This is a genomic window from Allomuricauda sp. ARW1Y1 (assembly GCF_013407935.1).
In the GTDB taxonomy this organism is placed as follows: Bacteria; Bacteroidota; Bacteroidia; order Flavobacteriales; family Flavobacteriaceae; genus Flagellimonas.
In genome coordinates this window covers 1-230686 of sequence record NZ_JACBZU010000004.1, presented here as the reverse complement: position 1 = coordinate 230686, position 230686 = coordinate 1, and the positions used below count along the sequence as shown (strand labels likewise).

At 44.3% G+C, this 230686-nt stretch carries 220 protein-coding genes and 7 tRNA genes (1 of these 227 cut by a window edge); 117 read left to right on the top strand and 110 right to left on the bottom strand.

What is annotated here, in order from left to right:
• On the bottom strand, positions 1–94 hold the start of the coding sequence (locus tag GGE08_RS12295) for a BamA/TamA family outer membrane protein (RefSeq protein ID WP_179385314.1). Its footprint begins 2492 nt before the window's first position; 94 of the gene's 2586 nt are visible here — the first part of the coding sequence; its start codon is at positions 92–94; its stop codon lies off the left edge, out of view.
• Positions 95–154: 60 nt separating this feature from the next.
• Between GGE08_RS12295 and GGE08_RS12290 the strand changes: the two genes are divergently transcribed.
• Positions 155–838 carry an RNA methyltransferase gene (locus tag GGE08_RS12290; RefSeq protein ID WP_306456994.1) on the top strand — a complete coding sequence of 228 codons (684 nt, stop codon included), beginning with the start codon at positions 155–157 and terminating at the stop codon, positions 836–838.
• 1 nt (position 839) lies between these two features.
• Here the strand turns inward: GGE08_RS12290 and GGE08_RS12285 are convergent, their stop codons facing one another.
• Positions 840–1538 (bottom strand): porin family protein, encoded by a 699-nt coding sequence (locus tag GGE08_RS12285; protein ID WP_179385184.1) that lies wholly within the window; start codon positions 1536–1538, stop codon positions 840–842.
• A 4-nt stretch (positions 1539–1542) separates the two neighbouring features.
• The gene (ubiE, locus tag GGE08_RS12280; RefSeq protein ID WP_179385183.1) at positions 1543–2271 is read right to left on the bottom strand and encodes a bifunctional demethylmenaquinone methyltransferase/2-methoxy-6-polyprenyl-1,4-benzoquinol methylase UbiE; all 729 of its coding nucleotides are present in this window, start codon (positions 2269–2271) and stop codon (positions 1543–1545) included.
• Positions 2272–2466: 195 nt separating this feature from the next.
• On the opposite strand from ubiE, the gene trkA reads away from it, so the two are divergent.
• Complete coding sequence (gene trkA / locus GGE08_RS12275; RefSeq protein WP_179385182.1) at positions 2467–3816, top strand: Trk system potassium transporter TrkA; 1350 nt, start codon at positions 2467–2469, stop codon at positions 3814–3816.
• Positions 3816–5306 carry a TrkH family potassium uptake protein gene (locus GGE08_RS12270; protein WP_179385181.1) on the top strand — a complete coding sequence of 497 codons (1491 nt, stop codon included), beginning with the start codon at positions 3816–3818 and terminating at the stop codon, positions 5304–5306. Before trkA ends, GGE08_RS12270 begins: the two co-directional genes overlap by 1 nt.
• Positions 5307–5436: 130 nt before the next feature.
• Here GGE08_RS12270 and GGE08_RS12265 read toward each other — a convergent pair whose 3' ends face one another.
• From GGE08_RS12265 to GGE08_RS12255, 3 genes are all read right to left on the bottom strand, one after another.
• On the bottom strand, positions 5437–7908 hold the full coding sequence (locus GGE08_RS12265) for a DUF5686 and carboxypeptidase regulatory-like domain-containing protein (RefSeq protein ID WP_179385180.1): 2472 nt from the start codon (positions 7906–7908) through the stop codon (positions 5437–5439).
• Positions 7909–8122: 214 nt separating this feature from the next.
• A complete protein-coding gene (locus tag GGE08_RS12260; RefSeq protein ID WP_179385179.1) occupies positions 8123–9310 on the bottom strand; it encodes a pyridoxal phosphate-dependent aminotransferase in 1188 nt (395 codons plus the stop codon).
• 12 nt (positions 9311–9322) lie between these two features.
• Entirely contained in the window at positions 9323–10426 is a 1104-nt protein-coding gene (locus GGE08_RS12255) for a fatty acid desaturase family protein (RefSeq protein WP_179385178.1), read from the bottom strand.
• A 114-nt stretch (positions 10427–10540) separates the two neighbouring features.
• On the opposite strand from GGE08_RS12255, the gene rsmG reads away from it, so the two are divergent.
• Positions 10541–11176, top strand: a complete 636-nt coding sequence (rsmG, locus tag GGE08_RS12250) for a 16S rRNA (guanine(527)-N(7))-methyltransferase RsmG (protein ID WP_179385177.1) — start codon at positions 10541–10543, stop codon at positions 11174–11176.
• On the opposite strand, the gene GGE08_RS16125 is transcribed toward rsmG, so the two are convergent.
• The 6 genes from GGE08_RS16125 to GGE08_RS12225 all read right to left on the bottom strand — a co-directional run bounded on the left by GGE08_RS16125 (position 11177) and on the right by GGE08_RS12225 (position 16899).
• Positions 11177–11299, bottom strand: a complete 123-nt coding sequence (locus tag GGE08_RS16125) for a hypothetical protein (protein WP_257024025.1) — start codon at positions 11297–11299, stop codon at positions 11177–11179. It abuts the gene before it with no gap.
• Between the two features lie 142 nt (positions 11300–11441).
• Positions 11442–12206: a creatininase family protein gene (locus GGE08_RS12245; RefSeq protein ID WP_179385176.1), complete on the bottom strand. Its 765-nt coding sequence runs from the start codon at positions 12204–12206 to the stop codon at positions 11442–11444.
• 74 nt (positions 12207–12280) lie between these two features.
• A complete protein-coding gene (gene pruA / locus GGE08_RS12240) occupies positions 12281–13909 on the bottom strand; it encodes an L-glutamate gamma-semialdehyde dehydrogenase (protein ID WP_179385175.1) in 1629 nt (542 codons plus the stop codon).
• Positions 13910–13982: 73 nt separating this feature from the next.
• Entirely contained in the window at positions 13983–14369 is a 387-nt protein-coding gene (gene apaG, locus GGE08_RS12235) for a Co2+/Mg2+ efflux protein ApaG (RefSeq protein ID WP_179385174.1), read from the bottom strand.
• A gap of 1 nt (position 14370) precedes the next feature.
• Positions 14371–15624 (bottom strand): DUF3667 domain-containing protein, encoded by a 1254-nt coding sequence (locus GGE08_RS12230; protein WP_179385173.1) that lies wholly within the window; start codon positions 15622–15624, stop codon positions 14371–14373.
• 30 nt (positions 15625–15654) lie between these two features.
• A complete protein-coding gene (locus GGE08_RS12225; protein WP_179385172.1) occupies positions 15655–16899 on the bottom strand; it encodes a type IX secretion system plug protein domain-containing protein in 1245 nt (414 codons plus the stop codon).
• Positions 16900–17050: 151 nt separating this feature from the next.
• Here GGE08_RS12225 and GGE08_RS12220 point away from each other — a divergent pair, with 151 nt between their 5' ends.
• The 8 genes from GGE08_RS12220 (at position 17051) to GGE08_RS12185 (ending at position 24580) form a co-directional block, all read left to right on the top strand.
• A complete protein-coding gene (locus tag GGE08_RS12220; protein WP_179385171.1) occupies positions 17051–18406 on the top strand; it encodes a Na(+)-translocating NADH-quinone reductase subunit A in 1356 nt (451 codons plus the stop codon).
• Position 18407: 1 nt separating this feature from the next.
• Complete coding sequence (locus GGE08_RS12215) at positions 18408–19658, top strand: NADH:ubiquinone reductase (Na(+)-transporting) subunit B (RefSeq protein ID WP_179385170.1); 1251 nt, start codon at positions 18408–18410, stop codon at positions 19656–19658.
• A gap of 2 nt (positions 19659–19660) precedes the next feature.
• Positions 19661–20410, top strand: a complete 750-nt coding sequence (locus GGE08_RS12210) for a Na(+)-translocating NADH-quinone reductase subunit C (RefSeq protein WP_179385169.1) — start codon at positions 19661–19663, stop codon at positions 20408–20410.
• 1 nt (position 20411) lies between these two features.
• Entirely contained in the window at positions 20412–21059 is a 648-nt protein-coding gene (locus tag GGE08_RS12205) for an NADH:ubiquinone reductase (Na(+)-transporting) subunit D (protein WP_179385168.1), read from the top strand.
• A gap of 11 nt (positions 21060–21070) precedes the next feature.
• On the top strand, positions 21071–21811 hold the full coding sequence (gene nqrE, locus GGE08_RS12200) for an NADH:ubiquinone reductase (Na(+)-transporting) subunit E (RefSeq protein WP_179385167.1): 741 nt from the start codon (positions 21071–21073) through the stop codon (positions 21809–21811).
• Between the two features lie 3 nt (positions 21812–21814).
• The gene (gene nqrF, locus GGE08_RS12195) at positions 21815–23125 is read left to right on the top strand and encodes an NADH:ubiquinone reductase (Na(+)-transporting) subunit F (RefSeq protein ID WP_179385166.1); all 1311 of its coding nucleotides are present in this window, start codon (positions 21815–21817) and stop codon (positions 23123–23125) included.
• 87 nt (positions 23126–23212) lie between these two features.
• A complete protein-coding gene (locus GGE08_RS12190; RefSeq protein ID WP_179385165.1) occupies positions 23213–23572 on the top strand; it encodes a Na(+)-translocating NADH-quinone reductase subunit F in 360 nt (119 codons plus the stop codon).
• The gene (locus GGE08_RS12185) at positions 23573–24580 is read left to right on the top strand and encodes an FAD:protein FMN transferase (protein ID WP_179385164.1); all 1008 of its coding nucleotides are present in this window, start codon (positions 23573–23575) and stop codon (positions 24578–24580) included. It abuts the gene before it with no gap.
• Here GGE08_RS12185 and GGE08_RS12180 read toward each other — a convergent pair whose 3' ends face one another.
• From GGE08_RS12180 to gpmI, 4 genes are read right to left on the bottom strand one after another with little or no spacing between them, the layout of a single operon-like run.
• Positions 24581–25345, bottom strand: coding sequence for a class I SAM-dependent methyltransferase (locus GGE08_RS12180; RefSeq protein WP_179385163.1), 765 nt, complete (start codon positions 25343–25345; stop codon positions 24581–24583).
• 18 nt (positions 25346–25363) lie between these two features.
• The gene (locus tag GGE08_RS12175; RefSeq protein ID WP_179385162.1) at positions 25364–25747 is read right to left on the bottom strand and encodes a GxxExxY protein; all 384 of its coding nucleotides are present in this window, start codon (positions 25745–25747) and stop codon (positions 25364–25366) included.
• Positions 25748–25796: 49 nt separating this feature from the next.
• Positions 25797–26615, bottom strand: a complete 819-nt coding sequence (gene map / locus GGE08_RS12170) for a type I methionyl aminopeptidase (protein ID WP_179385161.1) — start codon at positions 26613–26615, stop codon at positions 25797–25799.
• 43 nt (positions 26616–26658) lie between these two features.
• A complete protein-coding gene (gene gpmI / locus GGE08_RS12165; RefSeq protein WP_179385160.1) occupies positions 26659–28176 on the bottom strand; it encodes a 2,3-bisphosphoglycerate-independent phosphoglycerate mutase in 1518 nt (505 codons plus the stop codon).
• A 207-nt stretch (positions 28177–28383) separates the two neighbouring features.
• Between gpmI and GGE08_RS12160 the strand changes: the two genes are divergently transcribed.
• Entirely contained in the window at positions 28384–28776 is a 393-nt protein-coding gene (locus tag GGE08_RS12160) for an ankyrin repeat domain-containing protein (protein ID WP_179385159.1), read from the top strand.
• 105 nt (positions 28777–28881) lie between these two features.
• Here the strand turns inward: GGE08_RS12160 and GGE08_RS16190 are convergent, their stop codons facing one another.
• The 5 genes from GGE08_RS16190 to GGE08_RS12140 form a co-directional block, all read right to left on the bottom strand.
• Positions 28882–29049, bottom strand: a complete 168-nt coding sequence (locus GGE08_RS16190) for a DUF6747 family protein (protein WP_306456993.1) — start codon at positions 29047–29049, stop codon at positions 28882–28884.
• A 114-nt stretch (positions 29050–29163) separates the two neighbouring features.
• The gene (locus tag GGE08_RS12155; protein WP_179385158.1) at positions 29164–29928 is read right to left on the bottom strand and encodes a M48 family metalloprotease; all 765 of its coding nucleotides are present in this window, start codon (positions 29926–29928) and stop codon (positions 29164–29166) included.
• A gap of 39 nt (positions 29929–29967) precedes the next feature.
• Positions 29968–30702, bottom strand: coding sequence for a M15 family metallopeptidase (locus tag GGE08_RS12150; RefSeq protein WP_179385157.1), 735 nt, complete (start codon positions 30700–30702; stop codon positions 29968–29970).
• A gap of 67 nt (positions 30703–30769) precedes the next feature.
• Positions 30770–31936 (bottom strand): gliding motility-associated C-terminal domain-containing protein, encoded by a 1167-nt coding sequence (locus GGE08_RS12145; protein ID WP_179385156.1) that lies wholly within the window; start codon positions 31934–31936, stop codon positions 30770–30772.
• Positions 31937–31938: 2 nt separating this feature from the next.
• The gene (locus tag GGE08_RS12140) at positions 31939–34299 is read right to left on the bottom strand and encodes a hypothetical protein (protein ID WP_179385155.1); all 2361 of its coding nucleotides are present in this window, start codon (positions 34297–34299) and stop codon (positions 31939–31941) included.
• A 214-nt stretch (positions 34300–34513) separates the two neighbouring features.
• Here GGE08_RS12140 and GGE08_RS12135 point away from each other — a divergent pair, with 214 nt between their 5' ends.
• From GGE08_RS12135 to GGE08_RS12110, 6 genes are all read left to right on the top strand, one after another.
• Entirely contained in the window at positions 34514–35254 is a 741-nt protein-coding gene (locus GGE08_RS12135; RefSeq protein WP_179385154.1) for a carboxypeptidase-like regulatory domain-containing protein, read from the top strand.
• Positions 35251–36060 (top strand): carboxypeptidase-like regulatory domain-containing protein, encoded by an 810-nt coding sequence (locus tag GGE08_RS12130; protein ID WP_179385153.1) that lies wholly within the window; start codon positions 35251–35253, stop codon positions 36058–36060. The genes GGE08_RS12135 and GGE08_RS12130 overlap by 4 nt, the downstream gene beginning before the upstream one ends.
• A gap of 341 nt (positions 36061–36401) precedes the next feature.
• Positions 36402–36881: a DUF6702 family protein gene (locus GGE08_RS12125; RefSeq protein WP_257024024.1), complete on the top strand. Its 480-nt coding sequence runs from the start codon at positions 36402–36404 to the stop codon at positions 36879–36881.
• A gap of 60 nt (positions 36882–36941) precedes the next feature.
• Positions 36942–39257 (top strand): M1 family metallopeptidase, encoded by a 2316-nt coding sequence (locus GGE08_RS12120; RefSeq protein ID WP_179385151.1) that lies wholly within the window; start codon positions 36942–36944, stop codon positions 39255–39257.
• A gap of 83 nt (positions 39258–39340) precedes the next feature.
• Entirely contained in the window at positions 39341–39613 is a 273-nt protein-coding gene (locus GGE08_RS12115; RefSeq protein ID WP_179385150.1) for a twin-arginine translocase TatA/TatE family subunit, read from the top strand.
• A 6-nt stretch (positions 39614–39619) separates the two neighbouring features.
• Positions 39620–40192: a phosphatase PAP2 family protein gene (locus GGE08_RS12110; RefSeq protein WP_179385149.1), complete on the top strand. Its 573-nt coding sequence runs from the start codon at positions 39620–39622 to the stop codon at positions 40190–40192.
• Here the strand turns inward: GGE08_RS12110 and GGE08_RS12105 are convergent.
• Positions 40158–40799 carry an O-methyltransferase gene (locus GGE08_RS12105; RefSeq protein ID WP_179385148.1) on the bottom strand — a complete coding sequence of 214 codons (642 nt, stop codon included), beginning with the start codon at positions 40797–40799 and terminating at the stop codon, positions 40158–40160. The genes GGE08_RS12110 and GGE08_RS12105 overlap by 35 nt on opposite strands.
• A 65-nt stretch (positions 40800–40864) precedes the next feature.
• Here GGE08_RS12105 and GGE08_RS12100 point away from each other — a divergent pair, with 65 nt between their 5' ends.
• Genes GGE08_RS12100 through GGE08_RS12090 form a run of 3 tightly spaced genes read left to right on the top strand, consistent with a single transcriptional unit; the run spans position 40865 to position 43844 of the window.
• Positions 40865–41329, top strand: a complete 465-nt coding sequence (locus GGE08_RS12100) for a GNAT family N-acetyltransferase (RefSeq protein WP_179385147.1) — start codon at positions 40865–40867, stop codon at positions 41327–41329.
• 58 nt (positions 41330–41387) lie between these two features.
• Entirely contained in the window at positions 41388–42656 is a 1269-nt protein-coding gene (gene kynU / locus GGE08_RS12095; protein WP_179385146.1) for a kynureninase, read from the top strand.
• Positions 42657–42695: 39 nt separating this feature from the next.
• A complete protein-coding gene (locus GGE08_RS12090; protein WP_179385145.1) occupies positions 42696–43844 on the top strand; it encodes an MFS transporter in 1149 nt (382 codons plus the stop codon).
• A 66-nt stretch (positions 43845–43910) separates the two neighbouring features.
• Here GGE08_RS12090 and GGE08_RS12085 read toward each other — a convergent pair whose 3' ends face one another.
• The 3 genes from GGE08_RS12085 to GGE08_RS12075 form a co-directional block, all read right to left on the bottom strand.
• Complete coding sequence (locus tag GGE08_RS12085) at positions 43911–44576, bottom strand: hypothetical protein (protein ID WP_179385144.1); 666 nt, start codon at positions 44574–44576, stop codon at positions 43911–43913.
• Positions 44500–45108: an outer membrane beta-barrel protein gene (locus GGE08_RS12080; protein WP_179385143.1), complete on the bottom strand. Its 609-nt coding sequence runs from the start codon at positions 45106–45108 to the stop codon at positions 44500–44502. The genes GGE08_RS12085 and GGE08_RS12080 overlap by 77 nt, the downstream gene beginning before the upstream one ends.
• A 223-nt stretch (positions 45109–45331) precedes the next feature.
• Positions 45332–46021 carry a hypothetical protein gene (locus tag GGE08_RS12075; RefSeq protein WP_179385142.1) on the bottom strand — a complete coding sequence of 230 codons (690 nt, stop codon included), beginning with the start codon at positions 46019–46021 and terminating at the stop codon, positions 45332–45334.
• 86 nt (positions 46022–46107) lie between these two features.
• On the opposite strand from GGE08_RS12075, the gene GGE08_RS12070 reads away from it, so the two are divergent.
• The 4 genes from GGE08_RS12070 to GGE08_RS12055 all read left to right on the top strand — a co-directional run bounded on the left by GGE08_RS12070 (position 46108) and on the right by GGE08_RS12055 (position 48414).
• Positions 46108–46737, top strand: a complete 630-nt coding sequence (locus tag GGE08_RS12070) for an RNA polymerase sigma factor (protein ID WP_179385141.1) — start codon at positions 46108–46110, stop codon at positions 46735–46737.
• A complete protein-coding gene (locus GGE08_RS12065; RefSeq protein WP_179385140.1) occupies positions 46738–46926 on the top strand; it encodes a hypothetical protein in 189 nt (62 codons plus the stop codon).
• 35 nt (positions 46927–46961) lie between these two features.
• The gene (locus tag GGE08_RS12060; protein WP_179385139.1) at positions 46962–47789 is read left to right on the top strand and encodes a mechanosensitive ion channel family protein; all 828 of its coding nucleotides are present in this window, start codon (positions 46962–46964) and stop codon (positions 47787–47789) included.
• Positions 47790–47865: 76 nt separating this feature from the next.
• Complete coding sequence (locus tag GGE08_RS12055; protein ID WP_179385138.1) at positions 47866–48414, top strand: ClpP family protease; 549 nt, start codon at positions 47866–47868, stop codon at positions 48412–48414.
• A 137-nt stretch (positions 48415–48551) separates the two neighbouring features.
• Here the strand turns inward: GGE08_RS12055 and GGE08_RS12050 are convergent, their stop codons facing one another.
• The 3 genes from GGE08_RS12050 to GGE08_RS12040 are packed head-to-tail and all read right to left on the bottom strand — an operon-like array spanning position 48552 to position 51525.
• Positions 48552–50084, bottom strand: coding sequence for a cryptochrome/photolyase family protein (locus GGE08_RS12050; RefSeq protein ID WP_179385137.1), 1533 nt, complete (start codon positions 50082–50084; stop codon positions 48552–48554).
• Between the two features lie 3 nt (positions 50085–50087).
• Positions 50088–51386 carry a DASH family cryptochrome gene (locus tag GGE08_RS12045; protein ID WP_179385136.1) on the bottom strand — a complete coding sequence of 433 codons (1299 nt, stop codon included), beginning with the start codon at positions 51384–51386 and terminating at the stop codon, positions 50088–50090.
• Complete coding sequence (locus tag GGE08_RS12040) at positions 51376–51525, bottom strand: DUF2256 domain-containing protein (RefSeq protein WP_127141065.1); 150 nt, start codon at positions 51523–51525, stop codon at positions 51376–51378. Before GGE08_RS12040 ends, GGE08_RS12045 begins: the two co-directional genes overlap by 11 nt.
• Positions 51526–51664: 139 nt before the next feature.
• Here GGE08_RS12040 and GGE08_RS12035 point away from each other — a divergent pair, with 139 nt between their 5' ends.
• A complete protein-coding gene (locus tag GGE08_RS12035; RefSeq protein ID WP_179385135.1) occupies positions 51665–53011 on the top strand; it encodes an NAD(P)/FAD-dependent oxidoreductase in 1347 nt (448 codons plus the stop codon).
• 380 nt (positions 53012–53391) lie between these two features.
• Here GGE08_RS12035 and GGE08_RS12030 read toward each other — a convergent pair whose 3' ends face one another.
• Together GGE08_RS12030 and GGE08_RS12025 are read right to left on the bottom strand one after the other, a co-directional pair.
• The gene (locus GGE08_RS12030; RefSeq protein ID WP_179385134.1) at positions 53392–54171 is read right to left on the bottom strand and encodes a zinc ribbon domain-containing protein; all 780 of its coding nucleotides are present in this window, start codon (positions 54169–54171) and stop codon (positions 53392–53394) included.
• 5 nt (positions 54172–54176) lie between these two features.
• On the bottom strand, positions 54177–55271 hold the full coding sequence (locus GGE08_RS12025) for a Nif3-like dinuclear metal center hexameric protein (RefSeq protein WP_179385133.1): 1095 nt from the start codon (positions 55269–55271) through the stop codon (positions 54177–54179).
• 48 nt (positions 55272–55319) lie between these two features.
• Here GGE08_RS12025 and lpxK point away from each other — a divergent pair, with 48 nt between their 5' ends.
• Positions 55320–56318 (top strand): tetraacyldisaccharide 4'-kinase, encoded by a 999-nt coding sequence (gene lpxK / locus GGE08_RS12020; RefSeq protein ID WP_179385132.1) that lies wholly within the window; start codon positions 55320–55322, stop codon positions 56316–56318.
• Here the strand turns inward: lpxK and GGE08_RS12015 are convergent.
• The 9 genes from GGE08_RS12015 to GGE08_RS11975 all read right to left on the bottom strand — a co-directional run bounded on the left by GGE08_RS12015 (position 56315) and on the right by GGE08_RS11975 (position 65113).
• The gene (locus tag GGE08_RS12015) at positions 56315–58423 is read right to left on the bottom strand and encodes an ATP-binding protein (protein ID WP_313790901.1); all 2109 of its coding nucleotides are present in this window, start codon (positions 58421–58423) and stop codon (positions 56315–56317) included. The two genes, lpxK and GGE08_RS12015, sit on opposite strands and share 4 nt — an antisense overlap.
• A 110-nt stretch (positions 58424–58533) precedes the next feature.
• Positions 58534–59544, bottom strand: a complete 1011-nt coding sequence (gap, locus tag GGE08_RS12010; RefSeq protein ID WP_179385130.1) for a type I glyceraldehyde-3-phosphate dehydrogenase — start codon at positions 59542–59544, stop codon at positions 58534–58536.
• Positions 59545–59564: 20 nt separating this feature from the next.
• Entirely contained in the window at positions 59565–60440 is an 876-nt protein-coding gene (gene lipA, locus GGE08_RS12005; RefSeq protein ID WP_179385129.1) for a lipoyl synthase, read from the bottom strand.
• A gap of 62 nt (positions 60441–60502) precedes the next feature.
• Positions 60503–61063: an RNA polymerase sigma factor gene (locus GGE08_RS12000; RefSeq protein ID WP_179385128.1), complete on the bottom strand. Its 561-nt coding sequence runs from the start codon at positions 61061–61063 to the stop codon at positions 60503–60505.
• Positions 61064–61096: 33 nt separating this feature from the next.
• Positions 61097–61306 carry a membrane or secreted protein gene (locus tag GGE08_RS11995; protein WP_179385127.1) on the bottom strand — a complete coding sequence of 70 codons (210 nt, stop codon included), beginning with the start codon at positions 61304–61306 and terminating at the stop codon, positions 61097–61099.
• A gap of 74 nt (positions 61307–61380) precedes the next feature.
• Positions 61381–62142, bottom strand: coding sequence for an anti-sigma factor (locus tag GGE08_RS11990; RefSeq protein WP_179385126.1), 762 nt, complete (start codon positions 62140–62142; stop codon positions 61381–61383).
• On the bottom strand, positions 62139–62705 hold the full coding sequence (locus tag GGE08_RS11985) for an RNA polymerase sigma factor (RefSeq protein WP_179385125.1): 567 nt from the start codon (positions 62703–62705) through the stop codon (positions 62139–62141). The genes GGE08_RS11990 and GGE08_RS11985 overlap by 4 nt, the downstream gene beginning before the upstream one ends.
• 201 nt (positions 62706–62906) lie before the next feature.
• A complete protein-coding gene (gene murB, locus GGE08_RS11980; RefSeq protein ID WP_179385124.1) occupies positions 62907–63923 on the bottom strand; it encodes a UDP-N-acetylmuramate dehydrogenase in 1017 nt (338 codons plus the stop codon).
• On the bottom strand, positions 63920–65113 hold the full coding sequence (locus tag GGE08_RS11975) for a pyridoxal phosphate-dependent aminotransferase (protein ID WP_179385123.1): 1194 nt from the start codon (positions 65111–65113) through the stop codon (positions 63920–63922). The genes murB and GGE08_RS11975 overlap by 4 nt, the downstream gene beginning before the upstream one ends.
• Positions 65114–65260: 147 nt before the next feature.
• Between GGE08_RS11975 and GGE08_RS11970 the strand changes: the two genes are divergently transcribed.
• Entirely contained in the window at positions 65261–66604 is a 1344-nt protein-coding gene (locus GGE08_RS11970) for an aspartyl protease family protein (RefSeq protein WP_179385122.1), read from the top strand.
• Between the two features lie 57 nt (positions 66605–66661).
• Here GGE08_RS11970 and GGE08_RS11965 read toward each other — a convergent pair whose 3' ends face one another.
• A complete protein-coding gene (locus GGE08_RS11965) occupies positions 66662–67048 on the bottom strand; it encodes a DUF1573 domain-containing protein (RefSeq protein WP_409553495.1) in 387 nt (128 codons plus the stop codon).
• A 199-nt stretch (positions 67049–67247) separates the two neighbouring features.
• On the opposite strand from GGE08_RS11965, the gene GGE08_RS11960 reads away from it, so the two are divergent.
• The 5 genes from GGE08_RS11960 (at position 67248) to GGE08_RS11940 (ending at position 74589) form a co-directional block, all read left to right on the top strand.
• The gene (locus tag GGE08_RS11960) at positions 67248–69878 is read left to right on the top strand and encodes a valine--tRNA ligase (RefSeq protein WP_179385120.1); all 2631 of its coding nucleotides are present in this window, start codon (positions 67248–67250) and stop codon (positions 69876–69878) included.
• A 100-nt stretch (positions 69879–69978) separates the two neighbouring features.
• A complete protein-coding gene (locus GGE08_RS11955) occupies positions 69979–71367 on the top strand; it encodes a Gfo/Idh/MocA family protein (RefSeq protein ID WP_179385119.1) in 1389 nt (462 codons plus the stop codon).
• Positions 71368–71379: 12 nt separating this feature from the next.
• Complete coding sequence (locus GGE08_RS11950) at positions 71380–72432, top strand: GHMP kinase (protein ID WP_179385118.1); 1053 nt, start codon at positions 71380–71382, stop codon at positions 72430–72432.
• A 5-nt stretch (positions 72433–72437) separates the two neighbouring features.
• Entirely contained in the window at positions 72438–73268 is an 831-nt protein-coding gene (locus tag GGE08_RS11945; RefSeq protein ID WP_179385117.1) for a sugar phosphate nucleotidyltransferase, read from the top strand.
• Positions 73269–73320: 52 nt separating this feature from the next.
• Complete coding sequence (locus tag GGE08_RS11940) at positions 73321–74589, top strand: sterol desaturase family protein (protein ID WP_179385116.1); 1269 nt, start codon at positions 73321–73323, stop codon at positions 74587–74589.
• On the opposite strand, the gene GGE08_RS11935 is transcribed toward GGE08_RS11940, so the two are convergent.
• The 6 genes from GGE08_RS11935 to rsfS all read right to left on the bottom strand — a co-directional run bounded on the left by GGE08_RS11935 (position 74586) and on the right by rsfS (position 79314).
• Entirely contained in the window at positions 74586–74849 is a 264-nt protein-coding gene (locus GGE08_RS11935; RefSeq protein ID WP_179385115.1) for an acyl-CoA-binding protein, read from the bottom strand. The two genes, GGE08_RS11940 and GGE08_RS11935, sit on opposite strands and share 4 nt — an antisense overlap.
• Positions 74842–75507, bottom strand: a complete 666-nt coding sequence (locus GGE08_RS11930; protein WP_179385114.1) for a phosphatidylserine decarboxylase family protein — start codon at positions 75505–75507, stop codon at positions 74842–74844. The genes GGE08_RS11935 and GGE08_RS11930 overlap by 8 nt, the downstream gene beginning before the upstream one ends.
• Positions 75497–76300, bottom strand: coding sequence for a phosphatidate cytidylyltransferase (locus tag GGE08_RS11925; protein WP_179385113.1), 804 nt, complete (start codon positions 76298–76300; stop codon positions 75497–75499). Before GGE08_RS11925 ends, GGE08_RS11930 begins: the two co-directional genes overlap by 11 nt.
• Positions 76301–76304: 4 nt before the next feature.
• A complete protein-coding gene (locus tag GGE08_RS11920; RefSeq protein WP_179385112.1) occupies positions 76305–76913 on the bottom strand; it encodes an LUD domain-containing protein in 609 nt (202 codons plus the stop codon).
• A 65-nt stretch (positions 76914–76978) separates the two neighbouring features.
• Positions 76979–78931, bottom strand: a complete 1953-nt coding sequence (gene ftsH, locus GGE08_RS11915) for an ATP-dependent zinc metalloprotease FtsH (protein WP_179385111.1) — start codon at positions 78929–78931, stop codon at positions 76979–76981.
• Between the two features lie 5 nt (positions 78932–78936).
• Positions 78937–79314: a ribosome silencing factor gene (gene rsfS, locus GGE08_RS11910; protein WP_179385110.1), complete on the bottom strand. Its 378-nt coding sequence runs from the start codon at positions 79312–79314 to the stop codon at positions 78937–78939.
• An 82-nt stretch (positions 79315–79396) separates the two neighbouring features.
• Between rsfS and GGE08_RS11905 the strand changes: the two genes are divergently transcribed.
• A complete protein-coding gene (locus GGE08_RS11905) occupies positions 79397–80140 on the top strand; it encodes a biotin--[acetyl-CoA-carboxylase] ligase (protein WP_179385109.1) in 744 nt (247 codons plus the stop codon).
• Here GGE08_RS11905 and GGE08_RS11900 read toward each other — a convergent pair.
• Both GGE08_RS11900 and pyrE read right to left on the bottom strand, forming a co-directional pair.
• On the bottom strand, positions 80134–80532 hold the full coding sequence (locus GGE08_RS11900) for an SRPBCC family protein (protein ID WP_179385108.1): 399 nt from the start codon (positions 80530–80532) through the stop codon (positions 80134–80136). The genes GGE08_RS11905 and GGE08_RS11900 overlap by 7 nt on opposite strands.
• A gap of 6 nt (positions 80533–80538) precedes the next feature.
• Positions 80539–81180 carry an orotate phosphoribosyltransferase gene (gene pyrE / locus GGE08_RS11895; protein ID WP_179385107.1) on the bottom strand — a complete coding sequence of 214 codons (642 nt, stop codon included), beginning with the start codon at positions 81178–81180 and terminating at the stop codon, positions 80539–80541.
• A gap of 7 nt (positions 81181–81187) precedes the next feature.
• Between pyrE and GGE08_RS11890 the strand changes: the two genes are divergently transcribed.
• Positions 81188–81787, top strand: a complete 600-nt coding sequence (locus GGE08_RS11890) for an NUDIX hydrolase (protein ID WP_179385106.1) — start codon at positions 81188–81190, stop codon at positions 81785–81787.
• Here GGE08_RS11890 and GGE08_RS11885 read toward each other — a convergent pair.
• The 5 genes from GGE08_RS11885 to GGE08_RS11865 all read right to left on the bottom strand — a co-directional run bounded on the left by GGE08_RS11885 (position 81784) and on the right by GGE08_RS11865 (position 87501).
• Positions 81784–83556 carry a M14 family metallopeptidase gene (locus GGE08_RS11885; RefSeq protein WP_179385105.1) on the bottom strand — a complete coding sequence of 591 codons (1773 nt, stop codon included), beginning with the start codon at positions 83554–83556 and terminating at the stop codon, positions 81784–81786. The genes GGE08_RS11890 and GGE08_RS11885 overlap by 4 nt on opposite strands.
• Before the next feature lie 69 nt (positions 83557–83625).
• Positions 83626–84039 carry a response regulator gene (locus tag GGE08_RS11880; RefSeq protein WP_179385104.1) on the bottom strand — a complete coding sequence of 138 codons (414 nt, stop codon included), beginning with the start codon at positions 84037–84039 and terminating at the stop codon, positions 83626–83628.
• The gene (locus GGE08_RS11875) at positions 84026–85852 is read right to left on the bottom strand and encodes a PAS domain-containing protein (protein ID WP_179385103.1); all 1827 of its coding nucleotides are present in this window, start codon (positions 85850–85852) and stop codon (positions 84026–84028) included. Before GGE08_RS11875 ends, GGE08_RS11880 begins: the two co-directional genes overlap by 14 nt.
• A 182-nt stretch (positions 85853–86034) precedes the next feature.
• On the bottom strand, positions 86035–86493 hold the full coding sequence (gene coaD / locus GGE08_RS11870; protein ID WP_179385102.1) for a pantetheine-phosphate adenylyltransferase: 459 nt from the start codon (positions 86491–86493) through the stop codon (positions 86035–86037).
• Between the two features lie 33 nt (positions 86494–86526).
• Positions 86527–87501: a D-alanine--D-alanine ligase gene (locus GGE08_RS11865; protein ID WP_179385101.1), complete on the bottom strand. Its 975-nt coding sequence runs from the start codon at positions 87499–87501 to the stop codon at positions 86527–86529.
• A gap of 79 nt (positions 87502–87580) precedes the next feature.
• Here GGE08_RS11865 and GGE08_RS11860 point away from each other — a divergent pair, with 79 nt between their 5' ends.
• The 5 genes from GGE08_RS11860 (at position 87581) to GGE08_RS11840 (ending at position 93502) form a co-directional block, all read left to right on the top strand.
• Positions 87581–88168, top strand: coding sequence for a PASTA domain-containing protein (locus tag GGE08_RS11860; RefSeq protein ID WP_179385100.1), 588 nt, complete (start codon positions 87581–87583; stop codon positions 88166–88168).
• A 2-nt stretch (positions 88169–88170) separates the two neighbouring features.
• Entirely contained in the window at positions 88171–89202 is a 1032-nt protein-coding gene (locus tag GGE08_RS11855; RefSeq protein WP_179385099.1) for an RluA family pseudouridine synthase, read from the top strand.
• An 87-nt stretch (positions 89203–89289) separates the two neighbouring features.
• The gene (gene yaaA, locus GGE08_RS11850) at positions 89290–90051 is read left to right on the top strand and encodes a peroxide stress protein YaaA (RefSeq protein ID WP_179385098.1); all 762 of its coding nucleotides are present in this window, start codon (positions 89290–89292) and stop codon (positions 90049–90051) included.
• A gap of 172 nt (positions 90052–90223) precedes the next feature.
• Positions 90224–92770 carry a phosphoenolpyruvate carboxylase gene (locus GGE08_RS11845; RefSeq protein WP_179385097.1) on the top strand — a complete coding sequence of 849 codons (2547 nt, stop codon included), beginning with the start codon at positions 90224–90226 and terminating at the stop codon, positions 92768–92770.
• A 12-nt stretch (positions 92771–92782) separates the two neighbouring features.
• Complete coding sequence (locus GGE08_RS11840) at positions 92783–93502, top strand: uracil-DNA glycosylase family protein (RefSeq protein ID WP_179385096.1); 720 nt, start codon at positions 92783–92785, stop codon at positions 93500–93502.
• On the opposite strand, the gene GGE08_RS11835 is transcribed toward GGE08_RS11840, so the two are convergent.
• The 13 genes from GGE08_RS11835 to GGE08_RS11775 all read right to left on the bottom strand — a co-directional run bounded on the left by GGE08_RS11835 (position 93499) and on the right by GGE08_RS11775 (position 104497).
• Entirely contained in the window at positions 93499–94995 is a 1497-nt protein-coding gene (locus GGE08_RS11835; RefSeq protein WP_179385095.1) for a M20/M25/M40 family metallo-hydrolase, read from the bottom strand. The two genes, GGE08_RS11840 and GGE08_RS11835, sit on opposite strands and share 4 nt — an antisense overlap.
• A 30-nt stretch (positions 94996–95025) precedes the next feature.
• On the bottom strand, positions 95026–95787 hold the full coding sequence (trpA, locus tag GGE08_RS11830; RefSeq protein ID WP_179385094.1) for a tryptophan synthase subunit alpha: 762 nt from the start codon (positions 95785–95787) through the stop codon (positions 95026–95028).
• A 67-nt stretch (positions 95788–95854) separates the two neighbouring features.
• The gene (gene trpB / locus GGE08_RS11825) at positions 95855–97039 is read right to left on the bottom strand and encodes a tryptophan synthase subunit beta (RefSeq protein ID WP_179385093.1); all 1185 of its coding nucleotides are present in this window, start codon (positions 97037–97039) and stop codon (positions 95855–95857) included.
• Positions 97036–97773, bottom strand: a complete 738-nt coding sequence (locus GGE08_RS11820; protein ID WP_179385092.1) for a phosphoribosylanthranilate isomerase — start codon at positions 97771–97773, stop codon at positions 97036–97038. Before GGE08_RS11820 ends, trpB begins: the two co-directional genes overlap by 4 nt.
• A gap of 106 nt (positions 97774–97879) precedes the next feature.
• Positions 97880–98665 carry an indole-3-glycerol phosphate synthase TrpC gene (trpC, locus tag GGE08_RS11815; protein WP_179385091.1) on the bottom strand — a complete coding sequence of 262 codons (786 nt, stop codon included), beginning with the start codon at positions 98663–98665 and terminating at the stop codon, positions 97880–97882.
• Between the two features lie 50 nt (positions 98666–98715).
• On the bottom strand, positions 98716–99078 hold the full coding sequence (locus tag GGE08_RS11810) for a four helix bundle protein (RefSeq protein WP_179385090.1): 363 nt from the start codon (positions 99076–99078) through the stop codon (positions 98716–98718).
• Positions 99079–99137: 59 nt separating this feature from the next.
• The gene (gene trpD / locus GGE08_RS11805; protein ID WP_179385089.1) at positions 99138–100130 is read right to left on the bottom strand and encodes an anthranilate phosphoribosyltransferase; all 993 of its coding nucleotides are present in this window, start codon (positions 100128–100130) and stop codon (positions 99138–99140) included.
• 106 nt (positions 100131–100236) lie between these two features.
• Positions 100237–100803, bottom strand: a complete 567-nt coding sequence (locus tag GGE08_RS11800) for an anthranilate synthase component II (protein WP_179385088.1) — start codon at positions 100801–100803, stop codon at positions 100237–100239.
• 2 nt (positions 100804–100805) lie between these two features.
• Positions 100806–102203, bottom strand: coding sequence for an anthranilate synthase component I family protein (locus GGE08_RS11795; RefSeq protein WP_179385087.1), 1398 nt, complete (start codon positions 102201–102203; stop codon positions 100806–100808).
• A gap of 39 nt (positions 102204–102242) precedes the next feature.
• Positions 102243–102527: a GIY-YIG nuclease family protein gene (locus GGE08_RS11790; protein WP_179385086.1), complete on the bottom strand. Its 285-nt coding sequence runs from the start codon at positions 102525–102527 to the stop codon at positions 102243–102245.
• A 281-nt stretch (positions 102528–102808) separates the two neighbouring features.
• Positions 102809–103378, bottom strand: coding sequence for a YceI family protein (locus tag GGE08_RS11785; RefSeq protein WP_179385085.1), 570 nt, complete (start codon positions 103376–103378; stop codon positions 102809–102811).
• Positions 103379–103413: 35 nt separating this feature from the next.
• Complete coding sequence (locus GGE08_RS11780; protein ID WP_179385084.1) at positions 103414–104046, bottom strand: NAD(P)H-dependent oxidoreductase; 633 nt, start codon at positions 104044–104046, stop codon at positions 103414–103416.
• A 4-nt stretch (positions 104047–104050) separates the two neighbouring features.
• Positions 104051–104497 carry a MarR family winged helix-turn-helix transcriptional regulator gene (locus GGE08_RS11775; protein ID WP_179385083.1) on the bottom strand — a complete coding sequence of 149 codons (447 nt, stop codon included), beginning with the start codon at positions 104495–104497 and terminating at the stop codon, positions 104051–104053.
• A 134-nt stretch (positions 104498–104631) separates the two neighbouring features.
• Here GGE08_RS11775 and GGE08_RS11770 point away from each other — a divergent pair, with 134 nt between their 5' ends.
• From GGE08_RS11770 to GGE08_RS11640, 27 genes are all read left to right on the top strand, one after another.
• Positions 104632–105177: a TlpA disulfide reductase family protein gene (locus GGE08_RS11770; RefSeq protein WP_179385082.1), complete on the top strand. Its 546-nt coding sequence runs from the start codon at positions 104632–104634 to the stop codon at positions 105175–105177.
• 6 nt (positions 105178–105183) lie between these two features.
• On the top strand, positions 105184–105816 hold the full coding sequence (locus tag GGE08_RS11765; protein ID WP_179385081.1) for a thioredoxin family protein: 633 nt from the start codon (positions 105184–105186) through the stop codon (positions 105814–105816).
• Positions 105817–105897: 81 nt separating this feature from the next.
• The gene (locus GGE08_RS11760) at positions 105898–106209 is read left to right on the top strand and encodes a rhodanese-like domain-containing protein (RefSeq protein WP_179385080.1); all 312 of its coding nucleotides are present in this window, start codon (positions 105898–105900) and stop codon (positions 106207–106209) included.
• A 21-nt stretch (positions 106210–106230) separates the two neighbouring features.
• On the top strand, positions 106231–107511 hold the full coding sequence (locus tag GGE08_RS11755; protein WP_179385079.1) for a DUF2851 family protein: 1281 nt from the start codon (positions 106231–106233) through the stop codon (positions 107509–107511).
• A gap of 8 nt (positions 107512–107519) precedes the next feature.
• The gene (locus GGE08_RS11750; RefSeq protein ID WP_179385078.1) at positions 107520–107747 is read left to right on the top strand and encodes a PspC domain-containing protein; all 228 of its coding nucleotides are present in this window, start codon (positions 107520–107522) and stop codon (positions 107745–107747) included.
• Between the two features lie 3 nt (positions 107748–107750).
• On the top strand, positions 107751–108758 hold the full coding sequence (locus GGE08_RS11745; protein ID WP_179385077.1) for a potassium channel family protein: 1008 nt from the start codon (positions 107751–107753) through the stop codon (positions 108756–108758).
• 85 nt (positions 108759–108843) lie between these two features.
• Complete coding sequence (locus GGE08_RS11740) at positions 108844–110907, top strand: amino acid carrier protein (RefSeq protein WP_179385076.1); 2064 nt, start codon at positions 108844–108846, stop codon at positions 110905–110907.
• A 21-nt stretch (positions 110908–110928) separates the two neighbouring features.
• Positions 110929–111783: a ComEA family DNA-binding protein gene (locus tag GGE08_RS11735; protein WP_179385075.1), complete on the top strand. Its 855-nt coding sequence runs from the start codon at positions 110929–110931 to the stop codon at positions 111781–111783.
• 10 nt (positions 111784–111793) lie between these two features.
• On the top strand, positions 111794–112963 hold the full coding sequence (locus GGE08_RS11730) for an acyl-CoA dehydrogenase family protein (protein ID WP_179385074.1): 1170 nt from the start codon (positions 111794–111796) through the stop codon (positions 112961–112963).
• Positions 112964–113054: 91 nt separating this feature from the next.
• Entirely contained in the window at positions 113055–113249 is a 195-nt protein-coding gene (gene rpsU / locus GGE08_RS11725; RefSeq protein ID WP_090299076.1) for a 30S ribosomal protein S21, read from the top strand.
• 97 nt (positions 113250–113346) lie between these two features.
• A complete protein-coding gene (xerA, locus tag GGE08_RS11720; RefSeq protein WP_179385073.1) occupies positions 113347–114237 on the top strand; it encodes a site-specific tyrosine recombinase/integron integrase in 891 nt (296 codons plus the stop codon).
• A gap of 54 nt (positions 114238–114291) precedes the next feature.
• Positions 114292–114594 (top strand): ribosome hibernation-promoting factor, HPF/YfiA family, encoded by a 303-nt coding sequence (gene hpf, locus GGE08_RS11715; protein ID WP_179385072.1) that lies wholly within the window; start codon positions 114292–114294, stop codon positions 114592–114594.
• A 101-nt stretch (positions 114595–114695) separates the two neighbouring features.
• Positions 114696–114769, top strand: a tRNA-Thr gene (locus GGE08_RS11710).
• 22 nt (positions 114770–114791) lie between these two features.
• Positions 114792–114874: transfer RNA gene (locus tag GGE08_RS11705), tRNA-Tyr, on the top strand.
• Positions 114875–114953: 79 nt separating this feature from the next.
• Positions 114954–115026: transfer RNA gene (locus GGE08_RS11700), tRNA-Gly, on the top strand.
• A 90-nt stretch (positions 115027–115116) separates the two neighbouring features.
• Positions 115117–115188: transfer RNA gene (locus tag GGE08_RS11695), tRNA-Thr, on the top strand.
• A 48-nt stretch (positions 115189–115236) separates the two neighbouring features.
• Positions 115237–116424, top strand: a complete 1188-nt coding sequence (gene tuf, locus GGE08_RS11690) for an elongation factor Tu (protein ID WP_179385071.1) — start codon at positions 115237–115239, stop codon at positions 116422–116424.
• A 71-nt stretch (positions 116425–116495) separates the two neighbouring features.
• Positions 116496–116568: transfer RNA gene (locus tag GGE08_RS11685), tRNA-Trp, on the top strand.
• Between the two features lie 91 nt (positions 116569–116659).
• A complete protein-coding gene (gene secE, locus GGE08_RS11680) occupies positions 116660–116848 on the top strand; it encodes a preprotein translocase subunit SecE (protein ID WP_100817505.1) in 189 nt (62 codons plus the stop codon).
• Between the two features lie 12 nt (positions 116849–116860).
• The gene (gene nusG, locus GGE08_RS11675; RefSeq protein WP_127140999.1) at positions 116861–117412 is read left to right on the top strand and encodes a transcription termination/antitermination protein NusG; all 552 of its coding nucleotides are present in this window, start codon (positions 116861–116863) and stop codon (positions 117410–117412) included.
• Positions 117413–117479: 67 nt separating this feature from the next.
• Complete coding sequence (rplK, locus tag GGE08_RS11670) at positions 117480–117917, top strand: 50S ribosomal protein L11 (RefSeq protein WP_127140998.1); 438 nt, start codon at positions 117480–117482, stop codon at positions 117915–117917.
• 20 nt (positions 117918–117937) lie between these two features.
• The gene (gene rplA / locus GGE08_RS11665) at positions 117938–118630 is read left to right on the top strand and encodes a 50S ribosomal protein L1 (protein ID WP_127140997.1); all 693 of its coding nucleotides are present in this window, start codon (positions 117938–117940) and stop codon (positions 118628–118630) included.
• A 23-nt stretch (positions 118631–118653) separates the two neighbouring features.
• A complete protein-coding gene (rplJ, locus tag GGE08_RS11660) occupies positions 118654–119172 on the top strand; it encodes a 50S ribosomal protein L10 (protein WP_179385070.1) in 519 nt (172 codons plus the stop codon).
• A gap of 55 nt (positions 119173–119227) precedes the next feature.
• Positions 119228–119608, top strand: coding sequence for a 50S ribosomal protein L7/L12 (gene rplL / locus GGE08_RS11655; protein ID WP_127140995.1), 381 nt, complete (start codon positions 119228–119230; stop codon positions 119606–119608).
• Between the two features lie 128 nt (positions 119609–119736).
• Positions 119737–123546 carry a DNA-directed RNA polymerase subunit beta gene (rpoB, locus tag GGE08_RS11650; protein ID WP_179385069.1) on the top strand — a complete coding sequence of 1270 codons (3810 nt, stop codon included), beginning with the start codon at positions 119737–119739 and terminating at the stop codon, positions 123544–123546.
• A 40-nt stretch (positions 123547–123586) separates the two neighbouring features.
• Entirely contained in the window at positions 123587–127885 is a 4299-nt protein-coding gene (rpoC, locus tag GGE08_RS11645; protein ID WP_179385068.1) for a DNA-directed RNA polymerase subunit beta', read from the top strand.
• A gap of 49 nt (positions 127886–127934) precedes the next feature.
• The gene (locus GGE08_RS11640) at positions 127935–128246 is read left to right on the top strand and encodes a DUF3467 domain-containing protein (protein ID WP_179385067.1); all 312 of its coding nucleotides are present in this window, start codon (positions 127935–127937) and stop codon (positions 128244–128246) included.
• A 132-nt stretch (positions 128247–128378) separates the two neighbouring features.
• On the opposite strand, the gene GGE08_RS11635 is transcribed toward GGE08_RS11640, so the two are convergent.
• Both GGE08_RS11635 and GGE08_RS11630 read right to left on the bottom strand, forming a co-directional pair.
• On the bottom strand, positions 128379–128810 hold the full coding sequence (locus tag GGE08_RS11635; RefSeq protein WP_179385066.1) for a hypothetical protein: 432 nt from the start codon (positions 128808–128810) through the stop codon (positions 128379–128381).
• Between the two features lie 107 nt (positions 128811–128917).
• Positions 128918–130507 carry a peptide chain release factor 3 gene (locus GGE08_RS11630; RefSeq protein WP_179385065.1) on the bottom strand — a complete coding sequence of 530 codons (1590 nt, stop codon included), beginning with the start codon at positions 130505–130507 and terminating at the stop codon, positions 128918–128920.
• 397 nt (positions 130508–130904) lie between these two features.
• On the opposite strand from GGE08_RS11630, the gene GGE08_RS11625 reads away from it, so the two are divergent.
• The 10 genes from GGE08_RS11625 (at position 130905) to GGE08_RS11580 (ending at position 151118) form a co-directional block, all read left to right on the top strand.
• Positions 130905–134696, top strand: coding sequence for a gliding motility-associated C-terminal domain-containing protein (locus tag GGE08_RS11625; RefSeq protein WP_179385064.1), 3792 nt, complete (start codon positions 130905–130907; stop codon positions 134694–134696).
• Between the two features lie 13 nt (positions 134697–134709).
• On the top strand, positions 134710–135657 hold the full coding sequence (locus tag GGE08_RS11620) for a type IX secretion system membrane protein PorP/SprF (RefSeq protein ID WP_179385063.1): 948 nt from the start codon (positions 134710–134712) through the stop codon (positions 135655–135657).
• Between the two features lie 11 nt (positions 135658–135668).
• On the top strand, positions 135669–137618 hold the full coding sequence (locus GGE08_RS11615; RefSeq protein ID WP_179385062.1) for an OmpA family protein: 1950 nt from the start codon (positions 135669–135671) through the stop codon (positions 137616–137618).
• A gap of 360 nt (positions 137619–137978) precedes the next feature.
• Positions 137979–145847 carry a beta strand repeat-containing protein gene (locus tag GGE08_RS11610; protein ID WP_179385061.1) on the top strand — a complete coding sequence of 2623 codons (7869 nt, stop codon included), beginning with the start codon at positions 137979–137981 and terminating at the stop codon, positions 145845–145847.
• Between the two features lie 83 nt (positions 145848–145930).
• On the top strand, positions 145931–147898 hold the full coding sequence (locus tag GGE08_RS11605; RefSeq protein WP_257024021.1) for a gliding motility-associated C-terminal domain-containing protein: 1968 nt from the start codon (positions 145931–145933) through the stop codon (positions 147896–147898).
• Position 147899: 1 nt separating this feature from the next.
• The gene (locus tag GGE08_RS11600) at positions 147900–148853 is read left to right on the top strand and encodes a type IX secretion system membrane protein PorP/SprF (protein ID WP_179385059.1); all 954 of its coding nucleotides are present in this window, start codon (positions 147900–147902) and stop codon (positions 148851–148853) included.
• Positions 148854–148909: 56 nt separating this feature from the next.
• Complete coding sequence (gene idi, locus GGE08_RS11595; RefSeq protein ID WP_179385058.1) at positions 148910–149443, top strand: isopentenyl-diphosphate Delta-isomerase; 534 nt, start codon at positions 148910–148912, stop codon at positions 149441–149443.
• Complete coding sequence (locus tag GGE08_RS11590) at positions 149440–149847, top strand: 6-pyruvoyl trahydropterin synthase family protein (RefSeq protein ID WP_179385057.1); 408 nt, start codon at positions 149440–149442, stop codon at positions 149845–149847. The genes idi and GGE08_RS11590 overlap by 4 nt, the downstream gene beginning before the upstream one ends.
• 1 nt (position 149848) lies before the next feature.
• Positions 149849–150817 carry a type I phosphomannose isomerase catalytic subunit gene (locus GGE08_RS11585; protein WP_179385056.1) on the top strand — a complete coding sequence of 323 codons (969 nt, stop codon included), beginning with the start codon at positions 149849–149851 and terminating at the stop codon, positions 150815–150817.
• 28 nt (positions 150818–150845) lie between these two features.
• A complete protein-coding gene (locus tag GGE08_RS11580) occupies positions 150846–151118 on the top strand; it encodes a hypothetical protein (protein WP_179385055.1) in 273 nt (90 codons plus the stop codon).
• On the opposite strand, the gene GGE08_RS11575 is transcribed toward GGE08_RS11580, so the two are convergent.
• The 3 genes from GGE08_RS11575 to GGE08_RS11565 form a co-directional block, all read right to left on the bottom strand.
• On the bottom strand, positions 151115–151813 hold the full coding sequence (locus GGE08_RS11575; RefSeq protein WP_179385054.1) for a DUF4369 domain-containing protein: 699 nt from the start codon (positions 151811–151813) through the stop codon (positions 151115–151117). The genes GGE08_RS11580 and GGE08_RS11575 overlap by 4 nt on opposite strands.
• A gap of 44 nt (positions 151814–151857) precedes the next feature.
• Positions 151858–153120 (bottom strand): DUF819 domain-containing protein, encoded by a 1263-nt coding sequence (locus GGE08_RS11570; RefSeq protein WP_179385053.1) that lies wholly within the window; start codon positions 153118–153120, stop codon positions 151858–151860.
• Between the two features lie 86 nt (positions 153121–153206).
• A complete protein-coding gene (locus tag GGE08_RS11565) occupies positions 153207–155405 on the bottom strand; it encodes a DUF5916 domain-containing protein (RefSeq protein ID WP_179385052.1) in 2199 nt (732 codons plus the stop codon).
• A gap of 149 nt (positions 155406–155554) precedes the next feature.
• Here GGE08_RS11565 and GGE08_RS11560 point away from each other — a divergent pair, with 149 nt between their 5' ends.
• Complete coding sequence (locus GGE08_RS11560; RefSeq protein WP_179385051.1) at positions 155555–156325, top strand: S1/P1 nuclease; 771 nt, start codon at positions 155555–155557, stop codon at positions 156323–156325.
• A gap of 4 nt (positions 156326–156329) precedes the next feature.
• Here GGE08_RS11560 and GGE08_RS11555 read toward each other — a convergent pair whose 3' ends face one another.
• Positions 156330–157202 carry an AraC family transcriptional regulator gene (locus tag GGE08_RS11555; protein WP_179385050.1) on the bottom strand — a complete coding sequence of 291 codons (873 nt, stop codon included), beginning with the start codon at positions 157200–157202 and terminating at the stop codon, positions 156330–156332.
• A 212-nt stretch (positions 157203–157414) separates the two neighbouring features.
• On the opposite strand from GGE08_RS11555, the gene GGE08_RS11550 reads away from it, so the two are divergent.
• A complete protein-coding gene (locus tag GGE08_RS11550) occupies positions 157415–157792 on the top strand; it encodes a hypothetical protein (RefSeq protein ID WP_179385049.1) in 378 nt (125 codons plus the stop codon).
• A 52-nt stretch (positions 157793–157844) separates the two neighbouring features.
• Here GGE08_RS11550 and GGE08_RS11545 read toward each other — a convergent pair whose 3' ends face one another.
• Entirely contained in the window at positions 157845–158477 is a 633-nt protein-coding gene (locus GGE08_RS11545; protein WP_179385048.1) for an MOSC domain-containing protein, read from the bottom strand.
• 68 nt (positions 158478–158545) lie between these two features.
• Entirely contained in the window at positions 158546–158899 is a 354-nt protein-coding gene (locus GGE08_RS11540) for a DUF6249 domain-containing protein (protein ID WP_179385047.1), read from the bottom strand.
• 136 nt (positions 158900–159035) lie between these two features.
• On the opposite strand from GGE08_RS11540, the gene GGE08_RS11535 reads away from it, so the two are divergent.
• Positions 159036–159614 (top strand): RNA polymerase sigma factor, encoded by a 579-nt coding sequence (locus GGE08_RS11535; RefSeq protein WP_179385046.1) that lies wholly within the window; start codon positions 159036–159038, stop codon positions 159612–159614.
• Positions 159607–160017 (top strand): hypothetical protein, encoded by a 411-nt coding sequence (locus tag GGE08_RS11530; protein ID WP_179385045.1) that lies wholly within the window; start codon positions 159607–159609, stop codon positions 160015–160017. Before GGE08_RS11535 ends, GGE08_RS11530 begins: the two co-directional genes overlap by 8 nt.
• Here the strand turns inward: GGE08_RS11530 and GGE08_RS11525 are convergent.
• From GGE08_RS11525 to htpG, 3 genes are all read right to left on the bottom strand, one after another.
• Positions 160014–160370 (bottom strand): hypothetical protein, encoded by a 357-nt coding sequence (locus GGE08_RS11525; RefSeq protein WP_179385044.1) that lies wholly within the window; start codon positions 160368–160370, stop codon positions 160014–160016. The genes GGE08_RS11530 and GGE08_RS11525 overlap by 4 nt on opposite strands.
• A 5-nt stretch (positions 160371–160375) precedes the next feature.
• Positions 160376–161713 carry a hypothetical protein gene (locus GGE08_RS11520; protein ID WP_179385043.1) on the bottom strand — a complete coding sequence of 446 codons (1338 nt, stop codon included), beginning with the start codon at positions 161711–161713 and terminating at the stop codon, positions 160376–160378.
• 94 nt (positions 161714–161807) lie between these two features.
• Positions 161808–163694, bottom strand: a complete 1887-nt coding sequence (htpG, locus tag GGE08_RS11515) for a molecular chaperone HtpG (protein WP_179385042.1) — start codon at positions 163692–163694, stop codon at positions 161808–161810.
• A gap of 330 nt (positions 163695–164024) precedes the next feature.
• On the opposite strand from htpG, the gene GGE08_RS11510 reads away from it, so the two are divergent.
• The gene (locus GGE08_RS11510) at positions 164025–164681 is read left to right on the top strand and encodes a TetR family transcriptional regulator C-terminal domain-containing protein (RefSeq protein ID WP_179385041.1); all 657 of its coding nucleotides are present in this window, start codon (positions 164025–164027) and stop codon (positions 164679–164681) included.
• 5 nt (positions 164682–164686) lie between these two features.
• Positions 164687–165997 (top strand): AarF/ABC1/UbiB kinase family protein, encoded by a 1311-nt coding sequence (locus GGE08_RS11505; protein ID WP_179385040.1) that lies wholly within the window; start codon positions 164687–164689, stop codon positions 165995–165997.
• Between the two features lie 72 nt (positions 165998–166069).
• On the opposite strand, the gene GGE08_RS11500 is transcribed toward GGE08_RS11505, so the two are convergent.
• Entirely contained in the window at positions 166070–168487 is a 2418-nt protein-coding gene (locus GGE08_RS11500; RefSeq protein WP_179385039.1) for a S9 family peptidase, read from the bottom strand.
• Between the two features lie 154 nt (positions 168488–168641).
• On the opposite strand from GGE08_RS11500, the gene GGE08_RS11495 reads away from it, so the two are divergent.
• Both GGE08_RS11495 and GGE08_RS11490 read left to right on the top strand, forming a co-directional pair.
• Complete coding sequence (locus tag GGE08_RS11495) at positions 168642–169652, top strand: 3-oxoacyl-ACP synthase III family protein (RefSeq protein ID WP_179385038.1); 1011 nt, start codon at positions 168642–168644, stop codon at positions 169650–169652.
• Positions 169653–170201: 549 nt separating this feature from the next.
• Positions 170202–170561: a CoA-binding protein gene (locus tag GGE08_RS11490; RefSeq protein ID WP_179385037.1), complete on the top strand. Its 360-nt coding sequence runs from the start codon at positions 170202–170204 to the stop codon at positions 170559–170561.
• On the opposite strand, the gene GGE08_RS11485 is transcribed toward GGE08_RS11490, so the two are convergent.
• Positions 170545–172032: a sodium:solute symporter gene (locus GGE08_RS11485; protein ID WP_179385036.1), complete on the bottom strand. Its 1488-nt coding sequence runs from the start codon at positions 172030–172032 to the stop codon at positions 170545–170547. The two genes, GGE08_RS11490 and GGE08_RS11485, sit on opposite strands and share 17 nt — an antisense overlap.
• Before the next feature lie 76 nt (positions 172033–172108).
• On the opposite strand from GGE08_RS11485, the gene recR reads away from it, so the two are divergent.
• The 9 genes from recR to GGE08_RS11440 all read left to right on the top strand — a co-directional run bounded on the left by recR (position 172109) and on the right by GGE08_RS11440 (position 177950).
• Positions 172109–172729, top strand: a complete 621-nt coding sequence (gene recR / locus GGE08_RS11480) for a recombination mediator RecR (RefSeq protein ID WP_179385035.1) — start codon at positions 172109–172111, stop codon at positions 172727–172729.
• 79 nt (positions 172730–172808) lie between these two features.
• Positions 172809–174170: a dihydrolipoamide acetyltransferase family protein gene (locus tag GGE08_RS11475; protein ID WP_179385034.1), complete on the top strand. Its 1362-nt coding sequence runs from the start codon at positions 172809–172811 to the stop codon at positions 174168–174170.
• Positions 174171–174242: 72 nt separating this feature from the next.
• Positions 174243–175016 (top strand): 3'-5' exonuclease, encoded by a 774-nt coding sequence (locus GGE08_RS11470; protein ID WP_179385033.1) that lies wholly within the window; start codon positions 174243–174245, stop codon positions 175014–175016.
• 30 nt (positions 175017–175046) lie between these two features.
• Positions 175047–175658: a fumarylacetoacetate hydrolase family protein gene (locus GGE08_RS11465; protein ID WP_179385032.1), complete on the top strand. Its 612-nt coding sequence runs from the start codon at positions 175047–175049 to the stop codon at positions 175656–175658.
• Complete coding sequence (locus tag GGE08_RS11460) at positions 175658–175996, top strand: Hpt domain-containing protein (RefSeq protein WP_179385031.1); 339 nt, start codon at positions 175658–175660, stop codon at positions 175994–175996. The genes GGE08_RS11465 and GGE08_RS11460 overlap by 1 nt, the downstream gene beginning before the upstream one ends.
• Positions 175997–177247: a competence/damage-inducible protein A gene (locus tag GGE08_RS11455; RefSeq protein WP_179385030.1), complete on the top strand. Its 1251-nt coding sequence runs from the start codon at positions 175997–175999 to the stop codon at positions 177245–177247.
• A 74-nt stretch (positions 177248–177321) separates the two neighbouring features.
• Positions 177322–177549, top strand: a complete 228-nt coding sequence (gene rpmB / locus GGE08_RS11450; RefSeq protein WP_100817573.1) for a 50S ribosomal protein L28 — start codon at positions 177322–177324, stop codon at positions 177547–177549.
• Positions 177550–177577: 28 nt separating this feature from the next.
• Positions 177578–177760 (top strand): 50S ribosomal protein L33, encoded by a 183-nt coding sequence (rpmG, locus tag GGE08_RS11445; protein ID WP_100817574.1) that lies wholly within the window; start codon positions 177578–177580, stop codon positions 177758–177760.
• A 37-nt stretch (positions 177761–177797) separates the two neighbouring features.
• Positions 177798–177950 (top strand): DUF4295 domain-containing protein, encoded by a 153-nt coding sequence (locus tag GGE08_RS11440; RefSeq protein WP_179385029.1) that lies wholly within the window; start codon positions 177798–177800, stop codon positions 177948–177950.
• A 67-nt stretch (positions 177951–178017) separates the two neighbouring features.
• Here GGE08_RS11440 and GGE08_RS11435 read toward each other — a convergent pair whose 3' ends face one another.
• On the bottom strand, positions 178018–179901 hold the full coding sequence (locus GGE08_RS11435; RefSeq protein ID WP_179385028.1) for an immunoglobulin domain-containing protein: 1884 nt from the start codon (positions 179899–179901) through the stop codon (positions 178018–178020).
• Positions 179902–180126: 225 nt separating this feature from the next.
• Between GGE08_RS11435 and ftsY the strand changes: the two genes are divergently transcribed.
• From ftsY to GGE08_RS11410, 5 genes are all read left to right on the top strand, one after another.
• A complete protein-coding gene (gene ftsY / locus GGE08_RS11430) occupies positions 180127–181083 on the top strand; it encodes a signal recognition particle-docking protein FtsY (protein ID WP_179385027.1) in 957 nt (318 codons plus the stop codon).
• A gap of 6 nt (positions 181084–181089) precedes the next feature.
• Positions 181090–182751, top strand: coding sequence for an amidase family protein (locus GGE08_RS11425; protein ID WP_179385026.1), 1662 nt, complete (start codon positions 181090–181092; stop codon positions 182749–182751).
• 78 nt (positions 182752–182829) lie between these two features.
• The gene (gene rimO, locus GGE08_RS11420) at positions 182830–184131 is read left to right on the top strand and encodes a 30S ribosomal protein S12 methylthiotransferase RimO (protein ID WP_179385025.1); all 1302 of its coding nucleotides are present in this window, start codon (positions 182830–182832) and stop codon (positions 184129–184131) included.
• Positions 184132–184415: 284 nt separating this feature from the next.
• Positions 184416–184895: a DoxX family protein gene (locus tag GGE08_RS11415; protein ID WP_179385024.1), complete on the top strand. Its 480-nt coding sequence runs from the start codon at positions 184416–184418 to the stop codon at positions 184893–184895.
• Complete coding sequence (locus tag GGE08_RS11410; RefSeq protein ID WP_179385023.1) at positions 184892–186508, top strand: Gfo/Idh/MocA family protein; 1617 nt, start codon at positions 184892–184894, stop codon at positions 186506–186508. The genes GGE08_RS11415 and GGE08_RS11410 overlap by 4 nt, the downstream gene beginning before the upstream one ends.
• Positions 186509–186611: 103 nt before the next feature.
• Here GGE08_RS11410 and GGE08_RS11405 read toward each other — a convergent pair whose 3' ends face one another.
• Both GGE08_RS11405 and GGE08_RS11400 read right to left on the bottom strand, forming a co-directional pair.
• Entirely contained in the window at positions 186612–187367 is a 756-nt protein-coding gene (locus GGE08_RS11405) for an anti-sigma factor domain-containing protein (RefSeq protein WP_179385022.1), read from the bottom strand.
• Positions 187364–187927: an RNA polymerase sigma factor gene (locus GGE08_RS11400; RefSeq protein ID WP_179385021.1), complete on the bottom strand. Its 564-nt coding sequence runs from the start codon at positions 187925–187927 to the stop codon at positions 187364–187366. Before GGE08_RS11400 ends, GGE08_RS11405 begins: the two co-directional genes overlap by 4 nt.
• Positions 187928–188045: 118 nt before the next feature.
• On the opposite strand from GGE08_RS11400, the gene GGE08_RS11395 reads away from it, so the two are divergent.
• Complete coding sequence (locus GGE08_RS11395) at positions 188046–188561, top strand: fasciclin domain-containing protein (protein WP_179385020.1); 516 nt, start codon at positions 188046–188048, stop codon at positions 188559–188561.
• A 74-nt stretch (positions 188562–188635) separates the two neighbouring features.
• Here GGE08_RS11395 and GGE08_RS11390 read toward each other — a convergent pair whose 3' ends face one another.
• Genes GGE08_RS11390 through GGE08_RS11380 form a run of 3 tightly spaced genes read right to left on the bottom strand, consistent with a single transcriptional unit; the run spans position 188636 to position 190492 of the window.
• Positions 188636–189766, bottom strand: coding sequence for a serine hydrolase (locus tag GGE08_RS11390; protein WP_179385019.1), 1131 nt, complete (start codon positions 189764–189766; stop codon positions 188636–188638).
• A 10-nt stretch (positions 189767–189776) separates the two neighbouring features.
• Positions 189777–190034: a hypothetical protein gene (locus tag GGE08_RS11385; protein ID WP_179385018.1), complete on the bottom strand. Its 258-nt coding sequence runs from the start codon at positions 190032–190034 to the stop codon at positions 189777–189779.
• Positions 190035–190039: 5 nt separating this feature from the next.
• A complete protein-coding gene (locus GGE08_RS11380) occupies positions 190040–190492 on the bottom strand; it encodes an SRPBCC family protein (protein WP_179385017.1) in 453 nt (150 codons plus the stop codon).
• Between the two features lie 117 nt (positions 190493–190609).
• On the opposite strand from GGE08_RS11380, the gene GGE08_RS11375 reads away from it, so the two are divergent.
• The 6 genes from GGE08_RS11375 (at position 190610) to GGE08_RS11350 (ending at position 197409) form a co-directional block, all read left to right on the top strand.
• Positions 190610–191491, top strand: a complete 882-nt coding sequence (locus GGE08_RS11375; protein ID WP_179385016.1) for a peptidyl-prolyl cis-trans isomerase — start codon at positions 190610–190612, stop codon at positions 191489–191491.
• Positions 191475–192875, top strand: a complete 1401-nt coding sequence (locus GGE08_RS11370) for a peptidylprolyl isomerase (protein WP_257024019.1) — start codon at positions 191475–191477, stop codon at positions 192873–192875. The genes GGE08_RS11375 and GGE08_RS11370 overlap by 17 nt, the downstream gene beginning before the upstream one ends.
• A gap of 4 nt (positions 192876–192879) precedes the next feature.
• A complete protein-coding gene (locus tag GGE08_RS11365) occupies positions 192880–193833 on the top strand; it encodes a MoxR family ATPase (RefSeq protein WP_179385015.1) in 954 nt (317 codons plus the stop codon).
• Positions 193834–193936: 103 nt separating this feature from the next.
• Complete coding sequence (locus tag GGE08_RS11360; protein ID WP_179385014.1) at positions 193937–196204, top strand: aconitate hydratase; 2268 nt, start codon at positions 193937–193939, stop codon at positions 196202–196204.
• Positions 196205–196285: 81 nt separating this feature from the next.
• Positions 196286–196846 carry a TlpA family protein disulfide reductase gene (locus GGE08_RS11355; RefSeq protein ID WP_179385013.1) on the top strand — a complete coding sequence of 187 codons (561 nt, stop codon included), beginning with the start codon at positions 196286–196288 and terminating at the stop codon, positions 196844–196846.
• Positions 196843–197409, top strand: coding sequence for a TlpA family protein disulfide reductase (locus GGE08_RS11350; RefSeq protein ID WP_179385012.1), 567 nt, complete (start codon positions 196843–196845; stop codon positions 197407–197409). Before GGE08_RS11355 ends, GGE08_RS11350 begins: the two co-directional genes overlap by 4 nt.
• On the opposite strand, the gene GGE08_RS11345 is transcribed toward GGE08_RS11350, so the two are convergent.
• The 5 genes from GGE08_RS11345 to GGE08_RS11325 all read right to left on the bottom strand — a co-directional run bounded on the left by GGE08_RS11345 (position 197410) and on the right by GGE08_RS11325 (position 201317).
• Positions 197410–197862 carry a sterol desaturase family protein gene (locus tag GGE08_RS11345; protein WP_179385011.1) on the bottom strand — a complete coding sequence of 151 codons (453 nt, stop codon included), beginning with the start codon at positions 197860–197862 and terminating at the stop codon, positions 197410–197412.
• Complete coding sequence (locus GGE08_RS11340) at positions 197859–198701, bottom strand: phytoene/squalene synthase family protein (RefSeq protein WP_179385010.1); 843 nt, start codon at positions 198699–198701, stop codon at positions 197859–197861. Before GGE08_RS11340 ends, GGE08_RS11345 begins: the two co-directional genes overlap by 4 nt.
• A complete protein-coding gene (locus tag GGE08_RS11335; RefSeq protein WP_179385009.1) occupies positions 198698–200158 on the bottom strand; it encodes a phytoene desaturase family protein in 1461 nt (486 codons plus the stop codon). The genes GGE08_RS11340 and GGE08_RS11335 overlap by 4 nt, the downstream gene beginning before the upstream one ends.
• A 6-nt stretch (positions 200159–200164) precedes the next feature.
• Positions 200165–201064, bottom strand: coding sequence for a MerR family transcriptional regulator (locus GGE08_RS11330; RefSeq protein ID WP_179385008.1), 900 nt, complete (start codon positions 201062–201064; stop codon positions 200165–200167).
• A gap of 169 nt (positions 201065–201233) precedes the next feature.
• Positions 201234–201317 (bottom strand) — tRNA-Leu (locus GGE08_RS11325).
• Positions 201318–201526: 209 nt separating this feature from the next.
• Between GGE08_RS11325 and GGE08_RS11320 the strand changes: the two genes are divergently transcribed.
• The gene (locus tag GGE08_RS11320) at positions 201527–202786 is read left to right on the top strand and encodes a mechanosensitive ion channel family protein (protein WP_179385007.1); all 1260 of its coding nucleotides are present in this window, start codon (positions 201527–201529) and stop codon (positions 202784–202786) included.
• Between the two features lie 13 nt (positions 202787–202799).
• On the opposite strand, the gene deoD is transcribed toward GGE08_RS11320, so the two are convergent.
• The 9 genes from deoD to GGE08_RS11275 form a co-directional block, all read right to left on the bottom strand.
• Positions 202800–203504, bottom strand: a complete 705-nt coding sequence (deoD, locus tag GGE08_RS11315; protein ID WP_179385006.1) for a purine-nucleoside phosphorylase — start codon at positions 203502–203504, stop codon at positions 202800–202802.
• Between the two features lie 6 nt (positions 203505–203510).
• Positions 203511–204149: a deoxyribose-phosphate aldolase gene (gene deoC / locus GGE08_RS11310; RefSeq protein ID WP_179385005.1), complete on the bottom strand. Its 639-nt coding sequence runs from the start codon at positions 204147–204149 to the stop codon at positions 203511–203513.
• Positions 204149–204553 carry a hypothetical protein gene (locus GGE08_RS11305; protein ID WP_179385004.1) on the bottom strand — a complete coding sequence of 135 codons (405 nt, stop codon included), beginning with the start codon at positions 204551–204553 and terminating at the stop codon, positions 204149–204151. Before GGE08_RS11305 ends, deoC begins: the two co-directional genes overlap by 1 nt.
• A 112-nt stretch (positions 204554–204665) precedes the next feature.
• Entirely contained in the window at positions 204666–205619 is a 954-nt protein-coding gene (locus GGE08_RS11300; RefSeq protein WP_179385003.1) for an L-threonylcarbamoyladenylate synthase, read from the bottom strand.
• Positions 205620–205748: 129 nt separating this feature from the next.
• Positions 205749–207263 (bottom strand): NADP-dependent isocitrate dehydrogenase, encoded by a 1515-nt coding sequence (locus GGE08_RS11295; RefSeq protein ID WP_179385002.1) that lies wholly within the window; start codon positions 207261–207263, stop codon positions 205749–205751.
• A 218-nt stretch (positions 207264–207481) separates the two neighbouring features.
• The gene (locus GGE08_RS11290; RefSeq protein WP_179385001.1) at positions 207482–207964 is read right to left on the bottom strand and encodes a thioredoxin family protein; all 483 of its coding nucleotides are present in this window, start codon (positions 207962–207964) and stop codon (positions 207482–207484) included.
• Between the two features lie 26 nt (positions 207965–207990).
• Complete coding sequence (locus GGE08_RS11285) at positions 207991–210357, bottom strand: TonB-dependent receptor (RefSeq protein WP_179385000.1); 2367 nt, start codon at positions 210355–210357, stop codon at positions 207991–207993.
• A 309-nt stretch (positions 210358–210666) separates the two neighbouring features.
• Positions 210667–210876 (bottom strand): PLD nuclease N-terminal domain-containing protein, encoded by a 210-nt coding sequence (locus GGE08_RS11280; RefSeq protein WP_179384999.1) that lies wholly within the window; start codon positions 210874–210876, stop codon positions 210667–210669.
• Positions 210877–211089: 213 nt separating this feature from the next.
• Positions 211090–211162 (bottom strand) — tRNA-Lys (locus GGE08_RS11275).
• 119 nt (positions 211163–211281) lie between these two features.
• Here GGE08_RS11275 and GGE08_RS11270 point away from each other — a divergent pair.
• Positions 211282–211794 carry a shikimate kinase gene (locus GGE08_RS11270; protein WP_179384998.1) on the top strand — a complete coding sequence of 171 codons (513 nt, stop codon included), beginning with the start codon at positions 211282–211284 and terminating at the stop codon, positions 211792–211794.
• Here GGE08_RS11270 and GGE08_RS11265 read toward each other — a convergent pair.
• Positions 211786–212283 (bottom strand): phosphoribosyltransferase family protein, encoded by a 498-nt coding sequence (locus GGE08_RS11265; protein ID WP_179384997.1) that lies wholly within the window; start codon positions 212281–212283, stop codon positions 211786–211788. The two genes, GGE08_RS11270 and GGE08_RS11265, sit on opposite strands and share 9 nt — an antisense overlap.
• A 36-nt stretch (positions 212284–212319) precedes the next feature.
• Positions 212320–212691, bottom strand: a complete 372-nt coding sequence (locus GGE08_RS11260) for an RNA-binding S4 domain-containing protein (RefSeq protein WP_179384996.1) — start codon at positions 212689–212691, stop codon at positions 212320–212322.
• A gap of 77 nt (positions 212692–212768) precedes the next feature.
• Between GGE08_RS11260 and GGE08_RS11255 the strand changes: the two genes are divergently transcribed.
• Positions 212769–213725 carry an FKBP-type peptidyl-prolyl cis-trans isomerase gene (locus GGE08_RS11255; protein WP_179384995.1) on the top strand — a complete coding sequence of 319 codons (957 nt, stop codon included), beginning with the start codon at positions 212769–212771 and terminating at the stop codon, positions 213723–213725.
• A gap of 75 nt (positions 213726–213800) precedes the next feature.
• Here GGE08_RS11255 and GGE08_RS11250 read toward each other — a convergent pair whose 3' ends face one another.
• From GGE08_RS11250 to GGE08_RS11240, 3 genes are read right to left on the bottom strand one after another with little or no spacing between them, the layout of a single operon-like run.
• A complete protein-coding gene (locus GGE08_RS11250; RefSeq protein ID WP_179384994.1) occupies positions 213801–214412 on the bottom strand; it encodes an outer membrane beta-barrel protein in 612 nt (203 codons plus the stop codon).
• Positions 214413–214461: 49 nt separating this feature from the next.
• Entirely contained in the window at positions 214462–215415 is a 954-nt protein-coding gene (locus tag GGE08_RS11245) for a transketolase family protein (protein ID WP_179384993.1), read from the bottom strand.
• A 17-nt stretch (positions 215416–215432) separates the two neighbouring features.
• Entirely contained in the window at positions 215433–216278 is an 846-nt protein-coding gene (locus GGE08_RS11240) for a transketolase (protein ID WP_179384992.1), read from the bottom strand.
• 157 nt (positions 216279–216435) lie between these two features.
• On the opposite strand from GGE08_RS11240, the gene tgt reads away from it, so the two are divergent.
• From tgt to GGE08_RS11215, 5 genes are all read left to right on the top strand, one after another.
• Complete coding sequence (gene tgt, locus GGE08_RS11235) at positions 216436–217566, top strand: tRNA guanosine(34) transglycosylase Tgt (RefSeq protein WP_179384991.1); 1131 nt, start codon at positions 216436–216438, stop codon at positions 217564–217566.
• Positions 217566–218648 carry an LptF/LptG family permease gene (locus GGE08_RS11230; protein ID WP_179384990.1) on the top strand — a complete coding sequence of 361 codons (1083 nt, stop codon included), beginning with the start codon at positions 217566–217568 and terminating at the stop codon, positions 218646–218648. Before tgt ends, GGE08_RS11230 begins: the two co-directional genes overlap by 1 nt.
• A 114-nt stretch (positions 218649–218762) precedes the next feature.
• Positions 218763–219716, top strand: coding sequence for an acetyl-CoA carboxylase carboxyltransferase subunit alpha (locus GGE08_RS11225; protein ID WP_179384989.1), 954 nt, complete (start codon positions 218763–218765; stop codon positions 219714–219716).
• A gap of 167 nt (positions 219717–219883) precedes the next feature.
• A complete protein-coding gene (gene dnaB / locus GGE08_RS11220; protein WP_179384988.1) occupies positions 219884–221431 on the top strand; it encodes a replicative DNA helicase in 1548 nt (515 codons plus the stop codon).
• Positions 221415–222719, top strand: coding sequence for an asparagine synthetase B (locus tag GGE08_RS11215; RefSeq protein ID WP_257024016.1), 1305 nt, complete (start codon positions 221415–221417; stop codon positions 222717–222719). Before dnaB ends, GGE08_RS11215 begins: the two co-directional genes overlap by 17 nt.
• Here GGE08_RS11215 and GGE08_RS11210 read toward each other — a convergent pair.
• On the bottom strand, positions 222716–223603 hold the full coding sequence (locus GGE08_RS11210) for a dienelactone hydrolase family protein (RefSeq protein WP_179384987.1): 888 nt from the start codon (positions 223601–223603) through the stop codon (positions 222716–222718). The genes GGE08_RS11215 and GGE08_RS11210 overlap by 4 nt on opposite strands.
• Positions 223604–223691: 88 nt before the next feature.
• Entirely contained in the window at positions 223692–224483 is a 792-nt protein-coding gene (locus GGE08_RS11205) for an HAD family hydrolase (protein ID WP_179384986.1), read from the bottom strand.
• 96 nt (positions 224484–224579) lie between these two features.
• Between GGE08_RS11205 and GGE08_RS11200 the strand changes: the two genes are divergently transcribed.
• Positions 224580–225002 carry a secondary thiamine-phosphate synthase enzyme YjbQ gene (locus GGE08_RS11200; RefSeq protein WP_179384985.1) on the top strand — a complete coding sequence of 141 codons (423 nt, stop codon included), beginning with the start codon at positions 224580–224582 and terminating at the stop codon, positions 225000–225002.
• A gap of 56 nt (positions 225003–225058) precedes the next feature.
• A complete protein-coding gene (locus tag GGE08_RS11195) occupies positions 225059–226636 on the top strand; it encodes a carboxypeptidase-like regulatory domain-containing protein (protein ID WP_179384984.1) in 1578 nt (525 codons plus the stop codon).
• 85 nt (positions 226637–226721) lie between these two features.
• Here GGE08_RS11195 and rplT read toward each other — a convergent pair whose 3' ends face one another.
• The 4 genes from rplT to thrS all read right to left on the bottom strand — a co-directional run bounded on the left by rplT (position 226722) and on the right by thrS (position 229928).
• Positions 226722–227066, bottom strand: a complete 345-nt coding sequence (gene rplT, locus GGE08_RS11190; RefSeq protein WP_014033571.1) for a 50S ribosomal protein L20 — start codon at positions 227064–227066, stop codon at positions 226722–226724.
• 90 nt (positions 227067–227156) lie between these two features.
• Positions 227157–227354: a 50S ribosomal protein L35 gene (gene rpmI / locus GGE08_RS11185; protein ID WP_015754448.1), complete on the bottom strand. Its 198-nt coding sequence runs from the start codon at positions 227352–227354 to the stop codon at positions 227157–227159.
• 45 nt (positions 227355–227399) lie between these two features.
• Entirely contained in the window at positions 227400–227951 is a 552-nt protein-coding gene (infC, locus tag GGE08_RS11180) for a translation initiation factor IF-3 (protein WP_293285622.1), read from the bottom strand.
• A 36-nt stretch (positions 227952–227987) separates the two neighbouring features.
• Complete coding sequence (gene thrS, locus GGE08_RS11175; RefSeq protein WP_179384983.1) at positions 227988–229928, bottom strand: threonine--tRNA ligase; 1941 nt, start codon at positions 229926–229928, stop codon at positions 227988–227990.
• Between the last annotated feature and the right edge of the window lie 758 nt (positions 229929–230686).

The window sequence follows — 230686 nt, the reverse complement described above, 5'->3', positions numbered from 1 at the left end:
CAACCTTTTTTAAGGTATTGCAACCCAAAATGCTTAGCAAAAGCAACAATAATCCTATTTTTGCCCAGTTGCACGATACACCAAAACCACTCATAGACGCCAAAAATACACGATTTAGATGGTTACAAAAAACCAAATTAAACTAGTTGTAAGCTTGAAGCAAAAAAAGTACCGATCTCAACACGGTCTTTTTGTAGTGGAAGGCGAAAAGGTGGTTCGGGAACTGATGGAGGCCACTGTAAAGCCCTTTGCGCTCTTTGTTGACGATTCAACCCTTTTGAAAAAGTTTGAAGATGCGGAGTTGGTTTCGCCCCAAGTGTTGAAACAAATGAGCAGTTTGACCCATCCCAGCGGTATTTTGGGTGTTTTTCACATGATGGAGCTCAGGGATAAAACCAAAGCGGATTGGACTGTGGTGTTGGACGCGGTTAGAGACCCGGGGAATTTGGGCACTATCATCCGATTGTGCGATTGGTTCGGTATAGATGAATTGGTGTGCTCTAAGGATACCGTAGATTGCTACAATCCCAAAGTGCTGCAGGCCACCATGGGTTCCATTGCACGGGTTTCCGTTACCTATACCAATATTGCTGACTATCTGAGTGAATCGGAACGTCCGATTTATGGCGCCTATATGGACGGAGCCTCTGTTTATCGCACTAATTTGGGTGAAAATGGCATTTTGGTTATGGGCAATGAGGCCAACGGAATTTCAGAGGAAATCGGCAAGTTGATTACTGAGCGGATATCGATTCCGCAGTTTGGTGGGGCCACCACCGAAAGTTTGAACGTCGCCACCGCAACGGCCATCCTATTGAACGAAATCCGAAGAGGATAAGTTATTCAAAGGTAAAATTGATAAAAATGCCCCTTGTTCGCATGGCTGCTATGTTTCCGGTCCATGGGCTGTTTGGGTCATTGTCGGGAACCAGTTCATCCGTTAGCGCAAAAACGCCACGAATGGATGGGGTAAATTTGAAATATTCAGTGTAGAGATCAATCCCGAATCCCAGTTCATACCCATACACATTCTGTTTCATACGGAATTGCCCCGTGCTGTTATCGTCCAAGCTGTCCTCATTGCTCCCAAGATTGATGGACGTGTACACCCCAGCTGTGATGAATGGTTTCCAGTTTCCGATTCTCCGGGTGCTGGCCTTGATCAACAGTGGAAATCGAATGTAGGTAGACCGTACCTCGCGAATGGCATCCGCTTGATTAGTAAAACCGGGAAAACCCAAAGTTCGGGCTGTGTACAGTAGACCCGGTTCAAAACGGGCATCCAAAAACTCGTTGATTCGCAGTTCACCAATCAACCCCACATTGAAACCAAAACTCTTATCCACCAAAATATCCCTTCCTATGTCTTCTTTGTATTCAAACTGGAAATCGTATTGGTTAAAACCGAGATAGTACCCCCAATTAAGGAACTTTTTGTCCTCGTTCTGAAGGTTCAATATTGGATCGCCTCCAAACTGGGCTTGGGCCATTGGGCATGATAGTACAATCAGTCCAAAGAAAATCAGGAGATTTTTCATCAATCTATTTTGAAGCAACATAAATGGATGCTACACCCATTGTCTGTGGTTTGTTCTCTACTCCTATAAACCCAATTTTCCTCAAAATATTGTTGAAAGCCTCCCCATGTGGAAAAACAGACGCCGATTCGCTCAAATAGGTGTAGGCCGATCTGTCCTTGGAGAATAGTTTGCCAATGGAGGGCATAATATGTTTGGTGTAGATGTTGTATCCTTGTTTAAATGGAGTTTTTGTGGGAACGGAGGTTTCCAATACCACAAAATGTCCTTTTGGCTTGAGTACCCTGTAAATCTCTTCCAGTCCTTTTTCCAGGTCCTCGAAATTACGTACCCCAAAGGCAACGGTAATGGCGTCAAAGGAGTTGTCCTCAAAAGGCAGGTTCTCGCTATCGCCCACCACCATTTCAATGGTGCTGTCCAGTTTTTTATGGGCCACTTTGTGTTTTCCTACTTCCAACATCCCGGGGGATAGGTCGAGGCCCACAATTTTTTCGGCCCCTGTTTTGGCCATGGCAATGGCCAGGTCCCCGGTGCCCGTTGCGATATCCAAGATGGAGTTGGGGGATTTATCCTTTAAAAAGGCCACGATGCGCTTACGCCATTTAACATCTGTTCCAAAGGAAATTACGCGGTTCAGACCATCGTAGCTTCCCGAAATATTATCGAACATTTGCCTTACCTGCTCTTTTTTACCAAGCTCCGATTCTTTGTACGGGGTTACCTTTTTCGACATTACTTCAATTTGATCGCAAATATACAACTTAGGTTAGGGGATGAAGACAAAAATATTTGTGTAATTTTGCCCCCTGACGGAATTTATTTTCCCGTAGTTGTTTAAAAGTATGGACTTTACGTTGGGCGTACCAATCCTTGCACAAGTTGTATGGTGCAAATTGAACTTATTTAAGAACACATCCTATTCTAATCCATGAGAATCATTATTGCAGGTGCTGGTGAAGTGGGATTTCATTTGGCAAAATTAATGTCTTACGAAGCGCAGGAAATTACCCTGATCGATACCGATAAGGAACGACTGTCCTATGCGGATAACCATTTGGACATTCGGGTGCTTCGCGGCGATGCGACCTCTATCCAGGTTTTGCAGGATGCCCAAGTGGACGGTTCGGACCTTGTGATCGGGGTTACGGCATCGGAGACCACCAATTTGACCTTGTGTGTTCTTGCGAAGCAGTTGGGTTGTAAGCGGACCATGGCGCGTATATCCAATACCGAGTTTATGGACAACCGGGAACTGATCAAGTTTGAGCAGCTGGGCATCGATGAACTGATTTCTCCCGAGCGACTTGCCGCCATGGAAATCCAGTTGATGCTCAATCAGTCCGCTTTTAACGATACCTACCAATTCGAAGAAGGTCTGTTGACCATGTTTGGGGTAATTCTGCCCAAAACCGCGCCTTTTGTTGGTAAAATGGTCAAGGAAGCCGCACGAATTTTCCCGGAACTCAATTTTATGCCCATCGCCTTGCAGCGTACGGGTACCCAATTCACTTTGATCCCGCGGGGTGATACCGTCTTCAAAGAAGGCGATCAGGTGTATTTTATTACTTCTGACAAAGGGGTAGAGGAGTTGTACAAACTTTCAGGGATGCAAAAACAGGACATCAAAAATGTGATGATCTTGGGAGGAAGCAAAGTTGGTTTTAAAACGGCACGCGACCTTTGCAACAAAAGATTCAACGTAAAATTGATTGAAAAGAACAAGGAAAAGGCCTTTGATATTGCCGACGAACTACCGCATGCCTTGGTTATAAACGGAGACGGACGGAACGTGGAACTCCTGGAAGAGGAGAACCTCGAATCCATGGATGCCTTTATTGCGGTAACGGGGAACTCCGAAACCAATATTATGTCCTGCTTGGTGGCCAAGAACAAAAAGATCAAGAAGACCATCGCCTTGGTGGAAAATATGGATTACTTTCAGTTGTCCCACTCTATTGGAGTTGACACCTTGATCAATAAAAAGCTCCTTGCCGCCAATAGTATTTTCAGATACATCCGTAAGGGCGAGGTATTGGCCTTGACCCGGTTGAACAATTTAAATGCCGAGATTTTGGAGTTTGAGGTGAAAGCTACCTCCTTGGTGAACGGAGAGATTATCCGAGAGTTGAATTTTCCCAGAGAGGCCAGTATAGGTGGGGTTATCAGAAATGGAGAAGGGATAATTGCCCTTGGTGATTTTAGGATCATGGAAGGGGACAAGGTTGTGGTCTGCTGCTTGCCCAAAGCCATTCCACGGATAGAAAAGCTGTTCCTCTAATGAAGCTCAATACACAGATCATTATCCATATTATGGGGCTATTGCTGCTTTGCAATGGTTCCTTTATGCTTTTGGCAGCCTTGACGAGCGGTATCTACAAAGACGGCGTTACCATGGATATTATGCTTGCCGCCATTGTTACCATGCTTTTTGGAATCATGGCCATGTTCTACACCCGTGGTCATAAAAAAGAGGTCAAAAGGAAGGAAGGGTACATTGTTGTGACCTTCGGATGGATCATCATGTCTATATCGGGAACCCTGCCCTACCTATTTTCCGGGGCCATACCTTCCATTACCGACGCTTTTTTTGAGACCATGTCGGGCTATACCACAACGGGAGCTTCTATTCTGGATGATATTGAGGCCCTGCCCGAAGGCATCTTGCTCTGGCGAAGCCTTACGCACTGGATCGGGGGAATGGGGATCATCGTTCTGGCCATTGCCATATTGCCGTTGCTCGGTATTGGAGGAATGCAGTTGTTTGCCGCTGAAGCGCCTGGTCCGGGCGGTGACAAGCTCCACCCTAGGATTACCGATACCGCAAAGCGTCTGTGGCTGATTTATTTTGGTTACACCGTATTGGAAAGTTTATTGCTCAAATTTGCGGGAATGTCCTTTTTTGATGCCATCAACCATGCCTTGGCAACCATGTCCACCGGAGGTTTTTCTACCAAAAATGCCAGTTTGGCCTATTGGAACGACCAACCCTTGATTCAGTATATCGTTATTCTGTTTATGTTTTTGGCAGGAAGTAATTTTGTACTTAGTTATTTTGCGCTCACGGGTCGCGGACAGCGTATTTTAAGGGATGAGGAATTCAAATATTATTTTGGGTTTATCGTGATATTTACACTGATTGTTGCTTTGGGCGTTTACTTCAAAGCAGATGTTCCGGTTTCCGATTTTCACCCCATGATTTTTGGTGAAGCCGAAAGTGCCTTTAGGCATAGTCTTTTTCAAGTGATAGCGGTTATTACCACCACGGGTTTTGTCTCGGCAGATTTTACCTCGTGGACCCCTTTTTTAACGGTTTTCTTTTTCGGTTTGATGTTCCTCGGAGGGTCTGCGGGCTCCACGGCAGGGGGAATCAAGGTGATGCGCCACTTGCTCATCATTAAAAATGGAATTTTGGAGTTTAAGCGTACCCTCCATCCCAACGCCGTGATTCCTGTTCGATACAATCAAAAGACGGTAACAGAGCATATTGTCTATAATGTAATCGCCTTTTTCGTACTCTATATGTTGCTGTTTATTATCGGGTCGTTGGTGCTTGGTTTTCTGGGATTGGACTTTGTTTCTGCCGTGGGTGGTTCTGCCTCCTCCCTGGGTAATGTAGGTCCTGCTTTGGGTAGCTTGAACCCGGTGAGCAACTATAACAGTCTTCCGGCAGCTGGAAAATGGTGGTGTGGCTTCTTAATGCTCTTGGGCCGATTGGAACTCTTTACGGTGCTGATTGTCCTAACCCCTTATTTCTGGAAAAAGACCTAAGTTCATCGAACCCTTTCAAAAACAATCGTTTTTAATTTGATGCACTGTGTTAATCAAAAAGGATAACAACGGATGGCATTGAACCACAAGTCAATGTATCAAAGTTGAAATTCGGGGAAGAATTTACCCACTACGGAAAGGTCAGCCCTATGTTGAGGCCCCTTTCCACCTTGCCGTTAAAATAGCTTTGGGCATATCCTACACGTAAAAACCGGAATTTTTTAATGCCTAAATTTCCCAATGCAATGCCAAACTCAGTGTAGGGCGTATTTCCTTCGGTGGCCAATAGCTTGCCTGAAAAAATTAAATGGGCATTCAGTTTGCGCAATAGGGGTAGTTTGTTCATGAACCAACCCTTGAAATTATGCTCAACATGCCCTTCAAAATAGCTTTGATTGGTGCTTAAGTTGTAATAGGGCAGTAGAAAAAAGGAATCCATATAGCTTCTTACGGTGACGTGGGATTCGTTGCCATTGAAATGTTGATAATCCACAAATGAAATATTGTCGGCATTCAAAAAGCTGCCTACTCTAAAATTGTAGGCAAAACGTCCCTTATCGGCAATGTTAAAGGCTTGGAACAAGCCGGCTTTGAACTGGTGGAAGTGGTTGTCGCTGTTGTTGGACAAAAAACCGTTTTCATAGCCCAGCGTGAGCGTCGGATACCGTTCGTTGGGGATATTGACTTTTTCGTTGGGATAGCTCAGGTACTTTTGGCCAAACCTGATACGGAACCCCAAATCCATCCGCACCAAGGTATGGTCCACAATGCCAGCATTATTGGTGTCGGTGGGGTCCAGAGGGTTGTTGGACGAAAAATCAGCAAGGTTGGAACTAAATGGGGTGCTCGATACAGTATTGAAGAGCGGCTTGCGGTCTTCGTAGGCAACCAATATATTTCCTCGAATCCCATTGGTCAACTCTATGGAATGGAAGACCTCCGTAAAGGTACGGTCGTAGAATTTGGCGAAGTTATTTTCAAAGAAAAGTGTGGCAATGGTGTTGCCTATCGGAGTGATGGGCTCTTCTCCATTGAACTGAACCGCCTCTGTGCCCGCCCTGAACCTTAGATAGGGCCTGGAGAACTTATTGAAACGGTACGACATGGAAAAAGTGGGCCTTAAACGTTTGTCGGACTGCCCATAATTAAGGGCTCCGCCAAGGCTAAATCGGCTGCCTTTTTCCTCATTTAATTTTATATAATCCAGCGTTAGCGAGCCATGCCATCCTTGCACCGTGTTGAAGGACAGATTCTGAATTGGTGACCCCGCCACATAATAGGTTTCATTGAAGGTATCGCTGTAGGTATAGCCCAAAAATAGGTTTGACCATTTAAATCGATTGCCCTTCGCATCTATCGAATCCAAATATTGTTCGGATTTCCGGATAACTTGAATGCTATCCTTTTTGAGATAATCCTTTTTTTCCTCCTGTGTCAATGGAACAGGGCGTAGACTTGACCAGTATAGTGAGTCTTTTTTATTGGCGTTTTCCTCAAAATCCAAGATTTTATTGGTAAAGTCTGATTTGGTCAAATTGGGCTCAAGGTCATAATCCTTATAGGCTGCTGTAAATCGACCATCACCTTTAAAACCCAAAATGGAGTATTTAAAATCCAGACTTTGCAATACTTTGAGCCATAACTTTTGTTTTGGGGAGTAATTGAAACGTTGTTTCAGAAAAAAAGTATCCACAGGAATAATCTGCGCTTGCTGTCCAGTAGTTTGAAGGTCGGCAGCGTAAATGGACCAGTCGTTTTCAACAATGTAGATGGTACCACTAAAGGTCTTGTCCTGCTCCCGCTTTGGTGTGATTTCGATTTGGTTGATCAGGATATTTCCATCATCATAAAAGGTGCCTACCAACTCATAGTTGTAGTAATTAAAGGCATTTTCAGCTATGGGAGATACCAACTGGGTGGCACCTCCGAGTGAAAAGGAGTTGTCGTATAGGGAGAAATCAACATCGGAGGCCGCGTTGAAACTAAATCCATTGTCGTCTCCTGCCACCTTGGAGGCTACAATGGTCTCGGTAAAATCTTTGTCTTTTTTTGCAATATTGGAAACAGTTTCGGAAAGATATACGATACCCGTTCGTGTAGAATCCAGTCCTCCTCCAAAATCTCCCAAATCCTGACCTAGGATTCGTTCGGGAGCACCCTCGATGCGGATCAATCCTTTGGAATAGAAACTTGCGGTATAGTTGGCCAACTGTTCTTTAATGTCAGCTCTTTTTTCAATGGCTTTTTGAATGATGTAATTGGCGGGATTTTCTTTGGCATTCACTTCAATCCCGCTCAATTGTACACTCTCCTCTTGGAGTACCATGTTCAATTCAACGCTGTTCTGATTGGCTGCTAGGGTTCTCTTTTCTGTCTTGTAGCCCAAGTATTTAAAAACGATGGTTTGCTCTTGACCGGAAGAGAAAGGCAATTGATACGTTCCGGCATCATTGGTAGTGGTTCCATTAAGAGTACCTTCGATATAGATATTGACAAAGGGAAGAGGCTCTTGTTCCGAGTTGGTAACCTTTCCAAAGACTTGTGCTCCGCAGTCGATGCTCATCAGCATCAAAAACAATGAAAGTATAATTTTATGGTACATAGCAGTTGATACTAAACCTATGAGTTAAGTGACACGGTTATTTGGGGAACATCCCTGTTCAGAGTAAATATAGCAAAGGTCAAGGAGAAGGAATCATAATAAAAACCCAATCGTTTTATTTTAAGGATATGCAGTAGAAATTATGGTCTGAATTGTATCCAAAAAAAAACCCTAGCCAAAGCTAAGGTCCTTTAATTGGTATTTATATTCTCAATTAGCTCAAGGCGTCTTTGATACGCTTAATGGCTTCTTTCAATTCATTTTCTGATGCTGCGTAGGAAATACGGATGCAATTTGGATTTCCGAACGCCTCACCTGTAACGGTGGCCACATTGGCGTGTTCCAACAAATAGAGCGAAAAATCCGAGGCATTGTTGATATCAACACCGTTCAAGCTTTTTCCAAAGAATGCGGAAATATCTGGGAATACATAAAATGCTCCTTCTGGCACGTTTAGGTTGAACCCATCAATTTCTCCCAAGAGCTGAAGCACAAGGTCCCTTCTTTCATGGAACTTGTCAATCATGTATTTGATTTTGCTTACCGGAGCTTCCAATGCTGTGATAACTGCACGTTGGGCAATGGCATTTGCGCCACTGGTCACTTGTCCCTGTAATTTGGTACATCCTTTGGCAATCCATTCGGGAGCTCCAATGTACCCGATCCTCCAGCCCGTCATGGCAAAGGCTTTGGATACGCCGTTCACGGTCACCGTTCTGTCATACATGCCATCAATCCCGGCTATGCTTACGTGTCCGCCAGCAAAATTGATGTGTTCGTAAATTTCGTCGGAGACCACATAAATGTTTGGATACTTTTTAAGTACCTCGGCCAAACCTTCCAATTCTTCCTTGCTGTACACTGAGCCGCTGGGGTTGCAGGGCGAGCTGAACCAGAGCATTTTTGTTTTGGGGGTGATGGCCGCTTCCAATTGCTCGGGCGTCATTTTAAAATCGGTATCGATTTGGGTAAGGACTTCCACTGGAACGCCTTCGGCCAATTTTACGATATCGCTATAGCTTACCCAGTAGGGTGCAGGCAATATCACCTCGTCCCCTGGATTCAGAACCACCATGGCCACATTGAACAGCGATTGCTTTGCTCCTGTGGAAACCACGATTTGGTTAGGCTTATAATCAAGATTATTATCTCTTTTGAACTTATTGGAAATGGCGGTCTTTAGCTCCGCATATCCATCTACTGGTGTGTAGCTGCTATAATTCTCGTCGATGGCCTGTTTGGCGGCATCCTTGATAAAATCGGGAATGTTGAAATCGGGTTCCCCCAAGCTCAAGCCGATAATATCCTTTCCTTCATTTCGTAATTCCCGTGCTTTGGCGGCCATGGCCAAAGTTGCTGACGTGGACATGTTCTTGATCCTGTCAGATAGATGGTTGCTCATTAGTGCTTCTTTTTACTGGTACTGAACGGCTGGATTTTTGCCCAGCTCCTTCAGATGTTTGAAGTGCGAAATTATAGCTTTTCTGGTAGTTTTGTACTCGTGGTATGGCAAATTGAATTCCCGTGCCGTTTGTTTCACAATTTTGGAAATATTTGTGTAATGGATGTGGCTGATGTTCGGGAAGATGTGATGCTCCACCTGATGGTTCAATCCGCCGGTAAACCAGTTTACGATACGGTTTTTGGTGCCAAAATTCACGGTGGTAAACAATTGGTGGATGGCCCAAGTGTTTTTCATGTTTCCGGCTTCATCGGGAAGCGGTGTGTCCGCATGATCCACAATGTGTGCCAATTGGAAAACAACGCTTAGGATAACTCCTGCCACATAGTGCATGATAAAGAATCCAAGAAGTACCTGCCACCAGGCAATGTCTACAAAAATCAATGGTAGCACGATCCAAATGGTTATGTAAATCACTTTTGTTATGACCAAAGTACTCCAGTTGATGACTGGATTGGGCAGTTTACCATAGCTCAATTTCCGTTTCATGTAACGGTACATCTGTTGGAAATCTGTGGTGATTGCCCAGTTAAAGGTCAATAGACCATAAAGCAAAATGGAATAGTAGTGTTGAAATTTGTGGTGCTTTCTCCATTCGGCATGCTTGGAGAACCTTAAGATCCTTCCTGCTTCCATGTCCTCATCGTGTTCATGGATGTTGGTGTAGGTGTGGTGCAGCACATTATGCTGTACTTGCCAGTTGTAGACGTTTCCGGCCAAAATGTAAATGCTGCTGCCCATGAGCTTGTTTACCCATTTTTTGTTGGAGTAGGCTCCGTGATTACCATCGTGCATCACGTTCATTCCCACTCCGGCCATTCCCACGCCCATGGTTATGGAAAGTAACAAATAGCCCCAAAAGGGTAAATCCAGGGTCAACATTAAAAAATAGGGGGTCAAAAAAATGGCGAACATCACTATCGTTTTCAAGTGAAGTTTCCAGTTCCCGGTTTTCTTGAGGTTATTTTCTTTGAAGTATTCGTTCACTCTTTTGTTCAATGTTCTGAAAAATTGTGCGGAATCCTTTCGTGAAAACCGGATGGTATTCGTATTCATAAAAAAAAATTTTTTACAAAGGTAACTAAAATGCTTCTTTAGGTTAACAAGGTTATGTTAGAACGGTGTTAAGGTCGTTAAAAGTATTAGTTTTGTCAAAAATAATGGTTGTAGATGAAAGCGGAACTTGTCTTTAAATATTTTACGACGCTCAACAATGAACAACAAGAGCAGTTCGCCAAACTGGAAGCGTTGTACAAGGATTGGAACCAAAAAATAAATGTGGTTTCCAGAAAGGATATTGATGAGCTTTATCTGCGCCATGTGCTTCATTCCCTTGGGATTGCCCAAATCCAAACGTTCAACGAAGGTTCCCAGATTTTGGACGTGGGCACTGGTGGTGGCTTTCCCGGTATTCCCCTGGCCATACTATTTCCAAACGTGAAGTTCACCCTTGTGGACGCCATTGGAAAAAAAATCAAAGTGGTGGATGAGGTCGTTGAAGGACTTGGATTGCAGAATGTGAAAACCTACCATTCCAGGGTAGAGGAGATTCCGGGCCAGTTCGATTTTATTGTAAGCAGGGCGGTGGCCGCTATGCCCACCTTTGTGCACTGGACCAAGGGAAAAATCAAAAAAGATTCCTCCCACCAGCGAAAAAATGGCATACTTTACCTTAAGGGCGGCGACCTTACCGAAGAGTTAAAAGGTTATGAGACCGTCCAAGTATTTGATTTGAATGAATATTTTGAAGAGGAGTTTTTCGAGACCAAAAAAGTGGTGTACTTGCCCCAAAAGTACAAGGGTTAGTTAAATACTGTACATCCTCTTATACACCAATCTACATTTTCTGGCGTAGTCCTTGGCATATTGCCATAATTGCTGATACTTTTTGATCATCAATTTTCCCCATGCGTTTATTCCTGCTGTCATAACAAATTGATTTTAAAATGTAAAGATAGACACATTACATTTAGTTTACAATTAGTTAACGTTAAATTTACATATAAATTACATTAGAGTCATCATTCTTGTGGTTTTTGATGCTCAACTGCGTGTAATTCAGGTAGGTACGTTAATCGTACAAGGTGTTGATATCTGCTTCTGCGATATCCACTAAAAGTTGTCCCATTTTGGCGCAGACCATGTTAAAGAACACTTCTCCTTTTTCAGCTGTTGCCTTGCTTGGGTCGCCGACTCCGGTGTCTTCACTTATTTTGGACCACGGGCGTTCGGTCCAGGCCCATCCTTCGGAAAAGGCTTTTATGTTGTTCTTGAATTCCTTGCCGCTTCCCCAATCTTCTCTGGGCAATACCAGTTCAGGGGTCAAGTGCAGAATCAAGCTGGTCTCCATTTCATCGGCATGGTCTCCCGGTAGTTCAAACACCCCGGATTCACTGCCGAGTTTAAACCAGTTGGTGATGCAAAGGAACATTTCGGGGAAAAGAAGCCCTAATTCCCGAACGATGGCCTTCCAATTGTTTCCACCGTGGCTGTTCAAAATCATGAACTTTTTCACTCCTTGACGGTCCAATACCGTCAGGATGTCCTTGAGTATGGCAAATTGGGTGCTGGGATTCAGGTTCATGTCCAAATAGATATCCGATTGCCCTGTGTTTACTCCAAAAGGGATGGTGGGCAGCACTACTACCTTGCTACCTTTCTCCCAGGCAATGCGCGCAGATTCCTCGGCAATAGAGGTCCCTTCGATGACATCGGTGGCGTATGGCAGGTGGTAATTATGGGCTTCGGTAGCGCCCCAAGGCAGTATGGCCAAATCGAAAGATTCGTTTTTTAGGTGTTTCCAATTGGTCTCGGCCAAAATATAGGGTCTGGGCATGAATACTCGGGATTAGGTTGAACAAAAAAGCCGCCATTGGTGAATGACGGCCTTGAAAATAGTGGTTTTTGTGATTATCCCAAAAATGGATAGCGGTAATCCTCAGGGGTCACAAACGTTTCCTTGATCAATCTAGGGGAAACCCATCTGAGCAAGTTCTGCATAGATCCGGCTTTATCATTGGTTCCGGAAGCCCGTGCTCCACCGAAGGGTTGTTGTCCCACAACGGCCCCTGTAGGTTTATCGTTGATGTAGAAGTTGCCGGCTGCATTCTGTAATGCTTTCGTGGCTTCGTCGATGGAGTAGCGGTCGCCTGATAGGACAGCTCCCGTCAAACCATATTCAGAGGTGCCGTCCACCAATTTCAAGGTTTCGCTCCAGTCTTTGTCCTCATACACATACACGGTGACCACAGGGCCAAAAAGCTCGGTGTACATGGTCTCGTAGTGTGGATTGGTGGTCAGGATTACGGTCGGCTCAATAAAGTAACCTACGGATTTGTCGTAATTTCCTCCGGCAATAATCTCGGCATCTTTATCTGCTTTTGCCTTGTCGATGTACTTCGCCAATTTATCGAAAGCGCCTTCATGGATCACGGCGGTAATAAAATTGCTCATGTCCTCGGGCGACCCTGGTTTGTTGAACGAAGCAATATCCTTTTTGACCAATTCCAAGATTTCATTGGCTGTGGACTTGGGCAGATACACCCTTGATGCCGCACTACATTTTTGTCCTTGGAACTCAAATGCCCCTCGGGTAATGGCGGTGGCCACTTGTTGTGGTTTTGCCGTTGGGTGGGCAATGATGAAATCCTTCCCTCCAGTTTCGCCAACAATTCTTGGGTAGGTTTTATAGTTGTGGATGTTGTTTCCTATTTGTTTCCAAAGCGATTTAAAAACATCCGTAGAGCCGGTAAAGTGAATCCCAGAAAAATCTGGGCTGGCAAGTACGGTATCGGAAATCATGACCGGGTCTCCGTACACCACGTTGATGACCCCGTCGGGCAGTCCAGCTTCCTTGAACACATCCACAATGATTTTGGCGGAATAGATTTGGCTATCACTTGGTTTCCAAACTACTACGTTGCCCATCATGGCCGCGCTTGCGGGAAGGTTTCCGGCGATGGCGGTAAAGTTGAACGGGGTGATGGCGTAAACAAATCCTTCCAGCGGACGATACTCTACGCGGTTCCAAACGCCTTCGGACGATTCGGGTTGCTCCCCGTAAATCTGTGACATGTACTCTACGTTGAAACGCAAAAAGTCCACAATTTCGCAAGCGGAGTCGATTTCAGCCTGGTAAATATTTTTGGATTGCCCCAGCATGGTGGCGGCGTTCATTTTTTGGCGGTAGGGCCCTGCAATCAGCTCGGCAGCCTTCAGAAAAACGGCGGCGCGCTGTTCCCAAGTAAGGTCGGCCCACTGCTTTCTTGCTTCCAAACAGTTGGAAATAGCCTTCTCCACATGACTTTTTTCCGCCAAGTGGTAATGCCCCACTATGTGCTTATGGTCGTGGGGAGGAGAGAGTGGCTTGGTGTTGCCCGTCTTTATCTCTTCGCTACCGATATAAAGTGGAATGTCCACTTTTTGGTTGTAGAATGCCTTATATTGATTCAGTACTTCTTCTCGTTCGGGAGAACCTGGAGCATAGCTCAATACAGGTTCGTTGTAAGCCGTCGGAACTTGAAAAAATCCTTTTCCCATAGAAATGTCTTTTTAGTGTTTTACAATTCTATCAAAGGTAGTGAAACCTGTAGGGAATATAAAATGACCCGTACTAGTTTATCGCGAATGGCGCCGCAAACTTGAAAGTGGGAATGTCCACTTCAAACTCCTTGGCGTTGGTAAAGTTGACCATGTGGTAGTGACCACGCATGGCTCCTACGGGCGACGCCAAGAGGCAACCTGAACTGTACGTATGGGAACCACCTGGCTTTATCACCGGTTTTCGGCCGATAACACCTTCGCCGTCAATGGTCTCCATTTCCTTAAGGGCGTCGAACACATCCCAATGCCTTGCGGTGAGCTGTACGGTATCCTTGCTGAGATTTTCAATGCAGATGGTGTAGCCAAACGCATAGTGCACCTTGTAATTTTTGAAGAAGGTGCCCTCAAAAGTGGTGCGGACCGAAACTTTGATTCCTTTAGTGACCTGTGTAAACATATTAATAAGTTAAACCACTTCCTGCAAACGTAAGTATGATAGTGAAAAATGCTAAAATCATAAATACCGTGTTCAGAAAAATATACTTTACAATTGTTTTAAACCTTCCCTGTCCATAGAATTTTCGCATGGCCTTGTACAGGTAAATGCCAAAAATCAACAGAAAGATTCCCGAGCTGTTCCAGTTGAAAATGGTATCCAATGTTAGGCTAAGGATGAGCAAGATAAATAAGAGGGACTGATTGTGAAAACTAAAAATAAGATGATCGGTGTAGGTATTATTATTTCTGATGTACACCAACCAAATGAAGACGGTGAACACGGGGATAAAGAAAAATATGATAAAAGGAAGTTTGGAAATGGTGCTGTTGATCCAGTTGCTAGGTTCTCTTATAGCCCTTAAAATACTGTTTGCGCTATTAAAGGCCATTTTGTTGGTCAGGGTTTCTTCCACGCCATATTTTTCCCGTGCCTCATCAAAACTATATAGCGTGTCCTGTTTGATGAAATACCCAAAAAATTTAGCTTTTTTGGAAAAGTTTTCCAGCCCGGACCCATTCCCCAGACTTTTAAAATAGGCCGAAGGGTCGGCCTTCATCAAGGAATCCTTTTGTCTTTCTTTACGTTGGGCACTTTGCACAAACACCCCGATGGAGTCCATGTATTGGAGCTGTTCGGACAATTTTGGGTCGGCTTCCTTAATGGAGTCCAACTTGTTCATGCCCAGCAAAACACCGGGATTTGTTTTCTTTAAGGAGTCCAACATGTTTTTGGTCTTATCGGACTGTTCTTCGAGCGCCGTGCTGTCCACTTCAAAATTGCCAGAGTCCACATCAAAACTGATCGGGGAGCCGCCATAAATATTCCCGTCGAATTCCCGTGCGGCCTTGTCCAAACCTGTAAAATTATTGTTGTAAGTAAACATCAAAAAGTAGAGAAAGGCCAAGCTCAACAAAAAGCGGAAAGGATTGGTGTAGGTGATTCGTTTGCCATTTACATAATCCTTAGTGATGCTACCTGGCCTTAGTAAAAGTGCGGAAAGGGTTTTTAGCAGTTTGGAGTCGTAGTTGATCAGCCCGGAGAAGAACTCGTCCAAGAAATCCTTAAGCGTTAATTTTTTGGTGCTGTTGGCCTGGGAGCAATTGGGGCAGTACCTGTCACTAATGTCCAATGGGTGGCCGCAATTTAAGCACTCCACGCCACGGAACTTTAGTTCGTACCGTCCTTTGGTAATCAACCCACCCTTTTTGGCCATATAATTTATATAAGGATAGGGTAAAGATAATTAATTGCTAATATTTTGAGAGTTTACGGAGCCTATACCTATTATACTATCGTACATTTCACCAAAATCACGGTAGTACACCAAGATGAGATAGTTGTTTTCGGTAAAATGGAAATTGCCGCTGACCAAATTGGGTTCTAAGGTGCCGTCTTCGCGCTGCACTACATATTTATAATTATAAAACCCTTGTTTAATGGGCAGGGTCACTTCAAATTTCCCGCTTTCTTCATTAAAGGTCATTTTGTTCTCCTCCGAAAGTGCGTAGTTGTTGAACTTTCCGATGACGTACACATCATCCAATCCAATCAGGTTACTGTAGGGTAGACTAAAGTGCACTTTGGAATATTCCGCTTCGCGGGAAACATCCTCTCCTTGCATTGTCCTGACCACAAAATCCCCATTGATATCAGGAAAGTAGGTGTATTCCTGGTCGAAACGATATTGATTCGTGAACAGGTAGTGGTGGTACACCTCCCTCATTTCAATCTTGGAAATGGCAAAAGTGGGCGACCTGAGGTCTTTTGTGTCAAAATTCAGGTATTCGTTGCCCCCAAAAAAACTGGTCTCCTCATTGTAACGATACACGAGTTCGGTACCAATGGTGAATTGGGGTGGAATGTTATAGAGTGCCGTGGGCCATTGGTGGTTCTGGATGATGGCCACCTTGATTTCCCGCTTTGGATTGACCACATTGAAACCAGCGGTGTTGATGGTAAATTGCACCACTTGCTTGGTGTTGATGAAATTGAAGTCCCTTGACCTTTTTACCACACCGGCCACATTCACCACATTGCGGTATACCACAAACCTTCTGGAAAACTGAAGGTCGCCATAACTGTTGTATACTTCCAGTACGTAGTTGCCGCTAACCCTCAACCTCACGTTTTGATTGGGAATGGTGAGTCGATAGTTGGAATAGGGCTGTAGTGTGGTATAGCTGTTTTCGTAGTCGATAATACGCTGGTTGTCCGCTCCGTCCAGATATTGGGATTTTAACAATTGGGAAGGTGTCCAATCGTAATCGCAATGAAAGATTTTGTAATAGTAGTCCTGTTCATTGGCCAGCAGGTCGTCGAATTCCAAGGTGATGGGCTCGCCCAGTTGGATGACGGGAAATTGATCTTCCGTCGGCCCCTTGAAAACAATCGATTTGATATTCTCCGGTGGCTCCACCTCCTCCATCACTTGACTAAAAGTTGGCCGGGCCATCAAACCAAAAAGAACTACAATGTAGGTTAAACGCATCTGGGACACTATTTTGTGGTAAAGTTAAACAAAAACTGTGCTCGATGAAGTAAGCTCGTTATAATCCCAATTTTATAGTTAATTATTATGAAAACAATCCTTTTAGTGCTATTTTTGCGTTCGATTTTGATAACCTAAGGTCTACAATAATATGTCTAAAGACATCCGGATTAAAAAGGGGTTGAACATCAACCTCGTCGGGGCAGCAGAGCAGACTATAGCCAATGCCGTTGCGAGTAACGTATATGCCCTGAACTTAGATGATTTCCACGGAATCACTCCAAAAATGTTGATTAAGGAAGGTGAAGAGATAAAAGCTGGCGAGCCAATCTTTTATAACAAGAACAACGAAGACATGCACTTCGTTTCGCCTGTCAGCGGAGAACTTGTGGAAATCGTAAGGGGGGCTAGGAGGCGAATCTTAACGCTAAAGATTCTTGCTGACAAAGAACAACAGTACATGATCAACAAGGTGCCGGATTTGGACACGGCGGACGGTGAGGCCATTAAATCCTACCTTTTGCAATGTGGTGGATGGCCTTTTATCAAGCAAAGACCTTACGATGTAATCGCTGATCCCAGTGCCACTCCCAAAGCTATTTTTATTTCCGCCTATTCCACGGCTCCTTTGGAGGCCGACCCGGATTTTGCCTTAAGGGGCAAGGAGCAGGAAATCCAAGCTGCAATAATGGGATTGAGCAAAATGACCCCTGGAAAAATCCATGTTACAGTTGGGAAGGGCAATGCAAGGTCACCTTTTGTTGATTTAAAAGGAGTTGAGCTTCATAGAATCACAGGTCCACATCCAGCAGGATTGGTAGGCACACAGATCAATAAAATAGACCCCGTCAACAAGGGTGAGGTGGTTTGGACCCTTTCGCCGCAGGACGTTGTGATGTTGGGTGAGCTTTTGCTGACCGGTAAATTCAATGCTGAGCGAATAGTTGCGTTGGTTGGTTCAGTGATCAAAGCACCGAAATACTACAGGACTAAGATTGGTGCTGAAATCTCTACCTTTTTATATGCCAGTGGTGTAACGGAAGATAGGTTCAGGTTGATCAATGGCGATGTGCTGACAGGCACCAAAACCAATACAGAAGGATATTTGGGCTTCTACAATAATACGGTTACGGCCATTCCAGAAGGCGACGATTATGAGTTTTTTGGATGGAACAAGCCGGTTTTCGATAAAATATCGTCCACAAGGGCATTGACCTTTTCTTGGTTGCAGCCCAAAAAGAAATACGATTTAGATACCAATACCAATGGCGAGCACAGGGCTTTCGTGGTAACGGGAAGGTATGAGGAGGTTTTTCCAATGGATATCTACCCGCTTCAATTGTTAAAGGCCTGCATGGTAAAGGATTTGGACGAAATGGAACAATTGGGCCTTTATGAAGTGGCCCCTGAGGATTTCTCTTTGACGGAATTCATCTGTATTTCAAAACAACCGCACCAACAAATAATCAGGGAAGGATTGGATTTGTTACAAAAAGAATTAGGATAATATGGCTTTGAAAGAAAAATTACACCAGTTAAAACTTAAGTATCAGGGCAAAAAAATGGCCCCGGCCTTTAACGCACTGCATACTTTTCTTTATACTCCCAATGAAACGACCCATTCGGGAGCTCACGTTCGTGCTGCTGACGATTTGAAACGCACCATGAACACCGTTATTTTGTCGTTGGTGCCCTGTTTGTTGTTCGGAATGTTTAACGCAGGATATCAACATTATTCGGCAATCAACGGTTTTCCTGAGAATTTCTCCCTTTTCGAGCATTTCTTGACTTGGGACAATTTCTGGGTTGGAGTAACCACCGTATTGCCGTTGGTCATTGTTTCCTACGGTGTCGGTTTGGCCATCGAATTCTTGTTTGCCGTAATCAAGGGACACGAGGTAGAGGAAGGATACTTGGTAACGGGTATGTTGGTTCCTTTGATCGTGCCGGTTGATACTCCACTTTGGATGTTGGCCATCGCCGTTGTATTTGGCGTTGTTATCGGTAAGGAAGTGTTCGGAGGTACCGGAATGAATATTTTAAATCCCGCATTGACGATTAGAGCCTTTTTGTTCTTCGCCTATCCAACTTGGATGAGTGGTGACAAAGTTTGGGTACACGAAGCGGTGGAAAGAGCAGGTACTGCCGATGCCATTTCCGGAGAGACCATTCTTGGGTCATTGGCCCAAGGTTCGGACTATTCCTATTCCTTGGCAGATATGTTCTACGGATTTATCCCAGGTTCAGTGGGTGAAACATCCACCTTGTTGATTCTTTTGGGAGGACTCTTCTTGATTTTTTCCAAAATAGCCTCATGGCGCATCATGGTGAGTGCCGTAATCGGTGCCTTGGCCATGGGACTTATCTTTAATGGTATCGTGGACGCTGGATGGCTTCCCGAATACAGTAAATTCTACACTTTGATGAGCTTCCCCTTCTGGCAGCATTTGATCGTAGGAGGTTTGGCTTTCGGTATCGTTTTCATGGCAACCGACCCGGTAACGGGTTCACAGACCAATAAAGGAAAATGGTACTACGGATTCTTCATCGGATTCCTGTCCGTCATGATTAGGGTGTTCAACCCAGGATATCCAGAAGGCGTATTCTTGGCCATCCTATTGATGAACGTATTTGCACCTACCATCGACCACTACGTGGTGAAGGGCAATATCAAAAAGAGATTGAAGAGATTGAAAACTGCAACCATCTATCCCAAAGCTTCGGATGAGGTTGATTCACTAAAAACGGAAACAGCGTAATTATGGCAGTCAATACAGAAAAGAATGGCTACACTGTAATTTTTGCAGTGCTAATGGTTGTTGTTGTCGGATCGCTCCTTGCTTTTGTTGCGTCCGGCCTTAAGCCAATGATAGATGAGAACGTGCGCTTTGAAAAGCAACAGAACATCCTTTATGCCATGGGTGTCAATGAGAATGAAGGCGATGGAGATGTTTCTTTTGTGCCTACTTCCGAGGTAGAGGGCGCATTTTCAAAATACATCACCCAACAATTGGTATGGGACGGTTCCCAAGTGGTTGAAAGGGACAACGCCTATTTGATCAACGTAGAGAAGGCACTTGCTGAAGCCAAAAGCGGTGGAAACGCAGAACTTCCGCTCTTGGTCGGAGAAAAGGACGGTGAGAAATATTATATCATCCCTATGTACGGTAAAGGACTTTGGGATGCTATTTGGGGATATATGTCCGTTGGAGAGAATATGGAAATCAAAGGGGTCTTTTTTGATCACAAAGGAGAAACGCCCGGACTCGGTTCCAACATTAACCAACGTTTCTTTATGGATGACTTTAAAGGAGAATCCGTAATGGACGGGGATACATACGAAGGTGTTCAGGTAGCCAAAGGAAACAACGATCCCCTAAACGAAAATAAAGAAGACAATGAAGTGGATGCCTTGGCAGGTGCTACCATTACCGGAAACGGGGTAAGCGCCATGATAAAAGAGAGCTTGAAGCTTTACAAACCTTATTTACAAACTATTAGATCCAATTAATATGGCGCTACTATCAAAAAAAGATGCAAATCTTATAAAAGACCCGTTGGCCGATAACAACCCCATTACCATTCAGGTATTGGGTATCTGTTCTGCCTTGGCGATTACCGCAGAATTGAAAGCTTCGGTAGTGATGGCGATATCCGTATTGTTTGTAATGGGAGTAGGTAACGTGGTCATATCATTGATCAGGAATATTATCCCTTCCAAAATCAGGATTATTGTCCAGTTGGTGGTTGTTGCCGCTTTGGTAATTATTGTGGATCAAGTGTTGAAGGCATTTGCCTATGACCTTAGTAAAACCTTGTCCGTTTTTATTGGACTTATCATTACCAACTGTATCATCATGGGACGTTTTGAGGCATTCGCACTCGGAAATGGCCCAAGAAGAGCCTTTCTTGATGGGATCGGAAACGCGTTGGGATATGGTGTGATCCTTGTAATTGTTGGTTTCTTTAGGGAACTTTTAGGTTCTGGGACATTGTTCGGAATCAAAGTGCTTGGAGACCCCATCGCCAAAACCGGATTGTACTCCATCGGATACGAGAACAACGGTTTTATGATCATACCGCCTGCAGCGCTGATTGTCGTAGGAATCATTATATGGGTGCAACGCTCCAGAAACAGGGCATTAATTGAAGAAGCATAAACTGAGGAAGCATGTTAGAGCATTTAGAATTATTTTTTAGATCAATCTTCGTAGACAATATGGTGTTTGCGGTCTTTTTGGGCATGTGTTCCTATTTGGCCGTATCCAAAAAAGTGACCACAGCTGTAGGTTTGGGGGCAGCCGTAATATTCGTATTGGGTGTTACCGTACCATTGAACTGGTTGTTGGACAAATATTTGCTTCAAGATGGAGCTTTGGTATGGTTGGGTCCTGAATATGCCGATTATGACCTAAGCTTTTTGTCCTTCATTCTTTTTATTGCAACTATCGCGACGATGGTTCAGCTGGTAGAAATTGTAGTGGAGAAATTTTCTCCATCCTTGTACAACTCCTTGGGTATCTTTTTGCCATTGATTGCGGTAAACTGTGCCATTCTTGGGGGGTCTTTGTTCATGCAGACCAGGGATATCCCTAACATCGGTTTGGCATTGAACTACGGAATCAGCTCCGGTATTGGTTGGTTCTTGGCTATTTTGGCCATTGCCGCCATCCGTGAAAAGATTCGTTACTCCAATGTGCCCGCACCCTTGCGCGGATTGGGCATTACCTTTATCATAACAGGTTTGATGGGAATCGGGTTCCAAAGCTTCGGTGGTATGCTTACCGGGGATAACGAACCACCAGAGGAGACCCAAAGCACCACTGCGGAGACCCAAAAGGAAAAAGAAATTAAAAAGGAGATTGAGGAAGACGAAAAAGCAATCTCTTATAACGAAGCCTTAAACAAATAAAAGATGATATTAGCCGCAAGTACCGGAGGTACTATCTTAATAACAGTAGTTGCATTTCTTGTTTTGTTGTTAGTGTTGGTGGCATTGTTGCTGTTCACTAAGGAAAAATTATCACCATCTGGCCCCGTAACCATTACCATTAATGGCGAAAAAGAGTTGGAAGTGGGTTCTGGTGGATCGTTGTTGTCCACTTTGGGTAATCAAAAAATATTCTTGCCATCCGCCTGTGGTGGTGGTGGAACTTGTATCCAGTGCGAGTGCCATGTGCTCTCCGGTGGAGGAGAGGCGCTTCCTACGGAGACTCCTCATTTCTCCAAAAAGGAATTGCAAGAAGGAGCGCGTTTGGCCTGTCAGGTCAAAGTAAAGCAGGATATGGAAATTACGATTCCAGAAGAGGTGTTCGGTATCAAAAAATGGGATGCCAAAGTAGTGCGTAATTATAACGTAGCCTCTTTTATTAAAGAATTTGTAGTGGAAATTCCAGAGGATATGAACTACAAGGCTGGTGGATATATCCAAATTGAAATACCCCCATGTGAGGTAAAATATTCGGATATCGATATCACCGCCCACCCTGAGGAGCATGAAACTCCAGATAAGTTCCAAGCGGAATGGGATAAATTCAATTTGTGGCCATTGGTCATGAAGAACCCCGAGACGGTTGAGAGAGCCTATTCTATGGCTTCTTACCCTGCGGAAGGAAGAGAAATTATGTTGAATGTCCGTATTGCGACCCCACCATGGGATCGTAACAAAAACGGATGGATGGACGTAAACCCAGGTATTGCTTCCTCTTACATATTTAGTTTGAAAGAAGGCGATCCTGTAACCATTTCCGGTCCGTTCGGTGAATTCTTTATCAACGAATCCGAAGCAGAGATGCTATACGTAGGTGGTGGTGCCGGTATGGCCCCGATGCGTTCCCACTTGTACCATTTGTTCAAGACGTTGAAAACGGATAGAAAAGTGACCTATTGGTACGGAGGACGTTCCAAGAGAGAGCTGTTCTACATCGACCACTTTAAGCAATTGGAGAAGGAATTCCCCAACTTTAAATTCTATATGGCACTTTCTGAGCCATTGGAAGAGGATAACTGGAAGGTGAAGAAAGATATCAATGATGAGGAAGGCGACGGATTTGTTGGATTTATCCACAACTGCGTTATCGATAACTACCTGAACCATCACGAAACCCCTGAAGACATCGAATTGTATTTCTGTGGACCTCCATTGATGAACAAAGCCGTTCAAAAAATGGGCGAGGACTTTGGTATTCCAGATGAGAATATCAGATTTGATGACTTTGGTGGATAGAAATCAAGATGATATAGCACCTCGAGCATTGTCGAGAGGGAATATAAAACCAAACCGATGCTCCCAGCATCGGTTTTTTTGTTAGGTATGGGAAGAGAATTAACAGAACAGGAACTTCATAACTTGGCCATGAACATTGTGGGCCGAGAGATGGAAGCGGATGGATTTGAGTTTATGGCCATCAACAGTAAACTCAAAAAAAATCCTCAATATGTGTGTCTTAAAGAAAAGATACTACACTTCATTGTCGTGCGTAATGTGGAATTTCCATTCAATCCCAGGGAATATGATAAGGAATTGATGCAGAAAGTCAAGAACCATGCAGAAAAGTTCGAGGCAAGAACCTACTTTGCGGGCGTGGGGCTTTCCAATGCGGCGGATAGGACCGAGCCGTTGTATCTGAACGAGGAATATGTAGTGGATTATCAAGGATTAATTGAAATATAGATGAAGAACAAACCGATTACTTTAATCTTGATGGTGCTTTTTTTGGCAAGTTGTACACCCAAAGAGCACATCAAAAACCAATCCTGGGGCAATGCCTTGGGAACCACCTACTCCATCATCTATATTGCGGATGGGGAGTTGGACTACCAACAAGAAATTGATTCGGTGTTTCAGGTGCTTAACCAGTCTATGTCCACCTATATTCCTGATTCTGATATTTCAAAAATCAATGCTGGGGACTCCACCATTCAGGTAGATGATATGTTTAGGGAGGTTTTTGAGGTATCTAGCGAGGTCCATAAGGCTTCAAACGGTTATTTTGACCCTACCATCGGTGTTTTGGCAAACGCATGGGGCTTTGGACCAGGGGAGCAGATAGAGCTCGATAGCCTTCGTGTGGACAGCTTGTTGCAATATGTAGGATGGGAAAAAGTGAAACTGAATACAGATAATACCATAACTAAGGAACATCCATCCATTCGTTTCGATTTCAATGCTGTGGCCAAAGGTTATGCCATTGATAGATTGGGAGCTATGCTCGACCAAAAAGGTATTAAGAATTATCTTGTTGAAGTTGGCGGCGAAGTCTTGGCCAAGGGAACTAATTTGGTGTCCGGAAAGCAATGGACCGTAGGTATTGATGACCCCCAAGTGGAAACAGGACGTCAACTGAAGCAAATCGTTTCCTTGGAGGATGTGGCCATGGCATCATCTGGAAACTATCGAAAATTTAGGGTAGACCCAGAAACGGGCGAGAAGTTTGTGCATACCATCGACCCGAAATCGGGATATACCAAAAATTCCAATGTATTGGCCACCAGCGTTGTTGCTAAGACCTGTGCCGTGGCCGATGCTTATGCCACCACTTTTATGGCGTTGGATCTGGAAGACTCAAAGGATGTACTTCAGAATCATGATGAACTTGAAGCCTATATCATCTATTTGGACAAAAATGGGGCAACACAAGAGTTTTTTACCCCTGGCTTTGAAACCTTGGTCAAGAAATAATCACTTTTTTACCAGCGGGATGATTTCCCCCTTGGCCAAACGGTACTTTTCTACATCTTCCTTTGGAAGTGTATTGGTGTAATCCACTTCTTCAACCTTGAAGCCTACACTACGAAGCTTATCAAAATAATCCCTTCCGTAAATGCGTACATGGTCGTACTGACCGAAAATCCGTGCCCGCTCCTTTCGGTCGGTAATGGTATTGTCCTCAAAGGTTTGCTCCCTTTTTAGGTCCTGCGGAATTTGAAATATGCCCCAACCTCCCGGTTTCATCACACGGTAAAGCTCCTGCATGGCTTTGGTGTCATCGGGGATATGCTCCAGCACATGGTTGCACAAGATGACATCAAAAGTGTCGTCATCAAAAGGTAAGTGGCAAATATCCGCTTTTACATCGGCCAATGGCGAATTCAGATCAGTAGTAGTGTAGGTAATATGGTCCAACTTTTTAAAGCGCTGATAAAAGGCCTGCTCGGGTGCAAAGTGCAACAGTTTTATGGGCCTGGTAAAGAAGTCTGTCTTATTTTTGAGATAGAGCCACAAGAGTCGATGCCTTTCCAGGGATAGCGTAGAGGGGGAGAGGACGTTTTCACGAGGATTTTCGTATCCGTAAGGCAAAAACTTCCTGAAACTTTTTCCATCGATGGGGTCGGTATATGTTTTTCCCTTTAGGGAAAAGGCAATCAACGGACGCACCCAATAGCTCAATCGGATGAGTAAAGGACGAGGGATTAGATTCAGAAAATATTTAAACAGTTTTGACACGAATTACACGAATTTCCTCTAATTGGATTGTAATATTACTCTTTTATAGGCTAAACTATCTTCACCAAAGTTTACAATTAATCCTAGTTTCATTTTTGATGCTGCCAAGTAATTCAATGTTTGTTTGATATGTCCACTGGTGATTTTTTCGACGGCCTTAAGCTCTAAGATGATTTTCCCGTCTACCAAATAATCTGCATAATAGTGATGCATCAGCTTTTCACCTTTGTAGATGATGTCAAACTTTACTTCTTTTTGGAATGGAACGCCATTGGACTTTAATTCAATTTCAAGGGCATCGCTATAAACTGCTTCACTGAATCCTTTGCCAAGCTCACTGTGAACATCCATGCACAAACCAATCAAAAAGTAGGATTCGTTTTTATAAATGATTTGGGACATTTATTTGAGAAATTGGTGAAATTCGTGTCAATATAAAGATTACTGATCACTACAGCACCAACTTCTTACTACGAAACTCATCCTCTTCATCACTGGTGATGCCCAAAGCTTCGTAAATATATTGGAAAGTGGACAGCAGTTCTGGTTTTCCATCAATCAGGGCAACATCGTGTTCAAAGTGGGCGCTAGGTTTGCCATCAGCAGTCAAAATGGTCCAACCATCACGTAATTGCTTGATACGCTTGGTTCCCATATTGATCATGGGCTCTATGGCTACTACCATTCCGTCGACAAACTTTTTACCTCGTCCTCTTTTTCCATAATTGGGCATTTGGGGGTCTTCATGCAGTTCACGGCCCAAACCATGACCTACCAATTCCCGGACAACCCCATAGCCGTGGTCTTCGGTATATTTTTGAATAGCATAGGCCACATCGCCTACGCGGTTCCCCAATTTGAATTCCCTTATTCCCAAGTAAAGCGATTCTTTGGTGACTTTAAGCAGTTTTTTGGTTTCCTCGGCCACTTCACCCACTTCAAATGTATAGGCATGGTCACCATAAAAGCCATTTTTTACGGACCCACAATCCACAGAAATGATATCCCCATCCTTAAGGGGTTCATTTCCCGGAATGCCATGTACTACTTGTGCATTGGGGCTCCAGTTGAGCGTGTTCGGAAAATCGTACATCCCTAAAAAGCCAGGTTCAGCTCCTTGTTCCCGAATGAAGTCCTCGGCCATTTTATCCAACTTCAAGGGGTTGGCACCGGGCTTTATTTCTTTGGCCAACATACCCAAGGTACGGGATACGACCAATGCGCTTTCGCGCATCAATTCAATTTCCTCTGCTGTTTTTACTTTAATCATGCGGCAAAGATAAATTGATTCTATCGATTTAAAGGTATTTGACCTAAACCAATGGTTTTTGGGTCATGGCTTCGGGTTGCGGAACGTTCAACATTTTTAGTATGGTTGGGGCAATATCCCCCAGAACGCCATTCTGTACTTCTTTGATGTCCTTGTCCACCAAAATTAGAGGAACTGGATTGGTGGTATGTGCCGTATTGGGGCTGCCATCAGGATTGATCATGGTGTCGCAGTTACCGTGGTCGGCAATTACAATGGTGGAATAACCGTTTTCCAATCCGGCGGTAATAACGTCCTTCGCGCATTCATCAACCGTTTCACACGCTTTGATGGCTGCTTCCATAACCCCGGTGTGGCCTACCATGTCAGGATTCGCAAAATTGAGGCATACAAAGTCGGCTTCCCCTTTTTTGAGCTCGGGAATGATGGCATCCCGAATGTCATAAGCGCTCATCTCTGGCTGAAGGTCGTATGTGGCTACCTTGGGTGACGGGCAAAGAATCCGTTGTTCGCCCTCGAAAGGCTCCTCGCGTCCACCATTAAAGAAGAAGGTAACGTGCGGATATTTTTCTGTCTCGGCTATTCGAATCTGCTTTTTGCCATGCTTGGCAAGGGTTTCACCGAGAGTGTCCTTAATGTTCTCTTTGTTGAAAATGATTTTGATGCCCTTAAAGGATTCGTCATAATTGGTCATGGTCACATAATACAGGTCCAATTTGTGCATGTTTTGCTCGTGAAAATCCATCTGGCTCAGGGCCTGCGTGAGCTCACGGCCCCTATCAGTCCTGAAATTAAAGAAAATGATGACATCACCATCCTTGATTTTGGCAAGCGGTTCATTGTTGGAATCGGTTATGACCAAGGGCTTGATAAATTCATCGGTTACCCCTTCATCATAGCTCTTTTGCATGGCTCCCCCAATATTCTGGGTTTTTTCGCCTTCGGCGTTTACGACCACGTCGTAGGCCATTTTTACCCGCTCCCATCGTTTGTCACGATCCATGGCGTAGTATCTTCCGATTACAGAAGCCAGTTGGGTCTTTTTGTCCGCGCAAAATTGGTCCAAGTCCACCAAAAAGCCCTTTCCGCTTTTGGGATCTACATCACGGCCATCTGTAAAGGCATGAATATAGGCGTGCTCTACCCCACTTTCATCGGCAGCTGTGATCAAAGCCTTTAAATGGTCGATATGGCTATGCACCCCACCATCGCTCACCAGTCCCAAAAAGTGGACGGGTTTGTTGTTGGTTTTGGCATAGTCGAATGCATCTTTAAGGACCTGTTCGTTTTTTAAGGTGTCTTCTTTTACGGCTTTGTTGATTTTTGCCAGATCTTGATATACGATACGTCCAGCTCCCAAATTCATGTGCCCCACTTCGCTGTTTCCCATCTGTCCTTCAGGTAGCCCTACGTTCATGCCATCGGTGAGCAAGTCCGCATCTGGGTAGTTTTTATAGAGTGAATCAACGAATGGTGTGTTTGCTTTTTCAATGGCCGAAACATTTGGATCGGGAGATTTGCCCCAACCATCCAAAATCATAAGAATAACCTTTTTGTTCATAGTTGAAAGTTGTACTACAAAAGTAAAATGATCTCCTTGGATGCCCTAGCTTTTTGTTAAAATTATAATTGCGGAATTGTTAATTATTTTATGTTAAAATTGAAGGATAGTTAAAATTTAGTTATATAACTGTTAATCGTGTAACAGGACGGGTTTTTGAAAGTCTATTTTTATAACAAGTAAATTCATTAATCAAAAACATTCATCATGAAAAAAACAATTTTCACAGTGGCCGCATTTTCCATGTTGGCCCTAAGCGGCATTACTGCTAACGAACCTGTAGCCACTAACAGCACGGTCAACTTTGAAATGGTAGCTCCCGATGAACTCAGCGCTTTCTGCAAGGCGGTGATGCAAGGAGATGTAGAGACTGTAAAAAAGTTTATTGAACTGGGAGAGGATGTCAACCAAAAATCTTTGGGAAGGGCTCCTATCCATTATGCCGCCAGGTACAACAAGGCGGAAGTTTTGAAGGTACTCATTGAAAATGGGGCCAACCTGAAAATGCGCTGCGATGGGGGGATGACCGCCATGAAGTACGCAAAAATGTCCAATGCAACTGAAGCTCAGTCTGTTTTGGAAACTGCTATGAAAAAATAGAAAAGGAGTTTATTCGTCGAACGAAAAAGGCCCTATCCAAACGGATGGGGCCTTTGCTCATTTTACATAATTATAGTGTCCTTGCAAAAGAGTGTGTCTCGCGGCTTAGAATTCAAAGCCTGTAAAAGCTCTGTACAAAAATGCGTAAAAGGCCATGAACAACATGACCGCGCAAAATATCGAATATCCCTTCAAGAAATATACGACAAAGCTAGGTTTGCAATCGTCAAACGCCTCTAAATAGAGATCTTTAAAGTGTACTAGTGTTCCCATATGTTCTCTCTTTTTACCGCATAAAAAGATTAAGAGAACGTAGGTAGGATTCGGGTTTAATCAAAGATAAGGAATAAAAGACAGAATGCCTTTTTTATCGATAAACAGCCAATTCTATCGACCGGAATATTTTTCGATGGCCTCTTTTATTTTTTCTATCCTGTTTTCGGGGTCGGGATGGGTGCTTTGGAACTCTGGCACCCTGTTTGGGCCTGCGGCCGATTTCAGGATTTCCATGACGGTGATCATCTCGGTAGGGTCGTACCCGGATTCAATCATAAAAAGGACACCCAGTTCGTCGCTTTCCAGTTCGTCTCCCCTCCCGTTTTTCAATAAGGTGTTTTGCCCAATCCCAGCGACCAGGTTCCCCATGTCTCCACCAACAGAGGCTCCCGTGGCCAAGGTCTGCCAAAAACTGCTCTCAGCGATACGTTCGGCGGAATGCCTTCCCAGTACATGGCCTATCTCATGCCCCAAAACGCCCGCTAGTTGTGGTTCGTTCAGTTGGGAAAAAAGGGCGTAAGTGATAAAAATCTGTCCGCCCGGAAGTGCGAATGCATTAATGGTGCTGTCATCGGCCAAAAGATGGAATTCGTACTGGTAGGGAGTCTCACGGGCCACACTGTTGTTTACCAGTTTGTTGCCAACGGCGTCCACCAACGCTTGTAGCTGTTCATCGGGGTAGAGCCCTCCGTGCTGTTGTGCCATTTGGGGTGCGCTTTGTAACCCTATGGCAATCTCTTGCTCTGCCGTCATGTCAATGTTCTGCGTTCTACCGGTATAGGGGTTTTCCTCTTGGTTGCTGCAGCGGCGAATAAAGGCAAAGGCTACGATGGCCAAGCCGATAAGGATGCGTATCCTCCAACTTCCTCTTCTCATGGTGTAGTGTTCTAGCTAACGGAAGATACAAAAAAACGGTTACAGCAATACGGGGTTGATGTCCAAAATATTGTCCTGTATGTAGGTGCGCACAAACCTATTGGTAAAGTGTTCGATACCGAAGAAATCCTCTTTTTGGAGCAATTTCAGAATGTTCAACTTTCGGTATTCGGTGAGCATGGGAATGGAAAGAGGCGCGTAGCTGTAATGCCATGGCTCATATTTGAAGCCCCTTCGTCTAGGATTGTTGGTGTATACCAGATAGAACCCATATTTGGTCGAATTTTCATCCAACCACTGTTTTAAGCCTTCAAAAGGACCGCCTGCCTCAAATTTGTCGGCCTCAAGTACATCTCCGGACACTTCTGGGAAGCCATCAATAATGTCGATATCCGTACCCCAATGATGCCTGCTCGTACCTGGAATGGTGGAGTACTCTATAATTTTGTCGATGGCATCCAAGGGTGTCATGCCATCTTCCTCGGTAAAGGCCAGATATTTCCGTTCCCAAATGGTCCGCTGCCGGAAGAAATCGCGGTAACTGGATACCATTTTGATGTCAAACCCATCCGAATAGGCAGCTTTTTTCATTTCCAAGAAGGACTCATAAGCCTCTTTTCTAAGGTTGATGCCTTCACCAAACAACTCGATTTTGGCTTTCCCCATTAACTCTTCTGCAGAATAATTTGGGTCGAAAATCGTGGGAAGTAGAGGCGGGAGGGCACAGGCCAATCCCGAAGCCGAGGTGGTTTTGATAAAGTTTCTTCTTTTCATGAAAACGAATTTTGCACCAAGTTAAGAAGTATTTTTAATTCGTCTTTTGAAATATTTAGGACCCAGACTATCTGTCCAGAAAAAGGAAGCCCGTGTACTGCAACTCTAGGTCGTCCAACGAAACCAAGTAAAAATAGACACCTTCGGGTAGCCCAGCATCTTGGCTCACCACAAAACTTCCCGTGTTGGATACCCCATTAAATTCGTTGATGTAGTTGAACTTTTCAAACACCTTTTGACCAAAGCGGTTAAAGATGCGCAAGCTATTGTTCGGTGATTCTTCCATCCCATCGATGACCAAAAAATCGTTGATGCCATCCCCGTTGGGACTTAAAAAATAATTGCCAAGGGTTGGGTTTTCCACTGCAAAAGTATCCGTGGGCAATGGAATGGTACCAAAGGTAATGGCCGCATAATCGCTCGGAACAAAGGTTTGCGAGGTGATAAACCCTTGTGCAAGGTCTCCGCTGATGGCCGAATTTCCTATAATGACCCATTGGTTTGACGCTTTGCTCCAGCCTACCACAATGATGGATTCCAGTGTAGCATTGGGTATAGTGGCCAAGGAGCTTCGGCTGTTCCACGAAATGGTGACCTGTGCAGGCACATCACTTTGGATGATCCAAAATTCACGGTCCGATACCGTTCCAATATCCCTGACTTTTTGTTCGGTATCGAAACCCTGTAAAATGGTGTCGGGATTGGAAGGATTCTCAAAAAAATAAGCGCAAACCGCCAAGGGTGTATTGCCTTGGGAATTTAGGATCAGTGGTCTGAGCTGCGCTGAATCGCCCACAGGAAAGGAAAAAACATCCTGATTGGTGATTGCTGCAAAGCCGGTGACCTTGGAGGCATCGCTTTCCCCGGTAAAAAATCCGGTGTCCATAAAATTAAGGTTTACCGCCGAAATGTTCGTTGGGCTTAAAAAGTCCCCATCAATAAAATTGACATTGTTGCGTACCAACAGGGTGTTTTGCAAAAAGACATTGCCGCTCATCAAAATCTCGGTGTCCCAAAGAGTGGGGGGAATACTTCCCGAAACGATGATGGGCCTATTGCCATAAAACCCGACGAGTCCGGTGGTCTGATCAAAATTGCCATCGTTGATAAAATCGGTATGCAACCCTATTTGGGCATTGTTTTGCACCGTAAAATTGCCACTATTGTACAGCCCGCTCTGGGCCAAGGTAAACGAGACGGAAAGAAGGACGGTTATGTGGAGGAGGGGTTTCAAAATTATGGAATAAAGTCGGTTACTGTAAAAAACCACTCTGCATCAATGGGGTTTGAGTCTAATGTCGGTGTGCCAGGAGTTGTTATGTTGTCAATAAACGTTTCTGAAATTGTTACATCAAATCCATTAGGGTTTTGAGCAGTAACATTGATAGATACATTATGAGCTGTATTCTGCAATGTTAATTGTATGATATAATCTCCATTAGGTCTCGGATTATCAAAAAGGATAGAATAATTTCCAAGACCAGTCCTTGTTACACCAGAGACAGCTGCTACTCCAGTAGCATTTACAGTCAAAGCATCGGCGCTAACTTTTCCCATGGCCACAACGGGATTGGTGACTGAAACCACAAAATCTTCTGCGGTTTGTATGACTGTAATTCCGTCACCTTCGGAAACTGTTTCATTTAAAGAGGAGAGGTCTGCGCCTGTGGCCCCTGCAGCAGGGTTGGTCAGTTCGAGGAGTGTTCCCGTGAGCAACAGGTCTGAGAGTTCGTTTTCCTGGTCGGCATCAGCATCTTCCACATTAAGGGTTAACTCACTTCCATTGTCAATTTGTATGTTCCCTGGAGTTCCGTCAGTATTGATGTCTTGATTGTCCGTATTGACCCCTGCGGTAATATCAGCCAAAGGTACGGGCAACGTTCCGTTAGAATCCTCTAATTCAAGATTTGTTCCCACGACCTCGAAACGAGTGTTGATTTCATTTGTCGGGCTAGGGTCGCCATCGTCGACATTGAGGGTTAACTCACTTCCATTGTCAATTTGGATGTTCCCTGGCGTTCCGTCCGTATTGATATCTTGATTGTCCGTATTGACCCCTGCGGTAATATCAGCCAAAGGTACGGGCAACGTTCCGTTAGAATCCTCTAATTCAAGATTTGTGCCCACGACCTCGAAACGAGTGTTGATTTCGTTTGTCGGGCTAGGGTCGGCATCGTCGACATTGAGGGTTAACTCACTTCCATTGTCAATTTGTATGTTTCCTGGCGTTCCGTCCGTATTGATGTCTTGATTGTCCGTATTGACCCCTGCAGCAATGTCAGCAAGTGGCACAGGCAACGTTCCGTTAGAATCCTCTAATTCAAGATTGGTGCCCACGACCTCGAAACGAGTGTTGATTTCATTTGTCGGGCTTGAGTCAGCATCATTTACATTTAGATTCAGGACGCTTCCGTTATCAATTTGAATATTTCCTGGATTTCCATTTGTATCAATGTCCTGTTCATCTGTATTATCCAAATATGAACTGAGATCGACTTGATTTCCTGGTGTTGCTGGATTGCTAAGCGTCAAAATATTTGTGGCTAAGTCTAAATCCTGTAACTCATTGATTGCATCGGTATCATTATCATTAGACTCAGAAGCCAAAATTGCCGCATTCAAAGACTGTAAGTTCACAGCATCCAAAGCATCCACAGGGTCAGCAAGATCAATAATCCTATTGTTTCCCAAATCAACATTCGCTGCGGCTGCAGCAAATCCGCTTAAAGGGATATTCGCTTTATCAAGTTTGGCGTTGGTCACCGCCCCGTCAATAATCTTTACGGTGGTCACCGCATCATCCGAAATGTCTTCTGTAAGTATGTTGCCATTTAAAATTTCATCCGTGGTCACTGCATCGGTCGCAATCTCAAAAGCGGTGATTCCGCCTTCGGCCACATCCAAAGTCAACGGGTCGGCTTGACTTCCAGCACCATTTAAAAGAAGAGTGGCATCGGTGGGACCAATCACCTCGTTCCCCACAATACTGTCCAACTGGGTGTTCAGCAGGTCGGTACGGTTCACAAAGTTCCATGCTGTTCCATTGTACATCAACAGGTCCCCAGTATTGGTGGCATCGGCCAAATTCCGTAGTCCTACGGACTTTTCGGCCAGTTTGTTGTTGGTCACGGATTCGTTTTGCAGTTTGGTGGAGCCGTTGATGGACGTATCCACAATGTTCGCGCCCGTAATTCGGTTGACCTCAAAATTATAATTGGTGCTCCCATCTGGGTTGATGGACTCCAAAATGGCAATGGTGTTGTCCCTTGCATTGGGATTCACCTGTTGAAGGGAATCAGCCCTTGTACTTACGGTAAACGAATTGTCCAACTCCTCACAGATATTGATCCACTCCGTTCCATTGTAATAGTGCAAACAGCCTTGGTCCGTATTGTAGACCACGGCACCGGGCAGTGGGGAAATACCGCTCATTTGGGCATCGGTAACCCGGGTAATGACCAAAACACGATTGGAGCTTTGAAGTTCCAATAACGATGCGGGGTTCAAGTTCTGCGGGTTGTCACCGATTTTTACCTGCGCGCTCAGGGAGTTGATCGCCACTAGGCCAATGACCAAATAGACAATGTAAGTTTTCACAGTGTTAGTTATTTGAGGATTTCACCAAACGTAAAAAGCAAAACTAAACTTATGTTCCAATTTTTATCATAAATACCGTCCAAACACGAAATTTACGGGTGAACGGAAAGCACTTTCCTATATTTGGCAACGCAGAATTAACAAAAGTTTAGAACCACTTAATTTTTTATATCGGTGTCAAGGTTTTTCTTTAACTTGTAGTAAACACGTATACATGAAAAATACATTTTTGATAGTGTTCTCTTTGCTCCTGAGCGGCTGGTGCTTAGCACAGGATTCACGCACCATGCTGAGGGGAAAGGTGCTGTATAGGAGTTCCAACGTGCCCAATGAGAATGTTATCAACTCCACTAGTGGGCGGGCGACCATTACCAACGATAACGGTGAGTTTATGATTGAAGTGAAGGAAGGTGATCAGTTGGTATTTACCGCCATCAACTATCAGCTCAAAGTGGTGGATGTAACCCCGGAAATTTTGGCGAATAACCGTTTGGTGGTCGAAGTGGACGAAAAGGTGCAGGAGTTGGACGAGGTGATTGTTACCCCAGAAAATCAAGAACGTTTCCTAGAGGTCAAGAACGAAGACTTTAAACAGTTTGAATACGAAATAGATCGTGGCACAGAGGTAGAAAATGTGGCCAATTCCCGGATTACCCGAGGGATGCGGGATGGTATCAACTTCGTGAACATTTTCAAGGCGCTGTTCAAGTCGCAGGATGAGAGCGGACAGGAAAGGGAGCCTTTAAAGGTAAGCGAGGTGCTTCGCCAAGTATACGATGATGAATTTTTTGTCGTAGATCTTCGACTTCCACAGGATAAAATAGATGCTTTTCTATTATACTGCGACGATAAGGTACCTTCACAGACGCTTCTTAAAAAGGAGAACGAATTTCAGTTGATCGATTTTCTAGTGACCCAGAGCAAAGAATATCTGGCAACCTTGAACGAAGAATGAAAAACTGCTGGCTTGCGGTATTGTTTTTTGTAACCCAATGGGTCTTTGCCCAATCTGGTGAGGAAAAGGTATTGCAGGGAAGAGTGGTCAGCGAAGATAAGGATGTGGTCGGGGTTGTGGTCCAAAATCTAGGCACCCAAAACGCCGTTATCACCGATTTGGACGGGAATTTTGCCATCGAGGTCAGCGTGAACGATACCTTGGTGTTCTCTGCCGTACACTTTCTTAGAAAAATAGTACCTGTCACCGAAACCCTGTACAATGCCAACTTTGTTGAGGTTCCCATGCAGGAGTTTGTGAACGAATTGAAAGAAGTGGTGGTGACCCCTTATAATCTTACGGGAGACCTCACAAAGGACATAGACCGGGTAGTACTGGAAAAAGATGTGACTGCCGAGGCATTGAATCTGCCCAATGCCCATCGTCGGATACCCACACAGAGCGAACGAAAGCTGCAAGAAGCATCTGCCATGAGCGTAACCGCTGGGGGTGGACTTGGCGGAGCCGGTGGGGGTATGAGCCTGAATCCCATCATCAATGCCATCACCGGACGTACAAAAATGCTCAAGAACCGGGTAAAAATTGATAGAACTTATGCCCAGACCCAAGAAGTGCAAGGATTTTATGGAGATTCCCTGTTTTTGACCACTTTGAAGATTCCCATGGAGCGCATTGACGATTTCATGTATTTCTGCGAAGTGGACGAAGCATTTCAAAATGCGATAGCTTCCGAGGACAAACTGCAAATTTTGGATATCATGATTCGGAAAAGCAGGGCATATCGGGAGAACAATGATTTGGATTGATTTTTTAGGAGTCGGGAGTGGTAAGTTAGGAGTTATGGGTTTCGTGTTGGGAGTTGGGAGTTGACACGAATTTCACGAATTAGCACCAATAGGGTTCTTGTCATTTCGAGCCCTCACCTTGAGCGCAGTCGAAGGGGCAGTAGAGAAATCTTTGTTGGAGTCAAAAGTCAAAAGTCGGGAGTCAGCAATAAAATATCTAACATCTAAAATCTCAATTCTGATATCTAAACGAATTTGGCAAGTTAATTGCGTTAGCTAGCATAAAACCGTAACATTGTTTCCCAATTAAAGATTATGATACGATGATGAAATTCAAGAAATCAAAAATGGTATTGCTTCCTATGGTACTTTTTCTAATGGTATCTTTTGCAATAGCCCATAAATTCTACGTCAGCGTTACCAATATTAACTATTCCGAGGATGATGCCGCCTTTCAGATTACAAGCCGGATATTTATTGATGATTTGGATAAACTTCTTAAGGAACGCTATGGAATTGAAGCCAAATTGGCGACACCGAATGAATCCAAGGTGGCAGATGAGTATATCGAAAAATACTTCAGGACAAAATTTTTGGTGGAACTCGACGGGGAACCTGCCAATTATACTTTTCTTGGAAAGCGGTACGACACCGATGTCGTAATCTGCTATTTGGAAATTTCCAATGTCAATTTATCGGAAACCAAAACCATGTCCGTACAGAACGAAATCCTTACCGATCTGTTCGATGAGCAAAAGAACATCGTGCATGTCAAATGGAAGAAAAACAAAAAAAGTTTTGTGCTCATTCGGGAAAACAATAAAGGAATGTTAAACTTATAACCTATTCTTAACAATTGGTTAAAATTAGTTATTTTTCACCCTTATAAAATCAGATAGAAAATGAACAGATTTAAGTATTGCTTTGCTTCCGTGTTGTTCCTTTTTGGTGCCATGGTCATGGCGCAAGAAGAGGGCGAAGTGAAACAGGAACGGGAGCCCGGTCATTACAACCAGAGTAAATTCAAACAATTGTATGAGGAGTTTTCAACTCCCAACACCTATCGGTCCGCCTCCGGGGCACCAGGTCCCGATTATTACCAGCAGCAGGCCGATTATGTAATGGACATCCAATTGGACGACAAGAACGCGAGAATCAGCGGAGAGGAAACCATTACCTATCATAACAATTCGCCAGACGACCTAGAGTTTCTTTGGGTGCAGTTGGACCAAAATGTACGTGCCAAGGATTCCAAATCCCCATTGCGTGATGGAAACGGTGTGAACATTGCCTACACCGCCGACAATTTTGCGCAAACCTATATCAGTGAACCTTTTGATGGCGGTTTCAATATCGAATCCGTAACCGATGCCAATGGCAAACCATTGTCGTACACCATCAACCAAACCATGATGCGAGTGAACATTCCGCAGGCTTTAAAAAGCGGTGAGAAGATTTCATTTTCCATCAAATGGTGGTACAACATTCCAGACCACACTGTAAACAGAGCACGTTCGGGATATGAATATTTCCCAAAAGACGGAAACCGTGCGTATGTGATCGCCCAGTTCTTTCCAAGAATGGCGGTTTACAGCGATGTCGAAGGATGGCAAAACCACCAGTTCTGGGGAAGCGGCGAGTTCGCTTTGCCTTTTGGTAACTACGAGGTAAGTATCACGGTACCTGCCGACCACGTGCTGGATGCCACAGGGGAACTTCAGAACCGTGACGAAGTTTTCTCCAAAGAAATGATGAAGCGTTACAAGCAAGCTACCAAGTCGTACGACAAGCCTGTGCTCATTGTAACCCAAGAAGAGGCCGAAGCTGCCGAAAAAGGATTTTCCAACGATACCAAGACTTGGAAGTTTAAGGCAACCAATGTAAGGGACTACGCCTTTGCTACCTCCAGAAAATTTATCTGGGACATGCAGGCCGTCAAAATAGGAAATAAGGATGTGATGGCCGTATCGCTTTACCCCAAAGAAGGAAATCCCCTTTGGGAAGAGCAGTCTACAAAAGCCGTGGCACAGACCCTAAAGACCTATTCAAAACACACCTTTGATTATCCATACCATAAAGCCATATCCGTTCATGCCAAGAACCAAGGAATGGAATACCCAATGATTTGTTGGAACTATGGTCGTCCTAACGAGGATGGTACCTATTCCGATAGGGTAAAGTATGGGATGATCAGTGTGATTATCCATGAAGTAGGACACAACTTCTTCCCAATGATCGTCAATTCCGATGAGCGTCAGTGGGGTTGGATGGACGAAGGATTGGATACCTTCATGCAGTATTTGGCCGAGCAAGAATTTGGTGAAAACTATCCTGATGTTATCGCTCCAAACGAAAAATACCCGTCCCGAAGAGGGGAGCCATCCAAGATTGTTCCCTACATGGCAGGAGACCAAAGTTATATTTCCCCCATCATGTCCAATCCGGAGAACGTGTACCAGCTTGGTCCAAATGCCTATGCCAAGCCAGCTACGGCCCTTAACATTCTTAGGGAGACCGTAATGGGCAAGGAGCTTTTTGACCATGCCTTTAAAACCTATGCGCAACGTTGGATGTTCAAGCACCCAACCCCTGAGGATTTCTTCCGCACCATGGAAGATGCATCTGCAGTGGATTTGGATTGGTTCTGGAGAGGATGGTTCTACACCACTGATTATGTAGACATTGGCGTGAAGGGCGTTAAAAAGTACTATGTATCCAACAAGCCTACCAAGGAAATGGAAAAATATATGGCCGATAGAAATCTTACCGAAGCCGACCTACCACCATTGGTGTACTTGGCCGAGGAAGACAGCGAGGACTTTGAGCCTGAACTGAAAGGAAAGTCCCCAACAGAGACTTCCCAAAACTTGAAGGCATTTATGATGGACAATATGACCGAAGCCGAAAGGTCTCAGGTAAAAGAGCCTAAGTATTTCTACGAAATCACTTTTGATAAGCCAGGAGGTATCCCGATGCCATTGATCGTGGAGTATACCTACGCAGATGGCACCACCGAAAGCGTAACCTATCCACCAGAAATCTGGAGAAAGAACGATGCTGAGGTGAAAAGAGTAATGGCCACCCAAAAGGAGATTGTAGGAATTGTGGTAGACCCCAAATTGGAGACTGCCGATATCGATACCACCAACAACTCATGGCCTAAGAAAGAAGAGAAGTCCGACTTTGATAAGTTCAAGGAGAACATCAAAGGAAAATAAGACTCCAAAAAACTATGTTAAGAGCCCCGTGATTTCACGGGGCTTTTTTTATTTTGAACCTAAGATCTGATTATATTTGTGCCATGCAATTTTTATTCATCAGCGGAGCCGAGATATTTTTCATCCTATTTGTAGTGGTGATGGTGTTTGGTGCGGATAAAATCCCTGGAATAGCCAGGGGGCTCGGCAAAGGAATGCGCCAACTCAGGGATGCCACCGACGATATTAAGCGCGAAATCCAAAAAAGCGCCGACGTGGATACCGACTTTACCAAGAATATCCGAAAGGAAATTGACGATGTCAAGAAGAATGTGAACGAAGTTTCCGGTTCCATCAAACGAGATCTCAATAAATAAATATCCATGTGGGAAAGACTGCTCAAATGGGATAGGGACACTTTTATTTATCTCAATGGGCTGGGCATAGAACAATACGATGTTTTCTGGTCCACGGTCACCCAATTCACCACTTGGATTCCCCTTTTTCTGTTATTTGTAGCGTTATTTTTTCTGAAGTTCCCCAAAAAGGAAGCTTGGTATAGGTTTCTGATGGTTTTGGGTCTCGCCGTTTTCATCGGATTGATAACACATGTCACCAAAATTTCGGTAGCGCGGCTACGTCCCAACAATACGGAAGAAATCAATACCCTTATCCGAATACTAAAAACACCCACGGATTATAGTTTTTTCTCTGGACATGCCTCCAGTTCGTTTTCGATTACCATGTTGGTGTTCCTCTTCCTGAGGCACAAAGTAAAATGGGCGATTTTATTTTTTATCTGGCCCATACTTTTTGCGATGAGCCGAATTTATGTCGGGGTACACTTTCCCATCGATATTTTGGTTGGAATGCTGGTTGGACTATTGTCTGGCTGGTTGTTTTATGTGCTGTACGAACGATTTATAGCACCCGGCTCAAGGTCAGTCCGTCCCTAATGGGCAAAAGAACGGTCTCCACCCTTTTATCCTCTTTTAATTTTTGATTGTAAGCCAGTAAAGCTTCCGTGGCCTTGTCCGATTTTTGCAACGGTTCCACCACCTTTCCCGACCAGAGTACGTTGTCCGAAAGAATAATGCTGCCCGGTCTTGTTTTTTGGATGACCGCCTCAAAATAGGCATCGTAGTTGACCTTTTGTGCATCAATAAAAACAAGGTCAAAAGTTTGGGGCAAGCTGGGAATAATGTCCAGTGCATCCCCAATATGTTGATGGATTTGGGAGCCATGCCCGCTTTTATCAAAATATCTCCGCTGCATGGGATGGAGTTCTTCGTTGACCTCAATGGTGTGCAATTCCCCATCTTTTTGAAGCCCCTCCGCCAAACAAAGCGCCGAATAGCCCGTATAGGTCCCGATTTCCAAAATGTACTTTGGGTGGATGATTTTGGACAACATACTCAAGACCCTCCCTTGAAAATGTCCCGTAATCATTCTGGGCTGGATTACCTTTAAATGGGTTTCACGGGTGAGTTCCTGTAACAATTCCGGTTCGTCCTCCGAATGGTTGGCAATATATGTTTCCAATATGGGTGATAGGAAATGCATGTGATATTTTTCGCAAAAATAGGGAAAACAACTACATTGGTGTACCTATTAAACAAAACAACTTCATGACATTACCAAAGGTAACGGTTCGGGCGGCGACTATGGACGACCTCACCGTACTGCTCAATTTTGAACAAGAAATCATTAAGGCGGAACGCCCCTTCGATGTGACCATAAAAAGTGGAAACATCAATTACTACGATATTGGTGCTATGATTCAAGATAGCGAATCCCATGTGGTGGTAGCCGAAGTTGAAGGGAAGATAGTCGCTTCAGGCTATGCCATTCCCAAACGGGCCAGGCATTACCTCGATCATGAATGGTACGCTTATTTGGGTTTTATGTATACCGATGTAGCCTATCGCGGTAGGGGGATCAATGCTCAAATCGTGGAAGAGCTCAAACAATGGTCGCATGCCAAAGGGTTTCAGGAGATACGGCTTACCGTTTACAATGACAATATTTCGGCCATTAAAGCCTACGAAAAGGTGGGCTTTAAAAAACACATCATCGAAATGCGGTTGGAATAGTTTTCTTTTCGCCACATTACCCCCACAAGTTGTATTTTTGGGACAAACCAAAAGAAAAATGACGTTCCAAAATACACTTGAATTCGCCAAACAATTAGACGCTTCCGATGCCTTGGCCCCGTACCGAAATGAGTTCCACTACCCTCAGGTCAACGGAAAGGATGTGATTTATTTTACCGGGAATTCCCTTGGGCTGCAACCCAAACGAACCCAACGGTTTGTGGACGAGGTGATGAAGGATTGGCGGGAACTCGCCGTGGAAGGACATTTTTATGCCGATAAACCTTGGTGGGATTACCACGAGCGGCTTGCCGAAGGATTAGGTAAGGTGGTGGGAGCCAAACCCAAAGAGATTTCGGTGATGAACACGCTCACTGTAAACCTTCATTTATTGATGGTTTCCTTTTACAGGCCCACGGCTAAGCGATTCAAGATAATTTGTGAGGAGAAAGCCTTTCCATCCGACCAATACATGCTCCAAAGTCAGGTGCGTTTTCATGGATTGGATCCAAAAGAAACCATAGTTGAGGTTAAAAAGCGGGAAGGTGAACATGCTTGGCGGACGGAGGATATCATCCAAAAAATCCAAGAGGTGGGCGATGAGCTGGCCTTGGTGTTGATGGGTGGTGTGAATTATTACAATGGCCAGGTGTTGGATATGGAGGCAATCACCAAGGCAGGAAAGGGTGTTGGCGCCTTTGTAGGCTGGGATTTGGCCCATGGTGTGGGAAATATCAAATTGCATTTGCATGATTGGGGTGCCGATTTTGCCGCATGGTGCAGCTACAAGTATATGAACAGCGGGCCTGGGAACGCATCAGGTATTTTTATACATGAAACCCACTTGGGGAAAGAGGATATTCCCCGTTTTGAAGGCTGGTGGGGTAACAAAAAGGAGACCCGTTTTTTGATGAAGCCCGAGTTTGACCCCATTGAGAGTGCCGACGCATGGCAGTTGAGCAATCCGCCCATACTTTCCGTAGCGCCCTACTTGGCCTCCTTGGAGCTTTTTGATGAAGTGGGTATGGATGCGCTTATCGAAAAACAAAAGACCATTGTGGCCTATTTGGAGTTTGTACTGCACGAAATCGATAAAGAGGTGGATAGTACCTTCGAGATTATCACGCCCCAAGATAGAGGGTGCCAGCTTTCAGTGTTTTTGCATGGAGAGGGCAGGTCCCTTTTTGATTATTTGATGAAGAACGGTGTCATCACGGATTGGAGGGAACCCAATGTGATTCGATTGGCACCTGCACCATTTTATTGCTCCTACGAAGATATGTACCGTTTTGGACAGATATTAAAAGCGGGCATACAACGTAAATAAGATGTAGCACTACATGAATCCAACCAACCAAGACCATTTATGAAGTCCTTACAACTGATTTTGTCCAATCCAAGATATTTTGGAACGGCCTGGGTGTTTACCAGTATCAATATTTGGTTCGGTACATGGGCCATTTATATTCCCACTGTTAAAGAAAAACTGGGGATAGACAAGGCTGATCTGGGCATCGCCCTGTTTTGTTTGTCGCTTGGGGTTTTTACGATCATTCCCATGGCATCCAAGTTGATCAACCGTATCGGGGTTGGACGGGCCTCTTGGATTGGTGTCATCTTTGTGTCTGCCACCGCCATGCTGCCACTAATGGCCCCTAATTATTATCTTTTGATGGCGGCGCTGTATCTATTTGGGGCGGGCAACGGTTTTATCGATATTGCCATAAATACCTTGGTCACTGAGATTGAGAAAGAGGATAAGCAAAACTTCATGTCTGCGGCCCACGGCTTTTTTAGTTTGGGAGGTATTTTGGTAGGCTTGGGCAGTTTTTTAATTCCGGTGATAGGAAGTCCTGTGTTGCACATGGGCATAACGGTGGTATTGGTGTTCATCATCAACCTATATTTTAGAAAGCACTACATCCACATTGTAGCAGCGCCAGTGGAAAAGGAGCCGTTCAGCTTCAAACTTTTTAAACCTTTATTGTTATTGGGGATTATTGGTTTTGTTTCCTTTGGAAGTGAAGGCGCTATTATTGATTGGAGCGGACTTTATCTCAAGGAAATGACTATGGCCCCAGAATTGCTTATTGGTGCGGGCTTTTTGGCTTTTTCCACTACCATGACGCTTGGTAGGTTTTTGGGTGATGGCATCAGTGCACGGATTGGCTCCATAAAGCTGGTGGGGTTGGGTGCCCTCATTGCGGCCTGTGGCTATTTTTTGGTGCTGACCCAACAAACCACTTGGTCCATAATCGGTTTTGCCCTAAACGGGTTGGGATTTTCGGTGATTGTACCCGAATTGTTCCGTATTGGTGGCAACGTGAAGGGCGTGGATTCCTCCCAAGGTGTTGCCTTTATCGCGGGCTTTGGGTATATCGGGTTTTTGTTGGGTCCTGTAATTCTCGGTTTTATTGCGGAAAGCGCCTCGCTCAATTATAGCTTTATGTTGCTCTTGTGCATGGCCCTGTTGGTTTTTGGGATTACGTTTTTCCTAAGGAGAAGGGGGAGGTGAGTATTTTTTAAAATAACAGCGTTTTCTAGCCATTTACCAATCCAGGACTTAAATGTTAGGTGTAATTTAATTGGAACTTGCGCGAATGGTGGATAAATCAATGGTCATTTTAGGCATTAGTTTTGCCATTTCTTCGCCTTCCTCCTTGCCTTGTTGGTACCTTTCCATTCCACGGACAATTACCTCGGTCATTTCTTTCTGAAGTTCGTCAATCTCTTCTTCTGTAAACTGCACCCTATCTTTTTTTGAAAATAGCTTTGTGATTTTTTTCATGTTGTGGGATTCAATATCAACAGGAACCAATTTAACAGCTGCCTTAAGCCCTCCCATTCTGGGAAGTGCCTCTATCATGTAAGTTTTTCCGCCTGCTAAATCGGCCTCAACAAAGGACCTGTTTTCGGACCGTGCCCAAAAAAGGTGTTCTCCAGGGTCACACTCATATCGGAGATATTTCCTTCCATTGAATTTTCCAATTGCTCTTTCTCCATCAAAATAAGTGAAATTCACCAGGGACCCCATGGATTTTGCCCGTACAAAATAAACAACCGCTTTGTTATTGGGCACGAGGTCGTAATCTTGAGCCTGAACGGGGGATGATGCATAAATGGCTAGTAATAAAAAGATGTTGAAAAGATGTTTCATGATAACCGTTATTCTAATTAAAAACCCAGGTGAAAATAAGCTTAATTGTGCTTGTTCTTTTGGTCTGTGCATTTGGATCAAAACTTTCAAAATCCATGGTGTTTGCAAGTCCTAGTTCGGATTGGAGCTCGAGGATATAACTGGATTTGCCTTTTGATGGAAATTCCTTCCCCAAACCAGCGGTAAGCCCGTAATCCGTACTTTTAAAAGATGAATTAATACCTTCATTTCGAATGGAGTCGTCTAAAAGAAGACCTATAAATGGCCCAAAATCTATGTGCCAGAGTTCCTTTTGTCCAAAAGGTACTTTAATCAGAATCGGGATATTTAGATAATGGTATTTATCCTTAAAATTATATTCCTGTGTAGGCCGACCCTCATAATTAAAATAAATTCCATTTCCATCTATGGTGCGGCGTTCGTAATTTACATTGGCTACCAAGATGATACCGGGGGTAAACTCATATCCATAATGGAGTCCCAATAGAATTCCAACATCATAATTAACAGCTCTTGCATAATCGTTTCCCCAAAGTGAGGTGTACGTAGCGCCAAAGTTGAGACCCCAATCACTTTTGTCTTGGGAATATATACTGCATATGCTGAGGAAGGAAGCCGTCATAAAAATGACGATTGATTGCTTTAGGGGTAGGCTTGTTTTCAAAGGTTGATTTTGATTTGTCGAAACGAAATTCGATAAATATTTTCTTACAAACAAGTTTTATCAATCGATATTTTAATGACTAAATAAATGATAAAAAATTATAATAGTTTTAAATTCCATCCTATGGGAGAGAATTCAATTTTTTAAGAATTTCAAAGGTTTGCAAACAATATAAATGAATTTATGGTTTACTCACGGTAAGCCCTGTAAAATAAAGGCTGGTGCCTCCATCGGGTCGGTTGTGCTGTTGTGCCAACTGTAGGCCTTCCATCTCTACATAATCTTCCCAAGTGGATACCAAGTTGGGCTCCTCTTGGTTGGATTTGCGATAGGCCCACTCCCGAAGGATGTAATCATCCTTAAAGTAGAAATCATACGCATCGCCAGGGGTGTAGCCACCTTCATTGGCATACACAATGGTCAGCTTTTGCATGGGTTCTTGGCTAATGGGAGCCGTAGCCTCCTCTGTATGTTCAAACGTATAGTTATTGGCGTCCCACATGAGGTTAAAGGGAGCCATGAGCCAGTACCGGTCATTAATGAAACCTCCATTCGTCTTTAGTGCAATACTATCCATGGCATTCCGGTCATACCTTAAGGTGTCCGCACCCGAAATGGCCGTTACCATATTGGTTTTGGGTTCCCAATCCCAGCTACGCTCAAAGTGCATGGAATCCCTGTCCACATTGAACGTAAAGGTAATTCGCTCCACATCCTTCCAATGCTCAAAACCATGGGCCTCCGCAATCCGTTCGGGAACGGTTTTTTCGGTTTCGGTAGTTTCGGCCGCAGTTTCGGTTTTCTTCGGTTCCGTTTTACAAGCGGTAAAAAATAAAAAGGCAAGCAGTCCGGCGATGTAATAGGTCTTCATGTCTGGTTTTTAACCAAATATACTAGGAAAATCCGTTAATTTGCCCCCCATTTTAAAAAGCTGGGTCAAATAAATCTGTTTTTGGAGTGACTTTTTTAAAAAACCTGTTTCTCATACTTATAAGTAACCCCGACAAAGCGTTTTTGGAAAAGGAAGACTTATACGTGCAGCTATCTGATGAGGAATTGGTGAAACAGATTGTTGCGGACAACGACCCCATGCTTTTTGGAAAGTTGTACGACCGCTATGCTACAATGGTCTATAACAAATGTTACGGATTCGCAAAATCCGCGGACGAAGCGGAGGATCTCACCCAAGATGTGTTCCTTCACCTTTTTATCAAACTTCGAACCTTTAAGGGCAAATCGAAGTTTTCTACATGGCTCTACTCATTTACCTATAATTTTTGTGTCAATTATGTCAACCGGAACAAACAACTGAAAATACGGGACAAGTCCGTTCAGGTGGAAACTTCCGAACATAAGCTTACCGAAGAAGTGCCCGATGAGAGCTTGTTTGAAATGAAAGCGGACAAACTCAAAAAGGCATTGCAGCTGATTGCGGCAGAGGACAAATCGTTGCTGCTGCTAAAATACCAAGATGGGGCCAGCATCAAAGATCTGGTCTCCTTGTTGGAGATTGGGGAAAGTGCGGTGAAAATGCGCATTAAAAGAGCAAAGGAACGACTAGTGGAAATCTATAATACCTTGGAATAGATGGCAAAGAAACACAAAAACCCATTTAAGGAACTGGAGGCCTCCCTACACGAGGCCCCTCCCGAAATGAAGCAAAAGGTCATGAACGACATTGCGGCGGCAAAGTTGATCATGGACATGGCTTCGCTCTTCTCCATCAATTTGGGGGGTGCTTTGCGCAAACTATTCAGAACCATGGGAAACAACTAATCAACTTAACAGAACACTATAAATAAACAACAACTATGGAGACTATTAACGAATGGAAAAATGTGACCCTTGATTCACTATCGGGGATGGGCAAAGAGATTGCATCGGCCTTTCCTAAAATCTTGGGGGCCTTGGTCATTTTGTGCCTAGGTTGGATCGTCATCAAAATTGTACTGTTCCTATTAAAGAAAATCCTAAAACTGGCCAAAGTTGATCTGCTCAACGATAGGATCAATGGAATGGATGTGGCCAGCAAGGGTGAATTTAATGTAGACGTTATAAAAATCATCTTGGGATTTGTACGATGGTTTCTGATCTTGGTCTTTTTGATCGTGGCTGCGGATATTTTGGACTGGAAGATCATTTCACAGGAAATAGGCAACCTTTTACACTACTTACCTCGTTTCTTTAGCGCACTGGCCTTGTTGATGCTCGGATTCTATATTGGAAACTTTGTGAAGAAGACCATAAAGCGATTGTTCGATTCACTCGAATTCGGGGGGTCCAACATCGTGAGCAACCTGTTTTTTTACGTGATTGTCATTTTTATGTCCATCACAGCATTGAACCAAGCAGGTGTCGACACTACAATCATCACCAATAACATTACCCTGATCATGGGTTCCTTCCTATTGGCATTCGCTTTGGGGGTAGGGTTGGGGTCCCGTGAGATCGTGGCCGATATCCTTAGGGCATTCTACACCCGCAAGACGTATGTGGTGGGCGATAGAATTGTGATCAACGGAGATGAAGGGACCATAAAGGCCATTGAGAACAACAGCCTTACCCTAGAGACCAAGGAGGGAAAATTTATTATTCCGATAAAGGATGTGGTTTCCCAAAAGGTGGAGATAAAATCATAATCGGGTCATTGTGGCAAACAAGTGCCTAAACTTCCTTGGAATTTGATTATTTTTGAAGTCTTACAATAGCTATATAATGAGTTCAAAAAAAGGAAAAGTTCAGGAATTGATCCAAGAAAAACTGTTAGAGGACCGAAAAGTGTTCCTTTGGGGCCAAGTAGATGACGACTCTGCCAAGCATGTCATAGACAGATTGCTCTACTTGGATATGTTGAACCATAAGGAAATCCAATTGATCATCAACAGCCCAGGGGGATACGTAACCTCCGGTTTTGCCATTTACGATACCATCAAGCAAATCAAAAGTCCGGTATCTACGGTATGCTCCGGTTTGGCAGCGTCCATGGGATCCATACTGTTATCGGTAGGGGAAAAGGGAAGAAGGTTTATACAGCCCCATGCCCGAGTGATGATCCACCAACCCAGTGGTGGCGCAAGGGGACAAGCCTCCAATATCGAAATCCAAGCTAGGGAAATCATCAAGACCAAAGAATTGGGCGCCAAGATCCTTTCGGAAAATTGTGGCCAACCCTATGAAAAGGTGATGAAGGATTTTGATCGTGATTACTGGATGAGTGCCGAAGAATCCGTGGAGTATGGGATCGTGGATGAAATCCTGAAATAAGAAAACAATAGTTCCAAAAAAGTGAAAAGTCCTTCGCAATGCATTGTGAAGGACTTTTTATATATAGGCGCCGAAGCGGAATATTTTAAAGATATACGGCAGGGTAGCTACTCTCGGATATTAAAGAATCGTTAAAATCAAAATTGATCCGGATGGGATATCACTTGCTGGGCCCTTTCCCTTAACTCATTCAATTCATCATTGCTTTTCTTTTCCAGCAAGCTCAACATCATCGACATGCGTTGGTTGTTTTTGAAATGAGCTTTTTTCTCATCCAAGAAATTCCAATACAGCGCATTGAACGGGCATGCTTTGTCACCTGTCTTTTTAGTATGGCTGTAGTGGCAATCCTTACAATAATTGCCCATTTTGTTGATGTAGTTGGCACTGCTTACATAGGGTTTGGTGGCCACAATGCCTCCATCGGCAAATTGGCTCATCCCCCTGGTATTGGTAATTTCCACCCATTCAAGAGCATCGATGTACACTCCGAGGTACCAGGCGTCCACTTGATCGGGGTGTATTTGGGTCAACAACGCATAATTGCCTATCACCATTAATCTTTGAATATGATGGGCGTAGGCATCGTCCAAACTTTGGGTAATCGACTTCTGCAGACAGTTCATTTTGGTCTTGCCCGTCCAGAAAAAATCTGGTAATGGATTATGGTTATCCAATTCGTTCAATTGGGCATATTGGGGCATCTCTTTCCAGTAAATCCCTCTCATATACTCGCGCCAACCCAAAATCTGGCGTACAAATCCTTCCACTTGAGAAATATGGATATCGTTTTTATGGTTATGGTAATGGTTTACAACAGCATCCACAACCTCTTTTGGGGAAAGCATTTTGCTGTTCATCGCAAAGGACAATCGGGAGTGGAACAGGTATTTTTGCTCCGTATGCAATGCATCTTGATAATCCCCGAAGTAAGTCAGTAGATCGGAACAGAAAAAGTCCAACAGCTTTTGGCATTCCTCGTAGGTAGTAGGCCAAGCAAAGTTTTTAGGGTCGATGTTGCCAAAGGTCTTCACTTCGGCCTTTTCGATTTCTTCCACAATATGGCTTACATCCTTGTCGAAGGAAAGTTCCTTGGGAATGTTGGGCGAACCATCCCATTTTTTGCGGTTACTCTGGTCAAAGTTCCATTTTCCGCCTTCGGGCTGGTCGTTTTCCATTAAAACATGGTGTTTTTTCCGCATCATGCGGTAAAAGCTTTCCATTATCAATTGTTTTTTGCCCTTGAAGTGATTTTTGAGTTCGTCGCGTGACGTATAAAAATGTTCGGTGTCAAAAGCCTCACTGGGAATGGAAAGGGTTTGGCAAATATCCTTTAGCTGCTCGTCCAATCGATATTCATCAGGCAATTGGTACTCAAATTTTTCTATCTGCCGCGTTTCGATTACTTGGTTGATGAGGTCGGGCAAGTTTTGCGGATTGTCCTTGTCGGTAATGGTGAAATACATCACTTGATGGCCATTGTTCTCCAAGGTGTTCGCGAAATTTCGCATGGCACTAAAAAAGCCGACCACTTTCTGGATATGGTGCTTTACATAGTCGGTCTCCTGACGCATTTCCGCCATTAGGTATACATGGTCATCGCTTGTTTCGTGGAACCAGCTATGTGAAAGGTTGAGTTGATCGCCAAGGATCAGTCGAAGTTTTTTCATGGATTAAAATAAAGAGTGTTGCAGCCACAGCCTTTGGAATTTTCCATTGGGATCGTACATCTCCGCTTGCCGTTTGGTATTGAAGGTCCGATTTCTAGGGTCGTTTCCTACGCCGCTATTGTACATCCAATTGCCCCAATTGCTGTGTACGTCGTAATCGATGAGCATTGCTTCAAAATAGGAGGCACCGATACGCCAGTCTTGTTGCAGGTGTTTGGACCAGTAGCTGGCCACGTTCTGTCGGCCACGGTTGCTCATCCAACCCGTTTCCTTCAGCTCTATCATATTGGCGTTGACAAAATCATCATCCGTTTGCCCATTGATCCAATCATGTTGGGCAGCTTTGTTGTTGTGCCAATCATAATCATTTCCAAGGATACCATCAATTTTAAAGATCTGGTTCTCGTGCTTTAAGGATACATATTTAAAGTAATCACGCCAAATCAGCTCAAAGATGAGCCAATAGGTGTCCTGATTTTTCTTTATCTCTTTTTCAAAACGCTTTACTTCCCAATAAATCGTTCGAGCGGAAATACTACCATTGGCCAACCAAGGGGAAAACTTGGAGCTGTAATCCGTGCCCACAAGTCCGTTTCTGGTCTTTTTGTAGTAAGCCAGTTTTTGGGTATCCCAAAAATAATGTTGCAAGCGTTCGAGTGCCTCATCCTCACCACCTTTAAAAGGAAAGGCCGACCTTTGGTCCATTTCAAAGTGGGAAAAACCAAGTTCTTCCAAAGTAGGCATTTTGGGAGTTTCTTCAACGAGGTTATCTGTTGGGAATGGTTGTGGAGTATCAAAACAAGGCCTTACTTCGCAGTGTTTTTCGCACTTTTTACGGAAAACCGTAAATACCAGAGGAATCTTTTCGTAAGTGTCAAAAGGAATATCTTCTGGATGAAACAGAAATTGGTCAAAGGTTTCATGGAATTGGATATTTTCCGGAACCTTTCGCTTTACGTTTGCTAAGACAGTGGCTTCTTCTGATGTCCATTCCTTTTGCAGATAAATGGTATCTATTTGAAAGCGTTCCACCAATTCTGGAATGCGATTTTCTGGTTGTTCCAGATAGACCAGTAGGCTAATGTTTAGAGTTTTTAACCTCTTTTGAAGCTGTTGTACTGTTTCCAAAAGAAATTTTGCCCGAAACCGCTCCGTTTTCTTAAAGCCAAATGGACCGATTTCATAATGTCTAGGGTCAAAAAAGTAGACCGCTATCAATCTATCGGCTTTTGATGCTAAACTAAGGGCTTCGTTGTCCGATACCCGTAAATTATTTCCAAACCAAATAAGGCTAGTTTTCATGCTTGTTTTTGTTTTTTCTGCAACGTTCGCTGCAGTACACCACTTGGTCCCAGTCTTTTTCCCATTTTTTTCTCCAAGTGAAGGGACGCCGGCAAACGGGACACGTTTTAGTGGGAAGGTGCTGTTTCTTATGTGCCAAAATCAGTATTTGTTTAACAAAAATAATTAAAAATTAAACAAAACTAGATTCAAAGCGGGTAAAGGTTGAAATCGCCCGACTGTACCGACCAAAATGTTTATTTTTACACCTTTAATCAGAATTCGCCCACTGGGCATTTATGGCACAGACTCCAAAAAATATAGCCATCATCGGTTCCGGATTGGTGGGTTCCCTGTTAGCAATTTATCTACGAAGAATTGGTCACACGGTGACCGTGTTCGATCGAAGACCGGATATTCGAACCATTAAGTTTTCAGGAAGATCCATTAACCTTGCCATGAGCAATAGAGGATGGCGTTCCTTGGATGAGGTTGGTATCGGTGACCGAATTAAGGATATTGCCATTCCGTTGGACAAACGGGCAATGCATGTGAATGACAAACCTGTTTACTTTCAAAAGTACGGAAAGGAAGGGGAGGCCATTTGGTCCATTTCCAGAGGGATATTGAACAAACGGATGATCGACCTTGCCGAAGAGGCTGGTGCACAGTTCCGTTTTAATGAAAAGGTTTGGGATGTTGATTTGCCCGAAGCAAAGATTTTTACCGGGGAATCCGAAAAAAGTGAATGGAAAGAGTACCATTTTGACCTGATTTTTGGTTGCGATGGTGCTTTCTCAAGGGTACGGCACAAAATGCAGCGACGAAGTAGGTATAATTATTCCCAGGAGTTTATTGATGTGGGCTATAAGGAGCTCACCATTCCCGCCAATGAAGATGGCACGCACAAACTGGATAAAAATTCATTTCATATTTGGCCAAGGGGCGAGTTTATGCTCATTGCTATGCCCAATATTGATGGAAGCTTCACCTGTACCTTGTTTCTGCCTTTTGAGGGCAAGGTTTCTTTTGAAAGCCTCCAAACCGAAGAGCAGGCCAGGGAATTCTTTAAAACGTACTTTCCCAACGTGCGCAAGGTGATTGAGGACCTCACCAAAGACTTTTTCAATAACCCTACCAGTGCCATGGTCACCATGAAATGCTACCCATGGACGTATTGGGACAAAGTGGCTCTAGTGGGTGATTCTGCCCATGCCATTGTACCCTTTTATGGGCAGGGAATGAATGCCGGGTTCGAGGATATTTACGTACTCGACCAACTCATGCGGCAACACGGTGATGATTGGGAGACCATTTTCTCCAAATACCAAGAGGAGCGAAAGCCGAATGCCGATGCCATTGCGGAATTGAGCTATCGGAACTTTGTAGAGATGAGCAGTAAAACGGCCGACCCTAAATTTCTATTGCAAAAGAAGATTGAAAAGCACTTTGCTGCAAAATATCCCGATAAATGGATTCCGGTGTACAGCCGTGTAACATTTTCGGACAGGCCCTACGCCGAGGCCTTGGCCATTGGGGACCAACAGGAGGAGATTATGCAAAAGGTGATGCAAATGCCCAAAATTGAGGAAAAGTGGGATTCCCAAGAGGTGGAGGATAAAATCTTGGAGTTTTTGGAACAGTAGGATGTCAACTATTCCATCTTGAGCACAGTCGATAATCTCTTTCTTCTGTTGTTTGACACAAATAGCACGAATTTCCTCTAATTAGCGGTGGATGCTGAAACTAGTTCGGCATGACGTTTTTCTTGGAACGTTTTTTCTATGGGTTGTCATGTCGAGCGCAGTCGAGACATCTTTTTATAACGGTCGTGTTATACTAATTTCACATTTTTTTGAGAGATGAAAGGATTTAAGATTTCCTGCGGTACTTCGAATTCGTTCGGCACTGGACCGGGCATTGCCTGCTTTGTATTTCTCAAAGGTGGCCCTCATTTCGAAATGACTGTGCCAACAAAAAAAGCCACCCGAAAGGTGGCTCATTATTGGTATAAAAATATTTTGGATTATAGCTTAGTAAAAAGCTTTTCCATGCGTTCTTGTTCTTCTTCGGCCAATAACGGGTCTACCAAAATTCGACCACTGTGCTCATCGGTAATGATTTTTTTGCGGGATGCAATCTCTACTTGAACCTGTGGTGGAATGGTGAAAAAGGAACCTCCAGAAGCTCCACGCTCTACGGGAACTACGGCCAGACCATTTTTTACGTTCTGACGGATTCTTTTATAAGCCTGGATCAAACGCTCCTCGATCTTGTCCTCGTATTCCTCGGATTTTTTCAAAAGGGCCTTTTCTTCTTTTTCCGTTTCGGCAAGAATGGCGTCCAACTCACCTTTTTTGTGTTTTAGGTGGCCTTCGCGCTCGGATAATTTTTCCTTAGTGGCAGCGATAACCTCTTTCTTCTGCTCAATCTGCGCCTTGAATTCCTTGATGTTCTTCTCAGCTAGTTGAATCTCCAATTCCTGGAACTCCACTTCCTTGGTCAGCGAGTTGAATTCTCGGCTGTTCCTTACGTTTTTCTGCTGCTCGCTATATTTTTTGATAAGCGCTTTGGCCTCGTCGATAAGGTTTTTCTTGGCAGTGATTTCGTAGTTGATGGTCTCAACATCTGTTTTCAATTTGTCCATTCTGGTCTTAAGACCAAGAACTTCGTCTTCCAAGTCCTGTACCTCCAAAGGCAATTCGCCTCTAACGTTGCGGATTTCATCCACTCTGGAATCAATGAGCTGTAAGTCGTACAATGCTCTCAACTTGTCTTCCACAGTGCTTTCTTTCTTGTTCGCCATATATGTTATAAATACTTGATGGGATTCGTTATACTCTCCGATAAAGAGACTGCAAAATTAGGAATTTTTTTCGTAAGATAATCAACCAATAAATCTTTTGTAAACTGCTCAGTTTCAAAGTGCCCCATATCGGCGATTACCAATTGGTTTTCGGCTTGGTAAAAATCATGATATTTCATGTCGGCTGAGATGAAAATATCCGCTCCAGCCTTCTTGGCGGCACCAATGGCAAAAGCACCACTACCGCCCAACACGGCCACTTTGTTGACCTTTTTCCCCAATAATTCGGAGTGGCGGACCACTTTGGCATTCAAGCGTTCTTTGGTACGTATCAAAAACTCTTTCTCGTCCATTTCCGTATCCAAGGTACCGATCATTCCCATGCCCAAATCCTGATTGCTATTTTCCAGCGTCAATACTTCGTAGGCCACTTCTTCGTAAGGGTGGGCTTCAAAAAGGGCGTTTAAAATGGATTTTTCCCTTTCAAAGGAGTAAATAACATTGATTTGCGCCTCCTTTTCAAAATGGACCTCACCTAATTTGCCAACGGTAGGGTTGGCCCCGTTACCTGCTTTAAAGCTGCCAGTGCCTTCCAAGCTGAAACTGCAGTTGCTGTAGTTGCCGATTTCTCCAGCGCCAGCTTTGAAGAGCGCCCGTTTGATGTTTTCTGCATCGGCAACAGGTGCATAGGTCGTCAATTTTTTGATGCTATTGGATCTTGGAATCAAAATTTGCGGATTTTTGATGCCCAATACTTCGCAAATTTTGGCATTGACCCCCATTTTGCTGTTGTCCAATGCCGTATGCATACTGTAAATGGCAATATTGTTGGCAACGGCCTTTAGTACTACCCGTTCCACATAGGTGGCCCCTGTTAATCTTTTAAGTCCCTTAAAAATGATGGGATGGAAGCTGATGATCAGATTACATTCTTTAGCTATGGCCTCATCGACCACATTTTCCAAGGTATCCAGTGTTACCAATGCCCCTTCCACCTTCATGTTGGGGTCGCCGACGAGCAGCCCTACGTTGTCAAAATCTTCGGCGTGGGCCAAAGGAGCTAGTTCTTCAAGCACTTTTGCGATGTCGTTAACGGTCATTTTAAAATTGTTAAGTGGCCTAAAGATAAAATATTATATTTTCGTCCAATGCTTCCATTACTCCGGAAAATAGCGTTCCCCATTTCGTTGGTATATGCCGCGGTCGTTTACTTGAGGAACTATTTGTATGATGTGGGTATGTTATCATCCAAATCATACGGTACACCCACCATTTGTGTGGGGAATTTGAGTGTGGGCGGTACGGGCAAAACACCAATGACAGAATATGTATTGAGATTGCTGTCCAATCATCGTGTAGCCGTTCTCAGCCGGGGATACAAGCGAAAGTCAAAGGGGTTTTATTTGGCCGGGCCAAGAAGTACGGTGTTGGAGCTTGGAGACGAACCTTACCAAATCCATCAAAAATTTCCCGAAGTTCCTATCGCGGTGGATGCTGATAGGCGCAACGGTATTGAACAATTGGAGCGTTTGGTCCGACCGGATATGATTGTTTTGGATGACGCCTTTCAGCATAGAAAGGTAAAACCGACCTTTTCCATTTTGCTCACTACCTATCAAAAGCCTTATAGGGATGATTGGTATTTGCCCACTGGGGATTTGCGGGATTCCAAAAGGGAAGGTAAACGAGCAGATGTAATCATTGTAACCAAATGTCCTGATAAACTTTCGGAAAAAGATAGGATGGACATGGTTGCAAAACTAAAACCAAATGCGGATCAGAAGGTATTGTTCGCAGCTTTTGCCTATAAAGATGTTGTATCCGACGGTGGCCAAAAAAAGATTCCATTGTCCCATCTCAAGAACAAAAAGTTTGCTTTGGTCACAGGAATAGCCGAACCTGGCCCGTTGGTTCAGTTTTTAAAGTCGCAAGGGTTGGATTTCAATCATTTTAAATTTGGAGACCACCACCCATTTACGGAGAGGGAGATTGAAGGTTTTAAGGGTAGCGAGTTGATTGTGACCACGGAAAAGGATTTTGTCCGCTTGCAGGGCAAAGCAGAAAATCTATATTATTTGGAAGTGGCCCATAGTTTTTCTTCCGAAGATGAAGCTTATTTGGCGAATGCTGTTCGAGCATTGCTCTAAACAGAACCTTCCATTTTGCTTCTAAAAATGTTTTCCCCAATTTTTTGATAGAACACTTCTGGCTTAAAGGGTTTGGTGACCACGTCGTTGCAACCAGCTTCATAAAAACTATCCAAACTATCATCCAAAGAAATGGCGGTCAAGGCAATTATAGGAATGTTTTTATCGAACTTGCGTATTTGTCGCGTAGCCTCCTCACCGCTGATGCCGGGCATGTGGATGTCCATCAGAATGGCATCGTAGGTGTTATTTTTTGCCATATCAATGGCTTCGTTACCATTGTTGGCAATGTCGCAGGTAATCTCTTTTTTGGTGAGCATTTTTTTGGTGATTACCTGATTGATTTTATTGTCTTCCACGACCAATACATGCAGTCCCTTAAATTGGAATTCCTCAACATTCAGTTCAAATGGGACCTCTTCGCCTTCCTTGGCCTCGTAATCCACATCCAGCTCAAAATAGAATGAGCTTCCATGGCCCAGTTCACTTTCCAATTGGATGGTAGTGCCGAACAGTCCCAATAGGCTTTTAACAATGGTTAGGCCGAGCCCTGTTCCACCGTATTCCCTGTTGATCTGAATAGATCCCTGCTCAAAACTTTCAAAGATATTTTTCTGTTGGTCTTCCGAAATACCTATTCCGTTGTCGCGGACCTCAAAATATAATTTTACTTGGTCCTCATCTTTTTTCAGCATTTTGGCAATGACTTCCACCTTACCATTTTTCGTGAACTTTAATGCGTTCCCAACAAGATTCATGAAGATTTGTGATAGCTTGATGGGGTCGCCCATCAACTTTTTTGGAATGGTGGGGTCATAATCCAAAATAAGCTCTGTCTTCTTTTCATTGGCATTCTGTTGCAGCGATTCCACTACATCTTCGAGCACTTTGTGCAGTTTAAACTCAATATTGAGCGGTTCCAATTTTTCTGCATCAATCTTGTTGATCTGTAAAATGTCGTTGATAAAATTCAGCAGGTATTCCCCTGAAAACTTGAGCGACTTCAGATGTTCTTTTTGGTGTTCCGAAGGATTTTCTTCCAACAACAGGTGCGTAAGCCCTGTTACGGCGTAGAGTGGTGTTCGAAGTTCGTGCGTTACCGTGGACAAAAAGTTGGTCTTGGCTTCCATGGCCGATACAGCTGCATCTCTCGCCAACTCTAATTCCTTGTTCTTGGTATAAAGCAGGTCGTTGGTCTTTAACTTGATTTGGTTGTTCCTAAAGAGCGAAACGGCCAATAGGGAAATGATTGTCAAAAAAGCAGAGGTTAATATCGCTGTTATCTCAGAGCGGTTTTTGGACTCGCTCAGCTCCTCGTTTTTGGCCTGCAGTTTGTTGAGTTCGTTCATTTGGTGGTCGAAACGGACCTTATCCGCAGTATCTGCATCCAATTTTGCCTTTTCGATATTGAAAACGGAGTCCTTCAGTTTTGCCAACGCCTTTGTGTAGACCAAGGATTCCCCGTAGTTCCCCTTTTTTTCGTAGATATTGGACAATTGCTCGTAGGCGTTTTTGATTTCTTTGGAGTAGCCATGTTTTTGGGCCAGTTCCAAGGCGGCCTTGGAATGGATGATTCCTTCATCAAGGTCATTTAAGGTCACACTGATCTTGGCCAGTTCCAGATTGGCCATCGTGGCCAAATAGGCCCTTTCCTCTTCATCTGAGTTGACAATTAGGGCATGTAAGTTTTTGACCGCATCATCATATTTTTCGATGTTGGAATAGATTCGTGCTTCCAGCAATAAAATATTGTTGGTGAGGTTTCGGTTGTTACTTACTTTTCTTGACTCCTCAAGTTGTTTTAACGCCTGAAAATTGTTTCCCTCGCCATAGCGAAGTGCGGCATCCAAATACAAGTGGAATGCCTCTCCATAGGAATAAGAGGTGTCCTTGAGCAGAATACTTGCCCTATCCCAGTAAAATATGGCCGTTTCTGGGTCTCCTTCTTCCAAAAAAAGGCGGGCGTACTGATGATAGGTGTCCAGCAACAACTTGGAGTCTTCGTTACTTTCGGCAATATTGGCAGCTTCGCTGAGGGTTTCCAGTGCTTTTTCTACATTGTTTTCGTGACGATACTTCATAAAATCGTCGAAAATGGTCTTCACGCCGGATGCTGAATTACCAATACTTTGGGCATAAAAAGGCTGTGTGCAAAACCAAATGCACAGTAGAAGTAGCGTGGTAACGCTTATCCTTTTGTTGGCCAAGGTTGAAATCAAACGTAGTTTTTCTTTATGAGCAAATCTATTAAATCAATAATCCTGGAACAATATCCAGTCTCGTTATCGTACCATCCAATGATCTTTACCATTTTGCCGATCACCGATGTCATCAAAGAATCAAACGTACAAGAGTGACAACTATTGTTTATATCGATAGAAACAATAGGGTCTTCGGTATAGTTGAGTATGCCTTTTAGGGTACTTTCCGCTTGCTCCTTAAAGGTAGCATTTATTTCTTCAATAGAGGTTTCTTGGACCACATTAAAGGTAATGTCGGTCAAGGAGCCGTTGGGAACCGGGACCCTTATTCCGCATCCGCCTATCACATCAGACAGCTCGGGGAAAATACTGGTAAGGGCCTTTGCGGCTCCTGTGGTGGTAGGGATTATGGATTGTCCTGCCGCTCTTGACCGTCTTAGGTCGCGGTGCGGGCTATCGTGCAAACTTTGGTCCGAAGTGTAAGAGTGTACTGTGGTGATGTAGGCCTGTTCTATGCCGCATAGCTCATTTATGATTTTGATCATGGGAGCGGCATTGTTGGTAGTACAAGAGGCGTTGGATATAATATCGTCGTCTGGAGCTATAATTTTTTCGTTTACGCCCAATACCACCATTTTAATGGAATCGTCCATCGGTGGTACGGAGAGAATCACTTTTTTGGCTCCATTTTTTAAATGGTGACCCAAGTCCTCTCGGGTCTTGAACTTTCCTGTGGATTCCACCACAATATCCACACCATGTGATTTCCAGTCGATTTCTTTGGGATGATGGTGGTTGAGCACAGGAATTTCCTTATTATCCACTAAAATATGGTTGCCCTTGTAGGTTACATCGGTATTCAGTACCCCATGTATGCTGTCATATTTGAGCAGATGTGACAAGGTTTCGGCATTCGCCATGTCGTTGATGGCGACTACCTGTATATTTGGATGCTGCCGCAGGAGCCTGAATAGGGTTCTCCCAATGCGCCCAAAGCCATTTATTCCAACCGTAATGTTTTTCATAGGCGGGGGAGGCGGATGGGCTAGTGGATGTGCTTGTGTGCTTTGTAGGAGGATCGCACCAAGGCTCCGCTCTCTACGTGTCTAAAGCCCATTTCCAAGCCTATTTCCTCATATTTTTTAAACTGTTCCGGTAAAATAAACTGTTTTACGGGCAGGTGTTTTTTTGATGGTTGCAAATATTGCCCAATCGTTACTACATCCACATTGGCCTTTCGCAGGTCTTCCATGGTTGCGATGACCTCGTGCTCTTCTTCTCCCAAACCGAGCATAATTCCAGACTTGGTTCTATTGGCACCGTTTTTCTTCAAATAGTCCAGTACTTCCAAGCTTCTTTCGTATTTGGCTTGGATTCGGACCTCACGGGTCAGCCTTTTCACGGTTTCCATGTTGTGGGAAATCACCTCTGGAGCCACTTTAAGGATTCGGTCCAAATGGGTAGAAATGCCTTGGAAATCAGGAATCAAAGTTTCCATGGTGGTATCGGGATTCATTCGTCGCACGGCCTTTACGGTCTCCGCCCAAATGATCGAACCCATATCCTTCAAATCATCCCGGTCTACGGAGGTGAGCACCGCATGTTTGATCTGCATGATTTTTATGGAACGGGCCACTTTTTCGGGTTCTGCCCAGTCCACGGTTTCCGGACGGCCTGTTTTTACCCCACAAAAGCCGCAAGAACGCGTACAGATATTCCCCAAAATCATAAAGGTGGCCGTACCCTCTCCCCAACATTCGCCCATATTTGGGCAGCTGCCTGAGGTACAGATGGTATGCAGATTGTACTTGTCCACAAGTCCCCTAAGCTGGGTGTACTTCTTGCCTGTGGGCAATTTTACCCTAAGCCATTTTGGTTTTCCTTTAGGTGGATGAACGTTTTCTGCTACGCTTGTGCTCATACGATTAATTTTGGTTTACAAAGATACGAAACTGGTGAGGAAACTTAATAGTGGTGAAGGGGTCACTTTTTTTTGATGATTTCGGCCAACAGCTTTTTGGCCCGGAGCAGTTTCACTTTCACATTATTAACGGGTTCATTGAGTTCTTTGGCGATATCGGCATAGCTCATTTCGTGAAAGTACCTTAGGTTGATGACCTCTTGATAGTGCGGTTTTAGTTTTTTGATGTCCCTTAGCAGGTTGGCCAGGTTTTGTTCCGTGATGAGTCGATCCTCGACGGATGGGGTTTCGTCCAAGACCTTTTTTACCTCATCTCCACGGGATTCCATGTCGTTGATCAGGCTTCTCTTGCGCTTTCGAAGAAGGTCTACATGTAAGTTTTTGGAAATGGTGATGAGCCACGTCTTAAATTCGTAGTTCTCGTCGTAGGTGTCAATTTTGTCAAAAGCTCTGGAAAATGTGCGAATAGTGATGTCCTCCGCATCGTTCTCATTTTTGGTGCGAAGCATTTGAAAGCCGTAAACATCGTTCCAAAAAGTATCAACGAGGTTGCTAAAGGCAATTTGGTTTCCTTCTTTTGCCTTTTGGATAATCTCCTGAATGGAATCCTCGGTTTTTTCCAAAAAATGAATCTTGTCTCTTTGTACGGATGGGGATTATTGGGTCTGGGTCACCGTATCTTTTTTGCAGTCCTGCTCCTCGGGAAGTTTTCCGCAAAATCCACATGCTTCTCCATCTTTGTTCAAAAAAGGGCTTTGACTTGCACAGGTTCCGGCAAATTCTCCGTCTTTTTTACCCCAAATCTTAATGGCGATACCTGCAAAAGCAAGTGCTAAAAGTCCAATGGTAACCAATACTAACTTCATAATCCATCTTTTGCACAAAGGTACAAAATAGCTAATTAAGACAAGCGGATTTAGAGTTTCTTTAGCCCTTTGGCTTAGTTGTATTTGATGTTCGCCACAATGTTGTCCACCGATGGCGTGGTGTTTCCACCTTCTGGCTCAATGGTGATATAGCCTACGGCATTGTCTGCGTAGGGTAGGGCAAGGAGTTTGTCCTTTTCATCAAAATTTTTGATTACGCCCAAGTTGACCAACTCACCGTTCACCTCGGCCCACATCTGGAAGCACTTGTTCTCGGGAAGCTCTGGCACATTGCTCACATTGATGTAGGAAAGTTTTTTTACCGGATTTATATATGCTATGGCCTTTAGTTCCTTGGCTTCGCGTTCACCTCTCACGGCATATTTTTTGGTGGCCGGGTTGTTCAGGACAATAAATTGGTTCCTCATATCGGCCAATTGGTCCTTCATATTGTTTTCCAAATACTTGATTTGGTTCGTCACCATGGTGTTTTCCTCTTGCAGGGTTTTGTTTTGGTTCCAGAAGAAGATGGAAGATCCAGTAAGAATCATGATGGCGATACTTGCTGCCGCAGCATAGCGCCAGAACCTTTTGCTGATCATGGTCTCTTTCTTGGCACTTGCCATTATAATTTCCCTCAGGCCTTCTGGAGTTTTTCTCGCGTACATGTTGGCGAAGGTCTCCAGATTTTTTTGAAGCTCGTCGTAGGTTTCCCTGACCTCGGGGTACATGGCAATATAGCGTTCTGCCTTTTGGGATTCCTCCTTGGTGGTGTCATCCAAAAGGTATTTCTCCAAAATGTCGGATTCCAAAAATAGTTTTACTTTCTCCTTCATGACAATAGATTTAAGATAAAGAGCAAGGACATGGTGGTACCGTAAATCTTTCCAAGTTCCCTAAGTCCGATTTTTAGTCTGGACTTTATGGTGCCGAGAGGGATATCCAATTCATCACTTGCCTCCTGCTGCGTCATTCCTTCAAAAAATAGGGCCTCTAAAACAATTCTGTACTTATCTTCAATTTTATCCAAGTTTTCTTGGATGTCCAGATGTTCCGGGTTAATGGCCTTCACTCCAACATTATATACGTCCGAAACATCGATTTGGATTTCCTTGTCGGATTTATTGTTGACGCTTCGCAGTTTATCGATGGCCGTATTGCGAACAATGCGAAACAACCATGTAAAAAGCTTTGCTTTGGAGGCATCATAGGTATCTGCCTTTTTCCAAATTTTGATAAAACTTTCTTGAAGAACATCTTGGGCCAGATCCTCGTCCTTTACCACTTTAAAGGCGACACCAAACAAGGTATCCCCATAATTTTCGTAAAGTAGGGAAATCGCCTTGTCGTCTTTCTCGGCAAGGAGCGAAACAATATGTCTCTCGATCAGTGTGCTCATTTATGGTGGTTTTGGCATTTTTTTTTGAACGCCCAAAATCTAAAATAGGATTTATCTCGTATATAAGACAAAGCTACGACGGAAAAAGCGTTTTTGTCTCGTAGGATTTTGGAAACACAAAGGGTAACAGCCCTTTTCGATATACATAAGTTTGGTTAGTTTGGTTTGGTATAACCCTCGTTATTGTCTTCAATGCGAGGGTTATTTTATGATGTTGACCTCCGGTTGTATTTTTATCTTGAACTGCTTGTATACTTCTTCCTGAATCTTTTTGCTGAGGTCAAGGATTTCCTGCCCGGTGGCATTCCCATGATTGACCAGTACCAAGGCCTGTTTGTCGTGCACACCAGCATCACCGAACCGTTTTCCCTTAAACCCACATTGCTCTACCAGCCAACCAGCAGGTATCTTGAATCCGTTGTCATCGACCTCATAAAAAGGGGCGTCGGGGTGTTTTTTGATGAATCGGTCGAAGGCCTTCTTTGAAATGACCGGGTTTTTGAAAAAACTTCCGCTGTTTCCAATTTCTTTGGGGTCCGGCAGTTTGCTCCTTCGGATGGCGATTACTGCTTCCGAAATATCCTGAATAGTGGGGTGTACAATGCCCTTTTCCTTGAGCTCGTTCTCGATGGAGCCGTATCCCGTGTGCAGTACATGGTTCGTTTTGGTCAGTTTTAGGACCACCGAGGTGATGATGTATTTGTCCTTGGCCTCGTTTTTGAAAATAGAATCCCTATATCCAAAGGCACAGGCCTCGTTATCAAAGCCTTCCAACTCTCCGGTTGTTACATCCATGGCCGCACAGCTCACGAATACATCCTTGAGTTCAACCCCATAGGCACCTATATTCTGAATGGGTGCTGTTCCCACATTACCGGGAATCAACGAAAGGTTTTCCAGTCCGCCGTAACCTCGCTCCAAGCTCCATAGCACCAGTTCGTGCCAATTTTCGCCTGCCATCACTTTAACCTCTACGCTGTTTTCGTCCTCCTCGACTACCGTGATACCCTTGAGGGCAATATGCATGACCAAGGCATCGATATCCTTGGTGAGCAGCATATTGCTTCCACCGCTAATAATGAATTTTTTGGGATAGGCCTTTAGTTCCAGTACTTTCTGGAGCTGCACCAGACCGGTTATTTCAACAAAGAACCGTGCCTTAACGTCAATACCAAAGGTATTGTAGTTTTTTAAGGATATGTTTTCCTGTATGTTCACTGTTTGTTGTACTCGGTTAAGGCCTTGCCCAAAATTTGGACGGCCTTTACAAGTTGCTCTTTTTCGAGCACATAGGCAATTCTTATTTGGTTTTTTCCAAGGCCTGGTGTTGCATAAAAGCCTGCGGCCGGTGCCACCATCACGGTGTTCCCGTCTACTTCAAAGCTTTCCAGCAACCATTGGGCAAAATGGTCGGCATCTGCAATGGGCAGTTCGGCAACGCAGTAAAAGGCACCCTGTGGAGTGGCCACTTTTACTCCTTCCAATTTATTGAGCTCGGTAATCAATAGATTTCTTCGGGCAACGTACTCATCAATGACCTCCTCGAAGTAGGATTGCGGTGTTTCCAAAGCCGCTTCACTAGCAATCTGTGCAAAGGTGGGAGGGGACAAACGGGCCTGCGCAAATTTCATCGCTGTGTCGATTACAGCTTTGTTTTTCGAAATCAAACATCCGATTCGTGCTCCGCACATGCTGTATCTTTTGGAAACGGAATCCACTACAATGGCGTGTTGCTCCAGTCCCGTTACCTGGAGAATGGAGTAATGCTCCCTTCCGTCATAGGTGAATTCGCGGTACACTTCATCGGCCACCAAAAAAAGGTCGTGTTTTTTTACTAGTTCTGCCAGTTGATGGATTTCTTCCCTGCTGTATAGGTATCCCGTAGGATTCCCCGGATTACAGATAAGAATGGCCTTGGTTTTTGGGGTGATGAGCTCCTCGAACTTTGAAATAGGGGGAAGTGCAAAATTATTGTCGATGGATGAAGCAATCGGTTTGACCTTTACACCTGCAGCCGTCGCAAAACCGTTATAGTTGGCATAAAAGGGTTCGGGAATGATGATTTCATCATCGTTGTCCATAATGGTTCCCATGGCAAAGGACAAAGCTTCCGAACCACCTGTGGTCACAATAATGTCCTCGGAGTCCACAAAAATGTCCTGTTTGGCATAGTAGCCCGCAATTTTTTTGCGATAGGCCTCGGAGCCTTGGGTCATACTGTATTCAAGTACTTCAATGGTGTGGTTTCTCACCGCATCGAGCGCCACTTTGGGGGTTTTGATATCGGGTTGTCCAATATTGAGATGAATAACATGTGTTCCCTTTTTTTTGGCAGCCTCGGCGTAGGGCACCAATTTACGGATGGGCGATGCGGGCATCTGTACCCCTTTGTTCGAAATACTTGGCATGTACTAAAGTTTTCGCAAAAATGAGAAAACCTAGTATCGAAAACAACAAGTTTGAGGATAATTTCCTTGTCTACTAAAATGTTAAAGTATAGCAAGTTATGGAGCTTTATTTGTATATTTCTTAATGGAGATGCAATAAGGTTGCTTATGTGGAAAAGAATTGCTCTGATTTTTACGCTTCTTTTAGTTGTGCCGAATTTTATTTGGGCACAGGGGTTTGCCTTGCCCAGCAATAAAAAACATCAAAAAATTCGGTTTGAGCTCATCAATAACCTGATTATTATCCCAGTGGAGATCAATGGGGTGGAGCTTACTTTTATTTTGGATTCTGGGGTGAGCAAGCCCATCCTTTTCAATCTTTCCCAATCCGATTCCGTTCCCATCAATAATGTATCGGAAGTAACCATACGTGGGCTTGGTGATGGTGAACCGATGAAGGCACTGAGTTCCAAAGGAAACAGATTTACCTTGGGCGATGCCAAAAACTATTCGCAAGACTTATATGTGGTGATGGATAGGGGCATTGACTTTTCTACCAGTTTGGGAATACCTGTTCACGGTATTATGGGCTATGACCTTTTTAGGGATTTTATTGTTGAGGTTAATTACAATAGCAAGAAGCTAAAACTGCACAACCCTGAACTTTATACACACAAAGAACGACGCAATAGGCAAACCATTCCATTAAAGGTAGAACGTCGAAAAGCCTATGTGGAAGGAACCGTGCTCATGAAGGACACGGCCAATATTCCCGTAAAATTATTGGTGGATACGGGCAGTAGTGATGCCTTATGGCTGTTTCCTGAGCCTGAAAAAGGCTTGGAAATCCCTGAGAAAAACTACGAAGATCACTTGGGGCGGGGCCTTAGCGGTGACATTTACGGAAAACGCAGTAAGATTGATGGGGTCCAGATAGGTGGTTTTAAGTTGGATGAAGCCAAAGTGGCCTTTCCGTATCGGGAATCTTTCCAAGGATTGGATAGCCTTGGTGATCGTAACGGAAGTCTTGGAGGCGAAGTACTCAAACGGTTCAATATGGTTTTTGATTATGCCCGAGCTAAGGTCACCCTAAAAAAGAATGGAAATTTTAAAGAACCCTTTCAGTATAATTTGGCGGGAATAGATTTGCAGCACAACGGATTACGGTACATAGCAGAGCGCATTGCTGATGCCAATGGGATTGTCAAAGAGGACAATGCAGATACTTTTGGAAATGTCCAGATTTTATTGGAAAACAAAACAAGACTGAGCTTGGTCCCCGAAATCGTGGTATCCGGTATCCGTGCGGGAAGTCCGGCCGCCGAAGCCGGACTCCGTGAGGGCGATGTGATATTGGCCGTAAATGGGAAAAGGGTACACCAATATAAATTGCAGGAAATCCTTAAAATGATCAATGAAAAGGAAGGGAAACGGATAAAAGTCCTCATCGAACGATACAATCAGGATCTGTTGTTCACCTTTGTCCTCAAAAAAATGTTTGACGACGATTAAAAAGCAAAAGCCCCGAACCATTGGTTCGGGGCTTTATTCATCGATATTTCTTAACGCTTACTTTGCGCCAGGAGTTTTTACATTACCCTTGATCTTCAACACTTTTGTAGGCGTGTCGGCATTTGAGGTTACCGTAATGGCCTTACGAATGGGGCCAACCCTGTTGGTATCATATTTCACTTCGATTTCACCAGTTTTACCAGGCATAATGGGCTCTTCAGGCTTTTTGGGGATAGTACATCCACAGCTAGATCTAACGTTGCTGATCACCAAAGGTGCATCACCTGTGTTGGTAAATTCAAAAACACGGACACCATCACTACCTCTTTCAATTTCTCCGTAATCAATGGTCTCGCTTTTAAATTCGATTTTAGCGGTCTCTTGAGCATATACCCCTAAGGATAAGAGCCCTACAAACAGCATGAGTACAGTTTTTTTCATCATTTTTGGTTTTTGGGTGAACTTCAAATGTAGATGTTTTGATACCTGCATCCAAAATTCTTTTGTTATAGAATAACGTTACTTATTTTTGTTTCGTATTTCTGGATTGGCCCTCATCCGAAGAATAGCGTAAAATTAACATTTAGCTTTCCCTTCAAAAAAAACCAATCACAGTCCAATTAAACAAAAACTGTACCGAAACATGGAAATTCCATCAAAATATGACCCAAAACGGGTGGAAGAGCACTGGTATGCCTACTGGTCGGAGCATAAGTACTTCAGTTCCAAGCCCGATGATAGGGAGCCCTATACCATTGTAATCCCCCCGCCCAACGTAACGGGCGTGCTTCATATGGGCCATATGCTCAACAATACCATTCAAGATGTCTTGATTCGCAGGGCAAGGCTCTTGGGTAAAAACGCCTGCTGGGTTCCCGGGATGGACCATGCATCCATTGCTACCGAAGCCAAGGTGGTTGCCAAATTGAAGGCTGATGGTATCGATAAGTCAAAACTGTCGCGTGATGAATTTTTGAAACACGCCTGGGACTGGACCAACGAGTACGGAGGGGTTATTTTGCAACAGTTAAAAAAACTGGGGTGTTCCTGCGATTGGGATCGCACCAAATTCACTATGGATGACGATATGTCAGCATCGGTGATCAAAGTTTTTGTTGATTTATATAATAAAGGTTTGATTTACAGGGGGTACCGAATGGTGAACTGGGATCCCGAAGCCAAGACCACCCTATCGGATGAGGAGGTCATTTATGAAGAACGACAAGGCAACCTGTATTATTTGTCCTATGCCATTGAAGGTTCTGACGAGAAAGTGACCATTGCCACTACGCGTCCAGAAACCATTTTGGGAGATACCGCCATCTGCATCAACCCCAATGATGAAAGATATCGTCATTTACGGGGCAAAAAGGCCATTGTGCCCATTTGCGACCGAGTCATACCTATCATTGAGGACGAATATGTGGACGTTGAGTTTGGGACTGGATGTCTCAAAGTTACTCCGGCGCATGACGAAAACGATAAAAATCTTGGGGACAAGCACAATTTGGAGGTTATCGATATCTTCAACGAGGATGCCAGTCTCAATTCCTTTGGATTGCACTACGAGGGGAAGGACCGTTTTGAGGTACGAAAGGAGATTGTGAAAGAGCTACAGGAAAAGGGATATTTGGTGAAGACCGAACAGCATACCAATAAAGTGGGTACTTCCGAACGGACCAAAGCTGTAATCGAGCCCCGATTGTCCGATCAGTGGTTCCTAAAGATGGAAAATTTGGCCAAACCTGCCTTGGAAGGGGTTTTGGAAACCAAGGATGTAAAACTATACCCATCAAAGTTCGATAACACCTATCGCCATTGGATGGAAAATATCCGCGATTGGAACATTTCCCGACAATTATGGTGGGGTCAGCAGATTCCTGCCTATTATTACGGTGATGGAAAAGAGGATTTTGTCGTGGCCGAAACTCCGGAAGAAGCACTCAAACTGGCACAGGAAAAAACTTCGGACCTCGGACTTCGAGCTTCAGACTTGAAACAGGACCCAGATGTATTGGATACCTGGTTCTCCTCTTGGTTATGGCCCATCAGCGTGTTTGGAGGTATTTTGGAGCCAGAAAATGATGAGGTCAATTATTATTATCCGACCAGCGACTTGGTTACCGGACCCGATATTTTGTTCTTTTGGGTGGCCAGAATGATCATGGCCGGGTATGAGTATAGAGGAAAACGACCCTTTGAAAATGTTTACCTCACAGGATTGGTTCGCGATAAGCAACGTCGAAAAATGTCCAAATCCTTGGGGAACTCCCCCGATGCACTCCAATTGATAGATGATTTTGGTGCTGATGGAGTCCGTGTGGGCCTTTTATTGAGCTCCGCCGCAGGTAACGATTTATTGTTTGATGAAGCCCTTTGCCAACAAGGAGCCAACTTTGCCAATAAAATATGGAACGCCTTTCGATTGGTAAGAGGTTGGGAGACAGCCGATATTGCTCAGCCCGAAGCCGCAGTAAAAGGAATCGAATGGTACAAGGCCAAATTCAATCAGACTTTGGTTGAAATAGAAGACCATTTTTCCAAATACCGAATTTCCGATGCCCTCATGGCCATTTACAAAATGGTTTGGGACGATTTCTGCTCGTGGCTGTTGGAAATTGTAAAACCGGAATACCAGAAACCCATTGATCGGAAAACATACGAGGAGGTGTTGCGTCTTTTTGAGGAAAACCTAAAACTGTTGCACCCCTTTATGCCATTCTTGACCGAGGAGGTTTGGCAGCACATTGCCGAACGCAGCCCAGAGGAGGCACTTATCGTTTCCCAATGGCCAAAAGCAGAAAAGGTGAATACCCAGTTGATCTCAGATTTTGATTTTGCTGCGGAGGTCATTTCCGGAGTCAGAACCATCAGAAAAGAGAAAAACATCCCGCAGAAAGATGCGTTGGAGCTTTTTATGTTGAATGCCGAAGGCGTAAGTTCCCAAATGGATGCCATCATCATCAAATTGGGCAACCTCTCGACCATGGAAACCATAGATGCCAGTTTGGATGGCGCCCTGACGTTTCGGGTGAAAAGTAACGAGTACTTTATTCCCATTAGCGGAGCTATCGATGTGGAGGCGGAAATAGCCAAGATTACGGAGGAGCTGAACTATACCAAAGGATTTTTGAAGTCCGTTGAAAAAAAGTTGGGCAACGAACGCTTTGTAAACAATGCTCCCGAGCAAGTCGTGGCCATGGAACGCAAAAAAGCGGCCGACGCGGAGGCCAAAATCGAGACCTTGGAAAAAAGCCTAGCCAGTTTAAAATAACTTTGGCTGTCATATCATGAGTTTGAGAAGGGAAGTCTGCTTCCCTTTTCTTTTTATTTTTCATACTTTGGACGAACAATAACCAACGTCTTTTGCACTTATGAAAAACCTCGATAGACGAAGTTTTATCCAAAAAACTTCACTTTCTGCTGCCGCGATAACCATTGCTCCATCGTATTTAAAAGCCAATTTGGAACGCCCTTTGGCATCAACCTATATGGGTGGATTTGCTGCACCTCAATTGGAAAAGGTGCGTGCCGCTTTCATTGGTGTAGGTGCCAGAGGGGGAACCCATGCCAAGTTCTTTGCTGCGCTGGAAGGTACCGAGGTGGTCGCCATTTGTGATTTGTATGAAGATTTGGTAAAAGAAAAGACCCAATGGGTAAAAGAGGCGGCCGGGGAAAATCGGCATAAAAACATCAAACCATACTGGGGTGATGAGGATGCATGGCGAACCATGCTAAAAGAAGTGCGACCAGATATTGTTTTTATTGCCACTAATTGGGCCAACCATGCCCCAATGGCCATCGGTGCCATGGAACACGGGGCACATGCCTTTGTTGAGGTACCCATTGCAACCACCATTCAGGAGATGTGGGATATTGTGGATGCGAGCGAACGCACCCAAAAACACTGTATGATGTTGGAAAACGTCAATTACAGTCGGGATGAGTTAATGTTCCTCAATATGTGCCGACAAGGGGTGATTGGTGAAATCTTGCACGGGGAAGCAGCGTACATTCACGAATTACGATGGCAAATGGAAGAGCAGGAGCGAGGTACGGGCTCATGGCGGACCTACCACTATGCCAAACGAAATGGAAACCTATATCCTACCCATGGTCTGGGACCGGTGGCCCAATATATGAACCTCGCACGGCAAGATGATACTTTTGGCAGCTTGGTTTCCTTCTCCACGCCAGCGAGGGGGCGTGAACTATATGCCGAGAAAAATTATCCATCCGACCATAAATGGAATCGACTCGATTTTAAAGGTGGAGATTTAAATACATCCATCATTAAAACCGCTATGGGAAAAACCATTATGGTGCAGTGGGACGAAACCAGTCCAAGACCTTATTCTCGATTAAACTTAGTGCAAGGAACCAAAGGAATTTTGGCTGGCTTCCCAACCCGTGTTGCATTGGAAGGTGGGGTGGAAGGGCTTACCAAAGACCATCACTCTTGGGTGCAAGGGGAGCAACTTCAAAAATTATACGAGAAATACGACCATCCTCTTTATAAAAGACTGAACGAGGCGGCCAAGGGCAGTGGACATGGAGGCATGGATGGCATCATGGTGTACCGTATCGTGGAATGCCTCCAGAAAGGACTTCCTTTGGACCAAAATGTGTACGAGGGTTGTTTGTGGAGTGCAGTTTCCCCATTGAGTGAACGTTCCGTGGCCAGCGGTGGGGCGCCCCAGCCTTTCCCTGATTTTACGAGGGGCAACTGGAAAGAAACTGCACCTTTGGAAATTGTTGATTAATAGAGCAAATTGATGATTGACATAAAAGTTCCGGCCCGAATCTGTTTTTACGGCGACCATCAAGATTATTTAGGTCTGCCCGTTATTGCGGGAACCATAGACCGTTACATCAAGATTAAGGGAGTACCCAATTCCAATGGGAGCTACACTATAAAACTATTAGATCTTGATGATGGGGTCTCCGTTGCTTTGCAAGATAGTTTGAAGGAGGTCAGATCAGGAGATTATTTTAGATCGGTGATGGCCGTTTTAAGACAGAATAACTTCCATTGGCAGCAAGGCTATGATGTGGAGATTACTGGAAACATACCATTGAATGCTGGCTTGTCCAGTTCTTCGGCCTTGGTGGTCGCTTGGATACGTTTTTTGGTCGAGGCAGCAGGCAAATCCCATCAAATCAGTGATGAACAAATTGGAAAGTGGGCCTATGAGGCCGAAGTTCTGTTCTTTGATCAGCCCGGAGGACTCATGGACCAGTATACCATAGCTCAAAAAGGACTCATTTATATCGATACGGAAACAGGTGAAAGTACACGATTAAAGGCCGATTTGGGAAAATTGCTCGTGGCGGAATCGGGAGTACCCAAAAAAACATTGGAAGTACTCAAAAATGCTCGGGTATATGCTCAACAGGCGGTGGCATCGGTCCAAAATGAACATACCGACTTCAATTTGAAGCAAGCCACGCCAAAAGACTACGAAAAATATATCGATTTGGTTCCCGAAGAACTTAAAGGCTATTGGTATGCCACTATTTATAACTACCATATTACCTTGGAAGCAAAAAAGGAGCTGCTCCGACCAAATCCGAATATCCTGTTTTTGGGAGATTTGATGAACCAGCACCAGCGTATCCTTGAAGATGAAATCAAGAATACCCCTTTGGAAATGGCACAAATGATGAAGGCCGCACGCGAAGCCGGAGCCCTTGGGACAAAGACCATTGGTTCGGGAGGGGGCGGCTGTATGGTAGCCATGGTAACGGAGGATACGGAGGAAAGGGTGAAACGCGCCTTTTTGGACCATGGGGCCAAAGCTGTCTATGCGGTGAACCTAACGAATTGAGAAAGATGGAAAACACGAGTTTGATTGTAATGGTAGGGGGTGCGTCCTCACGTATGAAGCGAAGTCTAAAAGCTAGGGAAGAAAGAACCATTATGGACCACATTCCCCATAAAAGCTTGATTCCCGTAGGTAAGAAAGGGCATCCTTTTTTGTATTATTTGGTACGGAATGCGGTGGAGGCAGGATACACCAAACTGTACTTGATCACCAGCCCGGAAAATACCGCCTTTCAACAATTGAAAGATCAAAGGATGTTTTCCAAAGACCTGGAAGTCCACCTGGCCGTGCAAGAAGTTCCCGAAGGACGCCAAAAACCATTGGGTACGGCTGATGCACTTCAGCAATGTTTGGATCAATACCCTGAATTGCAACGGACCACTTTTACGGTTTGTAATGGCGATAACCTTTATTCTGTTGGAGCCCTCAAGGATTTAAGGAAAGATAGAAAAGCCCCTCATGCGTTGATTAGCTATGGCAGTTCTGGTTTTGAGTATACCGAGGAGCGCATAGCCAAGTTTGCGGTAATGGATATTTCTTCGGATGGATTTTTACGGCAAATCATTGAAAAACCAGATGTGGAGGATGTGCCCCAATATAAAGATGCCACGGGCGAGCTTCGGGTAAGCATGAACATTTTTAGTTTTTTTGGAGCTGAGGTTTATCCATATTTGAAAAACTGCCCCATGGACCCGGTTCGTAATGAAAAGGAACTTCCGAAGGCTGTTGGAATGTTGGTGGCCGACCACCCTAAAGCCGTACTTTGTATACCACGTTCCGAACATATTCCCGACTTGACCGATGCCAACGATATTCAATTATTTAAAAATTTGGACTAACTTAAGGGCAGCAAATCCCATGTTTGCATCGGGTAACGTTTAAATTTTTGAAATGGAATCGTATGCAACGGCATTGTTATATGCCACGCCATTTTTTATCGGTCTTGTACTTATCGAAATTTTGTATGGCCGATTTGTAAAGGATCAAAAACACAACCTCATGGATACCGTGAGCAGTCTTAGCTCAGGTTTGACCAATGTGGTGAAGGATTCATTGGGCCTTGTGCTTATTTTGGTGAGCTACCCCTTTTTGTTGGAACATTTGGCACTTATCGAGATCAAGGCAACTTGGTTGGTCTGGGTGGTGGCTTTTATTGCTTTGGATTTTGCCGGTTATTGGAACCATAGGTTGAGCCATCACATCAATCTTTTTTGGAACCAGCATGTGATACATCACAGCAGTGAAGAGTTTAATTTGGCCTGTGCGCTGCGGCAGCCTATTTCCAACTTGTTGGGGTACTATGCCCTTTTGTTGATTCCGGCCGCCCTATTGGGCGTTCCCAATCAAGTGATCGCCATATTGGCCCCGATACACCTCTTTGCCCAGTTTTGGTACCATACCCAGTATATTGGCAAAATGGGGATTCTGGAATATGTTATCGTGACCCCTTCGCAACATCGGGTGCACCATGCCATCAATCCAGAGTATATCGACAAAAACCTAGGACAGATTTTTTGTATTTGGGATCGCATGTTCGGTACCTTTCAAGAGGAGTTGGATGATGTGCCGCCACAATACGGGGTGCTGAAACCGGCGAATACTTGGAATCCCATCATCATCAATTTTCAACATATATGGCGATTGATGCAGGACGCATGGCGCACCCGAAGCTATTGGGACAAACTTCGGATATGGTTTATGCCCACAGGATGGCGTCCGCAGGACGTGAAGGACAAATATCCGGTTGAGGTTATCCAAGATGTCTACAATTTCAAAAAATACAGTCCCGAAACTTCACCTTGGTTAAAGGGATATGCCCTTTTCCAATTGATCGCAACTACTTTTTTGATGCTTTTTATGTTCTACAGCTATTTGGAAATCGGATTTGATGGCTTGCTGTTGTTTGGGGCGTTTATCTTTGTCGGTATTTATGGGTACACCACCCTAATGGACCGAAAATCGTATGCTGTTTGGATTGAGGTGATTCGGGGTGTGGCAGGATTGGTACTAATCTATTTATCGGGCGATTGGTTTGGCATCGATGCTTATGTATCCATTGGGAGCTATCTGGTGGCCCTCTATTTCTTGATTACTATTTTCGGGGGTGTTTACTTTACTTATGTGGAGAAATCCTTTGCGACGGCTGATTGGGCCTCTTAAAGGTTTTTAAGCTCCTTCTCAACTATGTTCACATAGTTTTCCATGGCCTCTTCCACACTGATGCTCTTGGCCTGAAAGAGTGCATTTGCCTTGAACGCATTGATGAGCGGAGTTCGACTGCCGGGGTTTTCAAAATTTTTGTTGGCAATCTTAAAGTAGGCGTAGAGTTTTAATAAGAGGTCCGCAGGAAGTGGATCCGTGTAGTCGTTAACAAAGTTAACGGCATCCTCAAATCGTTTATGTAACTCCTCCTTAGTCATCCAATGGTCTTACCGATGCAATGCACGTGCGTGCCCCGATTACTTTTTGATTCAGTTTTACGGTGATGTCGCAGTCAAGCGGCAAAAGCAAATCCACCCGTGAACCGAATTTGATGAAACCAGCATCTTCCCCTTGTGTAACCTGTTCGCCCTCCTCGGCGTAGTTTACGATTCTTCGTGCCATGGCACCTGCAATTTGTCGGTATCCGATCTCGCCAAATTTTGGGGTATGCAGTATTATCGTGGTTCGCTCGTTATCGGTGCTGGATTTGGGATGCCAAGCCACTAAATATTTTCCGGGGTGATATTTGGAGTAGGTGACAGTACCACTGGCGGGATAACGGGTAACATGAACATTGACGGGCGACATAAAAATGGAGACCTGCTTTCGCTTTCCTTTGAAATATTCGGGTTCATCCACCTCTTCGATTACCACGACCTTTCCGTCCACTGGAGCCAATATTTCATCAAAGTTAGGGGTCACCAATCTCTTTGGGTTTCTAAAAAATTGCAAGATGGCCACCAAAAGCAATAGCGCCGCAATCTGAACCGTCATTCGGGCCCATTCCAAATCCATAGTGTATTGTGCCGCCAATACAATGGCCACCACTATAAAAAAAGTGAATATGATTATTTTTTGACCCTCTTTATGAAACATAGGAGAAAATATTTAAAATCAAATATGCAAATGGTGCGGCAAACACCAAACTGTCCAATCGGTCCCAGATTCCACCATGTCCCGGCAGGATAGCGCCGCTATCTTTTACACCGGCCATTCGTTTAAACTTGGATTCCAACAAGTCGCCCAAACTTCCTGCAACCACGATCAAGCAAGCCATTGCCATCCACTCGATTATCGAAAGCCGTGTTTCGTACCACGATAAAAAATAGGCGGCGACCAGTGCAAAAATAAGACCTCCGACAGAACCTTCAATAGTTTTTTTTGGGGAAACTGCAGGAAAAAGTTTGGTGCGTCCCAAAGTTCGTCCCACCAGATAGGCAAATGTATCGTTTACCCATATCAAAATAAAGATGCCCATGATCAAAAATTGGGCAAATTCATCAATCTTGTAAGGTATCATCGTCAAAAAAATACACCCGCCACCAATATAGAAGAGCCCGATCAAGAATTTCTGTACGTCATTGAAATATTTGGGTTTTTTGGAGAACAGGAACATCAATAGGGCAATGTCCACCGCGATGGTGCAAAGCATGAGCATGTTCACGGCCATAGTGTCGTTGGTGAGGTAAATAAAAACCCACCACAGTGTCAAATAGGCCATGAAGATGTAGTACCCCTTTAGCTTTACAATTCGCTTGTACTCATACAGACATCCAAGTCCGAAGGCCATAAAAAGAAAGTCGAAGGCGTCCGAACTCAAAAATACTGCGCCCAACAGAAGTACTACGTAAATTACCCCTGTTATGGAGCGTCTTAAAATTTCTCTCATCTACTCAGAAATCTTCTAGGAGTAAAAGATATACATTTTTGGAAGCACTCCCATAGGAAAGAAAGTCATCTTTATTTTCGGGTGTTTGCTGAAAGTGCTTTAGGGTGGTGATATTGTTGGGGATGTTTTTCTGGTACCGTTCCTTGATTATTTTGAGTGCTTCGCTAATGGAATCTACCAGCTGGCTCGTGGTGGCGAACACAATGAGGTTGGACGGTAACTCGTCCAGTTTCTTTTCCTTGATTTGATGGGAACACACCAAAATGGACCCATTATGGGCCACCAAGTGTTCGCAGGTGGTAAAGAAAATATCGCTTTCGTTACGATTGTTGGTGAATTGAAGCTTTTCCGAAGCAAACTTGGTCTCTATCCTTGGGTCCAGCGAATAGAAGAGGTGGTTTTGCCAGTCGTTTTCCGAAACGATGTTTTTGAGGGCCTCGGAAACCTCGGCAAAATCTTCACAGTAAATGAACTTTCCACCATTTTTTTTGAAGTAGATGGTAAACTTTTCATCAACGGGAATTTTTAGGTCGGGCATGTGTTCTCCCCGGGTTTCCGCAGTTTCTTTGGAAACCTTTTTTCCTCCTCCGAAAAGTTTTTTAAAAACTCCCATTAATGGTTTTGTGTTCTTTCTACTTAATCAATATAACTCCTTTGATTAGATGTTGTTTGTAGCGATTACTCTGCTGGCTCCAACTTTTCTTCCTCTTTTTCAAAAGGGCGCTGTCCAAAGATTTTTTCCAAATCATCCTTGAATATGACCTCCTTGTCCAAAAGACGTTCGGCAAGCTCGGTGAGTTTGTCCTTGTTGTCCTCCAACAATTTAATGGCCCTTTGATATTGCGCTTCAATCATTTTGGATATTTCCTGATCAATCTTTTGGGCCGTTTCCTCACTATAAGGTTTGGTAAAGCCGTACTCGTTTTGACCCGTGGAATCGTAATAGGTGATATTGCCCAATTCGTCATTCAGTCCGTAAATGGTCACCATGGCCCTGGCCTGTTTGGTCACTTTCTCCAAATCGCTCAATGCCCCTGTTGAAATTTTTCCGAACATCACTTTCTCAGCGGCTCTACCTCCCATGGTGGCACACATCTCATCCAACATCTGTTCTGGTCGTACGATCAAACGTTCTTCGGGCAAATACCAAGCAGCTCCAAGCGACTGACCTCGAGGAACGATGGTCACTTTCACCAAAGGCGCGGCATGTTCCAGCATCCAGCTTACCGTGGCGTGACCTGCTTCGTGGAATGCAATGGTCTTTTTCTCTTCTGGGGTGATAATTTTGTTCTTTTTTTCCAGACCGCCCACAATTCTATCCACGGCATCCAAGAAATCTTGTTTGGTAACTGCTTTTTTCTCCTTACGGGCAGCGATCAATGCCGCTTCGTTACAAACGTTGGCAATATCGGCTCCGGAGAAACCTGGGGTCTGTTTGGCCAAAAAGTCCAAATCCAGGGTTTCGGCGGTTTTTATAGGACGAAGGTGTACTTCGAATATTTCTTTTCTTTCGTTGAGGTCGGGCAGGTCCACATAGATTTGACGGTCAAAACGTCCTGCACGCATCAAGGCTTTGTCCAGAACATCGGCACGGTTGGTAGCGGCCAATACAATTACGTTGGTATTGGTTCCAAATCCATCCATTTCGGTCAATAACTGGTTCAAGGTATTCTCACGTTCGTCATTGGAACCTGTAAAGTTGTTTTTTCCCCTAGCTCGTCCAATGGCGTCGATTTCATCAATAAAAATGATAGCGGGTGACTTATCCTTTGCTTGTTTGAAAAGGTCACGCACCCTTGATGCTCCAACCCCTACGAACATTTCCACAAAATCCGAACCGGACAAGGAGAAGAAAGGAACTTTGGCTTCACCTGCTACGGCTTTCGCCAAAAGGGTTTTACCCGTTCCCGGAGGGCCTACCAATAAGGCTCCCTTTGGGATTTTACCACCAAGTGAAGTGTATTTATCCGGGTTTTTAAGGAATTCCACAATTTCTTGAACCTCTTCCTTGGCCCCTTCCAAACCAGCAACATCTTTGAACGATGTACGGGTATCGGTTTTCTCGTCGAAGAGTTTGGCCTTGGACTTCCCTATGTTGAAAATCTGTCCACCAGCACCACCTCCAGCACCGCCTGACATTCTACGCATCAGGTAGATCCAAATACCAATGATCAAGGCAAATGGTAAGAGCGTCAAAAATATTTCGCCAAGTACATTGGATTCCGTGTCAAACTCGACAATGGTATCCAAGTTGTTCTCTTTCTTTATCTCGGTGATTTCGTTCTGGAAAATCTGAAGGTCACCATAGTCCAATACATACTGGGGAACCAGATTGGTTGATGGGAACAGCGGCTTTTCGGCCACTCCTTTGTGAACATCCTTCTTCATGGCCTCCTCGGTGAGGTATACCTTGGCCTGTCTGGTATTGGTAATGATGACAATCTTGGAGATATCACCATTGCGCAAGAATTCCTGTAATTCGGAGGTTGTTGTTTTTTCCGTACTTGAAAAATTGCTTCCACCAAAAAACTGGAAGCCGATAATCAATGCGATGACTACGCCATATATCCACCACGAACTAAAACGTGGCTTCTTTGGTGTATTATTATTTGGGTTGTTTTCTTTTGCCATTTTTTTTAAGAATTGTAACTGCTTTCCACCATAGTGACCTTGGCATCTCCCCAAAGCCCCTCAATATCATAGAATTCCCTAATGTGTTTTTGAAATACATGCACCACAACGTTGACATAGTCCATAAGCACCCATTCGGCGTTCTCAGAACCCTCAACATGCCATGGCTTGTCCTGCAGGGCCTTGCTGACCTTTTTCTGCACGGAGGATACAATTGCGTTCACATGTGTGTTGGAAGTACCGTTACAGATGATGAAGTAGTCGCAAACTGTATTTTCGATTTCCCTAAGGTCCAGTAGATTTATGTCAACTCCTTTAACGTCTTCTATTCCTTCCAGGATCAAGGCAATCAATTCATCTGCGCTAGCTTTCTTTTTCTGCATTCAAAAAGTTTAGTTTTTACAAAGTTATGTTTTTTTTGTTTTCTTAGCCCTAGTTTTTAACAAATCGTAAAGGCTTGTCACATTGGGAAAACATTTTCAGATACTCAAACTTGATGCCACGGATTCCACAAATATCTTTTTGAAAGATTTGTTGCGCTCGGAAAATCCTTTGGATTATACCGTGGTCGTAACCCGTAGGCAGCTGAAGGGCAGGGGGCAAATGAATACAGTTTGGGATTCTGAAGGAGGTAAAAACTTAACGTTCAGTGTCTTAAAAAAGTTTGACGCCATGAGTGTCCGGCATCAATTTGCGCTCAATATTGCAGTGTCCTTGGCCGTTTTCAATGCCTTGAACAAGCTAGCCATTCCTGATGTACAGATCAAATGGCCTAACGACATTATGTCAGGTTCGCGAAAAATCTGTGGCATTTTGATAGAAAACTTGCTTAGGGGCAATAAAGTGGGCGAAGCGATCATAGGCATCGGGCTTAATGTAAACCAGACGGATTTTGGGGTTTTGGACAAGGCGTCTTCCTTGAAGCTGGTGACTGGTAGGAATTTCGATTTGGACGAACTCCTTCATACCATTTTGGAATGCCTTAAACTCCAACTGGATACCGTGGAAGCTAAAACAGTCACCCAATTGCTGCCCGCCTACGAGCAACTGTTGTTCAGAAGAGATAAGCCCTCGACCTTTGCCAACGCGAAAGGAGAGCGGTTAATGGGTTATATCCGAGGGGTGTCCACCTCCGGAAAGTTGGTCATCGAACTGGAGGACCGGATTTTAAAGGAATTTGATCTAAAGGAGGTAACGCTTCTTTACTGACCGATTTTGTCCATATTGTTGGACAGGGTTCCCATAAAATTGGTGATGGGTCCTTTGATCATCATGGCCATCATGGCGTTGAATTCCCCTTCGAAGCTTAGCCCGACCTCACTTTGATCATTATCCAAAGCTTTGATGTCAGCTGTAAGTGTAAACGGTAATTTATCGCTGGCTGCACCCAAGACTACCTTTTCGTTTGGATGCTGTTCCTTGAGCCGTAGCACAATTTCCGGCATACCTTTCAAGGCAAACTTGAAGGTATTCTCGTCCAACACTTCAAATTTTTCGATATTCTCGGGCATTAAGGTTTCAAAGTTTTTGATATCCGTCAGGAATTCAAACACTTCTTTATCGCTTTTGGATACGATTTTTTTTGAGGTCTCAATGTGCATGGTAAACTATGGTTTCCATTGTTGTGGATTCGATCTCCACTCCAATAGGGTCTGTAATTGATTTTCTTTTATGTAATGGGTGTCGGAAGCCTGCTCTATCAAATTCTCGTAGTCGGAGAGGGTATGCAGTTCCACACCCTCTTTTTCAAAGTTTTCGGTTGAAACGGGAAAACCGTAGGTGAAGATGGCAATCATTCCTTTGATATCGGCGTTTTGCTCCTTCAGGGCTTGAACAGCATTAAGGCTACTGTTGCCAGTGCTGATCAAATCCTCGATGACCACAACACTTTGTCCGGGTTCAAAATAGCCTTCAATCTGATTTTGCCTACCGTGCTCTTTTGGTTTTGGCCTTACATAAACAAAAGGAAGACCTAGGGCCTCTGCTACCAAAATACCGATTCCGATGGCACCCGTGGCCACGCCGGCAATCACGTCGGGCCTTCCGTAGAGGTTCTCTACTTGCTTTGCAATTTCTTCTCGAACAAAGTTTCTTACCGCAGGGTAAGAGAGCATAATCCTATTATCACAATAAATAGGCGATTTCCAACCTGAAGCCCATGTAAAAGGATTTTCAGGTTCCAACTTAATTGCATTAATTTGTAATAACAGCTCTGCTGTTTTTTTTGCGATTCCCTTATCTAAAACCATTGCGCAAATGTATGAAGTTTTTGTTAATGAGGCTCCACTGATCTTAACAAACGAGCGACCCCAGGATTCCAATGGTAATTTGTTTTCTTTGGATGGTGATTCCATAGTTGAGGCGATTCGCCTATTGTCCAAAAAGAAGCTGAAAAAGGCGTATTTATATCATCCTGACGACAAAAAGATCCTCAAACTGTTCATGCACAAAATCCCCGTGGTTGTTGCGGGCGGTGGTTTTGTCATCAATAAAAAAGGGAAAGTGCTTTTCATTTACAGAAATGGGAAATGGGACCTGCCCAAAGGTAAGGTGGATAAGGGGGAGTCCATAGAGAGCGCTGCTGTTCGCGAGGTGGAGGAGGAAACAGGGGTGAAAGATTTGGTCATCGAGCGGTTCCTTCATACTACCTACCATATTTTTAAGCGCAACGGGGAATATCGATTGAAGCAGACCCACTGGTTCATTATGTCAACGGACTATACGGGCAAATTGGTCGCAGAAAAATCCGAAGGCATCAAAAAAGTGAAATGGAAAGGTCCTCGCAAGACCAAAAAAGCACTAAAGAACTCCTACCACAACATTAAGGTGCTATTCGAGGATTGGCCCTTTGACTAATTGGCGAACAATCCCGCAGCTTCACTGTTTTTGGCGACACGGTAGATGGGGTAGGTCAAATAGGCCTCTTCAAAATGTACGGAACGCTCAAAAATCCAATTGAGCTGTGCATACCAATTGTTCGAAAAATTCAGGTCTTCCTCTTTTTTGGCTTCAAACTCTTTTGCCAACAAAGAATCCTTTTGTAACATTTCCAAAGCTACATCCTCAAAAACATAGGGAGAAAAGCCTTCTTTTCGCTGTAAAACAGTATCAAAAAAGTTCCAATTGAAGAATGAGTCCGCTCCTTGGGGCTCCAAGGTTTCCAACAGGTACCGAATACCGGGCTGTCTTGTAGGTACCCAAAGATCGCCTTCCCTAAAATGGATGTCCTTTACGTTTTTGGATACCTTGGTATCCGAATGGAGATAGTGGCCTTCGTAGGGCGAATTTCTGGTATCGTATTCCTCAATACTATACACTTCCACCGAAAGGGTGGTGTCCTTTTTTATGGGTATGTATTGTATTTTGTTGGCATCCAACCGCTCGATTACCCTGTTCCAACTACGCTTAACAATGTAGGCTTCTGGAATGGTCACCGTATCCATGGGGTAATAATAATCCTGATAAATGGTTTCTTTGGTAAAGGGCTTATCGCGATTGTATTTTAATCGTGGTAGACCGGTTACTTCACTTGTCAGCCGTTCTGCTTCATACCCCTTAAAGTTGAGGATGCTGGTTTGTGTGGTATCCACTTGCCAATTGAAATGGTATTCGGAAAGCTCCAAATTGGATTCCAATGTTTCCTTACGGAGTGTTTTGATCGTGTTGTGCTCTTTTTCCACTACATCAATCAAGCTTTCCATCAAAGCATAGGTGCCTTCCACACGTTGTTGGTAGGGTTTTAGCATATGGGTCTCTACCATTAGCCCCAAAGTGCTCCATAGGGTGGTGTAGCCGGTGGAGTATCGGGGGTGGTCCATAAATTGGCTAAAACCTTCTTCCGGCGGAACATTGAACACATTAACGTAGGGGGTAATGTCCCACTCCTTTTCAATCAAGGATTGTTCGAGACCTGGCATAAAAGTGTCATGGAGGTATTTGCCCATTTCACCTCCCAATTTATTGTGCTGTGTGAACAAATGGGTCAAGGTGTATTGGTAATCGGCCCCGTTGCTCACATGGTTGTCCACAAAAACATCGGGTTTTACCATATGGAATATTTGGGCAAAAGTTCTAGCGTTTTGGGTGTCCATTTTTATGAAGTCACGATTCAAATCGTAATTTCGGGCGTTGCCCCGAAATCCGTAGGATTCTGGACCGTTCTGATTGGCCCGGGTGGTGGAGTTTCGGTTGAGCGCACCGCCCACATTATAGACCGGAATCGTAACCAATACGGTGTTCTTTGGAGCTTCCAATACACCTGTGGCCAAATCGCGGTACAGCATCATGGTGGCGTCGATTCCATCACTTTCCCCGGGATGTATCCCATTATTGATAAGGATGATGGTCTTTTCCTTGCGGATATTTTCAAAATTAAAGTCCCCGTCAGGGTTAAAGGTAACGGTGTGCAAGGGGTAGCCGCTGTCCGTTTTGCCAATGGTCTGGATATTGATTTCTGGAAATTCGCGGGCCAAGGCCATGTAGTAATCAATGGTCTGTTGATAGGTCGCCGTTTCCTTGCCTTCCGAAAGTTCGTAATGGGTAGGATACGAGGATTGCTCGTCCTGTGTTTCAGATTTACAGGAGATAATGAGAACTACGGACAAAAAAAGAATAATCTGCTTCAAAATGCTTCGGGAACTTTAGGTTGCACAAATGGTGTACTTGCAAGTGCCAAAAATACAGAATATTATGATCTACGACGCAATCCCCATACAACCCAGTTCGTTTGCTTCGATTTTGAAAATGGGTTTGTTCTTAAAGTTGAGCGGATAGGGGCAGCGGTCCTTAAATTCTGCCCATTTTTTATGATCCAAGGGGTCTATGGACGATGTGATCATATTGATGACGATCTGCTCTTTGATCTCCAGTTGGATCAGTTCATCCAAAAACTCCCATCCATCCATTATGGGCATGTTGATATCCAAAAAGATGACCTCGGGAATGGTTCCTCCGGTTTTGTTCCTTTCCTTCAAAGCTTCATGGGCCTCGTGGCCATTTTGAAAAATTTGGATGTCATCGCATTCCGCTACAGACTTCAACATTTTTTTGATGCCAAAAACAGTTATGGGGTCATCGTCCACAATAAAAATACAACTAACTTTCTTCATTAAAACTTACATTGAATGTAGTGCCTTTATCTACTTCACTCTGCACTGTTATACTTCCGCCCATGGCCTCGATTTGGTTCTTTACCAAGTAAAGCCCAAAGCCTTTGGCATCTTCTCTGTTGTGGAACGTTTTGTACATTCCAAATATTTTGTTTCCGTATTTGTTTAGATCAATTCCCAGTCCATTATCCGATATGCTCAGTTCAATCCCTTTTTGGGATTTTAGGGCATTGATGGTAATCTGGAGTTTACGGTCGGGACTTTTATACTTGACCGCATTGGATACCAGATTCAACAATATGCTATCCAGATAGGCAGGTACACAGTTGATCTGTAATTGCTCAGGAACATGGTTTGTTACCTGTGCGTGGTTGTGCTCCAATAGTGCCGACTGGTCCTGCAATACCTTTACCACAGCATGGCGTAGGTGCACGTTTTTTTTGATCACCAAGGTATTTGAGTTTACATCTACCACTTGGTTCAGGTTGGCCAAGGTTTCCAAGAGATTGTCGGAAGCTTGGCGCAGCATCTTGATCAATCGCAGCCTTTCCGTGGGATCCTTTTCAGCATCTAGAAATCCCAATAACATGGAAAAGTTGGCGGAATGCGACCTTAGATTATGTGAAACAATATGTGCAAAGCTGATCAGTTTTTGGTTTTGCATCACTGCAATGGCGTTGAGGCTCCGCAATTGTTCCTCCTTCTTTTTCATGTGCGTAATGTCCATGCTCATCCCAATAAGGCCACAGACTTTGCCGTCCAGATCAAAATAGGGGATTTTGGAGGTAAGATGGTGGGTTACCTTACCATTAAGGACACTTTTGGTCTCTTTTCCAATAATAGGGGTCAGGTTTTTCATGACCTGAAGGTCTTCCTCACGGGAAATTTGGGCATACTCTTTTTCAAAAAGGTCAAAATCGGTTTTACCGATGAGGTCAATTGGTTTTTTGCCCAAATAGTTGCATTCACTCTTGTTGACCAAAATTTTTCTGGATTCCAGATCCTTTACGTATACGTTTAAGGGGAGGCTATCGACCAAAGTGGACAATAACTGCTGGTGTTCCCTTACCCGTGTATCTGCCATCACTTCCTCATGAATATCCTTGATCGTTCCAAATACTTTGATGATCTTTCCATTTTTTACCAAAGGTTTACCCGTAATACGTACCCATCGCTCTTGTCCCATATAGGTCACCAGCAAAAGGTTGATATCGTAAGGTTGAAGGTTATTGGTTACTCGATGGAACAGCATGGAAGCCTTGTTTCTGCTGTATCCCACTTTGTAAAAATTGATGGCCTCCTGCGCGTTTGGCAGATAATTTTCCGGAACCTGATGAATGCGTTTGGTTTCTTTGCACCAGAATAACTCTTCGGTTTTTAAATCATATTCCCACCAACCGGTCTTGGACACTTCCATCTTGGTCTCCAAAATGTTATGGAGCCAGTCCAATTCTTCTTGTTTTTTTACTTCGGAGGTGATATCGTCCGTTTGGACAATGGTACCGATTACATTTTCCTTTTCATCGAACCAGGGAGCAAAATGGCTTTTGAGGTGTAGGGTGGTATAGTTGACTTTGATGGTATGCTCAAGGGTGAAAGAAAGGTTGTCCTTGAGTTGCTGCTTTAATTCGATTTTCTCGGGGAACAAGGTAAATATTTCTGGACCTTTTCCCTTGGTAAAGGAAGCAAGTCCGAACATTTTTAACCAAGAGCAGGAAGCATCCAAAAGAGTACCCTCTTGGGAAATAAGCGCTGTTGCCTTGGGCAACTGTTTCAAAACATAAAATGGATCAACTCTCTCAACTGCTTTCAAAACTCGGGGGATGCTTAAAAAACGTTCTACCTACTCAGAAATTTCTGACCAAAGTAGAGCTATTTGTCCGAATTACAATTTTTATTGTTGTGAAAACAACCCACAGTGTTGTATTTATTCGTTTGAGGATTGTTTGTTGTTACATAAAAATAAAGAAAAAACTTACAAAATTAAAATGTAAACTAGGATTTGACCACGACCGTATCCGGCACCAGACCGGAGTAGTCCCCGCCATTTCGGATAACGTCGCGAACAATGGAGGAGCTGATGTACGATTTGCCGGAGGAGGTCAACAGAAACACCGTTTCAATTTCGGAAAGCTTGCGATTGGTGTGTGCAATGGCCTTTTCAAACTCGAAATCAGCAGGGTTGCGCAGTCCCCTTAAAATAAAATTGGCACCGATTTTTTTACAGAAATCCACCGTAAGACCTTGGTAAGTAGTCACTTTGATCTTGGGTTCGTCCTTGAAGGCCTCTTTAATAAACCTAACACGTTCCTCCAAGGAAAACATGTAGCTTTTATCGGCATTGATTCCTATGGCTATGACCAGTTCGTCAAAAAGGGTAATCCCTCTTTTAATGATGTCATAGTGGCCTAATGTCAATGGATCAAAGGAACCGGGGAAGAGTGCGCGTCTCATGTTGTGTTTTAAAGTTGTTTAAAAATACGGTTTCTAGCGCAAAGCTTCAACAATCGCACTGTCAAAAAGGTCTTCAAGGGAAATTCCAGCTGTTCTGGCTTGCTGCGGTAGGAGACTTTCCTCTGTCAGTCCGGGAGTTGTGTTTATTTCCAGCAAGTGGGGCACGTCACCAATAAAAATAAACTCACTTCGGGTGTACCCCTTCAATCCCAACGTTTTATAAATGAACTCGGCCAACTGCCTCACATTGGATTCCTGTTTTTCCGAGATTCTCGCTGGTGTTATTTCTTTGGACTTGCCCAAATATTTCGCCTCGAAATCGAAAAAATCGTTTTCCGAAATGATTTCCGTTGCCGGTAGCACGGTTACTTTGTCCTTATATGTGATGACACCGACAGAGACTTCGGTACCATCCAAAAAAGATTCTATGATAATCTGTGTGTCTTCCTTAAATGCGTTTTCTATGGCGTTTCCAAGTTCTTCTTTTTGGTACACCTTGGACACCCCGTAGCTGCTACCGGCCCGGTTGGCTTTTACAAAGCAGGGCAGTCCCACCTTTTGCACAATGGCATCTTCATCCACATCTTGGCCCTTGTTCAAAAAGTAGGATTGTGCACAGGGAACGCCATAAGGTTTCAAAGTGCTCAACAGGTCCCTTTTGTTAAAGGTGAGCGCGGCCTCATAGTGGTTGCAAGACGTATGGCGAATACCCAAAAGTTCGAAGTAGGCTTGCATCAACCCATCTTCACCGGGAGTACCGTGGATGGCATTGAAAACACAATCAAAGTGAATTTCATTACCATCGATGTTAAGGCTGAAATCGGATTTTTCCATAGGAAACTCTCGGTTGTTCTCATCGAGATAAAACCACTTTTCACGTGTGATGATTACCCTGTACGGATGGTATTTGTCTCTGTCCAGATACTTGTATACCACATTTCCGCTTTTGATGGAAATACCGTGCTCACTGGAATAGCCCCCCATGATGATGGCAATGTTCTTTTTCATTGGCTGGTAAAATATCGCTGGACCAAAGTAAAGAAAAAAGGGTTGGCTTTCCTATATTTGTTGCGTTAAGGTGAACTACATGAAGAATTTTTTGAACTTTTTAAAAAGCAAGACTTTTTTGATCCAATTGGGATTGGCGGCAGGAGCAGTCCTTGTTTTGGTGTTCCTTGCTTTGCAATGGCTAAAGGGCACCACCAATCACGGTGAATTTGTGGAGGTTCCCGATTTTTCCAAAATGTCGGTGATGGAGATGCGCAAGGCCGTAGAGGAGGCAGGACTAAGATATCAAGTATTGGATTCTTCCGATTTTAATCCAGAGTATCCACGATTTTCCATATTGGACCAAAATCCACCAGCAGGCAATAAGGTAAAGGCCAATCGCAAGATTTATTTTACCGTAAACCCATCGGGATATAAGAAAGTGACGGTACCGGATATCATCCAAGTAACCCAACGAAATGCAGCTTCCATGTTGCGTGCGGTAGGGCTTGAGGTGGAGCGTGTAACCTATATCGATGAACTCGGAAAGGACATGGTGTACCGAATGAAGCACAAAGGGAAATACATTAAACCTGGCGACCGATTGCCCAAAACTTCGCAAGTGGAGTTGATCTGTGGTAATGGAACCATTCCCGGTAGTGCAAAAGTACAGGCAGACTCCCAATAAATATGGATATTTCCGATAATCAGGACGAGCTTTCCCAAGATGATCTGTATGAACATCATGGTTTTGTGGCATCAAAAGGGCAAGAACCACTTCGTGTGGATAAATTCCTGATGAACTTTATTGAGAATGCTACGAGAAACAAAATCCAGCAGGCCGCCAAAAGGGGGCACATTTGGGTAAACGGTGCCATCGTCAAACAAAATTATAAGGTTAAGGCAGGGGATGAGGTCAAAGTGATGTTTGAGCATCCGCCCTACGAGTTTTTGTTGACGCCCGAGAACATTCCTTTGAACATTGTGTACGAGGACGAAGTACTTCTTGTGGTGAACAAGCCCGCTGGAATGGTGGTACACCCGGGACATGGAAATTACTCGGGGACCTTGATCAATGCCTTGGTCTACCATTTTGAGAATTTGCCCAACAACAGTTCGGACCGACCCGGATTGGTGCACCGCATCGATAAGGACACCTCTGGGTTGTTGGTCATTGCCAAGACAGAGTCGGCCATGACCCATTTGGCGCAGCAATTTTTTGAAAAAAGCAGCGAACGGGAATACGTAGCCTTGGTTTGGGGCAATGTGGAAGAGGACGAGGGGACCATAGAGGGGCACATCGCCCGCAACCCCAAAAATAGGCTGCAAATGATGGTATTTCCCGATGGGAGCGACGGTAAGGAGGCGGTGACCCATTATAAAGTCTTGGAACGATTTGGTTATGTTACCTTGGTGTCTTGCCGCTTGGAAACCGGTAGGACCCACCAAATTCGCGTCCACATGAAATATATTGGCCACACCCTGTTCAACGATGAGCGCTATGGTGGTGATAAGATTTTGAAGGGGACCACTTTTACCAAATACAAACAATTCGTGGAAAATGCCTTCAAAGTGCTGCCGCGTCAGGCCCTGCACGCCAAAACCCTTGGTTTTGAGCATCCGGTCACCGGAGAGTTTATGCGGTTTGATTCCGAGTTGCCTGAAGACATGGTCGCCGGTATCGAAAAATGGCGGAGTTATGCCAAGCATCACGAATCATAGGTTTCCTCAATCCAAAGATTGAAAACACCTTTGGAATCCCCTTCCGAAAAACGAAAATCCTCGTTATTTTTACCAAAAAGGAATACCATGAAAATTGTCATATCCCCGGCAAAGTCGCTTGATTACGAGACTGCTTTGCCTACTTCAAAATACAGTCAGCCCCAATTTTTGGAACAAGCGGAAAAATTGAACGCCGTTTTGAAGAAGAAAAAACCCAAGGCACTATCGGAACTTATGTCCATTTCGGATAAGTTGGCAGATTTGAACTGGGAGCGCAACCAACAGTTTGAACTACCTTTTACCCTGGATAATGCCAGACCTGCGGTTTATGCCTTTAACGGGGATGTATACCAAGGTTTGGATGCATACACCATTCCCGAAGAGCAGTTGGACCATCTACAGGACACACTTCGGATTTTGTCGGGACTATACGGTGTTTTAAAGCCACTGGACCTTATACAGCCCTACCGATTGGAGATGGGCACCCAACTTAAAGTGGGCCGTAAAAAGAACCTTTACGAGTTTTGGAAGGACCAAATCACGGCGTCTTTGAATGAAGAGCTTCAGGAGGATGAATTATTTGTAAACCTGGCCAGTAACGAATACTTCGGTGCCGTGGACGAAAAAAAGCTAAAGGTTCCCGTTATAGCCCCCGTTTTTAAGGATTGGAAAAACGATAAACTAAAGGTGATCAGTTTCTACGCCAAAAAAGCCCGTGGTTCCATGGTGCGCTATATTTTGGACAAGGGTGCCGAAACCTTGGACGATATCAAGAATTTTGACCACGATGGCTACATGTATAGCGAGGAGCATACAGTGAAGAAAAACGAGCCTGTGTTTGTTCGTTAAAAAACTTTGGTAAAATCCGAAGTAATCTTTAAGTTATCCAAATGGGGTATGATGTTACGATTGAAGTGCCCATACCTTAAATTGTGATACGCCTAAATTTAACCCAGAGGTTACACTTTATTCACGACCTTTGAGTGAACGTCCATTGATAACACTAACATAAACGAAATCCATGCAGCAGACTAAACGGTTAGAAGAATTCAAAAAATCGGTAACCAATAAGTTCAATATTTACAACAGCCTATTCCTGAGCTTGCCCTACAAGAACGTGGAAAATGTGGGGAATTTGGTTCCGCTTTTGCTCGATCAATGCGAAAAGGGACTGAAGGAAGGTAAAGATCCACAGGAAATATTGGAAGTGTTCTTTTCCAATTTTGTGAATATTCAGGATGAAAGGGAGCGGTTGGATTTTATGTTCCGGATGATCCAATATGTGGAGCGGCAAGTGGTCCTCTATGATAGTGTCGAGGATTCGGCATTTCCCAAGCTGCAGAAATACAGTAGTTCCTTGACCATTAAGGATTATTTTGAGCTGGTAAACCGCACCAAAAATTGGGACAAGGTATCCAAAAAACTGTCCACCTTTAGTGCGCGTATCGTTTTAACGGCCCACCCAACCCAGTTTTATACCCCGGCTATTTTGGATATTATCGCGGAACTTCGTTCGCTCATTGATCAAGATAGAATCTACGATATTGATGTGACCTTGCAGCAGTTGGGGCTAACATCTTTGATCAATGCCAAAAAGCCAACGCCTTTGGATGAAGCAAAAAACATTATTTACATTCTTAGGCATACGTATTATGATGCGGTTGGGGAACTGTATCAGTATGTAAAGAGCAATATTCGGGATGACAAGTTTGAGAACTACAACCTAATGAAGCTTGGATTTTGGCCCGGAGGTGACCGGGATGGAAACCCTTACGTAACCGCTGAAATCACCAAGCAGGTAGCCGATGAACTTAGGCTTACTTTGATGAAATGCTACTACAACGAATTGAAGGGACTTCGTAAAAAACTCACCTTTAAAGGGATGCAGGAAGATTTGAACGATTTGAGCTCAAAATTGTACAATGCCATGTTCAACGTGGACGCCGCCATTTCCTATTCAGAAATTATTGGCTACCTGGAAAACATCAGGGAAAAACTGCGCTCAGATTATCACGATCTCTATTTGGACGAATTGAACCAACTGATGGATAAGGTCCATATTTTTAAGACCCATTTTGCCACACTGGATATCCGTCAAGATCACAGTAAGCATTTATTGGTGGTGGAAAGTGTCCTCAAGAAAGAGGGTATCATTAAAGAAAGTATCGACGAGCTCAAGGAACAGGAATTGGTGAAACTATTGCTGGAGAAAAACTTCCAACTCAATCCAAAGGATTTCGAGGATGATATCGTAAAAGATACCATTGTCAATATCAAAAACCTTAAGTCCATTCAGGAAAAGAACGGAGAAGATGGTTGCAACCGTTACATCATCAGCAATTCCGAAGATATTTTTTCCGTATTGTTCGTGTTCGGGCTGTTTAGATGGTGCGGATGGGACGAAAAGGAAATCACTTTTGATATTGTTCCATTGTTCGAAACTATGAAGGGTATGGATGCTTCCGAGGAAGTGATGCAAACCTTATTCGATATTCCACAATATCGCCAGCACTTGGAACGAAGAAGGGATATCCATACCATAATGCTGGGCTTTTCGGATGGTACCAAGGACGGTGGCTATTTAAAGGCCAACTGGTCCATTTTAAAGACCAAGGAGACATTGAGCAAGGTCTGTAAGAAAAACGGTGTGGCCGCTATTTTCTTTGATGGTAGGGGGGGACCGCCAGCAAGGGGCGGAGGAAAAACGCACAGGTTCTACGCAGCCCAGACCAAGGATGTCGCCAATCATGAGATTCAGCTTACCATTCAGGGACAGACCATAACCAGTACCTACGGTACCAAAGAGCAGTTTATCCACAACTCCGAACAGTTGCTCACGGCAGGATTGAGCAACAACCTCTTCGGTAAGGAACTTACCATTTCCGCTGCCCAGCGTAAATTGATTGAAGAACTCTCAGAGCTCAGCTTTGAGAAGTACGATGCGTTGAAGCAGCATGAGAAATTTATGCCCTATTTGGAACATCGAAGTACATTAAAGTACTACACCAAAGCAAACATTGGCAGTAGACCTGGAAAACGAGGTAACAAAAAACAATTGACCTTATCAGACTTGCGTGCGATATCTTTTGTAGGCTCTTGGAGCCAACTCAAACAGAATGTGCCCGGATACTTTGGTCTGGGAACTGCCATAAGTGCCTTGAAAGAGCAAGGAAGACTATCCGAAGTGAAAAAGTTATACAAAGAGGTGCCATTCTTCAGGGCATTGATGCACAACAGTATGATGTCGTTGGCGAAATCCAATTTTAATCTGACCGGTTACATGAAGGAGGACCCTGAGTTTGGAGATTTCTGGAACATTTTGCACGACGAGTTCCAGTTATCCAAAAAAATGCTCTTGCAGATTTCGGGCGATAAAATGTTGATGGAGGACGAAGCCGTATCACGGGAGTCGGTCAAAATCAGGGAAAAGATTGTATTGCCCCTGTTGGTGATTCAGCAGAATGCTTTGTACCATATCACACAAAATTCAGAGTACAAGGAATTGTACGAGAAAATTGTGACACGTTCGCTTTACGGTAACATCAACGCGAGTCGAAACTCTGCCTAGATAGTCAAAGGATTGGCCAAAAAAGTCTTTAAGCATATACATCCGTACGAACCGTTTCTCTTGGAAAAGGCCACAAAGTTGATTGTGGGTACCTTGCCACCACCTCGTTTTACTACCGGTGAGTTAAAACCACAGGATGTCGATTTTTGCTATGGAAGTTGTAACGGACAGCTATGGCCCATTTTGGATAGCATTTTCCATCTTGGTCTAAAATATGAAACGACCCAAGAAGCCGTGGAGCAACGGAAACAATTCTTGATGAAAAACAAGATTGGCGTCTGCGATATTGTGGAAAGTGCTGAACGCGAAAAAATTGACGCATCCGACTTGGGGATGCAAAATGTGGTGCTTCGTGATTTGGTAGGCTACTTGCAAGAATACGACAACATCGAGACACTTTTGTTTATGGGTGGGAACAGTAAAAATGGACCTGAATACTTCTTTAGAAAACAGCTGAAGGAACACGGTCTCAAACTAAAAGTCGTATCAGACATAGTTCCTCGTATCCATCATTTGGAATTGCCGATTACTTCGAGTTCTGTGTCAGTTCGAGCGCCCGCCTGCCGGACGGGCAGGCAGTCGAGAACGATAAAAACCGTTTCCCTGACAGCACCTTCGGGAGCAGCCAACCGTGCCGTTGGTAGTTTACCGGCCTACAAGGACCTAAAAAATAAAAACCCTGAATTCAATACACTTGATTTCAGGGTGATGCAGTATCGGGAGTTTTTTTAATTCATTTCCGAAGAAAGAATCCCATAAAAGGCCTTGATGCCATAGGCCAACTGCCCAATTTTGACATTCTCGTTGGGACTGTGCTGGTTGTTGTCTGGGTTTACCACGGGGACAATAAAGGCTGGGATTTTCAATTCATTGACAAACGGTGAGATAGGTACGGTGCCACCCATAGTGCGTATTTGAATCACCTCTTCCCCAAAAGTTTGGTGTAATGTCTTCACAATGAAATCACCATAAGGATTGTCCAGCTCAGTGCGGAAAGCGTCCGTAACACTGCCCTCTTCCACGGTCACGATTTTATCAAATTGCATCCGCTCCTCTTTTGAAGGAACGTGGTCCAATACTTTGTATCCTTGTTTGCCGATATGGTCTTTTACCAATTTTTTGAGACGGTCGCCATCGCTTTCTACAACTAATCGTAAATCCAATTCGGCGGTAGCACTTTCCGGAACAATGGTCCTTGCTTTATCACCGACCCAACCAGAGCCCAGTCCACGAATGTTCAAGGACGGGTATTGCAAGGCTTCCTGATAAAAACCACCTACCTTTTCGGCTGTTTTAAATTGTAGTTTTTCTGCTATGGCCTCATCACTATCGGGAACGCTTTTTAAAATGGAATCCGTCGTTTTATTGATGGAAATACCATCATAATAACCGTTAATGGTGACTCTGCCCTCATCATCTTTCATGGTGGCCAACAACTTGGCCAATTGAAACCCTGGGTTTGGGGCGTAGTTGCCATAATGCCCGCTATGTTGTGGCTTGATGGGCCCATAGGTGGTCAGTGTCAAGGTAGTAATGCCGCGACAACCATAAACCACAGTGGGCTTTTCCGAAGCATGGACCGGACCGTCCACGATCATCAAAAAGTCGGATTCCAACAATTCACGGTATTGCTTTACGGCCGCAGGAAGGGGCTTGCTGCTCTTTTCCTCTTCGCCGTCCAAAATAACCTTGATGTTGAAGGGTATTTCCTTGCCATCCTTCTTCAACAGGTCCATGGCGTTCAATAGCATTACTATAGGCGATTTGTCATCAGAGGTGGACCGTCCGAACAGACGCCAATCGTAATTGATGTCATCATCCAATTCATCGAATGACACCGTTTCGAAGCCTCCATCCTTTGGAGCTTTCAATACAACCTGATATGGATTCGGCTGATCCCATTTGGAGGGGTCTACGGATTGTCCATCAAAATGCATATAGATGAGAACTGTTGGCTTTTCTCCGCTTACGGGGGTTGCTGCAAAAAACAAGGGAAGTCCTTCAGTTTCCAAAACCGCCGTATTGAACCCTCTGTCACCGAACTTTCGCTTGAGCCACATGATGTTTCGGTCAATGTCCGCGGCATCGAGCGCGTTGTTGGGAATGGCGATAAATTCACGAATTTCATTGATGGCATCGGCCACTTGCGATTTTATGGCCACATCGTCTTGGGCAAAAAGCGAAAAACCAAAGAGTGAGCAGACAAGTAACAGCGTTTTTTTCATGTTGTCTTGGAATAATTTTAGAGGTGAAATTTAGCGAATTTGCTTCACAAAGTCACCAATAGTATCAACTCCATTTTTAGTGAGGTGTTTGATGAAGGCCGAACCAATAATAGCTCCCTTAGCTTTTTGGGTGGCTTGTTGAAACGTTTCGGCATTGCTGATACCGAATCCAACGATTTGCGGATTTTTCAAATCCATTTGCGCAATACGGTCAAAATAGTCCGATTGTTCACTGCCAAAACCTTGTTGAGCTCCAGTAGTACTTGCCGAACTTACCATATAAATAAAGCCTTCGGATGCATCGTCGATTGCCCTGATGCGTTCTTCGCTAGTTTGAGGGGTAATCAAAAAAACGTTGATCAATCCATGCTTTTTAAAAATGGCCTCGTATTCCTCTTTATAAACATCCAACGGCAAATCGGGCAGGATGAGTCCATCGATGCCAATTTTTTCACATTGGGCACAAAATGCCTCTACCCCGTATTGTAGCACTGGATTAAAATACCCCATAATGATCAAGGGAATGGAGACCGTTTTTCGGATATGCTTCAATTGCTCAAAGAGCAAGGCGGTATGCATGCCATTTTTAAGGGCTTCGGTGGAGCTTTCCTGAATGGTAGGGCCGTCTGCCAGGGGATCGCTGAAAGGAAGCCCAATTTCGATAAGGTCGACCCCATTTTTCTCCAAATCTTCGATGATTTTTACCGTATCGTCAAGCTTGGGATAACCTGCTGAAAAATATATGGAAAGGATTTTTTTATCCTCCTGTAGTTTTTGTTTGATTCTGTTCATACATCCTGATTTCAGATGTGAGATATTAGAATTAGGACTCTAGCGTCTAATATCTAATGTCTAACATCTATAATTTAAAATAATCAATATAGTTCTGAAGGTCCTTATCACCTCGTCCTGATAGGTTGACCACCACTACGTCATCCGGGTTGAATTTCCGTTCTTCAAAAATGGCCAGCGCGTGCGAGGTTTCAATAGCTGGAATGATACCTTCCAATTTGGAGAGTTCCAGCCCAGCTTGCATGGCGTCATCATCCGTAATGGAAATAAACTCGCCACGACCCGAGGCGTACAAATGGGCATGCATGGGACCTACGCCCGGGTAATCCAATCCTGCAGAAATGGAATAGGGTTCCGTAATCTGTCCATCTTGGGTCTGCATCAACAGGGTTTTGCTGCCATGGATAATGCCCACTTTTCCAAGTGCTGATGTAGCGGCACTTTCACCGGAATCAATTCCTTTTCCGGCAGCCTCAACGGCAATGATGCCCACTTCGGGAACATCCAAATAATGATAGTAGATGCCAGCCGCATTGCTACCGCCCCCAACACAGGCCACCACATAATCTGGATTTTCCCTGCCTTCGACTTCTTGTAGTTGTCGTTTGATTTCTTCCGAAATCACGGACTGAAAACGGGCCACCATATCGGGATAGGGGTGAGGGCCTACCACCGAACCGATGATATAATGGGTGTCCACGGGATTGTTGATCCAATCACGGATGGCTTCGTTGGTAGCGTCCTTTAAGGTTTTACTGCCCGATGTGGCCGGCCGTACCTCGGCCCCCAACATTTTCATTCGGGCTACGTTTGGGGCTTGGCGCGCGATATCGATTTCTCCCATGTACACCACGCACTGAATGCCCATTAAGGCACACACAGTAGCCGTGGCCACCCCATGCTGACCCGCTCCTGTTTCTGCAATAATTCTGTTTTTGCCCAATTTTTTGGCCATCAATATCTGGCCGATGGTGTTATTGACCTTATGGGCTCCGGTATGGCATAGATCTTCCCGTTTCAGGTAGATTTTGGTGTTGTACTTTTCGGATAAGCGTTTTGCAAGGTATAAAGGGGTAGGGCGTCCTACATAATCCTTCAACAGTTGATGGAACTCCTCTTGGAACGAGGGCTCCTTCATAATACTGAGGTAGTTTTGCCGCAGTTCCTCACAGTTGGGATAGAGCATTTCGGGGATAAAAGCTCCCCCGAACTCGCCGTAATATCCGCGTTCGTCAGCATGATAACTTTTCATAGGTTCTTTTTTTGGTTCTGACCGCCTTTGAGCGATTCAATAAATAGGTTTAAATCCTTAATGTTTTTTAGCCCTGGGGCCGTTTCAAACTTACTGTTCACATCGATGGCAAAACAGTGAGCTGAAGCTGGGCTCCCCAAAAAGGCTTGTAGTTGTTCCTTGGAATCCAATCCAATGCCTCCGCTCAAAAAGTAGGGTTTATGGGAGGGGTATCTTTCCAAAACGGACCAATCGAAGGCATAGCCATTTCCTCCGGGGAGTTTTCCTTTGGTATCAAAAAGAAAATAATCGCATACGTTTTCATAACCCTTCAATACGTTAAAATCAAAATCATCCTTGATGGAAAATACTTTGATGATTTCCGTATCTGTCAGGTCGAGCACAGTCGAGACCTCATTTTTGTTAAAACCTGTCTGATTTCTCGACTGCCTGCCTGTCCGGTAGGCGGGCGCTCGAAATGACAGGAGGCAATCTTTCAGCGCCATGCAATATGCAGCACTTTCCTTTCCATGGAGTTGCACGGCATCCAACTGATACTGGGCCACTTTTTGCAAAACTTCTTCTATAGGCGCATCCACAAAAACGCCAACTTTTTTGATGGAACTGGGCAAGACCGGCATCTCTCCCGAAAAATATCGGGAGGAAGGTTCCCAGAAAATAAACCCCAAATAATCGGGTCGCAAATTTGCAACCTCTTCGGGGTTATGGTTCATGCCGCAGATTTTTAGTTTCATGGTATACATTTAGTCAGGTCGAGTTTTTTGAAACTTGTTTCAAAATGTATCTAGACCGATTGCTTTTCGATACAATTTACCTTTGGCAAATCACTCGAAGTGACATTTACGAGATTATTTTGGTTATAAATTCTTCCGCACTTTTACCAGGATTATCCGTTTTCATAAAATTCTCCCCGATCAAAAATCCTTGATAATCAAATTCCTTGAGCTCACGGATGGCTTCGACAGAGCTAATGCCACTTTCGGAAACTTTTAAAAAATCATCAGGGATTTTTTTGGACAATGTTTTACTGATATCCAAATCCACCTCAAAGGATTTAAGATTCCGATTGTTCACCCCCAACATATCCAGACTCGGCATCAGGGATTTTTCCAGTTCCTCTTCATTGTGGACCTCCAGCAGTACATCGAGTCCCATTCCCTTGGCCAGTTCGGACAAGTTCTTGATTTCGTCCTTGGATAGGATAGCGGCAATCAATAGAATCACGTCTGCACCGTAGGCTTTGGCCTCCACAATCTGATATTCATCTATGATGAACTCTTTTCGCAAAAGTGGGATGTTGGTTGAAGCCCTGGCAAGTACCAAATCGTCCAAAGAGCCGCCAAAATATTTACCGTCAGTGAGCACGGATATGCCACAAACACCTGCATCGGTGTATCCCTTGGCCACATCCTGAACGCTCAAGTCGTGATTGATGACAGATTTGGACGGGGAACGCCGCTTGTGCTCAGCTATGATGCCGGAGTTACTTTTGCGCAATACTTCTGCCAATGAGACGGAGGTGCGTTCCATCATTACCGACGCCTCTAATTGGGGCAGGGTGATGAGTGATTTTTTCAAATCGACCTCTTTGCGCTTATCGGCTACTATTTTTTCTAGAATGTTCATATTTGAAGGAAGCTCGAAGTCGGTAGTCCGAAGTCCGAAGCTTTTTATAATTATTTTATATTTTTTCTAAAAGCGACCAACATGTTCATTAAATTGAAGGCTTCATTATAAAGCTCATCAAAAGTTTCGTTTGGGACATAGTTTCTTCTATTCGCTTTATGTAGGCAGGTAACCACTTCGCTCAAAGATCTAATGGCATAACCTACGAATTTCTTAAACTCAGGGTTTGTCTGTCCGGTAGCTCCTTCTGAAATATTCAATGCAATTGAATCAGCTGCTCGTCTTATTTGAGAGCTGAGATTATAGACCTCGTTTTTTGGAAAGAGTTTTGTTATGTCATTTATGGCTTCTCCAAAATCCATGGCTTTTTGCCAGACAATTATCTTTTCAAACTTGAATTTTGACACTATCATGCTCTTGATTTATTTCTCGTCTCCCTATACTTCGGACTTCGGACTCCTGACTACCGACTTTATTTAGATAAAGATTGCAATTTTTTCAAAGCCGCCAATCCCTTACCATTTAGCAAGGATTCCTTAGCCATTTCAAAGCCTTCTTTTGGGGTGATGCCCTTTACAGTGGCAATAGCGACCCCTGCGTTGGCACAAACCACATTGTTCTGTGCGTTGGTACCTTTACCTTGTAAAATATTCATGAATATTTGTGCCGACTCGGCCACATCTTCCCCTCCGGTAATTTCTTGTTGTGAAACTTTTTCCACACCAAAATCAGCAGGCGTTAACATGGCTTCGGTATGGTTGGAAATGGTCTTGGTATCTCCCGTTAAGGAAATTTCGTCGTATCCGTCCAAGGCATTTAGAATGGTGAACTTTTTGTCCGTATTCTGGTATAGGTACCCGTACATTCGGGCCAGTTCCAAATTGAACACCCCGACCATCTGATTTTTTGGAAAGGCGGGGTTCACCATAGGGCCCAACATGTTGAAAAAGGTCTTCACGGCCAGTTCTCTGCGGATGGGGGCCACATTTTTCATGGCTGGGTGGAACAAGGGCGCGTGCAGCACGCAAATTCCTGCTTCCTCAATGGTTTTCTTTAGAAAATCAGCATCATTACTGAATTTGATGCCCAAAAACTCCATCACATTACTACTGCCACATTTGGAAGAAACCCCATAGTTGCCATGTTTGGTGACGTGGATTCCCGCTCCGGCCGTCACAAAGGAGGCTAGGGTGGAGATGTTGAAGGTGTCCTTGCCATCCCCGCCTGTTCCACATAAATCGATAGGGTCATACTCGGCGAGATCAACGGCCAAGCAAAGTTCCAAAAGGGCATCGCGGAACCCTTCGAGCTCCTCGATGGTTACACTTCGCATCATGTAAACGGTCAAAAATGCAGCAATTTGCGAGGTATTGTATTCCCCTTTGGCAATGTTCACCAAAATTTGCTTGGCTTCTTCCTTGGGGAGAATTTCGTGATTGATGAGTTTATTTAAGGTCTCTTTCATTGTTCTTCTTTGTCATTCCTGCGAAGGCAGGAATCTATTTTGTTATTGTTTTGAATTCCTGCTTACTCTTCGACTACGCTCAGAGTTCCGCAGGAAAGACATATTTCTAGCTTTCCAACCAATTTTTCAACATTTGTTTTCCTTCGGGGGTCAAAACCGATTCGGGATGAAACTGTACTGCGGTCACATCGTAGGTTTTGTGCCGAAGTGACATTACCTGTCCGTTTTCATCTACCGCTGTGATTTCCAAATCATCGGGCAAATTAGGGTCAACCACCCAAGAATGGTACCGACCTACCTGAAGGGTTTTGGGCATATTTTGATAAATAGGGTCATCTTTAGTAACAGTAATCGTGGTGTCCACTCCGTGATAAACTCGGTCCAGATTGATCAATGTTCCTCCGAATACCTCCCCAATGGCCTGTAGTCCCAGGCACACTCCAAAAATACGTTTGGTAGGTGCATAAGTTTTGATGATGTCCTTCAGCAATCCAGCTTCATCGGGAATCCCTGGTCCCGGTGAAAGTACGATGTATTCAAACGGTTCCACCTCCTCCAAGGTGAGCTGATCGTTCCGTTTCACTGTGACCTCACAATCCAAATCTTCCAGATAGTGCACCAAATTGTAGGTGAAGCTGTCGTAGTTGTCTATCATTAAAATCTTTCGTCCCATGCTTAGATTGTTTCGGCGATTTCCAGCGCCTTGGTCAATGCGCCCAATTTATTGTAGGTTTCCTGTAGTTCGTCATCGGGGTTGGATGCCGCTACCAGACCGGCTCCGGCTTGGTAGTACAATTCGTGGTCCTTGCTCAGGAAGGTGCGTATCATGATGGCGTGGTTAAAGTTGCCCTCAAAGTCCATAAAACCAATAGCCCCCCCGTAGTAGGATCGGCTTGTTTTTTCATATTTTTCTATGAGCTGCATGGCCATATGTTTTGGCGCGCCGCTCAAGGTGCCCGCGGGGAAGGTATCGGCCACTACTTTCATCGTGGTGCTGTCCTCTTTCTTTTGTCCGGTTACCTTCGATACCAAGTGAATCACATGGGAGAAATATTGTACCTCTCGATAGGTTTCCACATTTACGGTATTGCCATTGCGACTTAAATCGTTTCGGGCAAGATCAACGAGCATCACGTGTTCGCTGTTCTCCTTTTCGTCCTGTGCCAATTTTTTGGCCAATTCGGCATCTTTTTCATCATTTCCGGTACGTTTGTAGGTTCCGGCTATGGGATGGATTTCGGCTTTGCCGTCCTTCACGATCAATTGTGCTTCCGGGGAACTTCCGAATATCTTAAAGTCACCATAATCAAAATAAAATAGGTAAGGGGAGGGGTTGATAGATCGGAGCGCCCGATACACATTGAACTCATCTCCCTTGAACTTTTGTTTGAACCTTCTGGACAGAACCAATTGGAATACATCGCCACGCTGGCAGTGTTTTTTGGCCAGGGCAACTTGTTCTTTATAGTCTTCGTCCTCAAGATTGGATTCAGGTCTGCCCTGTTTGGTGAAATTGTAGGAAGCGAAGGTGCGTACGCTGAAAAGTTGCTCCATTTCCTCCACGTTACTTTCGGTATTGTAGCAGTGGGCGAAGAGATAGGCCTCGTTCTTAAAATGGTTGATGGCGATTATATTCTGATAAACAGCATAATAAATATCTGGGATATGGGCCGAATCTTCCTTTTTGGAAATCTCCACATCTTCAAAATAACGAACAGCATCGTAGGCCATATATCCAAATAGCCCATTATAAATAAACTTGAAGCCATTTTGACTGGTTTTGAACTGCTTGCCGAAGTTGTGGATTACTTGGGTAACATCGGTTTCCGGGGTAATCGCTATTTCTTTCTTTGTTCCATCGGGAAAACGCTGTGTAATGGTTTCGTTCGCCACTTTAATAGAAGCAATGGGATTGCAACAGATATACGAAAAGCTGTTGTCGTTCGCGTGGTAGTCGCTACTCTCCAAAAGAATGCTGTTGGGGAATTTGTCCCTGATCTTCAGGTAAACGCTAACGGGTGTGATCGTGTCCGCGAGGATTTTTTTGTAATGGGTCTTTAATGAATAAGTCATTTTGTTTCTATTTCCACGCAGGTGGAAATCTATTTTTGGTTAATCAAAGAAATAGGTTAAATCTTCCCAATTTGGATTAAAATCTTTTATCAGGTTGATTTTCCAACTCCTATTCCATTTTTTTAATTGTTTTTCTCTTCTTATGGCAGGCATTGGGAAATTGAATTTTTCATAATAGACCAATGTTTTAAGATTATATCTACTTGCAAACTTACTCCCGATACCTTTTTTGTGCCTGTACATTCTCTTTTTTAGATCGTTGGTATAGCCTATATAAATGGTTCCCATTTTCTTATTGGATATGATATAGACATAAAAACTCATTTTTTAATATTTAGGATTTCCGCCTTCGCGGAAATCAAATCTAAAGTTCTTAAAAATGAAAAAGGCTTGTCGTGATGACAAGCCTCTTATATGGTTATAATGGGGACTTAGCTCACGACATTTGACGTAAGTTGTTCCACCACCAGTTATTTGTTGTTCCAATAATCATAGGCTCAAATATAGGGAGGAATTTTTAACGGGACAACAATGTTTTGTTTAAAATAAAAAATCCCGTCCAAGAATAGCTCGAACGGGATTTCCACACACTAAATAGGAGTTGATTACATCTGTAGATCAACTACCAAATCAAACTCATCATAGATCAATTTGTCCTTGGCAGTACCGATGATGCCTGACCCGTATTTTACATCGTATTTGGTTCGGTCCACTTTCAAGGAAGCAGTTGCTTTGTCACCGTAAACGGATACCTCAAAAGTCACTGGCTCTGTAGTACCTTTAATGGTAAGGTCGCCAGTAACATCGTAAGAGTTTTTTCCGGTTGATGTCACTTTGGTGAACACCAATTTGGCTGTTGGGTGATTGGCAGTGCCAAAAAAGTCGTCGGATTTCAAGTGACCGTCCAATTTGTCCTTATACTCTCCTTCCAAATCGGTGGTGTTGATGCTTGCCATGTCCACAACAAACTCTCCACCTACCAAGGTTTCCCCGTCAAATTCCAAGGCACCGGATTGAAGGCTGATGGTTCCTGTGTGAGAACCTCCTACTTTGTAGCCTTTCCAAGTAACGGTACTTTCCGTTGTTTTTACTTCTTTGGTTTCTTTGATCGGGTTTGCGATAGCGGATGAACCCACAAGGGTCATTAATGTTAAGCTCAAAATTGTCTTTTTCATGATTGTTGTAATTTCTGTTTTTAATTGTTAATGATTTATATATGTGTAAATAATTCTTCTTTTGATTTTCTCACCTTGGGCAAATGCTGAGTTTCGTCTTTTTCAGAACGGTAACCAACTGCCAATACAACCGCTGCGTTCAGGTTTTTGTCGTTGAGTCCTAAAATCTCATTGTACTTTTCGGTCTCAAAGCCTTCCATTGGGCAAGTGTCAATCTTAAGCTCGGCCGCTGCCTGCATCAAATTTCCAAAGGCGATATAGGCCTGTCTCGCTGTCCAATTGCTTTTCATATCCTTGGGTAGGTCCATCAATTTGGACTTCATAAAGTCTGAATATCCTTTTAAGTTGTCAGTTGGGATTCCCCTGGTCTCGCTAACGTTGACTAAATAATCATCTACCAACTCTTCCCCAAAATCGGTGGCATTGGCAAAAACGATGATGTGCGATGCATCCGTAATCTGTGACTGCCCCCATGAGACCGGCTTCAATTGCTCCTTAAGGTCTTGATCTTGGATCACAAATACGTGGTAAGGCTGTAACCCATAAGAGGATGCACTTAGGCGAGTGGCCTCCAACAAGGTTTGAAGGTCATTTTCCGATACCTTTTTACTGGGATCGAATTTTTTGGTGGCGTAGCGCCATGTTCTATGTTCTAAAACGTTGCTCATTAGTTTAAAATTTATCCAATAGTTGATTTAATTGTTCGAGTTCTGGTTTGGTAAAATTTACCAAGATGGTGTCATGGGCCTTGTCCAAAGCTTCATCCATTTGTGATAGCGCCTTGAGACCTGAGTCGGTGATTAGAATCTCCACCTTACGGCGATTGGATGGGCACACACATCGGTTCACAAAACCTTTTGCAATAAGTTTATCCACCAAACGGGTAGTGTTGCTCATTTTGGTCACCATTCTTTCGTTTATGGTAGAAAGATTGGCTGGATTTCCCTGTTGGCCCCTCAATATGCGAAGTACATTGAATTGTTGTATAGAAACCTCAAAGGGCTTTAGCGTGGCGGTCATCATCTCACTGATTTTATTGTGAACCAATTCCATATGTATAATCGTCCTGGGCTCCAAGGGAATTTTTTTTGAGGTTTTTATGACTTCTTCAACATTCATGTACAAACAATAATTGTATATACAAATGTAAAATGATTTTGATGGATGCACCAAATTTTGGGTCGATAAATTTTTGTTAAAGAATGGAATGGCATTTTTTAGGTGTGTATTTTAGAGAGCCTAAAAACCAGGTAATGAAGAGATTGATTGTTTTGGCCCTAGCGATGATGGTTGGGTCCTGTGCCGAAAAGAAAAAAGAGCCGAATGAAGCCGAAGGAGAGGTCGCTACCATATCCAAGGAAAAAACCGCTGATACCGATGTCAAGTTCCCGGTGTATGATTTTGCGGCCTTTGAACCTCTGCTGCACAAAGATGATGGTGCCACCTATGTCATTAACTTTTGGGCTACTTGGTGTAAGCCCTGTGTGGAGGAAATGCCCCATTTTGAGCGAATCAATGCCGAGCAAAAGGATAACAATGTGAAAGTTATTTTGGTCAATTTGGATATGCCCAATATGTGGAAGTCGCGTTTGGAGCCTTATGTGGAGAACAAAGACATTCAATCCGAAGTGGTGATATTGGATGATCCCAAGCAGAATGATTGGATTCCCAAAGTGTCCGAAGAATGGGGCGGAGGTATTCCGGCTACCTTAATATATAATAAGGACAAACGAACTTTTTACGAACGTGGTTTCACGTACGAAGAACTTAACGAAGCATTACATCAATTTACAAAATAGTACAGCATGAAAAGAGCAAGAATTTTAGGATGGTCAGCTTTGCTGGTCGTTTTTGTGGCAGCATTTGCCACTGGTTTTAAAGTGGCGAACGAACATAGTTTGGATAAAGGTTACCAAGTGGGCGATATGGCCACCGATTTTTCACTGAAAAATGTGGATGGCATCATGGTATCCCTATCCGATTTTGAGGAGGCCAAAGGGTTTATCGTGATTTTTACCTGCAACACCTGCCCATATGCACAAGCTTATGAGGATAGGATCATGGATTTGGACGCCAAATACAAATCCCAGGGTGTTCCTGTGATTGCCATTAACCCCAATGACCCCAACGCCAAGCCGGGCGACAGTTTTACCAAAATGAAGGAGCGCGCTGCGGAAAAAGGCTTTACTTTTCCCTACCTGTTCGATGAGGGCCAAAAGGTATATCCGGCGTATGGCGCTACACGGACGCCCCACGTTTTCATATTGCAAAAAACAGCTTCGGGGAACCAAGTGAAATACATTGGAGCTATCGACGACAATTATCAGGATGCTTCACAAGTGGATGAGAAATTTGTGGAGAATGCCGTGGATGCGATGTTGGCCGGCAACGAAATCAACCCGAAAACGACAAAAGCTATCGGATGTGGCATCAAATAGGCCATCATCAAAATAAAAGAGTTAGAAATCCGGAGTAACGCTTCGGATTTTTATTTTTGTAGGAATCTAAATTGAAAAATAATGTCAGATCTATCACAAGAAGAGTGGGCGGAACAACTGCAAAACGACGATAACGCCTTTATTTTGGATGTGCGTACCCCCGAAGAGGTAGAGGAGGGGTATATTCCCGGAGCTACCAACATCGATATTTATTTGGGACAAGAGTTTATGGACGAACTCGAAAAGCTGGACAAGTCCAAAAACTATTACGTCTACTGCCGATCGGGCAACCGAAGCGGACAGGCCTGCGCCTTGATGAACAGTATCGGAATTGAAAATGCCTATAATCTGGAAGGTGGCTTTATGAACTGGGAAGGCGATGTAGCAGAGTAGACCTCCATTTGTCCCAAATCAATGCGAGAAGACCTACTTTATTTTATTTGGAGGCACAACAAGCTTCCAAAGATTGGCCTGCGTACCACTAATGGAACCTCGGTTGCCATTAAGGCAACTGGAATCCAAAACCATTTGGCAGGCCCAGACTTTTTTGATGCAAGAGTCGAAATCGATGGCCAGCTCTGGGCTGGCAATGTCGAGATGCACCTCAAATCCTCGGATTGGTACGTGCACCATCACGAATCGGATGAAAACTACGACAATGTCATTCTCCACGTAGTATGGGAGGATGACATTGCCGTTTTTAGGAAAGACGGTTCCCAGATACCGACATTGGAAGTGCGCCAATATGTCTCTGATGAACTGTTGGACCGGTATCGCGAGCTGGTTGAAAACGCAAGGCCTACGTTTATCAACTGTGAAAAGGATTGGAAGGCCGTTGATGAATTTTTGGTGGAGAATTGGCTCCACCGCTTGTACATCGAACGGCTAGAGCACAAGTCTGAATTGATAGTAGAACTATTGGAGGCAACCAAAAATGACTGGGAGGCGGTTTTGTTTATGTTGTTGGCCAAAAGTTTTGGATCGACCGTCAACGGCGCCCATTTTTTGGAACGGGCACAACGGTTGGATTTTTCGGTGATGCGAAAGGTCAATAATGAACCCCTGCAATTGGAGGCTCTGCTTTTTGGCCATTTTGGGCTTTTGGGTGAAGATGATTGTTCTGATACCTACTACACTCGACTTCAAAAGGAGTTTCAGTATTTGGCGCATAAATTTAGTTTGGACCAAACCCCACCAAAGCCTGCGTTTTTTGGTCTTCGACCACCGAACTTCCCCACGATTCGGGTTTCGCAATTGGTACAGTTGTATTCGGGCAGGCACCATTTGTTTTCCGAACTGATGCTGCTCAATAGCAAGGAAGATGTTTACACAACTTTGGAAGTTGCGGCAGGGACTTACTGGGATAACCATTATACGTTCGGCAAGGTTTCCAAAAAAAGCACCAAGCGATTGTCCAAAGGCTTTATGGATCTTCTGATCATGAATGTTCTGCTGCCCTTAAAATTCTGTTATGCCAAATATACGGGGCAGGACATGAACGAGGATTTGATTGAGCTGTTGTCCCAGCTGGACGCGGAAGACAACTCCATCATCAAAAATTTTGGGCGTATAGGTGCAAAAACGCAAAACGCCTTGGAGAGTCAGGCCAAATTGCAGCTTTACAGTAATTATTGCACGAAAAATAAATGCATGCAATGCGCCATCGGCACCCAATTATTAAAGAGAAATACATAATTTTAACCATGTCTTTGTTTTACGATACCTTATATTATTTTCAAAAGCGCGGTTTCGAGGTCTGTAGACGGATTGCGGAACGCTTGGGCATACGTGCCCGTGTGGTACGAACCAGTTTCATTTACTTGACTTTTGTGACCTTGGGTTTTGGTTTTGCCCTATACCTTTTTATCGCATTTTGGCTACGGATCAAAGACTTGATTTACACCAAAAGAACCTCTGTATTTGACCTTTAATCAATGATAAGACTGATGCGCTCCAAAATAGTATTGGCCCTTTCCTTAATGGTGGTGGTGCTCGTATTCGGGGTGGTCGGGTATAAAATCTTATCCGATTTCACTTGGGTGGAGGCCATCTACATGACCATTATTACGGTTACTACGGTCGGGTTTTCGGAGGTAAGGCCATTGGATGCCAATGCAAAGATTTTTACTGTATTTTTAATCGTTACCAGTGTTTTTATCTTTGGTTTTGCCATTTCCGTGGTCACGGAATATATTCTGGGTAGAAACTCGCTCGAACTACTAAAAAAGAAAAAAGTGAAGAAACAGATAGATAGTCTTTCCAACCATGTGGTGGTCTGCGGTTTTGGTAGGAACGGTATGCAGGCAGCGGAAAAATTAATAGCCTATAAAAAGCCTTTTGTGGTTATAGAAAAGGATAAGGAAATTATTGAACGGCACGAGGAAACGGTATTGTTTGTGGAAGGTGATGCCAACGAGGATGATGTGCTCATCCAGGCGGGCATCGAACGTGCACAATATTTGATTACGGCAGTGCCCGATGATTCGGCCAACCTCTTTATTGTACTATCCGCTAGGCAACTCAATAAGGACCTTTTCATCATTAGTAGGGCCTCTCAAATCACCTCTGTAAAAAAATTGGAGTTTGCTGGGGCTAATAAAGTGATCATGCCCGATAAAATTGGGGGCGACCATATGGCTTCATTGGTGGTAATGCCAGATTTGATTACATTTTTGGATCAACTTTCCATTGAAGGGGAGCATACGACCAACTTGGAAGAGGTCAGCATTGAAGACTTTACCGACCAGATGGATTGCAACTCTTTGCGCGATCTGGATCTTCGAAGAAAAACAGGCTGCACCATTATCGGCTATATCGATCCCGAAGGAAACTATATCATCAACCCAGAGGCAGACCTCATTCTACAACCCAAAAGCAAGGTGATTGTACTGGGACGGCCCGAGCAAATACGGAAATTAAATCAAATGTTTCAGATTGGTTAGTTAAAAAAACATAAAATTTGATAGCGTTGATTTTTTTTTGGATATTGCTGCCTTTACCATACCGAAAACTAACTAATTTCAATATATGAAGTATTTTCTTTCTCTATTGTCTTTTTTTGCATTGACCACTGGTTTTGCACAGGAATTGACCGTAGTTGGCAAAACCTATAATGTTTCCGATAATATCAATGATGGGGCTATTGAGCTTGAAGTAGATGGAGGGGTAGAGCCCTATACCTACAAGTGGAGCGATCAAGAAACCCCGCTCACTTCAAAATCGGCCCAAGGCCTTGTAGAAGGCATCGCGTACACTGTGGTGGTCACGGACGCTGCCGGTAATTCGGTGACCAAGGAATTTACAGTGGAAACCCAATCCATAACAGAAGTCTTTAACGGAACCATGACCCCTGCAGTAGGTGGTTTGGGCTCCGTTTTGTTTTGGGACCCTTTTGCTGCCATCGGAATTTATGATCCAGTTGCTTACGCTGATGTAAAATTGATCGGTATTCCGGATTGGAGCAATGAAACCCAAGATAAGTTCATTTTAAAGGAATGGCTCAAGGAAAACAGAGCAAGTGTTGTTGAAGGGGAAGATGTTGCCATTATTACCAGCGACAAACGAGGAGATATTACCATTCAGGCCAATGCCAAGGGAAAGTTGGTGCAAAAGGTTAAGCAAGGTAACGTCATCTATAATTCCGAAAATCAAGAACACGTTATTGAGCAGGGCGCACATTATTTTGCCGAAATCGAGTACGACGAGCCCGTAGCGATGTTGCACCCCAATGGCGATCCCATTATCAAAGGTATTCCATTTATCGTGATATGGTTGGTGTTCGGTGCGTTGTTCTTTACCCTTCGAATGGGCTTCATCAACATAAGAGGATTTAAACACTCGATTGACCTTGCCAAAGGAAAGTATGATGATCCGGATGCTCCTGGGCAGGTAACCCACTTTCAGGCTTTGGCTACCGCAGTTTCCGGTACCGTAGGTTTGGGTAATATTGCAGGGGTGGCGGTTGCCGTATCCTTGGGAGGAGCTGGGGCTACTTTTTGGATGATTGTTTGTGGTCTTCTAGGGATGTCCTCCAAATTTGTGGAGTGTACCTTGGGGGTAAAATATCGTGATATCCTTCCTGATGGGCGTGTATTCGGTGGTCCGATGAACTACCTTCGTTACGGACTGGAAAAAAGAAACCTGAAAGGTTTTGGAAAAGTATTGGCAGGTGTTTTTGCATTGCTTGCCGTGGGAGCCTCTTTTGGAGGAGGGAACATGTTCCAGGCCAATCAATCCTTTGAGCAATTGGCAGGACAATTCCCGGTGCTTGCCGGTAACGGATTTTGGTTTGGTGTGGTCACTGCCATCTTGGTAGGTGTGGTGATTATCGGTGGAATCAGCAGTATTGCAAAGGTGACCGGTAAGATTGTGCCCATCATGGCTTCCATCTATATTGTAGCAGCCTTGGCTGTAATCATCATGAACATTCAAAATATTGGCCCAGCATTTTCTGCGATCGTGGACGGTGCATTCAGCCCTTCAGCCTTAAAAGGTGGAATTCTGGGTGTTTTGGTCATCGGGTTCCAACGTGCGGCCTTCTCGAATGAGGCTGGTGTAGGTTCCGCTGCCATAGCGCACAGTGCGGCAAAAACCAACCATCCACCATCCGAAGGATTTGTGGCTTTGTTGGAGCCGTTTATCGACACCGTAGTGGTGTGTACCCTTACCGCTTTGGTTCTGATTTTCACAGGAATGCATGAAGTGGAAGGAATGGCAGGAGCCCAATTGACTTCCGATGCCTTTGGTAGCCAAATTTCTTGGTTCCCCTACGTGTTGGCATTAGCGGTATTCCTATTTGCCTTTTCTACCATGATCAGCTGGTCTTATTATGGTATGAGGGCTTGGACCTATCTTTTTGGAAAGAGCAAGCGTTCGGAAATGATTTACAAAATGCTATTCTTGGTATTTGTAGTTGTTGGAGCCTCCGTAAGTTTGGGTGCTGTACTGGACTTTTCGGATATGATGATCTTGGCCATGTCCTTCCCGAACATTATCGGATTGTATATCATGTCCGGTGAGGTGCGCAAAGATTTGGATGGTTATCTAACGAAGTTAAAGGCAGGCCAACTCTTTAAAAAGTTGAAAAGCTAATCCTTTCCGTGTAAACATACAATGAGAAAACAATCCCACTTCAGGTTCAACAAACAGGAACGAAGTGGGATTTTCTTTTTATTGCTGATAGTGGTTCTGCTTCAATGCTTGTATTATTTGGTTAAAGCAAATCCAGCACCCCTGAAAAATAATTTTGTACTGAATGCAGTGGATCAGTCCAAGTTGGATAGCCTTAAAATCCAACAGTTTGAAGCATCCCAAAGGATTTTTCCTTTTAATCCCAATTATATTTCCGATTACAAGGCATACACCTTGGGGCTGTCATCGACCGAATGGGATAGGCTGTCCACGTTTAGAAAAGAGGGCAATTTTGTGAATTCTGCGGAAGAATTTCAAGCTGTTACCCAAGTCTCCGATTCCCTTTTGCATCAAATGGCACCCTATTTCAAATTTCCGGAATGGGCAGGAAAGGCAAAAACAAAATCAAAGTGGGTTTCAGAACAGCCTGTTGCGGCCCAGGTCAAGGACCTTAACAAGGCTACAGTGGAGGAATTGGAAACTATATATGGTATTGGGGCCACCTTATCCCAGAGAATTGTAAAGTTCAGGGATAGGTTGGGCGGCTTTTTGGTGAACGAGCAATTGTACGATGTGTACGGTTTGCAGCCCGAAGTAGTGGAAAGGACTTTACGGAAATATCAAGTGCAAGACCCTCCCACTGTGGTAAAAATCAATGTCAACAAAGCAACTTCGGATGAGTTGTCCCAGTTGGTTTACATCAACAAGACCTTGGCGTTCAATATCGTTGCCTATCGAGATAAAAATGGTTTATTTGCATCGTTTGGGGATTTAAGTCAGGTTGACGGATTTCCAACAGAAAAACTAGATAGAATAGCGTTATATTTGTCTCTATAAAATAGTTGCTATGAACGATATGTACTTCACGGAAGAGCATAACTTATTCCGCGAAAGTTTAAAGGATTTTTTACAGAAAGAAGTAGTTCCCCATATAGAACAATGGGAGGAAACCGGAAAGATAGATAGGGCTATTTGGAACAAATTTGGCGAAATGGGGTATTTTGGTTTGATGACCCCTGAGTCGTATTCCGGTTTGGACCTCGACCTTTTTTACACTGTTATTTTCCTCGAAGAATTACAAAAAATAAATTCCGGTGGTTTTGCCGCGGCCATGTGGGCCCACCAGTATTTGGCCATGACCTATTTGAACAAATTGGCCAACGACGAGCAAAAGCGCGCTTATTTGGAGCCCAGTGTATTGGGCGAAAAAATTGGTTGTTTGGGTGTTTCTGAACCTTTTGGGGGCAGTGACGTGGCAGCTATGCGAACCACTGCGGAGAAGAATGGGGACGTTTATATTGTGAACGGCTCCAAAACCTTCATCACTAACGGGGTGTATGGGGATTACATCATACTTGCTGCCAAAACGGATAAGGATGCCGGAAATAAGGGTATCAGTATGTTCATTATGGACCGGAATGCCAAAGGTGTTTCCGCCAACAAGCTGAACAAGCTGGGTTGGCGTGCTTCGGATACGGCAGAATTGGCTTTTGACAATGTAGAGGTGCCGGCCGCCAATCTCTTGGGAGAGGAGAACGAAGGTTTTGCCTACATCATGGAAGCTTTTGCCTTGGAGCGTTTGGTGATGGGCGTAAATGCCCATGCCCGGGCGGAATTTGCCTTGGATTATGCTTTGCAATACATGTCCGAGCGTGAGGCCTTTGGCAGAACCATAGATCAATTCCAGGCACTACGCCATCGATTGGTAGATCTTTATTCCGATATGTTGCTTTGCAAACAGTTCAATTACGCTACCGTAGCACAAATGGAAAAGGGTGCCTATGTGGTGAAAGAGGCTACCATTTCCAAGCTCAAATCCACAAAAATGGCCGATGAGGTCATTTATAATTGTCTTCAGTTTTTGGGCGGTTATGGCTACATCGAAGATTATCCGATGGCGCGTTTGAGCCGCGACAGTAGGTTGGGTCCCATCGGGGGAGGTACCTCGGAAATTTTGAGGGAAATTTTGGCCAAGATCATTGTGGATAAAAAGGAGTACAAAAAGCGAATGGTGTAGGAAGAATCAAAAAAGTAAAATATTTCTTTACCCATTGAATTTCATTTGTATATTTGCAGACCAAAATTTTAAAGAAAGGAGGTTGTAGCCCATGTTAATTATACCAGTAAAAGAAGGAGAAAACATCGATAGAGCTTTGAAGCGTTTCAAACGTAAGTTCGACAGAACAGGTACCATGCGTCAGTTAAGATCAAGACAGCAGTTCACCAAACCTTCTGTGGAGCGTAGAGCGCAAATTCAAAAAGCACAGTACATTCAAGGTCTTAGGGACCAAGAAGAAGTATAGGCTTACAGCTTCAACAAAATATATCCATCCCGTTCCAATATTGGAACGGGATTTTTCGTTTTATATCTATACGTTATTGAATCCTTACCTTTGATATATGTCGCTGTCTGCTTTCATATCCTATTTGAGATTGGAGAAGAACTACTCCCAACATACCATCAAGGCGTACGAGAGGGATTTGAAAAGCTTTTCGGGTTTCTGCAAGGAGCAGCATGATGAACACGATATCGCAACTGTTTCTTACCCCTTGATCAGGAATTGGATCGTTCATTTATCGGAGCAGGGAGTTTCCAATAGGAGTATCAACAGGAAGATTTCATCACTTCAGGCCTACTACCGTTTTTTGTTGAAGGTTGGTGACATTTCCGTCTCCCCCTTGGTCAAGCACAAAGCGCTCAAGACAAGCAAAAAGGTAGAGGTGCCGTTTTCTGAAATGGAGATGGAGACTGTACTCTCCGAAATTCCTTTTGAAGATGATTTTGAAGGCATCCGTGATAAGCTCATCATCGAACTGTTGTATGCCACGGGAATGCGAAGGGCTGAGCTTGTGAACTTAAAGGTGACGGATATTGACTTTTCCGGTAATGCGCTCAAAGTGCTGGGCAAACGGAACAAAGAGCGTATCGTTCCCATCTTGTCCTCTACTGTGGAGCAAATCAAGAGCTATTTGGAAGAACGCTCCAAGTTGGAAAAGGTAGTCGATTCGCAGTATCTATTTTTAACAAAAGAAGGTCTTAAAATTTATGAAACGCTTGTTTATCGAACTATAAATAAGTATTTTAGTTTGGTGTCCCCCAAGGTAAAAAAGAGTCCACACATACTCAGGCACACCTTTGCAACGCACTTGCTGAACAGGGGGGCAGATTTAAATTCCGTAAAGGAACTATTGGGTCATTCAAGTTTGGCATCTACGCAAGTGTACACGCACAACAGTATTGCCGAACTCAAGAAGGTACACCAGAAGGCCCATCCAAGAAACAAGAAGTAGCATTCTTGTATTGTTTAACTTCACTGTCCCGGACAGTACTAAAAACGTCGTCTTATGAAAGTAAACGCACAATCGGTAAATTTTACAGCTGATGGTAAACTCATTGACTTTATCCAAAAGCGAATGGACAAGATGGAATTGTTCTATGACAAGGTCATTGAATCGGATGTGTATCTCAAAGTGGAAAACACAAGTGCAAAAGAAAATAAGATTGTGGAAATCATGGTGTTCATCCCCAGGGATAAAATCATGGTCAAAAAACAATGCAAGTCCTTTGAGGAGGCTGTGGATTCCGCCTGTAGTTCCTTGGAAAGACAATTGGTGAAAAAGAAGGAAAAGATGAGGGCGAACGCCTGACGAAAATTTTTCAAAATTTATTTTGAATTAAAATATAAATATATACATTTGCAGTCCGTTAGAAATAGCGGGCTTTTTTAGTGAATAAAAAGCGGTGAAATGCCGATATAGCTCAGCTGGCTAGAGCAGCTGATTTGTAATCAGCAGGTCGTGGGTTCGAGTCCCTCTATCGGCTCGTAAATTACTGAAAATAAGGCGGGGGGATACTCAAGCGGCCAACGAGGACAGACTGTAAATCTGTTGGTTTTTACCTTCGCAGGTTCGAATCCTGCTCCCCCCACAAAGATTGTTCGTCGGAACAATTGGGATAAAAGGTTTTTTGAAATAATGGAATGTTTGGGTTTAGGCCCAAAAAAAATGCGGGAGTAGCTCAGTTGGTAGAGCGTCAGCCTTCCAAGCTGAATGTCGCCGGTTCGAACCCGGTCTCCCGCTCTAAATTTGAAACTGCGGTTTCAAGACGAAGGTTGAAGTTTTAACGAGCTAGACTTGTAACTTTTAAACTCTAAACCTGATAACCCATAGGCCGGTGTAGCTCAGGGGTAGAGCGTTTCCTTGGTAAGGAAGAGGTCAGGGGTTCAAATCCCCTCATTGGCTCAAAACGATTTGTACACTAATATAAACTAAGATTAAAATTATTTTAAAATGGCAAAGGAAACTTTTGATCGTTCCAAACCCCACTTAAATATTGGTACCATTGGACACGTGGATCACGGTAAAACAACATTGACTGCTGCTATTACCACTGTATTGGCAAACGCTGGTTTGTCTGAGCTTAGAAGCTTTGACTCCATCGACAACGCGCCAGAAGAAAAAGAAAGAGGTATTACTATCAACACTTCACACGTTGAGTACCAAACTGCTAACCGTCACTACGCTCACGTTGACTGTCCTGGTCACGCGGATTACGTAAAGAACATGGTTACAGGTGCTGCCCAGATGGACGGTGCTATTTTGGTGGTTGCCGCAACAGATGGTCCAATGCCACAAACTCGTGAGCACATCCTTTTGGGTCGTCAGGTAGGTATTCCACGTATCGTTGTTTTCTTGAACAAAGTTGATATGGTGGACGATGAGGAGCTATTGGAGCTTGTTGAAATGGAAGTAAGGGAATTGCTTTCTTTCTATGAGTACGATGGTGACAACGGACCTGTAATCTCTGGTTCTGCACTTGGTGCTTTGAACGGAGAGCAAAAATGGGTTGACACTGTAATGGAATTGATGGATGCGGTTGATTCTTGGATCGAGGAGCCAACACGTGAGGTTGATAAGCCATTCCTGATGCCAATCGAAGATGTATTCACCATTACTGGTCGTGGTACCGTAGCTACTGGTCGTATTGAAACTGGTGTTGCCAACACAGGTGACCCTGTAGATATCATTGGTATGGGTGCTGAGAAATTGTCTTCTACCATTACTGGTGTTGAGATGTTCCGTAAGATTTTGGATAGAGGAGAAGCTGGAGATAACGTAGGTCTTCTTTTGAGAGGTATCGAGAAATCCGATATCAAAAGAGGAATGGTAATCTGTAAGCCAGGTTCTGTTAAGCCTCACGCAAAATTCAAAGCAGAGGTGTATATCTTGAAAAAAGAAGAAGGTGGACGTCACACTCCATTCCACAATAACTACCGTCCTCAGTTCTACGTTCGTACAACTGACGTAACAGGTAATATTAACTTGCCTGATGGTGTTGAAATGGTAATGCCTGGAGATAACTTGACAATCACTGTTGATTTGATTCAGCCTATCGCATTGAGCGTAGGTCTACGTTTCGCTATCCGTGAAGGTGGTAGAACGGTAGGTGCTGGTCAGGTTACCGAGATTCTAGATTAAGATTCGATTACTATAAAATTGCACTCAAGGGTGTCCCGATTTCTTCGGGATACCTTTCAGTGTAAATATAAACGGGTGTAGCTCAGTTGGTAGAGCACTGGTCTCCAAAACCAGGTGTCGGGAGTTCGAGTCTCTCCTCCCGTGCAAAAGTTAAAGACATTAGCATGATAAGGTAAACAGCTCTCCGGAGCTTGTGCTGAGCACAGTCGAAGCATGCAAGCAAAATACATAGATCATGGTCACTTACATAAAGGAATCATTTGAAGAATTGAAGAACAATGTTACCTGGTTGGAAAGAGGTAAAGCCTCCAACCTAATGGTAATCGTAGCTGTATTTTCCATCTTGTTTGCGTTGGCAACTTGGGGAGTGGATTCCTTGTTCAGTAATTTGATCACATTGTATTTTGAAAAATTAATAGGGTAAAGATCGGTCGATATGTCTGAGGTTCTGGAGAAAAAATGGTATGTAGTAAGAGCGGTCAGTGGTCAAGAGAACAAGATCAAGGGCTATATTGAAAGCGAGGTAGAGCGAGCCGGTTTTGGCGACTATCTTGATGAAGTTCTGGTGCCTACCGAAAAAGTTGTTCAGATCAGAAATGGAAAGAAAATCAATAAAGAAAGGGTTTACTTTCCAGGATATATTATGATCAAGGCCAATCTTGGCGGTGAAATGGTCCACATTATTCGTTCCATAACCAATGTAATCGGTTTTTTGGGCGAAGTTAAAGGGGGTGACCCCATTCCGCTAAGAAAGTCAGAAGTAAACCGTATGCTTGGTAAGGTGGATGAATTGGCCGTGAATACGGACAATGTTGCAATCCCATTTGTATTGGGCGAAACGGTCAAGGTAATCGATGGACCTTTCAACGGATTCAATGGAACCGTGGAAAAAATCAACGAGGAAAAGCGTAAGCTAGAGGTAATGGTGAAGATTTTCGGAAGAAAGACACCATTGGAGCTCAGCTATATGCAAGTAGAAAAAGTATAACAAGAGCTGTTACATATATAAAGCTGTGTTGCTTCCAATTGACACACTTTAAATTTAATTAGAAACAATGGCAAAAGAAGTAGATAAGGTAGTTAAATTACAAGTTAGGGGAGGTGCTGCGAACCCATCGCCACCGGTTGGACCCGCCTTAGGTGCTGCTGGTGTTAACATCATGGAGTTCTGTAAGCAGTTTAATGCGCGTACACAGGACAAACAGGGTAAAGTTTTACCTGTTGTTATCACCGTTTACAAAGACAAATCTTTCGAGTTTGTTGTAAAAACACCACCTGCGGCAGTTCAATTGATGGAAGCAGCCAAGATTAAAAAAGGATCGGGAGAACCTAACAGGGTTAAGAATGGTTCGGTAACCTGGGATCAAGTAAAAGCAATCGCCGAAGACAAAATGGCGGATTTGAATGCCTTTACCGTGGAGTCTGCAATGAGTATGGTTGCAGGTACTGCAAGATCTATGGGTCTGAAAATAGCCGGAACAAGACCTTTTTAAAATCTGAAAGCAATTAAGAAATGGCAAAATTGACTAAAAAGCAGAAAGAGGCCCACGCCAAGATAGACAAGAATAAGCTCTATACTTTGGAAGAGGCATCAGCTTTAGTAAAAGAAATAACCAATGTAAAATTTGACGCTTCCATTGATTTGGCAGTTCGTTTGGGCGTAGACCCAAGAAAAGCCAACCAAATGGTGCGTGGTGTTGTTACCCTTCCCCACGGAACAGGTAAGGACGTAAAAGTTTTGGCATTGGTGACTCCAGACAAAGAAGCAGAGGCCAAAGAAGCTGGTGCTGACTTTGTAGGATTGGACGAATATTTGGAGAAAATCAAAAACGGTTGGACCGATGTTGATGTGATTATCACCATGCCAAGCGTTATGGGTAAATTGGGACCACTAGGTAGAATTTTGGGGCCAAGGGGCTTAATGCCCAATCCAAAGACCGGAACAGTAACTATGGATGTTGCAAAAGCGGTATCTGATGTGAAGGCCGGTAAGATAGACTTTAAAGTGGACAAAACCGGAATTGTACACGCTGCAATCGGAAAAGCTTCATTCTCTGCGGACAAAATCGCAGGAAATGCGAGGGAGTTGATCGACACCCTTATCAAAATGAAGCCTTCTGCTGCAAAAGGTGTGTACATGAAGAGTATTTACTTGTCCAGTACCATGAGTCCTAGTGTTCAATTAGATCCAAAAGCAGTTCAATAACTGGTAGTTCAATTTTTTTAACTATGACAAGAGAAGAAAAAGCAACAGTAATAAAAGACTTGACTGCACAGTTGGCCGATAATCCGAACATTTACTTGGCGGATATATCAGGATTGAATGCCGTGGACACCTCCAACTTGAGAAGGGCGTGTTTTAAGGCGAACATTAAGCTTGCGGTCGTAAAGAACACCTTGCTTGCAAAAGCAATGGAAGCTTCTGATAAGGAATTTGGTGAACTTCCCGAAGTATTGAAAGGCAATACATCTTTGATGTTGTCAGAAACCGGGAACGCACCTGCGAAACTTATCAAGAACTTTAGAAAAAAATCAGATAAGCCCGTATTGAAAGGCGCCTTCATTGAAGAGGCCATCTACATCGGGGATAATTACCTTGATGCACTTGTTGAAATCAAGTCCAAAGAGGAAGTTATCGGGGATATCATCGGATTGTTGCAATCTCCCGCCAAGAACGTTATTTCTGGTCTTAAGTCCGGAGGTGGTAAATTGGCAGGTATCCTTAAAACCCTATCTGAAAGAGAATAATTCGCGCACAATAAACTAAGTATATTTTTAAACATTTTTATTAAACGATAGAAAAATGGCAGATTTGAAAGATTTTGCAGAACAGTTGGTAAACCTTACGGTAAAAGAAGTAAATGAGTTGGCCGACATTTTAAAAGAAGAATATGGTATCGAGCCTGCTGCTGCTGCAGTAGCCGTTGCTGGTGGTGCTGCCGCTGGTGGAGGTGAAGAAGCTGCTGAGGAAAAAACTGAATTCGATGTAATCCTTACCGCTGCTGGTGGTTCTAAATTGGCAGTTGTAAAATTGGTTAAGGAATTGACCGGTCTTGGTTTGAAAGAAGCTAAGGATATCGTAGACAGCGCACCAAAAGCTGTTAAGGAAGGTATTTCCAAAGACGAAGCTGAAGGTATCAAAAAATCATTGGAAGAAGCAGGAGCAGAAGTTGAGCTTAAATAATCGCTTTTCCCATTAGAACTTGGTTAAGGTCTTTCCATTTTTTGGTTAGACCTTAGCCTATTTATATAAGGAGTGTATAAAGCCGTACACGAACCCACATAGTATTCACGATCAAAATTTGTCCATAGATGTTCACAAACACTATTGAAAGAGTTAATTTCGCATCCGCTAAGAACATACCGGAATACCCGGATTTCTTGGACATTCAGATAAAATCGTTCCAAGACTTTTTCCAGCTTGAAACTAAATCTGACGAAAGAGGAAACGAAGGTCTCTACAACACCTTCATGGAGAATTTTCCAATCACCGATACCAGAAACCAGTTCGTACTTGAGTTTTTGGATTACTTCATTGATCCGCCAAGATACTCCATCCAAGAATGTATCGAGCGTGGACTCACCTACAGCGTTCCCCTCAAGGCGCGTCTAAAATTGTACTGTACCGATCCGGAGCACGAAGATTTCGAGACCATCGTACAGGATGTGTACTTGGGTACCATCCCTTACATGACTCCAAGTGGAACCTTTGTGATCAACGGTGCGGAACGTGTTGTAGTATCCCAGTTGCACAGATCTCCAGGGGTTTTCTTTGGACAATCTTTCCACGCAAATGGAACAAAATTGTATTCGGCCAGGGTAATCCCGTTCAAAGGATCTTGGATCGAATTTGCCACCGATATCAACTCGGTGATGTACGCCTACATCGATAGGAAGAAAAAGTTGCCCGTAACCACATTGTTCCGAGCCATCGGTTTTGAAAGGGACAAGGACATTTTGGAAATCTTCGACCTTTCGGAGGAAGTAAAAGTTTCCAAGAGCGGGCTCAAAAAAGTATTGGGCCGTAAATTGGCCGCTAGGGTGTTGAACACTTGGCATGAGGATTTCGTGGACGAGGATACAGGAGAAGTGGTTTCCATCGAAAGAAACGAAATTGTATTGGATCGTGATACCATTTTGGAAAAAGAGCATATCGATGAGATCATTGATGCCGATGTGAAGACCATTTTGCTTCACAAGGAGAACAATGCGCAATCCGACTATGCCATTATCCACAACACCTTGCAAAAGGATCCTACCAACTCCGAAAAGGAAGCGGTAGAGCACATTTACCGACAATTGCGTAATGCCGAGCCACCAGATGAAGAGACCGCTCGTGGCATTATCGACAAATTGTTCTTCTCCGACCAACGTTACAATCTTGGTGAAGTAGGTCGTTACCGAATGAACAAGAAGTTGGGATTGGATATTGGAATGGACAAACAAGTGTTGACCAAGGAAGATATCATCACCATCATCAAATATTTGATCGAGTTGATCAACTCCAAAGCGGAGATTGATGATATCGATCACTTGTCCAACCGTCGTGTAAGAACCGTTGGGGAACAATTGTCCCAGCAGTTCGGTGTAGGTTTGGCGCGTATGGCGCGTACCATCCGTGAGCGTATGAACGTACGTGACAACGAAGTGTTTACCCCGATTGATTTGATCAACGCGAAGACCTTGTCATCTGTGATCAATTCTTTTTTCGGTACCAACCAGTTGTCCCAGTTCATGGACCAGACCAACCCGTTGGCCGAGATTACACACAAAAGAAGATTGTCCGCACTAGGGCCGGGAGGTCTTTCCCGAGAAAGAGCCGGTTTCGAGGTGCGTGACGTTCACTACACACACTACGGAAGATTATGTCCGATCGAGACACCTGAAGGACCGAACATTGGTTTGATCTCTTCCCTGTCCGTATTTGCTAAGGTGAACAATATGGGCTTCTTGGAAACCCCTTACCGAAAAGTGGAAGATGGAAAAGTGGATACCAAAAACCACATCTATCTAAGTGCAGAGGAGGAAGAGGGAATGAAGATTGCCCAAGCCAACATTCCATTAGGAGATGATGGTACCATTGAAAGAGAAAAAGTAATCGCCCGTGAAGAAGGGGATTTCCCAGTGGTGGACCCAACAGAGGTAAAATATACCGACGTTGCCCCGAACCAGATTGCATCTATCTCAGCTTCCTTGATTCCTTTCTTGGAGCACGATGATGCGAACCGTGCCTTGATGGGATCGAACATGATGCGCCAAGCCGTACCATTGTTGAGACCAGAATCACCAATCGTAGGTACAGGCCTGGAAAGACAGGTAGCTACCGATTCCAGGGTGTTGATCAATGCCGAAGGAGACGGGGTCGTGGAATATGTGGATTCACAGAAGATTACCATAAAATATGATAGGACCGACGAAGAGCGCTTGGTAAGTTTCGACGAAGACTCGAAGACCTACCAATTGGTGAAGTTTAGAAAAACAAACCAAGGGACCAGTATCAACTTGAAGCCTATTGTGAAGAAAGGCGACAAGGTGAAAAAAGGTCAGGTGCTTTGCGAAGGTTACGCTACCGAAAAAGGTGAATTGGCCTTGGGTAGAAACATGAAGGTTGCCTTTATGCCTTGGAAAGGATACAACTTTGAGGATGCAATCGTGATTTCCGAAAAAGTGGTACGTGAGGATATCTTTACCTCCATCCATATCGATGAGTATTCCTTGGAAGTAAGGGATACCAAATTGGGTGCGGAGGAGTTGACCAACGATATTCCAAACGTTTCCGAAGAGGCTACCAAGGATTTGGACGAGTACGGTATGATCCGTATCGGTGCCGAAGTGAAGCCTGGTGATATTCTGATCGGTAAGATTACTCCAAAAGGGGAGTCCGATCCAACACCGGAAGAAAAACTATTGCGTGCCATCTTTGGTGACAAGGCAGGTGACGTAAAAGACGCTTCATTGAAAGCTTCTCCATCCTTGAGAGGTGTGGTAATCGACAAGAAATTGTTCTCACGTTCCATTAAGGACAAGAGAAAGCGTTCTGAAGACAAAGAAGCCATCGCAAGATTGGAGATGGACTACGAAGTGAAATTCCAACAACTGAAAGATGTATTGATCGAGAAGTTGTTCGGATTGATCAGCGGAAAAACATCACAAGGTGTCATCAACGATTTGGGTGAAGAAGTACTTCCAAAAGGAAAGAAATACACCATTAAGATGTTGAACGCCGTAGATGATTTCGCTCACTTGGTAGGAGGTAGCTGGACAACGGACGACAAAACCAATGCATTGGTTGCCGATCTGTTGCACAACTACAAAATCAAATTGAACGATATTCAAGGTAACCTGAGAAGGGACAAATTTACCATCTCCGTTGGGGATGAGCTTCCTGCAGGTATCATGAAGTTGGCCAAAGTGTACATCGCCAAAAAGCGTAAGCTAAAAGTAGGTGATAAAATGGCGGGTCGTCACGGTAACAAAGGTATCGTTGCCCGAATCGTACGTCAAGAGGATATGCCGTTCTTGGAAGATGGAACCCCAGTGGACATTGTATTGAACCCACTTGGTGTACCTTCAAGGATGAACATCGGTCAGATCTACGAAACCGTATTGGGTTGGGCCGGATTGAAGTTGGGTCAGAAATATGCGACACCAATTTTCGACGGTGCTTCCTTGGACGAGATTAACAAGCTTACCGATGAAGCCGGTGTTCCAAGATTTGGACATACCTATCTGTATGACGGTGGAACAGGTCAGCGTTTCGACCAACGTGCAACCGTAGGTGTGATCTACATGCTGAAATTGGGCCACATGGTGGACGATAAGATGCACGCAAGATCGATTGGACCATACTCCTTGATCACACAGCAACCATTGGGTGGTAAGGCACAGTTCGGTGGTCAGCGTTTTGGAGAGATGGAAGTTTGGGCATTGGAAGCCTACGGCGCATCATCTACCCTTAGGGAGATATTGACCGTTAAGTCGGATGATGTGATCGGAAGGGCCAAGACCTACGAAACCATCGTAAAGGGCGAGACCATGCCAGAACCTGGGTTGCCAGAATCTTTCAACGTATTGATGCACGAACTTAAAGGTTTGGGCTTGGATATCCGTTTGGAAGAGTAGAATACTATCATTACATTAATTATATCATCACCATATTGTTATGGCTAGAATAAAAGATAATAACGCACAAAAAAGGTTCAACAAAATTTCCATAGGATTGGCCTCTCCAGAGTCAATTTTGGCCGAGTCCCGTGGGGAAGTGTTGAAACCCGAAACCATTAACTACAGAACGCACAAACCAGAGCGTGATGGATTGTTCTGCGAGCGTATCTTTGGTCCTGTAAAGGATTATGAGTGTGCTTGCGGTAAGTACAAGAGAATCCGTTATCGTGGTATCGTTTGTGACCGTTGTGGTGTTGAAGTGACGGAGAAAAAGGTACGTAGGGACCGTGTGGGCCACATTAACCTTGTGGTTCCCGTAGCGCACATCTGGTACTTCCGTTCGCTGCCCAACAAAATAGGGTACCTTTTGGGATTGCCATCCAAAAAGTTGGATATGATCATTTACTACGAAAGGTATGTGGTCATCCAGCCAGGTATTGCCAAAGGTCCCGAAGGTGACGAAATCCACAAAATGGATTTCTTGACCGAAGAGGAGTATTTGAACATTTTGGAAACGCTTCCTACCGAGAACCAATACTTGGAGGATACCGACCCCAATAAGTTCATCGCCAAAATGGGTGCCGAATGTTTGATCGACCTATTGTCCAGAATCGATTTGGAACAATTGTCCTACGAACTTCGTCACAAGGCAAACACAGAAACATCAAAGCAGCGTAAGACTGAGGCCTTGAAGCGTCTTCAAGTGGTAGAGGCTTTGCGTGAGTCACAAGGAAACAGGGAGAATAACCCAGAGTGGATGATCATGAAAGTGATTCCTGTGATTCCACCAGAATTGCGTCCGTTGGTGCCGTTGGATGGAGGTCGTTTTGCCACATCCGATTTGAACGATTTGTATAGAAGGGTAATCATCCGTAACAACCGTTTGAAGCGTTTGATGGAAATCAAGGCACCAGAAGTGATCTTGAGGAATGAAAAACGTATGCTTCAAGAAGCGGTGGATTCCCTTTTCGATAACACCAGAAAAGCATCTGCGGTAAAAACAGAATCGAACAGACCGTTAAAATCCCTTTCCGATTCTTTGAAAGGTAAGCAAGGTCGTTTCCGTCAAAACTTGTTGGGTAAACGTGTGGATTACTCCGCCCGTTCCGTAATCGTCGTTGGACCGGAATTGAAATTGTACGAATGTGGTCTTCCAAAAGATATGGCAGCCGAACTTTACAAACCGTTCATCATCCGTAAGTTGATCGAGCGTGGTATTGTAAAGACCGTTAAATCTGCCAAAAAGATTATCGACAAGAAAGAGCCCGTGGTATGGGACATTCTTGAAAACGTCCTAAAAGGACACCCGGTACTATTGAACCGTGCCCCCACATTGCACCGATTGGGTATCCAAGCGTTCCAGCCTAAACTTATTGAAGGTAAGGCGATTCGTTTGCATCCCTTGGCGTGTACCGCATTCAACGCGGATTTTGATGGGGACCAGATGGCAGTTCACTTGCCATTGGGGCCAGAGGCCATTTTGGAAGCACAACTATTGATGTTGGCTTCGCAGAACATCCTTAACCCTGCCAACGGTTCTCCGATTACCGTACCATCCCAAGATATGGTTTTGGGATTGTACTATATGACCAAAGAGAAAAAGTCCACCGAAGAGGAGCCTGTTGCAGGTGAAGGCTTGACCTTCTATTCTTCCGAGGAAGTGGAAATTGCCTTCAATGAGAAAAAAGTATCGCTTAATGCCGGTATTAAGGTAAGGGCCAAGGACTTTAACGAAGAAGGTGAGTTGGTTTACAAAATCATCGAGACCACTGTGGGTCGTGTATTGTTCAACACCGTAGTGCCAGAACAAGCAGGATTCATCAACCAAGTGTTGAACAAGAAAGCCCTAAGGAACATTATTGGGGACATTCTTGCGGTGACCGATGTACCTACCACTGCCGAATTCTTGGATAAAATCAAGGCCATGGGATACGATTTCGCCTTTAAAGGTGGTCTATCCTTTAGTTTGGGAGATATCATCATTCCAGCCGAAAAGCAGGAGATGATCGCCGATGCCAACGAGCAAGTCGATGGCATTATGATGAACTATAACATGGGTCTTATCACCAATAACGAACGTTACAACCAGGTAATCGACGTTTGGACATCCACCAATGCTATGTTGACCGAATTGGCCATGAAGCGAATTCGTGAAGACAAGCAAGGATTCAACTCTGTGTATATGATGTTGGATTCCGGTGCGAGGGGTTCCAAAGAGCAGATTCGCCAGTTGACCGGTATGCGTGGATTGATGGCCAAACCGAAAAAATCTACTGCAGGTGGTGGTGAAATTATCGAAAACCCGATTCTTTCCAACTTTAAGGAAGGATTGTCGATTTTGGAATACTTTATCTCTACCCACGGTGCGCGTAAAGGTCTTGCGGATACCGCTTTGAAAACGGCGGATGCGGGTTACTTGACCAGACGTTTGGTGGACGTTTCACAAGACGTAATCGTGAATAGCGAGGATTGTGGAACCTTGAGAGGTATCGAGGTAGAACCCTTGAAGAAAAATGAGGAGATTGTTGAAACCTTGGGTGAAAGAATCTTGGGTAGGGTATCGTTGCACGATGTGTACAACCCATTGACCGAAGAATTGATCCTAAGAGCAGGCCAAGAAATCAATGAGGTCGATGTGAAAAGGGTCGAGGCAGCTCCAATTGAAAAGATAGAAGTACGCTCACCGTTGACCTGTGAGGCAGCTCAAGGTATCTGTGCCAAGTGTTACGGTAGAAACCTTGCGACCAACAAAATGGTACAAAGAGGTGAGGCCGTTGGTGTGGTTGCTGCGCAATCCATTGGAGAGCCTGGTACACAGTTGACCTTGCGTACCTTCCACGTGGGTGGTATTGCAGGTAACATTTCTGAGGACAACAAGTTGGAATCCAAATTCGACGGTATCGCCGAAATCGAGGACTTGCGTGTTGTTGAAGGTCAGGGTAGCGATGGAAGCAAAACCAACATCGTGATTTCCCGAACTTCGGAAGTGAAGATCGTAGATCCAAAAACTGGAATTACCCTAAGTACCAATAACATTCCTTACGGTTCTCAATTGTACATCAAGAATGGTGAGAAGATAACCAAAGGAACTGTGATTTGTGAATGGGATCCTTATAACGGTGTCATCGTTTCCGAGTTCTCTGGTGAAATCGCTTACGAGAATATCGAGCAAGGAGTTACTTACCAAGTTGAAATCGATGAACAAACCGGTTTCCAAGAAAAGGTAATTTCCGAGACCAGAAACAAGAAGTTGATCCCAACCTTGTTGATCAAAGATGGTAAAGGTGAAACATTGCGATCCTACAACCTACCAGTAGGTTCCCACTTGATGATCGATGACGGTGAAAAGGTGAAGGAAGGTAAGATCTTGGTGAAAATCCCACGTAAATCTGCCAAGGCAGGGGATATTACCGGTGGTCTTCCAAGGGTAACCGAGCTTTTCGAAGCCCGTAACCCATCCAACCCAGCCGTTGTTTCCGAAATTGATGGTGTGGTATCCTTCGGTAAGATCAAGCGAGGTAACCGTGAAATCATTATCGAGTCCAAGACAGGCGATATCAAAAAGTACTTGGTGAAATTGTCCAACCAAATTTTGGTTCAGGAGAATGACTACGTACGTGCAGGTATGCCATTGTCCGATGGTTCCATTACACCAGAAGATATCTTGGCCATTAAAGGACCATCTGCGGTACAACAATACTTGGTGAACGAAGTACAGGAAGTATACCGTTTACAAGGTGTGAAAATCAACGATAAGCACTTTGAGGTTGTTGTAAGACAAATGATGAGAAAGGTGAAAATCGAAGATCCAGGAGATACTATTTTCTTGGAGAATCAATTGGTGCACAAAGACGACTTTATCAACGAGAACGATGAGATTTTCGGTAAGAAAGTTGTCGAAGATGCCGGTGATTCGGAACGATTGAAACCAGGACAGATCTTGACCGTACGTGAACTAAGGGACGAGAACTCGATTCTAAGAAGAGAGGACAAGACCTTGGTAACGGCAAGAGATGTGGTTGCAGCTACTGCAACACCAATCTTGCAAGGTATCACAAGAGCGTCGTTGCAGACTAAGTCATTCATCTCTGCCGCATCGTTCCAGGAAACCACTAAAGTATTGAACGAAGCTGCTGTAAGCGGTAAAGTGGATGGTTTGGAAGGATTGAAGGAGAATGTGATAGTAGGACATAAGATTCCTGCCGGTACCGGTATGAGGGATTATGATAGCATCATTGTAGGTTCCAAAGAGGAGTACGATGAAATCATGGCCCGAAAAGAGGAATTCAAATTCTAAATAACAACAAACCCTGGCCGAAAGGCCGGGGTTTTTCTTTTAAGACATTATGGCGGAAGACAAGAAAAACCAAAAGCAAATCAATATAGAGTTGGATGAGAAAACGGCAGAGGGGACCTATTCCAATCTGGCCATCATCAACCATTCCGTATCGGAGTTCGTAGTGGATTTTATCAGCTTGATGCCCGGCGCTCCCAAGGCGAAGGTAAAGAGCAGGATTATTTTGACGCCCCAGCATGCCAAAAAGCTGCTCAAGGCACTCAACGATAATGTGAGCCGTTTTGAAAAGACACACGGCACCATACAAGATTACGAACAGCCCGCCATTCCATTAAATTTTGGACCTACTGGTGAAGCATAGAAAAGGTCATCTAAAAAAGATGAAATTTGAGTTGTCAGGTTGAGCGCAGTCGAAACCTATTGATTGACAAAAAACTTTACGTTCTCGACTACGCTCGAACTGACAGTTAACCAGCTTTTAGACAACCTTTTTTTATTTTAACCAGCCCTTCTCAATTCCCTTTTTAGCAAAGAAAATCAAGTAGATGCCTATAAGGACGACCACTATTGGCATGCCATAGGTAGACGGCCCAAACGCTTCCACGGCATTGGAAATAAATAGCCAATGTGCAAATTGTATCACAACGGCTACCAAGGAGACGATAAAAAGCGGACGCGCCCATTTTTTTCGTACTAAAAGACCGATGGATGCCAAGGTTCCTGAAAAGACCGCAATGGCAAAGGCGGCAGTGGCCCATGCAGGAGTTCCTTCAAATACCTCACGTTGCGCTTGGTCCATGGCTTCCATTAGGGCAACTTGATTAAAAGCCTGATTAAGGTAGTTCATCACTCCCAGTAAATTCCATAAGAGTGCAATAACACTTACCACCCAAAACCAAACAGGCGGTTTTACCGATGTATTCATAATTTGATTATTTATTGGTTACTCAAATCAAGGTACGAAAAAAACTTACATGGTGAGTGCAACCAATTCGCCTACAGTGGTCTACTGGTGTGTCAACCTTGGGAAGACTATTCGAATTCCGAAGTATAGTGCAGTTTTACTGAAGGGTATTTTTGTTGGGTCATTTGCAAAGAAAACGGAGAATCTGCCAAAAATACCAACTGCCCTTTTTTGTCGGTGGCCAAAAACTTCTGTTTTACTCGCTTAAATTCTTGGAACTCTTCACTTTTCTCATCTTCGGGCTCTACCCAACAGGCTTTGTGGACCGGAAAGTTTTCGTAGGTACATTTGGCACCGTATTCGTGCTCCAAACGATATTGGATTACCTCATACTGTAAGGCCCCAACGGTACCGATTACTTTTCTTCCATTCATTTCCAAGGTAAACAACTGGGCTACTCCTTCGTCCATCAGCTGGTCAATACCTTTGTACAATTGTTTGGCCTTCATGGGGTCGGCATTGTTGATGTACCTAAAGTGTTCTGGCGAAAAGCTTGGTATACCTTTATAATGCAGTTCTTCACCACTGGTCAAGGTATCCCCGATCTTAAAGTTGCCCGTATCGTGGAGTCCAACAATATCCCCGGGGTATGAAACATCCACAATTTCTTTTTTCTCGGCAAAAAAGGCATTGGGACTCGAGAATTTTAGTTTTTTTCCTTGTCTGACATGCAAATAGGGAGTGTTTCTTTCAAAGGTTCCCGATACAATCTTCACGAAAGCCAATCGGTCCCGGTGTTTAGGGTCCATGTTGGCATGGATCTTAAATACAAAGCCTGAAAAATCCTTTTCATTGGCCTGCACCAAGCGTTCCTCAGCTTTTTTGGGACGCGGAGAGGGGGCAATATTTACAAAGCAGTCCAACAGTTCCCTTACCCCAAAATTATTCAGTGCAGAACCAAAAAATACGGGTTGCAGTTCACTCTTCAAATAAGCTTCTTTGTCAAATTCGGGATATACTCCCTCCACAAGTTCCAAGTTGCCACGAAGTTCCTCAGCGGCTTTGGTACCGATGATTTTTTCCAGTTCCGGGTTGTTGAGGTCATCAAAAGCGATGGTTTCCTCAATATTCTTTTTGCTGTTCCCGCTGAATAGGTTGATGTTTTTCTCGTAGATGTTGTAGATGCCCTTAAAATCGTAGCCCATCCCAATGGGAAAACTCAAAGGCGTAACCGTTAGTCCAAGCTTTTGTTCCACTTCGTCCAAAAGGTCGAATGCATCTTTACCCTCGCGATCCAATTTGTTGATGAAAACGATCATGGGAATATTGCGCATCCGGCAAACCTCGACCAGTTTTTCGGTTTGCTCCTCCACACCTTTGGCCACATCAATCACAACGATTACGCTATCCACCGCAGTGAGGGTACGAAAGGTATCCTCTGCAAAATCTTTGTGTCCAGGGGTATCCAGGATATTGATTTTTTTGTCTTTGTAGATAAAGGCCAATACTGAAGTTGCGACCGAAATACCTCTCTGGCGCTCGATTTCCATGAAGTCACTTGTGGCCGATTTTTTGATTTTATTGCTTTTAACGGCTCCGGCCTCTTGAATGGCACCACCGAATAAAAGCAACTTTTCGGTCAAAGTGGTTTTACCGGCATCGGGGTGGGAGATAATACCAAAAGTTCTTCGCTTCGCTATTTCCTTTTCGAATTCCATCAACAAAAATTTCGGCAAAAATAATGGATTTATATGGTTTCCCGCTCATTTTCGGGATGATTCGGAATTGTTGATATAAAAGGAAAAAAATACAGGAAATACACTAGCCATCAAGAAAAAGAGAAGTATTTTTCGGCCGTTTTTCTGTTGTTGGCCATTGGTGTTGGGTTTATCCATTTGGAAAACAGGCAGATCAGGTAAATAATGATGATGAAATCGCCTTTTATCGATTAAAATAGGAGGTAAAAAACAAATGAGTTAATTATGTGACTTGTTTGTGTAGATATGTGTCGAAACAGGCCAGATAGAAGAACATAATTAAGAAAACCCCAATTTTCTTACAGCTTACGAGAACCACTTGTTGCCATGGTGATCAGTTGACCAAAACTTATCATTTATGGAGAACATTACTTTCTTTAACCTTAAGAAGAGCATGTTTGCTTTGCTACTTCTGGTCTTAGGATTTACCATATATTCCGCCCTTATTTCGGCGACCCCTCCCAATTTAAATCCTATCGGAATGCATCCTTTTAGCGGCACTACCGATTCGGATGGGGATGGAGTCCCGGACCATATCGATTTGGATGCTGACAATGATGGTGTTTTGAACACTTTGGAAGATGCCAATTTGGACGGAGATAACAACCCTGAAACCAATCCCACCGATACCGATGGAGATGGTATCCCCAATTACTTGGACATCGATTCTGATGGTGACGGATTACTGGACAATTATGAAGCTCAAAACTTTAACAAATTTCAATTGCCTTCTGGGGAAGATACTGATGGCAACGGCTTGGACGATGTGTATGAAACCGACCCCGGCGCTGGTAACGGAATTGTTCCCATTGACACAGATGGTGACGGTATTCCAGATTACGTGGATTTAGACTCTGATAATGATGGTATTTTAGATCAAAATGAATCCAGTGTCATCAGCACGGATTTGGATTGTAGCACGGTCCCTAAATTAAATTTTGGAAGTGAACCGGTATTGGAATCGGGCATGCCGCTTTCCGAAGGAGCTATTTATCGCTATTCAAATATTGCTAACGGACTAGATGCCTTGGTATTGATTGAGGAAGTCGTAAACGGAGAGATATTGTTTCTCGACCAAAACCAAACTGATCCAGAATTTTTTAAACCTGAGATATTTTTCACCACAACGTCCGAACAACGAAGGCCTTATGTGGATTTCAGGATTTCGTTCGTCGAAAATGGAAGTTCCACACCGGTGGTACTGGAGGAGTTGAGCGCCAACTTTATTGATGTGGACGGTAATGGTGATTACCAAGAATACAATCGTTTCAATACTCCTGCAAGTTACACCCTGGATGCCGACAATGAGATTACAGTTCAAAATACCACTGGAGGCTTTTTGGTCAACGGTGGAAGCAGGGAATATGATGGCATTTCAAATCAAGTTTCATCGGTCAACGTAGCGGTGGAGTTTGTTTCCATAGATTCCTTTGTGTTTCGGTTTGGTATACAGGCTGATATAGATGACAATTTTAAAACAAACGTAGCTAGGCAAGCTGGTATACAATTTGATTGTTTGGACAACTTTAAAGATCCACAAACAGTCAATTTTAGCGATGATGTGGATAATGATAATGACGGATACCCAGATAGGCTTGATATTGATAGTGATGATGATGGCATACCGGATAACGTGGAGGCCCAACCTACATTTGGATACATTTCACCATCTGGAGAGGATACTAACCAAAACGGTGTGGACGATGCCTATGAAGTAGGTGAGACCATTGGTCTGTCTCTTGAGGATACCGACAGTGATGGTACCCCAGACTATTTGGACGATGATAGTGAAAACGATCTGGTTCCCGATAATAATGAAGGGAACGACTTCAATTTCGACGGAATTCCAGATTGGACCTACACCGGTGTGGATACCGACGGGGACGGATTGGATGACGGCTACGAAGGAAGCGACATTAATGATGGTTTCGATGTCAATGATGAGATTGATGATCCAGCAACCGACTTACCTGATCGTGATGGCGAAGGGGATGTAAATTATCGTGATTTTGACGACGACGGGGATGCTATCAACACTCCTGATGAAGATGCCAATGGCAATGATGACCCCACTGATGATGATACCGATGGGGATGGCACTCCTGACTATTTGGACCCGAACAACGACACGGATACCGATGGTGATGGTGTAACCGACGAAGATGAAGAAGAGGACGGAACAGACCCTACTGACCCTTGTGATTTTGTGGAAGAACATATTACCCAACCGCAAACAGGAGATTATTTGACAGCTGATTGCGATGGGGATGGCGTTACAAACGGGGATGAAAAGGAGGACGGAACAGACCCGTTTGACCCATGTGATTATAATCCTGATAGCATCACCTTACCACAGACTGGCAATTATTTGACAGCTGATTGCGATGGCGATGGAGTCACCAATGGTGATGAGGAAGAGGACGGTACCGACCCTCAAGACGCCTGTGATTTCGTTCTGGATAGCCAAACTGTAAATCCTGATTCCACCTGGAACGCTTCGGATTGTGATGGAGATGGAGTAACCAACGAAGACGAGAAGAACGACGGAACCGATCCGCTAGATCCATGTAGTTATAATCCCGATAGCATCACTTTGCCCCAGTCGGCAGATTGGGATGTATTGGATTGTGATGGGGACGGGAACCCCAATGGGAACGATCCAGACCCACTGACCGCAACTGCAAACGATGACTTCGGTTCAACTCCTGCTTTGACCGAGGTGGCCATCAATATTTTGGAAAATGATGATTTCCTTCCCAATGCTGATGAGATCAATCTAGGTGTTACCAGTCTATCAAGACTTGGAGGTAATGCAGCAGGAACCGTAACTTTTGATGCCGAGACTGGATTTGTGAACTACTTGCCCACTTTGTCCGAGTCCAATTCAACTGTTACGATTGAGTATCAGGTCTGTAATGTGTTGCTGGATCCCAATGTGTGTGCCTCGGCGACTATTTTTATTGAAGTCGGTGCCAATACCCTGGATGCCATGGACGATGTGTATTCTGCAACAGTAGGTCAAGATGGTGTCATAGCCGATAGCAACGTGTTGTCCAATGATACCTTGAACGGAGAACCGCTGACCCTTGCAGATGTTATATTGACCTCGACACCTACGGACGAACTTACAATAAACGAGGATGGAACGGTAAGTGTGACCCCTGGTATTATGGCCGGAACCTACACCATCAATTATACCATTTGTGATGTATTAAATGTGGATAATTGTGATACCGCTACCGTAACGGTTCAGGTAATGCAAGGAAGTGCAAACATGATTGACGCCGTGGACGATACCTATACGGCAACTTCTGAACAAGAAGGAATGATTTCCGGAAGCAACGTGCTTTCCAACGATACCGTCAACGAATCCGTTGCTACCCTAATGGATGTAATATTGACTTCGACCCCTACCGAAGCCCTTATGGTGAACGAAGATGGAAGTGTGAGTGTTGTTCCGGGCACTATGCCAGGTACCTATACCATTAGTTACACCATTTGCGATATCATGGATGTGGATAATTGTGATACAGCTATAGTGACAGTGGAAGTGACCCAGGGAGAAGATAATGTAATCGATGCTGTGGACGATAGCTATAACGCAGGAATCGGAGGAGGACTTATTCCCAACAGTAATGTGTTGTTGAATGACACCCTGAATGATGCCCCGGTGTCCTTGAGTGATGTTATATTGAGTTCTACACCTACCAATCAACTCACGGTAAATGAAGACGGTAGTGTAACGGTAAGTTCTGGAACACAGCCCGGAACCTATACCATCGAGTACACCATCTGCGAAGCTGGCAATCCCGATAATTGCGATACGGCAACGGTTCAGGTGGTTGTTGAAGCCATTGAAGTGAACCAAATGTTGACACCAAACGGCGATTTGAAAAACGACTTCCTGTTCATTCGAGGTACGGAGTATATCAAATCAAGTACCATCAAGATTTTCAACCGTTGGGGAACCATGGTTTTTGAAGCGAACAATTACGACAACATCAATAATGTTTTTGACGGCCGTGTGCGTGGCAAGTCGGCAATAAGTGTAAATGATTACCTTCCAGCGGGTATTTATTTCTATATTTTCAATTATGAGACAGAGCAAGGAAGCTTCACGGACTCCGAATACATTTATTTGAGCAGATAACCTTATGTATAGCATGACTAAAAAATATTTATTCGCCACATTATTGTTTGTGGGTATCATGGCTTCGGGAGTAAACGCCCAGCAAGATGCCCAGTACACGCAATACATGTACAATACGTTGAGTGTTAATCCAGCCTATGCAGGATCACGGGGTCAACTCAGTTTTGCAGGCCTGTACCGTTCGCAATGGGTGGGCTTGGACGGCGCTCCCGAAACCTTTACCATTAACCTTCACTCACCAATTCGTAACAGCCGATTGGGTTATGGCGTTTCCATCGTAAACGATAATATAGGTGACGGTGTAGTGCAGGAAACCTATTTGGATGCTGTTGTTTCCTATACCATTGATTTGGCCATGGATGCCAAATTATCCTTTGGATTAAAGGCTGGAGGAAATATGTTGAGTCTTGACTTTAATGGACTCCGGAACTTTGATCAAGAAGTGGTCAACCAGAACAACATAGACAATAGGTTTACGCCGAATTTTGGTCTTGGTGTGTATTATCACACGGATAAATTCTATGCAGGCCTATCCGCTCCCAATGTATTGGAATCGGAATATTTTGATAATGATAATTCAGGTGATGGGGTCAACTTTTTGTCCGCAGAGCGTATGAATATTTATTTGATCACAGGATATGTGTTTGATATTGGAGCGGACCTTCAATTTAAACCCGCACTCCTTACCAAGGCAGTATCCGGTGCTCCATTGCAGGTAGATTTGTCCGCCAGCTTCCTTTTTGCAAACAAATTTAGTTTTGGTGCAGCATACCGCTGGGATGCAGCAGTAAGTGGGTTGGTAGGTTTTCAGGTAACAGACCAGATTATGTTGGGATTGGCATACGACCGTGAGACCACCGAATTGGGTGGGACACAGTTCAACGATGGATCGTTTGAAGTATTTCTCCGCTTGGAATTGTTGAAATCGTTCCAAAGGACCATATCACCAAGATTCTTTTAATATAGTACAGCATGCTGAAAAGAATACTCATAGTATCGATAATCATTTACGGATGCTTTCAAAAGGCAACAGCGCAACAGGACAGTATTCCCGATAAGCAAATTGAACGGATCATGGAAAGGGCCGATGAGCGCTATCAACAATATTCCTTTAGTCCGGCCATCGATATCTACAAAAAAGTGTTGGACAGGGGCTATTCTTCGTCCGACCTTTTAAAAAAATTGGGTAATTCCTACTATTTCAATGCAAAGTATCAAGAAGCTGCCGACACCTACGGAAAGTTGGAGAAAAGCTATCCGAACGACATGTCCGTAGAGGATATCTTCCGTTATGCGCAGAGTTTAAAGTCCATTGGGAATTATGAAGAATCGAACAGGGTAATGGAAAACTTTAGGGAGTTGACCGCTGCCATGGTGGATTTTGATATGGATTATATGGCCAAAATCGAAGAAAATTCAGGTAGATACGATATAAAGCCATTTCCTTACAACAGTGCATATTCCGATTTTGCTGCGGCCTATTACGAGAAGGGGCTCATTTTTGCATCGGACAGGGATACAGGAAACTTTGCCAGATATCGGCATACGTGGAACGCCAGTGACTTTTTGGACTTATATAAGGTGGATGCCGATAGCGCTTCCCAAGGGAAGGTGATAAAATTGGAGGGGGACGTAAACACCCGTTTGCATGAATCCACATCTGTGGTAACCAAAGATGGCACGACCATGTATTTTACTCGGAACAACTTTTTCGACGGTCGAAGGAAAAAGGATGAAGAAGGAATAATTCGTCTTAAAATCTATAGTGCCGAGTATGTTGATGGTGAATGGACCAATATCGTAGAGCTCCCCTTTAACAGTGATTCCTATTCCGTGGCGCACCCCATGCTCAGTCCAGACGAAAAGAAGCTCTACTTTGTTTCCGATATGACAGGGAGCCTAGGGGCATCCGATATATTTGTCACCGAAATCATAGGGGATGGAACCTATGGTCCCATCCAAAACCTGGGCAGTAACGTCAATACCATTGGAAGGGAGACTTTTCCATATATTACAGAAGAAGGGGTACTATATTTTTCTTCGGATGGGCATCAAGGATTGGGAGGATTGGATGTATTTGCCACAAAAATCACCTATAACGATTATTCACAGCCAGTAGTCAACGTAGGAAGGCCGATAAACTCGCCCAAAGATGATTTTTCGTTCATTTACAGGGCAAACGACAAAACAGGATACTTCGCATCTAACCGCGAAGGAGGCATGGGAGGCGACGACATCTATGAATTCGTGGAGACCGAACCACTTACTCTGGACTGTATCCAAGAAGTCACGGGTACCGTTAGAGATCGTATTTCCAATGAAGTGTTGGCCGGGGCCACCGTTAAGATAATCGACGAAGAAAATAATGAGATTTCATCGACCATTACCGATTCTGATGGAAACTACATACTGATGCTCGATTGTTCCAAAGGAAATTTTGTTAGGGCATCAAGGGACGGTTACGTTCCGGCAGAAGAATATCTGCCCATATCTGACGGAAAGCCAAGGATTGTTGATTTTTATCTGGAGCGCGATTTGGTGACAGGAGGTTTTGGTGACGACTTGGCCAAATTGCTGCAATTGAGCACCATCTACTTCGACCTCAACAAGTACGATATACGACCCGATGCGGAGATTGAGATTCAAAAGGTAATCGTGGCCATGGAGAAATATCCAAGTTTAAAAATCAAGGTAAACTCCCATACCGATAGCCGGGGAGTTGATGCCTACAACCTTTGGTTGTCCCAAAAACGGGCCGAATCCACTGTTAACTACATGATATCGAAGGGTATTGCCCCAGATAGGCTGGAAGGCGAAGGATTTGGAGAGACCAGATTGGTAAATGATTGCATTAACGGCATACCATGTTCAGAAGAACAACATCAATTAAACCGTAGATCCGAGTTCATCATATTTGAATAGATCTGGTTCAATTTTATAATGTAAAGCGACTCCTTTTTGGGGTCGTTTTTTTTGCTCAAAAATGAAGAAAATTGAATATAAACGATAATGTCTGATGTGCGAATTATCCCATTATTATTGGGTTTCATCGATAAAGTGCGTTAACGAAAACCAAAGAAATGATAGGAGGTAACCTCAAAAATCAGACACTATACAATGGGATTCAACAGGTTCACAACAATTATTTTCTACGGCTAAAACTCAGGGTAATTTTGTATGCAGTTGAAATTTGGGCGTATTGTATTGCCTCCATCAAAGTCAACTGAACAAGTGAAAATCAACAAACAAAGGTTTATATCATCCTCAACTAATACTAACCTCATGAAGAAGAGCATTCTAGCCCTATTATTTCTTTTTTCAACAGGAATAGCTTTTTCGCAAACCACGGTAACCCTTCAGGACCAATGTAACTGCGAAGTCTTAAAAGGAACTGACGTCTCGGGTTCAGGAGCAACAACTCCGGCGGGAGCAGACCTTGGTGATATTTATGTAAACACCAACACAGGCACCATTTACTTCTGGGATGGGGATACATGGGAATTGACCGCTTCGGATGATCAACAGCTCACAGGTTTCACCTTTAACGATGCAACCAATACACTATCGCTTACTTTGGAAAATGGTGGAAGCGTCAATGTAGATTTAAGCAGTTTGAGCGACACGTTAACAGATTCAAACACCACGGTGACGTCTTTCGGGATTGATGGTACGAATACGAATTTGGTTATCACCGACTCTGATTCGAACACCTTTGCTGTGGCATTGGCAGATTTGGCAGCCTTAATTGATACGGACACCCAATTGACCGATGCCCAAGTGGCCACAGCGGTGAACAACGAGTTCCCGAATCTGGATACGGACAGTACAGACGACTTTTCAGGCGACTTTGGCGATCTGACCAACGTCCCTGCCAATCTGGATTTGGATGCCACTGACGATTTCGACGGACAGTGGAGCAGCCTTACCGGGGTTCCGGCAGACTTCGCCGACAACGTGGACAACGTGGACGATGCGGACAACGACCCAGCGAACGAATTGCAGACCATCACTTCCACAGACGGAACGGTGACGGTAACCCCCAACGGCAACGACTTTGACCTCTCAGGTTTCAGCGGAGACTTTGGGGACCTTTCCAATGTTCCAGCGAACTTGGACACTGATAGCACAGATGATTTCTCTGGAGATTTCAATGATTTGACCAACGTACCTGCCAACTTGGACTTGGATTCTACCGATGATTTTGACGGACAATGGAGCAGCTTAACGGGAGTTCCAGCAGGTTTTGCGGACAATATCGACAACGATACCCAATTGACAGATGCCCAAGTGGCCACAGCGGTGAACAACGAGTTCCCGAATCTGGATACGGACAGCACAGATGATTTTTCAGGAGACTTTGGCGATTTGACCAACGTTCCTGCCAATTTGGATTTAGATTCCACGGATGATTTCTCTGGTGATTTCAACGATTTGACCAATGTTCCAGCGAATCTGGACACCGATAGTACAGACGACTTTTCAGGAGACTTTGGTGATTTGACCAACGTGCCTGCCAACTTGGATTTGGATGCCACCGACGATTTCGACGGACAGTGGAGCAGCTTGGCAGGAGTTCCTGCAGACTTCGCCGATAACGTGGACAATGTGGACGATGCGGACAACGACCCCGCAAACGAATTACAGGCCATTACCTCGACCGACGGAACGGTAACGGTGACCCCCAACGGCAACGATTTTGACCTATCCGGTTTCAGCGGAGACTTTGGGGACCTTTCCAATGTCCCTGCCAACTTGGATTTGGATGCCACCGACGATTTCGACGGACAGTGGAGCAGTTTGACAGGTGTTCCGGCAGATTTCGCTGATAACGTGGACAACGTGGACGATGCGGACAACGACCCTTCGAACGAATTACAGGCCATCACATCCACAGACGGAACGGTGACAGTGACCCCCAACGGCAACGACTTTGACCTATCCGGTTTCAGCGGTGACTTTGGAGACCTATCCAATGTTCCTGCCAACTTGGATACAGATAGTACCGATGACTTTTCTGGCGACTTTGGAGATTTGACCAACATTCCGGCAAACTTGGACTTGGATTCTACGGATGACTTTGACGGACAGTGGAGCAGCCTTAATGGAGTTCCAGCGGACTTCGCCGACAATGTGGACAACGTGGACGATGCGGACAACGACCCTGCCAATGAATTACAGGCCATCACCTCCACAGACGGAACGGTGACGGTAACCCCCAACGGCAACGACTTTGACCTATCCGGTTTTAGCGGAGACTTTGGAGACCTTTCCAATGTTCCAGCGAACCTGGACACCGACAGCACCGACGATTTTGATGGGCAATGGAGCAGCTTAACGGGAGTTCCTGCGGGTTTTGCGGACAATATCGACAACGATACCCAATTGACCGATGCCCAAGTGGCCACGGCGGTGAACAACGAGTTCCCGAACCTGGATACCGATAGCACAGATGATTTTGACGGTCAGTGGAGCAGTCTGACAGGGGTTCCTGCCGATTTCGCCGACAACGTGGACAACGTGGACGATGCGGACAATGACCCAGCCAACGAATTGCAGGCCATCACCTCTACTGACGGAACGGTGACAGTAACCCCGAACGGCAATGACTTTGACCTATCCGGTTTCAGCGGAGACTTTGGGGACCTATCCAATGTTCCAGCGAACTTGGATACTGATAGCACAGATGATTTCTCTGGAGATTTCAATGATTTGACCAATGTTCCAGCGAATCTGGACACGGACAGCACAGACGATTTTTCAGGCGACTTTGGCGATTTGACCAACGTACCGGCCAACTTGGATTTGGATTCCACCGACGATTTTGACGGACAGTGGATCAGTCTGACAGGAGTTCCTGCAGATTTCGCTGATAACGTGGACAACGTGGACGATGCCGATTCCGTTGTGGGCAACGAGTACAACACCGGTAGTTCCATAACCGATGGTGTTTTGGGCATCACTGATGGCGGCGGAACTGAACAAGTGGATTTGATCAGCAACGATGCCAACAACAATATCACCTTTGGTTCCGATGGGGCGCTTTACCTGAACGTAGCTTCGGTAAGTATAGCGGAGACCATCACAAACCTAACCGATAACAACAATGGCACTGTTACCTATGTCAATGAAAACGGGGTGTCTCAAACAATCAACAAGTCAGCGATCACGGACAACCTCGATGGAACCTACACGTTCGACAATGGCGATGGTTCACCGATAACCTTTATTGGAACCGATAACGATACCCAATTGACCGATGCCCAAGTGGCCACAGCGGTGAACAACGAGTTCCCGAACTTGGACACCGATAGTACCGACGATTTTGACGGACAGTGGAGCAGCCTGACGGGAGTTCCAGCAGACTTCGCCGACAATTTGGACAACGTGGACGATGCGGACAACGATCCTGCCAACGAATTACAGGCCATCACTTCCACCGACGGAACGGTGACGGTAACACCCAACGGCAACGACTTTGACCTATCCGGTTTCAGCGGTGACTTTGGGGACCTATCCAATGTTCCAGCGAACTTGGACACCGATAGTACGGATGATTTCTCTGGAGACTTTGGAGACTTGACCAATGTTCCTGCAAACTTGGATTTGGATTCCACCGACGATTTCGACGGACAGTGGAGCAGCTTGACAGGTATCCCTGCAGGTTTTGCGGACAATATTGACAACGACACCCAATTGACCGATGCCCAAGTGGCCACAGCGGTGAACAACGAGTTCCCAAATCTGGATACTGATAGTACAGATGATTTTTCAGGCGACTTTGGCGATTTGACCAACGTTCCTGCCAACTTGGATTTGGATGCCACGGATGATTTCGATGGTCAGTGGAGCAGCTTGACAGGTATCCCTGCGGACTTCGCCGATAACGTGGACAACGTGGACGATGCGGACAACGACCCAGCGAACGAATTGCAGACCATCACTTCCACAGACGGAACGGTGACAGTGACCCCCAACGGCAACGACTTCGACCTCTCAGGTTTCAGCGGAGACTTTGGGGACCTATCCAATGTTCCAGCGAACTTGGACACCGATAGTACCGATGATTTCTCTGGAGATTTCAATGATTTGACCAATGTTCCAGCGAACTTGGACACGGACAGCACAGACGATTTTTCAGGCGACTTTGGCGATTTGACCAACGTACCGGCCAACTTGGATTTGGATTCCACGGATGATTTCGACGGCCAGTGGAGCAGCCTTACCGGGGTTCCGGTAGACTTCGCAGACAATGTGGACAACGTGGATGATGCGGACAACGACCCCGCAAACGAATTACAGGCCATCACTTCCACAGACGGAACGGTGACGGTAACCCCCAACGGCAACGACTTTGACCTATCCGGTTTCAGCGGTGACTTTGGAGACCTATCAAACGTACCTGCAAACTTAGATACCGATAGTACCGATGACTTTTCTGGCGACTTTGGCGATCTGACCAATGTACCTGCCAACTTGGATTTGGATTCCACCGACGATTTTGACGGACAATGGAGCAGCCTTACGGGAGTTCCAGCAGGTTTTGCGGACAACATCGATAATGACACCCAATTGACCGACGCCCAAGTGGCTACGGCGGTGAACAACGAGTTCCCGAATCTGGATACGGACAGTACGGACGACTTTTCAGGAGACTTTGGCGATCTGACCAATGTCCCTGCCAACCTGGATTTGGATGCCACCGACGATTTTGACGGACAGTGGAGCAGCTTGACGGGTATCCCAGCGGACTTCGCCGACAATGTGGACAATGTGGACGATGCTGACAATGACCCAGCGAACGAATTGCAGGCCATCACCTCTACCGACGGAACAGTGACAGTGACCCCCAACGGCAACGATTTTGACCTATCGGGTTTCAGCGGTGACTTTGGAGACCTTTCCAACGTGCCTGCCAACTTGGATTTGGATTCCACCGACGATTTCGACGGACAGTGGAGCAGCTTGACAGGAGTTCCAGCAGGTTTTGCGGACAATATCGACAACGATACCCAATTGACCGATGCCCAAGTGGCCACTGCGGTGAACAGCGAGTTCCCGAATTTGGATACCGACAGCACAGACGATTTCGACGGACAGTGGAGCAGTTTGACAGGAGTGCCTGCAGGTTTTACTGACAATATCGACAATGACACTCAATTGACCGATGCCCAAGTGGCCACGGCGGTGAACAACGAGTTCCCGAACTTGGATACGGACAGCACGGATGATTTCTCTGGGGACTTTAATGATTTGACTAATGTTCCAGCAAATCTGGACACCGATAGCACAGACGATTTCGACGGACAGTGGAGCAGCCTGACCGGGATTCCAGCGGACTTCGCCGATAACGTGGACAACGTGGACGATGCGGACAACGACCCAGCGAACGAATTACAGGCCATCACCTCCACAGACGGAACGGTGACAGTGACCCCCAACGGCAACGACTTTGACCTATCCGGTTTCAGCGGAGACTTTGGGGACCTATCCAATGTTCCAGCGAACTTGGATACTGATAGCACAGACGATTTTTCAGGAGACTTTGGCGATTTGACCAACGTACCGGCCAACTTGGATTTGGATTCCACCGACGATTTTGACGGACAGTGGAGCAGTCTGACAGGAGTTCCTGCAGATTTCGCTGATAACGTGGACAACGTGGACGATGCGGACAACGACCCTGCTAACGAATTACAGGCCATCACCTCCACAGACGGAACGGTGACAGTGACCCCCAACGGCAACGACTTCGACCTCTCAGGTTTCAGCGGAGACTTTGGGGACCTATCAAATGTTCCAGCGAACTTGGACACGGACAGCACAGACGATTTTTCAGGCGACTTTGGCGATTTGACCAATGTACCGGCCAACCTGGATTTGGATTCTACCGACGATTTCGACGGACAGTGGAGCAGTTTGACAGGTGTTCCAGCGGACTTCGCCGATAATGTGGACAACGTGGATGATGCGGACAACGACCCCGCAAACGAATTACAGGCCATCACTTCCACAGACGGAACGGTGACGGTAACCCCCAACGGCAACGACTTTGACCTATCCGGTTTTAGCGGAGACTTTGGAGACCTTTCCAATGTTCCAGCGAACCTGGACACCGATAGCACTGACGATTTTGACGGTCAGTGGAGCAGCCTTACGGGAGTTCCAGCAGGTTTTGCGGACAACATCGATAATGACACCCAATTGACCGATGCCCAAGTGGCCACGGCGGTGAACAACGAGTTCCCGAATCTGGATACGGACAGTACAGACGACTTTTCTGGCGACTTTGGCGATTTGACCAATGTACCGGCGAACTTGGACTTGGATTCCACGGATGATTTCGACGGACAGTGGAGCAGCTTGACAGGAGTTCCAGCAGGTTTTGCCGATAACATCGATAATGATACCCAATTGACCGACGCCCAAGTGGCTACGGCGGTGAACAACGAGTTCCCGAATCTGGATACGGACAGCACGGACGACTTTTCAGGAGACTTTGGAGACTTGACCAACGTGCCCGCCAATTTAGATTTGGATTCCACCGATGATTTTGACGGTCAGTGGAGCAGTTTGACGGGAGTTCCAGCAGGTTTTGCGGACAATATCGATAACGACACCCAATTGACCGATGCCCAAGTGGCCACGGCGGTGAACAACGAGTTCCCAAACCTGGACACCGATAGTACCGATGATTTTTCAGGAGACTTTGGTGATTTGACCAACGTGCCTGCCAACCTGGATTTGGATGCCACGGATGATTTCTCTGGAGACTTTGGAGACTTGACCAACGTGCCCACCAATTTAGATTTGGATTCCACCGACGATTTTGACGGACAGTGGAGCAGCTTGACAGGTGTTCCAGCAGGTTTTGCGGACAATATCGATAACGACACCCAATTGACCGATGCCCAAGTGGCCACGGCGGTGAACAACGAGTTCCCGAATCTGGATACGGACAGTACAGACGACTTTTCTGGCGACTTTGGAGATCTATCCAATGTTCCTGCAAACTTGGATTTGGATTCCACAGATGATTTTGACGGACAGTGGAGCAGCTTGACAGGAGTTCCAGCAGGTTTTGCGGACAATATTGATAATGATACTCAATTGACCGACGCCCAAGTGGCTACGGCGGTGAACAACGAGTTCCCGAATCTGGATACGGACAGTACGGACGACTTTTCAGGAGACTTTGGCGATCTGACCAATGTCCCTGCCAACCTGGATTTGGATGCCACCGACGATTTTGACGGACAGTGGAGCAGCTTGACGGGTATCCCAGCGGACTTCGCCGACAATGTGGACAATGTGGACGATGCTGACAATGACCCAGCGAACGAATTGCAGGCCATCACCTCTACCGACGGAACAGTGACAGTGACCCCCAACGGCAACGATTTTGACCTATCGGGTTTCAGCGGTGACTTTGGAGACCTTTCCAACGTGCCTGCCAACCTGGACACGGACAGCACGGATGACTTTTCAGGAGACTTTGGAGACTTGACCAATGTCCCTGCGAATTTGGATCTGGATTCCACCGATGATTTCGACGGACAGTGGAGCAGCTTGACAGGAGTTCCAGCAGACTTCGCAGACAATGTGGACAACGTGGACGATGCCGATGCCAGTGTCACCAACGAAATCAATACGCGTTTTGAAGTGAATGGAGCCAATCTTGAGATAGAGGATAGCAACGGTACACTTCAAGTAGCCTTGGCTGATATCGATACGGACGACCAAACGGCAGCACAAGTGAATTCAGATTCACCTGTAGATGTGGATGGAGACGGAAATACTGAAGCTACCGTTGAGGATGTCATTCAAGATATAGCACCGATCACATCAAAAGCGGCAAGAATATTTTACCCTCCTTCCATCGCCATTGATGCTTCAACAAACGGAACAGGAAGAACTGTTGATTTGTATGCACAATACGTGGCGCAATATGGAACACCGGCAGTATCAAGTGCAGGAGCGCCTACCGCTCTTCCAACGTATAGTGCAGCCGAATTGTATTACTACGTAACCTATGCGGACCCAACGGTGTTCGACAATATGAGTATTGATGCCAATGGAGTGTTGACCTACGACATAATTGGTCAGCCAGCCGATTATAATGCATTGATCAACGTAGTGTTTGTGGTAAGATAATAATGGTCAAAGACGAGTCGATTTTGAAATCTAACACCTCATATAAGTCTTTATACATTGGACTGTTCGTTTTCTTTATAGGAATGAATCTTGCCAGTGCCCAATTTTTGTTGCAGGCCCCCAATACGGGCGATGAAACGAATTATCGCTGGTATGAGGCATCGGATACATCCACCGTTTTAGGGACCAATTCATTTTATGAAGCGACCCAGCCCGGTGTGTATTTTGCCACGTATGATGGGACACTTTGTGGTTCCAATGCAACGGGATATTTTATTTTGACCGACTGTGAAGCACCCAATAATCAGGTGACTTTGGATATTTCGGCCAGTGTTCCCTCGGGAGCCACAGTAAGTTGGAGTCCTGCTCTTCCCGGTGATCAATCAAGGCCCACAGTAACCAGTACACAGACCGTAATGCGATATGTGGCGACCATCACAAAAGTAGGCAACAGCACCTCGCTACCCAGATTTACAGTGGTATGTATGAGTCAAGCCGCAAACCTTTCAGATGATTTGATCACTGTCAACGAAGATGCATCGGTAACTGTGCCTATTTTCGACAATGATGCGGACATACCTACTACTGGAGTGTTAACGACGACCGACCCAGCGAACGGGGCAGTGAGTATTGATGACAACGGAACGGCAAACGACCCTTCGGATGATATGGTCACTTACACCCCATACCCAGATTACAACGGAAGCGACAGTTTTGATTATACCCTTTGTAATTCCTTCGGGGATTGTAGCACCGCAACGGTGACCATTGATGTGCTGCCCATTGTGGACACCATCGATGATTCGGTTTCCACGGATATCGGTGTTGATGCTGCGATATCATGGAGAGCAAATGACAATGACATCCCAACGCTTGGAACGATTACCGCGACCGACCCATCCAATGGAAACGTGGTGTTAAACGACAATGGAACGGCAAACAATCCATCCGATGACGATATTACTTATGTGCCAAACCCTGGATTTACGGGCACGGATTCCTTTACTTATACCGTTTGTGATGACAATGGGAACTGTGATACGGCGACCATAACTGTAGTGGTCAATGACCTTGGTGTGGATATCGATAGTGATAACGATGGCATCGTGGACGCCTTTGAGGATTTAAATGCGGATAGTGATGATGACCCATCCACTAACCCAACGGACACCGATGGAGATGGAATTCCAGATTACCTCGATATCGATAGTGACAATGACGGAATTCCGGACAATATTGAGGCACAGCCTGCTTTGGGTTACCTCGCACCAAGCATGACAGATGCCAACGGCAATGGTTTGGATGATGCTTACGAAGCTGATGGCAATCTTGGCCTGATTCCGTTGGATTCCGATAATGATGGTATTCCAGATTATGTGGATGAAGATAGTGACAACGACAATGTGCCGGATGCCATTGAAGGACACGATTTGGACCATGATGGCTTACCAGAAGTAACTTTGATAGGTTCCGATAAGGACAACGATGGTTTGGATGATGGATACGAAGGCGAGACCATGATCGATATCGATATCAATGACGGGATGGACGACCCGAGTGCGGCCTTGCCCGATAATGATAGTGATGGTATTCCAGATTTCAGGGACTCGGACGATGATGACGATGGTATCGAGACCATGGATGAGGATACCAACGCAGATGGTAATTACGCCAATGACGATACCAACGAAGATGGCATCCCGGATTACCTAGACCCAGATTTGGGTGAATTGACTACCGATGAAGAAGTGGTTGATGTCATCAATGTCATCACACCTAATGGGGATGGTGTACACGATACCTTAGAGATCCGCGGACTTGAAAATTATCCGAACAACACGGTGAGGATATACAACAGATGGGGCGTAATGGTCTTCCAGACCAAGGCCTATGCCTCCAGCGGAAATGTATTCGATGGTACATCCCAAGGAAGGATCACTGTGGACAAGGACAATAAATTACCTGTAGGGACATACTTCTATGTTATTGATTATCAAGAGACAAGTGGAAATATGAAACAGCTAACAGGCTACATATACATAAACAGATAAAATGGTTACTGTGAAAAAAAAGAACGTCAACATAAACATCCAATGGCTGATTGCCCTTCTGTTTTTGGGAGTGGTAAACGTGCAGGCGCAGCAGGATGCACAGTACACCCAATACATGTACAACACGGTCAGCGTGAATCCGGCCTATGCAGGTTCGCGCGGACATTTGAGCATTGCCGCCCTTTACCGTAACCAATGGTTGGGACTTGACGGTGCTCCGGAAACACAGACCTTGAACCTGCACACCCCAGTGGGGTATCGTGGAGTGGGTCTTGGACTCTCCATTGTAAATGATAAGATCGGGCCTACTTCCGAGACTTATTTCGATGTCGATTTTTCCTATACCATCCAAACCTCTTGGGAAGGAAGGTTGAGTTTTGGCCTTAAGGCCAGTGCCCACATGTTGGATATTCGCTTCTCCGAGCTCGATGAGTTTGAGATAGACCCTCAATTGCAGTCACAGCAGGATATTCAAAATAAATTTTCCCCAAATATTGGAGCGGGGGTGTACTATCATACCGACAGATTTTATGCAGGTCTTTCTGCGCCTAGAATATTGGAGACCACGCATTTTGATACATCCTCCATCTCTACTGCAAAAGAACAGATGACCTTATATTTGATAACTGGATATGTTTGGGACCTCAATCCCGTACTCAAGTTTAAACCGGCCCTTTTGACCAAAGCCGTCCAAGGAGCGCCACTCCAAGTAGATCTTTCCGCCAATTTTATGTTCAACGAAAAGTTTATAGGCGGTGTTGCTTATCGTTGGGATGCTGCCTTCAGCGGTCTTATTGGCTTTATGCTGTCCGATCAGTTTATGGTGGGCATGGCCTACGATCGTGAGATTACGGAGTTGGGAGCCGCTACCTTCAACGATGGTTCCTTCGAGATTATCCTTAGATACGATTTCATCAGAAACATCGGAAACCTAAAATCACCGCGCTTCTTTTAGGAAGAATTTACGAGCCTTTACCACATATTTTACCTCAAAGGTCATATTTTTACCATATGAAAGAGGAAAAAGTAATATTGGTAAATGAACAAGACGAACCCATAGGCCTAATGCCCAAAATGGAAGCCCATGAAAAGGCGCTGCTCCATAGGGCATTTTCTGTTTTTGTGATGAACGCCAAAGGCGAAACCATGCTACAACAACGGGCCAAGGACAAATATCACTCCCCCCTGTTATGGACCAACACCTGTTGCAGCCACCAAAGGGAAGGGGAGAGCAATGTGGAGGCGGGCAAACGCAGGCTCATGGAAGAAATGGGCTTTACCACAGAACTCAAGGAACTGTTCCATTTTGTGTATAAGGCTCCTTTTGACAACGGGCTCACCGAACACGAGTTTGATCACGTCATGGTGGGATATTTTGAGGATGAACCCAATATCAATCCGGATGAGGTAGCCGATTGGAAATGGATGTACCCAGCGGATATCAAAAAGGATATGGACCAAAATCCTCAGCACTACACGGCTTGGTTCAAAATTATCTTTGAACGTTTTTATGACCATCTTTTGGAAAATACTCCTGCACAATGAAAGTAAAGGCAAGTAGAAAAGCGACCTTCAATGCGGCCCATAGATTGTTTCGGCCCGATTGGGACGAGGAGAAGAACAACGCCGTTTTTGGCAAATGCAATAACCCCAAATACCATGGACACAACTACGATTTGATCGTGAGCGTCACTGGGGAAATCGACCCAGAAACAGGATTTGTGATGGACCTCAAGGTACTCAAGGATTTGATCAAGGAACAGGTGCTGGACCCATTGGACCATAAAAACCTGAATTTAGATGTGCCCGAATTCAAGAATTTGAACCCTACGGCAGAAAATATCGCAGTAGTCATTTGGAATAAACTCAGGCCACATATCGAGGCCGAAAAGGAGTTGGAAGTGGTACTCTACGAAACTCCTCGCAATTTTGTGACCTATACCGGATAAAATGAACTTATACCCCTTAAAATTCAAGCCCATACTCAAAGAACGCCTTTGGGGAGGAACCAAGCTAAAGGAAGTGTTGAACAAGCCTATCGAAAGTGATATTACTGGTGAAAGCTGGGAACTTTCTGGTGTGCAAGGGGATATTTCCGTGGTGTCCAATGGCGATTTGGAGGGGACATCCCTACAAAACTTGATGGATCAAAGTGGCAAAGCGTTACTGGGCGATAGCGTGGTGCAACGCTTTGGGAACGATTTTCCCATCCTTATCAAGTTTATTGATGCCAAACAGGACCTCTCCATTCAACTACACCCCAATGATGAACTGGCCAAGAGCCGACATAATTCTTTCGGAAAAACGGAGATGTGGTACATTATGGATGCTGATCCAGGTGCCAAACTGATTGTAGGTTTCAACAAAGACGTGGAAAAGGAAGAATATGTGAAAAGTCTTGAGGAAGGCACACTGACCGATTTGATGAACTATGAAGAGGTTAAAGAAGGGGATACTTTTTTTATCAACACGGGAAAGATACACGCCATTGGTGCCGGGGTGTTGTTGGCCGAAATCCAACAGACTTCCGACATTACCTATCGGGTATTCGATTTCAACCGCAGGGATAAGGATGGCAATTTAAGGGAACTGCACACCAGTTTGGCCGTAGACGCCATCGATTACGAAAAAAAGGATGATTTCAGGGTAAATTATGCCAACGATACAGACCAAACCAACGGCATGGTGGATTGCCCTTATTTTAAAACAAATTTCCTGGCGTTGACCCAACCCATGAAACAAGATTTGTCCCAAAGGGACTCATTCACCATTTATATGTGCGTGGGAGGTGAGGCTACCATTACCAACGATTGGGGAAGCACGTCCATACAAAAAGGGGAGACAGCCCTTGTTGCCGCCTCCAGTACCCATTTGGAAATTGATACCCAACACGCCAAACTTTTAGAAGTTACTATTTAATAGTATCTTTAATCAAAACCACAGTGTTATGCCAAGTATCCGTGACTTAAAAAAGGATGTCAATTATGTACTGGGAGACATCATTGAAGCAGTTTATATCTGGGAAGCCGGTTCCGGCAATAAAGAATCCGAAGAAGGAACCGTGATCATTGATGAAGCCATTGAGGTCTATGATAACCTTATGGATAAAATCAACCAGAAAAAAGTAGAGGACTCCAAAACCCACTTCAAGTCCATTCGTAACGAACTGGAAGAAAAAGCCACCAAGCTTGTGGAGCGGCTCAATAGCCTTGAAGCTTAATTGTTCTGGTCCAAGAAGGCCTTAAATTCCTTTCCGTATTTCGAGGATGCCACTTCTGGAGCAAGGCTTTTGTAAATGGAATCCAGGTATTTCGGATTGGCTTCCCGTGCCTCGGTCATCATTATGTAGGGAGTGGCGTAAGAATCGGTATTGCTAAGCCCAAAGTTAAGCGCATATCGATATCGGCCAATCGTGTTTTGATTGATCAAGCGTTGAATGGAATCCAAAGCGATGGAATCCTCCTGCATTTCGGGGGATGACCCTTGTTGGATCAGGCCAAGTTCCCTAATGTTGAATTTAGAAGCCATTTGATAGAATTCCTCCAGCTTTTTATGGGATTTTGATCCTGAAATTTCCGCATTCGTGTCAAAAGTGTTCCATGCGGTATTGATGATAATGTTACCAGCTTCCCCAAAAAAGGTAATACGGTCGTTGATGTCGTTATTATCCTCTTTTTTAAGGTACAAATAGAAAATCTCAGGTTCTTCCACCTCTTGGGCAAAACTGAAATTGCCATCCCCTTGAATTTGTAGAGAATCCAACACTACCAAGGTAGAGTCCTTGAATTGCTGCAAATAGAGGGTACCTTTTTTTAATCCTTTAATGTTCCCACTAAGGTTCATGGTATGTTCCGTGCTCTTTTCGCAGGCAAGCACAGCGATTCCTATCAGTATAACAAACAATATCCGCTTCATCTTAAAATTTTAGCTGGGCAAAGATGCACAATCTTCTCAAAATATTAAACATTGGAGGCCACTTCCATCAACAAAGCGCACAAATAGGCTCCTGCCGTTCCTACCACATAGCCAAAAACGGCCAATAGGATACCCACCGAAGTCAGTGAAGGGTGAAATTCCGCAGCGACAACGGGAGCCGATGCGGCGCCGCCCACATTGGCCTGACTGCCCACGGCCAAGAAAAAGAATGGTGCCTTGATCAGTTTTGCCATCAGAATTAGCAGTCCTGCATGAATGGTAATCCAAATCAGTCCGATGGCGATAAGTCCAGGGTTGTCCAATACCTTGCCCAAGTCCATTTTCATACCTATGGTCGCCACCAAAATATAAATGAACATGCCCCCAACTTTACTTGCTCCTGCACCTTCGTAATTTTTGGCCTTTGTAAAGGAAAGCCCAATGCCTATGGCTGTGGCGAAAACCACCATCCAAAGGAAATCCGAACCTAAGGACGACAAAATTTTCTGTGGGTTACGGATGACCTCAAAATTGTTTTGAAGGAAATTGGCAAAGTGGTGTCCCGCCAAATGGGATATGCCCACTCCCACAAAGGCGAAGAACAGCAACATCATTAAGTCTCGTAGGGTAGTTACACGGGCTATTTTTTCGGTGTAGGTCGATACTTTTACCTTCAAATCTTCAATGGAAGAGGTATCCGCTTTGAGCCAGCGGTCAATTTTATCGGTTTTGCCCACGCCCAATAAGATGATGGCCAGCCAGAGGTTGGCGACCACAATATCTATGAGGACCATGCCCCCATAACTTTCTTGATTGTATTTAAAAACTTCGAGCATTGCTGCTTGATTGGCACCTCCACCTATCCAGCTCCCTGCAATGGTGGCCAATCCTCTCCAAACTGCATCTGGGCCAACACCCCCAACCGTTTCGGGGGAAAATATGGACACGATCAAAATGGCAATGGGTCCACCAATAACGATACCCACTGTGCCTGTCAGAAACATGACCAAGGCCTTGGACCCTAGGTTGATGATGGCCTTTAGGTCTATACTGAGCGTCATCAAGATCAAAGCAGCTGGCAGCAGATATCTACTGGCCACGTAATAGGTGTTGGAAGACGATTCGTCTATGATTCCAATACTGGCTAAAATGGCTGGCAACAAATAGCACATAAGCACGGTGGGAACCACGCTATAAAACTTGCTCCAGAATCCTGTTTTGATGGATGAGGTATAAAATACAAAGCCTAGACAGAGGCAAAGCAGCCCGAAGATAACAGTGTCTTGGGTAAATGGTAGTTGGTCCATAGATGTGATGCTAAAACCTCAAATATAGGAAAATAACAGGGGTGTATCCGGAGGATATTTTTTTCCAATTTAAAAGTCAATACCTCTCAAATATTCAGCCAGTAGGTCAATTTTAGGTTAATGGACCGAGTGCGCGGCATGAAGGTGTTTACAAAATAATTGTCGTTGTATACCAAAAATAGGTCGGATAACGGCGCAAAGCGCCATTGCAGCCTTGAATTGATTCCTAGATAGTCAGCCTGATTGCTGTATTGGATTAGGGTGGACCAAAAAACGGATTTATTGAACGTAAGTTCAATTCTTGGACTTACCAGCCAAATTTCACGGCTTGCATAGGGCTCAGGTAGCATGATACTGTTATAATTGACACCAAGGGAAAGCAACATTTTGGGTTGGAGACGTAGACTTAAATCACCTTCCATAACAAATCGATTGCCGTTGTAAAAGTCACCATAACCAGGTTGCACCGAGTAGGAAAACACCCTTCTTCTGTCGCTTTGGAACTGCATCTCGTAGCTGGTGTAATAATAGCCTATATCTCCTGGCAGTCCCACCGCACCATCTGTTCCTGTGGGGTCAAATTCTTCAGTTAAGAAAGTGTAGCGGTTAAACATCCGTACCGAAAACTCTTCTTGGGACTTAAATCTGGCCTGCCAGCTCAAAAAGATGTTGTAATCCGTATTCTTATAATCTAATGTGGGTCGCCAAATAGCGTTTGGGCTAATTCGGAATCCATGGGAATTCAGTTTTCCTTTTTGGGGCCAAAAATTGAATTCGACAAAAGGCCTTGCGGCCACAATATCCTGTCGGCGCACGAACCCGAGATCTGATCGGAAGTCGTTGCCCACGAAATTTCCACGAAGCCCAAAATTGAAGAATCTTGAGTTATATCGGAGGTCCATACCTCCCGAGGCATCACGATTCCCAATATCCCTTGCGAAGGATTTGTGATAGAAGAATTTACCCGTCCACGTGTTGTCTGCGGAGGCAAGATTGTAATCCAAGCCAACCACACGGTTGTATCTGTCCGTTTCTTCCAGAAAATCGTATTCCCCAAAACTTTGTCGGTTCACAAAAATGAAGCTGAGGTTGGAACGCGAGAACATCTTTTTTTGGAGTGCCAACACGGTATTATTATTACTGGCAATCTCGTTTTCTTCGTCCTCTTCCGTTTGTATGTTCAAAAGACCGAGCCGCCAATTTTCATTTAATTTGCCACTGAGCCTAACACCGCCCACAATTCCATTTTCTATGGTTTCATCATCCTTGTTTTTGGCAATACCAATTCTTCTTGAGAAAAAGGGGTTGGCATCCCTTTCGTTTCCAAAGGAGCCAAAAAGGTCATTGTTGTCTATAAAAAACTGTCGTCTTTCGGGCAAGGCCACTTGAAAACGGGAAAGGTTGACGATGACATTGTCCACTTGTACGTTGGAAAAATCGGGGTTAAGGGTTACGTCCAAATTCATTCCGTTGCCAATGGAGATTTTGGCATCGCCCCCAACATTGAAATTGTTAAACTCCTCATTGTTTTCATAATCCTTCGCCAAAATACCATTGATGTATGGAATGAGGGCCATGGGGGTTCTCGATTTTCCAAGGGGCTTTTCAAAAATCATATCGCCCATAAAGGCCAAACTGTACACCAGTTGGTTTTGTGGAATTTTCATCCAACTGCTGGTTTCATTCGACTGCATATCAAAGCGATAACTATTGAACCGCCATTTGGTCTCACCTTGCCTAAATTTAAAAGAGGTGAGGGGTATGGCCAGCTCGCAAATGTAGTAGCCCTCGTAGATTTTGGTCTCACCTTTCCACTTTACATCCCACGAAGTGGTAAAACCACTGGGCCCGGAACCACCATTGGAAATGAGTGCCTCACGACGTACGCCGTAGGGGTTCATCCCGAATAGGAAAGCGTTGGTGCCGTCGTTAAAAGTGTCGAACATTAAACTGATGTTGTCATTGCCCCCAGCGCGGTAATCCCGTTGTAAGGAGGGAATCACGTAGTTGTCCCCTTCGGTATTAAGTTTGATGCCAACATATAGGGTGGTATTGTTGTACAGCATCTTAATGTCCGTTTGCTGGAAGGCAAGCGTGGTGTCGCTTGGAAAGTATTGATGGAAATCGGAGGCGCTTTCTGCAATTTCCCAAACACTTTCGTCCATAATACCATCAACTTTGATAATGTCATCGATATATTTTACCGTAAAACTTTTCGGATCGGATTGGGAAAATAGAACGTAGGAACAGAGGATTGTAACGAGTACAAAACTTTTTTTGAGCATTGATTCAGTTTAGTTGGTTTAACAAATGTAAAGTTTACATAGTTAAAAAAATCCCAAAATTTTAAAATCGGTTGTTCTTTGCCAAAACATTCAGAAATTTCCAGAAATAAAAATCGCCGTATTTTTTGTCAACCTAAGCGTCGTTTCAAATGAAAAAAATCACATTATTGTTGTTATTGCTCCCTGTTATTGTTTTGGCAAATACCACTTGGGGAAAAACGGGCCACCGCGTTACAGGTGAAATTGCTGAGGCTTATTTGACGGGAAAGGCCAAACGGGCTTTGAACGATTTGTTGGATGGGCACAGTTTGGCTTTCGTTTCCACCTTTGCCGATGACATTAAAGCAGACCGTGCGTTTTCCAAATATTCCGCTTGGCATTATGTGAATTATCCCTTGGGCACCAGTTATCGGGATTCGGAGAAAAGTGAATATGGGGATATTGTAATGGCCATTGAGGAATGTACGGCCAAGGTAAAGGATAAAAACAATAGCCGTGAGGACCGGGTCTTTTATTTAAAGATGCTGATTCATTTGATAGGAGACCTGCACCAACCGATGCATGCGAGTAGGGCAGAGGATAAGGGTGGCAACGATATTCAAGTGCAATGGTTTGGAGAGGGAAGCAACCTGCACCGGGTCTGGGACAAGAATATGATCGAATCTTATGGTATGACCTATACCGAACTGGCCGGTGAACTGGTAGAAGTTAGTCGTGCCGAAAGAAAGGAAATCCAGGCGGGAACCATCTACGATTGGGTGGACGAATCCCATGAGATTTGTGCAAAGCTCTACGATTCCGTGGAAATAGGGGAAAAGTTGGGCTATCGCTATTCCTACGACTACAACGACCTTTTGTTCGAGCAGCTCCAAAAAGGAGGACTTCGCTTGGCAAAGGTGTTGAACGACCTATTTGCCTAAGCGATCAGGATTGCAAAACGGTTTTCAACTGGTTTCTGTATTCCGAAGGATTTTGCCCCGTAAAGGCCTTGAAGGACTTATTGAAATGGGAAAAGTTGTTGAAGCCGCTATCGTAGCACACCTGCGTGATGCTTATGGGCTGTTCCGCCAAAAGTTTTGAAGCATGCACCAGTCTGTACTCATTTACGAACTGCGTAAAGGTCTTTTTGGTGATTTTTTTGAAGTATCTACAGAAGGAGGGTACCGTCATGCTCACCATATCGGCAATCTGTTCCAAACTGATATCTTCCTTAAAGTGTGTTTTTACATGATTAAAGACGACATTGATGCGGTCGTTGTCCTTTAATTCAGTTTCAATTGAAAAGCCTTCCGCGTTCAAAACGTGCATTTCTTTGGAGGTGGCCAAAATGTTCAAAATGTTGAGTATGGAAAGCAAGCGCTGAAAATCGGTCTGGTATTCCAGGATTTCCATTTTTTCACCCACCTTCATTTTGGTCTTTCCGCTAAAGGCAATACCTCCCTTGGCAACTTCGAACAGCTTTTGGATATTTTTCATTTCGGGAATATTGAAGAAATCACTTCCCAAAAAGTCGGCCTTCATTTGTACAAGCGTCTCACTTTTATTACCGGTCAGCTTGTCCGTAAATCCACAGTGGGGCAAATTGGACCCTATTAATATAAGGTCACCGTTCCTGTAATAGGAAACATGGCTACCGATCTGTCTTTTTCCAGAACCCCCGTTCACATAAACCAATTCTAGCTCTGGATGGTAATGCCAACCATTGTTTTTGTTCTCATTACTTTCATTAAACTTTTGAAAGGTAAATGAGTGCCCAAAACTGGGAGCGATCGCTTCAAATGCCGGTTTTTGAATCATGTACTACAATTTTTGTTCGCAATGATAAAGTTACAACTACCATTGTCGTACAAATGTCAACAAAATTACCGCAAAGTTATGCTATTTTATCATTAATACTATGTTAAATGATATACCATGTTAATATAGCACATAAACTGGAAAAAGGAGTGGTATTTCTATGCGCTATTGCGTCCTACATTTGTACTGTAATCTTAAAAAAACGAAATGTTATGAAAGTAGTTAAGAACCTAACAGTAGCAGCAGCCCTTTTAATCAGTGCAATTGCGGTTGCCAACACGACAGCAACAGAATTTGGTAAAAAGACAGTTGCCAAATATGAAGTTGAAAAGAACTTGGTAAAGGTAAACCTTGATCCCGTATTTGTAAGGAAAGGTCAAAAAGTTATGATGAACCTTTTGAACGTATCCAAGGGAAAGGTACTATTGAAAGTATACGATAGCGAAGAAAGACTTGTCTTTGACGAGGCTATCGACGGTGACATCGTTGTTGAGAAAGCATTCAACTTCGAAAAAGCCTTTAGAGGGGAATATACCATTGTTGTAGTGGACAAATTCGGTACCTACAAGCAGAAAATGGTTGTAAGATAGTTTGTTTAGTTAATTTTTATGTGCATTGGGGAGCCGGGAGGCTCCCCTTTTTTTATGCCCATTTCTGAAGTTTCTCCCTTTTTCCCAACGGTAGGGCCTCATTATGGAGCGCCTGTTGCAATACATGCTGGTCCTTTTCCTTGGCAAAAAGCAGCTCATAGAACTGTGCTATGGTCAAAGGGCTTTCCGATGCCGTCACCAATTCCATGGAATCTCCTTTTGATACGGTACCGGGCTCCATAACCCTAATATAGGTCCCGGGACGACCATGGTCGATGAGTTGTTTCAGTATCCCTTGATTGCCAAAACGGATGCCCAATTTATAGCAGGGTTCCCTTGGTTGCGAAATTTGTACCAAGGCCGTGCCCAATCGGTAGGTGCTTCCGATCTTTAATTGCGTTTCGTCCAAGCCCTGTATGGTGAGGTTTTCCCCGAACATGCCCCAGTCCCATTCCAATTGGGGGTACTTTGCCTTCCAATAATCGTAATGGTCCGCCGAGAACAAATAACAGGCTTTGTATATACCGCCATGGTATTTTCGGTCCACTACGGTATCGCCCTGTACATCTTCGGTATCCAGATAAATCGGTTGATCCACAGGATATTTGTAAATACCCGTCAAGGTTTGTTTGCCGTTCCAATTGATTTTGGTCGGCTCCCCTAGATTTGTTGAGATTACTTTCATAACAGCAAGGTATAAAAAAACCACCGCTGGTGGCGGTGGTCCTTCAGTTTAATTGTTGTCGTGAAGAATTAATCCTCCCGATACAATTTCTTTGTCATGTTGAAACCTACAAAAAGCCCAATGCCTGCCATGAGGAAAATAGTGCCCGGATAGGCTACCTCTTCATCCACCCCTAAACCATAGTGCAATAGGGAGGCAACAAAAATCGCCGCTCCAATACCCATGAGCAATAGGGCTAGGTTAAGGAGGAGGACTTTCCATACCGGAGCGGCCTCATCTCTTTTACCTCTAACAAAGATGCTGGCGTCAGCTCCTTTTTCGATCAAGGCCAATCGTTCCTTGTTCCTCGTTGAAAAATAAAGGTAGGCAATCGCAAAAATGACTCCGAAAATAATAGGTATGATAATTACTTCTGATCCCATAACTGTTCGTTTTACTGATTATTTGATAATTTATTTGTTCATAAGCTATGACGACAGTTTTTCAAATCAGGTTACATCAAATTAAAAATTTTATTTTCGGTGTAACCTAAATGGAGCATTTGGCGTCCTATGAACAATGCTGACCAATACAGAACAAGAACTGATTTCGGAAATACGCAGGGGGAACACCCGCGCATTCTCCGATTTGGTGGATAGCTATAAGGATTTGGTCTATACGCTGGCCGTTCGGATGTTGGGCAACCGGGAAGAGGCCGAAGAAGTCTCGCAAGATGTTTTTATTAAAGTGTACAAATCCTTGTCTAAATTTAAGGGGGATAGCAAATTATCGACTTGGGTATATCGGATTGCCTACAACAGTTGTTTGGACCAGCTCAAGAAAATAAAAAAGGAACGTGTCCTTACCGACTTGGAACATATCAATAAAATTGCCTACGCGGATTTGGACAATGCCTTTCAAAGAATGGCCGACGAAGAAAGGAGCGAAATCATAAGGCAATGCTTGGCGCAATTGTCGTCGGAAGATGCGGGAATTCTTACCTTGTTTTATCTCGAGGAAAGTAGCCTGCAGGAGATGGAGAAAGCGACCGGCCTGCCCGTAAATACCTTAAAGGTGCGGTTGTTCAGGGCCAGGAAACGATTGGCCGGTATTATGGAAAACAGTGTGAACAAAGAAATTTTGCAAAGCAATGGATAAACGAGAGGATAAAAAACTGGAAACATTTATCGATAAGTTAATGGGAGATGCCCCATTGGAATCACCTTCTGTAGACTTTACCCAAAAAGTCCTGCACAAATTGGAAGCCGATGCGCAACAAGAGGTGTTTCAATATAAGCCGTTGGTATCCGGAAAGATGTTGTCCGGCGTATCTATCGCCTTTGTTGCTTTGTTGGTTTTTATTGGGGCACAGCTGGGAATGGATAGCGGACAAGGTTGGTTCGCCAGCATACATATGGATGCGTGGTTCCAAACGGATTGGCAATGGGTGGATCAGTATACCTCATCCAAGATCATGGTGTACGCGTTTTTGCTTTTCGGTTTTATGTTTTTTGTACAGGTGGGCTGGTTAAAAAAGCAAATGGATCAAACCTTGGGTTAAACATAGGCATAATAGTATGCCCAATACATCAAGAAAAATTGAAGGGGGATTCGGAGGATTAAAATCCATTTGGGAATCCCAGCGGCGGCTTTTTCACTGGAAAGCATGTAAAAATGGACGGGGAGAAAGGCCGCTAGCATCAAAATAATACCAAAAGTGCTCAATGTACGGGTAGCATCAAAACAAACGCCGATTCCCAGTAAAATTTCTGCAACACCGCTTAAATAGACCAAAAGTCTATGGTTTGGTAAATACATGGGCATAATCCGCATGTACATTTTTGGTTTGATGAAATGCATAGCTCCAGCCAGCACATACATTCCTGCCATAACATATAAATCCCATGGTGCCATACAACCTATTTTTTATAATACCAGAACGGCAAGATAACATCTGTTTGACTGACCACACTATCCTTGACCTTTCTTTTTCTTCGAAGCCGTAAAATATGTTTGCCCTGTTCCAGGTCCGATATGTTGAGATAGGTTTCAAAACCAAGCGTATTGTTGATTCCCGTGGTCAGGATAAAATCCTCGTCCAGTTCCAGACTGTCAATACGAAAGGAGTGGATTTCATTAAAGGTGCTGAGGTACTTCCTTCGAATACTATCCTTTTGGCTTCGGCTGGTAATCTCATCATCCCAACTGGTGGTCACCTGCATATTGGAGGTAAGTCCGCGACGGTCTATTTTCGGGGAAAGCGAATCGTTGTAGGCAAAAATCCGGTTTTCCAAGCTTTCGGAAAAAGGCACAAAAACGTTCAAATACGGTTCGGTGATTACTTTGGAGGGTATCACCATCCTTCCCGGGAAGTCCTCTTTGTCCGTTAGCATATCCAAATAATTCTCCTTGTTGGCAAAAAAACTGGACGATTCAAGGTCTTTTTCCAGGTAATTGGAATGTCGGTATTCCAAAGTGGTGACCATCAAAATGGCAATATAAATGGGAACCAATAGCAAAATCAATCGTTTGCCAAAACGGTTGTCCAAAAAATTGTAGACCAAGGGTCGATATAAAAAGGAAAGGGTGATAAAACTGAATATCCAATACACGGGGAAGTACACACGGGATATCCACTTTTTCCGCTTTAACCAGCCCTGGGTCACAAAATCGATAAAGGTAAGGAGCATTCCTAGGATGATTAGAATGATCAGGATGGTGCCCAAAGTCGCGGACAGTGCGTCCGGCAATTGGTCGTTATCAAAAATAAAGTTGGCCACCAGCACTATGGATAAAATAATCATGGTGAGTGCCAACACGTAGAAAATCAACAGAAACGAAATGGCAAAGAGAACACTACAATAATTTTCCAAGTTGGCGATGTAGCGATCAAAGGATACGATACGCTTTTTTAGATAGTTGGTGAACTTTTCGGAATAGCGCAGCTTCTCAAATTCGATATCGCCAGAAACATATCGGAGGCCCAATGCGCCTATCCAAAGCCCTCGAAGGATGACGTGCAACAACAAGTTGAAAAGCAAAATGGAGGATGCGATGTGCAAAATAAGGTATACCAGAAAACTGTAGACAGAATCCTCGTTTTCGGCATGCAGCATTTCCAAACGAAGGGGTTCATAAGCCGTGAAAAGTCCAAAAATAGCAAAACCCGAAATAATGAGTTCCAGTTCCCAGCTTTGCTGCTGAAGGGAATCCAATAGTTTTTTAAAGGCCGGACTATTGTAATCGTTATTGCCCACGGTTTGATTGGTTTGCTACACCAAGATAGGCATAAAATGCAAAAGCCGCTCTTTTGGAGCGGCTTTGCGTTGTTGATTATAGTACAAATCCAAATTATTTGATCATCTCATAGCTGCGGGAGATAAAGTTGGTGAGTTCCTCACCTTTCAATAATCCTTTGGATAGTCGTGCCAGATCCAAGGATTGGTTGATCAATCTTTCCCGCTTTTTGGCTGTTTTGGTGTTCAATATTTCGCTCACCAGTTCGTGATTGGTGTTCACGATCAGGTTGTACATATCGGGCATATTGCCCATGCCGAACATGCCGCTGCCTCCAGTGCGCTGCATTTCCTTCATCCGGCGCATAAATTCCGGCTCGGTGATGATAAAGGGAGAGGCGGTACTTTCCATGGCCTCCATTTGAATGGTATACCCCTTGTCCTTGGTTACTTCTTCGATTTCCTTTTTTAGTTTCTCTTTTTCTTCATCGGACAGCTTGGAAATGGTAGTGTCCTCTTTTTTGATGAGGTTATCCACATGGTCGGCATCCACGCGCACAAAGGATAGGTTCTCCTTGCTGGTTTCCAATTTCTGCATCAGGTGCGGAACAATGGGCGAATCCAACAAAAGGACCTCGTATCCTTTCTTTTTGGCCGCTTCGATATAACTGTGCTGTGCCTCTTTGTCAGAAGCATATAAAATCACCAGTTTATCATCCTTATCGGTTTGATTGTCCTTGATCTTGTTCTCTAGCTCTTCAAAGGTGTAGAAATCACCATCGATGGTTGGGTAAAGGGCGAACTTGTCAGCCTTTTCAAAGAATTTGTCCTCGGAAAGCATACCGTATTCAATGACCACCTTGATGTCGTTCCATTTCTTTTCAAAGTCCTCTCGGTTGTTTTTGAAAAGGGATGTCAATTTATCCGCCACCTTTCGGGTGATGTAGGAAGAAATCTTCTTAACGGCACCATCTGCCTGCAAATAGGACCTTGAAACGTTCAATGGAATATCAGGAGAGTCAATGACCCCTTTCAACATGGTCAAGAACTCTGGAACAATCCCTTCTACATTATCGGTAACGAATACTTGGTTCTGGTAGAGTTGTATCCTATCCTTTTGAATGTTGAGGTCATTGGTAAGTTTAGGGAAGTACAAAATTCCTGTCAGGTTGAACGGATAATCCACGTTCAAGTGAATATGGAACAACGGCTCTTCGAACTGCATGGGGTAGAGTTCACGGTAGAAATTCTTGTAGTCCTCCTCTTCTAAATCCGTGGGTTGCTTGGTCCAAGCTGGTTCGGGGTTGTTGATGATGTCATCCACTTCCTTGGTCGGGGCCGGTTCGTCCTCTTTGGCGCCCTCTGGTTTGGGAAGGGTTTCCTTTCTGGTCCCAAACTTAATCGGTATGGGCATAAACTTGTTATACTTGACCAACAATTGTCGAATTCTGGAATTTTCCAAAAACTCGGTAGAGTCCTCTGCAATGTGAAGGATGATTTCGGTACCGCGCTCTGATTTGTCGCTGGGCTCAATGGTGAATTCGGGCGAACCATCGCAAATCCAGTGCACTGCTGGCTCATCCTTGTGGCTTTTTGTAATGATCTCCACTTTTTCGGCGACCATAAATGCCGAGTAGAAACCAAGGCCAAAATGTCCGATAATGCCCGCATCCTTTCCAGCATCCTTGTATTTGTCCAAAAATTCTTCGGCACCGGAAAAGGCCACTTCGTTAATGTATTTTTTTACCTCTTCCTCGGTCATACCAATACCTTGGTCCAAGATATGGATGCGCTTATTGTCTTTGTCCACCTTCACTTCAATGATTGGGTTTCCATAATCTACCTTCGCCTCCCCAATGGAGGTAAGGTGCTTTAGTTTTAAGGTCGCATCAGTAGCATTGGAAATAAGCTCCCTCAAGAAAATTTCGTGGTCACTGTACAGAAATTTTTTGATCAAGGGAAAAATGTTCTCAACTGAAACATTGATTTTACCTGTAGCCATTTTTCTTATCGTTTTAAATCTTTAATCCTCTTTGGTCAAAAAAAATACCAGATCTCAAAATCTGACAAACTGGCATTTTACAGGGGCTGACAGCCCAATGGACAGTTTTAACAAAATTTTGTTTATTTATTTTTCAAAAAGATTAAACATAATAAGTATCTTTACATCGTTATGGGAAAATTGCTATGAAAAAGTAATACTATAACAAGTTTGTTTATTTATTGGTTAGGTTGTGAAAATGCACTTTCGCTCGGAAGTGCATTTTCTTTAAAAGCTTAATTTTGTAAGCAAGACTACACACGACATTAGTAATCCATAAAAAATACCACAATGGCAAAAACATCAAAATCCAAAATCACCGAGGATAAAATTATAAGCCTGTTCATGGAGTCCGTATTGGAGCATGAAAAGGTGCCAAGCTCGGTATTCAAATTTTGCAAGGAAAACAAAATAACCGAAGAGGAGTTCTACGGCTTTTTTGGTTCGTTTGACACGCTTCAGAAGTCCATCTGGACCAAATTCTTCGATAATAGTTATGGAGTGATGCAAAAGAACAAGGATTACGAGTCGATGACCAATGAGGAAAAGATGCTTACCTTTTTCTTTACCTTCTTCGAAAATTTGACGCTTAACAGGAGCTATGTCCTTTTCATCATGAACGAGCACAAGCATTCCATGGAAGGCTTAGTGCAATTGAAAGGGCTACGAAAAAAGTTCAAGGATTTCGCATCTACCCTGATCGAGGAACGCAATGAGGAAAAGAACCTGAAAATCTTTAGATATAATGCACCGCTTTTCTCGGAAGGCGCTTGGTTGCAATTTTTGTTCATCTTAAAGTTTTGGATGGAGGATGGCTCGCCCGGACTGGAAAAAACGGATATTGCCATTGAGAAATCGGTAACTACTATATTTCAAATATTTGAAAGTACACCTTTGGAAAAAATCGTGGACTTTGGAAAATTCCTGTACAAGGAGAAATTCGCATAAGGCCCATGAAAAGTCTGGATACCATTCCCACCGGCAAGATTGAGCGGGCCGGGAAGCTTGTGAAAACAGGTGTTAAAATCGGCGGCAACTACGTAAAATACTACGGCAAAAAATTGGTGGACCCAAAGACCTCGAAGGATACTTTGGACCAAGACAATGCCGAGGATATTTACGATGGGCTAAAAAGCTTAAAAGGAAGCGCCCTAAAGGTTGCGCAAATGCTCAGCATGGAGAAAAATCTTTTGCCACGGGCCTACGTAGAAAAGTTTTCGCTCTCCCAGTTTTCGGTACCCCCCTTGTCGGCACCGCTTGTGCGCAAAACCTTTAAGAAGTACTTGGGCAAATATCCCGAGGATGTCTTTGATCAGTTCGAAAAGGATTCCGTTAATGCAGCAAGCATAGGCCAAGTGCACCGTGCCGAAAAGGACGGAAGAAAGTTGGCCGTAAAAATCCAATATCCCGGTGTGGCGGAAAGCATTAGCAGCGATTTGGCCCTGGTGAAACCTGTGGCCATCAAAATGTTCAACCTAAAAGGAAAGGATTCCGAAAAATACTTTAAGGAAGTAGAACATAAATTGGTAGAGGAGACCAATTACATTTTGGAGCTGGAACAGAGTGATGAGATTACCAAAGCTTGTTCTGTAATTCCCAACATGAGATTTCCCAAATACTACCGTGACCTTTCCAGCGAACGCATTTTGACGATGGATTGGATGGAAGGCAAGCATTTGGGAGAATTTACCAAAACCGATTTTGATTCCGAATTGGGGAACAAGCTCGGTCAGGCCCTTTGGGACTTTTATATGTTCCAAATCCATGCCTTGAGAAGGGTGCACGCCGACCCACATCCAGGTAACTTTTTGGTCAGTGGGGCAGGGGAGTTGATTGCCATCGATTTTGGCTGTATCAAAGCAATCCCAGAAGAATTTTATGTGCCTTATTTTGAGCTGGCCAAGCCAGAAAACATCAACAATGATGAGGTGTTCATGGAGAAGCTGTATGAACTGGAAATTTTAACACCGACCGATTCGGAGAAGGAGCTACAATTTTTCAAGGCTCTTTTTAAAGAAATGTTGACCATTTTTACTTCTCCCTTCCATAAGGAAACCTTCGATTTCGGTGATGAGGGATTCTGGTCCCAGATTGCCAATTTAAGCGAACGGTATTCCAAGGATGAACAAATACGCAAGATGAATGGGAACCGCGGTTCCAAACACTTTTTGTACATCAACCGTACCTTTTTCGGACTCTATAACCTATTGCATGACCTAAAGGCCCATGTGGAGGTGAATTCCTTTGAAAAGTATATGGATTGATGATTATTGTGGTTTATAAAAAAAACCTGTTGGACATTCCAACAGGTTTTTTGTTTTACGGCTGTAACTCAATTATTTCTTTTGCTTCACATATTTTTCCAGCCATTGGTCTTGTTCCCAAAGCATGTGGAGTATACTTTCCTTGCCTCGGTATCCGTGGCTTTCTTTTGGTAGCATCACCAAACGAACGGTAGCCCCCAATCCTTTGAGCGCGTTAAAATAGCGTTCACTTTGCATGGGATAGGTTCCCGAGTTGTTGTCCGCTTGCCCATGGATCAACAACAGTGGAGTTTTCATCTTATCGGCATGCATAAAGGGCGACATGGTGTAGTACACCTCGGGTGCTTCCCAATAGTTTCTTTCTTCACTTTGGAAACCAAAGGGCGTCAAAGTCCTGTTGTAAGCACCGCTACGGGCGATTCCAGCTGCAAATAAGTCGGAATGCGAAAGTAGGTTGGCCACCATAAAGGCGCCATAACTGTGACCTCCCACGGCAATGCGGTCCCTGTCAATATAGCCTAGTTCGTCAACTGCATCTATGGCCGCTTTGGCATTGGCCACCAACTGGCTCCTAAAGGTATCGTTGGGTTGTTCATCTCCCTCCCCAATGATCGGGAAAGCCGCTCCATCGAGCACCACGTATCCTTTGGTGACCCAGTAGATGGGCGAACCCCAATAGGGATAGGTGAACTCGTTGGGGTTTGAAGTATTCTGCGAAGCACTGTTCTTGTCCTTGTACTCCCTTGGATAGGCCCATAGGATCATGGGCATCTTTTCTTTTTTCTCCATATCGTAGCCTACGGGAAGATAAAGGGTTCCGGAAAGTTCCAATCCATCGTCCCTTTTATAGGTAATCACTTCCTTGTGCACGTTTTGGATGCTCTTGTATGGATTATCAAAATCGGTCAACTGTATAGGTCCACGTCTCTTGATCAAACTTTTATAATAGTAATTGGGATATTCATTGGCTGATTCGATACGCACCAATAATTGGTCTTTTTCGGGGTCGTACTCGATCAAATTTTCCAATTTCCCCTCTAGTTTTGAGGTGTACAGCCTTGTTTTCTTCAAGCTGTTCAAATCCATTTTTTCAACGAACGGAAACTGTCCTTCCTCGGTATACCCATCACCTATAAGATAGGCGTTGTTGTTTTTGTCCAAGGACAACACCCAAGCGCCGTTCTCATTTCTTTTGGTGACGAAGCTTCCCGGGTTGCTGTACACATCTTGGTAGTTTCTGTCCTCAATGATTTTTGCTTCCGCATCAGGATTTGAGGGGTTGAACAGATACGTTTTTGTATTTCTGTTGTTCCACCAGCGGTCGTGGGCAATAGCAACATTATCATTGCCCCATTGGATGTAGCTAAATCGGTTTTTGGTTTTAAGGATGGATTTTCCTTCACCATCAAAAGGTGCCTCAATTTCAAAAACTTCGTCGCGATACGGGACTTCATTTTCTGGGTCGCCCCCATCCAAGGCTTCAACATAGGTCAAAGTTGCCGGTTTGTCGTTTCTCCAGCTAATGTCCCGCATGCCTGTTCGTGTGGCCATAAACCCTTGGGGCAAATCTTCGATAAGCGGCACCTGCAGAAGCGTTTTCACCTTGGTGCCGTCTTTTTTGTAAACGATTGTGGTATTGGGGAATCTGTAGTAAGGAACCAAGTACGAGAAAGGTTTGTCCAAGGTTACGGTCATTACATATTCACCATCCGGTGAAAAACTGATGCTGGTATACAGGTCGGCATCTTTCCACTTCGTCTTGGTACCGTCCATTTGAACTTTGTAGAGTTCCGATCGGGCCAATTGCTCAAAGTTGAACTCATCATTTGGGTTTTTCAACAAATCCTGATAGGTCCTGTTCTGTGCCTTTTTACCATCGTTGGTGGAGATGGTAGGTCCATCTGGAACGGCTTCATCGGTGTTGATCAGTGGTTTTCTATCCTCGGGCAGCATTTTTACCAAAACGGATTCTCCATCCTTGAACCAATTGATAATGTCCCTCATGTTCGCATTCACATTGGTTTCGGTAATGGCCGTTACCGTTGCCGATTTCAAATCGAGAACCATCACCTCCACACCTTCGGTAGTGGTATTGGTGAATGCTATTTTGGATTGGTCGGGCGACCAATTGAAGTTGGCCAGCCTTGGATTTTCAGGTAGCCCCTTTACCTGAGCACCTTCGTTGTCACCGATCTTTTTGACGATGACATTATTATAATAGTTGGTTCGGCTCCCAATGTTGGTCTTTGGGTTGATGCGAAGACCGGCCAAACGCAGCTCGGTTTCCGATAATTCGGCAATGGTTTTATAGTAGTCCCTGTAGAGCAATACCATGTAGTTGCCCTCATCGTTAATGAGAACACTAGGGGCCAGAGGTGCGTTCACCAGTTCCAGTATTTCTTCGGAAGGCTTTTGATACGTTAGTTTTTCCTGTGCATGGACAAAGCCAATGGAGAGCAGTGCCCAAAATACCCAGAGATAATTTTTCATAATTCTGATTTAGTAATTAATTGCGTTAAGATTTTCAAGTTTTTAAAAATACAACTTTTAAAAAGTATTATTTTGGCGGAATAATGAATATTTAGAGGGAATATTTATTAATTTTCAAATTGTAACTATCATTTTTCTTTAAAAATTATAATAAATGTACAATTCCAAGATTGCTGGATTAGGGTTTTACGTCCCTGAAAATGTGGTCACTAACGATGATTTATCGAAAGTGATGGACACGAATGATGAGTGGATTCAAGAGCGGACGGGAATCAAAGAGCGGCGCCATGTTATAAAAGATACCGAAACCACGACCTCCATGGGGGTTGAAGCCGCTAAAAAGGCCATTGAGCGAGCGGGCATCGATAAGGATGAAATCGATTTTATTGTTTTTGCCACCTTGAGTCCCGATTATTATTTTCCCGGTCCAGGCGTGTTGGTGCAACGGGACCTCCAATTGAAGCGTACTGTAGGTGCGCTGGATGTCCGAAACCAATGTTCTGGTTTTGTGTACGGAATTTCCGTGGCCGACCAGTATATCAAAAGCGGTATGTACAAGAACGTATTGGTAATTGGTTCTGAACTGCACTCTCGAGGATTGGACATGACCACACGGGGTAGGGGTGTTTCCGTAATTTTCGGAGATGGCGCCGGAGCTGCGGTGCTGACCCGTGAAGAGGATACCTCCAAAGGAATTTTGAGCACCCATTTGCATTCCGAAGGGCAACATGCCGAAGAACTTTCATTGATAGCCCCTGGAATGGGCAAACGTTGGGTACTGGATATCATTGAGGACAATGACCCTGACGATACTTCGTATTATCCACATATGAATGGGCAGTTCGTGTTTAAAAATGCAGTGGTCCGCTTTAGCGAGGTCATTATGGAAGGGCTCACCAAGAATAATTTGACCCCGGCAGACATCGATATGCTGATACCCCACCAAGCCAACCTGCGGATTTCCCAATTTATTCAGAATAAGTTTCGTTTGAAGGACGATCAAGTTTTCAACAATATCATGAAATATGGAAATACGACTGCTGCCTCTATACCTATCGCCTTGACCGAGGCTTGGGAGGCCGGTAAAATAAAAGAGGGAGATTTGGTGGTGCTTGCCGCCTTTGGCAGTGGCTTTACCTGGGGCAGTGTGATTATACGCTGGTAGGTTCGCCAAACCATTTATAAAATTAAAACCCCGATCTGAAAAGATCGGGGTTTTTGATTAATGCCCCCACAAGATAACCAACCAACACTCGAATATGAGGCATCAATGTTTATTTAACTGATATTATGCTCGCCAATCCATCATGTTGCCGAATAGGTTGTATGTTTTTTGGAAAATAAACATCTGAAAGATGCTTAGGTGAAAGAAACTTTGCATGAGCTGTTCGTTTTTTGATCGATGATTGATGACACTATATAGACGCACTTTAGGATAGAATGTTACAGCTTCGGGCCATTTTAACATTCTTTAAAGACACCGATGAGGTCAAGACAAGCTTGTAAGGAGTGATGTATTCAGATGACCAATAAAACAGGTCATAAAAGAAGAAACCCCGGCTTTTGGCCGGGGTTAAACATTGATAAGCTATACTAAACACTAACCATTAACTATAAAAATACAGTCTTACCAATGACAATAAGTTATGAATAAAAGACGACTTTTGCATGCAAAAGTTACAGTCAATTCTAAGTTTAACACTAAAATTAACAAATGTCAAAAACACTTGTTGTAGGGGCTTCTACAAACCCGGGAAGATACAGTAACATAGCGATACGTAGGTTGGTCGAACACAATATTGAGACGACCGCATTTGGGATACGTGGGGGAACTGTATCAGAAGTGCAAATTAAACACAACTTGGATGAATTTCAAAATATTGATACGGTAACTTTATATTTAAATCCAAAAAATCAAGAACCCTACTATCAGCAAATATTGGATTTAAAACCACTACGGGTCATTTTTAACCCCGGTACGGAGAATCCAGAATTCTACAAACTCCTTGAAGCAGAGGGAGTAGAGGTGGAGGTGGCCTGTACCTTGGTGTTATTGGCTACCGGACAGTACTAGTGGTAGGAACCGATTTTTTGGTTCGTATCAGCCAAAGCCCGATGAATGTCAACAATCCGTTGAGCGGTAACAATTCATAGCCCACCTGATAACCGCCCAAATATGCCACGGGTACATTGGCGATCAAAATAATGGTCAACACGGATGCAAGTGCTACAATCCAAACATAACTGTCCTTGATTTGGTGCTTGGTAAAAATACCAAAGGCAAAGAGTCCCAATAAGGGGCCGTAGGTGTATCCGGCAACGGTAAGCAAACTGTCGATGACATTGCTGCTAAGAATGTACTTGAAAGCGATGATTACGATCACCAAGGCAACGCTCATGAGCACATGGGTACGCTTCCTGATTCGTTTCTGCTCCTTTTCCTCTTTTTCCTGAACATTCAAAAAATCGACACAAAAGGAGGTGGTGAGCGAGGTCAGTGCGCTATCCGCACTGCTATATGCCGCGGCGATAAGGCCCAGCATGAAGGTAACGGACAAGGCCAGCCCCAAATCCCCGTTCAAGGCAATCTCAGGGAAAAGGAGGTCCGTTTTGGGTGTTCCATCCATCAAGGGAATCGCGATTCCATCCCTATTCGCATAAATGTAAAGTAAAGCGCCCAAAAGCATGAACAAGAAGGTGACTCCGACCAGTACAAAACTGAAGGAGACCATATTTTTCTGTGCATCTTTCAACGATTTACAGGTCAGGTTCTTTTGCATCATATCTTGGTCCAAACCAGTCATGCAAATAGTAACAAACATCCCGCCCACAAAGGACTTGATAAAGTAGCTTTTGTCCAGAAAACTATCGGTCACTAAAAAATCATCATAGTTTTTTAGCGCATCCGAAGCTAGGAACTCCCCAAAACTCCACCCCAGTTCTTGGTTGATCATCACTATGGAAAGGATGACGGCCACAATCATAAAGAGTGTTTGCAAGGTATCGGTCCAAACAATTGTTTTGATACCACCTTTGTTGGTGTAGAGCCAAATCAATAAAATGGAAATGACCACGGTAAACTCAAAACGAACCCCTAAATCATCGAACACAAACTGCTGAAGCACTATGGCCACCAAATACAATCGAAACGCAGCACCCAACACCCTCGAAACAAAAAAGAAAAAGGCCCCGGTCCTATGGCTGACCTTTCCGAAGCGGTCCAACAAATATTCGTATATCGAGGTAAGATTCAATTTGTAATACAAGGGCAATAACAAAAACGCCACCACAAAATACCCAAATAGATACCCAAGAACCACTTGCATGTAAGTCAATTGACTATCGCCCACCCAACCCGGAACAGAGATAAAGGTCACCCCCGATAATGAGGCGCCCACCATACCAAAAGCGACAATATACCAAGGCGATTGCTTGCCCGCCTTAAAAAAATCGGCATTGGAATCGTTCTTTCCGGTAAAATAAGAGATAAGGATAAGCACCAAGAAATAGGCGCCGATGAGCAACAGAATTTGGGTAGCTGTCATATATGTAATTTGAATTGCAAAGTACGAAAGTAAATTGGTAAAGGTAAAATCGTAATTTTGTGATAGAATTGATGCTATGGAATTTTCGTCGAAGCTATTGGAAAACGCAGTGTACGAGATGTCGCAATTGCCCGGAATAGGCAAACGCACGGCATTGCGATTGGTGCTGCACCTGCTCAAACAGCCGGAAGAACGTACGGAGTTGCTGGCCCATGCGTTGGTAAAATTGAAGGGCGAGGTCAATTTTTGCAAAAACTGCCATAACATTTCCGATACCGAAGTTTGCGAGATTTGCGCAAACCCGAAGCGTGACGAGACCTTGGTCTGTGTGGTGGAAGACATTAGGGACGTGATGGCCATAGAGAATACCTCACAGTATAACGGTCTTTACCATGTGCTGGGCGGTAAAATATCCCCAATGGAAGGCGTCGGTCCGCAAGACCTTACCATTGCCCAATTGGTCAAAAAAGTAAAGGGGGGAACCGTTAAAGAACTAATTTTGGCCTTGAGCTCCACCATGGAGGGCGACACTACCAATTTTTATATTTATAAACAATTGGAAGGGTTGGAGGTCACCACCTCCACCATAGCCAGGGGAATCTCGGTGGGTGATGAGTTGGAATACGCAGATGAAGTGACTTTGGGAAGGAGCATTATCAATAGGGTGCCTTTTGAAAGTTCGATAAAAGCGAATTAGTGAACATAAATCAAAAATAAGTCGATTTCTTTAGTATTTTTGTAAAATACAAATCAAAACCACTTTGATAAATACGAATATGTCAAAATTTGAATTGAAATTACCGCAAATGGGAGAAAGTGTCGCCGAGGCCACCTTGACCAATTGGTTGAAGGAAGTGGGCGATACCATTGAGATGGATGAGGCCGTCTTTGAGATCGCCACCGATAAGGTCGACTCCGAAGTGCCCAGCGAGGTGGATGGGGTGTTGTTGGAAAAGCGGTTCGATGTAGACGACGTAATAAAAGTAGGTGAAGTTGTAGCCGTTATCCAGATTGATGGAGAGGTCGATGATACAACCGATGATGATTCTGGTGAGGAAATGACCGAGGAGGAGCCAGCAGCCGTTCCAGCACAGGAACTGGAAGCCCAAATGGCAAGTGTAAAGGAGTCTGTTTCCACAGCAACGCCGGATTATTCGAGCTCCGAGCGTTTTTATTCACCTTTGGTGAAAAACATCGCCAAGGAAGAAAACGTGTCCATGGACGAGTTAGAGGCCATTGCAGGCACCGGTAAGGAAGGAAGGGTCACGAAGAACGATATTATGGCCTATTTGGAGAGCCGTTCCAATGGAAACCAGCCCAAAGCGCATACTGCTCCCCAACCTGAAGCCAAGAAAGAAACACCAGTGGCAACGGAGCAGCCAAAAGCAGCGCCGGAAAAACCAAAAGAATCCAAAGTAACGGTAGGCGCAGGGGATGAGATCATCCCATTGAGCCGTATGGGCAAATTGATTGCCCATCATATGATCGAGAGCGTATCCACTTCGGCGCACGTACAAAGTTTTGTGGAAGTGGATGTGACCAATGTGGTCAAATGGCGTGACAAGGTCAAAAATGCGTTCCAACAACGTGAAGGCGAGAAATTGACCTTTACTCCGATTTTTATGGAAGCTGTGGCCATGGCCCTAAAAAAATATCCGATGATGAACATATCGTTGGATGGGGACAAGGTCATCAAAAAGAAAAACATCAATTTGGGAATGGCGGCCGCCCTGCCCGATGGTAACTTGATCGTGCCCGTCATCAAAAATGCCGACCAATTGAACTTGGTGGGCATGGCCAAAACGGTAAACGATCTTGCCGATAGGGCCAGAAACAATCAGTTAAAGCCCGATGAAATCAAGGATGGTACCTACACGGTGACGAACGTAGGGTCTTTTGGCAGCGTTTTTGGAACACCCATCATCAATCAACCACAAGTTGGTATTTTGGCCTTGGGTGCCATAAGAAAAATGCCATCGGTCATCGAAACCGACCAAGGGGAGTATATCGGCATCCGTAGTAAAATGTACCTTTCGCACAGTTATGATCATAGGGTTGTGAACGGTGCTTTGGGTGGAATGTTCGTAAAAGCAGTGGCCGATTATTTGGAAGCTTGGGACATCAATAGGGAAATATAGCCAAAAAGCACCCGTATTCCTTTCACTATGCTTAATTTAGAAGCCTAGTGATGTTCATTTAAAAGTCCCAACATGCAATTACAATTGACCAAACCTATCTGCTTTTTTGACCTGGAGACCACGGGAACCAATGTGGCCAAAGATCGGATAGTCGAAATTTCCATTTTAAAGGTATATCCGAACGGTAACAAGGAGAGCAGAACGTGGTTGGTAAACCCAGAAATGCCCATTCCGCCAGAATCGACCGCCATACACGGTATTTCCGATGAGAAAGTGGCCAATGAGCCCACCTTTAAACAATTGTCCAAGGAAATTTATGCCATGATCAGGGACAGCGACCTAGGCGGATTTAATTCCGACCGGTTCGATATTCCGCTATTGGCTGAGGAAATGCTCCGTGCGGATATCGATTTTGATATGAAAAGCATGGTATCCGTGGATGTGCAGACCATTTTCCATAAAATGGAAAAGCGCACTTTGGAGGCGGCCTATCAATTTTATTGTAACAAAAGCTTGGAAGATGCCCATAGTGCCGAAGCGGACACCTTGGCAACCTATGAAGTGCTTTTGGCACAGTTGGAACGCTACCCCGAACTGGAAAATGATATTAAGAAACTCTCCGAGTTCACCACCAGAAGGCAAAATTTGGATTTTGCTGGTTTTATTGGATTGGACGAGGACAATAATCCCATATTTTCCTTTGGAAAACATAAGGGGAAAACGGTGGATGAAGTCATGGAAAAGGAACCTGGCTATTTTGGTTGGATTTTGAATGCCGACTTTCCGCTGTACACCAAAAAAGTACTTACCCAGATAAAGTTGAGCAAGCTCAACAACAAGTTTTAATAGAAGCAAGCGTTAACCCCCGTACACACTATGAAGCTGATTTGTATAGGACGTAATTATGTAGACCATATTGAAGAGTTGAAAAATGAGCGTCCGGATGAACCTGTGGTTTTTATAAAGCCCGACTCCGCAATATTGCCCAAAGAGCAGGATTTTTACATCCCTGAATTCTCCAATGATGTCCACTACGAAGTGGAGGTGTTGGTGAAAATTAAAAAAGTGGGAAAACATATTGCCAAGGAATTTGCCCATAAGTATTACGATGAGGTGGGCTTGGGTATCGATTTTACCGCCCGCGACCTTCAGTCCAAACTAAAGGCCAAAGGACTGCCCTGGGAAAAGGCCAAAGGTTTTGATGGAGCCGCCGTAGTGGGTAATTGGCTGCCCAAAAAGAAATTTCAAAGTATGGATGACCTCAGTTTCTCATTGGTAAAAAATGGAGAAACGGTCCAAGATGGAAATACGTCCTTGATGTTGTGGAAGATAGATGAAATCATCGCCTACGTATCCACTTTTTTTATGCTGAAAAAGGGCGATATCATTTTTACCGGAACGCCTGCCGGTGTTGGTAAAGTAAGCCCAAATGACTACCTTGTCGGTACTTTGGAAGGAGAACAACTTTTTGACATTAATGTAAGATAATGATATACAACCTCGATAAAATCAATGAAATGGCAGAAGGAGATGAAGATTTCATCGTTTCCGTTGTTTCTGTGTTTTTGGAAGAAGTCCCTGAGGATTTGGAAGGCTTGGAAAAAGCCATCAACAATAAAGACTACGAAAATATTTACAAACTGGCCCACAAGATAAAGCCGAATGTGGATATTTTGGGCATGGAGCAGACACGTGCCAAGGCTCTTGAAATAGAAACCTTGGGGAAAACTGCGGGCAGTATGTCGGAAATCGAGGAAAAATTTCCGATTCTTAAAAGGGATGTGCTGCAAGTAGTTGCCGAGCTTAAAAATGATTTTGACCTTTAGATGCAAGCCGAGATCATCACCATTGGGGATGAAATCCTCATCGGGCAGATTGTGGACTCCAACTCGGCGTTTATTGCCAAGGAACTGAATAAAATAGGGGTTTCTGTCTATCAAATCACTTCGATTCAAGATGATAAGGAGCATATCCTAAAATCCTTACAAGAAGCTGGTGAGCGGTCCTCAGTCGTTATCATAACAGGAGGTTTGGGTCCTACCAAGGATGATGTTACCAAGCATACACTATGTGAGTTCTTTGATGATAAATTGGTCAGGGACGAGTCTGTTTTGAACCATATTGAAGAATTGTTCCGAAAGTATATTTCAACCCCCATTTCCGATCTGAACCGTGAACAGGCGATGGTGCCCTCCAAAGCAACGGTTTTGCATAATTCCTTTGGAACGGCGCCCGGATTGTGGATGAAAAAAGGGGAAACAGCCTTTGTATCCCTTCCCGGCGTTCCCTACGAGATGAAAAACCTGATGCTCAAATCGGTGTTGCCCAAAATCGTGGAGGATTACGAGCGTCCGCATATTGTTCATAGAACCATTTTGACTTATGGTTTGGGCGAGAGTGCCGTCGCGGAAAAACTGGAAGATTGGGAAAATAACTTGCCCTCCTATATCAAGTTTGCCTATTTGCCAAGTCTAGGGAGTGTGCGGCTTCGCTTGTCGGCAAAAGGAGAGAACAAGGAAGCCCTGATGGCAGGAATCGACGAGGAGGTCAAGAAAATGTATCCGCTGATTGGGGATATCATCTACGGGGAGGAAGAGGAAGATGGCCGTGTTGAAAAGCAGATAGGCGCATTGTTGAAAGATAAGGAAATGACCCTATCCACGGCAGAGAGTTTTACCGGTGGAAGTATTGCAGAACGAATCACCAAGGTCCCGGGAGCGTCCCACTATTTTAAAGGAAGCTTGGTTTGCTATGCCACTGAGGCCAAAATAAAGGTGTTGGGGGTGCCGCAAGCGCTGATCGATGAACATTCTGTAGTGAGCGAACAAGTGGCCATCGCCATGGCGCAAAACGTTAAGGAGAAACTAGGGACCGATTTTGCCATTGCCACCACTGGAAATGCAGGCCCCACCAAAGGTGACTCCGATGTTGAGGTGGGTACGGTATACATTGGAATAAGTGGTCCCAAGCGGACTTTTGCCCAAAAATTCGTGATGGGCAAGCATAGGGAAAGGGTAGTGGAAAAGTCTGTGAACAAGGCTTTTGAGCTGCTGTACAAAGAAATTTTAAATTTCTGAAAAAGAATTTTGTACGTCCCGTTAAAAAGGTATAAATTTGCAGCCTCAATAAAATCACTCAAATAGTTAGGGAGATGTCTAAAGTTTGTGAAGTAACAGGAAAAAAGGTGATGTTTGGAAACAACGTTTCCTTTTCTATCAATAAGACCAAGAGGAGATTCGATGCAAATATCTCCAAGAAGAGATTTTATATTCCCGAGGAAGACCGTTGGGTAACCTTGAACGTATCTGCCCGTGGGTTGAAAATCATCAACAAAAAAGGAATCTCTGCTGTCTTGAAGGAAATCAATTCCAAAAAGTAAGTTGTAAAAGCATTATAAGTACGATACAATGGCAAAGAAAGGAAATAGGGTTCAGGTAATTTTAGAGTGTACAGAACACAAAGAATCTGGTATGCCAGGTACTTCTAGGTATATTACCACCAAGAACAAAAAGAACACGCCAGATAGGATGGAAATCAAGAAGTATAATCCTATCCTAAAGCGTATGACCGTTCATAAAGAAATTAAGTAATCGCTTTTTACAAGTAAAAAGCAGAAAAACATAAGCCATGGCAAAGAAAACAGTAGCAACACTTCAGTCGTCCTCCAAAAGATTGACCAAGGCCATTAAAATGGTGAAATCTCCAAAAACGGGAGCTTACACCTTTGTGGAGTCCGTAATGGCGCCCGAGTTGGTGAATGACTGGTTGAACAGTAAATAAGGAACTTTCCTTGTACGAAATAATAAAAGCCGCTTTTTAGCGGCTTTTTTTGTTGGGTCTATATCAACTAGTTTTTATTGACGCGATAGGTTACCCTTCTATTGGTGATCATCGTGTTCACCCGTAGGGTCAATGTGGCCGTATTGCTCGTTGTAGTGCCACATACAAACGCATCATTGCTTACCACCAGACGGTAAGGGGTGCTGTTTTCGTTCGGGGTTGGATTGGTAATGGTCAATACATTTGTTGAGGTACCGGAGTAAATCCCCGTATCGGAAAGATTTACCCACGAACTGGCATTGTAGAATTGCCATTGGTACTGATCTGCCGTCACCGTAGCGGAGATACTTGTGGTACATCCAGGGCAGGTGGTCACATCCACAGGTTGCGAGCTAATCGTAGGGGCAGTTCCCGCTTCCCTAAAATCAAATATCGTATTGGAATCATTGTCGTTTGGTGCAGAATAGCCGTCCGAGCCACTGGTTACCATTCCTTCTGAATTTATGGTAACAGGATTTGGCCCCAAAAGCCCATCATCATTGTTATCCGTAAAACCGGACTCCACCACATCGGTACAACCATCACCATCAGCATCCAGGGTGTAGGCATCATAGGTGCCATCACTATCAGAATCAAAAATGGTGTAAGTCAATAAGGCATAGGGTGTGTCGTTGTCCTCAATCCCTGAATAAATTCCATTCGTTCCCGAACTGCTTACTGCGCCGTCAATTCTACCATCATTGTTGTTGTCGTTGACCCCGGGTTCTTCCAATGCACCCGATTCCACCAGGTCGAATAATCCATCGTTGTCCGAGTCCAGATCTAGGTGATTACTGATACCATCACCATCCGTATCGCAGATAGCACTGGCAAAAAGTTCCCCAGTGAAGCCCTCTGGTCCCGGTCCTTGTTGGTTGGTCAAGGTGAAGGTATTGTTGTTGCCCGGTATCCAAGCTATGGTATTGAACGGAGTTCCGCCTTGTGCCTCCATGAGTTCCAAGGAGGTGGCTGAGGTATTTCTGCTTCCGTACAGGCTAATCATTCCATATTCGTCCACGACCAAACGCAATCTTGGGATGCCGTTGGAGTTGGCGACCCATGGTTGACTGATAAAGCTCCCATCAGATTGAAAAACAAAGTACTCGTCACCGGGACCCAGGGCACCATTCTCAAACTCCAAAATGGAGGGGTGCACTGTAGTACCGTTAATATCCAATTGAAAGGAATTATCCATGGAAGAAAAATCGATGCGCAAGTAACCAGTATCCGTATGGTTGATCACCACGTTACGTTCCCCCACATCGGAGGAAGCTAGAAATGAAGCGCTAATAGTGGAGCAATACTCCTCTTCATCCGTGATTCCGTCGTTATCATCGTCCAAATCGACTACGTCTATGGCACCGTCCCCATCGGTGTCTGTGGATGGGACAGATGTTGTCGTAATCAATATGTTATCAATGTAGGCACGGTCGTTACTTCCGGACCAGTTGCCACCGCCTTTTATTAAACGGATGGTGGTATTGGCCGACATATAGGCTGAAATATCTTGATTAAAAGAGCCAGTTTGACTACCTGTGAACGTATCCAATGTTGTGAAAGAGGAACCATCGCTCGAAATTTCAATGGAAAGCGTTTCTCCGCTCTCCAAACTCGAAGTCCTCCAATCAAAGGTCAGGGTGGCCGAAGTGTAAGCACTTAAATCTGCCGACCTTCTTATATTCTCACTCCATAGATAGTAGAAGAATAATTCCCCGCCGGTGATGCGGATATATCCGTTCGATGCGCTATTGTTATCGTTGTATTCCAGCCAATTGGTGGACCAACTTTGGGTGCCATCATTATTGGAGTAGGAGACAGCGCTAAAATTATCTGCAAAGGTATCCTGCCCCATGACAGGTAAGTATACTGCGATGGATAGTGTAAACAATAGTTTGTTTAGACTTTTGGTCATGTAAAGGTTGTTGTTGAGGTAGGTCAAAAATAGCCCACTATCTAGGTTTGATTGCAACTTTTGTTGCGAAGCACTTTGTATACATGGTAAAACGCTGCATTTCTTGGGTTTAAGAGATGCTATTTGTTTGCTATCCCAAAGGAATCGGATAGGGCTTATTCTAAAATTAGACTAAACAAAACTCCCCTTACTTTGCTATCTTTGGTCATTCTCAAAGAACACAGGATGAGCTTATTCAAAAATATATTTTCAAAGGATAAAAAAGAGACCTTGGACAAAGGTCTGGAAAAATCTAAGACCAGTTTCTTCGGAAAACTGGGCAAGGCGGTGGCCGGTAAATCCAAGGTCGATGACGAGGTCTTGGACAATCTGGAAGAAGTTTTGGTTACTTCCGATGTGGGCGTGAATACCACTCTTAAAATCATTGAGCGTATCGAAGAACGGGTGTCCCGTGACAAATATATGGGCACCGATGAACTCAATACCATTTTACGCGAGGAAATAGCCGGACTGCTTTCCGAAACCAATTCAGGGGAAGCCAGTGAGGTAAGCATACCTACGGATAAAAGACCCTATGTGATCATGGTGGTCGGCGTTAATGGGGTAGGTAAAACGACAACCATTGGAAAACTGGCTCATAAATTCAAGGCCAAAGGACTGAAAGTGGTTTTGGGAGCTGCGGATACCTTCCGTGCAGCAGCCATTGACCAGTTGGAGGTTTGGGCCCAACGAGTTGATGTGCCCATCATCAAACAAAAAATGGGAAGTGACCCGGCATCCGTGGCATTTGATACGCTACATTCTGCAGTGGCGGAAAAGGCCGACGTAGTATTGGTCGATACCGCAGGTCGTCTTCACAATAAAGTCAATTTGATGAACGAGCTTTCCAAGGTAAAGCGCGTAATGCAAAAAGTAGTGCCCGATGCGCCCCACGAAGTACTTTTGGTCTTGGATGGTTCCACCGGACAAAACGCCTTTGAACAGGCCAAACAGTTTACCAAAGCCACCGAGGTCACCAGTTTGGCAGTGACCAAATTAGACGGTACTGCCAAGGGCGGCGTTGTGATTGGAATTTCCGACCAGTTTCAGATTCCGGTCAAATACATCGGTGTCGGGGAAGGCATTGAAGACCTTCAGGTATTTAATAAATATGAGTTCGTCGATTCATTTTTCAACATATAAACAGCCATGTACAAAAACCTCTTACTTTTCTTTATCCTGATTGGATTTATTTCCTGTAAACAAAAAGAAGCAACACCTAAAGACGATGTTGTTCTTTGGACGCCCTACAACGATTCTTCGGAAGTAGCGGCAAGTGCAGAAAATGAAAGCCCACGAATGCGCTATAAGTTTATCCAAAGTAAAGTTTTGGACAAAAATGAGGTGTTTTTGCCCCTTTACGAAGAGGTTTCCCAATATACTGATGAAAAGTATGAACGTATGAAGCCTTTGGTCTTGGAGCAGGATATCCCGACTATCCAAAACCATATCAAATCTGGTGAGTTCACCTACGAAGATTTGGTGCTCTTCTATCTGCACCGAATCTACAAGTACGAACTTCCCAATAATACTACCCTGAACACCATTATCGCGCTCAATCCCAATATACTGGAAGAAGCCCGTAAGTTGGACGCCAACCAAGGCGACCACCATCCCATTTACGGAATGCCCATATTGTTGAAGGACAACATTGGGACCTCCGAAATGAAGACTACGGCAGGTGCCATTGCCTTGCAGCAAAGCCAAACAGATGATGCCTTTATCGTGGAACGTTTAAAAGAAAAAGGCGCGCTTATTTTGGGCAAGGCCAATTTGAGCGAGTGGGCCAATTTTATTTGTGGCGTTTGTCCAAATGGACAAAGTGCTGTAGGGGGACAAACCTTGAATCCCTACGGAAGACGGGTTTTTGATACAGGTGGTTCCAGTGCAGGAAGCGGAACATCCACAGCTGCCAACTATGCCGTAGGTGCCGTGGGAACCGAAACCTCGGGGTCCATACTTTCGCCTTCCAGTCAGAACTCTGTCGTAGGCCTAAAACCGACCATTGGTTTGTTGAGCCGAACAGGAATTGTGCCTATTTCCAGCACCCTCGATACGCCGGGCCCCATGACCAAGAATGTAACGGACAACGCTATTTTATTGGATGCCATGTTGGGCAAGGACAGCCAGGACTCCAAGTCCTTGAATTCTGAAACAGGTATGTTGTCCTCGGCGATGGACTCAGCATCGATAGAGGATTTGCGACTTGGGGTGATGACCAATCTTATGGAAGCGGATTCTATCTACGCTGCCAATGTAGAAGCCTTACGCACTGCGGGAGCACAAATCATCGAATTTGAACCCGAAAACATTCCCTTAGATGGTTTCGTAACCTTGCTGAACTTGGATATGAAGCAAGACTTGCCGGCTTATATCGCAGCCCAAGTCAAAAATAAGGATGTGGTTTCCGTGGATAGCGTTGAAGATGTAGTAAGATTCAACCAACAGGACTCTTTGGTTAGAATTCCTTATGGCCAAGAGCGATTGGACGGGATATTGGCGGATTCCACTTCGGCAGAGGAATTTGAGGAAATCAAAATCAATTTAAAAGAATCGGGTAGGGCATTCTTTCAAATTTTGGAAGAACAAGATTTGGACGCCGTTTTGAGCATCAACAACTACCACGCAGGTTATGCAGCCGTGGCAGAATACCCAGCATTGACCGTTCCGATGGGCTACAAGGCCAATGGCGAACCTGAAAGCTTGACGTTTATAGGAAAGCCACTCTCGGAAGTCCAGTTATTGCGCATTGGTAAAGCCTTTGAAGATTTGACCAAGGCCCGAAAGATTCCAGAGGGATACAAAAACTAAATGCCTTTTTAAAATTATGACCTAATCGGGCTGTAATGCATTGTGTTGTTGTATTTTTGCACTCCATTTTAAGGAACTATGCGCACAAAATCGCTTAAAAAGAACAAAATCAATGTGGTGACCTTGGGTTGTAGCAAAAACGTCTACGATTCCGAAGTGTTGATGGGACAACTGCGTGCCAACAACAAGGAAGTTGCCCATGAGGAGGAAGGCAATGTAGTGGTCATCAACACCTGCGGATTTATTGCCAATGCAAAGGAAGAAAGCGTCAATACGATTTTGGAATACGTGCAGCGCAAAGAGGCCGGTGATGTGGACAAGGTCTTTGTGACCGGCTGTTTGAGCGAGCGCTACAAACCCGATTTGGAGAAGGAGATTCCCAATGTAGATGCCTATTTTGGGACTACCGATCTTCCCAATTTATTGAAGGCCCTTGGGGCCGACTACAAGCACGAGCTGATTGGTGAGCGCTTGACCACCACCCCAAAAAACTACGCTTACCTTAAAATTGCCGAGGGCTGCGATAGGCCATGCTCCTTTTGTGCGATTCCTTTGATGCGCGGTAAACACCGTAGCACCCCTATTGAGGATTTGGTGAAAGAGGCCGAAAAATTGGCAGCAAATGGTGTTAAGGAATTGATTTTGATTGCCCAAGACCTTACCTATTATGGTCTGGATTTGTATAAGAAACGAAACTTGGCCGAACTTCTCCAAGCCTTGGCCCAAGTGGAGGGTATTGAATGGATTCGTTTGCACTACGCTTTCCCAACGGGCTTCCCTATGGATGTGTTGGAGGTGATGCGCAACGAACCCAAAATCTGCAATTACATCGATATTCCGTTGCAGCATATATCGGACAGTATCCTTAAAAGTATGCGTAGAGGAACCACCCAAGCCAAAACGACAAAACTGTTACAGGATTTCAGGGCGGCGGTACCCGAAATGGCCATACGAACCACCTTGATTGTGGGTTATCCCGGAGAGACTGAGGAAGATTTTGAGACCTTGAAACAATGGGTGCGGGACATGCGTTTTGAGCGCTTGGGCTGTTTTACCTATAGCCATGAGGAAAATACCCATGCCTACCAGTTGGAGGACGATGTTCCCGAAGACGTAAAGCAAGAACGGGCCAATTCTATCATGGAAATCCAATCCCAGATTTCGTGGGAGCTCAATCAGGAAAAAATTGGTAAAACCTTCCGTTGCATTATTGATAGGAAAGAAGGGAACCACTTTATCGGTCGTACCGAATTTGATTCCCCCGATGTGGACAACGAGGTACTTATCGATGCGACCAAACATTACGTGAAAATTGGTGATTTCACCAACATCAAGATCACGGATGCATCCGACTACGACCTTTTTGGGGAACCCGTGTAATCCTGTTTTTTTAATGTAGATTTTCTAGTGCAACTTCCCGTTGCATCCCATATACGATAAAGCTGTTGGTATATCGCGCAATCCCTTTGCGCGTTGACACAATGGCTTTTTTGTTTTCCGTTTCTTCTAAACCGTCAAAACTGACAATGGTCATGGTTTGTAATTGGACTCTTATCTAATTTTAGGGGATTGAACCATTTTTCATGTTCATGGTCCCCAAATCCCCTGCTTTATGCCATTTTGGATGAGCTATTATTGAATAATGACAATTAACTATAACCATTATGAACCAAAATCACAATAAACTAAAAGCAAGCGTCACCCTGCTTCGCATTTTTATAGGGTGGCACTTTTTATTTGAAGGTGTGGTGAAAATGTACAATCCCGAGTGGACCTCATTCGGGTACCTGGCCACTGCACAAGGACCATTTGAGTGGTTCTTTACCCTATTGATTGGGGATGCTACCATTGGTTGGGTGGATACCTTGAACATTATTGCCCTTATGGTAGTAGGAGTGACCTTTACCTTGGGCATTTTTGAACGTATTGGCGCTATAGTGGGCATTGGCCTGCTTGCCCTTTACTTTTTGGCTCACCCACCCTTTCCTGGTCTTACACAAATGAATGTGGAAGGGAACTATTGGCTCATCAACAAAAACTTGATTGAAATGGTGGCCTGTATCGTAATCTACCAACTGCCTACGGGGCGGTATTTTGGATTGGACTATCTCAGAAAGCATAAACTTAAAACCCAAGAGCAATGAAATGGACTAGAAGAGACCTGTTAATAGGATTGGGAGGCCTTCCCATATTGGGCGCTGTATGGTGGGCCGGAGCTGCGACCTCTGTCGGTTCCAGAAAAAAGCGTTCGGAAATATTGGAGCAACTCAATATAAAACCGTCACTGCCCCCAGCCGTACCCGGAATAGGAGGAGACCCTGTTCGTATCGGGGTCATTGGGTTTGGTATACGGGGCGAACAGTTGACAAGGGCCTTGGGATTTGCAACGGATGAATGGAAGGAGGAAATGCGATTGGCCGCCGAAGAAGACCCCAATAACAAACGATTGGAGGATTTTGAAAGCCAAGAACGTCTCAATGTCAAATTGGTGGGTATCTGCGACATATTTGATGTGAGGGCAGAAACGTTTATCAATTCCTTTTCCACAGCGGACCATAAAGTAAAGCGATATACCACCTATACCGATATGATCCGTAGCGGTGAAGTGGATGCTGTGGTGATTGCTACCCCTGATCATTGGCATGCTCCCATGTCCATCGAGGCCTTGAACAACAATGTGCACGTGTATGTGGAAAAACCGATGACACATACCGTAGGTGAAACCTATACATTGCGCGAAGCCGCAGCAAATTCAGATGCGGTCTTTGCCGTGGGACACCAACACAGACAAACCCTTAGCTTTGGAACGGCCAGGGATATTGTGGAAAAAGGAACCTTGGGCCATGTCTCATTGATTCAGACCAATACCAACAGGAACGATGACAATGGTGCCTGGAACTATGATATCCATGAAAAGGCCAGTCCTGAAACTATCGACTGGGAGCAATTTTTGGGCTCTGCACCAAAGGTGCCATTTAATAAGAACCACTTTTTTAGATGGCGTAAATGGTGGGCCTATGGCTCTGGACTCTCTGGGGATTTGTTGACCCACGATTACGACCGTTTGAACTGTGTGCTCAATATGGGGATACCTGCTTCGGTGAGTGCTTCGGGGGGAATATACACCCATAATGATGGCAGAAACGTTCCCGATGTCATACAGGTGAATATGGAATTCCCCGATTTCAGTACGGGCAGCAGCCAAACCAAGGGCAAGGAAAAAGGAATGACATTCTGCTATAGTGCTACTTTGGGCAACGGCTTCAACAGACCCACTGTTTTGATGGGCCACGATGCCACCATGGAATTGGGCAACCGTTTGACTGTCTGGCCAGATGGCGCATCCACCCGATATGCCGAAATGCTGGAAGCTGAAAAAATGAGACCCGATGTGCCCATTTATCAATATGATCCTGCAGGCACCGCTACCGATGCGGTATCCTCTGCAACTTCGCAATATTTTGCTGATAAAGGGCTTATGTGGACCTACATTGATGGTGTTCGTGTGGACTCTACCTTTTTGCATATGCGCGAATGGTTGAGCGTTATTAAAAATGGAGGAAAGGTCAGTTGTGGAATCAACGAAGGCTTCGATGAAGCAATTTCGGCCCATATGGCAGGTCTGTCGTGGAAATTGGGCAGAAAAATAGAATGGGATGCCGCTAGCCAGACCTTAAAGCCCATCGAAGGCATTGATTTTGACCAAGTACTCTTGGCCAACGAAAATTGGAACATACAACCAGAGATGGTTGGGTGAGGTTTCTTGATTTTTAAGGATTTTAGTCCGGAAAGTGGGACGTTGCAAAAAGGATTCTTCCTTGGTCAATGTCCCACTTTAATTTTAGTGTACTTTCCAAACATCAAAGGGTAACGAAGGAAACCAATTGTTCCACATTGGGATGGTCGCTTCCCCCCGCAGGTTCAATAGTGATGTTAAGGGATTCCGCGTTCTCGATATATTTTAAGGACACTAATTCCGTATCGGTGGGCAGTGTGCCCATACTGATCATTTCCCCGTCCACATCGCTCCACATTTGATAGGTCTTATCACTTGGCAAAACGGGTAGGCCTTTGGGGTTGACCAGTACTAAGTGGTTTTTGTGGTTTACATAGACAACCGCCTTTCCATTAGGTGCCTTTTGGTTTCCGTACAGTACCAAAGGAATCACATCGGGATTGTTGATGCTTTCCAGACGATTGGAAGTCAATCGAAATTCAGATTCCAGATTATTTACCTGACGTTGTAATCTATCTGTCTGTGTTTGCAGCGTCTCCAAGTTACTTTCGGCATTTTGCCATTTTTCATAGAGCCAAAAGCTGCTCAGACCAAAAATCAGGGCAAAACCTGCCGCTATGGAAAGGGGCGTCCAATTGGTCTTGCGTATCAAATTAGGTTGTACTGAGTCTTTGATTCTTGCCTTCACGGCTGGGGGTGGTGCAATGGCCTGCTCCATGCCCATTCGTTCAAAGTCGGCTTCCAGGGCATCAAACTGCTCCCGTAGTGCTGTATCTTGGCCCAGGGCTTCTTCCACCATGGAGGCCTGTTCCTCTGAAAGCTCTCCGGTAAGATAAAGCTCCAGAAGTCCTTCTTCCAATATCTTTTTCTTTTCCATCATGCCATTAATTCTAAAACGGCCCAAATATAGACCAACTTGGTACCGTACGTCTCCCTTAATTGTTTTAGTGCTTGTCGAACATAGGATTTAAAGGTGCCCAACGGGACCCCCATCTTTTCGTGGGCCTCCCTATGGGTGTACCCGCTGTAATATACCAGTGCAATTGCCTGTTGATGGTGGGGCTCCAGAGATTTGATGGAACCTTTCAATTCTGAATAATCCGGTGCCTCTTCATCATCCTTGATATTAGTATATACACTTAAATCATCCGTTTGGATGAGCTTGTTCTTGGTTCTCAATGCATTTAGGGTCGTATTTCGTGCAATCCGGTATGCCCAGGTGTAAAATCTTCCCTTGGATGCATCATAACCATCAATACTTTTCCAAATTTTGATAAAAGTCTCCTGCAACAGGTCCTCCGCCTTATTTTGATCCCTGCACATTCGGAGTATGACCCCGAAAAGTGCCCCGGAATATTTATCGTAAAGTTGGTAGAGTGCCGTGTCGTCGCCGGAAAGCAATCGGTTTATAAGCTCTGTATCGTTGGTTGTGGTCCTCATTGTCGATGTTAAAGATATGATAAAAAACCACAGACTTCATCCAGAAGGTAAAAGCATGTGTAAATACTAATAGAAAGCGCTTTAAAAACAATAATCATTAAAATTTAAATCTGAAAACATGAAAAAATTAATTTTTGCACTAGCCGCCTTTGCAATTTTGTTGGCACCTAAAACAACTACAGCACAATCTAAGGACATCGTTGATGTTGCCGTATCGGTAGATGACTTTTCAACCTTGGTCACTGCACTCAAGGCCGCTGATTTGGTGGGAGCTTTGAAAGGTGATGGACCTTTTACCGTATTTGCGCCGGTCAATTCAGGATTTGCCAAAATCGATTCCGAAACCTTGAATTCCCTATTGCAGCCCGAGAACAAAGAACAACTATCCGCAATCTTAACCTATCACGTGGTTTCTGGAAAGCTAATGGCCTCTGATGTGGCCGCTGCCCTTGGAAAAGGAAACGGTAAAGCAGAACTTACAACCTTGAACGGTGGGAAATTGACTGCTATGAAAAAGGACGACGGTATCTATTTGAAAGATGCCAAAGGGAATTGGAGCAAAATCTCCAAAACCGATGTCGTTGCCTCAAATGGAGTGATCCATATTATTGAGGATGTTGTAATGCCCAACTAAGTAAGCGTTGTTCGTTTTGATGCTGAAAAGCACCGCGGGGGCGGTGCTTTTCTATTTTATAAGGTAAGCTGAAGTTATCTTTTCCGTTTCAACTCTAATTGGTACAGTTCCCGACCCAATTGCGCCAAAAAGGGTATGCCCACCTCGTCATATTCGTAGGCATCGTCATTGAAGACTTCATCACTATTCACCAAAATAGTGGCCGTTAACATAAAATCGATGTTGTTTTTGGTGTCTTTGATGTAAGCGTTGTCCGTTAGTGTGCCATAGGCATAGCCCACTTTGTTGTAGATTTTGATATGCTTCGGCATGGGTTCCGTTAGGTCCCCAAACATGAAAAATTTGACATAGCTGTCGTAATAGTCCACAGGGTCGTATCCCACTTTTGAAGGCAAGGTATGCATAGCCTCCAACAGAAATTCCAGTTGTTTCTTATTCAGCTTGAACTGTTGGGCTTCGGGAAACGCCTCCGGGAAGATGATTCGTTTCAACAAGGCGGATTGGGCATCGATGGGAAAGTAGTTCTTCAAACTGAAATCAAAGGCACCCTGTTGATAGGTTTCCCCAGCTATATATCCTTTTCCTTTTTTGATGTCGTTAAGTTCCAGAGGTTGAATGGCGGCATTAATAATGGAGCTGCTCAAGGCCGTGGTCGAATCGTTCAAATAAAAAACCAAAGGTTTGGTGGTCACATCGTCCGCATTATCCGTGGAAAGTCTATGGGCAATCCTAATGGGACTGACCCCTCTTCGTTCCATCCTGCGGTTGAGGTCGTCCTGCCCCAAAAACTCCAACAAGCGGTTGTTCGCTGCATTGTCCGAAACCGCAAAGATTTCCGAAACTGCCTTGGCAAAGGTGGTCTGTACCGAATCGCCTTCCACAAAAAAGCGGGTGTCCATGGATAGGGAGTCAATCTCGTTCAACTTTTCCAGAGCGGCCACGGCTGCAGGGAACTTTACCGTGCTGGCCGGATAAAAATAGCTGTTCGCGTCCACTTGAAAATCATGGTCCGTAAATATTACGCTATCGTTTCGTCGGTCAATTTGGGTATAGCGAATTTGGACCTCGTAGGCATCCAAATTGTCCATTACCCTTTGAATGTTCGGGCTCTGGGAAGCAAGGGCTTTCTCCAGTGGGGGGGTGTCATTTTTTGCACAGGACACGACCCACAAAGCCGTGCCTAAGATTACGAATCTGGTCCACATAAGCAATACCTTATATTTCACCCGTATATATCTGACCCCTATGTGGTTTTAGGATGCTGCGCACCTCTTTGAGTTCAAATTCCGCCACTACCAAAAAGGCAATGCTATGGGTTGGGCTGAAATGTTCCACCCCTCCTAGGTCGTACTTCAGTTCTTCGACCTCGACGAACTCCTTAAGGTGCTTTAGGTAATGTTCTGCCGTATGGGCCGCACTGGGTCCACGAAAATCCCAAATAATCTTGATTTTTCTATCCAAAAGTTTATCCATTGTATTTAGTTATTTAGTACCGACTCGCCTTTTTCGGCAAATGCCTTAAAATCTTCCATGTATGCCAAGGACTGCTTTTTAAATGCCCCAGGCATCAAAAGTCCCATCAATTTCATTCCAAAACTGGAGAATTGGAACTCCGTCTCGGAAATCCATCGGGTTTTGTCTCCTTCGTCCCTAAAGTAGTTTTTTTGAATATTGTGCACGCCTTTGGTATCGTAGGTCATGTGCATTTCTTCTGGAAGCTGTTTTTTGATGATAGTCTCCACCATGCTAAGTTCGCGTTTTCCCATTTTGTAGCTCAGGCTCATTTGGGCGCCTTCCTGTCCAGGGTTGGGTGAAAGTTGCTCAAATTCCAATAGTCCCTTTTGCCAGTGTTTCATGTTCTCCGGGTCTATCATTTTTTCGATAAATTCATCCCTTGGTACATTCACAACGACTTCGGTAGTATACTTCATGTTGGTTTGGTTTTGCACTAATGTAGCAATTTCTGTGCATCTATCCCCAACCAAAAAATTCTGTTAATGATATGAGAACCTTCTTGTAAGGGATTTTGTAATTGTTATTTTTGCGAAATGCTTAAGCTCCAAAAAAATAGGTTCTTCCTACTATGCTGTTTTGTGGCGCTATTGGTTTCCTCCTGCGAGGGGATGTTCAATAAGGAAGAGGAAAAGGAACCCTTGGCACGGGTAGGCGATACCTATCTTTACAAGGAAGATGTCGCGTCTTTGATACGAGATGACATGACGGCCGAGGATAGCACCATTTTCGTGACCAATTACATCAACAATTGGGCGTCGAAGCAATTACTGCTCGATAAATCCAAGATCAATCTGCCTGAAGAAAAGCTGAGGGAATTTGACCGTTTGGTCTCGGATTACAGATCGGACCTTTACACACGTGCCTACATTGAGGCTTTGGTGCTCCAATCCCAAGATACTGCGGTCACCAAAAACCAGTTGCAAGAATTTTACGATAGGGAGAAGGAAAACTTCAAACTGAACGAGAAATTGGTGCAGTTGCGTTTTGTGGGCATGTCCGAACAATTTCTGGACCGCGATGGGGTAGAGCAAAAAATCAAGAATTGGGACGAGGCTGATAAACGGTATTTGGATTCCATAGCGGTCCAATTCAAAAAAATCCATTTTAACGACTCCATTTGGGTAAGTGCCAGTCGGGTAATCGAGGAAATACCCCCATTGACGCAGGCAAATGAGGAATCCCACTTAAAAAAATCACAATTTTTTGAGCTACAAGACTCGTTAGAGGTATATTTGGGCTGGGTGACCAACGTTCTGGAAGTCAATGAAACAGCCCCGTTCGATTATGTGGAACCGGACATAAGGCAATTGATACTCAACCGGAGACGTTTGAATTATGTAAAAAAACTAGAAACCGAAATAATAGATGAAGCTATCAAGAAGAATGAATTTGAGGTTTATGACAAAGAAAATTAAGGCACTTTCCATCGCACTAGTGGCGATTGTTGGAATGGTGCAGGCACAGGAAGTGGACCAAGCTTTGAGCGAGACAGATTCCACCACTAATACCAACCGGGTTAAATTGGACGGTATCGCTGCCGTCATTGGCGATTATGTGATCCTGGAATCGGATATCGACAAGACCTTGATCGATTTGCAGAACCAAGGAGCGTCCACAGAAGACGTAACCCGCTGCGGATTATTGGGCAAACTTATGGAGGACCGGTTGTATGCGCATCAAGCGGTGCAGGACAGTTTATTGGTCTCCGACGATATGGTGAATGCCCAAAGTGATCGTCAAATCCAGCAACTGACCCAACAGATCGGTAGTGTGGAGAAGATGCTGAGCTACTACAAAAAATCGGATATGGAAAGTTTCCGCGAAGAGCTGTTTGAAATCAACAAACTGCGGATGCTTTCTGAAAAGATGCAGGGAAAAATCGTTGAGGAAATTGAAGTGACCCCTGAGGAGGTGCGTCAGTTCTTCTATAAAATTCCAGAAGATGAGCGCCCAGTATTTGGAGCGGAATTGGAAATTGCCCAGATTGTAAAACAGCCGGAAGCCCCTGAAGAGGAAAAGCAAAAGGTCATCAACCAACTGAAGGAAATCCGTCAAGATGTGTTGGAGAACGATGCTAGTTTCAATGTGAAGGCTATTTTGTACTCACAAGACCCAGGGTCAAAATCAAAAGGTGGATTTTACAGTATGACCAAGGAAACACCTTTTGTAAAGGAATTTAAGGATGTTGCCTTCAGCCTTAGGGAAGGGGAAATTTCAGAGCCTTTTGAAACCATTTTTGGTTATCATATTATTTATATCGAAAAAATCAGGGGTCAGGAATTGGATTTAAGACATATCTTGATGATTCCAGATATTCCTAAAAGTGCCATCGACAAAGCGGTGAAAGAACTGGATAGCATCCGTCAGCAGGTTTTGGATGGTAAATATACGTTCGCAGAAGCCGCATTGAACTTTTCCGATGAAAAAGAGACCAAGTTCGATGGTGGATTGCTACGAAACCCAATCAACTTCGACTCCCGTTTTGAACTGACCAAAATGGACCCTACCCTTTACAATCAGGTACGAAACCTGAAAGACGGGGAAATTTCAAGGCCTATTCGCGAGGATGACCCAAGAGGGGGACCTCCAAAGTTCAAGATCATGAAGATTTCCAACCGCTATGATGAACATGAGGCCGATTTTGCGAAAGATTATATGAAGATACAGGAATTGGCTCTTCGCGAGAAACAATTCAAGGCCATTAAGGAGTGGATGGACGAACATATCGAAGACACCTATATTCACGTAGATCCGGACAATAGGGACTGTGATTTTGCGAACAACTGGGTAAAGGAATAATTGTATGTCGGATGTTGTTGCAGTAGAAAATCTGGTTAAAAAGCATCAAGAGCTAAAAAAGGAAATCGCAAAGGTCATTGTAGGCCAGGAGGCGGTCATCGAACAAATACTCTTGTCCATATACACTGGAGGACATTCCTTGCTGATAGGTGTTCCCGGTCTGGCGAAGACTTTGATGGTCAATACCATAGCGCAGACCTTGGGATTGGATTTCAAAAGGATACAATTTACTCCCGATTTGATGCCCAGTGATATTTTGGGCAGTGAGGTGCTCGACCAAAACCGCAATTTCAAATTCATTATGGGTCCTGTGTTCGGGAATATCATCCTCGCGGACGAAATCAACCGGACGCCACCCAAAACACAGGCTGCCTTGTTGGAAGCTATGCAGGAAAGGGCCGTAACCATTGGCGGAAAGCAGTACAAGCTCAATGAGCCCTATTTTGTACTGGCTACACAGAATCCCATTGAGCAAGAAGGAACCTATCCCTTGCCAGAGGCCCAATTGGACCGTTTTATGTTCGCCATCGAACTCAAATACCCGTCCATCGCGGAGGAAATACAGGTAGTCAAATCCACCACCACCGATGATCAGGTGACCATCAATACACTTTTTGATGCTGAAGAGATCATTGAAGTGCAACATTTGATTCGTCGCATACCAGTGCCAGACAATGTTATCGATTATGCCGTGAGGCTGGTGAACAGAACAAGGCCAGGGCAAGAAGACGCACCGGATTTTGTAAAAAACTACATCGATTGGGGCGCTGGGCCAAGGGCTTCACAAAATTTGGTGCTGGCTGCAAAAGCCCATGCCGCTATCCACGGGAAGTTCTCTCCGGACATTGAAGATGTAAAGGCGGTAAGCTTGGGAATCCTTCGTCACCGGATTTTAAAAAACTACAAAGCGGAAGCTGAAGGTCTCACAGAAGAAAAAATTATCACAGAATTGTTGTAAAAATAATTTGGTCAAGACGGATTTAGTTCGATTCTAATTCCAAATTACTATACGATTTAGTAAATTTACCGAATTACGAAAATCTTAAAAACTCAATTGTAGAATGGCATTTGATATAGACATGATAAAGGGTGTCTACGCTTCCATGGGGGAACGCGTGGAAAAGGCCCGTGAATTGGTGGGCAAGCCCCTTACACTTTCAGAAAAAATCTTATACTCCCACCTTTGGGACGGTAAACCGGAAAAGGCCTTTGTTAGAGGCAAGGATTACGTTGACTTTGCCCCCGATAGGATTGCATGTCAAGATGCAACGGCCCAAATGGCTCTGTTGCAATTTATGCAGGCTGGAAAAGACAAGGTGGCAGTTCCTACAACGGTTCACTGTGACCACTTGATCCAAGCCAAAGAAGGTGCCGCACAAGATTTGAAACATGCCAACGAGACCAGCAAGGAAGTTTTTGATTTTCTGGAGTCTGTATCGAACAAATACGGAATCGGCTTTTGGAAGCCGGGAGCAGGTATCATTCACCAAGTAGTTTTGGAGAACTATGCCTTTCCGGGCGGTATGATGATAGGAACCGACTCACACACCGTAAATGCCGGTGGACTGGGGATGGTGGCCATTGGAGTAGGTGGTGCCGATGCCGTGGATGTAATGGCCGGAATGGCCTGGGAACTTAAATTCCCTAAATTGATCGGTGTAAAGTTGACCGGAAAACTATCAGGTTGGACCGCACCCAAGGATGTTATCCTTAAAGTAGCCGAAATTCTTACCGTAAAAGGCGGTACGGGTGCCATTGTAGAATATTTTGGCCCTGGAGCCACGTCCATGTCATGTACCGGTAAAGGAACCATTTGTAACATGGGTGCTGAAATCGGTGCTACCACGTCAACCTTTGGTTATGACGAGTCCATGGAGCGCTATCTAAGAGCTACGGATAGATCCGATGTGGCCGATGAAGCCAATAGAGTAAAAGAACACTTGACTGCAGACCCCGAAGTATATGCCAATCCAGAGCAGTATTTTGATCAAGTGATCGAAATCAATCTTTCCGAATTGAAACCATTGCTCAATGGACCATTTACTCCGGATTTGGCCACAGAAGTGGGGACCATGAAGGAAAAGGCGGAGAAAAATGGATGGCCATTGGCCGTGGAGTGGGGATTGATAGGTTCTTGTACCAACTCTTCCTATGAAGATTTATCTCGAGCCTCATCGATTGCACAACAGGCTTTGGACAAAAAGCTGAAGACAAAGGCCGAGTTTGGAATCAACCCAGGTTCGGAACAAGTACGATATACAACGGAGCGGGACGGTATCCTCGAAATCTTTGAAAAGCTGGATGCCAAAATCTTCACCAACGCCTGCGGACCATGTATCGGTCAGTGGGGACGTTATGAAGATCCAAAGAACGCACCCAAGAACAGTATCGTACATTCCTTCAACCGAAACTTCGCAAAGCGTGCGGACGGTAACCCGAATACCCACGCATTTGTGGCATCACCAGAGATGACCGCTGCGATTGCCATTGCAGGTCGTTTGGACTTTAACCCGTTGACCGATAAGTTGATCAATGAGGACGGTGAAGAAGTGATGTTGGATGAGCCAACAGGCTGGGAATTGCCTCCAAAAGGTTTTGAAGTGAAGGAGAATGGTTACCTAGAGCCCGTTAAGGATGGAAGCGGAGTTGAGGTAATCGTTGCCGAAGGTTCTGAAAGACTACAATTGTTGGAGCCTTTTGAGCCTATCACTGCAAAAGACCTTCAAGGTATGAAGCTGCTGATCAAGGCCTTTGGAAAATGTACCACGGACCACATTTCCATGGCGGGACCATGGTTGCGCTTTAGAGGGCATTTGGACAATATTGCCAACAATACCTTAATTGGAGCAGTCAATGCCTTCAACCAAAAAACTAACTTTGTCAAGAACCAATTGACAGGGGAGTACGGTGGAGTTCCAGATACCCAGCGCGAGTACAAAAAGAAAGGTATCAAGACCATTGTTGTGGGAGACCATAACTACGGTGAAGGATCTTCCCGTGAGCATGCGGCTATGCAACCGAGACATTTGGGCGTAGCTGTGGTTTTGGTGAAATCGTTTGCAAGGATTCATGAGACCAACTTGAAGAAACAAGGAATGTTGGCCTTGACCTTTGTCAATGAGAACGATTATGATCTGATCCAAGAAGACGATACCTTCAATTTTGTGGATGTTGCAGAGTTTGCACCGGACAAGCCACTCACCATTGAGGTAGTGCATGCCGATGGTAGCAAAGACACTATTATGGCAAACCATTCTTACAACGATGCACAGATCAAATGGTTCAATGAAGGTTCGGCCTTGAACTTGATCAAAAAACAAAATGCTTAATTGTATCTAAAATAATCTGTTGAAACTCCTGATATCGACTATTGATGTCAGGAGTTTTTATTTTTTGAGAAAAACCATTCCATGAAAATCAGTAAGAAGACCGTCCTCAATATCATTTTGATTCTCTTTGTCCTGTCATTTTTTGTGACTCCCATTGGATATTATGGGAAAATCTGGTTGAACAGGCTCTTCTCGTTTTCCCCAGCGGTCATTGAGGAAACGGAGCGTCAACAGATTACGGATTACGATTGGCGATTAAAGGATGCTGATTGGAACTTCTTCAATTTTGAAAAATCCAAGGGAAATGTGGTCTTCATCAATTTTTGGGCCTCTTGGCGACTGCCTTCCGAAGCGGAGCTTGCAAGTATTCAGGAATTGTACGACAAATACAAAGGGCAAATGGATTTTTATATCATTACCAATGAAGAGCAAGAACCCGTTGAAGCTTTTATGGAGGAGCATGGATTTTCCTTCCCTATCACCTATTTGATCATAGGAGAGAAGATGCCGGTGGATGCCAGTAAGGTGCCATCATCCTATCTGCTCGATAAGGAGGGCCATATCGTAATCCATGAAGAAGGCATTTCGGATTGGAGCTCGAAAAAGGTGTACCAGTTATTGGATGAATTGATTGCAGAATGAAAATTACAAAGGAACAGGTCGGCAATGTTATTTGGATTGTAGCGATATTGCTCATTCTTTTTACCCCAGTAGGATTTCATGTGCGCGTGTGGGCCAACAAAGCCATGGCAGCGATTGTCAGTCCAAGCACGGTAGAAGAATCAAAGCGTTCAGTTTTGGAGGATTATACTTGGAACTGGGTCGATTTGGAAGGCAAACCAGCCAATCTTCAATCCAAAAAGGGCAAAGTGATCGTGATCAACGTTTGGGCCACTTGGTGTCCACCCTGTGTGGCTGAGCTTCCCGGTTTTGCGACACTATATGCAGACTATAAGGACAAGGTCGAATTTGCCTTTGTAGCCAATGACGACCAAGAAAAAGTGCTGACTTTTTTGGAGAAAAAGGGTTATGATTTACCTGTCTATTTTCAGGTATCGGCCGCTCCAAAAGCGTTGGAGAGCGGAAGCATCCCTGTTACCTACATCATAGATAAAAAAGGCGATGTGGTGGTGGACAAAACAGGTGCGGCCAACTGGAATTCGGACAAGGTCCGCAATCTTTTGGACCAACTGTTGGCCCAATAACTACTTTTTCTTAAAGTATTTGAAGGGAACCACCAACATCCCAAAACATTCTCCATCTTCTTTCCCTAGATGCTTGTGATGGATTTTGTGCGCCCTGCGAACTCCACGGGCATACCAATTATTGGCATTGCGGAACATTTTAAAGCGTTGGTGAATAAAAATATCATGTACCATAAAATAGGCGATTCCATAGGCCAATATGCCGAAGCCCAACGGCCAACCATACCAGAAAGAAGTGGCGCTGCCCAGATAAAACAGGGACATGCTCACTACGGCATAGAAGATAAAAAAGGCATCGTTACGCTCGAACCAAGAGTCATGGTCCTTTCTGTGATGATCCTTGTGAAGGCTCCATAAGAAGCCGTGCATCACATACTTGTGGGTAAACCATGCCATAAATTCCATAAAGCAAAAAGTTGCCAAAAATATCAATATCCAAAGTGTTACTTTCATTGTACCAATTGTAGTTTATAATTAACGTAAGATTGTGCCAAAAGTCCGAATTTTTGATAATTGGGCACACGTATCCTGGTATTTTTTATTTCTAAAGGTGGAGTGCTCTGCAATTTTTGCAACAGCTTTTTATAATAGCGGTATGCAGTATAAACGCCAAACTTAGCCTGTTCCGGCAATTCAACGATACCTGCATAACCCAAGGCGAAATCTGCTTTAATTTCATTGACAATGCGTCTTTTGGACGCTTCATCGAGTTCCAAAAGGTCAGTGTCGGGAAAATAGGTGCGGTTCAAGTCCTCATAATCCGCTTTCAGGTCCCTGAGGAAATTCACCTTTTGGAACGCTGACCCTAGTGCCATGGCAGACTCTTTCAACCTTTCATATTTTTCCTTGTCCCCATCCACAAATACACAGAGGCACATTAGGCCGACTACATCAGCGGAACCATAGATGTACTCCCGGTATTCATCAAAAGTCTCGTAGTTTTTCTTGGTCAGGTCCATCCGCATACTCTTCATAAATGACTCCACCAAATGATGCGGAATGTCGTATTTATGATAGGTATGCTGAAATGCGTTCAAAATTGGATTTAGGCTGATTTTATCCGCGATGGCCCGCTCCATGTCCTTTTCAAAGGCATCGAACAGTTGTGCTTTATCGTAATCATGAAAAGTATCCACGATTTCATCCGCAAATCGCACAAAACCATAAATATTGTAAATATCGGCCCTGATCGATGGGGCCAGCATTTTGGTGGCCAAGGAAAAGGAAGTGCTGTAAGACTTGGTTACGATCTTACTGCAATCGTACGAGACGTTGTCAAAAATAGTTTTCATCGGTTTTCATCTTTAATGATTAAATCAGCCACCAGTTTACCGGATATCAGGGATGGTGGGACCCCTGGTCCGGGTACGGTCAACTGACCGGTAAAGAACAAGTTTTTTACCTTGCTACTTTTGAGGTTAGGTCTTAAAAAAGCGGTCTGGCGCAACGTGTTGGCCATTCCATAAGCGTTTCCTTTATAGGAATTGTACTGTTCCACAAAATCGTTTACGCAGAAACTTTCCCGAAAAATTACAGAATTTTTTACAGATTGATGGGTTAAATTTTCAAATCGGTCCATCACAATATCAAAATATTGATCCCGTAGTTGAGGGGTGTCTTCCAAGCCCGGAGCGATAGGCACCAAGAAAAAGCCCGTTTCCATGCCTTCCGGCGCCATGGAGGCATCCGTTACCGAGGGGAAATTGGCATAGAACAGCGGATTGCTCGGCCATTGTGGACGGTCATATATTTCTTGTGCATGCTGCTCAAAATCGGTGTCAAAGAACAGGTTGTGGTGCTCGATATTGTTCAATTTCTTATCAAAGCCGATGTAAAACAATAGGGAGGAAGGGGCGTAGGTCTTTTTGGCCCAGTAGTCCTCCGAATATTGTCGGTATTTTTTGTCCAAGAGGGTCTCGGAATGATGATAATCCGCCCCACTGACCACATAATCGGCCAAGTGATTGTTTCCTTTGCTTCGTATGCCCAGTACTTCTCCTTCTGACACTAGGATGTGGCTGACGGGACTGTTGGTATGTATGGTTACTCCAAGTTCCTCTGCGACACCTTTCATGGCCTTGATGATTTCATACATTCCGCCTTTGGGATGCCAAGTACCGAGGCCAAAATCGGCAAAATTCATAAAATTATAGAAAGAAGGCGTCTTACTGGGTTTGGCTCCCAAAAACAGCACAGGAAATTCCAAGGTGGACACCAATTTGGGATTTTTGAACCTTTTTCTGACCTGTTGACTTATGGTCTTGAAAAATTGGTCCACTTTGAGCACGGTTTCCTTGGTTACGAGCTCCAAAGGGGAAAGGCCAGGACGCAAAACCACTTTGTTTATGGCGATGTCATAATTTTCCTGAGCCTCACCGATAAACTGTTTCAAATGCTTGCTACTACCGGATTCGATGCGCTCAAACTCCTCACAGATGCTTTCCATGCAGTCACCTATGGTAATCACATCATCCTCGAAAAATATTTTGTAAGCGGGGTTCAATTTGTCCAAATGGTAGTAGTCCGAGGTCTTTTTGCCAAAATCGGCAAAGAACTTTTCAAAAATATCGGGCATCCAATACCAACTTGGGCCAATATCAAAGGTAAACCCATCCTTTATCAGCTGACGGGCCCTTCCTCCCACGGTGTCGTTCTTTTCGAACATGTCTACCTCATATCCCGCCTTTGCCAAGTAGCAAGAGGCCGAAAGGGAAGAGAAACCGGAACCGATTACAATAACTTTTTTCATTGGATTTTAAATCGAATCTAACAGTTGGTTGATGGATTTGAATATGATTATGGGGTCTTTAACGGAATCGTCGTCAAATTCCTGGATTTGATGACCAAGTACCCACAGTTTGGAACCTGGGGACTTTTTAAGGACTTCGCCAAAGCGCTTAAAATAGGTGTCTATTTCATCCTTGGTCGGCGATACGGTAAAATAGGAAACAAATCTGATGTTCGTGTAATATTTGAGCAAGTCTTCCAAACTTTCAACAGGCATGGTCTGGCCCAGATAAACCGTTTTGTAACCATTCAAGGCCAATTGGTAGTTTACGTATAAGAGCCCCAACTCATGGATTTCATTTTCTGGGAGGAAGAGCACATACACCTCGTCCTTTTTCGTGGGTGCCTCGAACTGCAGCTGCTCGGTATGGATATAGATTTTTTGCTTGATCAAGTTGGAAATAAAATGTTCGTGGGCAGGACTGATGGTATTGGTCTGCCACAAAAGCCCAAGTTCGTTCAACAATGGTAAAAAGACATCGTTAAAGATCTGTGTGAATGTTTTATCTTCCGTAAGCTCATTGTAGGTATTCAGGAAGAGCGCCTGATCAAAATTGAGCATCGCCAACTTAAAGGAGTTCAGCGCATGGCTCTTTTCGCTTTTTTCAGCGATGATTTCATTGACCAAAACCGGGATGTTATCTTCTCCCAATTTGGCAATCTTGGAAATCTTGTAACCGTTGTTGTAGAGCAATGTGACGTTCAGCAGTTTTTGCAGACTCTCCAGACTGTAGGTACGAATGTTGGTGTCCGTTCGTTCTGGGCTGAACAAGTTGTATCTCTTTTCCCAAATCCGAATGGTATGCGCCTTGATTCCCGAAAGGTTCTCCATATCCCGAATACTGAAGGAAGTTTTTACGTTGTTCATCATTTTCATTTAAACGTTAAACAAATTTACGATTAAATAGATGCCGTCCTAGTTTTTTATCATAAAATTTGGATACCGCTGTATAAAAATCAGGGTTTTGGGGAAAGGATTGCGGATTTTTCAGGGAGTGTTGAACAAAAAAACCGCAATGGCTTGCGGTTTTCTCTTGTGCCCACGACTGGAGTCGAACCAGCACGTTCTTACGAACACTACCCCCTCAAGGTAGCGTGTCTACCAATTCCACCACGTGGGCCTTCGTGATTTTTGGTGTGCAAATATAATTTTTTTGTGCAAAAGGAAGGTCTTGAAATCGGAATTTATGAAGTGGGAAAGTCCTTTTCTTTTCTTCGGGTACATTAAGGCCAAACTTCCCCAAACTCACTTAAAATGATGTGAAACCTGCATAGTAGGGTAGATAAAATCCCGTAATTTTGTGTCAAATTTTTATTTTCCAAAAAGATTATGGACAAGGATTTAGGTCGTTTGCTTTACAACTACTTACTGGAACAGGGCATGGCCGATGGTTTGGCGGCATACATCAATCTTTTTGTGCTGGTATTGGTGGTCTTGGTGCTGGTATTTTTCTTGGATATCCTCCTTTGGAAGATTTTGCGGGCTGTTTCCGTGCGCCTGGCCCGAAAATCCAAGAACAATTTTGATAATTTTTTAGTGGCACACCGGGTACCACGGTATGTAGCCCATGTGATTCCCTTATTCATTTTGTTGAGGTTTGTACCAGTAGCTTTTGAAGATTTTGATTATGCAGAGGTGATTGCCCTTAAGACCATCAAGATTTTGTTTGTCTTTTTGACCCTCGTCATTTTTCGCAAATTCTTCAAAAGTGTCAACAGTTATCTAAAAACCCTTACCCAATTTAAGGACAAGCCGATTGATAGCTATGTACAGGTTTTCATGATTTTCGCCTGGATCATTGGGATTCTGACCATTTTCGCCATAGTGACGGACACCACGGTCTGGAAATTTTTCACTGCCTTGGGTGCGGCCTCCGCTGTGGTATTGTTGATTTTTAAGGATTCCATTTTAGGATTGGTAGCCAGCATACAGGTCACCATAAACGACATGGTCCGGATAGGGGATTGGATCACTTTTGAAAAATATGGGGCGGACGGGGACGTTGTGGAAATTAGTTTGGCGACCGTGAAAGTTCGGAACTTTGATATGACCATCACCACAATCCCGACCTATGCATTGATTTCCGATTCCTTCAAAAACTGGAGGGGCATGCAGGTATCTGGAGGAAGAAGGATCAAGCGCTCGTTGATCATTCGGCAGAAAAGTATCCGCTTTCTCACGGAAGAAGAAGTGGAGCGTTTGAAAAAAATTCAATTGATCGAAGCATATATCACCACTAGGAGCGAGCAGATCAGGTCGCACAATCAGGATAACCAGATAAATAAAGAGTTATTGGTCAATGGTAGGAACCTTACCAATTTTGGGGTGTTCCGAAAGTATGTGACCAATTATCTGGAGGGTCATTCTGCCATCAATAAAAAAATGACCCTAATGGTACGCCAATTGCAACCCACACCGCAGGGGATTCCCCTAGAGATTTATGCATTTAGTTCGGATAAGCGATGGGAGAATTATGAGTATGTAATGGCGGATATTTTTGATCATTTGCTGGCAGCATTGCCTTATTTTTCCTTGGAGCTTTTTGAACTTCCCGTGTCGGCAGCATACATCCCCACAACTGACGATTAGCTCAAAGTTTGATTTATGGCATTGCGGCGGCCAAAGCGATTTCCACCATTTGCTGGAATGAAGTTTCCCGGGCTTCGGCCGACAGTTGTTCTCCGGTAATCAAGGAATCGGAAATGGTTAATATGGTCAACGCTTTTACGTTATATTTTGCAGCAATGGTATAAATGCCCGCAGCTTCCATTTCCACACAAAGAACACCGTACTTTGCCCAATGCTCGTAGGCCTTTGGGTCGTCCTCATAAAATTCATCCGAAGAGAGCACATTGCCTGCCTTTATGGGAATCCCATGTTTTTGGGCATAATTTACCGCTTTGATGAACAGATCAAAGTTGGCGGTAGGGGAGTAGTCCGAATTGATAAATCTCGAATTATTGATGCCCGATGTGGTCGATGCAGCCATGGCCAGTACAACATCATTGAGTTGAATGTCTTTTTGATAGGAACCAGCCGAACCGACCCTGATCACCTTCTTTACGCCGTAGTCCTTGATGAGTTCATGTAGATAGATCATGGCCGAAGGCATGCCCATACCACTGCCCTGAACAGAAATCCGTTGACCATTAAAGGTGCCCGTATAGCCTAGCATTCCCCTAATCTGGTTATAACAAAAGGAGTCTTCGAGAAAGGTTTCGGCAATCCATTTCGCACGCAATGGATCACCGGGCATTAAAACCGTATCTGCTATTTCTCCTTTTTTGGCCTCGATGTGTATGCTCATGATGTGCTATTTGATTAATTCCGGGCCAGAAGATGTGCCTATTCTCGATACGCCAAGGGCTATATATTTCAGGGCTTCTTCCTTGGTTCTTATACCACCGGAGGCTTTGATCTTAAGTTGGTCCGCTACCACGCGCTTCATTAATTGCACATCGGCCAAAGTGGCTCCCCCGTTGCCAAAGCCCGTGGAGGTCTTCACAAAATCGGCTTTTGCATCAACGGCCAGTAGGCAAGCCCGCTCTTTTTCGGCTTCGGTAAGGTAGCAGGTTTCAATGATCACCTTTAAAATTTTGGGTCCAATGGCTTTTTTGATGGCCTTGATTTCATCGCGGACGGCATCAAAGCGTTCCGACTTTATCCATCCAACATTAATGACCATATCAATTTCATCCGCACCGTTCTCAATACAATCCATGGCTTCGCACACTTTGGCCTTGGTGGACATGGCGCCTAGTGGAAAACCGATTACCGCGGCCACTTTTACAGGAGTTCCTTTAAGCGTTTCGTGAGCCGTGGCCACATGGCACCCATTTACGCAAACAGCATAAAAGTCGTTTACAATGGCTTCCTTGCAGAGCGCAACGATATCCTGACGGCTTGCGGTAGGTTTTAGATTGGTGTGGTCAATGTATTTTTCTAGGCCCATCAATGATTGAACAGTTGTTTGAGCTTAAAGATAGCCAACATCTCCGATCTATTCTTTCCAGCAAATGATTTGGCTATGGCTTCGGAGGTTTCCACAATCAATTTTTTGATGGGTTCTGAAAATTTCTCGGGATGCTCTTTGTAAAATTCCTTGAATTCATCAAAATACGCTTCACCTTCCTTTTCTTCCCCATCCAACCAATCAAAAACAATTTCTATTTGATAAGCGGCATCGGTATGGAACTCATCTTCAATCTCATCCACATCCAACCAGTATTGGCGGACATAGTTTCGCAACCTTTTAATCTCGATGGGCCTTACGGTATGGTCGGCCATGGCTACGAAATAGAACAGTTTGCCTAGACTTTGATAGAATTCGTTCCCTATTTTTTCTGAGTTGTACATGATTCTTGTTTTTAAACTCGTTTAAAATTAGGGCTAAAACCAGCGTATTTTTATGACATTGCTCACGTATTCCACATCGGGAAGCATATCATGCCGCGCTATGTTTGGATAGTTATTGGGTTGCCCTTTCCAGTCGATCATTGATGGACACTCCAAGTCCTATGTGGGGCACCCGCTCGGCGATGATCATATCGAGTTTCATGCTATCCAATCGGTGCAATGCGCCATAAAGGTTGGCTGTGGCTTCCGCTAGATCACCGGATGGAGATAATATTTCGATATGACGATAATTGGGGTCTTCGGACTTTCCTGTGAAGCGCAGCAATCCTACTTTTTTTCCTTCCGCCATGTACGCCATCTCTTTGGCGTTGTCGGTCAAATAGGTTTTGGTGGTAGGGGCGTAGTGCTTTTTTAACATGCCAGGGGCGTTCGGCGCTGCTTTAGCCTTATTTTGAACACGGACTTCACCAATGGCGTCTTCTATGGTTTCCTTGGAAATGGAACCCAATCGATACAGGATGGGTTCTTCGCCCTCAAAACCAATAATAGTGGATTCGATACCCTTTTTGCAAGCTCCGCCATCCAAAACAGCCAGTGTATTTTGGAAGTATCCAAGTACATGCTCGGCACTGGTGGGGCTAATCCTATTAAAGGGATTGGCACTTGGAGCAGCGATGGGGAAAGGTAGCTTTTCCAACAGGGCCAATGTTACCGGATGATCGGGAATTCGGATGGCAACGGTGTCCTTACCTGCCGTTACCAAATCGGGTACGTTGTTTCCCTTTTTAAGCACAAGGGTCAAAGGGCCTGGCCAGAATTGTTCGGCAAGCAATTTCGCTTTCGGCGGAAATTCCGCTACAATTTCATGGACCTGTTCCATCTTATGGAGATGCACGATCAGTGGATTGTTGAGCGGTCTTTTCTTCAGTTCAAAAATCTTGGCAATGGCTTCTTCGCTGTAAATGTTTCCGGCCAATCCGTAAACGGTTTCGGTGGGGATGGCCAAAACATCGTTTTTTTTCAAAATGGCTACCGCCTTTTCCAATTCATCTGGACCTAATACCATGACAATTTTTATTTTATCAGACTTTTTACTTTAAAAAAGTTGCGCAAAGTACGGTATTTTTTGGATGGAAAAAGCGCACCGACCACAAGGATCGATACGCTCGCTCAAAACACATCCAAAATGGTTGTACTATTCTCCTTGACCTAGCGAAAACCCTCGTTTGCCATCAAACTCATATAGGTTTTCTGTTTTGATCACATCAAAACCTAGATGGTGCAATTTGGACAACAGGGCCACAATGTGTTCGTAGGTGATGGGCGCATATGAAAGTTCGGGGCCGCTAATTTGCGCACCCATCCCCACAAACCTGCATCGCCAATGGTCAGTGCAGTATGTTTCTTTGATCCCTTCGGGATATACTTTTACTCCACGGTTGGTGATCATTTTCAGCTTGAGTTGGTAGACCTCTAGTTTCGCGAGGGCGTCACCGAGTTCGTTGGGATCCATACCTTGCCAATCCAAGAAGACATCCACGCCTACCAGTTCCTTGGTCTCGTTTTTACGGACATATGCTGGTAGTTGTATGGTTCCCTTTCCTTGAACCATCAAGCTTTTGGGTAGCGTGCTCGGGGTTTGACCCAAATTAGCGATGACCTTATCGGCAAATTCCTGAGTGCCCACTTTTGCGGTGCTGACACCCTCCTGATAAATGTCGGCCGTATGGAAGCCTTGCTCCAAGGTAGTCAACCAAGCATTTTTCACCTTATCCGCCACTTCAGCTTGTCCAATATGGGCCAGCATGGAGATGGCTGCGTTGATTAGACCGGATGGGTTGGCCACATTTTTCCCGGCAATGTCGGGTGCAGATCCATGTATGGCTTCGAACATGGCAACTTCGGTACCAATGTTGGCGGAACCGCACATGCCCACCGAACCGCCTACTTCCGCGGCGATATCGGAAATTATGTCACCATAAAGGTTGGCCGTGACCACAACATCATAATCCTCTGGACTTGCGGCCAAACGGGCAGAACCTATATCGATTATCTGTGTTTCGTTTTTGATTTCGGGGTATTCCAGTGCGATTTCATCGAAAACCTGATGGAACAGTCCGTCCGTCAATTTCATGATATTGTCCTTCACCATACAGGTGACCTTTTTTCTTCCGAACGCTTTGGCATATTCAAAAGCATATCGAATAATACGCTCGCAACCTGGCCTAGTGATAAGTTTTAGGCATTGGTAGACCTCTTGTGTCTGGCGGTGTTCGATGCCAGCGTAAAGATCTTCCTCGTTTTCGCGGATGATGACCACATCCATCTTGGGAAAGTTGGTGGGTACGTAGGGGGAAAGGGCGGATACTGGTCGTACATTGGCAAAAAGGCCAAGGGATTTTCGCAGGGTAACGTTCAAGCTTTTGTAGCCTTTTCCCTGAGGTGTGGTTATGGGAGCCTTGAAAATAATTTTGTTGCTTCGGATGGCTTCCCATGCCTTGCTGTCGATTCCGGAGGTATTGCCGGATAGGTAGACTTTTTCACCCAAATCGATGTATTCAGGTTCAATCGGGGCTCCTGCAGCTTCCAAAATGCGCAGGGTAGCTTTCATGATTTCGGGACCGATTCCGTCACCGTTGGCAACGGCAATCTTTACAGGGGTATTGAGTTGTTTTTTTGTTTTTTGTTCAGTTAATGCTTTTGTACCCATTTCGGTTATGTTTATGTTACAGTGCAAATATGCGGGTAAAAAACCATAAATTTTTATTTAAATAAATTACCTAAACCATAAACATATTTTATGTAAATGGGTTAAAAAGCGGCAGAGTCAAGGTTAGAGAGGTTAGATGCAAGGATTCGATTTTGATTAAAAGGACCTTCAAAACGTAGTTTTGGTGATGGGATTCGTAAAAAAAGGATACCAGTTACTCAGTCTTCCTGTGATAAAAATTGGTGCATCCCTTTTGGGGACAGATACTCAAAGAACCTATCGAGTACTTTGAACTCGGTATCCAATAGAACGAGGGCAGGCACGGAAAAGGGGGCATTTTCCCGTGAAGCCAATAATTGGGGTATTTGATGAATGGGGCTTCTTTTTTTGCCCAGTTCACTATTGATAAAATGTTGTCCACCAAAAACAATGGTGTCTGTGGTTTCAACATCCATTTTTACAGCATAATAGTCATTGCGAAGCAAGGAGGTAACTTTGGCGTCCTTAAATGCAGCTCTCTCCATTTTTTTGCAGTAGGCGCACCAATCTGCATTACAAAAGATCAGGACTTTTTTGGGTTGTACCGTAAGGGAATCTTCCAGTTGTTCAAAACTAAGCCACTCCACTTCTTGTTTCTGCCCGAAAAGGGGAGAAGCGATCATAAAAATCAAACAAATGCTAGAAAAGAGTATACGTAACATTGTCAAAGTTTACAGTAATCTTGGTCTTAATGTAACTTACCAAATTTTAGCCCAAAAAAGATGGCGCGCGGAGCGTCCGGGCCGTAAACGTAATCAGAGTCACGGCCAGGACCAATATCAAAATCATCCTGAAAACTATTAAAGATATTGGTCACACCACCCGATAGGGTTATCATAAAGGACTCGTTGAAATCAAAATGGGTTTCCAGTTTAATGTTCATATCAAAAAACGAACCTGAATCGTTGAGTTCCAAAAAGCCGTTATCGCTAATGACCCTTGGGACGGTCATGTTACCCGTATAGGTACCTGTGACGTCCACGTTAAACTTTTCGCTGGGAATCCAAGTGGTGTTCAAATACCCATAAAAGTCGGGTACTCTAACAAATTCATCGATAACAATGTCACTTTCCCCCGGGGTACCATCGCTCTCGAAAAGGATTTGAGGTTGGTTCCACTCGGTTTTTTGTAAGGTTCCGCCCAATTGAAAACGCCATTCCGGGTCAGGCGAAAGACCCAGTTCAAAGTTGGAGCCATAGACTCGGGCGCCTTCACCATTTCGTACCTCTTCCAATATGGAACCGTTGGACAGCGCCGCTCCCGTGCTGACCAGTGTAAACGGATCCTCCAAAAGGGTATAGAATCCCTCCACCAATACATCCAGTTGTAGCAGGTCTTTGGTTTTGGAATAGTTTACGGAACCGGTAAAGGCATTTGAAAATTCGGTATCCAAATCATCGGACAACAATACGAACTGCGGTTCGCCACCTACGCTTGAGATGTGCAGATCTTCGTTAAAGGTTTGTGGGGCCCTGAATCCTCGCGCATATCCGGCCCGAAGACGCCATGCTTCTGTAAGTTTATAGGATAGCGTTAACCTAGGGGAAAGGGCCGTTTGGTTGAGGTCCAAATCCCTCTCGAGACCTCCTACCGAATAATTCCCGAAAACATTCACGTTGTCCAATCTGGTTCCGAGCAAGGCAGAAAATTGGTCGGAAGGTTTCCATTCGTATTGTGCATATCCGCCCAAGGTATTCACATTTTGGTCAACGAGCCGATCATAGCCGGGAATTTGATCTTCCGTGGCGCTATAATTGTATTCGGCTCCCATTGTCAAAACGTCTTTATTATTGAATGTTTTGGTAATCTGCACCCCGTTTACCCACGCCAAGTCTTTGGTGGTGCCAAAGGCATTATTGGCCAATAGGCTGTCCTGCCGGGTTCTGGCACCGCCCAGTCCCCCGTAGTAGCTATCACGATTTGTATAGGAGACAGAAGAATACACTTGAGTCTTTTGGGTGCCATCCTTGCTATCAATTTCATAATCGGCGCCACCGATAAAGGTATCGTGGTCCAATTCCTCGGTAATGTCGGTGAATTGTGGAGCCAGTTCCAGTCTGTCACCACCTCTGCGGTATTCTCTTATGGCATTTAAATTCAATGAGATACGGCTTCTATCGGTAGGCCTAAAAAATGCTTTTGCACCTACAGTGGTATTACGAAGTTCCACCAGCTCGGTAAAACCATCATCGTTCGCATCATAGGCTTCCCGGTTTCGGTAGGCCCCAAAGAAGGTGACGCCACTGGAGAGGTCATCGGCGACAATGGAACTGTTGAAGTTGACCACCCGGTCCCATGCTTCGCCCCCTACAATGGCCATATTGCTTCCAATCTCCCATGTATTCAAGATAGGATCTTTGGTAATAATGTTTACCGTTCCCGCGATGGCATTGGAGCCGTAGAGTGCCGAACCTCCGCTGCGAACCACCTCCACACGTTCTATGATGTTGGTTGGAATTTGCTCCAATCCATAAACACCCAACAAGGAGGTGAAAATGGGTCTGCTGTTGAGCAATATTTGGGTATAGGCACCATCCAATCCATTTAAGCGGACTTGGGTAAACCCACAGTTTTGGCAGTTGGTTTCCACGCGGACACCGGGGGTAAAGTTTAAGCCTTCGGCTACTGAAATGGATTGTGTAGCCGTCAATAATCTTGGTTTTAGGGATGACACGACCACGGGTGCACTCCGACGTTCCACCCTGTTTCGAGTGGCACTGATGACTACTTCGTCTAGGCCAAGCGCATCTTCAATCAATTCAAAGTTCAAGGTTGCATTTTGATTTGCTGTGATGGTGATATTTTTCGAGTTGGTCCGGAAGCCTTGGGAAGCTACTTCCAGAATATGCTTACCAATTGGGATTTCAAGTTGATATTGACCATCGATGTTGGTATTGACACCGAGATTTCCATTCTTCAAATAGACTGCTGCGTAGGGGACAGGGTTTCCGTTGGATGTTACCCTACCAGAAACTGTGACAGCATTGTCTTGGGCCCAAATCAGGGATAATGGGATGGTTAAAAAGAAGAATATGAGATACTTCAATCGAATCATTTTTGTGGGGTTAAAATTAAATTTAGACAAAGCTAAAAAAATATTTATAAGTATAAAAATTACCCAATGAAAGTTGGAAACAATTTCATAAATGATATGAGCGGGTTGTGGTGTTCGTTGGGATGGTAGTAAAGAGAATGGTAGCGCCTTAAAGGGGCATTGGATAGTGAATATGGAGTAGGATTGATGGGATGTTAAGCGTAGCACCCTAACAAAAGAAGAGATACTACGATTTATTGCTGGGATATGTCCACCCCTTGAAACTTCAGGTAGCCCAACTTCGTTTTATAACGAGGACAATTGAAACCTTTAATTGTTTTTGATTTTTTGTGAAGTCCCAAACAAGAAGTAAAGTAGCGCTCCGAGGAAATTCATCAATAGAATCACTAAAACCCAGATTAGTTTGTTGTTCTTGGTATATTCATTTCGGATGACATCTATCAAAGCGATAATTGGAAGTACCAATCCACATACGATTAAAATGATTTGCCAAGCTCCGATTATTCCAAGTTGTTGCATAGTCCGTATATTAATGCTGAGGTGTTATTGTCCTGATTCCTTATTTAACCGTTGCCTTCCACCCTAGGTTGGCTTATAAGCAAGTAAATCAATGTTCTTTTCCGTATCAAAAATACGGACTAGGAAAAAGAATACAACCGATAGATTGTTAAAATAAAAAAGTCTGTAAAATATAGTTTACAGACTTTATGAATTTTTTTGAAATAAAAAAAGTGACCTGACTGGGGCTCGAACCCAGGACCCTCTCCTTAAAAGGGAGATGCTCTACCAACTGAGCTATCAGGTCTTTCAGTAAGTGCCTAGCTGTTTGGCTAAGCGGGTGCAAATATAACATCAATAATCTATTTTCCAAGGTGAATTCTGGATAAATTTGTGTTTTTTTGAAATCGGATAATATTCTTCGATATGAAAATAGTTTTACTGGGATATATGGCAAGTGGAAAGTCGACCGTTGGACGATTGTTGGCCAGGCAATTAGGGACATCGTTTGTCGATTTGGATGATTATATCGAACAGCAGCAAAAAAAATCCATAAAAGATATTTTTTCTGAAAAAGGCGAGATTTTCTTTCGCAAATTGGAGCATCAAATGCTAAAAGAGGTTTTGGATTCACATACAGCAGTGGTGCTTTCCACTGGAGGAGGGACTCCTTGTTATGCCAACAATATGGAGACCATTTTACAACAGTCAGACAATTCCATCTATTTAAACCACAGCATACCGGTTTTAGTGGAACGTATCACCAAAGAGAAGGAATACCGTCCTCTTGTAAAAAATATTCCGGATAATGATTTGCCAGAGTTCGTTGGCAAGCATCTGTTCGAGCGTCGACCCTTTTATATGCAGGCCGAACACCGGGTAGATTGCGACCCTTTGTCCGCAGAGGAAGTGGTAGCTGAAATCAAGAAACTACTCTAGGTACACTGCGTTGTTTTTGGGCTCAAAATCCACTCGGATGTGCTCGTTCAACGAAGTGGACAGCGAAATCCCCTTAAAATCCGCCTTAATCGGGTATTTTTTATGGTTGCGGTTTACCAGTACAGCGGTTTTTAGTCGTTTTATCGGGGTTTTTAGAAAGTGATGGGTGCCATAGATCAAAGTGGTCCCGGAATTCAACACATCATCCACAAGAACAATGGATTTGTTTTTGTAGGCTTCCTCCCCCAAGGAGGTGGTGACACCACTCGTTAGCGGATTCTTTTTGTCCATATCCATTTTGCACATCACAATATGGGCATCCGTTATCTTTTTGAGGACAGCAACGATCTTTTTGGCAAAACTTTCCCCACCGCCCGTAATTCCGGCCACAATAATTTCCTCCTCATCCACATTGGACTCGTAGATTTGGTAGGCGATACGTTTGGTAATATGCTGAATTTGGTCGTGGGTAAGAATACGGTTCATCATAGTTGTGGATACTTGTTTCAAAGATAGGAAAACGGTTTATTCCGATTCATCCAAAAAATCATCCAAATCCCTTCGGTCCTTTTTGGTAGGTCTGCCAAGTCCTTTTTTGCGATAGTGCTTTTTGGCAAACTGCAGTAACTCATTGTGCTCAAAGGCATCTTTGGGCGTGGTGTCCTTGCGGTAGATATCCACCAATTTGGCCCCAACGCGGCTTTCAGGCAGGTCCAGTACGGTCAGCTGATAGTCGATTTGGTTTTTTCTGACCACGATCTTGTCCATAGGGTATACCTCCCGCGATGGTTTTACGGAATCACCATTCACTTTCACCTGACCTTTCTTTACGGCGGTGGAGGCAATGTTTCTTGTTTTAAAGTATCTGGTGCACCAAAGGTACTTGTCTATTCGCATGGTCTTCGCAAATCTTTGTTAAGGGGCGAAACAAAAATAATGGAAAATTGTATCTTGCGCGCCTAATTACAGACTTGATGAGGTACGGAATTTTAGTATTTATTGGTTTTGCGGTAACACTGCTGTCCTGCAACAATGACGACGACGGAGGAATCGAACAAGTGCCGCCCAGATTATTGAGCGAGGTATCACCAGAGGACGACGAGATCATACAAGAGTTCATGAGAACCCATTTTTACAACTATGAGGATTTTGAAACACCTCCAGAAGGGTTCAACTACAGGATTGTAATCGACACCATTGCAGGAGCCAATGCCGATAAGAGACCTTTGATAGAGGAAGACTACAAAACCTTCACCGTAAACGTATCTTCAAGCTTTTTGGGATTGGACACCGGGGAGGAAGATATCCCGCATACGCTCTATTATATTGAAGCAAGACCCGGAGGAGGAGCGAATCCTACTTTTGCCGATTCCACCTTGGTTCGCTATCAGGGAACTTTGTTGGATGGAACCACTTTTGATGAAAACCAAGATTTTTTGTGGCAAGAACTGCCCTTTACGGTACGGGGTTATGCCAACGGGATTGCACAAATGAAATCAGGAACACCCGATCAGATTGTCGATAATCCTGATGGTACCTACGGTATTTCCAATAGTAGTGTAGGAATTATTATAATGCCCTCCGGTTTGGCCTATTTCAATAACCCACCATCTTCTTTGATTCCAAGATATGCCCCCCTTATCTTTAAAGTGGAGCTTGGACTTTTTATCGAGGATACGGATAACGATAATGATGGTGTTCCCTCCATTGAGGAAGATTTGAACGGTAATGGATATTTGTTCGACGACAACACCGATTTTGAGCAAGAAGCATTGGGCGGTCGTTTGGCGAATTTTAGGGATGCAGATGATGATGCCGATGGGGTATCTACACGAACAGAGATCACGGACGATAATGGGGAGATTCTTATCCCTTATCCCGATTCCGATGGGGATGGGATTCCGGATTACTTGGATCGTGATTCCAACTAGTCAGAACGAAAATATAGTACATAAAAAAATCCCCGTTGCTTTCAACGGGGATTTTTTTTAGATCAACATGTACTATTACAATTTCAATAGTGCTGAGAAAATGATCTGTGATGGTCTCGTATCCACTCTACCAGAAACGTCGGTAATATTGTTTCCAATAAAACGGGCTTCGTTTTCAGAGAATCCTCTTTCATATCGAACGTCAAGGCCCAATCTTCCGATGTTGACTCCAACACCTACGTTTAGGCCCACGGTAAAGTCGTTTTCCACGTCTTCTACCTGCAAATCGCCCAAATCGTTGTTCAAGGTATATTGAAAAGCAGGTCCAGCAAAAATGTGTAGGGGGCCAATCAATTTATAGCCCAACAAAACAGGCAGGTCCAATTTGGACACATCGTAATCTTGGGAGTTTCCGTCCACGTCATACGAACTTTTTGTTTTCGAGTACACCAATTCGGGTCTGAGGTAAATCTTTGGAAAATCCAATTTTCCCCAAAAACCAAAATGATATCCCGTTTTGCCTTCGGCGCCCTCAATAATATCCTGACCGCCATCGCCGACAGAACCAATCAAATCCCCATTTTTGTTGTAGGAAAGTCCAGCCTTGATTCCAAAACCAGAGCCGCTTTGTGCCATTACAGCAGCGCCCATAAGTGCAAATGCTACTACTAGAAACGTTTTTTTCATAAGTGTGTTCATTTTAGAAGTTGAATATCCCCAAAAGGGATAGTTGAAACTACTTACGTTTCAACACCTTTAAAACGGCCGATTCTATGGCTTTATTGTTCAATCCATACTTCTCCATCAGCTGTTCGGGCGTTCCACTCTCCCCAAAAGTATCCTGTGTTGCCACAAACTCTTGAGGGGTAGGATGGTGCGTAGCCAGCACTCGTGCCACACTTTCTCCGAGTCCACCCAAATAATTGTGTTCTTCGGCAGTCACCACACAACCTGTTTTTTTAACGGAATCCAAAATAGCCTTATCGTCCAACGGTTTTATAGTGTGTATGTTGATGACCTCTGCGGAGATGCCTTGGTTTTCCAAACTTTCTGCCGCAAGCAAAGCTTCCCAAACCAGATGACCTGTAGCAATAATGGTCACATCGGTACCTTCATTGAGCATAAGGGCCTTCCCGATTTCAAATTTTTGGTCCACTGGGGTAAAATTGGCCACTTTGGGTCGTCCAAATCTAAGATAGACCGGTCCATGGTGCTCAGCAATCGCAATGGTAGCTGCCTTGGTTTGGTTGTAATCACATGGATTGATAACGGTCATCCCGGGCAACATTTTCATCAAACCGATATCCTCTAAAATCTGGTGGGTCGCGCCATCCTCGCCCAAGGTCAAACCAGAGTGGGATGCACATATTTTCACGTTCTTATCGGAATAGGCGATGGATTGACGGATTTGATCGTAGACACGGCCTGTGGCAAAGTTGGCAAATGTGGATGCAAAGGGTATTTTGCCTCCAATGGTCAAGCCAGCCGCAATACCCATCATATTCGCCTCGGCGATGCCCACTTGAAAGAAGCGCTCGGGATTTTCTTCGATAAACGTTTCTATTTTTAGGGAACCTACCAAATCGGCGCAAAGCGCTACCACGTTTGGATTGGTTCTCCCCAATTCTGTCATTCCCGCGCCATAACCGCTACGGGTATCTTGTTTTCCTTGATCTGTATATTTTGTCATTCTATCTTTTTCTATGATTAGTAATCGCCTAGGGTCTCTGGGTTTTGCTCCAATGCTGTGGCCAGTTGTTCATCGTTTGGCGCTTTACCGTGCCAAGCATGTGTGCCCATCATAAAGTCTACTCCATTGCCCATTTCGGTGGTCATCACAATACAAACCGGCTTTCCTTTTCCTGTTCTGCTTTTGGCTTCCTTTAGGCCTGCAATAACTTGTTCCAAATCGTTTCCGTTTTCTATTTCGAGTACATCCCAACCAAAAACCCGGAACTTTTCCGCAACATCACCTAGGGGAAGTACATCCTCCGTACCGCCATCAATTTGTTGGCCGTTTCTGTCCACTGTTGCAATAAGATTGTCCACTTTATTGCCGGCAGCGTACATAATTGCTTCCCAGTTTTGCCCTTCCTGTAATTCACCATCACCATGTAAACTGAATACCAAATGGTCATCTCCATTCAGTTTTTTGGACAGAGCGGCACCAATGGCTACGGACATGCCCTGTCCCAAAGAACCGGATGCTACGCGGACCCCTGGTAAACCTTCGTGCGTGGTGGGATGGCCCTGTAATCTGGAATCGATTAGCCTAAAAGTGTTCAATTCCTCCAATGGGAAATAACCTCTTCGAGCTAAAACACTATAAAAAACGGGCGAAATGTGACCATTGGACAGGAAAAAGACATCTTCCCCGATTCCGTCCATATCAAACCCATCCTTTAACTCCATAATTTCGTTGTAGAGTGCTACAAAAAACTCGGTACAGCCCAAGGATCCTCCCGGGTGCCCCGAATTTACGTTATGGACCATTCGTAAAATGTCCCTTCTTACCTGTACGACCAGGTCTTGTAATTCTTGCGTATTCGGCATGGTGTCTTATATATTTAGATATCAAATGTAATGGCATTATTCGTCTAAAACAAGTTTGGCAATGAAGCCTTTAGGTCACTTGCTTCCAGAAACTTTATTTTTTTGTTAAGGATTGGCCAAACCGAGTTAATTATATTTGCGGTTCTAAAACGAACAATTGGAATTTACCTTAACACAAAAGGACGGAAAAACCAAGGCAAGGGCCGGGGAATTGCTTACGGACAATGGTACCATACAAACCCCGATCTTTATGCCCGTGGGTACGGTTGCCTCGGTAAAAGGGGTGCATCAGCGGGAGCTAAAGGAGGAAATAAATCCGGATATTATTTTAGGAAATACGTATCACCTGTACCTCAGGCCTGGCACTGGGATTCTGGAAGAAGCTGGCGGACTCCATCAATTTATGGGGTGGGACCGTCCTATTTTGACCGATAGCGGGGGGTATCAGGTATATTCACTTTCCGATAACAGAAAAATTAAGGAGGAAGGCGTTAAGTTCAAGTCCCATATTGATGGCTCCCTGCACGTATTTACCCCTGAAAATGTGATGGAAATACAGCGCACCATTGGAGCTGATATTATTATGGCTTTTGATGAGTGTACCCCGTATCCCTGCGATTACCAATATGCGAAGCGTTCCATGCACCTTACCCATAGGTGGCTGGACAGGTGTATCGATCATTTGGAAAAACTTCCATTCAAATACGGCTATTCCCAAAGTTTTTTCCCCATTGTTCAAGGGTCTACCTACAAAGATTTAAGGAAACAATCAGCGGAATATATTGCATCCGTGGAAGCTGAAGGCAATGCCATTGGTGGACTTTCCACGGGAGAGCCTGCCGAGGAGATGTACGAAATGGCCGAGATTGTTTGCGATATATTGCCAGAGGACAAGCCCAGATATTTAATGGGTGTGGGAACACCCATCAATATTTTGGAGAACATTGCCCTTGGTGTGGATATGTTCGATTGTGTAATGCCCACTCGAAATGCACGCAATGGCATGTTGTTCACAGCGCACGGCACCATCAACATCAAAAACAAAAAATGGGAAAACGATTTTTCTCCCATAGACGAAATGGGCATCACCTTTGTGGATACCGAGTATTCGAAAGCTTACTTGCGACATTTATTTGCAGCCAACGAGTATTTGGGCAAGCAGATTGCCACCATCCATAACCTGGGCTTTTATTTGTGGTTGGTGCGTACGGCAAGAGAACGTATTTTAGCCGGAGATTTCTTGGAGTGGAAGACCATGATGGTGAACCAAATGGATAAACGACTGTAATGCTTACCATACTCGATAGATACATCCTTAAACGCTACCTCATTACCTTTATGGGGATGCTCCTGTTGTTCGTGCCCATTGGGATCATGGCCAACTTAGCGGAGAAAATTGGGAAAATCATTGACAACGAGGCCCCTTTGGCAGAGGTCATTGTGTTTTACGGCAACTTTACTTTAGTAATCGGAAACTTGTTGTTGCCCATCTTTTTGTTTCTATCGATTATATTTTTTACCTCCAAATTGGCCAGTAATACCGAAATCGTTGCGATTTTGAGCAGCGGCGTCTCCTTTTGGCGGTTTTTGAGACCTTATTTTGTAGGGGCAACCCTAGTGGCCATTCTGATTTTTATGATGGGGATGTTTATTGTGCCACATGCCAGTATTGGTTTCAATGAGTTTGAGTACAAATACTTTAAAAAAGGGAAGCGCGACCGTGTAACGGAAAATATCTTCAACCAATTGAACGAACGGGATTACATTTACGTGAGCAGTTTTGATCCCAACCGTCAGATTGGTTACAATTTCACTTACGAGCACTTCGATTCCATTGGTAAACTGGACTACAAGATTTCCGCTAGCAACATCCGGTGGGTAAAGGATGATAGCCTTTACAGGTTGACGAACTACGAAAAACGCACCTTGCGCAACGAAACTGAATATATCGAGGCCAAAAGGCGATTGGATACCATCTTTTCATTTCAGATTGATGACCTTACCCCAGTGTCCTACGTAGCGGAAACCAAAAACCTTTTTGAGCTCAACGACTTTATAGAAGACCAGCGAAGAAAGGGCGCATCCAATATCAATGCTTACGTGCTGGTGAAGTACAAACGGTGGGCACTTCCCATTGCAGCTTTTATCCTTACCGTAATTGCCGTAGCTGTTTCTTCCATGAAACGAAGGGGCGGTATGGGGCTCAATTTGGCCTTTGGTATCGGGGTGGCCTTTGTCTACATCTTTTTCGACAAGGTTTTTGGGACATTGGCGGAGCAATCGGGTTTTTCACCGCTATTGGCCGTGGTGATACCCAACCTTCTTTTTGGCGTTTTTGCCGTTTACATGCTCATGAAAGCCAAGCGCTAATCTGTCCAAAATAGTGTATATTGTTGACGTTAAAAGACTTGTATATTTCAGGTGAGTATGCCATAATGTTATATATTTGTCCCCATTGTTTTTCGTGAAAATAAAAGACTTCCCATGGAATATCTAGAATTTGAACTCCCCATCAAAGAACTTGAAGAGCAACTTCAAAAATGTATGGTGATAGGGGAAGAAAGTGATGTTGACGTTACCGAGACCTGCTCGCAAATCGAGAAAAAACTCGAAAAGACCCGAAAGGATATTTACCAAAACCTCACGGCCTGGCAAAGGGTTCAGCTTTCAAGGCACCCCAGCAGGCCGTACACCATGGATTACATCAACGCCATTTGCGGGGATACCTTTTTGGAACTTCATGGGGATAGAAATGTAAAGGACGACAAGGCCATGGTTGGCGGATTGGGAAAAATCGGCGACCAGAGCTATATGTTCATTGGGCAGCAAAAAGGATATAACACCAAGACCCGTCAATACCGAAATTTTGGTATGGCGAATCCCGAGGGATATAGGAAAGCATTGCGTTTGATGAAATCTGCGGAGAAGTTCAAGATTCCAGTAGTGTGCTTTGTGGATACTCCCGGTGCCTATCCCGGCATTGAGGCGGAAGAGCGCGGACAAGGTGAGGCCATTGCCAGAAATATCTTGGAAATGACCCGTCTTAAAGTCCCGATCATCGTTATCATTATTGGGGAAGGAGCTTCTGGAGGTGCTTTGGGCATTGGAGTAGGGGACAAGGTGTTGATGTTGGAAAACACATGGTATTCCGTAATCTCCCCAGAATCCTGCTCATCCATTCTTTGGAGAAGCTGGGAATACAAGGAACAGGCTGCAGAAGCCCTCAAATTGACCGCCACCGATATGAAGAAGCAAGGGTTGGTCGATGAAATCGTGAAGGAGCCCCTTGGTGGAGCCCATTCGAACCGACAAAAGACCTTTGAGACCGTTGCGGACAAAATTTCTTCCCATTACGAAGAACTCAAAAAGTTATCACCAAAAGAATTGGTAAAAAACCGTATGGATAAATACGCCAACATGGGTGTTTTCAGCGAATAAATCTTGTTTTTCGGGGACTTATCTTTTTTGTTAGGTAATATCCCCGATTTTTTTTATGTTATCAACAGGTATTTTAAGTTATCAACATTTAAATTGTTGAGTACCTGTGGAAATCACATCCGTCAAAATTAAAGTTAACTAAAGGTTAATTAGCTACTTTCGCATTCATGGAAAAACCTAGCCCCATTGTTGGACATCGCGTGGACAAATCCACCCTTATCAATTTGGAGAAGGGAAAAATACCACCTCAAGCAGTTGATTTAGAGGAGGTTGTGCTGGGCGCGATGATGATTGACAAAAAAGGGGTGGATGAGGTCATCGATATTCTTCATCCAGATGTTTTCTATAAGGATTCCCACAAATATATTTACGAAGCCATCTTTAAATTGTTCGAATCTTCCGAACCGGTTGATTTATTAACCGTTTCGGCGCAATTAAAGAAGGATGGAAAGCTGGAAGCTGTAGGAGGTGATTTTTACTTGATAAAACTCACCCAAAAAGTAGCCTCTTCGGCGCATATTGAGTTTCACGCCAGGATCATACTTCAAAAATACATTCAAAGAAGTCTGATCAAGATTTCTAACGATATCATTGAAGAAGCTTACAGTGATGCCACCGATGTTTTTGACCTTCTGGACAATGCGGAGGCTAAATTGTACGAAGTCACCCAAGGAAACCTCAAACGTTCGGCCGAAACCGCCCAAAATTTGGTGATACAGGCCAAAAAGCGAATTGAGGAAATATCCAACAAAGAGGGGTTGAGTGGAATCCCCTCCGGTTTTGATAAATTGGACAAGTTGACCTCTGGATGGCAACCCAGTGATTTGATTATTGTGGCAGCACGTCCCGGTATGGGTAAAACGGCCTTGACCCTATCCATGGCTAGGAACATTGCGGTGAATTCAGAAATTCCCGTCGCCTTTTTCTCCTTGGAGATGTCATCCGTGCAGTTGATTACCCGTTTGATTTCTTCCGAAACAGGCTTGTCTTCCGAAAAGTTACGGACCGGTAAGCTGGAAAAGCATGAGTGGGAACAGCTCAATGTAAAAGTAAAGACCTTGGAAAAGGCACCTTTGTTCATTGATGACACTCCATCACTTTCCATATTTGACTTGAGGGCCAAGGCCAGACGATTGGCATCCCAACATGGCATCAAGTTAATCATTATCGACTACTTGCAGTTGATGACGGCAGGTGGAAGCCAAAAAGGAGGGAACCGTGAACAGGAAATCTCCACTATCTCCAGAAACTTAAAGGCATTGGCCAAGGAACTCAACGTTCCCGTGATTGCCCTATCCCAGTTATCAAGGGCCGTGGAGACAAGGGGAGGCAGTAAACGACCCATTCTTTCCGATTTGAGGGAATCGGGAGCCATTGAGCAGGACGCGGATATCGTTTCCTTTATTTACAGGCCGGAATATTATAAAATTGACGAGTGGGACGATGAGGAGCGCACCCCGACCCAAGGTCAAGCCGAGTTTATTGTGGCCAAACACCGTAACGGAGGTTTAGAAAATATTAGGTTAAAATTTGTGGGTGCTCTGGGTAAATTTGATAACTTGGATGACTTTGATTCCCCGTTCGAATTCCAATCGAAGATGAATGCGGACGAAGAAAATCCCTTTGCGACGCCAAATTATCCGAGTGCGGATGATGCTTTTGGCAGCGCAATGAACAGTGACGATGACCCAGATGATAATGACGTACCTTTTTAAAATAGCAACCTTTCTGTCACCTCGAGCGAAGTCAAGAGGTCTTTTTTTTATTTTACTCTTACTTTCTTTACAATCTTTTGCCTCGGTCATCCTGGTACCGATGGATGCCGAAGGTCAAAAAAATCATTTAAAAGCTTACGGAATTACCTATTGGGTATTGTCCAAGCAGCAAAAGGTGCAATGGCTGCTCAATTATCGGGGCGGCTCTTTTTTGTTGCCTGATGGTGATGCGATTCGAAAGGAATGCCAAATTCGTGGTGTTTCCTTTGAGGTCTTATCCGATGCGCAGGCCGAGCAAATCTTGGATGAAATCAGCAGTCCATCACAGAATCAGGATGCCGTTATCCTTGAAAAAGCACCAAAGATTGCGGTGTATTCCCCAAAGGGGAACCAACCTTGGGACGATGCCGTAACCATGGTACTGACCTATGCGGAGATTCCCTATACCACCATATACGATACTGAAGTCCTTGGCGATAAATTGGCGCTATACGATTGGTTGCACCTGCACCATGAGGACTTTACAGGCCAGTATGGCCGCTTTTACGGACATTATCGAGCGGCTCCATGGTATATTGAGGATAAGGCCAACGCAGAGGCTTTGGCGCAGAGCTTGGGCTACTCAAAAGTTTCCGAAGAGAAATTGGCCGTTGCCCTCAAGATCAGAAATTATGTGATTGGGGGTGGGTTTATGTTTGCCATGTGCTCCGCAACCGATAGTTTTGATATTGCCCTTGCTGCAGAGGGAGTGGATATCTGTGAGCCCATGTTCGATGGGGACCCCTCGGATGCGAACTATCAAGCCAAATTGGATTTTAGCAAGACATTTGCCTTCACCAACTTTACCTTGGAACGGAACCCCATCCGATATGAGTTTTCCTCCATCGATATGACAAACAAACGTGCCAACGTACCCAGAGAATCGGATTATTTTTCTTTGATGGAGTTTTCCGCTAAATGGGACCCTGTACCTACCATGCTAACGCAAAACCATACGAGTTTGGTAAAAGGGTTTATGGGGCAGACCACTGCCTATACCCGAAACGAAGTGAAGCCCACGGTAATGGTCTTGGGCGAGAACAAAATCAATGGAGAGGCCCGATACATTCATGGTATAAAAGGGAAAGGTTTCTTCACCTTTTATGGCGGACATGATCCAGAGGATTACCAGCATAGGGTAGGGGACCCCAAAACGGAATTGGAATTGCACCCAACTTCACCAGGATACCGATTGATTTTGAACAACGTGTTGTTTCCCGCCGCCCGCAAAAAAAAGCAGAAGACCTAACCCAAGTGCTCTTTAAAGAAGTCAATGGTTCTTTTCCAAGCTAAATCGGCCGAGGCCTCATCAAAACGTGGTGTGGTATTGTTATGAAAGCCGTGGTTGACATCGGGATAAAAATGCACTTCGTAATCTTTGTCGAGTTCCTTTAGTTTTGCTTCGTAATCAGGCCAACCCGCGTTCACCCGCTCATCCAATCCAGCGTAATGGATCAATAGGGGAGCTTGGATTTGTGCTACTTCATCATCTTCGGGCTGACTTCCATAAAAAGGAACGGCAGCGGCCAAATCCGGCACTTTCACGGCCATCATATTGGAAATCCATCCGCCGAAACAAAATCCGACCACACCCACTTTGCCATTACAGTCTTCGTGATTTTTGAGATACTCGTAGGCGGCGATAAAATCCTCCAACATCTCGTTGCGATCTCGTTCCCGTTGCATGGTCCTTCCGTCATCATCATTTCCGGGATAACCTCCAAGCGGAGTAAGCGCATCCGGAGCTAATGAAATAAAACCGGCTTTTGCAGCTCTTCGCCCCACGTCTTCTATATAGGGGTTGAGTCCGCGATTCTCGTGTACCACAACCACACCGCCCATTTTGCCCGAACTATTTTTTGGTTTGGACAATAATCCTTTGATTTCGCCACCGCCCTTTGGAGAGTTATAGGTGATGAACTTGGAATCCAGTTCCGGGTCATTGGGCGATACGGTCAGTGTATTCTTGTAATTGGGCATTACAAAACTCATCAAAGAGGCTAGGGTAATGCCGCCCACTGCGTAAACAGAGAGCTTTTCCATGAATTCCCTACGGTCAATCTGGTTATGGGCATATTTGTCATACAGGTCAAAAACTTCCTGTTTGATGTCGTCTTTTTTTAAGGGTGCCATGCTGCTGCTTTTATAGTTTGTTCTTGAAGGTACAAATTTTCTAAAAGCAAATTGCTCGGAGAGAACTATTTAAGGCGGGGTGATTTCATTATATCAATTTCTCCAGAATACGCTCCACTCCAAAATCGTCATTGCTATGGGTGGTATATTTGGCGGTTTTCAAAACATTGGGGTGCGCATTGGCCATAGCAAAACTATAATCGGAAAGCTCCAACATTTCCAAGTCGTTGTTGTAATCTCCAAAGACCATAAGTTCGTGGGATGCAATCTTGAATTCATCCATCACCTTTTGGAGTGCGTAGCCCTTGTGGGCATTTATGTTGGAAACATCCACCCAGTTGGCCCCGGATACCTTCACTTTCAGGTCACCTTCCAGGTGTTTCACGTGCGGATAAATGTGTTCCTCAGAGTTCTCGAAGTGGTAGATGGCAATTTTAAGGACTTCTTCGTTCACTGTTTTCTGGTCGGCTACAATTTCAAATTCGGAATAGTACTCGCGGAGCATTTCTAGAAACTCATCGGAATCACCACCCACGAAGGCGTTGTTTTGACAGCAAAGCACCGGATGAACATTCTGTAACGGGCGAACGGTATCGAGAATTCGGTGCACTTCGGACAGGTTGATGGGCGTGGTGAGCAAGGTCTCCTCTTGTTTTCTGATCAGGGCTCCGTTTTCAGCAATCACCAAAATCTCGTTCTTGATGGACTCCAATTTATCGACCATGCTGTGGTATTGTCTCCCACTAGCGGCCACAAAAGCGATATTCTTCTTTTTGAGTTCTTGGTAGATTTCAAAAAAACGGGGGCTTACCTCATGTTTGGAATTCAACAAGGTGCCGTCCATATCGGTAACCACCATTTTTATCTGTGATAGGTCCATGCCAACAAATTAAGCTGCAAAGTTATCTGTTATTCGCCGAACTGTGGGGCTGTTTTGGTAAACTTTATATTAAATTGGGGTAGAGAATATGTTAGCATGAATTTTTATCAGAAGGAAATACAATTACCCGCCCATCAAAGGGGCTTTCATTTAATTACGGAACAGGTACTTGATGCAATGCCGGATATCGAGAACATCAATACCGGGTTCTTACAGGTCTTCATCAAGCATACTTCGGCCAGTTTGACGATCAATGAGAATGCCGACCCCACGGTTAGAACGGATTTTGAGAGCCATGTCAACCAAATGGTCCCTGAAAACGCGCCTTATTACGTGCACAATTATGAGGGACCGGACGATATGCCCGCCCATATTAAAGCTTCGCTTATGGGATCGTCGGTCCAAGTACCGATTACCAATGGCAGGTTAAACTTGGGGATTTGGCAAGGTATTTATCTTTGTGAACACCGTGACCGTGCTTCGGGAAGAAGATTGGTATTGACCGCATTCGGCAATTAATCAGCTTGGCGCTTGGTATAATTATTGTGGTTGAATCGACCAAACAAGCCTTAAAAATGAACATAAAGAGGACCCGTTTACTCGCCCTTGCCATACTACTGCCCTGTGTGCTTTTTTCCCAAGAATTTATTCAAGGACGTCTTTTGGATTCTGTATCAAAAGCACCTGTGGTGTTTGCCAATATTCTCTTGGAAGGCTCTTCCAAAGGGGTTATATCCAATGAGGATGGTAGTTTTAGGATTCCGATGGAGTTCAAATCCGAATACGAAGGTCTTCTTATTTCATCTTTGGGGTACGAGTCTGTCTCCGTTGCCATGGATGCATTGTCGGAAGACCGTCTCAATACCATTTATCTTACACCAAGGACCATAGCTTTACAGGAGACCACGGTGGTCGGGTATACCAAAAGGTCTTTGGCCAAACGGATTGTTAGGAAGGCTATACGGGCCATCCCCCGAAATTTTTCAAAGGACCCTTTTAGCCTTGTGGGATATTATAGGGATTATCAACAAGATGAACGAACGTACCTCAATTTGAATGAGTCGATTGTTGAGGTTCGAGACGAAGGTTTTCATAAAAGTGACGCCAAAACCACGAAATACCAGATTTACCGCTTGGTGAAGAACATGGATTTTCCAAGGGACAGTATTTCGAGTATGTCCTACGACTACGAAAATCAGAATAAGGTAATTGCCCAAGGATTTCTGCCTTCTTATAATGGGAATGAGCTGGTTATTCTTAGGGTTCACGATGCCGTACGTAATTATGACATCGATTCCTATTCATTTGTGAACAATCTTCGAAGGGATTTTGTTCACAATCATGATTTTCAAATGGGAAGTGATGTGTACTTGGATGGGGAATGGCTGTATAGTGTGCTGTTTGATACCTATAAAGAGAACGTTAGGGCAAAAGGGAGAATCATCATCTCCAAAACGGATTACTCCATTTACGGGTTAGATTATGCGGCCTATGAATGGAACAAGAAAAAGGAGGGAAGCGAACCATCCAATGAAGATTCCTCCCGGATGATATTCCACATACAATCGGAATATCGGCCGTACCAAGGTAAAATGTTCCTGAATTACCTCTCCTTTAGCAATCGGTTCGTGGTGCGTCTGTCCCCTGCATTCATGCTGAAGAACATAACTATCGATACGAACAATAAGATAACTTGGCTAGAATTTAACAATCCAGTGAACATTTCTTCCACATTGGACAAGGAGCATTATGAAGTATTTTTCAGAAAGAAGAAGTTGGCCTTTGAGCTATTGAAAGGTCATGAAGAGGAAGACAAGGTATTTATAAGACCCATTTTTACTTCGGAAAAGGATGAGACAGCCTATTTTTCAAATGATAGGGAAGCTATTAAGAAGCGTATGGTGTATAAAGTGAAAGGGTTGATGGATGTTTACGGGAATATGCTGGGTCATTCCGAGCAAAAGGAATATCTGCAATACAGGGAATTTTTTACCCAGCGCATACTACAGGGAAATGATGGTGATGAAAATGGGGTTCCCATGGAAAAGGAACGGCCATTGTTTGACCATGTGGTCACAGATGAATCGGTAGAGGCAGTACAGGACTATTGGATGAACACGCCACTTCAGGAAGCAAACGATCCTCCGGAGTAATTTAAGCCGTTGAAGATGATATAAAATAAAAGATCCCGCACAAGGCGGGATCTTTCAATAAGCGGGGTAAGTTTATATTAACTTTTTACTTTACTTTCTCAACGATGGCCTTAAAGGCATCTGGGTGGTTCATGGCCAAATCGGCAAGAACTTTTCTGTTGAGCTCTATTCCATTGGCTTTTACTTTACCCATAAATTGAGAGTAAGACATTCCGTGCATTCTGGCACCGGCGTTGATACGGGTGATCCATAGGGAACGGAACGTACGTTTTTTGTTTCTTCTATCGCGGTATGCATAAAGCATTGCTTTTTCTACCGCATTTTTGGCTACTGTCCAAACGTTTTTACGTCTTCCAAAGTAACCCTTGGCTTGCTTCATCACTTTTTTTCTTCTAGCTCGTGAAGCAACTGAATTTACTGATCTTGGCATAATGTCATTTTTTTGTAGCAGGCGCCTCTTTTTTAAAGGTCTTTTAAGAGCCTGACTCCATGGTTAATAATTAATGTACCGTTGGAACGATTATTTCAAACGTAATTGTTCCTTGATGTTGTCCTCATCCGCTGGGTGAACCAAGGTCGAATGGGTCAACTTTAGCTTACGCTTTTTCGATTTTTTCGTCAGAATGTGACTCTTGAAAGCGTGCTTTCTTTTGATTTTACCAGTTCCGGTAAGCTTAAAACGCTTTTTGGCACTGGATTTTGTTTTCATCTTAGGCATTTTCCTAGTATTTAACTCCGCTTATTGTACCGGACTCGGTCCGATTTATTTTTTACTCGTCTTTGGCGCAATGAACATCGTCATCCGCTTGCCCTCCAATTTGGGCATTTGCTCCACTTTTCCAAGTTCTTCCAAATCTTGGGCCAGCCTGAGCAGTAATATTTCGCCTTGGTCCTTGTAAACGATGGAACGTCCTTTAAAGAAAACATAGGCTTTTAGTTTGGCACCATCTTTCAAGAATTTTTCTGCATGTCTTTTCTTGAACTCGTAATCATGGTCATCCGTTTGTGGCCCAAACCTTATTTCCTTTACGACCACTTTGCTCGCTTTGGCCTTCATGGCCTTGTCGCGTTTCTTCTGTTCGTAAAGAAACTTTTTATAATCCATTACCTTGCAAACAGGCGGTTCGGCATTTGGTGAAATCTCTACCAAATCCAACTCCTGTTCGTTGGCTATTTCCCTTGCCTTGGAAATGGGGTAAACACCCATCTCAACATTGTCGCCGACAAGCCTAACTTCCCGGGCTTTTATTTTCTCATTGATGTTGTGAGGGTTTTTGTTTTCCCTCCTTGGTTGGGGTCTAAATCTTCTTCTAATTGCTATGACGTAAACTTTTTAATTAAACTTAATTTTTTAGAACGACTTTAAGGTACTATTTATTTCAGTAGTTACCAAGTCCGAAAATGCATCAACGCTTAAACCGCCCAAATCTTCACCTCCGTGTCGCCTGACCGAAATGGTGGCAGACTCCTCTTCTTGTTCCCCAACAATGATCATAAAAGGGATTTTTTTGAGCTCTGCCTCGCGGATTTTCTTCCCTACCGTTTCGTTCCTGTTATCAATGAGCGCGCGAATTTCGTGATTTTCTAGCGAATTCAAAACTTTTTGCGCATATTTTTCATGCTTCTCACTGACAGGCAGAACAATAGCCTGTGTCGGAATCAGCCACAACGGGAAGTTTCCTCCCGTATGTTCCAGCAATAGCGCCACAAACCGTTCCATACTTCCAAAGGGGGCACGGTGAATCATTACAGGCCTGTGCAATTCGTTGTCACTTCCTTTATAGGTAAGGTCAAATCGCTTGGGAAGGTTATAATCCACTTGGATGGTGCCCAATTGCCAACTTCTACCAAGCGCATCCTTGATCATAAAGTCCAGCTTGGGGCCGTAAAATGCGGCTTCACCACTTTCCACTACGTAGTTCAACCCTTTTTCCTCGGCCGCATCAATAATGGCCTGCTCGGCTTTTTCCCAATCTTCCTTGGCTCCAATATATTTTTCAGGATTCTCCAGGTCCCTTACGGATACCTGTGCAGTGAAGTTGTCAAACCCAAGGGAATTCAATACATATAAGGTAAGGTCGATTACGTTTTTGAACTCGTCGTTCAATTGCTCCGTAGTACAGAAAATATGCGCATCATCTTGGGTGAACCCACGAACCCGCGTTAGGCCATGCAACTCGCCGCTTTGCTCATACCTGTAAACCGTACCAAATTCGGCGTAGCGTTTGGGAAGATCTTTGTAGCTAAAGGGCTGGCTGTTGTATATTTCACAATGATGTGGACAGTTCATCGGCTTCAATAGGAACTCCTCATCTTCTTTTGGAGTGTGTATCGGCTGAAAGCTGTCTTCCCCGTACTTGGCGTAGTGGCCCGAGGTAACATACAGTTCCTTTTGTCCAATATGGGGAGTGACCACCATTTCGTAACCCGCTTTCTTTTGTGCCTTCTTCAGGAATTGCTCCAATCGCTCACGAAGGGCCGCTCCATTGGGCAACCACAGGGGAAGGCCTTGACCTACCTTTTGCGAAAAGGTGAACAGCTCTAATTCCTTGCCCAATTTTCGATGATCCCTTTTTTTGGCCTCTTCCAATAAGTGCAAGTACTCGGTCAATTCTTTTTGCTTTGGGAACGAAATGCCATATACACGGGTCAGCTGGGTGTTGTTTTCATCACCTCTCCAGTAGGCGCCGGCAACGCTTAATAACTTGATGGCTTTAATGATTCCCGTATTAGGAATGTGTCCCCCACGGCATAGATCGGTAAAAGTGCTGTGGTCGCAAAAGGTAATGGTTCCGTCGTCGAGATTTTCGATGAGTTCTACCTTGTATTCGTTTCCCTGATTCTTATAATAGGAAAGCGCATCCGCTTTGGAAACACTTCTCATTTTATAATCGTGCTTGCCACGGGCAATTTCCAATGCCTTTTTTTCGATTTTCGGAAAGTCCTTTTCGGAAATGGACTGGTCTCCAAAATCAACATCATAATAAAAACCGTTCTCAATAGCCGGTCCTATGGTAAGTTTTATGCCAGGATAAAGCTCTTCCAGTGCCTGTGCCACGACGTGCGAAGTGGAGTGCCAAAACGCCTTTTTTCCCTCATCATCATTCCATGTATATAAGGTCAAGGTCCCGTCTTCGTTCAAAGGGGTTACTGTTTCAACGGTGGTATCGTTGAATTTGGCCGAAATGACGTTTCGGGCCAATCCTTCACTAATACTTTTGGCAACATCCATGGGTGTAGTTCCCATTTCAATTTCTTTTACAGCACCATCGGGCAGTGTGATTTTTATCATGTTGTGTAAACTTCTATATTATGTAATCCAGAGGACAAAGATAATACCTTGTGTAGATGCTACAATAGTTAGTTGTAATACATGCTGATTTTCTTCACCTTTTAGATAGGATAGACTTCATTGGTTTGGATGGAAGAAAAGGCAAGGCAAAGGTGTTTTTGTAAGTTTAAAAAAAGTTGTATTTTTATCTGCTTCGTTTCCAGTGAGTTGATACTTATTGTGGGTAAAAGGCCAAAAAAGCTCTTGTTTGTTGCCGAAATGGTGTTACATTTGCAGCCCGAAAACAACAAAAGGTTTGTTTTTTTTTTGGATAAGTTCAGAGGCAGATTGACGTATTGTTTTGACGAATCGATAGGATTGAAAAAAACACAAAAAAAGCATTGTGTAATCCAAAAAAGCGTTTTACATTTGCAGCCCGAAAAACACCAAGGTGTTTTGAGGTAAGTTCTTGTAAAGACATCGTTTTTGAGGCAAAGAAAATGTTTTGATTTTTTTCAAAAAAAGCTTGCCGGTTTAGAAAACAGTTGTAAATTTGCAGCCGCTTTGCCAACGAGGTAAATGGCAAAAACTGATGAGACGATTGATGTAATGTAGTTTGACTCAGTTTTTAAGAGAATGAAGAAGTTCATATACATATTGTAACGACAGCGTAGAATTAAGAAGGAACCATTTTGATGCGGGGACTCGGGATTTCCGGGTGTCGGACAGACATTCAAGGAAATACAATGAAGAGTTTGATCCTGGCTCAGGATGAACGC

Coding starts and splice junctions, on each gene's coding strand:
- trpB (WP_179385093.1), bottom strand. CDS start 97,039: ATGAAAAGTTATCATGCTGACGAACGCGGATATTACGGCGAGTTCGGG.
- GGE08_RS12215 (WP_179385170.1), top strand. CDS start 18,408: ATGGCTTTGAAAGAAAAATTACACCAGTTAAAACTTAAGTATCAGGGC.
- GGE08_RS11740 (WP_179385076.1), top strand. CDS start 108,844: ATGAAGTATTTTCTTTCTCTATTGTCTTTTTTTGCATTGACCACTGGT.
- GGE08_RS11320 (WP_179385007.1), top strand. CDS start 201,527: ATGGACAAGGATTTAGGTCGTTTGCTTTACAACTACTTACTGGAACAG.
- rpoB (WP_179385069.1), top strand. CDS start 119,737: ATGTTCACAAACACTATTGAAAGAGTTAATTTCGCATCCGCTAAGAAC.
- GGE08_RS11810 (WP_179385090.1), bottom strand. CDS start 99,078: ATGATAGTGTCAAAATTCAAGTTTGAAAAGATAATTGTCTGGCAAAAA.
- GGE08_RS11490 (WP_179385037.1), top strand. CDS start 170,202: ATGTCAAAAACACTTGTTGTAGGGGCTTCTACAAACCCGGGAAGATAC.
- GGE08_RS11560 (WP_179385051.1), top strand. CDS start 155,555: ATGAAAAAAATCACATTATTGTTGTTATTGCTCCCTGTTATTGTTTTG.
- GGE08_RS16125 (WP_257024025.1), bottom strand. CDS start 11,299: ATGACAGCAGGAATAAACGCATGGGGAAAATTGATGATCAAAAAGTAT.
- trpA (WP_179385094.1), bottom strand. CDS start 95,787: ATGAACAGAATCAAACAAAAACTACAGGAGGATAAAAAAATCCTTTCC.
- GGE08_RS11415 (WP_179385024.1), top strand. CDS start 184,416: ATGAACCAAAATCACAATAAACTAAAAGCAAGCGTCACCCTGCTTCGC.
- GGE08_RS11785 (WP_179385085.1), bottom strand. CDS start 103,378: ATGAAAAAGACAATTTTGAGCTTAACATTAATGACCCTTGTGGGTTCA.
- GGE08_RS12025 (WP_179385133.1), bottom strand. CDS start 55,271: ATGACCGTTAACGACATCGCAAAAGTGCTTGAAGAACTAGCTCCTTTG.
- trpD (WP_179385089.1), bottom strand. CDS start 100,130: ATGAAAGAGACCTTAAATAAACTCATCAATCACGAAATTCTCCCCAAG.
- GGE08_RS11530 (WP_179385045.1), top strand. CDS start 159,607: ATGGATAAACGAGAGGATAAAAAACTGGAAACATTTATCGATAAGTTA.
- GGE08_RS11465 (WP_179385032.1), top strand. CDS start 175,047: ATGAAGCTGATTTGTATAGGACGTAATTATGTAGACCATATTGAAGAG.
- GGE08_RS11795 (WP_179385087.1), bottom strand. CDS start 102,203: ATGACTTATTCATTAAAGACCCATTACAAAAAAATCCTCGCGGACACG.
- GGE08_RS11780 (WP_179385084.1), bottom strand. CDS start 104,046: ATGAGCAACGTTTTAGAACATAGAACATGGCGCTACGCCACCAAAAAA.
- nusG (WP_127140999.1), top strand. CDS start 116,861: ATGTCTGAGGTTCTGGAGAAAAAATGGTATGTAGTAAGAGCGGTCAGT.
- pyrE (WP_179385107.1), bottom strand. CDS start 81,180: ATGGTTTTAGATAAGGGAATCGCAAAAAAAACAGCAGAGCTGTTATTA.
- GGE08_RS11380 (WP_179385017.1), bottom strand. CDS start 190,492: ATGAAGTATACTACCGAAGTCGTTGTGAATGTACCAAGGGATGAATTT.
- GGE08_RS12155 (WP_179385158.1), bottom strand. CDS start 29,928: ATGAGAAGAGGAAGTTGGAGGATACGCATCCTTATCGGCTTGGCCATC.
- rsmG (WP_179385177.1), top strand. CDS start 10,541: ATGAAAGCGGAACTTGTCTTTAAATATTTTACGACGCTCAACAATGAA.
- GGE08_RS12255 (WP_179385178.1), bottom strand. CDS start 10,426: ATGAATACGAATACCATCCGGTTTTCACGAAAGGATTCCGCACAATTT.
- GGE08_RS11280 (WP_179384999.1), bottom strand. CDS start 210,876: ATGCAACAACTTGGAATAATCGGAGCTTGGCAAATCATTTTAATCGTA.
- GGE08_RS11345 (WP_179385011.1), bottom strand. CDS start 197,862: ATGAAAGTAACACTTTGGATATTGATATTTTTGGCAACTTTTTGCTTT.
- GGE08_RS12110 (WP_179385149.1), top strand. CDS start 39,620: ATGTGGGAAAGACTGCTCAAATGGGATAGGGACACTTTTATTTATCTC.
- GGE08_RS12105 (WP_179385148.1), bottom strand. CDS start 40,799: ATGCATTTCCTATCACCCATATTGGAAACATATATTGCCAACCATTCG.
- GGE08_RS12100 (WP_179385147.1), top strand. CDS start 40,865: ATGACATTACCAAAGGTAACGGTTCGGGCGGCGACTATGGACGACCTC.
- GGE08_RS11285 (WP_179385000.1), bottom strand. CDS start 210,357: ATGATTCGATTGAAGTATCTCATATTCTTCTTTTTAACCATCCCATTA.
- htpG (WP_179385042.1), bottom strand. CDS start 163,694: ATGGCTACAGGTAAAATCAATGTTTCAGTTGAGAACATTTTTCCCTTG.
- GGE08_RS11305 (WP_179385004.1), bottom strand. CDS start 204,553: ATGTACAACTCAGAAAAAATAGGGAACGAATTCTATCAAAGTCTAGGC.
- GGE08_RS11985 (WP_179385125.1), bottom strand. CDS start 62,705: ATGAGCACACTGATCGAGAGACATATTGTTTCGCTCCTTGCCGAGAAA.
- deoD (WP_179385006.1), bottom strand. CDS start 203,504: ATGAGCATACACATCGAGGCCAAAAAAGGAGAAATAGCAGATACGGTT.
- trpC (WP_179385091.1), bottom strand. CDS start 98,665: ATGAACATTCTAGAAAAAATAGTAGCCGATAAGCGCAAAGAGGTCGAT.
- GGE08_RS11270 (WP_179384998.1), top strand. CDS start 211,282: ATGAAAATAGTTTTACTGGGATATATGGCAAGTGGAAAGTCGACCGTT.
- GGE08_RS11605 (WP_257024021.1), top strand. CDS start 145,931: ATGAATCTTGCCAGTGCCCAATTTTTGTTGCAGGCCCCCAATACGGGC.
- GGE08_RS11900 (WP_179385108.1), bottom strand. CDS start 80,532: ATGCACATTGAGACCTCAAAAAAAATCGTATCCAAAAGCGATAAAGAA.
- rplJ (WP_179385070.1), top strand. CDS start 118,654: ATGACAAGAGAAGAAAAAGCAACAGTAATAAAAGACTTGACTGCACAG.
- GGE08_RS11500 (WP_179385039.1), bottom strand. CDS start 168,487: ATGAAAAATTATCTCTGGGTATTTTGGGCACTGCTCTCCATTGGCTTT.
- thrS (WP_179384983.1), bottom strand. CDS start 229,928: ATGATAAAAATCACACTGCCCGATGGTGCTGTAAAAGAAATTGAAATG.
- GGE08_RS11765 (WP_179385081.1), top strand. CDS start 105,184: ATGAAAAGAGCAAGAATTTTAGGATGGTCAGCTTTGCTGGTCGTTTTT.
- GGE08_RS12055 (WP_179385138.1), top strand. CDS start 47,866: ATGAGTTCAAAAAAAGGAAAAGTTCAGGAATTGATCCAAGAAAAACTG.
- coaD (WP_179385102.1), bottom strand. CDS start 86,493: ATGAGACGCGCACTCTTCCCCGGTTCCTTTGATCCATTGACATTAGGC.
- GGE08_RS11580 (WP_179385055.1), top strand. CDS start 150,846: ATGCCAAGTATCCGTGACTTAAAAAAGGATGTCAATTATGTACTGGGA.
- GGE08_RS11260 (WP_179384996.1), bottom strand. CDS start 212,691: ATGCGAATAGACAAGTACCTTTGGTGCACCAGATACTTTAAAACAAGA.
- GGE08_RS11820 (WP_179385092.1), bottom strand. CDS start 97,773: ATGAAACTAAAAATCTGCGGCATGAACCATAACCCCGAAGAGGTTGCA.
- GGE08_RS12270 (WP_179385181.1), top strand. CDS start 3,816: ATGAAGCTCAATACACAGATCATTATCCATATTATGGGGCTATTGCTG.
- GGE08_RS11960 (WP_179385120.1), top strand. CDS start 67,248: ATGGAAATTCCATCAAAATATGACCCAAAACGGGTGGAAGAGCACTGG.
- ftsH (WP_179385111.1), bottom strand. CDS start 78,931: ATGGCAAAAGAAAACAACCCAAATAATAATACACCAAAGAAGCCACGT.
- GGE08_RS11210 (WP_179384987.1), bottom strand. CDS start 223,603: ATGGCACCCTTAAAAAAAGACGACATCAAACAGGAAGTTTTTGACCTG.
- GGE08_RS11510 (WP_179385041.1), top strand. CDS start 164,025: ATGGCAAAAACATCAAAATCCAAAATCACCGAGGATAAAATTATAAGC.
- GGE08_RS12060 (WP_179385139.1), top strand. CDS start 46,962: ATGGAGACTATTAACGAATGGAAAAATGTGACCCTTGATTCACTATCG.
- GGE08_RS11470 (WP_179385033.1), top strand. CDS start 174,243: ATGCAATTACAATTGACCAAACCTATCTGCTTTTTTGACCTGGAGACC.
- nqrF (WP_179385166.1), top strand. CDS start 21,815: ATGATATTAGCCGCAAGTACCGGAGGTACTATCTTAATAACAGTAGTT.
- GGE08_RS12220 (WP_179385171.1), top strand. CDS start 17,051: ATGTCTAAAGACATCCGGATTAAAAAGGGGTTGAACATCAACCTCGTC.
- GGE08_RS12135 (WP_179385154.1), top strand. CDS start 34,514: ATGAAAAATACATTTTTGATAGTGTTCTCTTTGCTCCTGAGCGGCTGG.
- GGE08_RS11920 (WP_179385112.1), bottom strand. CDS start 76,913: ATGGGAGTTTTTAAAAAACTTTTCGGAGGAGGAAAAAAGGTTTCCAAA.
- lpxK (WP_179385132.1), top strand. CDS start 55,320: ATGCTTCCATTACTCCGGAAAATAGCGTTCCCCATTTCGTTGGTATAT.
- recR (WP_179385035.1), top strand. CDS start 172,109: ATGGAATTTTCGTCGAAGCTATTGGAAAACGCAGTGTACGAGATGTCG.
- GGE08_RS11255 (WP_179384995.1), top strand. CDS start 212,769: ATGAGGTACGGAATTTTAGTATTTATTGGTTTTGCGGTAACACTGCTG.
- GGE08_RS11460 (WP_179385031.1), top strand. CDS start 175,658: ATGATATACAACCTCGATAAAATCAATGAAATGGCAGAAGGAGATGAA.
- GGE08_RS11615 (WP_179385062.1), top strand. CDS start 135,669: ATGCTGAAAAGAATACTCATAGTATCGATAATCATTTACGGATGCTTT.
- GGE08_RS12045 (WP_179385136.1), bottom strand. CDS start 51,386: ATGAAAACTAGCCTTATTTGGTTTGGAAATAATTTACGGGTATCGGAC.
- GGE08_RS11625 (WP_179385064.1), top strand. CDS start 130,905: ATGGAGAACATTACTTTCTTTAACCTTAAGAAGAGCATGTTTGCTTTG.
- GGE08_RS11600 (WP_179385059.1), top strand. CDS start 147,900: ATGGTTACTGTGAAAAAAAAGAACGTCAACATAAACATCCAATGGCTG.
- xerA (WP_179385073.1), top strand. CDS start 113,347: ATGTCGCTGTCTGCTTTCATATCCTATTTGAGATTGGAGAAGAACTAC.
- GGE08_RS11585 (WP_179385056.1), top strand. CDS start 149,849: ATGAACTTATACCCCTTAAAATTCAAGCCCATACTCAAAGAACGCCTT.
- dnaB (WP_179384988.1), top strand. CDS start 219,884: ATGGAAAAACCTAGCCCCATTGTTGGACATCGCGTGGACAAATCCACC.
- GGE08_RS11970 (WP_179385122.1), top strand. CDS start 65,261: ATGTGGAAAAGAATTGCTCTGATTTTTACGCTTCTTTTAGTTGTGCCG.
- GGE08_RS11330 (WP_179385008.1), bottom strand. CDS start 201,064: ATGAACAACGTAAAAACTTCCTTCAGTATTCGGGATATGGAGAACCTT.
- GGE08_RS12260 (WP_179385179.1), bottom strand. CDS start 9,310: ATGAGCAACCATCTATCTGACAGGATCAAGAACATGTCCACGTCAGCA.
- GGE08_RS11565 (WP_179385052.1), bottom strand. CDS start 155,405: ATGCTCAAAAAAAGTTTTGTACTCGTTACAATCCTCTGTTCCTACGTT.
- GGE08_RS11390 (WP_179385019.1), bottom strand. CDS start 189,766: ATGTGGACCAGATTCGTAATCTTAGGCACGGCTTTGTGGGTCGTGTCC.
- GGE08_RS11355 (WP_179385013.1), top strand. CDS start 196,286: ATGAAAATCAGTAAGAAGACCGTCCTCAATATCATTTTGATTCTCTTT.
- GGE08_RS11425 (WP_179385026.1), top strand. CDS start 181,090: ATGTACAAAAACCTCTTACTTTTCTTTATCCTGATTGGATTTATTTCC.
- GGE08_RS12130 (WP_179385153.1), top strand. CDS start 35,251: ATGAAAAACTGCTGGCTTGCGGTATTGTTTTTTGTAACCCAATGGGTC.
- GGE08_RS11950 (WP_179385118.1), top strand. CDS start 71,380: ATGATTGACATAAAAGTTCCGGCCCGAATCTGTTTTTACGGCGACCAT.
- GGE08_RS12065 (WP_179385140.1), top strand. CDS start 46,738: ATGGCAAAGAAACACAAAAACCCATTTAAGGAACTGGAGGCCTCCCTA.
- GGE08_RS11845 (WP_179385097.1), top strand. CDS start 90,224: ATGCAGCAGACTAAACGGTTAGAAGAATTCAAAAAATCGGTAACCAAT.
- GGE08_RS11975 (WP_179385123.1), bottom strand. CDS start 65,113: ATGCCAAGTATTTCGAACAAAGGGGTACAGATGCCCGCATCGCCCATC.
- GGE08_RS11940 (WP_179385116.1), top strand. CDS start 73,321: ATGGAATCGTATGCAACGGCATTGTTATATGCCACGCCATTTTTTATC.
- GGE08_RS11385 (WP_179385018.1), bottom strand. CDS start 190,034: ATGGATAAACTTTTGGATAGAAAAATCAAGATTATTTGGGATTTTCGT.
- GGE08_RS11335 (WP_179385009.1), bottom strand. CDS start 200,158: ATGAAAAAAGTTATTGTAATCGGTTCCGGTTTCTCTTCCCTTTCGGCC.
- GGE08_RS12205 (WP_179385168.1), top strand. CDS start 20,412: ATGGCGCTACTATCAAAAAAAGATGCAAATCTTATAAAAGACCCGTTG.
- GGE08_RS12150 (WP_179385157.1), bottom strand. CDS start 30,702: ATGAAAAGAAGAAACTTTATCAAAACCACCTCGGCTTCGGGATTGGCC.
- tuf (WP_179385071.1), top strand. CDS start 115,237: ATGGCAAAGGAAACTTTTGATCGTTCCAAACCCCACTTAAATATTGGT.
- rpmG (WP_100817574.1), top strand. CDS start 177,578: ATGGCAAAGAAAGGAAATAGGGTTCAGGTAATTTTAGAGTGTACAGAA.
- GGE08_RS11240 (WP_179384992.1), bottom strand. CDS start 216,278: ATGCCGAATACGCAAGAATTACAAGACCTGGTCGTACAGGTAAGAAGG.
- GGE08_RS11525 (WP_179385044.1), bottom strand. CDS start 160,370: ATGGCACCATGGGATTTATATGTTATGGCAGGAATGTATGTGCTGGCT.
- GGE08_RS11865 (WP_179385101.1), bottom strand. CDS start 87,501: ATGAAAAAGAACATTGCCATCATCATGGGGGGCTATTCCAGTGAGCAC.
- GGE08_RS11495 (WP_179385038.1), top strand. CDS start 168,642: ATGTACAATTCCAAGATTGCTGGATTAGGGTTTTACGTCCCTGAAAAT.
- GGE08_RS11550 (WP_179385049.1), top strand. CDS start 157,415: ATGAAAGTAGTTAAGAACCTAACAGTAGCAGCAGCCCTTTTAATCAGT.
- trkA (WP_179385182.1), top strand. CDS start 2,467: ATGAGAATCATTATTGCAGGTGCTGGTGAAGTGGGATTTCATTTGGCA.
- GGE08_RS11195 (WP_179384984.1), top strand. CDS start 225,059: ATGAACATAAAGAGGACCCGTTTACTCGCCCTTGCCATACTACTGCCC.
- GGE08_RS11370 (WP_257024019.1), top strand. CDS start 191,475: ATGACAAAGAAAATTAAGGCACTTTCCATCGCACTAGTGGCGATTGTT.
- rpsU (WP_090299076.1), top strand. CDS start 113,055: ATGTTAATTATACCAGTAAAAGAAGGAGAAAACATCGATAGAGCTTTG.
- GGE08_RS11545 (WP_179385048.1), bottom strand. CDS start 158,477: ATGAAAGTAATCTCAACAAATCTAGGGGAGCCGACCAAAATCAATTGG.
- GGE08_RS11620 (WP_179385063.1), top strand. CDS start 134,710: ATGACTAAAAAATATTTATTCGCCACATTATTGTTTGTGGGTATCATG.
- GGE08_RS16190 (WP_306456993.1), bottom strand. CDS start 29,049: ATGGGAACACTAGTACACTTTAAAGATCTCTATTTAGAGGCGTTTGAC.
- GGE08_RS11835 (WP_179385095.1), bottom strand. CDS start 94,995: ATGAAAAAAACGCTGTTACTTGTCTGCTCACTCTTTGGTTTTTCGCTT.
- GGE08_RS12115 (WP_179385150.1), top strand. CDS start 39,341: ATGCAATTTTTATTCATCAGCGGAGCCGAGATATTTTTCATCCTATTT.
- GGE08_RS11635 (WP_179385066.1), bottom strand. CDS start 128,810: ATGAATACATCGGTAAAACCGCCTGTTTGGTTTTGGGTGGTAAGTGTT.
- GGE08_RS11365 (WP_179385015.1), top strand. CDS start 192,880: ATGTCGGATGTTGTTGCAGTAGAAAATCTGGTTAAAAAGCATCAAGAG.
- yaaA (WP_179385098.1), top strand. CDS start 89,290: ATGAAAATTGTCATATCCCCGGCAAAGTCGCTTGATTACGAGACTGCT.
- GGE08_RS11400 (WP_179385021.1), bottom strand. CDS start 187,927: ATGAGGACCACAACCAACGATACAGAGCTTATAAACCGATTGCTTTCC.
- GGE08_RS12285 (WP_179385184.1), bottom strand. CDS start 1,538: ATGAAAAATCTCCTGATTTTCTTTGGACTGATTGTACTATCATGCCCA.
- GGE08_RS12225 (WP_179385172.1), bottom strand. CDS start 16,899: ATGCGTTTAACCTACATTGTAGTTCTTTTTGGTTTGATGGCCCGGCCA.
- GGE08_RS11800 (WP_179385088.1), bottom strand. CDS start 100,803: ATGGGACGAAAGATTTTAATGATAGACAACTACGACAGCTTCACCTAC.
- rplK (WP_127140998.1), top strand. CDS start 117,480: ATGGCAAAAGAAGTAGATAAGGTAGTTAAATTACAAGTTAGGGGAGGT.
- GGE08_RS11540 (WP_179385047.1), bottom strand. CDS start 158,899: ATGGGATCAGAAGTAATTATCATACCTATTATTTTCGGAGTCATTTTT.
- GGE08_RS11880 (WP_179385104.1), bottom strand. CDS start 84,039: ATGAAGAAAGTTAGTTGTATTTTTATTGTGGACGATGACCCCATAACT.
- kynU (WP_179385146.1), top strand. CDS start 41,388: ATGACGTTCCAAAATACACTTGAATTCGCCAAACAATTAGACGCTTCC.
- GGE08_RS11475 (WP_179385034.1), top strand. CDS start 172,809: ATGTCAAAATTTGAATTGAAATTACCGCAAATGGGAGAAAGTGTCGCC.
- GGE08_RS12050 (WP_179385137.1), bottom strand. CDS start 50,084: ATGAAAAAACTTCGACTGATCCTTGGCGATCAACTCAACCTTTCACAT.
- GGE08_RS11995 (WP_179385127.1), bottom strand. CDS start 61,306: ATGAAGTTAGTATTGGTTACCATTGGACTTTTAGCACTTGCTTTTGCA.
- GGE08_RS11730 (WP_179385074.1), top strand. CDS start 111,794: ATGAACGATATGTACTTCACGGAAGAGCATAACTTATTCCGCGAAAGT.
- ftsY (WP_179385027.1), top strand. CDS start 180,127: ATGAGCTTATTCAAAAATATATTTTCAAAGGATAAAAAAGAGACCTTG.
- GGE08_RS11290 (WP_179385001.1), bottom strand. CDS start 207,964: ATGTTACGTATACTCTTTTCTAGCATTTGTTTGATTTTTATGATCGCT.
- GGE08_RS11555 (WP_179385050.1), bottom strand. CDS start 157,202: ATGATTCAAAAACCGGCATTTGAAGCGATCGCTCCCAGTTTTGGGCAC.
- GGE08_RS11405 (WP_179385022.1), bottom strand. CDS start 187,367: ATGATGGAAAAGAAAAAGATATTGGAAGAAGGACTTCTGGAGCTTTAT.
- rpoC (WP_179385068.1), top strand. CDS start 123,587: ATGGCTAGAATAAAAGATAATAACGCACAAAAAAGGTTCAACAAAATT.
- GGE08_RS12210 (WP_179385169.1), top strand. CDS start 19,661: ATGGCAGTCAATACAGAAAAGAATGGCTACACTGTAATTTTTGCAGTG.
- GGE08_RS11215 (WP_257024016.1), top strand. CDS start 221,415: ATGACGTACCTTTTTAAAATAGCAACCTTTCTGTCACCTCGAGCGAAG.
- GGE08_RS12075 (WP_179385142.1), bottom strand. CDS start 46,021: ATGAAGACCTATTACATCGCCGGACTGCTTGCCTTTTTATTTTTTACC.
- GGE08_RS12125 (WP_257024024.1), top strand. CDS start 36,402: ATGGTACTTTTTCTAATGGTATCTTTTGCAATAGCCCATAAATTCTAC.
- GGE08_RS11300 (WP_179385003.1), bottom strand. CDS start 205,619: ATGGTATTAGGTCCAGATGAATTGGAAAAGGCGGTAGCCATTTTGAAA.
- GGE08_RS12120 (WP_179385151.1), top strand. CDS start 36,942: ATGAACAGATTTAAGTATTGCTTTGCTTCCGTGTTGTTCCTTTTTGGT.
- hpf (WP_179385072.1), top strand. CDS start 114,292: ATGAAAGTAAACGCACAATCGGTAAATTTTACAGCTGATGGTAAACTC.
- gap (WP_179385130.1), bottom strand. CDS start 59,544: ATGAAAAACATTACGGTTGGAATAAATGGCTTTGGGCGCATTGGGAGA.
- secE (WP_100817505.1), top strand. CDS start 116,660: ATGGTCACTTACATAAAGGAATCATTTGAAGAATTGAAGAACAATGTT.
- GGE08_RS12265 (WP_179385180.1), bottom strand. CDS start 7,908: ATGTACCATAAAATTATACTTTCATTGTTTTTGATGCTGATGAGCATC.
- rplT (WP_014033571.1), bottom strand. CDS start 227,066: ATGCCAAGATCAGTAAATTCAGTTGCTTCACGAGCTAGAAGAAAAAAA.
- GGE08_RS11735 (WP_179385075.1), top strand. CDS start 110,929: ATGAGAAAACAATCCCACTTCAGGTTCAACAAACAGGAACGAAGTGGG.
- GGE08_RS11770 (WP_179385082.1), top strand. CDS start 104,632: ATGAAGAGATTGATTGTTTTGGCCCTAGCGATGATGGTTGGGTCCTGT.
- GGE08_RS11890 (WP_179385106.1), top strand. CDS start 81,188: ATGTATGAAGTTTTTGTTAATGAGGCTCCACTGATCTTAACAAACGAG.
- GGE08_RS11990 (WP_179385126.1), bottom strand. CDS start 62,142: ATGAAGGAGAAAGTAAAACTATTTTTGGAATCCGACATTTTGGAGAAA.
- gpmI (WP_179385160.1), bottom strand. CDS start 28,176: ATGAACAAAAAGGTTATTCTTATGATTTTGGATGGTTGGGGCAAATCT.
- GGE08_RS12175 (WP_179385162.1), bottom strand. CDS start 25,747: ATGTCCCAAATCATTTATAAAAACGAATCCTACTTTTTGATTGGTTTG.
- rplL (WP_127140995.1), top strand. CDS start 119,228: ATGGCAGATTTGAAAGATTTTGCAGAACAGTTGGTAAACCTTACGGTA.
- GGE08_RS12245 (WP_179385176.1), bottom strand. CDS start 12,206: ATGCCCAGACCCTATATTTTGGCCGAGACCAATTGGAAACACCTAAAA.
- GGE08_RS11930 (WP_179385114.1), bottom strand. CDS start 75,507: ATGTTTCATAAAGAGGGTCAAAAAATAATCATATTCACTTTTTTTATA.
- GGE08_RS11250 (WP_179384994.1), bottom strand. CDS start 214,412: ATGAAAAAAACGTTTCTAGTAGTAGCATTTGCACTTATGGGCGCTGCT.
- GGE08_RS11410 (WP_179385023.1), top strand. CDS start 184,892: ATGAAATGGACTAGAAGAGACCTGTTAATAGGATTGGGAGGCCTTCCC.
- GGE08_RS11860 (WP_179385100.1), top strand. CDS start 87,581: ATGAAGAATTTTTTGAACTTTTTAAAAAGCAAGACTTTTTTGATCCAA.
- pruA (WP_179385175.1), bottom strand. CDS start 13,909: ATGGGAAAAGGATTTTTTCAAGTTCCGACGGCTTACAACGAACCTGTA.
- GGE08_RS11505 (WP_179385040.1), top strand. CDS start 164,687: ATGAAAAGTCTGGATACCATTCCCACCGGCAAGATTGAGCGGGCCGGG.
- GGE08_RS11745 (WP_179385077.1), top strand. CDS start 107,751: ATGATAAGACTGATGCGCTCCAAAATAGTATTGGCCCTTTCCTTAATG.
- GGE08_RS11955 (WP_179385119.1), top strand. CDS start 69,979: ATGAAAAACCTCGATAGACGAAGTTTTATCCAAAAAACTTCACTTTCT.
- GGE08_RS11935 (WP_179385115.1), bottom strand. CDS start 74,849: ATGACTAAGGAGGAGTTACATAAACGATTTGAGGATGCCGTTAACTTT.
- rsfS (WP_179385110.1), bottom strand. CDS start 79,314: ATGCAGAAAAAGAAAGCTAGCGCAGATGAATTGATTGCCTTGATCCTG.
- GGE08_RS12035 (WP_179385135.1), top strand. CDS start 51,665: ATGGCACAGACTCCAAAAAATATAGCCATCATCGGTTCCGGATTGGTG.
- GGE08_RS11790 (WP_179385086.1), bottom strand. CDS start 102,527: ATGAGTTTTTATGTCTATATCATATCCAATAAGAAAATGGGAACCATT.
- idi (WP_179385058.1), top strand. CDS start 148,910: ATGAAAGAGGAAAAAGTAATATTGGTAAATGAACAAGACGAACCCATA.
- GGE08_RS11965 (WP_409553495.1), bottom strand. CDS start 67,048: ATGATGAAAAAAACTGTACTCATGCTGTTTGTAGGGCTCTTATCCTTA.
- GGE08_RS11375 (WP_179385016.1), top strand. CDS start 190,610: ATGCTTAAGCTCCAAAAAAATAGGTTCTTCCTACTATGCTGTTTTGTG.
- rpmI (WP_015754448.1), bottom strand. CDS start 227,354: ATGCCTAAGATGAAAACAAAATCCAGTGCCAAAAAGCGTTTTAAGCTT.
- ubiE (WP_179385183.1), bottom strand. CDS start 2,271: ATGTCGAAAAAGGTAACCCCGTACAAAGAATCGGAGCTTGGTAAAAAA.
- GGE08_RS11775 (WP_179385083.1), bottom strand. CDS start 104,497: ATGAATGTTGAAGAAGTCATAAAAACCTCAAAAAAAATTCCCTTGGAG.
- GGE08_RS11925 (WP_179385113.1), bottom strand. CDS start 76,300: ATGAGAGAAATTTTAAGACGCTCCATAACAGGGGTAATTTACGTAGTA.
- GGE08_RS12185 (WP_179385164.1), top strand. CDS start 23,573: ATGAAGAACAAACCGATTACTTTAATCTTGATGGTGCTTTTTTTGGCA.
- GGE08_RS11395 (WP_179385020.1), top strand. CDS start 188,046: ATGAAAAAATTAATTTTTGCACTAGCCGCCTTTGCAATTTTGTTGGCA.
- GGE08_RS11225 (WP_179384989.1), top strand. CDS start 218,763: ATGGAATATCTAGAATTTGAACTCCCCATCAAAGAACTTGAAGAGCAA.
- GGE08_RS12090 (WP_179385145.1), top strand. CDS start 42,696: ATGAAGTCCTTACAACTGATTTTGTCCAATCCAAGATATTTTGGAACG.
- GGE08_RS11610 (WP_179385061.1), top strand. CDS start 137,979: ATGAAGAAGAGCATTCTAGCCCTATTATTTCTTTTTTCAACAGGAATA.
- GGE08_RS12160 (WP_179385159.1), top strand. CDS start 28,384: ATGAAAAAAACAATTTTCACAGTGGCCGCATTTTCCATGTTGGCCCTA.
- GGE08_RS11360 (WP_179385014.1), top strand. CDS start 193,937: ATGGCATTTGATATAGACATGATAAAGGGTGTCTACGCTTCCATGGGG.
- GGE08_RS11440 (WP_179385029.1), top strand. CDS start 177,798: ATGGCAAAGAAAACAGTAGCAACACTTCAGTCGTCCTCCAAAAGATTG.
- GGE08_RS11630 (WP_179385065.1), bottom strand. CDS start 130,507: ATGGAATTCGAAAAGGAAATAGCGAAGCGAAGAACTTTTGGTATTATC.
- GGE08_RS11640 (WP_179385067.1), top strand. CDS start 127,935: ATGGCGGAAGACAAGAAAAACCAAAAGCAAATCAATATAGAGTTGGAT.
- rpmB (WP_100817573.1), top strand. CDS start 177,322: ATGTCTAAAGTTTGTGAAGTAACAGGAAAAAAGGTGATGTTTGGAAAC.
- GGE08_RS11265 (WP_179384997.1), bottom strand. CDS start 212,283: ATGATGAACCGTATTCTTACCCACGACCAAATTCAGCATATTACCAAA.
- deoC (WP_179385005.1), bottom strand. CDS start 204,149: ATGGGCCTAGAAAAATACATTGACCACACCAATCTAAAACCTACCGCA.
- nqrE (WP_179385167.1), top strand. CDS start 21,071: ATGTTAGAGCATTTAGAATTATTTTTTAGATCAATCTTCGTAGACAAT.
- GGE08_RS11945 (WP_179385117.1), top strand. CDS start 72,438: ATGGAAAACACGAGTTTGATTGTAATGGTAGGGGGTGCGTCCTCACGT.
- rplA (WP_127140997.1), top strand. CDS start 117,938: ATGGCAAAATTGACTAAAAAGCAGAAAGAGGCCCACGCCAAGATAGAC.
- GGE08_RS11575 (WP_179385054.1), bottom strand. CDS start 151,813: ATGAAGCGGATATTGTTTGTTATACTGATAGGAATCGCTGTGCTTGCC.
- apaG (WP_179385174.1), bottom strand. CDS start 14,369: ATGTTTACACAGGTCACTAAAGGAATCAAAGTTTCGGTCCGCACCACT.
- GGE08_RS11230 (WP_179384990.1), top strand. CDS start 217,566: ATGCTTACCATACTCGATAGATACATCCTTAAACGCTACCTCATTACC.
- lipA (WP_179385129.1), bottom strand. CDS start 60,440: ATGAGCACAAGCGTAGCAGAAAACGTTCATCCACCTAAAGGAAAACCA.
- GGE08_RS11340 (WP_179385010.1), bottom strand. CDS start 198,701: ATGAAAACTATTTTTGACAACGTCTCGTACGATTGCAGTAAGATCGTA.
- GGE08_RS11590 (WP_179385057.1), top strand. CDS start 149,440: ATGAAAGTAAAGGCAAGTAGAAAAGCGACCTTCAATGCGGCCCATAGA.
- GGE08_RS11855 (WP_179385099.1), top strand. CDS start 88,171: ATGGATATTTCCGATAATCAGGACGAGCTTTCCCAAGATGATCTGTAT.
- GGE08_RS12230 (WP_179385173.1), bottom strand. CDS start 15,624: ATGGCCAAAAAGGGTGGGTTGATTACCAAAGGACGGTACGAACTAAAG.
- GGE08_RS11205 (WP_179384986.1), bottom strand. CDS start 224,483: ATGGACCTATCACAGATAAAAATGGTGGTTACCGATATGGACGGCACC.
- GGE08_RS11245 (WP_179384993.1), bottom strand. CDS start 215,415: ATGACAAAATATACAGATCAAGGAAAACAAGATACCCGTAGCGGTTAT.
- GGE08_RS11200 (WP_179384985.1), top strand. CDS start 224,580: ATGAATTTTTATCAGAAGGAAATACAATTACCCGCCCATCAAAGGGGC.
- GGE08_RS11760 (WP_179385080.1), top strand. CDS start 105,898: ATGTCAGATCTATCACAAGAAGAGTGGGCGGAACAACTGCAAAACGAC.
- GGE08_RS11570 (WP_179385053.1), bottom strand. CDS start 153,120: ATGGACCAACTACCATTTACCCAAGACACTGTTATCTTCGGGCTGCTT.
- GGE08_RS11435 (WP_179385028.1), bottom strand. CDS start 179,901: ATGACCAAAAGTCTAAACAAACTATTGTTTACACTATCCATCGCAGTA.
- GGE08_RS11455 (WP_179385030.1), top strand. CDS start 175,997: ATGCAAGCCGAGATCATCACCATTGGGGATGAAATCCTCATCGGGCAG.
- GGE08_RS11295 (WP_179385002.1), bottom strand. CDS start 207,263: ATGGGTACAAAAGCATTAACTGAACAAAAAACAAAAAAACAACTCAAT.
- rimO (WP_179385025.1), top strand. CDS start 182,830: ATGCGCACAAAATCGCTTAAAAAGAACAAAATCAATGTGGTGACCTTG.
- GGE08_RS11350 (WP_179385012.1), top strand. CDS start 196,843: ATGAAAATTACAAAGGAACAGGTCGGCAATGTTATTTGGATTGTAGCG.
- GGE08_RS11755 (WP_179385079.1), top strand. CDS start 106,231: ATGCGAGAAGACCTACTTTATTTTATTTGGAGGCACAACAAGCTTCCA.
- GGE08_RS11535 (WP_179385046.1), top strand. CDS start 159,036: ATGCTGACCAATACAGAACAAGAACTGATTTCGGAAATACGCAGGGGG.
- GGE08_RS11485 (WP_179385036.1), bottom strand. CDS start 172,032: ATGACAGCTACCCAAATTCTGTTGCTCATCGGCGCCTATTTCTTGGTG.
- GGE08_RS12030 (WP_179385134.1), bottom strand. CDS start 54,171: ATGGCGAACAAGAAAGAAAGCACTGTGGAAGACAAGTTGAGAGCATTG.
- GGE08_RS12190 (WP_179385165.1), top strand. CDS start 23,213: ATGGGAAGAGAATTAACAGAACAGGAACTTCATAACTTGGCCATGAAC.
- GGE08_RS11750 (WP_179385078.1), top strand. CDS start 107,520: ATGTCTTTGTTTTACGATACCTTATATTATTTTCAAAAGCGCGGTTTC.
- GGE08_RS12080 (WP_179385143.1), bottom strand. CDS start 45,108: ATGACGGCTTCCTTCCTCAGCATATGCAGTATATATTCCCAAGACAAA.
- map (WP_179385161.1), bottom strand. CDS start 26,615: ATGATTAAAGTAAAAACAGCAGAGGAAATTGAATTGATGCGCGAAAGC.